A 230,686-nucleotide genomic window follows, 5' to 3' on the forward strand; every position below is an offset into this window, starting at 1 on the left:
TTGGGTTTCAAGATAAGCTATCGTGGCTTTTACCTGATCAAGTATCGTTCCTTCAAAGGTTACATCCTTTATCACATTCATTTCTGCACCCACTCGCTCCTCTGTACCCTTATAGCGGATGAAGCGAGTTCGCCCACGAGGGAAGAACTTCTGAGGATATTTACCAAACAGCAGAATACAAGCCACACTCACCTGTTCTTCTCCCTTTGCATTTGTAGTCAAGAAGCCATTGTTCTCTTGTAGATATTGTTTTGCCGACTTGGTATAACCTATCAATTCTGTATATCTTTCAACAGCAACCATATCAATATCATCTACCGTTGCACCATACACGGCTGTATCTTCATAGTAACGCTCACCCTTGTCATACATCAGCTGTATGCGCTCTTCAAAAGACAACTTTCTACTCTTATCACCAACACGCATATAGGCTTCGTCTGCCTGATTGGCGTGTAGCTCTGAACTTGCAGGGATATGCATTAACAAGATATGGTTATCGTTCCCATTCTTATCAGTACAGGGCAGCAAGTCGCTGGTAATAGGCACAGAAGGATTACAGAAATCTAAAGGAACACGCAGTAACTCATTCAGTTTCTCTGTATGTTGAACTACACCCTCTATCTTCCTCGTCTTATCAGACACCCCAATAGCGATCGTTCCACCATCAGCATTTGCAAATGCCACGATGGTGATAGCCAATGCTTTAGGATCAATTTGAATGCTCTTGCAATCAAATGTCTGATCCTCCTTGCGAGTTGTTATTTCTTGTATGGTCATATTATACCTTTTTAATATCAAACGACATTTATAATCTTTTTATTTCTTCTATGGCATAATATATCCCTTATCCTCTGCTTTATTCACTATCTTCAAAAGTCTGCGGCATTGGGCAGGAGTTGGTAAAGAGCCTCTACCGATATAGGTTGCGATACTTCTGATGAAATCGCAATCACCATACGAAAGAAGTTCCTCTTTTGTTAATGCCTGATAAACGCTCATCCAGTATGGAGCACCAAGTTTGAATATCTCAACAGAGGCATCAATCTTAGAATTGAATTTATGTGCACGCTTGGCAGCCTGTTCTGTTGCTTTGGTTTCTTCTTTAGAAATCAGAGAACGTGTGAAGGCATCAGACAACGTGAACTCCACAGCCTTGAAGTCGCTCCAAGTACTAATGAGACGAGACAAACTACGCACAAGGCCACCTTCTGCCTTCTTTTCTAGATACTGATGAGTAAAAAAAGCCAATCTCAACAGCTCTGTAGCCAAAGTAGGGTATAGAGTCTGTTTGTTCCATATGCTAACCCAATCAAGGTCTGTTCCTTTCGGAAGTAGTGTCATCAACTTTGATATGGTATATGGTGTAATCTGTGCTTTGTTGCCGCCTTTCGGATACCATTCTTCCTTACTGATGAGCTTGTCAAGTTTATCAAAGATGATTATCGAGCAAACACACTTCTTGAAGAACTCGTCATTAATGCTGTCGCGGTCATTTTCATATATACCATCAATATAAGGAGCGAAAACCTTAAAGTTATCCGCAGAGCTCTTGCATACTTGGTCTGGATGCATAAGAATTGCATTGTAGCATTTTGCCAGCTTTTCTTTTGTTATCAGCTGGTCCTTGGGATTTTTCTGCTTAAACAAATCTCTCTGATGGGCATTTAGCTTCATTTGCTCCTGCTCCCACTTACCACGAGAACGCTCATAGAACCAAACGGTTTGATATGGATTGCCACCTATAGGTGGAGCCATGACTTTGCGGGAAAGCTGTTCTATCTTCACGTGGAATGGATGGTTGGAGAAGAAGTCCGCAGGCTTAACTGCATTCTGGCTGTTGGCACATTCAGAAATGGTCTTGGTCAACTCGTTGTAGTTCTGAACTTGTTCTTCCGACATATCATCATCTACATTCAGCACAGTCAACTTCATTGGCACGAACAAATTATCCATACCCTTTGGTGCTTCATTCTTGATGATAGCACTCGCCAATGCAGCAGTAGTTTGTCCTCCGTTGATTATTTGCAAATCTTTGAAATACGTAATCTTCGTTCTATCAGCAGAAAACCTTACTGAACGAGCAACAATAGCAATTCCATTATTGTAGGTAAAGAAGTTTTCTGGTTGTTTCATAATGGTGCTACGTATGCCCTTGTTCACATTGCCTCTGAAACTTAGGAAGGCACGAACATTACCTTGTAGCAATCTGCTTCCGTAGTCATAGTAAATTTTGGCAAGAAATTCTCCAGGAACAATTCCCAGATATGCATCGTAGTTACTCAGGTCACCCAAATCAGCCTTCAGGCATGGGATGCCATCGCAGTTGTAGTCTTTTGTTTCAATCTCAAGTGTCTCGCTGGAGTTAGAAACAAACGTCTGGAAAAAACGCTCTAATGTCCAAACGTTCAGTTCCACAGGTCTTCCCAAGAAGTCTGGACGCTTTAGGTTCTTAACCTGCTTGCTCAAAGTATAGTTCGATATAATGATGAACTTGAAACGCAAGATTTCCGTTGCTGTCATACCCTTACCAATCTTCTTCCTGAATTCGCTGGCAATGTTAACAGCGGGGTCTGAATCATCGCAGAAATTGCGGATGTTTCCGTTGACGGCTTCTTCAATGAAACGTTGCATATAAGACAACAGATCCTCAATTCGTGTGTTAGTCAAAGTTGGAGCGGTATCTCGTTGATTGGTGAATTCGCTGGCTATAAGAACCAATGCACCATCAGCTTCGTCATAAGAATAACCATCAAAGGCAAGTATCTGTCTTCGTGAATTCCTGATTTCAACCGACATCGGAATAGGATCACTTAGTTCCCCAATATCTTCAAGATCTGTTAGAACTCGCTCGATAAAATGACTCTCAGGATCAGAACATTCTAAGCTGGCATCGTTTCTAATCTCATCGATAAACTGTTTACGATATTCTTCAATTTCCATATCAGTTGTATTTAAATGGTTCTATTTCGGTAAGTAGCAATTCGTACTGAGCGCGGGTAATCGCATCTGGCAATAAAGATCTATGTAGTCGAGGGAAATTTTCATAATCAACCCTGTATAAATACTGATTTCTCAAAGCAAAGACAATATTGTCATTCTCATTCGAGAAGTCGAAGCCAAACAATTGCAGCTTGGCCATAAATGTTTCCCGTTGATGGGTATTCACCAGCAAGGCGATAATACTATTGACAAGTTGGTTTAGCCTGATACCTTCAAAAGAAGGACTCATTTTCTCCAGTTCATAAACAACAAGCGTCCCGTCTATGTTGCTGTCAAGTTGCTCGATAGATGAAATACGAACGCTCTCTTTGCCAAAACTGATTGTCTTGACTTCGAACCAATCTTGTTGGTCAGAGAAATCCTTATGACTCTTCTCTGGTCCCATCCAACTTTCAAGTGCCACGTCAATCCCTCTTTCTGGAATCATGTAGTCTTTCAAGAACAAAAGCTCTCCAATAAGACCCATGATTTCTGCTTCGGTTAAACGAGCATTATCAGGACGGAACAGTTGCCTCCAAGAATAGTATCGAGAGCGCAGAGTGTGGTAGGCTTTTTCATCATCATTAGTCACCTTAACTGAATCCAATAGGTCTTGGCAGAAAGTACAGAAGTACTCCAACAAGTCATTATTCTCAAGAGAGAATCGCAGAGTCAGCAAATCACCATCCTTATACTGTTCAACGGCAATAACATCAGAACTCGATATCCTTACAGGTTTGTATTTACCCCTGAAGTCAAAAGAATATCGTGCATCGTCATCGCGGCCAATATACAGGCTCAAATGACGATTATCGCCAAACCTGATGAAATTACGGCTGGGGAAATCTTCTCTAAATGTTTTATACACTTCGTTATTACTCATCGTCGTCCTCCTCTTCGGGTTCTTCACCCTCAATACTTAGTTGTTGGAAAATTTTATTGACCTGATATTTCACGGCCTTGCCCTCGTCTTTGACTCCAGGACATCCCACCGCAAAAGCCACGATACAGTCATCGCCAAGTGCTTCCTTGTATTTTCGAAGCATTTCTTCTTCTTCCCCGTCAGCATCTTTTGGCTTGATAAACATGATTACTAGCATGGGCTTTCGTTTTGGAAGGAATCTGAAATAGGCCTTGACTGGTATATCTCTTCCCTGACTATTCTCTCCGTCTATTTCCCATTGCCTGCGCTGAGCATTTTCAGCCTTCTCTATATCCTCCTTCGAAAGTGCAAAACGGCCTTCCATACTACCTGTCATAACACGACGGCGAGTACTAATCTGGATGATGTTGCGAGTGGTGTTGCAGATGGAACGTTCCATGCATTTCACTTGTCGCAGGCCTTCCACATCATAGTGCATAGGTGATTTACCGCTTTCAAACACGACATCCCACAAATCGACTCCTTCTGTCTCTTCATCTTCCAAGAAACTGATGATGTTTTTCGCATCGAAGCGAGGATTGGCCATTGAATACTTGATACCACGCAGGAATTCCACAACCACATCTTTAGGCACATCAGCAAAGTATCGTGAACTCCCGTCGGAAGTATCGTTCACATCCTTGTCTGCTTTCTTGTAATCTGTATATCTAAGCGTGTAGCCTTCTGACAAAAGGTGTGATGCAATTTCCTGAACTAGTTGCGTATTTATCTTATTGTGGTCTATCTTCGAAGTGATATATGGTGTATCGTAGATGTTTCCATAGAACGAATACATCATATCCTTGCTAACGGCTGTTCTCATCTTGTTTGATGCCGTGATTTGCAAATCATCACAGTTGTCCCTAACCTTGATACCGAAATCTTTTGGAGTCAGTTGCTGGTCAAACATCTCACGAATGTCGTTTTTTAGTTCAGCAGAAGCCCTTGCTACTTCTGCATACCACAACACACTGACATGACTTGTCCAGATTTGAAAGAGGTCTTCGTATCCTCGTCGATATCCAAACCAGCGGCCCATCTGCATCAAGACATCAAAAGTAGCTGTATTCCGATAGAAATAGCTGACCATCAGGCCTTCAAGCGTCAATCCACGAGACAAAGAAAGACCACCAATAGCAATAACTCGCAGAGATGGATTCTCCTTGTAATTCAGCGAAGCACTCTGTTTGGAGCCGTTGACCATTTTCACCTCTATCTTTTCCAATGCTGCTAACAGAACACTTTTCTGGGAAACTCGAGCAAACGTTATGTCGTTGACTTGGCTGAAATGCTTTTCCCATAGTGAACGTAACTCACCATAGAGCGGCAGATGATGGTTCTTGCTCGCGTCCTCATTGAAATTTACACGAATATCATCGAATACCTCTTCGAACCATTCAGCAACATGTCCTGTTATCACTTTCTGAACATGAATAAAGCGAGACATATTTACCAGCATGCTTCTTGGTTCCTTGCTCTGTCCCCGTAAATCACGAACAACATTTGCCAGACAGAAGCAGAGAATGGACTCGCGTAGGGAGTCAGGCAAAATGCCATTCCATTCTTTTTTGTGCTTATAATAGAATGTACCGGAATTGAGAACTTCTGGATTGTTTTGCACGAGGTCTTTGTAGGCCTCTGAAGAATAATCCAGTTCTGTGATGTCTGTAATATAACGCAGATTGCGATAGAAAGCTCCTTCGGGATAGAATAACTTGTCCGCTCCCACATAATTTGAAGGGGCTTCCAATGCATAGATGAAATGTTCTGGGAAAAGGTCTGCATGCTGCATGGTATCCACCGAATCTGGATCAATGAAGACATTGGCAAACGGAGTGGCTGTGAATCCCACATATGTAGAATTCATAAAGAGATTACATATTTGTCGGATAAGTTTGTTGGTACGAGTGGGGTCTGTTTCGTCTTTGCGTGTGTTCACAGATGCATTGTCTGCCTCATCGTCAATAAGTAGCATAGGAACATCCACATATCCTTTTATAGGGTCAATATTCTGTTCTCTCAGCCAGTTATAGAGCCGTTGTAGAACAGAAACGTTTTTCTTAATGACAAACAGAACTAATGAGTTGCTTGCCAAAGACATCGTTATTTTATTGCAGTTGCCAACAAAATCGTTGAGCGTTGACGTAACAGAGGTTGCCTTGATTTGCTTGTTGTCCATCCCGACACCAACACGTGGATATTTCTCAATCTTGCCTTCTTTCTTTAGTGTAATACCGACAATACCTTCATCAATACGCTCCTGTGTTTGTCTGCGCAAGTTCTCTGTGATTCCAGTTAACAGGATTACCACTTTATATCCTGCATCAGCAGCTTTGCATATCAGACCTGTATAGGTCGCTGTCTTGCCTGATTGTACGTCACCAATGATAAGACCTCTACGAAGTCGAGGCTTATCCAATGCATCGTTGGGATTTCCCAGACAATTCATAATGTCAGGCAATGTCACATCGTCTAGTAGATTGATACTGATACGACTTATAGAAGAATGATTGATGAGGTAATCCTTATATCTTGACCAGAAAAAGTTGTCTTGAATCTCCATATTGGAGTACCACTCACGTTTCTCGTCATAATTGTTGAATATCGCTTGCCCCTTATTGTGAACAATCTTATACTCGTACTCCATATCGATGAAGAGGCGTGTCTTGGTTACATCGTCACAATCCAGTTTCGAGAGCATAACAGCTCGATTGATATAAGTGTCTATATCTTCTGGCCTTAACTCTTTTCCTTGCGATTTGGATAGGTCGATGAAAGTCCTTGTAAACTGTTTTAGAATTGTATATTGATTATCTGTCATGTTACTGGATTTTTTCTTTGAGCAGTTTTTCTTTTGTTGAAGGATATTTACACCATGGCTCGGAATTCATTAGGTCGTTAATAATCGCTTCCCAACCGTCAGAGCGGATGTCCATCATGGTAGTTGCCAATGTTACTGCCATCTGATATACATCGTCAAGACGCTCATTGGTGTCTTCTGGTGCAGAAATTGATTCGTTGCTCTTGTCTATATACAACTGTTGAATAGGTAGGTTGTTCTCTATTTCTGTAAGAAGCATTTCCAGATAACCATAATCTTCATCGCTCATTTTGTCACGAATGAACTGAAAAAGTTTACTTTCACGATTTATTTGGTAGAAAAATGTGTTATTCCTGCCTCTTTTTCTATCCCAGATGTAATCAAGATTATCATCAACTTTTTCTGTACGCCCTCTATACGTCTGTTGACGAACAGAAAATTCAAGTGCTTCCTCCACAGCCTTTTTCAGTCTATGTAGAATTTGCTTGGGGATAGAGGCATGTTGCTTCTTGATATCAATAGACCATATGTCATCGAGCGAATTAGGAATATCCACACGAATGCGTGCGTTCTTTGTCAGTTCCGCGCGTTGCTTCATACCAAACCAAGTGCCCCATATAATCAGTCGCTTATTGCGATAGATGTAGAATCCTTGTTTTGTACGAAGATTCTCAACACCACCAATCAGTTGCTTGTCTTTTCCTTTTAACTCTGTAGCAAAAGGCAGGATGAACGGACGGATTTTTACCATTCTCTCAATTCCGTTACTGTCTTTGATATCTAACTCTATTTCTTTCTTGACCGTAGTTTTAGGATGCTGTTCCAGGAATGGGTCTAGTGGCTTTATGTCGAGTTCGTTGATGAAAATATGCAAGCGCGACGTTCCTATTTCCGACAAATACCGATGATAAATCAAAGCGAGGGTACTTTCTAATGAGGAGCACAACTCCATCAATGTCGAATATACTTGTCCGCCACTCGAATTGGATAGTACATCAAAATCCTGCCAGATGACCAATGTTCCATTTTTTTGCTCTTTTAGTTTTGCAATATACGGTAGAACATCGATTTCTCTGGCATCCAATTCCTTTATCATCCAATCCTGAGTTTCAAGAATGTAATTATAGTCCCAAGTGAAACCATTCAGTTTCTTGCCTTCGTAGCTTACGACAGTTAGACAACGGCATTGTGACAATGATGCGGATTTCATACCCATTCCAAAATGTCCAAGGTCTTCCTCTGAACGTTCTTCTTCAGCAGACAAACTTCCATAGCGCATTGCCTCAAAAAGGACATCCGCAGTCATTCCATCACCATCATCCAGTATACCCAGCGCCAATTCGTCCATAGGGTTGGTCGGAAAGAGGATGCGTATGTTTTGTGCATGTGCGCTGATACTATTATCAACGACATCAGCTACTGCAGACTCAAATGAATAGCCCATAGAGCGAAGCGACCCCATGAGTGTAGAGGCTTTGGGTATATGTCTTCTATCCTTGCTCATGTTTCTTTGTTTGCTTTAATATCTCTTGGAATACCGCTTTAGACAGCAGAGGTGGTACTGCGTTACCAATCTGCTGTTGTATGTGCATGAGTGGACCATCGAAGATGAATGTATCTGGGAAACTTTGAAGCCGTGCAGCCTCTCTCACTGATATACCTCTGTCTTCGTAAGGGTGTATGAGCATACTCTTTCTGTAATTCGATATGACAACTGAAGGCAGGTCAGCTCTCAGACGCTTGTAGATTCCGCTATGGCACCGCCTCTTGTCAGCATAGTTCTGCATAAGGTGGTCAGGAATAGCGCGCCAGTTCTGGCCTTGGTCAATAAACTTGTATCGTTCAATGACCAAATCGTTGTTTCTGGAGACATAGTTTTGCCGGGCCATGTCTGAACCTTTGCGCATCAATTGAGCATAAGGGCTTGCTTCTTCCAAAGTCAAGGTGTATGGGGCTTCATCAATCATCTCGCCATTCTGCAAAGATGGTAAATCACCAATAGCCTCTTCAACGGTTATCTTTGCTTCGTGTTTCTTTGGAAACTTGAAACCTATTCCAAGTCTGTTGCCTACCATGAAGAATCGGTTCCTGTTTTGAGGGACGCCATAGTCGGAGGCCCAAAGAATCGAAGAAGATATGTTGTCATAGCCTTCAATAGCACGGAAATAATCCTCAATCATCTTCTGCGTCTTTCCATCGTCTATGTTGGTGAGACCCCAAACATTCTCTAGAACAAACCATGCTGGTCTTATTTCCTGAACAAAACGCACGAATTCCAAGAACAGATAATTCTTCTCATTCTTCATGTTCCTGGTTCTGGTGTTCGACAGAGAGAATCCCTGACAAGGAGGGCCGCCCATTATCACAAACATGGGCTTTTTCTCGCTATGCAATGTCTTTGGGTCAATGCTTTGAATATCACCCTGTAACACCTTTGCCCCTTTATGGTTTCGCAGGAAGGTCTTTGTTGCGTGCGGATTAATCTCTATGGCAGTACTAATCCTAATACCAGCCATCTCTGCTCCGAGGCTCAATCCCCCTGCTCCAGAAAATATGTCTATTCCATATCTCATATATAATTACTTCTTACCTGATTCCAGCGAAAGTAGATATTGTTTATATTCCCTCACAAACAGTTCTCTGATATCGACCTCTAATAAATCTGCGATTTTCAGTATTGATGCAAGGTCGGGTTGTGATGTGTTTGTGCACCACTTGCTGACAGTAGATGGTGTCACTCCCATCTGTTCTGAAAGCCATCGGGCTGTGTGCTTCTTCTCGAATAACACCATCTTGATTCTATTAATATCTTCCATCTGATTGAATTTTAATGGTACAAAGGTAGTGATTTGTTTTCAATTTCTTTCATTTAAATTCAAATAATCACTGGTATACTCTTACTTTTATGCTTTTTTGTGTGTTTTGACCGCTACACTGGCAATAATATCGCTATTATTCTAAAATTCAAATAAGGAGAAGATTAAGATTCGCAATCAGCCTTTAAATTATATTTTGAATAGAATCGAACAAATACACATCTAATTCGCACAATTTTTAGTTAAAGACAACAAAAATACGCACAAGATAGAACGCAATTGCAAAGTTATTTATATCTTTGCAGTAGTTTTAACGTACTTAGCTATGCAAACGGAAATATTAAGAATCATAGAAGGAGGCTTGGCGAACGATAGGCGTAAGATCTTGGCATACTCCAATAGGCTAGCCGATCGTTTAGAACGGAAAGGAGATACGGCATTATCTCGATGCATCCGTCAGAAATTGATTGAGGGTGTACCTCAAAATGCGGCTGTTGCAGATGCGGTTCGGATGGTGCCTCTCGATGCTGACAGTCGCTTGCAAATAGTGGAAGTCATCCCTTCAGATACAGAGCGACACAAGGTGATACTTGCAGAGAGTGTAGGTAGTCAAATTAAAGACTTTATCCAAATGGTTATCCATCGTGGGGATTTGGAACTTGCAGGTGTTAACATCAAGAAAACCCTGCTGTTGTATGGTCGTCCAGGTTGCGGAAAAACCAGTATAGCGCACTATATCAGTGAGCAAACAGGGCTTCCTCTTGTGGTGGCTCGACTCGACGGGATAGTCTCATCTTTGCTTGGTAGTACAGCTAAGAACATTCGTAAAATATTCGATTATGCGAGCAGTATCCCCTGCATTCTCTTTCTTGACGAGTTCGATGCTATTGCCAAAGCGCGTGATGATCAGCATGAACTGGGTGAACTCAAACGGGTCATCAACAGCTTGCTTCAAAATATTGATGCAATGCCGTCTGATCATGTGCTCATTGCTGCGACAAACCATGCTGAATTGTTGGACAATGCAATTTGGCGTCGTTTTGTCCAAACAGTAGAAATAGGACTTCCAGAACAAACAGAGATTGAGGAAATGATTGATATATTCTCAGAGCCATTTACGTCGGAGTTGACTACCGACCCTTCACGTCGTAAGGCTTTTGCCAAAGTTGCAGAAGGATTGTCACCGTCAGACCTAAAAACAGTCTTTGATCGTGCAAAAGTAAAGTGTGTTTTAAGCAAAGAGAAGTGTATCCAGATAGAAACGCTACTCAGTGGCATTTATGATTTGAAAGAGAAAGAAAAGTCAGAACAAAACTATGTTCGATTCTTAAGCGATTATGGACTGTCACAGATCACGATTAACAAAATAACTGGCATAGGACTCAGAAAAGTAAAGGCCTATCTGTCGTTTAAAAAATAAAGATAAGAAAGGGGAATTTTACAATGAAGACATTACCAATACAATTAGTACATACACGCGAAGAGCAAGACCGTTTCTTGAAAGAAGGCATGGGCGACAACAAACTTCCCAAGTGGGCGACGCAAGAGACTGTTTCCAATCATGCGGCAATGATGTCAGAAATATTCCGTGCGGTTAAGCAAAAGTTTGATACACGTGAGGACGACGGATTGCCCATTATGATGATTGCGACCTTAGACGAACATGCCACAGCTAGGAAATCTTTCAGAGCAAATGTGCGTGCAGTTTTTGACATTCGTGAAAAGAGGAATGTTTTGGGCAAGGAAAGCCACAGGGGATTACTTGTCAAGGTGGACAACCGTGCAGATCTTCATCGAATCAATGAACGCGTATCTCAAGCAAGTCAAGCCATCGCCAGTCAGGACAGAATTTGTGGCGTGGCTGTCATTGACAACCTGAGACTATTCAGGCCAACGGTGGATAATGACATAAAAGGAGGAACTCTGAAGGTGAGAATGGTAAATTATCACGATGAACGCCTAAACAATCTGTCAGAAAGCCTTATCTGCAGGTTTGGTGAACAAATCGGTGTTACAATACGTCGTCTAAACTATACAAATGATTTACGGCTTTTCGCGGTTGAAAACGCCAACCCTGGCATAGTTGCCAGTCTTGCAACCATGGACTCTGTTATTTCCGTGAAAAAGATGCCTTATTTCGAGTTGTCTTTTTCTCCAGAACCTTACAATACGGAAATAGAAGTACAATCACCTCAGAACGGGGAAAGTTATCCAAGTGTGGGACTATTGGACTCTGGCGTTGCAGCCATTCCACACCTTCTGTCCTGGATTGTTGGAGATGATCAAAACATTGCAGGTCTTGAAGAAACCGATATTAATCGACGTCACGGAACCTCAGTGGCTGCCATTATTAACTATGGCGATGCACTACAAGGCACAGAATGGACGGGCACTTGCCCATCAATGATTACCTCCTGCATAGTCAACACAGATGAACACACCATGCATATATCCGAGGAAGAGATGATAGAGCATATCAAGACTGCTATTTCAGCAAATCCGGAGGTAAAAGTATGGAACCTTTCTCAAGGCTCAACCATAGAAGTAAGCGATGATGATTTCTCTGACTTTGCTGTAACACTTGACAGCATCCAAAAGGAAAAACATATTCTTATCTGCAAATCTGGTGGGAATATTCGTAATGAGAATCCAGAACGCACTCGCATCACACAGGGAGCAGACTCTCTGATGTCATTAGTAGTAGGTAGCATAGCCCATGAGAAAATCAATGCTCATGATTTGGAAGAAGGAAGCCGTTCCCCCTTCTCACGTATAGGATATGCTCCAGCAGGAATCACCAAACCAGATTTAGTCCATTATGGAGGCAATGCAGTCACTGGTATATATACTTTCTCCGAGACAGGTTACCAGACCGATATTTTCAAAGGAACAAGCCATGCAACACCTCGTGTCACATCTCTTGCCGCAAATCTTGGCTATCGGTTAGAACATTTTGATCCGCTTCTAGTAAGAGCACTACTGATTCACAGTGCTGGGTTCACTAGGTTGGAAGGGTATGACAATGATTCCCTTCGTCAAGAGTTAGGATTCGGAAAGCCTGCTGTTCTTGGCGATATCCTTTATAATGACTCTGATGAGTTTACAATGGTGCTTTCACCTGATTTCAACGGACAAGACTATCAGATACAAGACATTCCCTTCCCCGAAGAACTTATAGACGAGAATGGCCATTTTGAGGGAGAAATAACAGTTACAGTGGTTACCGAACCGATCTTCAAGAGTGGGGAGGGTAACGAATACTGCCAAAGTGACGTGCAAATTCTGCTTCAGACATACGACAAGATAACGTATGTTGTACTTGGTGCTGCAGGTGTGCCATCCACATATAGAAATTCATTTAGGCTGGCAGAACCAGAGAATGTACTTGTAAAGTCTAGGTATTCAAAACCGTCTTTCAGAAGCATGGATGCATCGTTGCGCACCATCATCTGTTCCGAAGATTACCATCCGATAAAGAAGTACCACATTAATCTATCACAGATGATTCCTTCAGAGAAGGAGAAATGCCTGAGAAAGGGTCGACACTGGGGTATGAGTATTAAAGCAACTTATCGAGATTCCACCCGTGCAGACAAAGAGGATGGACAAAATGTAGAAGATGTGAAAGCTGTCGTCATTCTCACTATACATGATCCTAAAAGAAGAGGGATAACCTATGACCGCTGTATGGCCCAACTATCAGCCAGAAACTTCACACACAATGATATTGCCGTACGCCAAAATTTAAATATTGTGAATGAGTAATACATTTTGAATACTTAGGCATATTTAACAATGAAGTGTGATTAGTTTATATCATAATTACATCTTGACGTCTTCCATTGGCATATATTATATTTAGTACGCCCCTTGCTATATATGCGCAATTTGGACTAAACTTATTCTTCTTACGCCAGAACAATGATGTTAGCTGGCGAAAGGAAAAAATATCTTCTCTTTTCGCCAGTAAATGAATCAACACTATAGGTTGAGTGCTGGTAGGCTGTTAATGGCATCCTCTTTCAATTTGTCCACTGCACGAGTATATTTTTCGGTGTGCTTCAATCCGCTATGCCCTAAAAGACTTGCAACGGTCTTGATATTGGCACCATTATTCAAGATATTCACGGCAAAACTATGGCGGGCACAATGCCAGCTGATGTGTTTATTGATACCTGCACGCTTTACCCATCGCTTTACGGATTTGCAACAACTCTCGTATGTCGGTAAGTTGAAAATGGAGGAATCTAAGTCTTCGGGGGCTTCTCCTATCAATGAAAGCAAACCATCGTTCAAAGGGATAACTACGCCACTATTGGCAGAATGTCCTTTAGTCTTATTCTGCTCAAACTTCAACAAGTGGTTGGTGTAGTCGATATTCTTATAGGTCAGGTCTTTCACATCGCAGAAACGTAAACCGCAATACAGGCAAAGAATAAATGCTCGTCGCACATTTGGGTTCTCGTTTTCGTAATGGCATTGGATTAAAGATTGGATTTCGTCCATAGACAATACATCCTTACGCAAGATCTGCTCATCTACCTTGCACACCACACCCTTGCATGGGTCTCTCAACATCACTTCATGGTCGATAGCATAGCGCACCACTTTCTTGAAACGCTGGTAAATGCTCTTTGCACCCTCACCAACACTTCGCGATTGCAGATACTCCACAAATCGTTCCATCATTTCTTTGGTTATCAGATCGGGCTTGATACTAAACTCATAGAGAGGATAGTGCTCTTTCAGAAAGTCCTTAAAACGATTCAAAGCAATCTTAATCATTCGCAGGTCTTTCTTGGTATAGCTATCAATGTAAGCCTGATAATAGTCTAAGAAGTTGATATTTCTATCTTTCTTCAAACGATAGCCGAGCATACTTTCCTTAAACTGTTGTTCACGCTCTGCACGGATCTTGGCAGCCAATTCAAGTGTTTCTTTGTTTTGCTGTCGCTCGGCAGGAGTGCGTGGCTTAGCTGTTAAATACAACTGCAGATTTTCTTTTCGTCTGTTGTGTTTGATGTGAACTTTGGGCTTACCCACCATCTTACCTGTTTCATACAAAACAGGCTTGCCATTATCGTCCAAAATAGGTGTTTCTTCTCTACCGAGATAATACTCCAAATAGAGACTAATCCGACCATCGGCAAGCACATTTTGCTCCAATTTCGGGTTTTCCTTTGCTTTATTCTCTAACTTTGCCATAATTGATAGTTATGTACCTAAATGCGTATCAAACCGAGTAAAATCATTAACTCGTTTATTTTCAGATGTTTTCTTATTTTGCAAAGATACTAAAAAGTTTCGGATATCAAAGTGTACTAAAAGTGTACTATCTAACGAAAAATAGGCAAAAATGGACAAAATTATCAAATATGACAAAATTATAAATTGCTGATTATCAATATAATATATTCTTTTAATTTCTCTTGTTTTTACGGCATTGTACCGGGTCTGGGTACAAGGTGAAAAGCTAAGTAATTGATTACTCAATACTTAGCTTTTTCTTGTTTTATGAATGTTCCCGAATTGTGCCCAATTAGAAAGAGTAATGATTAGAATATTCACGATGATACCGATGGTTGATGACTTCAGGCAGCGTTTCACGCTTGGTAACGATTTTGTTGTCGTGGCTGACTCCGGGCAGATGAACAAGAATAACGTAGCACTGTTGCGGAAGGCCGACTACAAGTATATACTCGGAGCACACTTCAAGAGTGGGAGCACAGGCATCAGGCAATGATATTATCGTTGGACAAGAAAGACAGGGTGTACCATGAATACAAGCGACAGAATGGAGAACGAATCATTGTCTACTATTCCGAGAAACGTATAAAGAAGGATGCCTATAGGCGTGACAGCGGCATTGCCCGTCTGAGGGAAGCCTGTAAAAGCGGGCACATCACAAAACAACAGGTAAACAAACGGGGTTATAATAAGTTCATAAATTACGGCAGTTGCTTGCACCGGTCCCAACAAGCCTTTCTGGTTTGATAAAACATAAAGAAAGCGTGGACCGCTGTACCGTCACCCGTCCAGCGATCTGAGGTCTTCGCATTGCGGACCAGTAGATAATTAATGGGGATTATCATTTACCTCCACTGATTCTTTACTGTCAGTGTGCCGAGGGTAAACACGAATGGTGTTGAGGGTGTACGCCCATAGTGTCAAGGCTTAGTACGGATCATGTTAAGCATTATAATTCTCCTGAAAGTAAGCTTTCTGAATAATCGTGATTCCCCAATAAAAAGGCTGCCGCAGAAGAATATACTTTAGGATAAGACATAGTCTGGCATTCATTCACGGCAGATGCGCCTGTGATTGGTCTGCTGTGATTTTTTTCCTGTCACTGCTGTCACTCTGTAAATACGTATAACAGACTAATAGACAATGTATTAGTGAAGAATGTTAAAAGTGACGGCAAATGAGAAATAAACTTTTGCAGTAAACAGTCGGTAATCCTGTCCTCATTGTCAGCATCCTGGCCACTCTAAACTTTAGAAGATTTTTTATAAGCAGAATGAGTCTACCCCCACGAAAGATCTACTGTCCCCGCATTGCCCATTCCTGTTGAACGAGCAACGTAGAAGCCACGCCGATATGATATATCTCACCCAAGGCATACCCTCTCTGGCGATAGAGCATACTCCGGGTTAGATGTACACACATCCACAAGGCATCTACCGTTGCCTCATCCTTGACAGTAGTTGAAAGTTGCGAAGTTTCAGATCGCCAAGAACAAAGCGTTAGTAAACGCTTTCCCATATATGTCATCCCCCTTTCAGGCTTCTGCTGAAGTTTCTGCCATTTCGGGAGGATGTTGCAAATTTACGAAAAAACATATAATTCCAGCTGGCATCCAGATGTTATTTATGTATAAATTCTTGCCAAATCAACCTTTTTTGCTTACCTTTACACCAAATTTCAATAATGGGATTATGAGTTACAACTTATTAAAAGGTAAAAGAGGTATTGTTTTCGGTGCCCTCAACGAGAAGTCAATCGCATGGAAAGTAGCAGAACGAGCAGTGGAAGAAGGTGCGGTAATCACCCTGTCCAACACGCCTGTAGCCGTACGTATGGGTACGGTAAGTGCTCTGTCGGAGAAGCTGCATTGTGAAGTGATTCCTGCAGATGCCACCAATGTAGAAGACCTGGAGAACGTCTTCAAGCGTTCCATGGAAATCCTCGGGGGAAAGATTGACTTTGTCCTGCACGCCATCGGTATGTCACCGAACGTCCGCAAGCACCGTACATACGATGACCTGGACTACAAGATGCTCGACACCACGCTCGACATCTCTGCCGTTTCGTTCCACAAGATGATTCAGAGTGCCAAGAAGCTCGATGCCATCAACGATTACGGCTCCATCGTGGCATTGTCTTACGTTGCAGCCCAGCGTACCTTCTACGGTTACAATGACATGGCGGATGCGAAGGCGTTGCTGGAGAGTATCGCCCGCAGTTTCGGTTACATCTACGGCCGTGAGCATCATGTCCGTATCAATACCATTTCCCAGTCGCCCACGATGACAACGGCCGGTGCCGGTGTGAAGGGCATGGACAAGCTCTTCGACTTTGCCAACCGTATGTCGCCTCTGGGCAATGCCAGTGCTGACGAGTGTGCCGACTACTGTATCGTGATGTTCTCCGACCTCACCCGCAAGGTGACCATGCAGAATCTTTTCCACGACGGTGGCTTCTCGAATGTGGGCATGAGCCTCCGCGCCATGGCTACCTATGAGAAGGGACTCGACGAATACAAGGACGAGAACGGGAATATCATTTACGGATAAAAGGCTCATCCTGCCAATATGAAATGCTCCGGCAAGTTTTGCTTGCCGGAGCATTTGTTTTCTGCGGATGTATCATGCGGCAGGACGACGCAAGGTCATTCCACTGGTTTTCTGTTCTGGTGAATCCGGTTCATCTTCCTTGGGAAGAACCGGGCAGCGCATCACGAGTCTGTGGAAAGGCTGTCCCACAACTTCTTGTAAAAGGGATGGCGGGTCATTGTCCGGACATTGCCGAGGATTATCAGCTTCATGCGGGCACGTGTTATGGCAACATTCATACGCCGCAGGTCACGCAGGAAACCGATCTGCCCTTCTTCATTGGAACGCACAAGAGAGATGAGTATCACGTCGCGCTCCTGTCCCTGGAAGCCGTCAACCGTATTCACGCTGACAAGACTCCGATAAGGCTTGAAGAACTCCCGCTTCTTTATCAGGCTGCGGAGGTACTGCACCTGGGCACGATAAGGCGAGATGATACCTACGTCAATCCGTTCGTCCAGCACACGCTGCCTGCCAATCTTCGTGAAATAATCCTTCAATGTCTTGAGTGTCAGCTCTGCTTCTCCTTTGTTGATGCGCCCGAAAGAAGAACCGACAAACTGCTCGTGGAAGGAGGCTTCCTTGTCTTCGACTGATGGAACAGATGTTTGATTACCTTCACTTGCCGTTGAACCGGACGCTGCTGTCATGGTATCATCAGAGGTGTCAATCCATACCATCGGGTTGTCATAATCGAGGATGCCTCGGTACTTGATCTGCGGAGCCGCCTCCACCTGTCCGCCATAGAACCAGTCGGACGAGAAACGCATGATTTCTTCGTTCATGCGATACTGCACTTTCAGCAGTGTCACGACCTCCGGCTTGTTCTCCACGATGCGTTCCATCAGTGTCTTGCCCAATCCTCCCCGCAAGGCGGCAATGCTCTTTACTGTCGGCGGCAGCTGGCAGTGGTCACCCGCCAGGATGACTCTCGAAGCCCTGCGGATGGCAATCCAGCAGGCAGCCTCCAGTGCCTGTGCTGCCTCGTCTATGAACAAGGTGGTGAACTTCTGCCCCTCCATCACCCTGCTGCCGGCCCCGACCAGGGTAGAAGCAACGACACGTGCCTCACCAAACAGACTGGTATGGATGCGTATCTCAAGCTCCGTGGCGCGGCTCTTCAGACGGTCCATCTTCTGATGATAGCTCTCAGATCCCCGTTTCCTGTTATTCCGCAATTCACGAATAGCCTTCCGTATCGACCATAACTGTGGATAATCCGGATGCGCCTCGAACTTCCGTTCGTATGTGAAACCGAGCATCTTGTCATTCACACGGGTAGGATTGCCGATGCGCAGGACATTGATGCCCCGGTCGATGAGTTTCTCTGAGATCCAGTCTACGGCCATGTTGCTTTGCGCACAGACCAGCACCTGGCTCTCCCGCATCAGTGTCTCGTTGATGGCTTCGACCAGTGTCGTCGTCTTTCCTGTTCCTGGCGGACCGTGGACGACCGCCACGTCCTTCGCCCACAGCACCTCGTTGACCGCCCGCTCCTGCGCAGGGTTCAGCCAAGGCAGGCGAATGGGGGAAAAGGAGAATCTCTCTGCCTTCTGCCGTGAACAGAACAAGTCGCGCAGGTAGGCCAGCCGGTTTCCCTTTGCCTTCATTGTACGGTCCAGTGCATCGAACATCATCTGGTAGCTTGTCTCATCAAAGCCCAACTGACAGCCTGTCTGCTCCGAAGCCGACTGAAGGTCCGGCAAGGGGGCGGAGTCGGGGACTGCAACTACCATACGGTCGCCTTCCACATACGATACGGTACCTGTGAAACCATAGTATTTCAGTCTGCCACCCGCCTTGTCTCCACCATCAACATACCTGAAGAACAACAACGGCCGGCCGCATTCAAAGTTGTGTTCTATGTCGCTGTCCTGCGTACGGAACACCTCGATGCAGAGCTGGTTCAGTCCGTTATAGAACCGCTTGCCCACCTTTATCGGAAACCAGGCATCGCCCCGTTTCACTTTCCGCTGCATACCGGTGGCTTCCGTCTGTTTTCTGAAGGTTTCCTTTTCGGCATAATACTCCATCTGGAGCAATAACCGCTGTCGTTGTAAGAGTTGTATGGGAGTTTCCTGAAACATTGCTTTATAAGTTGACGGGATGATAAGTTGACAAGTTAATTGTAAGTAACTAAGCGAATACTTGGGTAACACTCTTCTTTGCAAGCTGATTGTGAAAAGAATCGGAACATTAAAAGAAGAACATCATACGCCCATTCTGCCTCTTTTGTTCTAATGCCTCTCCCATCTGCTTGGCTGCTGACTTGAAAAAGAAAGCTATAAGATGCTATCTGATATTCTTCAAGTATGTTCTGAAAATTCCACACTGGTCAGTTGACGGCCCCCACAAGATACAGGCCGGAACTAACAGCTGAAGTCGTCATCTACCTCGGCGGCTTTCCCAAGCTGCTGCCCGCCCTGTGCACAAGATGACAGGAACAGCACGACCCTGAGATTCTCATAATGTGCCGGTACCGAAAGAACCAGGTCCAGCTTTCCGTCACCATCCAGGTCGCCGGCAAAGAGAAGACGGAACCAAGCATCGTCCACCTGCGCTTCCCGGACAATCCGCTCTCCGTTCAGCAGCAGACAGTAATTCTTGTAGATGTCCTCCCCTTTCGCCTTTGCCTCCAACTTGTAACGTCTCCCGGAAAAAGTGAAATTACGGACAGTGCCGGGTTCAAGGTAAGAACTGTCTGAGAGTTCAACGTCGGCCACCTGTACCTTTCCCATTCTTATGGGCAGCTGATTGACAAACAGAATCGTTTTCCGCTTTCCCCGCAGGTCTGATGCCAAATCACCTGTACAGGGGTCTTCCTCTTTCCGAATTCGATAATGCGCCTTTCCAACGTAATAATCCTTTCCTTGCTGGTAAAGTTCAGTCCAGTTCCTGTCTATCAGCGTGTCCGGGTCACACAGGCGATAGAGGAAGGGTACAAGAATCTTATACGTAAGCGGCTTCGCCCTCACGGTTTCTGCAACCTCCATTTTCTTTGCGGAGACTGTATCTTTCCGCAATACCGGTTCCTCATGAACGCTGCTGACAGGTTTCCTGTCCGTACACGACAGGAGCATCACGCAAAGAACCGGCAATAAGAAAAGTGTCTTTTTCCTCATCATAATCATACGCTTAACGCCTTCCGGCATACGACATCTTCCATCTAAACACAGTGCAAAAATAATGTTTTTCCTTGTATATTACAACCTGCCGGCTGTACTTTTCCACATACCGTTTCAACAGCCGTCTTCGTAGTAGCCACCTTTTTCCTTGATGTAGTCGATGAGTTCTGCGAAGAGCGGGTTCTGTCTTAACGTTGCCTCATTGCCGGTAAGAACCAGCTGCTTGCGTGCCCGTGTGATGGCGACGTTCAGCTTCCGGTCGATGGGCTGGCCGTCCTCATAGAAAGTATTGGCGGTGAGGAAATCGAGCTGGTAACGGCTTTGAATCGTGAAGGAATAGAGGATGATGTCACGCTGGCTGCCCTGGTAGCGTTCGACCGTGTCGATGCTGATTTCTTCCAGTCCCGGGATGCCGAGTTTCTCGATTTCCTTGCGAATCATGGCTATCTGATTGCGGTAGGGAACGATGACTCCCACGGATTTCTGCGGATTGAAGTCGCTGCCGAGCTGCCGGTGCAGACGGTGGAGCAGATCGGCAATGATCTGTGCTTCTTCCGTGTTTACCTTTTCGGAAACATTCAGTTGCCGGCAGGATTTTGAAGGAATGAAAATCATGCGATGGGTCTTCAAGATGTCGTCAGTCTCGTCTTCGCTTACCTCATGATAAGGCAAGGTCTGTTCCAGCTGATGCGCCAAGGGCACACATTCCAGTTGCTCTTTCGCATAGAACCTGCGGTTGGCAAAATCGGCAATGTCAGGGTGCATTCGTCCTTGTTTGTGCAGTGTGCCGATGAAGTCTGTGCGTCCTGCTGCCCGCTCTGTGAGGATGAGCCGCTCGAAGAGGGAGTTGGCGCAGGAGGTGAGGTGGATAGCTTCCAGTGTTTCGTCTTCGACAATCACTTCCGCATCACTCTGTTGCACAACCGCCGGCAGCTGTTTGTGGTCGCCGATCAGTATGAACTTCCGGATTGCCCGCTCTTCCTTGTGCCGGCTTGTCAGCAGCCCGATAATATTCGGTTCTAATATCTGACTCGCCTCGTCGATGACGGCGAGGTCAAATTGCTTGATGTTGAACAGGGCAGAACGGGAATTCATCGTTGAGGTGGTGGCTACCACAATCTGCGCATTCTCCAAGGTCGACCTGATGGTGTGAAGAGACGGGCTCTCGTCGATGACCTCCTGTAACAGATGGTCGCTGTATTCCGGGGAACAACTGAACTCATTACCCATGCGGATATAGTCCAGCATATTCTCTGAAAGCATATTGCAGATCTCGTCGACAGCACGATTTGTATAGGCCAGGAGAAGGATTGAACTTTGAGCTTTGGGCTTTGAGCTTTGAACATTATTACATTCTGCTAACTGTTCACGCACAAGGAACTGCAGTGCCTGTGAGGTCTTCCCCGTCCCCGGAGGACCGATGAGGAGAAAATAGTCCTGCGCCTGTTTCGCTTTCAGGAGAATCTCGTCATAACCGGGATGGTAACCGCACGACAATCTCAAGGTCTTGTCCACACGTGGCGCACGCTGGCCGAGGAGCAGCCGGCGGCGGTCTGTTTCCGAGGTGATGAACGTGTAGAGGCTCCGGATGGCCGATGTGCCGCCGATGTCGCTTCCAGCATGTTCGATGGCGAAGCGTTCTCCGCTGATCAGGTCGGGGTTCTGCTGTCCGTCGCTGAGGTGTACGACGATCCGGTCGCTGTGTATCTCCTGCAGCGATCCCTTGAAGAGAATGCTTTTCCGCACGTCCGGTTCTTCGTTTTTCCTGTACGCATAGAGGTAGACCATGTCGCCTCTGCGGAAATTCGGCAGGAAGTCATCCCCCTGCCGGGGTATGCAGAGTGTCACCGTGTCGTAGCCGTTGGACGAGGTGCTGCGTTCTTTGCCCATGAGGGTCAGTTCTGTGTAGATGTTGCCTGTCTCTTTCTTCTCTGCCAGGGGCATGTTCCAGAGGTCGGCACAGCTGTTTCCCACGCCCTCCTGCGCTCCCACTTTCGATACAAGCTGTTCCTTGATGACAAAGGTCATCATACGTATGAAGTAGGCCCGTTCCAGGCTGTCGAGCCGGTGGAGGGGTGCAAGTGTCTCCGTAAGCTGTGGCAGGAGGTATTCATGATAGAACCGGTCGTTCTGTTTCCCGGTGTTCAATGTCTGTGGGGTAAGCAGTGGCAGTATTCTGCCAAATCCGTTCTCTGCCATCCAGAACTCCGTCGCCACGGCCTGGTTGCGGAAGCGGATGGCCTCGTGCAGGAGCGATTGCAGCGGCTCCACCTCGAGCAGTCCGTCGGGCAGAGGATATTTCGAGTACATCAGCCGGATGTGTGCCTGTTTCGGGGTAAGGCGGAAGTTGTATTGCAGAATGCCGTAGTAGAGGAGCAGCTGTACATAATGTTTCTCCACATGGAGTGACCCGTGCGGATTCCGGAACTTGCGTTCGATAAAGATGTTCTTGCCCGACTTCTGTTCGACAAGCAGCTTCAGGTCGGTCGTCATCAGGTCCACACGTCCCTGTATGCCCAGCCGTTCGCAGACGAAAGACGGCTCGAGGATGGCTTTTCTACGGTCGAAAGTGCGGAAGATTTCATCCACAATATCCTTGATGTTCTCCACCTGCCGTCCGGCCTCCTGCTTGAAGGCTGCGGCGTCAAAGTTGGGACAGGTGGCGAAGTCCAGTGCCTTTTCCCGGAAGTTGGAGCGGAAGGTGTCCTTGATGTCGTAGTGTCCGGGATGGTTGATGATGTCATCGAGTGCAGCCCCGGCGAAGTTACCCAGCACGGTATATTTGTTGGCAGGCCGTGTACCGAGCCGGTTAACCGTGAAGAGCAGCGGGTGGTGTCCGTAACTCTCAAAGCAGTTGGCGATGGCGGATATATCCAGCAGATAGTCGGGCTCTACGACGATGAGCCTTGGCACTACCTTCCGGTGTGTGACGGTGCAGTCGAGGAGGTTCAGCTGCATCCCCTCGCGCAGCAGCGGTCGCAGATAGCTGAAGTCGACATATTCCGGCGTGTCCGTATAGTCTACCGTCAGGAACTTCTCACTGCAGTCCTGGTTGGTCACGGCCACCTGGATTGTTTCCTCGTTCCACTTCCTTACGATGCAGCGGATGTAACGGTAGTTTGCAATCTGTATGTGCTCCGTCATGCGTCCGTGTTCCGGTATCCTGCCGACAAGGAACGGGGGAACCGGCTCCTGTACGACGGCAGAGACGAAGAGAGCGAGGGCACGGCAGTCGTAAGCCACGTCGTCGGGCAGGACGGGTGCGCTGGAATTGCTGTGCCGGCGCATCTTCTGGATGGCGACGATGTCCTGTGGAGCTATGTTATGTTGCCGGCAGAGCGACTCTACCTGCGACGAGAGGTTGCCGAAACCGTGGCGGGTCTCCTTCAGTCCTTCGTGACAGGCGATGACGAGTGCCTCGTGCATGATGCGCGGCTGTGCTTCTGCCGGTGCTGAAAGGATGTCGGCGATGCGTGTGAAAAGTTCGTGTGCCATAGAAAAGTATCTCTCCGTCCTTCCCGAAGAAGAGGAGTTGAAATTATGCAGTGCGTGAGGACAGAATCTTTAGTGTATGTCCTGTGTGAAAGCTGTTGCCTTGAAACCGGGTCATTACAGTTTGTCTTTGCTGTCAGACGGCACTTGTCCTGAATTATTTCCGTGAAGAGAAGAATTTCTTTTCATGAAGAAAAATATTTCTTTTCATGAAGAAAAATATTTCTTTTCACGAAAATAATTCCGCAAAGATAGCTTTGCCCTGTTCTTTACTGTCCTCCCAGGCGTTCAAAGAAAGTGATGATTTCTTCCCAGGTCTTGAACTCATCGCTGCCGAAGTGCAGTGTTGTTCCGAGGAAGTCGTCGTTTCCGGTGCTGCTGATGAGGTAGTCGCCATAAAGAAGCTGTGGCTGGTTGGTGAAGAAGACGTGATTCCATGCCGGCGTACTGAAGGTCTCTTCAATCCATTCCTGCTGCCTGGCAATGGCTTCCGGACTGTTCGTCGGGGCAGGACAGACGAAGAAGACGTTGTAGTTGTCGAGTAAGAACTCGTAGGCTTTGTGGAGGCTCGACTTCGGTTTTACGTACCCGTCGGCAAGAGTGTTCTGGTCGATGAATACTGTCCGGCGTTCGCGTCCCTCCTGACGGTCGTCAATCCATCGGACGACCGGCATGAGATAGTGGAAGATGGCCTTTTCTATGAGGCGGTGTTCTCCGTGGAAGCGGATGGCCTGCGGGTAATGCTCCCGGAACAGATCGAAGGTGTGTACGACGGAGTCGGCATCGCCGAAGAGCCCGAAGACGTGCTGCCGTTCCTCCTCGTTCACCTGTGAGAAGCATTGCTCGGTCATGTCCCTGTATTCCTTCACCAGTGCTTTGGTGACGATGACCTCCTGTACGCCGTCCTGCCGTTCGTTCTGGTAGACCTGTTTCCCCATCATATTGCTCTCGGTGAGGGTTGCTCCCATCTGGAAAGCAGGGTTCACACAGATGCGGTCGATACCATAGAGCATCTCTGTGTACATGCCTCCCATCGACGTGCCGATGATAAGGTCAGGCTTCTCTGTGCCGACGAGATTCCGCAGCAGTTCCATCGCCTCCTCGGGATGTATGGGGAGGTCGGGGGCGATGACGGTTGCCTGGGGCATGTAGTCGCGCAGAATCTGTGCGGTGTGGGTGGATCCGGCTGACATGAAGCCGTGAACGTAGATGATTTTCTTCCCAGCCATGAGGTCGGGGAAGGTTTTCTTATATTGATTTTCCATAAGCGGTGATAAGCGGTGATAGGTGGTGATGGGCGGTGTGATAGGCGATGATGGGCGGTGATGAGTCTTACCCTGACTGGCTTCCGTCAGGCACTCCCCTCCTTCTGAGAGACTGGGGGAGGCTTCACTATACCAGCGGCAGGCTGATTCCGTTTATCTTCTGATAGATGTCCAGAGCATAGATGTCCGTCATGCCGCTGATATAGTCGAGCACAGCCATGATGCGGGTCTCCTTGTCGGGACTCTGGATGTCGTACTGGCTGGAGAAGCGGTGGATGAGCTGCTGGCTGTGGAAATGGTCCGGCTCTGCAGCAGCACCGATGAGGGCTTCCATGAGTGTCTCCATGATTTTATATCCTGACAGTTCGACGTCGAGTACGGCCTTGCTGCGGTAAATCTTGTCTTTGGACACCTCCGTACAGTGCTCGTAAGCCCGTCGGGGGAGTTCAGAGATGTGTTTGATGAGCGACCCCTCGAATGTCCCGTTGAGAATTTCCTCCTCGTGCCTGACAAAGGCTCTGACACATTCCGCCTCCAGCAGGCCTACGGCGCAGGCGCGGAAGTAGACCACCTGTTCGTTCCGGTCGGTCACCCCCTCGTCCACGATGCGTCGGCGGATGCCCTGTCTCGTGTCTTCATCAAAGAAGCCGAGAAGCAGGTCGGCGGTCTCCTCGGACGACAGGAGCTTGAGCTTGTGCGAGTCTTCAATGTCCATGATCTCGTAACAGATGTCGTCTGCAGCCTCCATCAGGTAAGTCAGCGGGTGTCGGACATAGCAGATGCCCATCTCCGAACGGTCTTTCCGGATGATGCCCAGTTCGTCTGCTATCTTCTGATACGTTTTCTCCTCCGTGGCAAAGAAGCCGAACTTGCCATGCTTCCCTGCATAGGAAGAGCTGAAGGGGTACTTCACGATGCTGGCCAGCGTACTGTAAGTCATGACGAAGCCCCCCTCCCTCCTGCCCAGGAAACGGTGTGTGAGCAGACGGAAGGCATTGGCGTTGCCCTCGAAGTGGGTGATGTCGTCCCAGAAGCGGCGGCTCACATCTTTCTTCAGACCGGCTCCCGGCCCTTCGGTGAAGAATGCCTGGATGGCCTTCTCGCCGCTGTGACCGAACGGAGGATTCCCCATGTCGTGCGCATAGCAGGCTGTCTGTACGATCGTGCCGATCTCTTCGAAGAGCGTCCCGCGCAGCTCCGGATGGACTTCCGTCAGTTTCCGTGCTACGTCATCGCCCAGCGACTTGCCCAGTGAAGCCACCTCCAGCGAGTGGGTAAGACGGTTGTGTACGAAGACGCTGCCCGGAAGCGGGAACACCTGGGTCTTGTTCTGCAGCCGCCGGAACGGTGCGGAATAAATCAGCCGGTCGCTGTCGCGTTTGAATTCGGAGCGGTCGTCGTGCCGCAGTGCGTGCCGGTCTTCCTGTCCGAGCCGCTTGTTGGAGATGAGTTGTTGCCAGTCCATAAGTGTTGGGTGTTGATGAATTGTCGATGGGGTGTCGGGTTGAGGCGGAATCTTGAAAGCCACACGCAAAAGTAATTAAAATTGGCTAAAAACCATCTTTTTAGCCCGTATAAATATAGTTTTATGGTATTAATTGCTTAATTTTGCACCTTATTATATGTCAATGATACGGATAAAAGTAATCAATAAAGGGCATCAGCAGCTTCCTGCCTATGCCACTTCACAGAGTGCGGGGATGGATCTCCGTGCCAATATCGACACCCCGATTGTATTGCAGCCCATGGAGCGGAGGCTCATTCCTACAGGGCTTCACATCGCTCTTCCTGCCGGATTCGAGGCACAGGTGCGCCCACGCAGCGGACTGGCCCTGAAGCATGGGCTGACTGTTCTCAACTCTCCGGGCACGGTTGATGCCGATTATCGGGGGGAAATCATGGTGCTGCTCATCAACCTCTCCAGTGCGCCTTTCACTGTCAACGACGGCGAACGCATCGCCCAGATGGTCATCGCACGCCACGAACAGGCGGCGTTTGTCGAGGTGGAAGAACTGGACGAGACCGAACGGGGCGAAGGCGGTTACGGACATACGGGTATGAAGTGAAGACAAAGAAAGGAGACAGACGAATGTTCGGTAACGGTTTATTGAATTTCGTAAAGATGCGCCGTATGGTCCTTGTCTTGGCATTGACGGGGGCTTCGCTGGCGGTGCAGGCCGACCGGAAGGACAGTCTGCAAAGCTATGATTACTTCTATCTGGAGGCTTTGCGTCAGCAGGACATGGGCAACCTGACAGCTGCCTTCGACCTTCTGTGCCATGCCCGTGACCTCAATCCGCAGGCACCGGAGGTGTATTTCCAGCTGGCGGGCTATTATGTGGACATGAAGAACGACTCCCTGGCACGTGCATACTTCGAGAAGGCGGCGGCACTTGACCCGGACAACACGGCCTATCAGGAAAAGCTCGGACAGCTCTATGTGACGCAGAAAGATTATCCCGACGCCATCAAAGCCTATGAACGGCTCTATGGTTCCAACAAGGCACGCACCGATGTGCTGCAGCTTCTCTACCAGCTCTACGGCTCGCAGAATGATTACCGGAAGATGATCAGTACGCTGGAACGGCTGGAGACCGTCGAAGGCAGCAACGAGCAGATCTCGCTCAGTAAGATGCAGATCTACGAGCAGATGGGAGAGAAACGCAAAGAGTATGACGAACTGAAGTCGCTTGTCGACAGTCATCCCCTTGAACTCAACTATCAGGTGATGTTCGGGAACTGGCTTCTGCAGAACGGCAAGAAGAAGGAAGCCCTGCAGAAATACCGTGACGTACTGAAGGATGACCCTGACAATTCGCTCGCCCGGCTCTCGATGATGGATTACTACAGCAGCATCGGCGACCAGACGACAGTGAATGCGATCAGACGGGAACTGCTGCAGTCGGCCAAGACGGAGCAGAATACAAAGGTGGAACTGCTGCGGCAAGTCATAGCAGCCAGCCAGAAGGACAATACCCCTGACAGCACGGAAGTCATGCGGCTCTTCTCTGTGGCACTGGCGGCTCCGCAGGAGAATGCCGACATCCTCATGTTGAAAGCCGCATACATGACACTCCGCAAAATGCCGAAGACTGACATCAATCATGTCTATGAGCAGGCCATCGAAGTAGAACCTGATAATTCAAGGGCAAGGATATTGCTCATTCAGAATATCTGGGAGACAGAGGACTACGACAAGGTGATTGCCATATGCCGTCCGGCTCTGGAATACAATCCGGATGAGATGGCTTTCTATTACTTCCAGGGTATGGCACAGTACCAGAAACATGAGAATGATGCAGCCCTGACGACTTTCCGAAAGGGTGTCGGTCAGATCAAACCTGACAGCAACCCCGACATCGTGTCAGACTTCTACGCCATCATGGGCGACATCCTCCACGAGAAAGGACTCAACGATGAGGCTTTCCAGGCTTACGACAGCTGTCTGCAGTGGAAACCGGACAATACGGCGGCACTGAACAACTATGCCTATTACCTCAGTGTGGAGAACCGGAATCTTGCGAAGGCGGAGCAGATGAGCTACAAGACCATCAAGGCAGAGCCTTCCAACAGTACCTTCCTCGATACCTACGCATGGATCCTCTTTCAGGAGAAACGTTATGAGGAAGCAAAGATATACATAGAGCAGGCCATCCGCAACGATTCGACACTCAGCGGTGTCGTCAAGGAGCATGCCGGCGACATCTATGCGCAGACCGGCGACATGGAAAAGGCACTCGAGTACTGGCAGCAGTCACTCGAAGGAGGCAACACAAGTGCTACGCTGAAGAAAAAGATACAACAAAAAAAATACATAGCAGAATGATAACGAAAACAAAATTGCTTGCAGGCATGGCGGTCTTCGTCCTGGCATCATGCGGTACGCATAAGGCGGTGGTGGAGCAGAAGCCTGTGCTGAAGTCTACGACCGGTGACACACTTCGTACAGCAGACGATTCGACAAGGAATAAGCTTTCCTACATACAGCACATATCCGACAAGGCGCTCTACCAGAAGAATGTCGTGTCGAACCTTACTTTTACAGTCAACAACGGCCGTAAGGACATCACCGTCCCGGGCATTCTCCGTATGCGCAAGGATGAAGTCGTGCGTCTGCAGCTCCTCCTTCCGATTCTTCACAGTGAGGTGGGGCGTATCGAGTTTGCGAAGGATTATGTCCTGTTCATCGACCGCATTCACAGGCAATACGTAAAGGCAAACTACAACGATGTGGCTTTTCTGCGTGACAACGGAATCAGTTTCTACACGCTCCAGGCTCTTTTCTGGAATCAGCTGTTCATCCCCCGTCAGCAGAGAGTGAGCGAGGCCGATATGTCACAGTTCTCGGTCGATACCCATCGGCTGGAGGTTGACGGCAGTGCGAAAATCGTTCTGAGGGATGGCAAGATGACCTACAAGTGGGTCATACCTGCCCGATGGGATCAGATTGCACACACTGCTGTCTCTTACACCAGCCCCACTCACGGCACATCAGAACTGTCCTGGTTCTATAAAGATTTCAAACCCTTCGGTTCAAAGCAGTTCCCGGCCAGTCAGTCCGTAGAAATCCATACGCCGGCCATCGGTCAGCGGCCGGCGAAGACGCTCAAAGCCAGCTTTGAACTCGACGGTTTCAGCGATGCCAGTGACTGGGAGCCTTTCACGACTCCTTCGGATAAGTACACGAAAGTAAGTGTAGAGGAAATCCTCGGCAAACTAATGAACTTTTAAATGAAACGACTTTTTCTATTATTCCTGTTCTCGTCAATCGGTGTGCTGACTACTTTCGCCCAGCATACGAAGAAGAATGGAACAAAGCTGAAGACACCTGTTGTCCAGTCTATACCGGCTCCTTCGGTCAGTACAGGAAAGAGTGGGGCTGCACAGAAGAAAGCACGTAGGACAAAGACAGAAACGCCGGCTCCTGCGGTGAAAGGACAGCGGCAGACATCTGCGAAGGGACAGCCGCAGCCGCTTGTGAAGGGAAGGCAGCCGCAAGTCAAGGGACACCAGTCGCCACAGGGAAAGGTGCAGCAGAACGTCCGTGGCAAGGCCTCCGCACGCAATGCCCGCACCGGTAGAAAGAGTGCGAAAGCTCCGGCTTATGTGACCACAGAGGAAATCAAAGGTCTGCAGAAGCAGAACCAGCAGCTGCAGAAGGAAATATCAGAACACGAGGAAGAAGTGAAGATAAAGCAGAAGGATGTCGACAGCCGTCTGCAGAAGATTGTCCGGCTTGATACGGAAATCGGCCAGCACCAGCGGACGATAGACAACATCGCCACCGACATCAGAGGGCTGGACACGAATATCGGTATCCTGAAAGGGCAGCTCTCCTCCCTCGAGGCGCAGCTGGGCGAACGGCGTGCCCGTTTCATCCGATCCATGCGCTACATGGCACGTCACCGCAGCATACAGGACAAGCTCATGTTCGTCTTCTCTGCCAAGAGCCTGACGCAGATGTACCGCCGTCTCCGCTTCGTACGGGAGTATGCCGCCTACCAGCGGGCGCAGGGCGAGCAGCTCAAGGCCAAGCAGCAGCAGGTGGACCAGAAGCATACGCAGCTGAAGCAGGTGCGCGGAAACAAGAGCAATCTGCTCTACAAAGACCGGCAGGTTCATGCCCAGATGGAACGGAAGCGTGTCGAGCAGCAGACGGTCGTGGCCTCTCTGCAGAATGACCAGAAGGTGCTTCAGGGTGTCATTGCACAGCGTCGCCAGCAGCAGCAGGCGTTGAACGCTCAGATCGACCGCCTCATCCAGATAGAGATACAGAAGGCCCGTGCCCGCGCCATCGCCGAAGCCAAGGCGCAGGCGGCTGCCCGTGCCGCTGCCGCAAGAAAACGTGCGGAGGAACTTGCACGCAAGAAAGCGGCTGCCGAGGCGGCTGCCCGTGAGAATGCACGGCGTATTGCCGAAGCCAGGGCACGTGAGGAGAAAGCCAAGGCGGCTGCCCGTGCGGCTGCTGAAGCCGCCGAGAAGGCACGCCAGGAAGCGGCCGCAAAAGCCGCTGCAGCCCGTGCCGCCGCCGAGAAGACACGTCAGGAGGCATTGCAGAAAGAGCGTGCCGCCGCCCGGGAACGGGCCATCCGCAAGGCCGAGCAACAGGAAGCTGCAGCTCGGGCCGCCCAGGAGAAGGCGGAAGCCCGTGCCGACCAGGAGAAGGCCCGTGCCGACCAGGCTGCCCGGGAGGCTGAGGCCACCCGTGTGGCGGCCGAGCGAAAAGCGGCTGCCGACCGTGAGCGCGCTGCCCGCGAGGCGGCTGCTGCAAGGGCTTCAGCTTCAGAAAGCAATGATATGCTCAGCTCTGCCGACCGAGCCATAACCGGCAGTTTCGCCAACAACCGCGGCCGGCTGCCGATGCCGCTGTCGGGGCGTATCGTCAGCCATTTCGGCCAGTATAACGTCGCCGGTATGTCGAACATCCGGCTGAACAACGACGGCATCAACATCAAAGGTGCGCCGGGCAGTGCTGTCCGTAGCGTCTTCATGGGCGAGGTGAGCGGTGTCTTCATGGCGGGCGGCATGAGTGTCGTGATGGTCCGCCACGGTATCTATATCTCTGTCTATGCCAACCTCGGTTCTGTCAGTGTCGGAAAGGGACAGAAAGTCGGCACGGGCCAGACCATCGGTACTGTCGGCAGGAGCGGCATCCTGCAGTTCCAGCTGCGCAAGGAAACAGCCAAGCTGAATCCGGAACAGTGGCTGCGCTGATCCGGCTGACACCTTATTATATATACGAGAGGCCCGGAGAGGAGCGGTGTGAGGACTCTTCTCCGGGCCTCGTTCTGTCATACGACTTCTGTCGCCCGCAATTCTCTGGTGGCAGAAGTGACGGGTTGTTCGTGAAGATAAAAAGGATTCTGTGAAGAGGTTGTGGACTGCGGACTCTGATGTGCTTCCATGTTTGTAAGAACAGGTTGTGAATCATCTGATTTTCAGCTGGTTACAAGGTGCATGGGAAGATGTGCCTACTTGCCGTGCAAGTAAGGCCTGATTGAAGCTCAAGTAAGGCCCTATTGAGGCCCAAGTAAGGCTTGTTTGAAATCCGAGTGACGGTCAGCAGAATTCCGGAGTGAATCCGGTCAATTTCCAGACAGGTTAAAATGCTCTGTGAAAGAACATAATTGTTCTTTTTTTCGCAGTAGAACAAGAGGTAAGGGGAGAGGGGAAATTGCAATTTAGTACTTAAATTATTTCCTGCTTTGCAGATAAATGTTTATATTTGCAAAAAATAAGCTGCGCTTGGAAAACGTGGGGCAGGTTTCCCTTGCTCCTTCCATGTTTTTTGCAGCATGTAAAACCAGAAAACAATGCAGACGAATTGTCATCTCTCTGTTCTTATTCATGAACAAGCCAAGAAATACGGTGCAAGACCGGTACTGGCCTTCCGCAGCTTCGGCAGCCTGAAGTGGAAGACTGTTTCGTGGAATCAGTTCTCCATGCGTGTGAAGGAGGTTTCCAACGCACTGCTGAACCTCGGCTTGAAACCGCAGGAGACGATTGCGGTGTTTGCGCAGAACTGCATCCAGTATCTTTATACTGACTTCGGCGCATACGGTGTCCGCGTAATCAGTATTCCTTTTTATGCCACCAGCTCAGAGCAGCAGATACAATACATGATTCAGAATGCAAGCGTAAGATTCCTTTTTGCAGGCGAGCAGGAGCAGTACGACAAGGCGCACCGTGTCGCCGCACTCTGTCCTACGCTGGAACGCATCATCGTCTTCGACCCGAGCGTGCGTATCAGTTCGCATGACCCCAACAGCATTTACTTTGAAGATTTCCTGAAGTTGGGCGAGGGACTGCCGCGGGAACCGGAAGTCGAGGAACGCTGGGCGGCGGCGGAAGAAGATGATATCTGCAATATTCTTTACACGAGCGGTACGACGGGGGAGAGCAAGGGCGTCGTGCTGACCTACAGGATGTACCGTGCGGCACTGGAAGCAAACGACAGGTGTGTGCCGGTGGATGAAAAAGACCGTATCATCAATTTCCTGCCTTTCGCTCATGTCTTTGAGCGTGGATGGGCTTATCTGGTACTTTCCGAAGGGGCACAGATGATCGTGAACACTTATCCGAAGGAGATTCAGCAGAGCATGCGGGAGACGCATCCGACGTGTATGTCGGCCGTACCCCGTTTCTGGGAGAAGGTCTACGTGGCTGTCAAGGAACGCATGGACAATTCCGGTGCCGTACAGCGCAAGCTCTTCTATCACGCCCTGAGCGTCGGAAGAAAACGCAATGTGCAGTACCTGTCGCGTGGAAAACGTGTCCCGCTGGCACTGGAGATGGAGTACAGGGTCGTCAACAGGACGATTTTGAGCCTCGTCCGAAAGCAGCTGGGGCTGGAACATCCGAATATCTTCCCGACGGCAGGTGCCTACGTTTCACCTGAGGTCGAGGAATTCGTACACAGCATCGGACTGAACATGATCGTCGGCTACGGTCTGACGGAAAGTCTGGCCACGGTCAGCTGCGACCATCTGGGCGAGCCTTATACCATCGGGTCTGTAGGCCGTCCGATTGAAGGCATAGAAATAAAGATCAGTGACGAGGGCGAAGTGATGCTGAAGGGGCCTACCATCATGCCGGGCTATTTCCGCCGTGATACGACGAATGCGGAGGTCTTCGACAAGGACGGATTCTTCCACACTGGCGACTCGGGCTATCTCAAGGACGGTGAACTGTTCCTTAAGGAGCGCATCAAGGACCTCTTCAAGACTTCCAACGGCAAATACGTCGCGCCGCAGATGGTGGAAGGCATGCTGCTGGTGGATAAGTTCATCGAGCAGATTTCCGTCATCGCCGACCAGCGGAAGTTCGTTTCTGCACTGATTGTTCCCGAATACGATGTGCTGGAGGAATGGGCAAAGGAGAACCACATCGAGTTCAACGACCGTGAAGAGCTGTGCCGGAACAGGCAGGTCAATGCGATGATGCGTGAGCGTATCGAAACCTTGCAGCAGCGTCTCGCACCTTACGAGCAGATCAAGCGTTTCACGCTTCTTCCACATCATTTCTCGATGGAGAGCGGTGAACTGACGAATACGCTGAAGCTGAAGCGTTCGGTTGTCAACCGCCATTATCAGGATGTGATTGACAAGATGTATGAGGAGTAGGCAGAGTGATGGATGGACAGATTGGCGGGTTGATCATCCTCTTGGCTATCATTACTGATATTGCCGGTGTTGCCAGCCCTGCTAATGTCGTCAAGTCCTGATTTCCCCCTTGATTCAGCCAACGATAAAAAGAAGAAAAATGATAACAGCAGACCAGCTAAAAGATATCCAGGTGCGTACAGACGCACTGCACCGCTATCTCGACATTGACAGGAAGCGGATTGAATTTGAAGAAGAGCAGCTCCGCACGCAGGCTCCCGATTTCTGGGATGACCCGAAGCGTGCGCAGGAGCAGATGAAGAAGGTCAAGGACATTGAAAAGTGGATCAAAGGCTATGATGAAGCCCGGTCGCTGACGGAAGAGACGCAGCTGGCTTTCGATTTCTACAAGGACGAACTCGTTACGGAGGAGGAAGTTGATGCGGCTTACGCCAAGGCACTCAAGGTGATTGAAGACCTGGAACTCAAGAATATGCTGCGCCAGGAGGAAGACCCGATGGAGTGTGTGATGAAGATCAACTCCGGTGCCGGCGGCACGGAGAGCCAGGACTGGGCGTCCATGCTCATGCGGATGTATATGCGCTGGGGCGAGGCACACGGCTATAAGGTCACGGTCTCTGACATCCAGGAAGGCGACGAAGCCGGCATCAAGAGCGTGACGATGAAGTTCGAGGGCGGCGAGTATGCCTATGGCTATCTGAAGAGTGAGAACGGCGTACACCGTCTGGTTCGCGTCAGTCCGTTCAATGCACAGGGCAAGCGCATGACGAGTTTCGCCAGTGTTTTTGTCACGCCGCTGGTAGACGATACCATCGAGGTATATGTCGATCCGGCACGTGTCAGCTGGGACACTTTCCGATCGAGCGGTGCCGGCGGACAGAACGTCAACAAGGTGGAGTCTGGTGTCCGCCTGCGTTACCAGTATGAAGATCCGGACACGGGAGAGCAGGAAGAGATTCTCATCGAGAATACGGAAACCCGCGACCAGCCCAAGAACCGTGCCAAGGCCATGCAGCTGTTGAAGTCGCAGCTCTACGACCGTGCGATGAAGAAGCGCATGGAGGAGCAGGCGAAGATTGAGGCCGGAAAGAAGAAGATTGAGTGGGGCAGCCAGATTCGCAGCTACGTCTTCGACGACCGGCGGGTGAAAGATCACCGCACGAATTACCAGACATCGGATGTGGATGGTGTGATGGACGGCAAGATTGACGCTTTCATCAAGGCTTACCTGATGGAGTTTCCGTCAGAGGAATAGTCTCACGCTTTCCCTGCAGAAGGAAGGAACGAGACCTTCCCCCGGATCCTTCGAAGGCCGAGGGCCTGCGGAAGCCGGTCAGGGTAAGGCTTATCACCGTCCCATCATCGTTTATCCTTGCCTATCCTCCACATCACTCCTTTCCAGAGAATCAACCTTTTAAAAGAATATAACTATGAGTGAAAGAAGCAAACTGAACCGCAAAGTACGTGAACAGAAACAGGAAAAGCAGGCCAAACGCATTATCTTCTGGATAGGTGCGGTGCTGATTCTGCTGGCCATTGCCTATGTAATCGTCGCAACAGCGAATATCTGACAGCGTCAGAACGAGGTAGGGAAGCGGTCGGGTGAACGGTTGCAAAGTGTCAGGACTCCCCCCGATGTGAGGGGCAGTCAGAGTCCTTCGATGCTGAAGGACCGTGTTCTGGCCTGTTGATGAGAAAAGCAGATGAGCGGATTAGAGATAGAAAGGAAATTCCTGGTACACAAGAAGATGGACTGGAAACGGCTGGCAAGCAGCTGCAGCCATATACAGCAGGGGTATTTTGCCGCTGTCAATACCGTCCGTATCCGTATCCGGGATGACAGGGGGTATCTGACCATCAAGGGACCGTCACATGACGGCGGTCTGTCCCGCTATGAATTCGAGAAGGAAATAACGCTTGAGGAGGCGCGGCAGCTCATGCTGCTGTGCGAGCCGGGGGTGATAGACAAGCACAGGTATCTTGTTCCTTTCGGCGGACATACCTTCGAGGTGGATGAATTCCATGGCGACAACGAAGGTCTGGTGATGGCGGAAGTAGAACTTGGGAGTGAGGATGAAGCCTTTGAAAAGCCCGGTTTTATCGGCATGGAAGTGACCGGTAACCGGCATTTCTACAACTCACATCTGCGTCGGAATCCGTTCAGGATCTGGCGCGGCAGTGTACCAGAAGAATACCGATAGCCAAGGCCGTCACCGTTCCTGCCGCATCTGCCAGGAAGTCGAGCCACTCACCGCTCCGCCTTCCGCCCGTGCAGTTGGCCTGGAGAATCTCGATGAGTCCGCCCATGACAGCGGGCATGAGTCCTGCCCATAGCACGAGGGTTCTGTAGCTGCCACGCCTTTTCGTGCGCAGGTATTCAAGGCTGATGCTCAGTCCCAATATGAGGTACATGGCACTGTGTGTCCACTTGTCTATAAACCGGACTTCACTCAGTGGGGTCTCCGGGATATCCATGAAACACAATACCCAGATACCGATGATAATGACACTGCTGAGGGGGTATCCCATTAGGATATGTCTGTATAAATTCATATTTCACTTTTGATTTGATACAAAAGTAGATATTTTTTCGTAATTTTGCGTATCTGTTCAAAGTAAATTTACATGGTCCAACAAAAAAGAGCAAAGTTCGGAAGTAAACTGGGAATGATTCTTGCCACGGCAGGCGGTGCTGTCGGTCTGGGCAACGTGTGGCGTTTCCCCTATATGGCAGGGCAGAACGGCGGTGCGGCCTTCATCCTGATTTATATCGGTTGTATCCTGCTTCTGGGCCTGCCGTGCATGGTCAGCGAGTTCATCATCGGCCGCCACGCAGCCTCGAACACCGCACGTGCCTACACGAAGCTGTCCAATGGAACAGCCTGGAAGTGGGTGGGTTACCTTGGAGTCCTTACGGGCTTCCTCATCACCGGTTACTATGCGGTTGTCTCCGGCTGGTGTCTTCAGTACGGCCTGGCTTCTGTCGTGGGCCATCTGCATGGATCTCCTGCGTATTTCCAGTCTTATTTCTCCGACTTTTCCACCAATCCGTGGAAACCGGTTCTGTGGACGGCTGTCATACTCCTCATCACCCACTACGTGATTATCCATGGTGTAAGGAACGGTATAGAGCGTGCTTCGAAAATCATGATGCCCGCCCTTTTCCTGCTGCTTCTTGCCATTGTCGTCGCCTCATGTCTTCTTCCGGGAGCAGGAAAGGGTGTCGAGTTCCTGCTGAAGCCCGATTTCAGCAAGGTAACGGGTGATGTCTTCCTGGGTGCCCTGGGACAGTCGTTCTATTCCATGAGCATTGCGATGGGCTGTATCTGTACCTATGCCTCTTATTACAGCCGGCATACGAAACTGCTGAATTCCGCCGTACAGATCGGCGTCATCGATACGGTCGTCGCCATCCTTGCCGGCCTGATGATCTTCCCGGCGGCTTTCTCTGTGGGCGTGAGTCCTGACAGCGGCCCGTCGCTCATCTTCATCACGTTGCCGAACGTCTTTGAACAGGCGTTCGCCTCCATGCCAGTTGTGGGATATGTCATCTCCCTGTCGTTCTATCTCCTTCTATCCATGGCCGCCCTTACCTCCCTCATCTCCCTGCACGAAGTGAGCACGGCCTTTTTTCAGGAGGAACTGCATATCAGCCGTCCTCGTGCGGCAATGATCGTGACGGGCGGCTGTTTCCTTATCGGAGCCGTATGTTCCTTGTCACTGGGCGACTGGAGCTTCCTTCAGGTGGCGGGTACCGATCTCTTCGATGTCTTCGACTTCGTGACCGGACAGATATTCCTTCCTGTCGGCGGTCTCCTCACCTGTCTGTTTATCGGCTGGTATGTCCCGAAGCGGCTGGTCAGGGATGAGTTCACGAACTGGGGCACCTCCCGCAGCATCTTCTTCGGTGCTTACTATTTCCTGGTGCGCTTCATCTGTCCGCTGGCTATCCTTGCCATCTTCCTGCACCAGTTAGGAGTGTTCTGAAGCAGGAATGGATGCCGGATGTGCCAGTTCGCACTCCCTCCTCCCTTCCTCCGGGGCGGGCGTGATGACTCCCATCTGATGTCGCCAGATACTATCCAGTATGGTCTGTTCCTGTCCGCCATTTCTGTCTCTGCTTTTCGTCGCCGGCCTTCGTTCATCCCCTTTTCATCATATTTCCTCTTTTGGAGGGGCTGGGGAAGACTTTTCCTCATCATCTAAAACCTATATCCTATGGACCTTAAGTCTCTCTTCTATCTTCATCGCTCCGACCGGAAAGTTGTTTTCCTGCTGCTGCTGTTCATCACAGGCTGTCTCGGTCTGGTCATCTTTTCAGGTAGCCTGACGTCGGAAACAGCAGAGGTGAAAACTGACAGCGTAGGCGGCAAGACTTCCTCCTCCTTTTCCAGACGGATACGGATGCCGGATTTCGTGACGGAAGAAAGGAAACATCTTTTCCCTTTTGATCCCAATACCGCCACCGCTGACCAGTTGCTGCAGCTGGGACTTGCTCCCTTCCAGGTACGTAATATCCTGAAGTACCGTTCCAAAGGAGGCATCTACCGTTCGCCGATGGACTTCGCACGTCTCTATGGCCTTACTCGCAGACAATACAGGGAATTAGAACCTTATATCACAATCGGCGACGATTACGAGCCGGCCTCCACCCTGTCTTCCGTACAGGCTTACATTGCCCGGAAAGAAGCCGACAGGCGGGCTGCCCATACGGCTTACGAAGCGTATAAGGAAAAGAACACGTACCAGCCCTACAGGGCATACGACCGTGACACGCTCCGCTATCCGCGGAAACTGAAGGTGGGCGAGCACGTCAATCTCGCTGTCGCCGACACCACCCAGCTGAAAAAGGTCCCCGGAATAGGGTCAGGGTGGGCACGTGCCATCATCAGCTACGGCAGGCGGCTGGGCGGATACGTGGCTGTCGGACAGCTGCTGGAGATAGAAGGCTTTCCGGAAGAGTCGCTGCCTTACTTCTCTGTCAGCAGTCCGCATACGGACAGGATGAATCTCAATACGGCCACCCTCGGCCAGCTCCGCCGCCATCCTTACCTGAATTTCTATCAGGCCCGGGCCATCTGCGACTACAGAAGGCTGAAGGGAAAGCTGACCGATCTCTCACAGCTCCGCCTGTCAAAGGACTTCACGCCCGAGGCTCTCGAACGCCTGCGCCCGTATGTGGCATTCTGAACTGCAGTGTCAGGCGGTCAGACGGATTCCTCTGGTCTGCGTCTTCTGGCTGCGGAGCCAGCATCCTGTTGTCAGACCGGGCATGAGAACTTCATTCCCAATCGGTCGGGAACAGCATTCCCAGACACCGGGAATGCAGTTCCCAAACGCTGGGAATGCTGTTCCCTGTGCATCGGGTCTTGGATGTCTTTGTAGCGGGGAATGAACCGGAAGAGCAATAAAAGCAGGCTGAAGCCTTATGCCGCAGCAGGCTTTTATCTATAATTCCTTTGCCGTTTACCTTATTTACAGTAACTTTGCAGCAAAGAAACAACAAGCAGACATTTTATGGAAGAAAAGAAATTCAAGCGCACCACAGTGACGGCGGCTCTGCCTTACGCCAACGGCGGTGTACATATAGGACATCTTGCCGGCGTGTATGTCCCGGCAGACATCTATGTACGTTACCTCCGGCTGAAGAAGCGGGAGGTTGTCTTCATCGGCGGCAGCGACGAGCACGGTGTGCCCATCACGATCCGTGCCAAGAAGGAAGGTGTCACGCCGCAGGACGTGTGCGACCGCTATCATAAGCTGATCAAGGATTCGTTCGAGGAGTTCGGCATCTCGTTCGACGTGTACAGCCGCACGACAAGTCCCACCCACAACAAGTTCGCTTCCGACTTCTTCCGCAAGCTCTACGATGACGGCAAGCTCGTCGAAAAGGAGAGCGAACAGTATTACGACGAGGAAGCCCGTCAGTTCCTTGCCGACCGTTACATCATGGGCGAATGTCCTCACTGCGGCAATCCCAACGCCTACGGCGATCAGTGTGAGAAGTGCGGAAGCGACCTCAGCCCGATGGAACTGAAGAACCCGCACTCTACCATCTCCGGTTCGCAGCCCGTCATCAGGAAGACGAAGAACTGGTATCTGCCGCTGAACAACTATCAGGAGTGGCTGAAGCAGTGGATTCTCGAGGACCACAAGGAGTGGCGTCCGAATGTCTACGGACAGTGCAAGAGCTGGCTCGATATGGACCTGCAGCCCCGTGCCATGACCCGCGACCTCGACTGGGGCATCCCTGTCCCGGTTGAAGGGGCTGAAGGAAAGGTACTCTACGTATGGTTCGATGCGCCGATCGGCTATATCTCGAACACCAAGGAACTGTGCGACAGCGATCCCGAACGTTTCGGCAGCTGGCAGAAGTGGTGGCAGGATCCGGAGACGCGTCTCGTCCACTTCATCGGAAAGGACAACATCGTCTTCCACTGTCTCATCTTCCCGACGATGCTGAAGGCGCACGGCGGTTACATCCTGCCCGACAATGTGCCGGCAAACGAGTTCCTGAACCTCGAGGACAACAAGATTTCCACGAGCAAGAACTGGGCCGTGTGGCTCCATGAGTACCTCCGCGACTTTGAAGGAAAGCAGGATGTGCTGCGCTATGTGCTGACAGCCAACGCTCCGGAGACCAAGGACAACAACTTCACCTGGAAGGACTTTCAGGAACGCAACAACTCTGAGCTGGTGGCTGTCTACGGCAACTTCGTGAACCGTGCGCTGCAGCTGACGAAGAAGTACTGGGACGGTGTCGTTCCTGCCTGCGGAGAGCTGCACGATGTCGACCGCCAGGCTATTCAGGAGTTCAAAGATGTCAAGGAAAAGGTGGAGGCTTATCTCGAGGCGTTCAAGTTCCGCGAGGCGCAGAAGGAGGCGATGAATCTTGCCCGCATCGGCAACAAGTACATCACCGAGTGTGAGCCGTGGAAGGTATGGAAGACCGATCCGAAGCGCGTGGAGACCATCCTCAACCTCTCGCTCCAGCTCGTCGCCAACCTCAGCATCGCCTTCGAACCCTTCCTTCCGTTCAGCAGCAAGAAGCTCCGCAGCATGATCAACATGACGGAATACGACTGGAGCGAGCTTGGGTCTACCGACCTGCTTCCTGCCGGCAAGCAGCTGGCCGAACCGGAACTCCTTTTCGATAAGATTGAAGACGAGGCCATCGAGGCTCAGCTCCGCAAGCTGGAAGAGACACGCAAGGCCAACGAGGAGGCTGCCTACAAGGCCGATCCGGTGAAGAGGGAGATTCCTTTCGACGACTTCGAGAAGCTGGACATCCGTGTAGGCCACATCCTCCGGTGCGAGAAGGTGAAGAAGAGCAAGAAGCTGCTGAAGTTCACCCTCGACGACGGTTCTGGTACGGAGCGTACCATTCTCAGCGGTATCGCCGCTTACTACGAGCCGGAGCAGCTCACAGGCAAGGACGTTCTCTTCGTTGCCAACTTCGCCCCCCGCAGGATGATGGGCATCGAGAGCCAGGGAATGATTCTCTCGGCCGTCAACTCCGACGGGTCGCTCACCGTTACGACGACGCTGGGCGAGGTGAAGCCCGGCAGCCAGGTGGGATGATGCGTATGCCCTGTATGAAACCGCAAAACAGGCGGACAGACCCTTTCGTCTGTCCGCCTGTTTCAATTGATACAGGGACTTCCCTGTCCGTCGGAAGTCTTACCTGTTAATACAGACCTTGCTTGTGCGCCCAGTCGAGGGCATCCTTTTGTGTGGTCATCCTGCCTTTGTAGCTGCCTTCCTTTGTCCCGTCTTTCCAGATGAACTTGAAGCGGAGCTCTATCTCGTGCTCGCCGGTCTGGCGAAGATAGACATAGCTGCCTTTCTGGAAGAAATGGTCATCATAGTTGTACAGTCCTTTCACAACGGAGCCGCCGGCAGTCCATTCGCCCGGCTTCGTCAGGTCGACTTCTTTTCCCGCCATGCTCTTCGGGATGGAGAAACCTACGAATTGGCCGGTAAATCCCAATGGATAGTTGACGCCAATCGTCCCATTGAAGTCGCTGAAAAGGACAGGACTGATTCCGTCACCTCCGTTGTTGTCGTCATTGTCACTGCTGCACGCACTGATACTGAAACACATTGTCAGGGCAATCACGCCCGCTGCAAGGGCATACGCCCATTGCTGGAATTTCTTTGTCATGTTGTTTTAATTTAGAAGTTAATCGTTTGCAAAGGTAAGGTATTATATGGAGAATAAGAATATTTCTGTAGATTTTTTTTAAAAAATATGTATTCTGGCGGGTTGAATGCGTAGAACGGGAGGAGATGGGTATATGGATTTTTGGCTATGAATGGTGAATTAACAATCCTGCTTCTCCGTTATTCGGCTGATTTTCCGTAACTTTGCAATCAGAATAAAAGACAAACGAAAGATGAAGATAGAAGAGCAAATTACCGGTGCTGCACTTGCAGCTGTCAAGGAGTTATACGGAACCGAGGTTCCAGAGAAGATGATCCAGCTGCAGAAGACACGCAGCGATTTCAAGGGCAACCTCACCCTCGTCACCTTCCCGCTGCTGAAGACCTCGCACAAGAAGCCCGAGGAGACGGCGCAGGAACTGGGCGAATACCTGAAGAAGAACTGCAAGGCGGTTGCCGACTTCAACGTCGTCAAGGGATTCCTCAACCTTGTCATTGCACAGGCGGCATGGACAGGACTGCTGAACGACATCAATGCCGATGAGAAGTTCGGCGAGAAAAGGGTGACGGCAGACAGTCCGCTGGTAATGATCGAATACTCTTCACCGAACACCAACAAGCCCCTTCACCTCGGCCACGTGCGCAACAACCTGCTCGGATGGTCGCTGGCACAGATCATGGAAGCCAACGGCAACAAGGTGGTGAAGACAAACATTGTCAATGACCGCGGCATCCATATCTGCAAGTCGATGCTGGCCTGGCTGAAGTGGGGCAACGGCATCACGCCCGAGAAGGCCGGCAAGAAGGGCGACCACCTGATCGGTGATTTCTATGTCCTCTTCGACAAGCACTTCAAAGAAGAGTGCAGACAGTTGCAGGAACAATATGAAAAGGAGGGCATGACACCTGATGCCGCCAAGGAAAAAGCCGAACAGGAAGCACCGCTGATCAAGGAAGCACACGAGATGCTCGTCAAGTGGGAGCAGGGCGACCCGGAGGTACGTGCGCTGTGGGAGAAGATGAACAACTGGGTGTATGCCGGTTTCGACGAGACCTACAAGGCATTGGGCGTGAGCTTCGACAAGATCTACTATGAATCGAATACCTACCTTGTCGGCAAGAAGAAGGTGGAAGAAGGCCTGAAGAAGGGACTGTTCTTCCGCAAGGCCGACAACTCCGTATGGGCCGACCTCACCAAAGAGGGGCTGGACCAGAAGCTCCTTCTGCGAAAGGACGGTACGTCGGTCTACATGACGCAGGACATCGGCACGGCCGAGATGCGCTTCAACGACTTCCCCATAGACAAGATGATCTACGTCGTCGGGAACGAGCAGAACTACCACTTCCAGGTGCTTTCCATCCTCTTGGACCGTCTGGGCTTCAAGTGGGGCAAGGATCTTGTACACTTCTCCTACGGCATGGTCGAACTGCCGAACGGCAAGATGAAGAGCCGTGAGGGTACGGTTGTCGATGCCGACGATCTGGTCGCCTCCATGATAGAGAATGCCAAGAAACTCAGCGAAGACAAGGTGAACAAGCTCGAGGGCATCACCGAGGAAGAGAAGAACGAGATAGCACGCATCGTGGGAATGGGGGCTTTGAAGTACTTTATCCTCAAGGTGGACGCACGCAAGAACATGCTCTTCAATCCCGAAGAATCTATCGACTTCAACGGCAACACGGGTCCGTTCATCCAGTACACTTACGCCCGCATCCGCAGCATTCTCCGCAAGGCAGCGGCGCAGGGCATCCTCCTGCCGGCATCGCTGGCCGATGATGCCCCGCTAAACGAGAAGGAAATAGAACTCATCCAGAAGCTCAACGACTTCGGTACTGCCGTCGCACAGGCAGGCATCGACTACAGTCCCAGCGGCATCGCCAACTACTGTTACGAACTGACCAAAGAGTTCAACCAGTTCTATCATGACTACAGCATCCTCAGTGCTGACACCGAGGCCGAGAAGATCACCCGGCTTGTCTTGGCGAAGAATGTGGCAAAAGTCATCAGGAACGGTATGGCACTGCTGGGCATTGAGGTGCCGGAGAGAATGTAAGGGAAGTCCCGCCCCTCTCCCCGAAGGGGGAGGAGGCCTGATGGGGATGCCGTCAGGAAAAGCCGGGAAAGCGATATGAGCGACGGAAGCTGTGATGGCCGGACGGCCAGACCAGGAATACATGACAAGATAACATGCGAACAGATTACAAGCAACGGACAGGTACGCAGCCTTCCCCAGTCTCGGAGGGACGGGCTGCCTGGGCTGTCGATGCCGCCTGTTCCGGAAACCCCGGACCGATGGAATACCGGTGTATCGACTTGCAGACCGGGCTGCAGGTGTTTCATTTCGGCCCCGTGCTGGGGACGAACAACATCGGAGAGTTCCTTGCCATCGTACACGCCTTGGCCTTGATGGAGCGGCAGGGAATAACAGACAAGGTCATCTACAGCGATTCCTACAATGCCATCCTGTGGGTGAACAAGAAGCATTGCAAGACGACACTTGTCCGCAATGCGGAGACCGAACAGCTCTATCAGGTCATCGCCCGTGCCGAGCATTGGCTCAAGACCCATAAGGTCACGACACCTGTCATCAAATGGGAGACAAGGCAGTGGGGCGAGATTCCGGCCGACTTTGGCCGGAAGAAGTAAGATTCTTTAGGAGCGGGTATTATCTGTTTCACAGCCCAAGCCGGGAAACGTTCCCATTGACTTTTTGTGTAAAAACTCCATGAAAAGTGGATTTATACCATTTTTTTCTTTACTTTTGTACCATAAACGGAAACCTACTATGTTACAACGAGATTATTTTATTCGCCTGATAGAGGAATTCAACGCTGCCGTGTCGCGTTTTCTCGTGAAGAAGGAAGACGACCTGAAGCGGGATAAGGAGTTGAAAGACCTTTACAGACAATACGTTGGAGCGTATGACGACCTGCGCAACCTCTCTGTCGGCGACCTGCTGAAATATGCCGGAGAGCAGTGGAAGGAGGACGAGCGGACAGACCGGATCGGCATGCTTGCGGAACTGCTGTATGCCGAAGCGAGCTACAAAGGGCAGCCCTTGCGGCAGATGTTGCAGGAGAAAGCATACTGTCTGTTCGACTACGTGGAGGCGCACGGCTCTACTTTCTCTATCGAACGACGGCAGAAGATGGATGCCATGCGCCGGGAATTAGGCGAAATCCTGCCTTTGGCACACTGATGCCGGAGGAACTGAATAACCCTTGTGATCATAACAGCGTCAGACTAAACCCATAACAATCATTATGCTTGAGCCGAATATCAGAGAACAGATTATCGAGTTGATCCACCGGCAGGTAGTCCCTGCCGTGGGCTGTACGGAGCCGATGGCGGTGGCGTTGTGTGCCGCACGTGCCACAGAGTTGCTGGGAGAGAAACCGGAAAAAGTCAGCGTACTGCTTTCCGCCAATATCCTGAAGAACGCCATGGGAGTGGGCATCCCGGGCACAGGGATGATCGGGCTGCCTATCGCCATTGCCCTGGGTGTCCTGATCGGGAAGTCGGACTACCGGCTGGAGGTCATCAAGGATCTTACGCCGGAAAGTCTGGAAGCCGGAAAGCGGTTCATCGGTGAGGACCGGATTGACATCAAGCTGAAGGAAGGTATCACGGAGAAACTGTATATCGAAGTCGCCTGTGTGGCTGGCGGACACCGTGCGACGGCCGTCATCAGCGGAAGCCATACGAACATTGTCTTCGAAGAAACCGACGGGAAAGTCCTGCTCGACAGACTGAAGCCGAGTGCGGCTGCTGCTGATACTGCGCAGCTCTGTCTGGATCTCCGTACGGTATGGAAGTTTGCCACAACTACTCCGGTGGAGGAAATAGACTTCATCCTGGAAGCCAAACGCTACAATCTCCGTGCTGCGGCGGAGGCATTGAAGGGAAATTACGGGCATTGCCTGGGGAAGATCATGGACCGTCCGCTGAGCCGTGGTATCTTCGGGAACAGCATCTATTCGCACATCATAGCCAAGACTGCTTCTGCCTGCGATGCCCGCATGGGCGGTGCCCTGATTCCTGTGATGAGCAACAGCGGTTCCGGCAACCAGGGTATCTGTGCCACCAATCCGGTAGCCGTTTTTGCCAAGGAGAACGAGAATACGCGGGAAGAACTCATCCGTGCGCTCGTCCTAAGTCACCTTACCGCCATCTACATCAAGCAGAGCCTCGGTGCGCTGTCAGCCCTCTGCGGCTGTGTGGTGGCAAGTATCGGTTCCAGCTGTGGCATCACCTATCTGATGGGAGGTGATTACGTGAATGTCTGCCATTCGGTAAAGAATATGATAGCCAATCTTACCGGCATGATCTGTGACGGTGCCAAGCCCAGCTGTTCGCTGAAGATTTCGTCCGGTGTCTCCACGGCTATCCTTTCCGCCACCCTGTCCATGGAGGGCAAACACGTGACGGCAGCCGAGGGGATCATTGACGAAGACGTTGATAAGTCTATCCGAAACCTCACAAGCATAGGTAAGGAAGCGATGTGCAACACCGATGATATGGTGCTGAATATCATGACGCATAAGTGCAATTAAAAAGGTGTTGCACCTCTAATCCTGCATTACTTTCAAATTATTTTCATGAAAAGAAATATTTTTTGTCGTGAAAATAAATTTTTATCTTCATGAAAAGAAATTCTTTTTTCATGAAGATAATTTGTTTATAGCCGTTCATTTGTGTCTGTTGGATGTGTTTTCAGCCTTTCAAAAAAGCAGGTTTAGTCTTCTTTTCTATGGTGTTTAGTAACCTGTTTTATATTCGTTCTTAAATGAGATATAGTTCACACGTCTTCTCTCCCTGCGCATTCTGGTATTTCACAACCCATACATCTAAAACCAGTGGTTTGCTTGGCGAGGCATAGTCATTCGAACATACATCATGTTTTTTAAGGAGCGTTTCGGGCAATTGATTACCATTGGGCAGTTTTATTATCTGTATTATTTTATTTTGGAAATAAGCTAAACAGATTGTAGCTGGCTTTTTTCCCTTGTTGCGCATTCCCGGGATGTATTTAAGTGCGTTCCTGTTCAAGTGGTTCATTAAGATATACTTTTCCAGATAATCTACTGCAATCCGTTTCCTCTCTACTTTCACAGGTTCCTGTGTTTCTTCCCCCTGTTTGGCAAAGTGCCATTTTGTCCCATCTGTAAATTGAATCTCTATTCCTGTGGAATCTACTTCTGAAGGTATTTCGGATGGTCTTCCCGTATCCTTAGCTATTTTCTTGAATTCTGCAAAAGCATTTGTGTTGCCCTTTCTTGAAGCATTGCGGAGATAGCAATATGCGTCGCCCAGGTGTCCTTTCTTTTTGGCAATCATACCATTCCAATAGTCATTCTTTCCATTCGAATCATGATATTCAAAGTAAGGTGATAATTGGGCAAACTTCCTTTCTACAGCATCCATCCTTCCTAAATGATAGTAGGCGGATAACTGTTTTTCGTATATGGAATTGATGTTAACGCTGCTGTCCTTGCTTATATCAATATACGAATCAATGTCTTGCTTTTCTGTGGAGTAGGGCTGGAGTAGTCTTTCGTAATCACGGAGAGCATTTTCATATTTGCCGACTTTCATCTCGCAATCAGCCCGCATATATAAGTACTCTGTAGAGGGGTTGTCTTCTATTGCTTTGTCTAAATAGCTTATTGCCAAATCATCATCACCATTTAGGATAGCGTTGTTGATTTTGCTTCTATAATCAGTATGACAACTGTATAGAAAGAAGGTCAGTAAAATAAAGTATAACACATTTTTCATCATTTCATGCTGCTTATGTGTATGTGATATGTTAATCTTTATATTGCTTTTATAACCTTGTTTTATCTTGTTCCCGCTCGTAAGTTACAATCGTATTAACGTACTTCTCAACCTTTGTAATGCGTAATTTTTCAGGGAGTTTGGGGGCTTCTATACCTTTGTCGACCGTGAAAGGTGCAGTCTCTATGCGTATCTCATCCCATAGTCCTGCGTCAAGGAAACTCTGTAAGGTCTTTGCACCGCCTTCGACGACGAGACTCTGTTTCTTCTCCTCATAGAGGTGTGACAGTGCTTCGGCAGGCGTAGCATATTCCCCCTCTCTTGTCGGATGGCTTGTCAGCACCAGTTTTTCAGGATTCGGACCGCTCCATTCCCTTACCGTCAGCTGTGGATGTTCCAGTTCTTCCGTTGTTTTGCCAACGAGTATTGCGTCGTTCTCTGCTCTCAGCTTATGTACCAGCATCTTTGTGAAGGGCGTAGAGATAATCAGCGGATGATAGTCCTTACCCGGCAAGTTGCCAATGTAAGCCGCAGAAGTTTTTTTCTCACGAGCCGTTATTTCATCCTGGCTACCATTTATAATACTCAGATCATCAGGGGAATCTCGGTGTTTACTCCCCTCCCTATGGGGGAGGGGTGAGGGGGAGGGGCTGGCTGGTGTGTTGGATAGTGTGTTTGTTGGTGTGTTGAATAGTATGTTAGTTGTTACTCTTTTTGTCTGCGCCCACTTCAGTATCACGTACGGTCGGTGATGCGTGTTATAAGTGATGAAGCGTTTGTTCAGCTCCAGGCATTCCTTTTCCAATACACCTACCGTCACGTCAATGCCGGCCTCACGGAGCCTCTTCACGCCACGCCCCTGTACCTTGGAAAAAGGGTCGATGCAGCCGCAGACTACACGCCGCACGCCTTTGCTGATAATCAGGTCGGCGCAGGGAGGTGTCTTGCCGTAATGGGAACAAGGCTCGAGGCTGACATACACCGTTGCTTCGTGCAGCAAAGCCTCGTCCTCTTTCCTCACAGATGCAAAAGCGTTCACTTCTGCGTGTCCTTCGCCGCAGCGGACATGATAGCCTTCACCGATAATCCTGCCATCCTTGCTCACAATGACCGCCCCCACCATCGGGTTCGGCTTGGCCAGCTGCTGTCCGTTACGTGCTAATTGCAGGCAGCGGTGCATATAGATTTCGTCAGTTTCTTCTTGTTTCATATCTTTAAAATTCCTATCTTTGCAGTCATGACATACCAGGATTTGTGGCACAGACTCACTCCCTTGTACGATGACGGTGAGGCACAGGCAATCATTCGGCTTGTGCTGGAGGTGCAGTTTGGCATTTCGCTGACCGATATTTATACGGGCAAAGTTAATGAATTATCACGAGACGAAGCTGACGGATTGGAGAAAATCATGTCACGACTGGAACGTGCAGAGCCGGTGCAGTATGTTCTCGGGTATGCAATGTTCTGCGGGCGGCCTTTTCATGTTGCGTCCGGAGTACTGATTCCACGTCCGGAGACGGAAGTACTGTGCCGGTGGATAGAAGAAGATTACAACCGCCCTTACTGTGCCCTGCAGCCTCCTGTGCCGCTTCAGGTGCTGGACGTGGGGACTGGTAGCGGATGCGTAGCTGTCAGTCTGGCACTGGACCTTTACAATTCCGCCCTTACAGCGTGGGATGTATCGGGTGATGCTTTGTTGATTGCACGTGAGAATATCCACCGATGGAATGCCCGTGTTGAATTGAAGATGGAAGACGCACTCCATCCCTCTCCTGCTGCCATGGAGCAGCAATGGGACATCATCGTCAGCAATCCGCCCTATATCTGCAACAGGGAGAGGGCGGCAATGGCGGCGAACGTGCTGGAATACGAGCCGGAGACCGCCCTTTTCGTACCGGATGACGACCCGTTGCAGTTCTATCGGGCTGTTGCGGAGTATGGCGTGCAGACGCTGTCGGATGAAGGTGTACTCTACTTCGAGACCAACCCATTATATATAAATAAGGTGAAGGAGATGCTGGACGAGTCAGGTTATAAGCAGGTCATGCTTAGGGAAGACCAGTTCGGCAAGTTACGCTTCACGAAAGCCCTCCGATCATGATACAGAAACGACCTATGCCGGAGCCGCAGGCTCTGAAGAAACTTGCCGACCTGTGTGCGAAAGGCGAACATTGCTCGGGTGAAATGCTGGAAAAAATGCGCAGGTGGGGACTGGCGGAAGATGCCCAGGCACGCATTATGGAGAAACTCTTAAGGCTGCATTATGTGGACGACAGCCGTTATACGGAGTTTTTCGTCTACGATAAAATCCGTTACAACAAGTGGGGACGCCGGAAGATAGAGCAGGCTCTGTGGATGAAGAAGGTGGACAGTACCGTCTCGTCGCCCATCCTGGATGCTGTCGGGGATGAAGAGTATCTCGCCGTCCTGCGCCCGCTGCTGGCTGGCAAGTACCGCACCATCAAGGCTGACAATGACTATGAACGCTCGATGAAGCTGATCAGATTTGCCATGGGACGCGGGTTCACGATGGATCTGATCAGGAAGTGTATTGACGAAGGGATTGCCGCGGCGGACGGCAACATAGACTTTGCTGATGACGATGACGAGACCGATTAGTGTGCTTGCCCGTCTGATAGACACCCTTGCTCCTCGGTCGTGTACCATCTGCGGAGGGCGTCTGACCGTTACGGAAGAGGTGATGTGTGCCTGCTGCAACCAGAGCCTCCCCCGTACAGGCTATGCCCGTAATGCCTGTGACAACAGGCTTGTGCGGCTCTTCTGGGGAAGAATTCCCATTGAGAGAGGGGCATCCCTCTTCTTCTACAAGGCTCACTCGGACACCAGCCGCCTGTTGTATCAGCTCAAGTATGGCGGACATTCCGAAACAGGGGAGCTGCTTGGCCGCCTTGTTGCCGACGAGTTTGCAGCGGACGGCTTCTTCGACGGCATCACTGTGCTGGTCCCTGTGCCGCTTGCCCGGCAGCGTGAACGGGAGAGAGGATACAACCAGAGCGTGGAGATAGCCCGGGGCATCAGCACTGCAACTGGGATTCCTGTAGTCGGCAACGTCCTTGAACGTATCTCTTTCCATGGCAGCCAGACGCAGAAGAGCCGTTGGGAACGTAACGAGAATGTGGAAAAGGCATTCCGGCTGACGGATGCCTCTGCCGTACGCAACCGGCATGTCCTGCTTGTTGATGATGTCATCACTACCGGGGCGACTCTCGTCGCTGCAGCCCGTGAGATCCTCAAAGCCGGCAATGTCAAGGTCAGCGTTCTCTCTCTGGGGTTTGCGAATAATGAATAGATGCGTAGCTTCCCGCTCCGGCAGCCGTATCTTGTAAAGGGATTGATTCCTTGCCTGACCGTCTGTCGGGGCAGAACGTTCCAGATGTAATTGCAGATGAAGTTTTTATTGGAATCCATGTGGCAGACGGTATGAAAAAGCCATGGGTATCCTTGACTGAACATGAATGGGACCGTCACGGCCATTGAACAACACAAACTATTTCTATCCGAATTATTACAATACTTAACGTGATCCGTACTAAGCCTTGACACAAATTATCTACTGGTTCCATATTTTGCGGAAACTCCGGAAGAAAGGAGGGCTTTTTCTTTGTCTAATTCAATTTTTTTCTTACTTTTGCCGGGTATAAACTGAGAACCGACAAGAACCGAATACAAAACCTAATGTAAGACAGTAAACCTGAATGAAAAATTCCGCCTATGGAAGAGGATGCGTCCAGGCCGCCCTCAATATAAGCGGACGGATTCCATCATATTACCTTTTGGAAAATATTAACCTAATTAACAATAAAGCTGAATGAATAACAAGAAAAATGGTCTGTACCTGACCGCATTCCTGTTATGTCTGAATCTGAGCACGGAAGCTCACGGCGTTGCGTTCAACAAGACGGATGCGATGCGGGAGAGTTCCATGACTGCATTGAGACAAAGGGATGGAAATGCCGTTTCTATTCCGTCAACACAGGTTCCGCAGAAGTCGCTGAACGCCGGCGAGAAGAAGAAAGTCGTAGGAGTTGTAAAGGAGGAGAACGGAGAACCGGTCATCGGTGCTACTGTCCGTCTGAAAGGTACCCAGGGTGGTGCTGTCACAGATATTGACGGGCGGTTTACGCTGATGGCGGAGGAGGGTTCTGAACTTGAAATCTCCTATATCGGCTACACCACCAAGACAGTGCGTGTCGGTAAGGCTGATACATACGACATCAGTCTTTCCATGGGCAGTGCCAAGGAGCTGAACGAAGTGGTTGTCACGGCCCTCGGTATCAAGCGTGAACAGAAGGCGTTGAGCTACAATGTACAGCAGGTGAGCGGTGAATCTTTGGGGACTAACAAGGATGCCAACTTCATCAATTCGCTCAGCGGTAAGGTAGCCGGTGTGAACATCAATGCCAGTTCGTCTGGTGCCGGTGGTGCTTCAAAGGTCGTGATGCGTGGTACACGCAGCATCGAGCAGTCGAGCAACGTTCTGTATGTCATCGATGGCGTGCCGATGTTCAACCTCGGCGGCAGCGGTGATGCGATCTTCGGATCGAACGGTACGACAGAGGCTATCGCAGATATCAATCCGGAGGATATTGAGAGTATGTCTGTCTTGACGGGTGCGGCGGCAGCGGCACTCTATGGAAACCGTGCTTCCAACGGTGCCATTGTCATCACAACGAAGAAGGGAAAGGTGGGACATACGGAGTTTACCGTCAGTCAGAGCACGGAGTTCTCCACGGCTTTCCGTCTGCCGGAGTTCCAGAACCGTTACGGGACAGGCAGCAGTCTGCGTGATGCCGGCGGTAACAGCTACAGTTGGGGACGCCTGCTGAATGATGCCAACTATATGGGTTATGACCCAAAGAAGGACTATCTTAAGACAGGCATCATGACCACAGAGGCTTTCACGGTTTCTACAGGTTCGGAGAAGAACCAGAGTTACTTCTCTGCCAGTGCGTTGAATTCGGGCGGTATCATTCCCAACAACCGTTACAACCGTTACAACTTTACGTTCCGGAACACATCCAGTATGCTGGGCGACAGGTTGCTGCTGGATGTCGGTGCAAGCTATATCATCCAGAACGACCGCAACATGACCAACCAGGGTGTGTATGCCAATCCGCTGGTTTCGGCTTACCTCTATCCGCGTGGCAACGACTACAACGATATGGCGATGTTTGAACATTTCGATACGACGCGCAATATCTACACGCAGAACTGGGACAACCTGCTCAGCGAGTTTGTCGGTCAGAACCCTTACTGGATCAACTACCGTAACCTTCGTACCAACAAGAAGTACCGCTACATGATGAATGCCGGACTTACCTATAAGGTGACAGACTGGTTGAACGTCGTGGGACGTATCCGTATTGACAATGCTACGAATACTTTCGAGAAGAAGTACTATGCCAGCACGAACACGACCATCGCCGGTGCCAACGGCCAGTATGCCAAGGTAAAGACCGACGACAAGCAGGTGTACGGCGATGTGATGCTGAATGTCAACAAGCACTTCCTGCAGAACAAGCTGTCACTGGTGGCTAATATCGGTGCTTCTCTCTCTGACATCAAGCAGGACCAGACAGGTCTTGACGGTCCGATAGCCGACAACCTGATTCCCAATGTCTTCAATGAGTATCAGGTAGATGCGGCACGTGAGAAACGGCTGCCGGCAGGCTATCACGAGCAAACGAAGTCGCTTCTCGGAAGTCTGGAACTGGGATGGAAGAGCCAGCTGTACCTTACGGTCACGGGACGTAACGACTGGCCTTCTATGTTGGCCGGACCTCACTCCAACAAGCATTCTTTCTTCTATCCGTCAGTGGGCGGCTCGTGGATTGTCTCTGAGTCTGTCAAGCTGCCACAGGCCATTGACTACCTGAAAGTACGCGGTTCGTTCGCCTCTGTCGGTATTCCGTTCCTCCGCAACATTGCCAATCCGAAGTACGAGTGGGATAATACGACGAAGCAGTGGAAGAGCCAGATGGTCTATCCGATCTACGACCTGAAACCGGAGACGACGAACTCTTGGGAAATCGGTCTGCAGGCCCGCTTCCTCAAGCACTTCAATCTGGATGCGACACTCTATTGGACAAAGACTTTCAACCAGACTTTCAATCCTGACATCTCTGTATCATCAGGTTACTCTGCTCTTTATATCCAGACAGGTAATGTGTCAAACAATGGAATCGAGTTAGCTCTGGGTTACAGCAATAACTGGGCTGGTTTCGGCTGGTCGAGCAACTATACTTTGAGTTCCAACCGCAACCGTATCAACGAGCTGGTGCGTAACTACGTTCACCCAGAGACAGGGGCAGTCATCAACAAGGACCGTCTGGATGTCGGAGGACTGGGCAATGCACACTTCATTCTCAAGGAGGGCGGCACGTTAGGTGACCTTTATTCTTTGACAGATGTGAAGCGTGACGACAAGGGACGTATCTATGTCGACAAGAACGGCAAGGTTTATCGTAACAATAACGTCGGCGACGTGAAGCTGGGCTCTGTATTCCCCAAGGCGAATATGGCATGGCGCAATGATTTCTCTTATAAGGGTTTCAACCTCAGTGTGATGGTCAGCGCACGTTTCGGCGGCATCGTTTACTCGGCAACACAGGCTGCACTCGACCTCTATGGAGTATCAGAGGCAAGTGCAAAGGCACGTGATAAGGGCTATGTAGAGGTGAACGGCAATGACCGCCTTAACCCTGAATCATGGTATTCGACCATCGGTGGCAGTGACGGTATTCCGCAGTTCTACACTTACAGTGCAACGAATGTCCGCTTGCAGGAAGCAAGTCTCAGCTATACCTTCAAGAAGAATCACTTCTTCGGTCTGGGCGACCTGACGCTTTCCGTGACAGGCCGCAACCTGTTGATGTTCTACTGTAAGGCTCCTTTCGATCCTGAGACAACGGCTACAACCGGCAACTACTATCAGGGTATAGACAAGTTCATGACGCCCAGTACGAGAAATATCGGGTTCAACATCAAGCTTAAATTCTAAATCAAAGTTATGAAACACTTAAGAAATATCATATTGTCAACGGTATCGGCTGGCCTGGTTGTGAGTCTGGCTGGCTGTACCAACAGCTACGAGGACTATAACCAGGATCCCTACGGTGTGTCGAAGAAGGAGACGGAACGTGATGCTTATTCATTGGGCGCAGCCATGGTGAACCTGCAGAGCTGGGTGATTCCTACGGATGTCAATACCAATCAGTTCACAGAATGTTTGTGCGGTGGCTCGTATGGTGGTTATCTCTCCGATTCCAATGCCGGCTTTGCAGGCAAGAACTTTGCACAGTATAGTCCGGAGAACGGCTGGAGCCGTGTGTTGTTCAGGGACTTCCTGCCTAAGCTCTCCATCTATTTCAACGAAGTGAAGAGTGCTACGGATGAGCCTGTTCCATTGGCTGTCGCACAGATCATAAAGGTTGCCGGTATCCATCGTGTTACCGATGCCTATGGTCCAATACCTTATTCCAAGGTGGGACAGAATGGTGAAATCACTGCACCTTACGATTCCCAGCAAGATGTGTATAAGCTCATGTTCAAGCAGCTGGACGAGGCTATTGCTACGCTGACGGCCAATCGTACGCTCAACTTCTCTCCTAAAGCGGACAAGGTGTATGGCGGTAATGTCGAGAAGTGGATCAAGTTTGGCAATTCTCTTCGGCTTCGTCTGGCTGTCCGCATATCAAAGGCTGACCCGGTATTGGCAAAGCAGGAGGCAGAGGCTTCGGTGAACAATGAGGTCGGTGTGATGACTTCCAATGATGACAATGCTTTCATGACCTTGTCGAATACCAATCCTTTCGAGGTTGTCATGTATGAGTATAACGGTGGCGACTCGCGTATCGGTGCCGACATCACCACTTACATGAACGGTTACAAGGACCCGCGTCGTGAAGCGATGTTCACAAAGTCCACTTTCTCAAGAGAAACCAACGGCTACTATGGCTTGCGTTCCGGCATCCAGATTCCGGGTGCGGAGATTGCCCATGCTTACAGCAACTACAATGTAAAGACCGACACCAGGCTCTTGTGGATGAATGCGGCCGAAGTGGCTTTCCTACGTGCTGAAGGTGCTTTGAAGAACTGGAACATGGGAGGTACAGCCGGCAGTTTCTATAAGAAAGGTGTTGAGCTGTCCTTTGAGCAGTGGGGCGTAAAGGGTGCTGCGGCTTATCTGGCTGATAATACCAGTACACCTGCTGTCTATACAGATCCCGCCGGACTTAATTCCTATTCAGGACCGGTTTCATCCATCACGGTTGCCTGGGACGACAGCAATCCCGTTGAGCAGCAGTTGGAACGTATCATCACCCAGAAGTGGCTGGCTATGTTCCCACTTGGCTTGGAGGCGTGGTCAGACTATCGCCGTACAGGTTACCCGAAGCTGATGCCGGTGAAGGTGAACAACAGTGGCGGCGTGGTAAGCAACGAGCGGGGTGCCCGGCGTCTGGCTTATCCACAGGAAGAACGCAGCAACAACCTTGACAACTACAATGCAGCTGTGGAAATGCTCGGCGGAGCCGACAACATGGCAACAGATGTCTGGTGGGCAAAATAATGATTACCGATTAAATAGAAAGAAAAATGAAACATATCATTCAATATATAGCATATTCAACGGTCTGTGCGGCGGCTTTGCTTATGTCCGGCTGCGATACAGATGTTGAACCTGTAGACATCAACCAGCCCGGTATAGAGCGTCAGAATCCTGAACTCTATCAGAACTATCTTGCAGGCATCCGTGCTTACAAGGCAAGCAGTCATAAGATTATGATGGCGTGGTTCGATAACAGCCAGGCTGTTCCATTCACACAGGCGCAGCATATCAACGCTGTTCCTGACAGTGTGGATTACGTTGTACTGACGAACCCGGGAACAGTTACCAGACAGATGATACAGGAAATCGAGGAAGTAAGAAGTCTGAAAGGTATGAAAGTCGTGTTTCTGGTAAGCTGTGATGCCATCAAGACAGTTTATGAAGCACGGAAGAAGGCCTTTATGGCAAAGCCGGAGAATGCTGGTAAGCACTTCCGTGACTTCAATGGTTTCCTGGTTGATTCAGTCAATACACAGTTACGTCTTGCCGACAAGTATAACTATGATGGTGTGATCATGGGATTCAATGCGAAGCTCACACATTATCTCAATGAGCAGGAAAAGGCTGAGGCTATGGCCTTGGAGAACGTTTTCTTAGGTATCGCCAAGGACTGGAAAGAACGTCATAAGGACAAGGAACTGATCATGATGGGGCGTCCGCAGCATGTAACTGACAAGAGTCTGTTTGCACAGGCACGCTATCTCATTATCCCGACACAGGATGAGAAGTCCATATCGGGTGTTGATTATCTGGTTCGCAAGGCTGCGGTAGAAGGTGTGCCGACCGACAAGTTCATCCTGCTGGCAAACAACAAGTCTATCGACGAAACCGATACCAAGACCGGTTACTGGGGCAAGACTTTGGCCATGCACGGTATTGCACGGTTCGTTGCTTCCGACCATACCGGCTACACCTGTGCAGGAATGGGTCTGCTGAACGCCAATGTTGATTACTACAATGCCTCGTTCACCTATCCGAACCTGCGTAAGGTCATCTCAACTATCAATCCAACCGTTAAAGAGTAAAAGGAAATGAAGAAGCTATTTAAATATGTTCCTGTCCTGGCAGCAGCCCTGTTGATGGCAGCCTGCCAGAACAATGATGAAGTCGACTTCGCAAGTAAGGCGTTCATTGATGGAAAGACATTCACCAGTGAGACCATTATCAAAGATGCAAGTACCCTGGTGAAGTCGCTGAAACTCTCTACGTCTCGTCCTGCTGAAAAAGACCTGAAAGCAACTTTCGCACCAGCTCCCCAGCTGCTTGAGACCTATAACAAGGCTTATTACAGCAATGCTGTATTGCTGCCGGACACCTGTTACAAGGTGATCGTGGGCGAGGTGAAGATCAATCAGGGCAGTGTGAAGAGCAATGAGGCGCAGTTTGAATTCTCCAAGCTCGGCGGCCTGGACCGTTCGACAACCTACGTCCTGCCCGTAACGGTTGACTGTAATGATATTGACGTCCTGCAGTCAGCCAAGAACTATTACTTTGTGTTCCGTGCAGGTGCGCTCATCAATGTTGTAGCTGACATGAGCAAGAACTATCTGCAGGTAGACTGGAAGACCCCGGACCTGGTTACTGACATGCACCAGATTACGATGGAGGCGCTCATCTATCCGCGTGAATTCGGCAAGCTCATCTCTACCATCATGGGTATTGAGGGCAACTTCCTTATGCGTATCGGTGATGCAGGCTTCCCTGACAATCAGATTCAGATAGCGACCCGCAGCGGAAACTTCCCAGACTACGACTCCAACAAGGGTCTGCTGACCAAGCGCTGGCAGCATGTGGCCATGACCTACAATGCTGATACACGTGAGGTGAAAGTATATGTCAACGGCATGCTGCAGTCGCACGGCACGCTTCGTATGGGGACAGTTACCATCAAGGGCGATTCTCCTGACCGTATGTTCCTCATCGGCAAGTCTTATGATGATGCCCGCTGGTTCGAGGGCAATATGTCCGAAGTACGTGTCTGGAATGTTGTCCGTACGCAGGAAGAGATTGCCGGACACATCTACAGCGTTGACCCGAAGACTCCCGGTCTCGTGGGCTATTGGAAGATGGACGACAGTTCCAGTCCCAACATCGTAAAGGATGCTACGGGCAACGGTAATGATGCCAAGGCTGACAAACCGCTGCCATGGCATAATGTTTCATTGCCAGAGAAATAATCTGTTAAACGTTTTAATCAAAATGACATTTATGAATATCAACAATATTAAAACATTCGCACTCTCAATGCTCGGTATGGCTCTGGCTGTATCCTGCTCGGAGAGTATCGATGTGCCTCTTGTTCCGGAAGGCGGTTACAAGCCATTGGAGAACAGTCTTGCTTTCCTCACGGACAAGTACGGCTGCAGCAATCAGGATTCCCTTGTCTTCAATGAGAAGGGTTCGACGGACTTTTACGTGAACCTCACCCAGGCAGCCAAGGCGAATGAAGACTATACGCTGGTGTATGATGCCAAGGCACTTGAGAATTATAACAAGACGCATGGCACAGCCTTCGAGGCACTGCCCGAATCACTCGTTACGGTGAGCGGTGGTGCTACGGTAAATGCCGGTGCGACGAAATCTTCCAAGGTGACAGTCAGCTATACCACGGCTGCGGATCTGAAGGAAAATGGTGTTTATGCCATTCCTCTGATCGTGAAAGGTGCAAGCCGGGCATCAAAGGACAAGGGTGAGTTTGTTCTTTTCGTACGTGACATTACCAAGATGCCGAACTGCCATAAGGACAACGGCTTGCAGGTAATCAGCTGTATGGAGGTGAACGATGCCAATCCGCTGCACAATCTGTGTTACACGCTGAAGGAGTCGAAGAAGTATGTCTTCGACCAGGTTGTTCTTTTCTCCGGTAACATCAACTACAATGCTGAGAGCGGTGAGGTGTATAACTATAACAATGAGAACGTGCAGCACCTGCTCGATTACAAGGAGAAGTATCTGAAGCCGTTGCAGGAGAAAGGTATGAAGGTGATTCTCGGCATTCTCGGAAACCATGACCGTTCGGGTGTTGCCAATCTCTCCAAGGAGGGTGCGATTAAGTTTGCACAGGAGTTGAAAGCCGTTGTTGATGCCTACGGACTCGACGGTGTGTTCTTCGACGATGAATATTCCAACTATGGCGATTACCCCGGTTTCGTCTCACCTTCCATAGAAGCGGCATCCCGCCTCTGCTACGAGTGCAAGCGGATCATGCCCGACAAGCTCATAGAAGTCTATGTCTACAGCCGCACGGGAAGCCTGGAGACTGTTGACGGCCACAAGCCGGGCGAGTTCATCGACTATGCCTTGCAGGATTATGGACGCTACGGCGACCTTTCCAACAACTATGAAGGCTTGTCGCCTAAGGGCATGATACAGGGCTCGTCGGAGTTCGGACAGGGACGCATCATCTCCATGAGCACTGCACAGTCCATCAAGGCTGACGGTTATGGCGGTACGATGGTCTTCGGCCTGACTCCGCAGAACGGCTATGTGACCCGTCTGAACAACATCACACGTGCCTTCTATGGAGAGGAAACCGTGCGGACGGGTAGTTATGCAAAAGATTGGTAACCTGCTAAACACTTGAAACAATGAAACTGAGATATTTCTATTCAGCCGTAATGACGGCATTTCTTGCCTTGGGTTTTACAGCCTGCAGCAACGATGAAGACACACCGGAAGTGAAGCCGGAACCCAAGGTTGAGACTGCCCTCACGTTCGATTCCGATACCGTGAGTGTCGGCGTGGGTGAAACGGCCACGTTCAACATCACTGCCGGAGGCGGCGAATACAGGGCTTTCTGTGAGAATCCTGATGTCGCAACGTTGACAATCAAGGGGAATGCGATTACTGTGGCCGCTGTAAAAAGCGGACTTACAGGCATCGTGGTCTCCGATGCTGCCGGCAATTACAGGCGTGTGCTTGTAAAGGCAATGTACAAGAAGATTCTTCTTGACAAAGAGGAGGTCGGCGTGCAGATAAAGGCCGGACACACCGAGAGTTCTGCCACGCTGACTGTCACCGGTGGGAACGGCGGCTATGAAGCGGTCAGCGACCATGAAGACATTGCCGAGGTCTATTCCATCGTAGACAACGTCATCACCATCCGGGGGCGCAGCAACGGAACGGCTACGCTTACCATTACCGACAAGATGGGCGTCAGCAAGACGGTAAAGGTAACGGTTACGACGACCGATATTCCTTTCACCGATGAGGAGAAGGCTGCCATCATGGCATCCACACAGGAGAACTTCGTCTTCGACGACAGTCATGCACAGTCGTATGGCAGTTTTTCCATCGGAGCAAAGGACGGCAAGCAGCTTGCGCAATGGAACTATAGCGATTACATTTATCTGAAGTGCTGGTTCAGCGGCGACCTTACAGCAGGCAGGAAAACCGGTGGAAAGGTTGAAATCAAGACCGATTATTGGGGCAGTGACGTAACTGTATACGAAGATGTAAACGTCGAAGTCCTCAAGGTTTCCGATACGCAGGTGTGGGGAATCATGTGGATTCTGAAAGACAATTATCTCCATTATGGTTACTTTGTCTTGCCGAAGGCTGAGGCTGATGATTGAGTGCTGGCCGATGAAGTCTTGATGGACGGATAAAATTTTCCCGTTGTCTGACGGGACTTTATACCACAAAAGGGATGTACCTGTTGACGGGTGCATCCCTTTTTGCGGTTCTTCCGTTAAATACGTGGATGAGGTTGTCGTGCGGATTGCATAGCTTTAATATGAAAAACAAGCCCTCTGCCAGACAAGTCCTTCCGGTACAGCACTTTTCCAGCTGCAAGCTGGTTTCCGTCCCGGCAATATATGGCAGGGAGAGGGCCGTCAACACGGCTGGTGTCTGCCGTCAACACGATAAGTGCCGGGCATCAACACATCTGCGGGGAAGGCCTGTTCATTCCTGTTATCATATACGGTATGCCGATGGCTGACCTGCACGGCAGAGGTCCGTCAGGCAGCACTGATGTTTGTCGGGGTTCGGTTATTACAGATATATAATGCCGGCATCTGCCGGATATTGTAGGTCTCTGTTTTCTTTCCTATCTGTGGATTTAATGGAAGCCTCTGATTTTCAGAATATGCTTTAAGTATAAAGGTACTATGTTTTCTTCTGAAAACGTCAGTTCCAGTAACCTTTCCACCTGCTTCTATTGTGATTATAGTTTTTAATTGTTATCTTTGCAGAGGATAGGCGACACTCGGCGATCTGAAAGCAGGTTTTCATTGTACTCGTTCGCACTGTCCTTGCAAAAGATACACCATTGTCAAAAAGATACATTATAAAATGACACAAGAAGAAAAGACAAAGATAGAAGAAAGAATCGTTGACGTGCTGAAGACCGTCTACGACCCGGAAATTCCTGTCAACATCTATGATCTCGGTATGATTTACAAGATTGATGTAGATGAAAAAGGGAACCTTGACATGGATATGACTTTCACCGCCCCTTCCTGTCCTGCAGCCGACTTCATTCTCGAAGATGTACGCACGAAAGTGGAAAGTGTGGATGGTGTCAAGTCTGCCAACATCAACCTCGTCTTCGATCCGGTCTGGGACCAGAGCATGATGTCCGAAGAAGCGCGCGTCGAACTGGGTTTCGACTGAGTTCCGGCTTGCCGGCCTGCTCGTTTCGTTCTTGCCAGCTCTGATGATCCGTGCGGTCCCCCCTGTCATCCGGACTGTCTCCTCGTCCGGGGCTGTGAAGCATAAATCCGTTATCACCCACTACTCCAAACATAAAGGCATGAAGAATATTTATTTCCTTTCCGACGCACACCTCGGTTCGCTTGCCATAGAGCACCGACGTACACAGGAACGCCGCCTTGTCCGTTTCCTGGACAGCATCAAGAACAAGGCTGCCGCAGTCTATCTGCTCGGTGATATGTTCGACTTCTGGGATGAATACAAGTATGTTGTTCCCAAAGGGTTCACCCGCTTTCTGGGCAAGCTGTCAGAACTGACGGACATGGGGGTAGACGTCCATTTCTTCACGGGAAACCACGACATCTGGACTTACGGCTATCTGGAGGAGGAATGCGGCGTGATTCTCCACCGCAAACCCGTTACGACGGAGATTTATGACAAAGTATTCTACCTTGCGCACGGTGACGGACTGGGCGACCCTGACCCTATGTTCCAGTTTCTCCGCAGGGTGTTTCATGACCGTGGCTGCCAGCGGCTGCTCAACTTTTTCCATCCCTGGTGGGGAATGCAGTTAGGTTTGAACTGGGCAAAGAAAAGCCGGCTGAAACGTGCGGACGGAAAGGAAGCTCCCTATATGGGAGAAGACAAGGAGTACCTCGTGCGTTACACGAAAGAGTATATGCGCACGCACAAAGACATTGACTACTACATTTACGGTCATCGCCACATAGAGCTCGACCTCACTCTGTCGGGGAAAGCGCGCCTCCTGATACTCGGCGACTGGATATGGCAGTTTACATACGCCGTATTCGATGGCGAGCATATGTTCCTTGAGGAATATGTAGAAGGTGAAAGCAAACCTTAACAAAGTTGAAAATGCAGACTTCACAAGGATAAAAAATGTTTTTTTAGAGACGAAAACTCAAATATATCAAAAAGTATTTGGAGGTTACAAAACAAACTGTAACTTTGCATTGTCCTTGAGATAGATGACAGATAATTTGTTGTTGAAAGGATTTGCGAGACTTTTCTTGCTAATAAGAAGATTAAAAGACATTCATAATATAAAATTAAAACTCAGGTTTGTAGATTAAGTTTAGTCAAAAAGAAAGGTAGTTGTCGTGAGACAACTACCTTTCGCGTTTTTAGGAGAGTGTGGAGCATCCGCCTGTCTTTTCCTCTGGCTTCTTACTTCTTCAGATTCTTGACAAGCTCCTGCGTGTCACGTGCAATGACAATCTCTTCATCAGTAGGAACAAGGACGACCTTGACCTTTGAGTCGTCGGCAGAGAGAATCTTCTCTACGCCACGGCATTCGTTGCGCTCTTTGTCGAGCTTGATGCCAAGATATTCCATGTCCTTGCAGGCATCCCAGCGGAGTCCGGTCTGATTCTCACCGACACCTGCCGTCCACACGATGATGTCCACGCCATTCATGGCTGCTGCGTAGGCACCGATGTATTTTTTGATGCGATAGGTGTACATCTGCAGTGCCAGATGCGCCATCTTGTTGCCTTCGTTATCGGCATTCTCTATATCACGCATATCCGAACTGATACCCGTAATACCCAGCACACCGCTCTCCTTGTTCAGGAAGTCCGCCATCTCCTGCGGCTGCTTGCCGAGCTTCTCCATCAGATAGGTAACGGCAGAAGGGTCGATGTCGCCGGAGCGGGAGCCCATCATCAGGCCGGCCAGCGGTGTCAGACCCATAGAGGTGTCGATGACCTTGCCGCCCTTGATGGCTGCTACTGATGCACCGTTGCCGATGTGGCAGGTAATGATTCTCTGCGTCTTGATATCGACACCCAGCATCTCGCAGACACGGTGTGACACGTAGCGGTGACTTGTTCCGTGGAAGCCGTAGCGACGGACGTGGTACTTCTTGTAGAAGTCGTATGGAACAGCATAAAGATAAGCATAGTCGGGCATCGTGCTGTGGAAGGCATTGTCGAATACCGTTACCTGAGGCGTATGCGGCATCAGCTCATCGACGGCACGCAGACCACGCAGGTGACCGGCATTGTGGACGGGTGCAAGATCGATAAGGCTCTCGATGCCGTCTTCAACTTCCTTGGTGACGATGCAGCTCTTCTCGAAGAGGTCGCCACCCTGCACGATACGGTGGCCGACTGCATCAATCTCGTCGAGGCTCTTCAATGCTCCGATTTCCGGGTCAAGCAGTACTTTGAAGACGAGTGCCACACCTTCCTTGTGGGTCGGGAGGTCGGCCATTATCTGCCGCTTCTCGCCGTTGTTCAGTTTCACCTTGATGAACGCCTCGTCAAGTCCGATACGTTCAACACCACCTTGAGCCAGCACCGACTCATCTGCCATGTCGTACAACTTGTACTTAATGGAACTGCTACCACAGTTCAGTACTAATATCTTCATATTGTATTTTTGGAGTTGTTACTTTCTTTTCGCATCCTGTGCCTGGCACGCCGTGATGGCTACCATATAATAGATGTCATCCACGCAGCAGCCGCGGGAAAGGTCGTTGACTGGGCGGGCAATACCTTGGAGAATCGGTCCGATTGCTTTCGCACCGCCGAGACGCTCAATGAGCTTATAACCGATGTTGCCGACCTCAAGGTTCGGAACGATAAGCACATTCGCCTTTCCGGCAACGGCAGAGCCCGGTGCTTTCTTGGCGGCAACGGCAGGGACAAGGGCAGCATCGGCCTGCAGCTCGCCGTCCACATCCAGTTCCGGAAACTTCTCTTTGGCAATCTTCGTCGCCTCAACCACCTTGTCGATGATATAAACGCTTTTCCCTGTCTCCTTGTCTCTGGCATCCTTGGCAGAGCCTTTGGTAGAGAAGCTCAGCATGGCAATGTGCGGATTCTGGAATCCCGCAACACTCTTTGCGGTCTCTGCCGTAGTATAGGCAATCTGTGCCAGCTGGTCGGCGGTAGGATTCGGCGTGACAGCAACGTCGCCCATCACGACGATACCGTTCTCACCATACTGCTGTTCGTGCGTGAGGATCAGCATGGCACCGCTGACGCAGGTTATGCCCGGTGCGCATTTGATGATCTGCAAAGCAGGACGGAGCGTATCGCCCGTGGTCGAAAGGGCACCTGAAATCTGTCCGTCTGCCCCTTCCGTTTTGATGATCATGCAGCCGAGGTAGAGATTGTTCTTCGTAACCAGTTCGCGGGCCTGGTCCAGCGTCATTCCTTTCTTCTTGCGAAGTTCGGCCAGTTTTTCAGCATACTCCTCACGCTTCGGGTTGTTCTCCGGGTCGACGATGGCAGCCTTGTCAATGTTCTTAAGCCCCCACTCTGCAGCGAGCTTATGGATATTGGCGGGGTTTCCAATGAGGATCAGATCGGCGATGTCGTCAGCCAGTACTCTGTCGGCTGCTTTAAGGGTACGCTCCTCTTCTGCCTCGGGGAGCACGATGCGTTGCTTGTCGGCTTTCGCACGTGCAACGATTTGCTCTAATAAGTCCATATTTCTCTGTTGAATTGTAATGATTGTATTTCGGTCTTTGCCATGCAAAGATAGCAAAATTAAGTCAGACAGCCAAACATGTTCATTGTTTTCTCCTAAATAAAACAGAACCAGTCCTTGGAAGTTCCAGCTTTTCTGCATATCTTTGTATTCCTAACCAAGCAGAAAAGTTATGATCAGATTTCATGATGTGAAGACGACCGACCGTGAATTGATACAGAGCTATACGCTGTGTGGCGACCGCCAGAACTGCGACCTCAGCTTTGCCAACATCATCTCATGGCGTTTCCTTTACAATACCCAGATAGCCGAAGTCGACGGCTTTCTCGTGTTCCGTTTTTACACCGGGCATCACCTTGCCTATATGGCACCGGTATGGAAATGTCACTGGGAAGAGTCTATGCGTGAGCGTTTCGCCGCCATCGTACGGCAGATGCGTGACGACTCTATCACGCTGGGCCATCCTTTTCTCATGCTGGGTGTCTGCTCCTATATGGTGGGTATCCTGGAGACCGTCTTCCCCGACACTTTCTTCATCAAGCCCGACCGCGACCATTTCGATTACATCTACACCCGGGAGAAGCTGGCGACGCTCTCCGGAAAGAAGCTGCAGGGCAAACGCAACCACTGCAACAAATTCCGCAAAGCCTATCCGGACTATGAATACCGTCCGCTCACCAAAGACATGATACCCGAATGCATCGCCGTAGAAGAGAACTGGCGGACTGTCACGAAGGACGATACCGAAGAGACGGAAGAACTCTCCGAGGAACTTCGCTCCATGACACGTGTCTTCGACCTCTGGGATGAAATCGGTGCCACAGGCGGTACGATATGGGTAGGGGGGAAGCTGATCGCCTTCACCTTCGGCTGTCCTGTCACCGACAAGGTTTTTGATGTCTGCGTTGAAAAGGCCGATACAGCCTATGAAGGGGCGTTCTCCATCATCAACCAGGAGTTCGCACGGCATCTGCCCGAACAATATAAATACATGAACCGGGAGGAAGACCTCGGACTGGAGGGGCTGCGCTATGCCAAGCTGTCCTACAAGCCGGACATCCTCCTGGAGAAGAGTGTGGTCATGGAAAAGTATCCTCTGGCACAGGAGGAGACGCAGGAAAGGGTCAGAGAGGAGACGATTGCCTTGTGGCGAGAGACCTTCCATGATGACGAGGCGTTCATACAATTATATTTTTCACGTGTCTTCAAGCCTGAATACAATATTATCTGCCAGATGAATCAGCGCACGGTAGCCGCCCTGCAGACGCTTCCCTACACTCTGAAATATTACGACAAGGAGGTGCGGACTGCCTACATCAGCGGAGTAAGCGTATGCGAAGAATACCGCAAACAGAACGTGGGCAACAACCTCATGTCGCAGGCTCACTTCCGTCTTTACCACAAGGACGTCGTCTTCGCCACGCTGATTCCTGCAGAGAAATGGCTCTACGACTGGTACGGTCGCTGTGGCTACACCCGGCATATCACCTGCACGCCTCCTCCTCCCGGGGTAGATAGCATGGACTTTGCCGCCTTCAACGACTGGCAGCAGACAAGAGACTGTGTGCTTCTGCACGATGAAGAAGGATTTGACATCATCAAGGAAGACTACCGCATTGCTCTTTCCATCGACCCGAATGCCAGGCGGCAGACTGCGGACATCCCGGCCATGATACGCATCATCAATGCCGAGAAAGCCCTTCAGCTCTATGCCGCCCGGCATCCTGACTGCACGGAAAACATCCGTGTCTACAACGATTCGGATATCCCGATGAACAACACCTACTTCCAGATCCGCAACGGACACGTCAGCCACACGGACCGTCCGTTACCTGGCACACGTCCGCTGACAATCGCAGAACTGGCCGACTATATCTTCAAGGACGATCGTCTTGAAATGAACCTGATGCTGAACTGAGACAGGCGGGGTAGCAGGCGGTGATGGGCGGTGATAAGCAGTGATAGGCAGATATAATCGCCTCTCATCTCTTATCACCGCCCATCACTGCTTATCACCGACCGCCTAATCAGGAATCATCTCCTTTGTCAGGATGCTCTCCAGCTGCTCGGCAGAGAGCCTCAGCTGGAATTCACCGTGCAGGGCAACACTGATACGTCCGGTCTCTTCCGAGACGATGATGGCCAGTGCGTCGGAATCCTGCGAGATACCCATTGCCGCACGGTGGCGCAAGCCGAGCTCCTTGGGGATGTCCTGCTTGTGGCTGACAGGCAGAATGCAGCCGGCTGCCTTGATGCGTCGCTTGGAGATGATCATTGCCCCGTCGTGCAGCGGCGAGTTCTTGAAGAAGATGTTTTCGATAAGCCGTTGGTTGATACGGGCATCTATCAGGTCGCCTGTCTCAACGATGTCTTCCAGCATCACGCCACGCTCGATGACTATCAATGCCCCCACTTTGCCGCGGCTCATACTCATGCAGGCCATGACAATGGGCATGATTGTCTCCTTGTCGACTTCTTCTTTGCTGGACTTCGTAAAGAGTTTCACCAGATTCTTCACTTTCCTGTGTGCGCCGAGGCTGTAAAGGAAGTGTCGTATCTCCTCCTGAAAAAGAACGATGAGCCCGATGACACCGACCGAGACAAGCTTGTCCATAATGCTGCCCAGCAGGCGCATCTCCAGCACCTGACTTACGATGAGCCACACGATGACAAATACCATGATACCGATGAAGACATTCAGCGAACGCGACTCTTTCATCAGCCGGTAAAGATAGTAGAGCATCAGTGCCACCAGCACGATGTCTATCACGTCTTTTATTCCAAATGGGAAAAACATAATATCAAGCTAACACTCTCCCCGGTCCTCGTTGCCTCCTCCAGAAGGAGAAAAGCAAGATGCGGCGTCTGGTGTGGAACGAGCGTTTATCTTATTGGTTAATACTTGGCGGGTCCAGTCGCATTAGTCTTCCGTATACTGCCGCATGGCTTCAACGATCCTGACGGCTTCGACGGCAGGACGCACGTCGTGGACACGGAGGATGCCGGCACCTTTCAGCAGGGCGATGGTGTTCAAAACCGTAGTCCCGTTCAGGCTCTCGGCGGCTGTTATGCCCAAGAGCTGGTGGATCATACGCTTGCGGCTGATGCCGACAAGCAGCGGAAGCCCCATGACCTGCAACCGCTCCATCACCCCCAGCAGCGCATAGTTGCCGTCTACCGCTCCCTTGCCGAAACCGAAGCCCGGGTCGAGGATGATGTCTTTCTGTCCCAGAGAACGCAGCTCCTGTACTTCACGGGAGAAGTTGACGAGCATGTCGTGCAGGCTGGCAGCCGTAGACATTAATATATAAGGTGTACCCAGCTCTGCCACTGTGCGGAACATCTCCGGATCCCGGCCTTCCTCCACGTCATTGATGATGTCTGCACCGAATTCCTCCACCGTCCTCCGGGCTATTGATGCACGGAACGTGTCAATCGAGAGGATGGCATCCGGCTCTGCCTCCCGGATGACCGGAAGGGCGAAAGCCAGGCGGCGCATCTCCTCTTCCTCGCCGGCTACCTCGCCGCCGGGGCGTGTCGAGCAGGCTCCCACGTCGATGATTCCTGCACCTTCAGCCACCATCTGGTGGGCACGTTGGCGGATAGCTTCCTCCGTCTGCACCCGACTGCCGGCGAAGAAAGAGTCGGGCGTTACGTTCATGATTCCCATGACGAGCGGCCTGCTCAGGTCGACGAGCCGTCCCCTCACGTTGATCGTATAGTCTGCGGGCTTCGTGTCAGCCCCAGGGTTTCCTTTTTCCATATCCGCAAAGGTAATGTAAAACCAGCACAAAAGTGAATTTTACATCAGAAATTTTAATCCTGTACGCATATCAGGACAGAATGGGGGAACAGGAGGACGGAGAATGAAAAAAAGATGTTCCAATCTTTCATGTTGTGTAAAAGCAAAGCCGGGAACAGCCCGATGCTTTTTCTGGAAGGACCGTCCCGTCTTTCCTGGATTCCGGCCGTTTCCGCCACACCGTCCGTCACAGCAAGAAAAAGCGGAGAAATCTCCGTTCTTTCTCAGAAAAACAGTAATTTTGCCGTCATGAAGAAAACTTTTCTCGTGTTTCTGATGCTGGTTTTCTGTACGTTGTCTGTGAAGGCACAACAGCAGAAAAAGACCAGGAAGTCCCGTCCCCGGGTGGGGCTGGTCCTTGGCGGCGGCGGTGCGAAAGGCGCTGCTGCCATAGGCGTGCTGAAGGAAATAGAACGTGCCCACATTCCGGTCGACTATATTGCAGGAACGAGTATCGGTGCAATCATCGGCGGTCTGTATGCCCAGGGGTACCGTGCCGCCGACCTTGAAAAACTCTTCCGTTCGCAGAACTGGCTGGCACTTCTGGCCGACAGGGACACAACGCTTATGGGGAAAGTGTTCAAGGAAGAAGAGGGAGTCTGTTATCTCTTCGGCTTTCCTGTGCGCAGAAAGGCTGGCACAGAGCGCAGAAAGGGCTTCGGAATGTTGCACGGCGACCACATCTACCACTTCCTCGACTCTCTCGTCAGCCATTCTCCTGTGCGCCGGGGCACCGTAAGGAGGCCCATTCCTTTCTCGTGCGTGGCCTTCGATGTCCGCAGACGGAAGGAGATTGTGCTTGACAAGGGACCGCTGGCACGTAACATTCGTGCCAGCATGGCGATTCCTGGAGCATACAAACCTGTAAAGATTGACACGCTGATACTCGTAGACGGCGGCATGATCAACAATCTCCCTGTGGATATCGTACGGAAGATGGGGGCTGACATCGTCATAGCTGTTGACCTTCAGCAGCGTAAACACGACGATTACCGCTCGCCCTTCGCCTTTCTGAAAGGATTAGGCGGCATGATCGACTGGCTGGCAGAGCGTCCTGACATAAGGAAGTATAACATCAACCGGACGAAGGCCGACCTGTACATCAATCCGGATTTAGGATCGTACGGGGTCAAGGACTTCAGGCCGAAGGCAATTGCGGCGATGCTTCGGATAGGTGAAGAAACCGGCATCATGTATCGAAAGCAGCTGGCGACTTTTATGAAAGACCGGTCACGGTAAGGGAAGAAAAGGAGGGTAGATATGGATGACAGAGAACAGGATGGTGTGTGAAATATATTTACACGGAATACGGCAGCCTCTGTGTCAAGACCGGGTTGAAACTCTTTCGGAAAGAGGCTACAACCATCAGACAATCAATCTGTTATAAATCATAAAAGAAAAGGTGCTTAGTTGGATGCCGATTAAGCCTTGACCGAGTCGCAAGAAAGCACCTTTTGGACCTCAGTTAAGGCTTAGTCAGCGTCCAACCAAGCACCAATGGGAATCAGGAAGAGAAAAAACAGGACAAAAAGGGATGGAGCCACCACCCAGCAGCCCCTCCCGCTTTCTTTTTCTCCAGACAGAGAGGAAAGGGGAGGGGCTGTCCTTTTTTACTTTTTCCCACAGCTGTTTTTTATACGCTCGTAGAACTGCCCGAGGATATTGAGCATATCACCGGGCAGATAGCCGATGGCCTTTTCAATCATCCATTCCGGCACCTGGTAGTAGGCTTCCGCCACGGAGCCGGCGATACAGGCTTTCGTGTCTGTGTCGCCGTCGCACAGTACGGCGAGACGGAGGGTCTCCTCAAAGCTGTTGGCATCCATGAAGCAGCGCAGGGCCATGGGTACGGTCTCCTGACACGTTCCGTCGAAATGTCCCTCGGAACCGATCTTTCTTATGTCCCGCATGGAGGGCAGCTCATAGCCGAAGAACTTGCGGACTTTCTTCTCTACCGACGACTTTGGGAAACGCATCAGCCGCAGCCAGCAGATCGTCTCTGCAATACACTGCGCTCCTTTCACGCCCTCGGGATGGTTATGGCTTACGATGGCGCTCTTCTTTGCTTCCTCAAGCACATCCTCCCATTCGTCGAACAGCCATCCGATAGGACTGACACGCATGGCCGCCCCATTGCCGAACGAGTCCATGGGCTGTGGATGCTCCGAATGGATCCAGCGGTTGAAACGGTTGCCGTAGCCCCCCATCGGATCAGGATAGCGGCGGCACCAGTCGAGCAGGCTCTCCTGATAGCTACGTTCGTTGAGCACCGCATCGGCTACAGCAACCGTGCAGACGGTGTCGTCCGTGTAAGAACAATCGGGTGTGAAAAGTTCAAATCCTTCCTGTGGAGCTGCTCCGAACTCAAAGCGTGATCCGACAATGTCTCCGATAATTGCACCAATCATAATGTCTTCCTTGCCCCCATCCTGTCCGAGAACCCTATCGGAATTCCTCACCAGGGAAGGGAAACCGATGTGTGGAAAGGATATGGGAAATTTGTATGAAAGTATCCGTCAGGTTGTAACTGGCTGATTCTGTTGTTTAAATCTGCTGCTGATCTGTTGTGGAATGCAGAACTGTATCAGTTGTCAAATCTATGGTTAGCAGGGATTTTTTCTGTTAAGAAATCTGGTGGTCCGGCTCTTACCCGCGCCGTCTTCCATTCCTTCCTCCTTGGGGGGGAGATGAAAGCGGCTGTCTATTGTACTCCGACCGGGAATCGAACCCGGATCAAAGGTTTAGGAAACCTCCGTTCTATCCATTGAACTATCAGAGCCTTTTTTGTACGTCCTGCCCCATCTGAAAGATGAGGGGGGGCGCAACTCTGTGTGCAAAGGTAGGAAAAAAAACTTATAATCGCTTGCCAAACGACAGCTTTTTTACTTTTTACTTGCCGTTGCATCCTTGATGCATATATGAAAAGAAGGCTGTATCAAGGGACATTCGTGCCCGCTGATACAGCCTTGTCCGTCTTTTTCATTTGCCTGGCGGCAGCTGCCCTTACGCTCCGTGGAAGAGATATTCCTGCTGGATATCCTGTGTCATCAGCGTGAAGAGCCGCTCCTGCAGACGGTCAGCAAGCGAGAGCGCACTGTTGAGAATCCTGTCGGAGAACGCCTGCAGCAGGTCCTGTGCGTGCAGCGGCTGTGTCTTGTAGATACGGAGATACTCCTCTTCCATCTCACGCTGCCGCTGGTCGGTCTCGGCCTCGAACTTCGCATACGCCTCCTTGATGACCGGGGCATACTTGTTGTAGTTGGTCATGCCCAGCACCATCACCTTGCGGAACTTCCAATAGGCAGAGTCGGCACTCGACTCGCCAGTACCCTTGGTATACGCTTCCGGGTAGGAGGTGATGCCCTGGTAGAGCGGAAGGAACACGCCGAGATCGGCCATTCCCATTGCGACGTAATTGATGCAGCCGATGGCCTGTGGCAGCTCCGGGCGTACCTGCAGGAGGTGGGTCTGCGTGGTGCGGAAGATGGAGACCGGTCGGTAAGGCTCCTTCGGGTTGCTGTGGAGATAGGGGTCGTGCTCCGTATTGTCGTAGTGGAAGCGGAATGCCGTGCGGAGCTCGGTCAGCGTAATCTTATGTGCAGCCCGGGCAAAGACAGGGAAGGTGTTCTTCGTGACATCGTTCTTGATGTCTGGAGAGAAGAGCCGCTGCAGCCCCCACACACGTGGATAGTTATAGGTGGTATCGAGTTCCACGTCGCGCGCATAGGCCTTGTGGAAGTCGAAGGCTCCCTGTGAAGGATCATAGAGTCCGTGCTTCTCGGCGAACTCAATCAGGTCGGCGGAAGCAAGGTAGTTGTCCTTGTCGTCAGGGTCATAGGTGCGGAAGCGGCTCTGGTTGCCGGTTACGAAGTACTGGTCCTTCGGCATACGGCATGCCAGCCAGCGATGGCCGCAGGCTGTCTCCAGATACCATATCTCCTTGTTGTCCACAAAGCCGATGCCGAATCCTTCGGCAATGCCGTGCTCCTCAATGAGCATTCCCAGACGCTCTACGCCCTCACGTGCGGTACGGACATAAGGTAACGTGATGTTGAAGACGGAGTTCTCCGCTACGCCGTTCTCCACCAGCGGGTCGTATTTCAGCACCTCGTCGCTGCTGAAGATGCTCTCCGTCGCACTCATGCCCACACCTGCAGAGTTGAACCCCGCACTGCCCCAGTGGCGGTGCAGGCTGTAAGGTGAGAGGGCGGTGTAGCCCAGCGCCTTGCCGGGAAGCTCGCAGCGGAAAGGACTGTCCCGGGCGACGAATTCGCAGAGACCGTTCTCTGTGTCCTCGAAAATCTCATAGTTCTTGGCCTCCATGGCGTCCCAGTCTTCTGAACGCGACACGATCATGGAGCCGTCTGCGGTCTGTTCCTGTCCGATGATGATGGTTGTACACTCTGACGGGAGGTTGTGCTGTTTCTGCACACGGGTCTTTTCCATAAGCTTGAAAGTCTTCGTTGGTTGTTAATTCATGCTGACAAAAATAGCAAATATTTGCGAAAGGACACGAAAGTGAAAAGACAAAAAAGTATAAATGCCGCTTTTCCGACCGTCTGGAATATATGGAACGTGCGGTATTTCCACGTTTTTCCCGCCGTTTCGCTTGCTTTTCTCGGAAACAAAGACTAAATTTGCCACAATAATACTTTGAGACATCGACAGAATGAAGAAGCTATTACTGATCTTCCTCCTTGGACTTGCCAGTCTTACTATGACCGCACAGCAGTCCTTGGAATGGGAAGAACTGCTTGACGAACTCTATGCCACCGGTGAAGAGCACACGGTCACCAGGGAAGAGAACCTCGAGACTCTGGCCGACCTTGCCGCACATCCCGTCAATCTCAACACGGCTACCCGGGAGGACCTGGAGCGCATACCGTTCTTGACAGCCGGACAGATAGAGGAGCTGCAGGCCTACGTCTACCAGTATCACGGTATGCAGAGCCTGGGCGAGCTGGCCATGATAGAATCCCTGGATGCTGTCCGCCGGCAGCTTCTTCCCTATTTCGTGCGTGTCGCTCCCATAGAGAAGGAAAGGCCCTTCCCTGCACTGAAACAGATTCTGGCTGGTGCGAAACACACGCTGCTCTTCACCTCCCGTATTCCGTTCTACCGTCGGGAGGGCGACCGCAACGGCTACCTCGGCTATCCGTATGCCCACTCCTTCCGTTATACTTTCCGTTACGGCGATTACGTCCAGGCCGGACTGGTGGGGGCACAGGATGCCGGAGAGCCTTTCTTCGCACATGGGAACAGTCTGGGTTATGACCATTACAGCTTCTATGTCCTGCTGAGAAAGGCGGGGCGGCTGAAGACGCTGGTGGCAGGGCGGTACAGGGTGAACTTCGGACAGGGCCTCGTCATCAACAATTCCTTCGGATTCGGAAAGTCTTCCCTGCTCTCAACACTCGGAAGACAGCCTGCAGGACTTCATGCCCACTCCTCCCGGTCGGCCGCCGATTATCTGCAGGGAGCGGCTGCCACAGTGGAGGTCGCGAGGCATCTTGACCTTACCGCCTTCCTTTCCTACCGCACCATTGACGCCACGCGTTCGGACAGCGGCACCATCTCGACGGTCCTCAAGACCGGCTACCACCGCACCGAACGTGAGATGAGCCGCAAGGACGCTGCCGCACAGTCTGTTGCCGGGACGCACCTGGGCTGGTCGTGCGGTGCTTTCCGTATGGGACTGACAGGCATCTACTCCCGGTTCAGCAGCGACCTGACCCCCGACACTACGCTGTATTACCGCCGTTATGCTCCGTCAGGCAACGGTTTCTGGAACATCAGTGTGGATTACAGCTGCCTGCATCACCGCTGGTCTGTAACCGGAGAGACCGCAACAGACAGCCGGGGAAGTCTCGCAACGGTGAACAACATTTCCTTCCAGGCCGCTTCCGGCCTTTCGCTGCTTGCCGTCCAGCGTTATTATGGCTACAGGTACACGGCACTCTTCGCCCGCAGCACCGGTGACAACACGACCGTGCAGAACGAGAGCGGTCTTCTCGTGGGGGCAGACTGGAACATTGTACACGGCCTGTCGCTCATGGCCTACACCGACCTTGCCTACTTCTCCCATCCCCGCTTCGGCGCACATACTGCCAGCAAGGCATGGGACAACCTGATGACGCTTGCCTATATATACAAAAGGTGGTCGCTGCGGATACGCTATCGGTTTCGCATCCGGGAGAAGGACAATGCCGGCAAGAAAGCTCTCATGCACGAACAGACACAGCGCGGGCGGATTGCCCTGACTTACACAGCTGCCTCCTGGAGTTGCAGAAGCCAGATAGACCTTGCCGTGAGCAGCTATCTCAAGCGCAGTTCCGGTTATATGCTTACGGAGACAGGAACGTGGTCGCCGGCAGCATGGCTCAGCCTCACGGCCACCGCTGGCTATTTCCACACTTCAGACTTTGCCTCCCGCATCTATGTCTACGAACGTGGACCGCTTTATGCTTTCAGCTTTCCCTCTTTCTATGGCAGGGGAATGCGATGCGGCCTGTTCGCCCGGGCCGACCTCTCCTGCCGTCTGATGTTCATCCTCCGCTGCTCCGCCACCCGTTATTTCGACCGGAGCACCATCTCCTCCGGGCTTCAGCAAATCCATTCGTCCATGATGAGCGACCTTGACATACAGCTACGCTGGAAGTTCTGACCCGGCTGCGCCACAGGCAGCATTATCCATGGGAAACGTCTCCCGACAAGGCAGGCGCCATTAAGGAATTACTCAAAGACAGCCGCCCCGTCCTTCTCCCCGACTTGCCTGACTGCCGGTTTTTCATTACCTTTGCACCATGAAGTTCCATCCTCTCGCTACAGGACATCCCCTGCCTGCCCGGTTCAATAATCCTTTCGATTACGAACCGGATAGCTTTTGCCGTGCTGCGGCCGAAAGGCTGCAGAGTGAGCTGCCACCTGACCCACCCGAAGGGAAGATGTACGGCATCCTGATCGTGGAACGAGAGGGGCAGACAGGATATCTCCAGGCTTATTCGGGACAGATAGACAAGGAGGGGGACGATTTCGTCCCGGCGGTTTTCGACTACCTGCAGCCCGGCGGCTACTTCAAAATCCACGAGGAGGAGATAACGCGGCTGAACAACCGCATAGCACAGATGGAAATCTCGTCTGCCTACAGCGGGGCAAAAGAAAAACTGAAGACGGTACGGATGGAGGCTGAGAACGCCGTCGAAGAGGTACGTAAAATCGTGCAGGGAGCAAAGTTCCTGCGTGACCGACGCCGCAGGGAGGCTTTCATTTCAGAAGAAGAACACAATGAGATGATACGTCAGAGCCAGTTTCTCAAGGCCGAACTGCACCGCACGAAGACCGCTTGCGCCAGACGGATTGCCGAGGCGCAGACTGAGCTTGAGACCTGTCAGGAAAAGATAACAGCCTGGAAACGGGAGCGGAAACTGAAGTCGGACCGACTGCAACGCTGGCTCTTCTCCCAGTTCTCACTGCTCAATGCAAAGGGCGAATGCAAGAACCTGACCGACATCTTCCGTGACTATTACCTGCAGAACAGCCCTGCACGAAGCAAGGCTGCACGCCGGACTCTGCAGGATACAGCCCTGGAGACTGCTGACGGCAGTCTCGCTCCCTCGTTGCTGCCACCCTCCGGTGCAGGCGAATGCTGCGAACCGAAACTGCTGCAGTACGCCTTCCGGCACGGCTACAGACCCGTCAGTATGGCGATGTTCTGGTGGGGGCCGCCGCCGAAAGCGGAAATAAGACAGCATGGAAACTTTTATCCGGCCTGCAACGGAAAATGCAAGCCCATCCTGACATGGATGCTGCAAGGGCTGGATGTCGCACCTGCCCTTCACAGGGAAGCCGGACATGAAGCACTGACGGCTGCCACGGCAGGAGTAGACAGTCTTTATGAAGACGACAGCCTTGCCGTTGTGGCAAAGCCGCCGGGGCTGCTCTCGGTCCCGGGGAGAGACGGTCTGCCATCGGTCTACAGCATCCTGAGGGAACGGTGGAAAGGCCGGTACGAACCGTTCATGGTACACCGGCTGGACATGGCGACGAGCGGACTGCTCGTCGTGGCCCGTTCCCCGGAGGCGCACAGGGCTCTCCAGGCGCAGTTCACGAACCATACTGTCAGGAAACAGTACACGGCCTTGCTGCCCCTCAGTTTCCTCGACAAGCATCTTCCGCCGGAAGGACGCATCGAACAGCCTCTCAGTCCACTGCCCGACGACCGGCCCCGGCAGTGCGTCGACTATGTGAACGGAAAGACGGCCGTCACGGAATACCGTGTCGCTGGCAAGACTACATACGGCAAAACCGGACAGGAAGCCGTGAAAGTGATTCTTTATCCGCTGACAGGCCGTACTCATCAGCTGCGCATCCACTGTGCCCATCCCGACGGACTGGGTACCCCCATCATCGGCGACAGCCTCTACGGACAGCATGCCGGACGGCTCTGGCTGCACGCCGGACACCTTGAATTCACGCATCCGGTGACCGGAAAGAAGATGGTCTTCGACGTTCCGTTGCAGCATCTTGAGTGCATCTGACGGTCAGAACAGCCTGTAACAGGCCGGAGTCCCAACCGGTCGGGAACGGATTTCCCAGCCGTCGGGAAGAGGGGTCCCAGCCGTTGGGAACAGAAGTCCCAACCGGTCGGGAACAGGGCAGACCCACATGAGTCGGGATGGACAGCGACCTGTCTCCGGGGCTGCAAGAGAACTGGCGTGCAAGGTCTTTGTAGAGATGCGGCTTTGCCGGAGAAAGCATTTTTAACCTATAAAACTTTGCCGTTTCAATTTTAAAGGCTACCTTTGCAGAAAGTAAGGAGGTTCAGACATTTAAGGAAATGGGATTCCGGCATTCATTTAGAACGATGTTGGAATTCTGTCTTTTTTATGTCTATTGAAAAACGATTAACTTTAACGAATAAGATATGGCTTATATGTCACAGGAAGGTTACGACAAGCTCGTAGCCGATTTGCAGTATTTAGAGTCTGTTGAGCGGCCGAAGGCATCGGCTGCCATTGCCGAGGCTGCCGACAAGGGCGACCTGAGTGAAAATTCGGAATATGATGCTGCCAAGGAGGCACAGCGTCATCTTGAAGCGCGCATTGCCGAGATGAAGATGACCGTGGCACAGGCGAAGATCGTGGATCTGTCACGCCTGAGCACCGAGGCAGTACAGATCATGTCTACCGTTGAAATGACCGACGTGAAGACAAAAGCGAAGATGAAGTATACCATCGTCAGCGAGACGGAGGCGAATCTGAAACAGAACAAGATTTCCATCAAGACACCTATCGCCCAGGGCTTGCTGAACAAGAAGGTGGGTGATGAGGTCGAAATTACGATTCCCCGCGGCACCATCAAGCTGCGCATAGACAAAATCACCATCGAAGGTTAATGACAAAACAAGGAGGTACGTATGACAATATTCAGTAAAATTGCTGCCGGAGAAATCCCCAGTTACAAGTGTGCAGAAAGCGACCGGTTTTACGCTTTTCTTGACATCGACCCTGTAACAAAAGGGCATACACTGGTAATTCCCCGCAAAGAGGTGGACTATATCTTCGACATGGAGGATGAGGAACTCGCAGCCTTCGAGGTTTTTGCAAAGAAGGTGGCACGTGCCATCAAGGCGGTCTTTCCATGCCGGAAGGTGGCACAGGTCGTGTTGGGCCTGGAAGTGAACCATGCACATATCCATCTTCTGCCCATGAACAGCGAGGCGGATGTCGACTTCAAACATCACGTACAAGTTGATGCCGGGGAGCAGAAGGAGATTGCTGCAAAAATATTCAAGGCTTTCCAGGAGCTGGAATAGGCTGCATTCAGGAAAACAGACACGACAGGGAGGTGTCAGGAAGGCAGAGACACACGGATTGTGTGTCCGTCAGCAGGCTTTATACAGGACGAAAGAACCGTATATTGCCGCTGACAGCCCTTTTGACACCTCCCTTTATTTTCCGTCGGGTGATCTTTTTTGAAGGGTGCGGAACGTGAAGACCTGATACTTGCCGGGCAGGGAGAAATCTCCGAACAGTCTGTTCTCATGACTGTTTCCCTACGGCTTATGCACTGCCCGGAAGTGAAAGACAGATTTTTCCTTCCTCCCCGTCCGGATATTGTTTGCGGAAAAACGGAGCTGACAACAACGTCAATTTTTTTCGGGAAATCGTTTGCAAATATAGAAAATACTGTCTATATTTGCAGTATGACTATTATCCTAAAAGAGAGTGCTTTACAAGATCTAAATATTAACTGTTTAACGTTACTTCATTATGAAAGCATTTGCAATGTTAGGAATCGGAAAGGCAGGATGGATTGAAAAGGCTCGTCCGACCTGCGGGCCAATGGATGCCATTGTCAGACCATTGGCAGTAGCTCCCTGCACATCAGACGTACACACGGTATGGGAAGGGGCGATCGGTGACCGGAAGGACATGATTCTCGGACACGAAGCGACAGGCGAGGTGGTGGAAGTGGGTTCTATGGTGAGGGACTTCAAACCCGGTGATAGGGTTCTCGTCCCTGCCATCACGCCAGACTGGAACTCGCTGGAGGCACAGGCTGGTTACTCCATGCACTCTAACGGCATGTTGGCCGGCTGGAAGTTCTCGAACTTCAAAGACGGTGTCTTCGCTGAATACTTCCATGTCAACGATGCTGACGGAAACCTGGCACTGATACCGGAAGGCATGGACCCGGTGGATGCTGTCATGCTGTCTGACATGGTGCCTACGGGATTCCATGGGGTTGAACTGGCCGACGTGAAGTTCGGCGACGAAGTACTTGTCATCGGCATCGGACCGGTCGGACTGATGGCTGTCGCCGGTGCGGCACTTGCCGGAGCTTCCTACGTCTATGCGGTCGGGAGCAGGAAGGTGTGTGCCGATGCGGCACGGGCCTACGGTGCATCGGAAATCATCGACTATCACAACGGACCTATTGCGGAGCAGGTGATGAAGCTCACCAACGGACAGGGCGTCAACCGTGTTGTCATTGCCGGTGGTACGGTCGATACGTTTGCCGAAGCGGTATCGGTGCTCAAGCCCGGAGGAATCATCGGCAACGTGAATTATCTGGGTTCAGGAGACACGGTCAACATCCCACGCATAGCATGGGGAGTCGGCATGGGGCACAAGACCATCAAAGGCGGACTGATGCCAGGCGGACGGCTTCGTATGGAAAAGCTCGCCAAGATGGTGACTTCCGGACGACTCAACCTCTCGCACCTTGTGACACACCGGTTCAAGGGGTTTGACCACATGGAAGAATCGCTCTTGCTCATGAAGGATAAGCCACGCAATCTTATCAAGCCCGTGGTCATTATCGATCCGGATTTATATTGATTTATCATTTTGCCATGTATTTTACTTGATTTATATCAATAAATTCGTAAAATCAAGAAAAAGACGTGAAAAAACTTGCAGATACGGATTATATGCGTTATCTTTGCAACGTGTTTTTCATAGTATTAGATTTAAGGTTAACAAAGGTTGGACTACAGCGGTAGTCCTTTTTTTATGCCCGGAAGGTTGATGCTATGGAGAATGGTAGGTGATAATAGGAAATGATAGGCGGTGATAAGCGAAAATAAGCGATGATAAGTATTACTGCTTATCATCGCTTATCACCGCCTACCGTCGCTATCATACCTGTCACCGGTTCACCCTTCTCCAGGAAGTTATCGGCCTTTTATCATCTCCAGGAAATATTCATGTACGTGTGTATCACTGTCCAGTTCAGGATGGAAGGCAGTGGCAAGCTGGTTTCCCTGACGGGCTGCCACAATATGGTTGTCGACAGACGCTAAGATCTCCACCTTCTCGGCAGCTTTCGTGATATAAGGCGCACGGATGAAAGTCATGGGGACATTACACTTGGCACCCTTGAAGAACGCCTCTGTATGGAAACTGCCCAGCTGCCGGCCGTACGCATTGCGTGCAGCCGTCATGGCCATTGTGCCCAGCCGGGGCGGTACGGGAGCCGACGGACTGTTTCCCTCCACATCATGGGCAAGGAGAATGAGACCAGCACAAGTGCCGAAAACCGGCAGACCACTCTCGACAGCCTCACGGACAGGATCGAGAAGACCGAGGTCGCGGAGCAGCTTACCCTGGGTGGTGCTCTCACCACCCGGGATAATCAGTCCGTCTTTCTTTTGCTGCCAGTCTTGCAACTGGCGCACTTCAAAGCAGTCGACACCTAATTCCCGGAGCATCTTCTCATGCTCCAGGAATGCGCCCTGCAAGGCGAGTACAGCAATTCTCATTGTCCACGTTCAGCCATGAGCACCTCGATTTCATGCTCGTTGATACCTACCATCGCTTCCCCTAAGTCTTCTGATAGTTTAGCCAACTCCTTAGGGTCATTGTAGTTCGTTACGGCCTTCACGATGGCGGCAGCACGCTTAGCAGGGTCGCCGCTCTTGAAGATACCCGAACCGACGAAGACACCTTCTGCACCCAGCTGCATCATCAATGCCGCATCAGCAGGGGTCGCTACACCGCCGGCTGCAAAGTTCACAACAGGCAACTTGCCGTTCTCGTGTACATACTTCACCAGGTCGTAGGGAGCCTGCAACTGCTTGGCAGCCTCGAAGAGTTCGTCTTCCCGCTTGCCGACAAGCTCCCGAATCTGACTCTGCATCAGTCGCATATGACTGACAGCCTGCACCACGTCACCCGTGCCAGGCTCGCCTTTCGTGCGGATCATCGTAGCCCCCTCGGCGATACGGCGCAATGCCTCGCTCAGGTTGCGGGCACCACAGACGAACGGCACCTCAAACTGTGTCTTGTCGATGTGATAGATGTTGTCGGCCGGTGAGAGCACTTCGCTCTCGTCGATGTAGTCAATCTCTATAGCCTGTAGGATCTGTGCTTCTGCGATATGTCCGATACGGCATTTTGCCATGACAGGGATAGTCACAGCTTTCTGAATGCCCTTGATCATCTTGGGGTCGCTCATGCGTGATACACCGCCGGCTGCACGGATGTCGGCTGGGATACGTTCCAGTGCCATTACGGCACATGCGCCGGCAGCCTCGGCAATGCGTGCCTGCTCCGGGGTCGTCACGTCCATGATTACGCCGCCCTTCAGCATCTGGGCGAGATTGCGGTTTAGTTCTTGTCGATTTGTCATGTTGGTTCTTTATTGTTATGTGATTATAAGTGATCGTAGGTGGGGATAGGCGATGATAGGCGTTGATGGGCAGCAGCCAATCTTAGTCCTTATCGGTAATTACTCCCCTCTCCATTCGGAGAGGGGTTGGGGGTGAGGCCTTTGAGGGGCTGGGGGGAGGCCCTTTGAGGGGCCAGGGGAGGTCTTTCTCCAGCCGCTCGGTGCCATTCCGGTCTGTTTGCGGAAGAACTTGGAGAACTGTGCCTGTGATGCAAAGCCATGCTCATATGCAATCTCCTGGATGGTCTTCTGCGTCGTACGGAGCTGGCAGGCAAGGGCTTCTGTGAGTGTATGATCAATGATGTTCTTCGGCGACTTGCCCGAGATGCGATGCGCCACCTGAGAAAGATAACGCGGCGAGACATTCAGGCAGTCGGCATAGAAGGCCACATCACGATTGGTTCGGTAATGCTTCTGCACTGCCTCAAGGAACTCATTGTACAGCTGGCTGCTCCGTCCGCTAAGGTCACTTTTCCTTGCCACGAGTGTCCTTACATACTTTCGCGCATGCTCTATGGCCTGTTCCATCGGCTCGTTCTGGCTGAGATAAACCGCCAGTGCCGACGAGAAACTGTTGATAAGACCATGCTGCATGGGGTCGTCAAGTATCAGCGAACGGACTCTTCCGTGTCCCTGTCCTTTCAAGGAAGTGCAGTCGAAGAGCCTTTCCGCCTCTCCTTCCCGAAGAATGACTATCGAGCACAGGGGCAGCAGTCGCTGCCGGATCTGTCTGACCACGTCGTCTGCCATAAGCCGGTCACCGTTGCTTGCCGTGACAACCGGGTCGTATATAATATGGTGGGGACGGTATTTCAGCAGCGCATCCACCACAACGGCCAGTGTCTCCGTAGTCCTGATCATGCCCACCTTCACCGTATCGGGCTGTACGTCGTTGATGATTGCCTCTATCTGGCCTTTGACAATATCTGCCGGAAGATCATGGAAAGCCTGGATGCCCAGTGTGTTCTGCACCGTGATGGAGGTGACAGCCGAAACCGCATAGCCTCCCAGTGCCGATATCGTTCTGATGTCAGCCTGCACACCGGATCCACCTGTGCTGTCCGAACCTGTTATGGTGAGAATTGTCTTCAACAGCTTAAGATTATCGTTTCCAATATCACTAATCCCGACAGGATGCCGCAAAAGACACCCCCGCTCCCGATCAGCCGGGAAGCATGATGCAAAATAAAAGGATTTTATTGAATCCTGCAAGTCTTGTTCCTAAATTGACAAGAAAAACTAAAGTTCTGACGTATTCCTGCTGCTGACAGATGGGAGTTATCCCAAGAATCAGGCAGAATGATGAGGGAAAGCCAGCAGACGCATCACTCAAACACCTAACAGTAGGTATTGCTGTATTCCATGAAAGACACTACTTTTGCACAAATTTACAAGCCAATGCTAAAATGAAAAGATTGTTAGTATTTTTCGTTGCCATCGTGTGCGCTGTCGCATCAATGGCACAGAGCACCGATGCGATGCTGTTCGGTGACGTGAAAGCAAAGGAGGGTGGACAGCACCTTGCCCATGCAGTAATCCAGGTTAAGGGTACCAACCTGAAGACACAGTGTGATGCCACCGGCCACTACAAAATGGCGAACCTCCCTGTCGGGAAGCAGACCGTTGTCGCTACCCTTACAGGCTATCAGCCGCAGGAGATAGAAGTGATGATGACCGCAGGCAAAGGTACAGGAGCCTACTTCGAACTGGAGAAGGATCCGCTGGAACTGAGCCAGGTCGTCGTAACAGGTACCCGTACCAGCCACTTCGTCAAGGATGTGCCCATCCGCACAGAGGTCCTCACCTCACAGGCACTCACCAAGAAGAATGCTCAGAACCTCTACGAAGCACTCGAGGGTGTACCGGGCATCCGCGTGGAACAGCAGTGCCAGTTCTGCAACTTCTCCGAAGTCCGTATGCAGGGGCTGGGTGCAGAGCACACGCAGGTGCTCATCGACGGCGAGCCGGTCTATTCCGGTCTTGCAGGCGTATATGGACTGCAGCAGTTCGGCACCAATGACATCGACCGGCTCGAAGTCGTGAAAGGTGCCGGGTCGGCTCTCTATGGCAGCAGCGCCGTAGCAGGTGCCATCAACATCATTTCCAAGGAGCCTACCTACGAACCCACCGTCAGCGGCGACATCCAGTTCGGCAACTATGGTTTCAAGAGCTACAAGGGCTCCGGATCCATGCGTTACAACAACATCGGACTGAGTGTCTTCGCCCAGCGTACGCAGATGGATGCCGTGGACGAGACGCAGGACGGACTTACCCGCAGCGAGGTGAAACACAAGGACGGAGTGTCCGACCGTGTCAACGAGACGATGAACAACCTTGGCTTCAGCCTCTATTTCTACCATCCTTTTGCCAAGAACGACAAGCTCGTACTGCGCGGGAAGGCGATTGACGAGCACCGTTTCGGCGGTGTCATGACCAATGACCAGTACCTCAATCCCTATACCGACCAGACCGAGGACATCCGCACGAACCGCCTCTCGGCCGACCTCGCTTATACCCTTCCTGTCGGTGCACACTCCGAACTGAACCTTGCCACTGCTTATGTCTACCACAAACGGCAGGCTACCAACGACACTTTCCTGCACGATTACATGGACTCCCACAAAGACCCTGCCCATCCTGACGAGGACGGAGCGACGCCGCCGGTAGAACTCATGCGTCCCTATCTTGCAAAGGAGAACACCGTCACCCCATCCCTCACCTTCACCTCTATCCTCGGCAGCCACACCCTGCTGGCCGGCGTGCAGGGCTACTTTACCCGGCTGCGTGAGACAGGGTTCTACGTCATCTCTGCCGAAGACGAGAAGGCAAGTCCCTACTACGGCGTGCCTTATACCTCCATCGGCAAGAAACACGCCAACGAGGTGGGCTTCTTCGTGCAGGACGAATGGAACATCACGCCGAAGCTGACCGTCGTACCGGGCATCCGCGTCGACTCCCACAGTTCCGGGGAGGAATATTCCACCAGCGTGAAGGTGTCAGACAGTGCTTTCCCCTCCACCAAGTTCAGCAAGACCTCCGTCAATCCGCGTATCGCCGTCAAATATGAACTTAGCCCATCGCTGATCCTCCGTGCCAATGTCGGTACCGGTTTCCGTGCCCCCTACGGCTTCTCGGAGGACCTTCACCTCTGCAGCGGTTCGCCGCGCGTATGGAAATCGTCCAGCCTCAAGGGCGAACGTGCCGTCAGCTATAACGTTTCGGCCGATTACTATGCTCGGAAATACCAGTTCAGCGTAAACATCTTCCGCACCAACCTGAAGGACAAGATACAGTTCTCGCCGGCTGACGACGAGGTGAAGAAGTTCGGCTATTCCTACCAGTGGGAGAATGTCGACGATGCCTACGTGCAGGGGGTTGAACTGGGTGCGAAGGCCAACCTTTTCCGCAACTTCACGGCCGGACTCAACTGGACCTTCAACCAGGGCAAGTTCAAGCACGAGCGTGCCGAATGGTCCGATCCGGACGACGAGACCGTAAAGCAGTTCCCGCAGCGGCTTCAGTATGCCAAGGACAGCCGTCACATCTCCCGCTTCCCATCCATGACCGGCGACCTCGATCTCGACTATACGCCCGGCACATGGACTTTCTCAGTCACAGGTTCTCTCCAGGGCAGGATGTACATCGACTACAACTCTGAGGATGCCGGTGCAACATCGAAGATCAAGAAGACCAGCCCGTTCATGCTCTTCAACTGCCGTGCTTCAAAGCGGTTCGGTATGTGTACCGTCTACGCAGGTGCGAAGAACATCTTCAGCTACATCCAGGACGAGAAGCACACCGACGATGCCGCATTCATGTATGCTCCGGTCTACGGTGCAACCTGGTATGCAGGACTCAGCGTCAAGCTATAGGAAACTCTCTGAAACATCACTAATCATATTGCGAACAGCCGCATTGTCTTTATTGGCAATACGGCTGTTTTTTCAGTGCATGGTCACACTTCCGATCATTCCCGACCGTTTGGGAATCCTGTTCCCAAACGGTCGGGACATCCGTTCCCAACGCCTGGGGAGAATGTTCCCAACGGTTGGGAATATCACCTTTTCGCAGTTTTTCTTGCCGCTGTCAGCACAAATCACTATATTTGCAGGATAGAACAGACAAGCCACAACCCCTTATACGAAAAATATGGGAAACAGTTTGTGACCAGAAACGACAACTATGGGATTAAGAAAACTCTTCAAACGACAGCTCCGCACCGTCATTGAATGGAAGGATCAGAATGCCAGCCTGCTTTTCCATCAGCTGGAGACCACGACGGATGAGATAAAGAACGCAAGCAAACTCATCGTCGCACCTGGACAGGGCTGCATCATCGTATATGACGGCAAGGTGATGGCCACCCTGACTGAACCTGATGTCTACGAGATGGAAACCGCCAACCATCCCTTCATCACGACACTGCTGAACATTGCACAGCGGGCGGAAAGCGAGCACAAGATGCGTTTCTACTTCTTCCGTACGGCCGAGATGGTGAACATTCTCTGGGGAACGCCGTCGCCCGTGAAATACATAGAACCCGACTACAGGATCCCGGTCTCCCTGGGTGCCTGCGGAAACTTCTCCGTAGTCATCTCCAATGCCGAACAGATGTTCGTCACACTGCTCGGACCACGCAGCGATTACAGTGCATCGGACGTGCAGGATCTTGTCTCCTCCCGCATCGTTGCACCGCTGTCCGCTTTCCTTGCAGCACAGGCCTATCCTTACAGGGAGGTTGACACACACCTCATGGAGATGTCGGCCGACCTGAGACACAGAACCGCCGAGGAACTGACACGTCTGGGACTGGAACTGACAGACTTCCGTGTCAATTCCGTCACCTTCGACGACGACACGATGGAACGCATCGGACGCATCGCCGATATGACGACAGAGAAGAGAGCTGCCGCTGAAGTGGACCTCGACTACATGGGGATGCAGAAGCTGGAGGCGCTGCGCGATGCCGCCCGCAACGAAGGCGGACTGGCCGGAGCAGGATTGCAGCTGGGTGCCGGCGTGCAGCTGGCACAGGACATCTTCAAGGAACAAGGCGCAGGCGGCGATGCTGCGGAACGCCTCCGTAAGCTGAAAAAACTGTTTGACGAGCAGCTCATTACCGAGGAAGAATACGAACAGAAGAAGAACGAAATACTTTCCAAACTATGATAAAGGTCATCGTCCCTGCGGCCGCCGCACTCGCTGTAAACGTCACGGCAGGACTCCTCCTGTCTGCCTATCCGCTGATGAATATGCTGTTCACCAGCCTTGCCATCGCTGTCAATACGCTCCTGGTTGCCCTGCTCTTCTGCTTCCGTGCGGAAAGTACCCACCGGATGAGTCTGGGAATGATTTTCCTTGGTGTGGGCATCATTGAATATGCAAGCGGACTGCTGGCTCCCGCACGGTGGACAGATAACTGGTGGGTCATCCTGTTTGCAGTACTGACGGCCATACAGGCTGTGCTGGTTTATCTGACACTGCATTACACAAAGAATTCATAACATTGTAAAGAAAGCCGATGGCAACAAAGATAAAGCCGGTGAGATGTCCGAACTGCGGCAGCGGGAAGCACATACAGCTCGACGAAAAACGATACCGGTGCAGGAATTGCGGAACGGAGTACTATCTGGACGATGACGACATCAACATCAATGTCAACCACCACTTCGACTACGATACCCGCAGACCCAAATATACGGCGGCAGGCTCATCCTTTGAAAACGCCACCTACAGATGGTTTCTTGTAGGCTTTCTCATCGTGGGACTTTTCCTCTTCCTGCTGAATACATGCGACAATGCAACCGGATCTCTGCTCTCCGGCGATAAGGATTCCGTAGAGGTACACGATAATTACACTGCTCTTGTCCCGATGCTCCACAAGGGCAGGCCCTGCTTCTTCTATCTCTGCGAACGCCGCTTCGGTTACGGGTATATGCAGAAGAAAGAGAAGCCCGACGGACTTTACTACGGTTTCCGTGATGCAAGTACAGGGGAGGTGCTGGCAGACAAGCTCCTCATCTCGAAAGATGACGATGAGAAACGGGGGAGTGGCTTCAATCTGTATGCGGCGAGTATAGCTTATTTCCATCAGGCAGGACGATGGTATATGGCTGTTCCCAAACGCTTCATCTATGTGATAAACCCGGACACGCTGGGCATGACGAATGTGTCGAAGACGATCTTCGCCGGGAAGAAGGCCATGGAAACAGGGATGTCATGGGTAGAACTGATCGACCGGTCCAGCGGCGAGGGATTCAAGGTGACCAACAACCTTGCCGAGACTTATTACTTCTTCCCTGCGACAGGACGGCTCTATACAGAAGATGCCTTCGCATTCGCCTCCAAGCTGACGCCTGCAGAGCTGAATGGTGAAGTGCGCGACAGCGTTTGCTACCGTCTCGAGAAAGTGAATGCCAGCTCCTCTACCTCTTCCGGCGGAAAGTACCGGATCTGGCGCATACAGTACAAGTTCCATCTTGGCGACCCGCAGGATGCCGATTTCCTGAGGACAGACGTGAGAAAAGACAACTATGACGAGGGGAAACGGCTCGTTGGATTCCAGCCCATATCCGACTGGTTCTCAGCTTTCGACGCACAGATCGTCTATCAGGACAACCGCTATATCCTGATAGCCTATCATCCGAACATTGACGACGATGCCACTACGGTCTTCCAGCTCCGGGACACCAGAGGACGGATTGTCTGGACACAGGCTCCTGAAATCCGCATTGAAGTGAACGGGACCATACGTGGCGACAAGCGGATATGGCTCAGAGGAACGAGAAGATACAGCAGCAAGTCGGACGAAGACTACTGCTACAGTCTCGACCTGCGCAAGGGAACGTGGGTATGCCATTACCTGTTCCCGACTGAATATAAAATAGCTGAATAAAGAAGCATAAGATAACGGGATAAAAAACAAAGGTAGCTCTGTCATGCCGGAACTGGCGGCATAGGGGCGTTGACAGAAAGACAGACTTCAAATGCCAAGATGATGACAAGGAATAACCTACTGCTTTGTCTGCTGCTTTGCCTGCCGCTTGCAGGAACAGCACAGATAAAGAAATGCATCGAGACCTATTCGGACGGGAGAATATGGTCCATACAGTATTGGAATGAGCTTACCGGTACCAAGGAGGGACATTGGATTTATTATGACGACAAAGGGGGACTTCTGTCAGAAGAGGATTACAAGGACGGAAAACTGGACGGTAAAAAAATCTATTACAGCCATGGCAAGATAGAAGAAATCGCCGAATATAAACAGGGACTGAAAGACGGCATCTATGCAAAGTACAACAACCAGCCGGCTCCCGATGCGAAGCATGTCCTCGTTTTCACGGTCACTTACCGTAACAACCGGGAACATGGTATGGGATATGTCTACGACGAAGACGGAAAATTGAGAGAACGGCAGAGATACGACAACGGGGTCATGGTTGCCGACACCTTTGTAACGGACAGAGGACTCGTCTGTATCAACTGGAAAGAAAATGCAGACGGCTCCTACACGCGCACGAAACACTTCTGTCCATACAAGACCAGGGCAACTGTCAGGACAGTTGTCCCCAGATCATCACGTGCGGGGACGGCAAGACCGAGAAGAAACGTTGCTGTCAACAATTCACCTAAGAACAGGCATAAAACTGTTTCCGTCCAGCCACACGAGCCGCAGCCGTCAGCACCACAGCGTAAACCGAAGCTGAAGGTGAACAAGGACGGTGCGATAGAGCTGGAATAAACCTGCAACAGACGGTTTGTAGGCTTGTCCCTTAATTCACAGCCAGCACGCCATAGGGTCCTGTAGTGACGCCATGATAGCGTGTCAGCTTCCTGCCGCCCTCTCCTGCCACGATATTCCCGCCGGTGTTGAGGTTGTACTTACGCCGGCAGCGGTTGCAGGTGGCAACTCCGTCACTGCTTATCTTCAGTTCGCAGGAACGTAGAGGCAGTGCATTCGGTTCGAAGCAGTTGGGACACTGCAGGTCGTAAGCATAGAAGGGAGCAGGATTGTCCAGATTGCCATAGCCCACGACAAGTCCGTTGTTCTTGCCCACGTGTCTCCAGCTTTCAAGCCGCTGGTCGATGCCGTCAAACCACACGGGGCTGTCCGTCCTCATCCCCTGATTGTTCTCGAAAGAGAAACTGTGGCGGCCGCTGACGAATGCATATCTTATGGTACAATACACGCCCGGCGACATCGGGTTCATCGCCGATGCGAGAACGGGATTCTGGTGCGTATCATTATGGAAGGTGAAAAAGACATGGCTGTCTTCATACTCATTGTCACCACAGGAAGACAACAGCAGGACAAGCAGCACAATGATGGATGGAAGGACTTTCTTCATAACACCGACTTATGAATGGCTGATAAGATTATGAACGGTTGACAAGTTAACCCCGGTGATTATTCAAACGGAATCATGGCCAGTGCATCGGCTATCTTCTCGATGCCTTCCTGCAACGGTTTCGACACCATGCCCTTCGCAAAGAAAGGTATATCGGCATCGATCGTGAGTTTCATCTTCGAAGAGGTTTCGGTGACAGGTAGAATCTGTATCCAGAAGTTGAACGACAATGGGGAGTTGTCGCTCTCAAACTTTATCGTCTTCGGCTCGTCACGCTCGATGATGCGCATGGAAATCTGACCGACAGGGTCGACGCTGACCGACAGCGAGTCATGGTCAAAAGAGAGACTTTGCAGTTTGTCCTTCACCTTGTCCATGTCGGCATTGCCCGTAGAGCCTTCCGGGAAACGGTCCTTCAGCCGCTGCACGTTGTTCAAATCGTTCAGCATCCTGTACACACTCTGCTGCGAATGGGGTATCTGCTTTATGCTGCTTTCAAACTTTGTCATTTCTTTTGTATTATTGGTTGGGGAATTGAAGAAAGCGTGTCACATAGCCATATTGTAGGGACAGATGTCCTCGTCTGTCCACGAAACAGATATTTATCGACGGACGAAGGCTTCTGCCCCTACAGTTCAGCTATTATATGAACTTTTGACACACACCCTTTTTAAACCTTTCATTTTCTCCAGTTCGCCGGATCCTTCCGCCACTCATGCAGCATCGGAACATCAGTCTCCTTGATATAGCCGGTCTCCAGAGCTTTCTCAACAACATGCTCGTAATCGGTAAGAGTGACGAGCTTCACCCCTGCTTCACGGAATGCCTCTTCAGCTACAGGGAAGCCGTAGGTGTAAGAAGCGACCATACCCACCACTTCAAATCCAGCCTCACGAAGGGCAGCGACCGCCTTCAGTGATGAACCGCCGGTAGAGATGAGATCCTCCACAACAATGACCTTGGCACCGGCAGGCAGCTCACCTTCAATCTGGTTCTTCATGCCATGGTCTTTCGGCTTCGGACGAACGTAGGCGTAGGGCAATGCCAGCTCATCGGCAACAAGCATGCCCTGCGCAATGGCACCCGTGGCGACACCGGCCACAGCCGTAGCCTCCGGGAAGTTCTCAAGGATGGCATGAACCAGCTCGAGCTTCACAAACGAGCGCACGTTGTGGAACGACAAGGTCTTGCGGTTGTCACAATAAAACGGTGACTTCCAACCGCTTGCCCATGTAAAAGGTTCGTTGGGCTGCAACTTAATCGCCTTGATACCGAGCAGTTTGCCCGCAAAGACTTTCTTTAAATCTTCCATCTTGATAGTTTATGGTTATATTCTAAGTGCAAACTTACGCATTTTTTCCGAGACTAAAGGACAAAAACACCATAAAAGGAGAGAACAGACAAAAGACGAGGGAACAAAGACAGGGCAGACATCAGACTGTCTGGCGGCCTGCCGGTATGCAGCTGTAACGACAGACACCCGAAGAACCGCACGCACAATCCCTACACCATAAAGAAAGACAACAGACAGAAAATGTTTCCTTTTCCTTGCGGAAATCCGTTTTTTATTATACATTTGCAGCAGATACAGATAATACCAGGGAAATGTGACGACACCTGGGGACTTACGACACAACTCTCTTTATTCAAACATGGAAAGACTTTTATTCCTCCTCATCCTGTTCTGTACGGGACTCCGTGCCAGCGCACAAACGGTATCAGGAAAGGTTCTCGACGAAAGCAAGAAGCCTGTACCCTATGCGAATGTCGTTATCCTTTCAGCCGGGGATTCTGCCTTCGTTGCCGGTACGACAACCAACGACGACGGTGCTTTCAGCATCAGGAATGCCGCTCCAGGCAACATCCTCAAGGCTTCCTTCGTAGGCTACGAACCGTTTTCCACAGTCCTTTCCGACCAGGAAACCCTGACAATCGTACTGAAAGAGGACGCACAGCTGATGAAAGAGGTGGTCGTAAAGGGCAATGCCCCCCTGCACAAGATGACGGCAGAGGGCATGCAGACGAACATCGAGAATACCATGCTGAGCAAGCTCGGTACCTGCGAGGATGTTCTTTCGCATATTCCGGGACTGATAAAGAAGAAAGACGGCTACGAGGTCTTCGGCAAAGGGGCACCGGTCATCTATATCAACGGACGGCAGATGCGGGATGCTACGGAACTTGAACGCCTGAAGTCGGGCGACATCAGGAGCGTCGAGGTGATTGCCAACCCCGGTTCCAGATATGATGCAACGGTGAAAGCCGTGGTAAAGATACGCACAAAGAGGGTGCAGGGCGACGGCTTCGGCTTCGACGTACGGTCTTCTTACTACCAGTCGGAGAATGTCGACCTCGTCGAACAGCTCAACTGGAAGTACCGCCACGGCCGTCTGGAACTCTTCGGCGGGCACGGCTATTCACTTGACAACGGAAGCTATCCCAGCAAAACGACCACAATTGTCTATGCCGATACGCTTTGGAGGCAGGACTTCACACAGGAAGCTACAGAGAAAGCATCCCGCTTCAAGAACACGATAGGGGCAGACTATCAGTTGAATGACAGCAATTCCATCGGCATGAAATACACGGTCAACTTCCTCCACGATTCTCCCGCCCCTTTTATGCTCAGCAGTGACGTAAGGGCAAACGAGACCTTCTATGACCATATCAACACTTCTGCCATGCGCAGCAAGACCCATCGTCCCTCCCAGTTCCTCAATCTTTACTATGTCGGGAAGATAGGAAAGATGGACATAGACTTCAATGCCGATTACCTTTACAACAAGCAGCGTGACCATACCGTCTATCAGGAAGACAGCCGCAACAAGACCAGCCGCACCGTGACTTCCGACAACCAGGAGCGTAACAGGCTCTTTGCTTCCAAGCTGACCCTGGGTTATCCTGTCCTGGGGGGTAGTCTTTCTGTGGGTGCAGAATACACCAGCACGAACCGCAATGACGAGTACGTCAACCCCGAGCAGTATGTCCCGACCTCATTCGCACAGCTGAAGGAGTCCAACATAGCTCCTTTCATGGAGTACACACACATGCTCCCTGTCTGCCAGCTGACCGTCGGTCTGCGCTGGGAAGCGGTGAGGTTCAACTACTATGAGAACGGCCTGCACATTGCCGACCAGAGCCGGTCGTTCAGCAACCTGTTTCCAAGCATCTCAGCTGCCACCAAAATCGGAGACCTGCAGATGCAGTTGAGCTATGCCGCGAAGACCCGCCGCCCCTCTTACCGTCAGCTGAGCAACAACGTATCCTACGGCAACCGCTTTCTGATGCAGTCGGGTAACCCGCTGCTCCAGCACGAATACATACATACGCTCTCTCTGGGAGCCATGTGGAAGTTCATCCAGCTGGGTGTTTCCTATAAAGACCGCCGCCACGCCATTGTGTTCTGGAGCGAGCAGGACAACCATAACTCGGCCGTCTCACGTATTACCTATACGAACCTTCCAAGCATCAAGTCGATATCCGCCCAGCTCACCTTTTCCCCTACCATCGGCATCTGGACTCCCGAATTCAGTGCAGCTGTACAGAAGCAATGGCTCAATTTACAGACAAAAGTGAGGACCTATAAACTGAACAAACCTATCTGGCAACTCAGCTTCAACAACACGTTCAACTTCGGGAAAGGGTGGCTGCTGTCGATGGAGTCCTACTTCGTCAAAAAAGGCAATGATGAAATCGGGGCATTGGCAAGCAATACAGGTTCGCTTGACATCAACCTCACCAAATCATTCCTGAAGGACAGACTGGCTTTCCGTATTGGCGGAACGGACCTGTTCCATACCCGGAAAGAGGGAGGAATAGGTTATACTGAACTGATGGAAACAATACAGGTTAGCACGTATGACAGCCGCCAGCTGGTCCTCACGGTCACCTATAAATTCAATGCTTCACGAAGTAAATACAAGGGAACTGGTGCCGGACAGGCTGAGAAGAAGAGATTGTAAGGGATACGGCCCTCTTTGTCATACCTTAGTTCTGCCCCTCCTCCTCCGGGAGGAAGCTGTAAACAGCATGGACGACCCTGAGGAGGGGCTGCCTGACGTGCAGTCGGATAATGTAAACGCAGGCTTCTGAGAAGTAACAGGAGCTTTGCAAAGGGGAAGATGAGCATGGAAGATGAATTATATTCATGTAGATAAGAATTTCTTTTCACGTAAAGAAATATTTTTCTACGTGTAAAGAAGATCGTTTTTACGTGTAAAGGAAAATGTTTCGGACGTGACGAATGACTTCCGCAGTGTGAAGAAAAGTTCTTTGCACCGTGATGATAGGTCTTGAAAGGGTGTTTTTAGATCAGAAGGACTTGTATTCCGGGTCTGTGGGTCATAGCTTTCCTTCTTCCCGATAGGAGAAATAGCTGCCGTCGGCAAGTATGACGTGGTCGGCGAAGTGGATACAGAGCAGGTTGCACGCTTTTTGGATGGAGGTCGTCAGTTTGTCGTCTTCACGGCTTGGGTTCGTGCTCCCGCTGGGATGATTGTGGCAGAAGGCCAGTATGGTGGTGTTCTTCAGCAGTGCCTCTTTCATCATGAGGCGTATGTCTACGGGAGCCATCGTGAGTCCTCCCGTCGAGATGCGCTTTGCCTCAATGAGCCGGAAGTTCTGTTTCATCATCAGCATCCAGCCTTCTTCTATATCGAGGTCTTGTATCGTCGTATGCATGAAATGGTAGATTTTCGCTGCATTGGTGAGCATCGGTGCCTCTTCCACGCCAGCTTTCTGCCGTCTCTTTCCCAGTTCGCAGGCGGCAAGAATAGTAATCGCTTTTGCCGGACCGATCCCTTTATACTGTATCAGGTCACGGAGTGGCAGTTTCCCGAGCGTGTTCAGATTGTTGCCACAGTCGTTGAGAACACGCTTCATCAGGGCGACGGCGCTTTCCTCTGCTGTGCCTGAACCGATCAGGATGGCGAGCAGCTCGGCATCGCTGAGTGCGCCGGCACCCAGCCTCTCGAGCTTTTCGCGTGGACGGTCGGCCTCAGCCCAGTGGGTGATGGAAAGTCTGTTTGATTCAAAGCCCATGATTCGTAGTCATGAATTACTTGTAGAAAGTCTTATTGTATGCGGAGAACTCGTCTTTTCCGCATACGCAGCGTTTCCACCATGCGCTGATGAATCCGCATCCGTAGCCAGTAAGCTGGATGAAGGCTGCACGGATGCTGAGCAGGCCTATCTTCAGACTGTGGTTCTGCCGGCTCGAGTCGATGCAGATCACTGCACTGTAAAGCAGCAAAGGAATCAGGCCGAGCAGAAGGAGGATGCAGCCGGTGGACTTTGTTGAGGGAAGGCAGAGCATGATGATACCGCAAAGACTCAGCAAGCTGAGGAATATGATGCCCACCGTAAATACCATCGGCAGCAGATGGACGGGTTTCAGCGAGTCGGGATATTTCCTGTAAAGGTTGATGCGGGCGATGCCTGAATTGTAAACCTGTCTCCAGAACTTGCGGAAGTCGGTGCGCCGCTTGTGCCATACCCATGCTTCCGGGAACAGCCGGCAGCGTTTCCCTGCCTTGAAGATGCGGATGGAGAAGTCGATGTCTTCACCGAATCGCATCCGTGAGAAGCCGCCCAGTTCCTGATAGGTGTCACGGCGGATGCCCATGTTGAACGAACGGGGATAGAACTTGTCGAGCTTCTTCTTCCCGCCGCGGATGCCGCCGGTTGTGAAGAAGGAAGTCATGGAGTAGGAGATGGCTTTCTGTGTGTCGGTGAAGGAGGCGTGCGCACGGTCGGGGCCGCCGAAGGCATCGGCTGGTTCACGTTCCAGTTCTTTGCTTACAGCACCGAGGTAGCCTTGGGGAAGCACTACATCGGAGTCGAGGATGAGCAGGTACTCGCCCTTGGCGCGTTCTGCACCGTAGTTGCGGCTCTGTCCGGGCCCGGAGTTCTCCTTGCTGTAATAATGCAGGTCGAGCCTGTCGGCATACTTGTCGCATACTTCCTTGCATGGAGTCTGTGACCCGTCTTCAACGATGACGACCTCAAAATTCTTTTCTTCCTGGCCGGTAAGACTTGCCAGCAGTTCGTCAACTTCGTCCGGCCGGTTGAATACGGGGACAATGATGCTGTATTTCATAAGGCTTCAGAGATGGCACTTTGTTTGTGATATAGTAATCTGACGGACTTTGTCGTGGGGGGCCGGGAGGGTATTCCTTTTGGCGTTCATCTTCCGGACACCGGTGTGGTAGTCCTTTGATAATCAGCGTGCGAACTGTTTCCTGACTTTTCCCTTGTAGGTGTTGATGTCCAGGACGACGGAATCCTTCCGTTCCAGATTTTCCAGCGGAATACTTGCGAAGACACGGGTGCTGTAGTATTCGGGTATTCCGTTCTGCCGGTGATACAGCCGGAGATAGAATATGCGGCTGCCGGAAGACCGTCTCCGGACAGAATCGCAGACAATCCCCAGAGACTGTACGGCCCGGGTGTCGTCGCTCTTTCCTGTCTTCAGCTTCAGTCCGAGGTTCAGGTATTTCCTGTCCCGGCTTATCCAGGCACTTTCAAATCCGACAGGGTCGGTATGTACCGGCGGAAGATCAAGTGCCAGCCGTATGCGCAGGACAGCGACGGGACTGATGGCGACAGGTTCCGTCACACCGTTCTCCACCTTGTTATAATAGAGCAGCGCACGGTAAGTCGTGTCGCCCTTTGTCGCCCACAGCGTCTTCAATGCAGGCTGCAGGGTCAGCCGGACACCGTCGTCCGTGTGTGCGGAGAAAAAGGCTGTTGCCGTGTTTGTCCTTGCTTCGACGAAGTCGGTATGCAGATAAGACAGTCCGCTGTCGCCTGTCTCATAGAAATCGTGTTCACAGCCGCCGGTGATGAACAATGTCATGATGATCGTCATCACCGTCAGCAGCCCCTGGATCTTCTTGCTGAGTCTGTCCACGAAGCGTTACTTCTTAAAGGTAAGGCGGTTCAGCAGCGACTTGAAACGCCCGTTTTCGGACGATGCGGCGATGTAATTCTTCGCAGGATAAGCATACTGTGTCAGCAGACAGTTGCGCAGGAACTTGTCGTCACGGTTCTCGATGTCGATTTTCTCAATCTGTCCTTCAAGGTAGTTCTCGAAGTCCTGATAGTCTTCAGGCGTGTAATACTCCTCGTAGACGCGTGTATCCTGAATCATGTCCAGTGCCACGTAGTTGACCGGATAAAGCCTGTAGTTGCAGTGAATCTCGTGGTCGATATGCGTGGCGATTTCGTCGAAGAGCTTGTTCTTCGGCTGCTCTCCGTCTACCGTGTCGAGCCATTCGTCGATGCAGGAGGCACATTTGTAGAAGATGTGCCCCTTGTACCCCTTGATACCCACCAGCATGCTTTCCATGTCGTCCTCGGCCGTCTTTTTCCAGAACGGGACATCACGCCGCAGCTGGTATTCGCGCGCCTTGAGGTAGTCGCATGGGTCGTACTCATAAGAGATGGTCAGTGGGACGATGTGCAGCTGCTTCAGCCGTTCGACTATCGAACCGTCGCCGCCCATCGCCATCATCTTCAGGATGGCGGCCTGGGTGAGGTCGTTCGAGTTCTTGGCACGTCCCTGCCGCTGGGCAATCCATACGTTTTCCTTCTTCTCGGCGACGGCAAAGTGGATGTATTCTGACATACGTTTGCTGGCACGCAACATCTCGACGGAATGGAGCGCACGTTCGACGGTGAATGATTTGTTGATGCGGACAAGGTCGCGTACCCAGTCCTGCGAGAGGAGATTGTCGCCGATGGCAATCTCACAGGTTGTCTCGAAGCCCACGTCGAGAAGCAGTTTGTCCAGAAGGGCGGAGTCGAGAACGATGTCACGGTGATTGCTGACGAAAGTGTAGCGGTTTCGTGTATTGATGTTCACCGCGTCGATACTGCATCCCAGGCTCAGCTTCGTGACGAGACGCTGGAGGAACGGATAGCAGAAGGCTTTCTGGAAATCAAGGTTGGTCTTGCATCCGTGCATTTTCTGCGCCAGGGCCTCCTTGGGTACATCAGGGTAGAGATACGCCAGCACCTGTTGGAACTGTTTGTCGGCAAGAATCCGGTCGTAGACAGCCGGCAGCTCTTCCGGCTCGAACGGACGGATAGGGGCAAACTCTGATGGTATTTTCATAATCGTAAGTAATTAGTATGTTTCTGTTTTATGTTCTTGCTGCATGCCGGCAGCACCGGCAATGATGAGGTCTATCCCCATCTCCTCTATCTTCTTCACCACCGTCTGGGGTACTTTGGAATCGGTGATGATGATGTCGACGTCTTCCAGCCTGCTGATTCTGGCGAAACCGCGCCGGCCGAATTTGCTGGAGTCAGCCAGGACGACGGTCTTCTGGGCTGCCTGCATCATGACCCTGTTCAGTTCTGCTTCCCGCATATCAGTCGTCGAGATGCCGAAATCGAGGTCGATGCCGTCCACGCCGAGGAAGAGTTTGCTGAACGAGCAGCCCCGGAGGATTTCCATGCTGTACTGCCCGACGACAGATATGCTGCTATGCCTGACCATGCCTCCGAGCTGTATGATGTCGATGTTGTCGTCGGCGGCCAGTGTCATGGTGGCGCGCAGGGATGCTGACACGACCGTCAGTCTGCCCGCAGGCTGTATGTTGCAGGCCAAGGCATGGATGGTTGTCCCGGAGGCGAGGATGATGGAGTCGTCCTTCACGAGCAGTCTGACGGCTTCCGCACCGATGAGCTGCTTCTCTTCGGCGTTCAGTTTTTCCTTTTCGTTCACCGACCGGTTGTTGGTGAATGGGTTGATGAGGATGGCCTTGCCGTGGCTCCGGTACAGTTTTCCTGCCCTCTCCAATTCGGTCAGGTCCTTTCTGATCGTCACCAGCGACACATCCAGAGAGGTTGCCAGGTCGGAAACCAGTACGGATTCCTGTACCAGAAGCTGCTCGAGAATGGCATTCTGTCTGTCTTCTTTTGTCATGTCAACATAGTTTTCCGGCAGTTCCCAGCAGAATCCTGTCTTGCTTCGCCGTTTAGAATAGTTTTGTACAAATATAGCCAAAATAAACCAATGAGTAAGGAGAATTACGTTCGTTTAACAGAAGATTAACAGTTCGCGTCCTGATCCGTCGAATATTCATATTCGTAGAAGAAAAGATTTTCCCCTTCTTAACGACGGTTTGTTCGCTCGTTAAAAGAAATATCACTCCATTGGATAGAAGCTGACCGGGTATCGCCAGCATCACTTTTTCCGGATGCAGAAGACATGGTTGCCTATCGGATGGACGGTATTGATTTAATCTTATAAGCAGGTCGTAAAAATTAATTTAGAACATCATGCCTCATACTAAGCCACATGGGTAAAAATGATTTTGAGTCCAGAGCCGGTTACCGCCAAGGTTCTGTTGGCAGCATAGAGCAGGGAGACGGTGGAGAGATAACCCACAGACCTGGGCCATTTTCTCCTGAGAATGCAAAACTTGAACAGCATGATTTCCTATGTGTAATCTCTTTTAAACAGACAATTCAGCATTGTTTTCGGAAAAGCAAGCACCTCCTGATCAAATAGATTCTTCCGGTACGGCTCTCCCTCTGCTGCAAGTCGCCTCTATCCCGGCAATATACGGCAAGGAGCTGACCGTCAACACGACTGGTGTCTGCCGTCAGCACAATGTGTGACGAGCATCAGCACACCTGCAGAAAAGGCCTGTTCAATCCTGTCGCTATACTGTATGACTTTGGCTTACTGCTGGAAATGCCTGCCGGCACTGATGTCTATTCGGCCCGATTACTGCTGATGTATAATGCCGGCATCAGCCGGATATTATAAGCCTCCGTTTTGTTTCCTGCCTATGCACTTAACGGAAAGACCTTTTTCATCTTCCAACTGTTTATTCTGTATAATTTCATCAAAAAGTTCCGTTAATTGTTAGTTTCAGGTTAAAAATATCTAAACTCGTCATACAACTATTTGTTTTACACGTCTTTATAATACCTTTGCAATAGATTAGACTGCATTCGGAAAAATGAGATTCAGATTTTTCATTTGTCCCGTTTGCATTGTCTTCTGCGACAGAATAATAACCCAAAACAAGATATGATTATGAAAAAGAGTCTTTTTATTGTAGCCTTGGCTGTGGGTACACTTGTTTTCAGTAGTTGTGCCAGCAAGAAAGATCTGGAGAATTGCCGCACGGAGAACAACCAGCTGACGGCAGACTACCAGAGTGCGAAAGAAACAATAGCCGCCAACAATGCACGGATTAAAAGTCTGGAGGATCAGTTGGCACAGGCAAGAGAGAGTGCTGCCGCCTTGCAGGGAAGTCTCGATAACAGTTTGAGGAATGCCAACTCGAACAATATCAATATTTCCAAACTCGTTGACCAGATCAATGAAAGTAATCAGTACATCCGCCACTTGGTTGAGGTGAAGTCGAAGAGCGATTCACTGAACATGGTTCTTACGAATAATCTTACCCGTTCGCTTAGCCGTGAGGAACTCAAGGAGGTTGACGTGCAGGTGCTGAAGGGGGTTGTTTATATCTCTTTGGCTGACAATATGCTTTACAAGAGTGGATCGTATGAGGTGAACGAACGTGCGGAGCAGACGTTGAGCAAAATTGCCAAAATCATCACTGACTATAAGGATTATGATGTGCTGATAGAGGGTAATACGGATAATGTGCCTATCAATACAGCGAATGACAAGATGAAGAATATCCGTAACAACTGGGACCTCTCCTGTCTGCGTGCAGCCTCTGTTGTACAGTATCTGCAGGACCGTTTCGGTGTTAATCCTAAGCGTCTGACCGCTGGTGGCCGTGGTGAGTACAATCCGATTGCTACTAACGATACCGAGTTGGGCAAGCAGCGCAACCGTCGTACACAGATTATCATTACTCCGAAACTTGACCAGTTTATGGATCTCATAGGTGAGGCTCCAGAGACTAAGTCGGCAAAGTAATCTGATTATGAATAATGACGTTCTGCTCTTGATTATCCAATGATGTCCACGGGGGTATAGGTGGATTTTGGCCGTACTTTCCATATACATGATTTATTTCTGTGGGAAGTGCTTTGGAGAAGCAATGCAGTATCTGCTGCATTGACAGGGGCCGAAATGTTGAACATATAGCGGAATCTGCATCTTGTCTGCATCATGCTGACAAGATGCAGATTTCTTTTGGTATATATAAAAGATGATATGTTTTTTAGCTAATCAAAAAGTAAATGGATGTCCTTTTTGAGGAGGCAGTCGAACATATATATAACATATATATAATGTGTCATGAGATGGATTTTGCAATGTCAGGTGTAATGGGCATTCAATAGGTTGAAAATCTCTCGGATTTTCGTATTGAGCATTTGGCAGGTGGCAATTTCTTGGAATGTGTCGTAGTGATGGCTGCTTATGGTGGTATTACAAGTCGTCTGATGATTGTCTTGAAGCAGGGTGGACAGGCTTTGATGGTTTTGATTTGCAGCTTTGCCTGTTTATGGATAATTGCTGTCTGCTGTGGGTGAAAAGAAACTTCCCTTGTTTTCGAATTTGCGTCTGACGGCTTGTTTCTTGCCTTTTGCTTTCTTTCTGCTTTTTCTTGTTTCGGGGGCTCCTGGTTGATTGCAGAGGCATTCCCGGTGTTATTTAATTGATTTGCATCAAGACCGTGGACTGCTTTTGACTTTTTTGAAAAATAATTCTCGAAACATTTGGCTGGAAAGAATTTTCTCCATACCTTTGCACACGCTTTGCGAGACGAGCCGTCCGGCGGGTTTTCGGAAGCGACGAAAGGAAAGAGTTCTTTGAAAGGATTTACATAGACAGAGAAAGTAGTACAGGAAGCGTCCGGAGGGCATCCGTGCCGTCCGGACGGGTAGAAGAAACGAACCGATCAGTTTTTGCGTCCCTGCGTAGCGGGGGCGCGGTCGTTCTTTGGACCCTGAATTCTTGAGGATGAGCGTTCTGGAACAGAGATCACTCGGTGAGGTGCCGGGTTAGCGTGGTATTCATTATCACCTGCCACCCGTCACCTGTCACCGACACATATTTTACAGTGGAGAGTTTGATCCTGGCTCAGGATGAACGCTGGCTACAGGCTTAACACATGCAAGTCGAGGGGAAACGGCATTGAGTGCTTGCACTGAATGGACGTCGACCGGCGCACGGGTGAGTAACGCGTATCCAACCTTCCCGTTACTGCGGGATAACCTGCCGAAAGGCAGACTAATACCGCATGTTCTTCGATGACGGCATCAGATTCGAAGCAAAGATCCGTCGGTAACGGAGGGGGATGCGTCTGATTAGCTTGTTGGCGGGGCGACGGCCCACCAAGGCGACGATCAGTAGGGGTTCTGAGAGGAAGGTCCCCCACATTGGAACTGAGACACGGTCCAAACTCCTACGGGAGGCAGCAGTGAGGAATATTGGTCAATGGGCGGAAGCCTGAACCAGCCAAGTAGCGTGCAGGATGACGGCCCTACGGGTTGTAAACTGCTTTTATGCGGGGATAAAGTGAGGGACGCGTCCCTTTTTGCAGGTACCGCATGAATAAGGACCGGCTAATTCCGTGCCAGCAGCCGCGGTAATACGGAAGGTCCGGGCGTTATCCGGATTTATTGGGTTTAAAGGGAGCGTAGGCCGGGGATTAAGTGTGTTGTGAAATGTAGGCGCCCAACGTCTGACTTGCAGCGCATACTGGTTCCCTTGAGTACGCGCAACGCCGGCGGAATTCGTCGTGTAGCGGTGAAATGCTTAGATATGACGAAGAACCCCGATTGCGAAGGCAGCCGGCGGGAGCGCAACTGACGCTGAAGCTCGAAGGTGCGGGTATCGAACAGGATTAGATACCCTGGTAGTCCGCACGGTAAACGATGGATGCCCGCTGTCGGCGCCTTGCGCCGGCGGCCAAGCGAAAGCGTTAAGCATCCCACCTGGGGAGTACGCCGGCAACGGTGAAACTCAAAGGAATTGACGGGGGCCCGCACAAGCGGAGGAACATGTGGTTTAATTCGATGATACGCGAGGAACCTTACCCGGGCTTGAATTGCAGGAGAACGATACAGAGATGTTGAGGTCCTTCGGGACTCCTGCGAAGGTGCTGCATGGTTGTCGTCAGCTCGTGCCGTGAGGTGTCGGCTTAAGTGCCATAACGAGCGCAACCCCTCTCCCCAGTTGCCATCGGGTGATGCCGGGCACTCCGGGGACACTGCCGCCGCAAGGTGCGAGGAAGGCGGGGATGACGTCAAATCAGCACGGCCCTTACGTCCGGGGCTACACACGTGTTACAATGGCCGGCACAGAGCGCCGGTGCGGCGCGAGCCGCATCTAATCTTGAAAACCGGTCTCAGTTCGGACTGGGGTCTGCAACCCGACCCCACGAAGCTGGATTCGCTAGTAATCGCGCATCAGCCACGGCGCGGTGAATACGTTCCCGGGCCTTGTACACACCGCCCGTCAAGCCATGAAAGCCGGGGGTGCCTGAAGTCCGTGACCGCGAGGATCGGCCTAGGGCAAAACTGGTGATTGGGGCTAAGTCGTAACAAGGTAGCCGTACCGGAAGGTGCGGCTGGAACACCTCCTTTCTGGAGAGGACGCTCCCGTTCCCGCCTTCGTGCGGGACGTCTCGGGGCATCATGACGGTCCCGGGGACGGCCCGGTCCGTTTCTTCTTCCCGTACTCACTGCGCTCTGTTTCATGAAACAAGAGAAGAGGAAGTCCGGCAGGAAAGCCCGCATCGCTTTCTTCCGACCCAGTCCTATAGCTCAGTTGGTCAGAGCGCCACACTGATAATGTGGAGGTCGGCAGTTCAAGTCTGCCTGGGACTACTTCTTTCTTTTTTCCGGGGGATTAGCTCAGCTGGCTAGAGCACCTGCTTTGCAAGCAGGGGGTCAACGGTTCGAATCCGTTATTCTCCACTCCAAAGGGAACCGGTATGGGCTGGAGGTCTTTCCTTCCCGCTTTTCACCCTTTGCCTTTGCGGGATCTTTGACATATTGACACAAGCAAGACTGTAAAGTAGAACGGTTCTTTCCGTCAGGGAAGAATCAGTATTCTGATGATTGAAGCAAGTACTTCAGATTCTTCAGAATCACACAACAGCTGAAAGTATGAGCTACATTCTCCGCAAGCGATTGCGGAGAAGGCGAAGAAAGTAAGAAAGGGCGCATGGCGGATGCCTTGGCTCACGGAGGCGATGAAGGACGTGATAAGCTGCGATAAGCCCCGGGTAGGTGCAAATAACCTTTGATCCGGGGATTTCCGAATGGGACAACCCGGCAGGCTGAAGGCCTGTCATCACTACGAATGTAGTGAGGCGAACGGAGGGAACTGAAACATCTTAGTACCTCCAGGAAGAGAAAATAAACTAATGATTCCCCCAGTAGCGGCGAGCGAACGGGGAAGAGCCCAAACCGGCGGCGTAGCGATGCGCCTCCGGGGTTGTAGGACCACGCTGTCGTACTTGGATTGTGAGGAGAATGTTCTGGAAAGAACAATCATAGAGGGTGATAATCCCGTATTCGAAGCATGACGAGACGTAGTGGTATCCTGAGTAACGCGGAACACGTGAAATTCTGCGCGAATCTGCCGGGACCATCCGGCAAGGCTAAATACTCCCGTGAGACCGATAGTGTACGAGTACCGTGAGGGAAAGGTGAAAAGCACTCCGACGAGGAGAGTGAAATAGTTCCTGAAACCATGCGCCTACAAGCGGTCGGAGCCGCGTAAGCGGTGACGGCGTGCCTTTTGCATAATGAACCTACGAGTTGCCATGTCTGGCAAGGATAAGCGTCATGAGACGCGCATCCGCAGTGAAAGCGAGCCTGAATAGGGCGTGTAGTCGGACGGGGCAGACGCGAAACCAAGTGATCTACACTTGCCCAGGTTGAAGTCCGGGTAACACCGGATGGAGGACCGCACGGATAAGCGTTGAAAAGCTTCCCGATGAGGTGAGTGTAGGAGTGAAAGGCCAATCAAACTTGGAGATAGCTCGTACTCCCCGAAAGGCATTTAGGTGCCGCGTGCGGCGTTGTCCGCGAGAGGTAGAGCGACCGGTAGGTCAAGAGGGCTTCACCGCCTGTCGAGACCTGACGAACTCCGAATGCTCTCGGATCGCAGCCGTGCAGTAAGGGGGCGGGTGCTAAGGTCCGTCCCCGAGAGGAGAAGAATCCAGACCGCCGTCTAAGGTCCCGAAATTCTGTCTGAGTTAGTCTAACGAAGTCCGGTCCCCGTGACAGCTAGGATGTTGGCTTGGAAGCAGCCATTCATTCAAAGAGTGCGTAACAGCTCACTAGTCGAGGGTCCGGGCATGGATAATAATCGGGTATAAGTCAGATACCGAAGGCGCGGGATAGTAATGTAAATTAAAAGTATCGGTAGGGGAGCATTCCATCGACGTCGAATGGTGAAGGTAACTGATCCTGGAGTTTATGGAAAAGCAAATGTAGGTATAAGTAACGATAAAAAGGGTGAGATTCCCTTTCGCCGAAAGACCGAGGTTTCCCGGGCGATGCCAATCAGCCCGGGGTCAGTCGGGTCCTAAGTCTCAGCCGAATGGCGAAGGCGATGGCAGATGCGGTTAATATTCCGCAACTCGCATTATCAGTGACGTGGAGACGGAGCAGTGACACTGCCGCGCCCTGACGGAACAGGGCGTTTAAGTGCGTAGGTTATGATAGTGGCAGGCAAATCCGCCGCTGGAGCTGAAACACGAAAGTACAGCACTTCCTTCGGGAAGAGTTGAGTGCAGGTAATCATACTTCCGAGAAAATCCGCTAAACTTAATGATATTGCGCCCCGTACCGCAAACGGACACACGTGGTCGGGTAGAATATACTGAGGCGTTGAGAGATTCATGGTTAAGGAACTAGGCAAACTGACCCCGTAACTTCGGGATAAGGGGTCCTCATAGTAATATGAGGCGCAGAGAATAGGTCCAGGCAACTGTTTAACAAAAACACAGGGCTGTGCAAACTCGAAAGATGAGGTATACAGCCTGACACCTGCCCGGTGCTGGAAGGTTAAGAGGAGATGTCACTAGCAATAGGAAGCATTGAATTGAAGCCCCAGTAAACGGCGGCCGTAACTATAACGGTCCTAAGGTAGCGAAATTCCTTGTCGGGTAAGTTCCGACCTGCACGAATGGTGTAATGATCCGGACGCTGTCTCAACCATGATCTCAGTGAAATTGTAGTATCGGTGAAGATGCCGATTACCCGCGATGGGACGAAAAGACCCCGTGAACCTTTACTACAGCTTAGCATTGACCTTGGTCATCCGATGTGTAGGATAGGCCGGAGGCTTCGAAGCGTGTGCGCCAGCATTCGTGGAGCCGCCCTTGAAATACGGCCCTTTGGCTGTCTGAGGTCTAACGCGCAGGTAGTGCGGACACTGCTTGGCGGGTAGTTTGACTGGGGTGGTCGCCTCCAAAAGCGTAACGGAGGCTTCCAAAGGTGCCCTCGGACCGATCGGTAACCGGTCTCATGGAGTGCAATGGCATAAGGGCGCTTGACTGGGAGGCAGACATGCCGAGCAGGTGGGAAACCAGGGCATAGTGATCCGGCGGACGTGTATGGAAACTCCGTCGCTCAAAGGATAAAAGGTACTCCGGGGATAACAGGCTGATCCCCCCCAAGAGCTCATATCGACGGGGTGGTTTGGCACCTCGATGTCGGCTCGTCACATCCTGGGGCTGGAGAAGGTCCCAAGGGTTGGGCTGTTCGCCCATTAAAGTGGCACGCGAGCTGGGTTCAGAACGTCGTGAGACAGTTCGGTCTCTATCTATCGTGGGCGCTGGAGTTTTGCGCGGTGCCGTCACTAGTACGAGAGGACCGTGACGGACAGACCTCCGGTCAGCCGGTTGTGCCGCCAGGTGCACCGCCGGGTATCTGAGTCTGGAACGGATAAGCGCTGAAAGCATCTAAGCGCGAAGCCGTCCGCAAGATGAGAACTCCTCACGAGGGCCGTCACAGACGATGACGTGGATAGGGCGCAGGTGTAAAGACGGCGACGTCAAAGCCGAGCGCTACTAATTGCCCGAAGCTTTCTCCCGGTCTCCCGCCTCCGGCAGTCGGAGTGCGGGGGCCGGCGGCTCAGACTTTGAGCTGTGTGTCCTTCCGGGACGGAGGACGGGTTCTATGACGGTCTTGCCTGTGGAAATACGTCACCTCATACGGCTGGCAGGGATCCTTCTCCATCAGGAAAGCACTGTAGGGAAGGAGAGAAGTCAGTCCGGAAGTCATGTCAGGTGGTTATTGCGGCGGGGTCCCACCTCTTCCCATTCCGAACAGAGAAGTTAAGCCCGCCTGCGCCGATGGTACTGCAATGCAATGCGGGAGAGTAGGTGGCCGCCTCCTTTCACACACGGGAGAGCCCCGGAGACAAGTCTCCGGGGCTCTCCTTTTTTCGTCTGGAGGGATGAAGGCGGAGAGGGGGAAGGGTGTGATGGGCTGTGATAAGCGATGATAAGCGATGATAGGCGATGATGAGATGGCTGATAGGCGGTGATGTTATGACTGATGTTGAGCAGTGATAGGTGATGATAGTTGATGAAAGGCTTGGAGATGTCTCGATCTTTTGTCAGTATGGTACTTCTTGCAATTGAGGAGGGCTGCTGTACTGTGAGGATTTTTCCACCGGGAATGGTGAACAGAAAAAGAATGATTACGTTCTTGAATATGCCTGCCTGACAGTGTCGGTGGTGGTCAGTTAGCAGTCTGGCATTGGGTAGAATGATGACTAATCGGCCGGTCTTTGTCGGGTTGAATGATGATTTCTGGAGAATTGCGAAACAATGTTTACCTATCAGTTTTTGGTAGACTATAACTCCGCAATTTATCCTATAGGGCGATGTAAAATTATTCGCTCGGTAGGATAAATTGCGGAGTTTTATTGTTGCTTAGTATCTGAAACTTGCAGTGAAGGTTATATTACGTCCGTCAGCATGTGCATATTCCGCATTGCGGGCCATCAGCATGGAGGATGGAGTGTAATAGGTGTAGTTCAGCAGATTGGAAACGGCCATGCTCAGATCCCATGCCTTCAGCCTTACTCCTGCCGTAAGGTTCAGAAGGTTGATGCGGTTCACCTTTCCTTCTCCTTCGTTGTATGCCCCTGCGGCATTCGGTGTAAAGCGGTCACGTTTTCCCGTATGGATGTACTGTAGGTTCAGATAAGTGTTCTTGACCGGAGCATAATTGACGTACATTGCCAGTTTGGCGGCCGGAATGGAGATGTTTGACATATAGGTGTCCCAATCTCCTGATGCCGATTTCAGCTTTCCTTCGAACCATGAAAGATTTGCTCCTGCCTTGAGGTTGCTTAGAATCTGTGCATCTGCGCTTAGTTCAATGCCATAGACCTTCTGCGGTGTACGGTTCACTACCCAGAATCCGTTTTCAATCTTGAGGTCGCTACCCAGTTTTGAGTAGGTGTAGAAGAATGATCCGTTGATCTGCAGCCAGTTGTTGATGTTTGAATAAGCTCCTATTTCGTAGTTGTCCGTCTTTACCGGTTCGGTGGAGATCTTTTCGAGTACATCCGCTTTGGCAGCACGCAGGGTGCGTCCCAGGTCGAAGATGGAGAAACCCTGTGAGAAAGCGATGAAAGGCTGGAAGACGGGATACCTGTTATAGGAAAGCCCGATATTGAACGAGAGGTTGTTGTATCTGAGCGAGCCACCTTTCACATGAACCTGCGGGGCAGAGAGCTTGTTACGCAGCACATCGTAATCGGGCACGCTTACATTGATGAAGTCGTAGCGTCCGCCCAGCTTGATGTTGAACCACTGCCACAGCGTTGTCTTTGTCTGCAGGAACGGCGCATGGTTGTTGCTTGTCAGCCACGGCATCCAGTGACGTCCGTCGACGAGGGGCTGTGCCGTCTTGTCGAAAAGGTAATCATAACCATAGACAAGGTGTGTGAAAGTATTGTCCGAGAATATGAGACGAGTGCTGAACTGCGTGCGGAAACCGAATTTACGGTCCTTGACGGCCGACTGTCCGCTGGTCTCCTCCCAGCGTGGCTGTGCCGGATTGGCTTTCCGGAAGTCAAAGATGGTGTACAGGCCCGATCCGTAGACAGCCGTTTCAAAATCCGTATGGGCGAACAGATCATGTGACGTGAACTTCAGGTAGGCATTGTGGTTGTAGCGTGTTCCCTCGTCCACTGCCAGCGGATCCCTGTCACCGACGATGCCGATGGCCGGCTGCTTCAGGTATTTGCCACCTGAAGGGACAAGGCGTGTGTCCTGCAGACTGCGGTAGAAGTTGTACATAAGTTCGATTCTGTTCTTCGGCGAAAAGGCATAGCCCAGTTTCACGAGTGCATTCGTCGTATAGGTGTCTCCAAGTCCGTACCGGGGCGAGATGAACTGTCCGTCCCCGTCGACGCTGCTTCCTGTCCGTCCGAATGTCCCATTGACAAGGTAGTCGAGATTTCCGACTGCCCCGTATAGCTGCTGGTTGATACGATATCCTTGTCCCTTTCCCTGACGGAAGAAGTTGTAGGTAGAACCGGAGAGCGTCGTCTGTCCGCCGATGGCTCTGTGGGCAGCATTCTTCTTGGTGATGATATTGATCAGGCCGCCGATGGCACCATTTCCGTATAATGCTGTTGATCCTTTCACGATCTCGATATGGTCGATTGCCGATACGTCGATCGTACGGATGTCGCGGTCGGTAGAGCGCAGAGGGGTAGACTGCGGAATACCGTCGATCAGGATAAGTGCGCTTCTGCCGCGGAGCGACTGTGAACGCGAACTGGTTGTATTGCTCGACAGTGCCATGCCCGGTGTGAGCAGTCCCAGCAGATGTGACATATCCGGGGCGACCTTGCTCATCTCGGCAATCTGTTTCTGGTCGATGATTGTGACCGTTGCCGCTGCGTTCGACTTCACCTCCGGAATGCGGGTCGTGCTGATGGTTACTTCCTTCAGCTGCAGAGTCGCTTCTCGTGTGCTGTCAGTCTGTGCATGACAGGGAATGGCAGCCGTGGCTGCTATCGCAAGTGGCAGAAAAATCTTTTTTTTCATTTTGAATACAATCTTGTTAAATAATAATTAAAGATGTGCAAAAGTATGGAAATACCTCCTTTCCTGCAATACCTAAAACAAGGTATTCTCGTGACGTACAATCTGTTCTTCCCCTGTTGATGCAGTCTTGTTCTATGACCATGCAATAATCTACACGCTTTGTCGTTAGATGGAATATATGCAGTGGACAGACAGAATCCGGCAGGTAAAGATATTCCTGGTAGTGGCAGCAATCATCATTGCCGTCGCCTCGCTGGTTGTGTCCCATTTCCTGACCGATGACCTTGCCAGGCAGGAGCGGAGCAGAATGCAGGTCTGGGCAGAAGCGATGAAGTCGCTGAGCGAGGCGGATGAGAACACGGACCTGAGCCTGGTGCTGAAGGTGCTGGACGAGAACAACTCTATCCCGGTCGTCGTCCTGGACAGTGAGGGCACTGTGACGGATTGCCGTAACGTAAGTGTCAGGGCACACAATGCCGCCGACCGTACGGCGAAACTGGCGGATATGGCCTTGCGGATGAAATCGGCGGGGCGGGTGATCCGTATTCCTTTAAGCAGCCGCCGTGGAGATTACATAGACGTGTGCTATGATGAATCGCTGATGCTGAAACGCATAGCTGTCTATCCTTACATCCAGCTGGGTGTGGTGATGCTTTTCGTGGTCGTGGCGGTCATGGCCCTGCTCACCTCGAAGCGGGCGGAGCAGAACAAGGTGTGGGTGGGCCTGAGCAAAGAGACGGCCCATCAGCTGGGTACGCCCATTTCCTCTCTGATGGCATGGACGACAATCCTGAGGGAAAACTATCCCGACGACGAACTGTTGCCGGAGATGGACAAGGACGTAAAACGGCTGCAGCTCATCGCCGACCGTTTCTCCAAGATCGGCTCCGTCCCCGAGCCTGTCCCTGCCGACCTGAAGGAGGTGCTGCAGCACGTCGTGGACTACATGAACCGGCGTACATCCCGGAAGATAGACATCAGGACCGAGTTCCCGTCCGGTAACTTTATTGTAAAGATGAATGCCTCACTCTTCGAATGGGTTGTGGAGAATCTCTGCAAGAATGCCGTCGATTCGATGGGCGGTGCGTCCGGTTCCATCACGATCCGTCTGGAAGAGGCCGGAAGACGTGTCGTCGTAGAGGTTTCGGACACGGGCAGGGGAATTAAAAAGAAGGATATAAGAAATGTGTTCCGTCCTGGTTTCACGACCAAGAAACGTGGCTGGGGACTGGGATTGAGCCTTGCCAGGCGCATCGTGGAGGAATACCATCACGGAAGGATCTTCGTGAAGAGTTCAGAGATTGGGAAGGGAACCACTTTCCGCATTGAGCTTGGGAAGGAGCAGGAAATGCGCCAGATATAAGGGCAGATGATCAGCAGGGACATACGGAGGATGCCTGTCCTTGCGAATCGGATACCTGATGCACTCCCTCATGCGCTTTCCGGGGGCTGAATCGTGAGTACCTTTTCTGTACGCTGACGGCTGGTACTCCTGTTCCCGGCGGCCGGTACCCGTGTTCCCAGGCATCGGTACTCCTGTTCCCGACCGGTTGGGAACAGGATTCCCGGTGCCCTTGATGACCCTTCCTGATTTGCAAGACGTTTCTTTGCCGTATCAGTTGAATCGGCAGAAACTCTTTTCGCAAGCCTGCCGGATTGTCGGGTACAGGTGGAAAGTCCATGCCGGAACGGCAGAGTGACAATGCCCCTGTCGGATTGCCGTAGCACCGGAACGCTGCTTCCGTAGTCCGTCATCGTATGGTCCATGGCCTGCTTTCGCAGGCTGCCGGCTCCAGTACCGGCTGCTGCTCCGGCTTGCCGGTGCATACGTTTTACCGGCTGCCTTATATAGGAAAGGAATGATGATGCAAGAGGGGCTTGCTTTATGCGTCCTCACTTTTTTTACTTTTAATTTGCTTATAATCAGAAAAATATTCGTAACTTTGCAACCCAATTATGGACTTGGAAACCCTTAAGATTGACTTGAAAGGTCTGGAAAAAGGTGCAAGTCACCTTGATTTCGACCTGGATGACACTTACTTTAAGGCGATTGACGCTCCCGAAGTGAGGCGGGGGTGCGTGCGTGTGTCGGTCGACATCGTGCGCACGGAAAATGATTTCTTTACCCTGGACTTTCATGAGACAGGCACGGTGATGGTTCCGTGCGACCTCTGTCTCGAACCGATGGAGCAGTCTGTAGAGACAACGCAGCGTCTCGAAGCGAAATTCGGAACAGAAAACTCAGAAGAGGACGACCTTGTGACGGTGGCCGAGGACGAAGGAATACTCGATGTCACATGGCTCCTCTACGAATTCATTGCCCTCGCAATCCCTATCAAGCATGTGCATGCACCTGGGAAATGCAACCCTGCTATGATACGAGCTCTTGAAGAGCACTCTGCCGCCCGAAGCGGTCAGGAAGACGGGGTAGCGGTGGATCCGCGCTGGGAAGCTCTATTAAAACTGAAAGAATAATATATTAAACGTTTAAAGAATTATGGCACATCCAAAAAGAAGACAGTCAAAGACCCGTACACTGAAGAGAAGAACTCACGATAAGGCAGTTGCTCCTACATTGGCAGTATGCCCCAACTGTGGCGCTTATTATGTTTACCATACAGTTTGTCCTACTTGCGGTTACTATCGTGGCAAGGTTGCTGTCGTAAAGGAAACAGCTGAATAAACATGAGCAACATCAATGCGATCATCACAGGTGTCGCAGGTTACGTGCCCGACTATGTCCTCAACAACGAGGAACTGTCGCGTATGGTGGATACCAATGACGAGTGGATTACCACCCGTACGGGCATCAAGGAGCGCCGCATTCTCACAGAGGAAGGTCTCGGCACATCCTATATGGCACGCAAGGCGGCCAAACTTCTGATGAAGAAAACCGGTGCCGATCCTGACAGTATCGATGCTGTCATCGTCGCCACTACGACTCCTGACTATCCGCACCCTTCTACAGCTTCCATTGTCTTGGGCAAGCTGGGGCTGAAGAACGCTTTCGCATTTGACTTTGCTGCTGCGTGCTGCGGCTTCATGTATGCTTTCGATGTTGCCTGCAACATGATCCAGAGCGGCCGTCACAAGCGCATCATCGTAATCGGAGCTGACAAGATGTCGGCCATTACCGACTACCGTGACCGTGCGACCTGTCCGCTCTTCGGCGACGGGGCAGGTGCCGTGATGGTTGAAGGGACGACCGAGGAAAACATCGGTCTGATAGACTCCTACCACCGTACGGACGGCAAGGGACTTCCGTTCCTCCACATCAAGGCGGGCGGTTCCGTATGCCCCTCTTCCCGGTTCACGGTCGACCATCGGCTGCATTACACTTACCAGGAGGGGCGCACAGTGTTCCGTTATGCTGTCACGGCCATGGGCGACGACTGTGCGACTTTGCTGGAACGCAACGGTCTGACACAGGAAGACATCAATTATGTTGTCTGTCATCAGGCCAATCTGCGTATCATCGAGGCTGTGGCAAAGCGTATCGGTGTTCCGATGGAGAAGGTGCTGGTGAACATCCAGCGTTACGGCAACACCAGTGCCGCCTGTATGCCGCTTGTTCTCTGGGACTTCGAATCGAAACTGAAGAAAGGCGACAGAATCATCTTCACGGCTTTCGGAGCGGGTTTCGTCAATGGTGCCTCTTATTACAGGTGGGCGTATGACGGAGCTTCTGCAGCGGTTAAGAAATAAAGACGCTAAGTTATCATACACAAAAGAACGCATCTTTCTTTTTCTAATAAGATAGGTGCGTTTTTTGTTAGAAGACATATTATGCACAAAGCAGGATTTGTAAATATCGTCGGCAACCCGAATGTCGGGAAGAGCACGCTGATGAACCAGCTCGTCGGTGAGAAACTCAGTATAGCCACTTTCAAGGCACAGACAACACGCCACCGCATCATGGGAATCGTCAATACGGACGACTCCCAGATAGTCTTCTCGGACACGCCTGGGGTGCTGAAGCCGAACTATAAGATGCAGGAGATGATGCTTCAGTTCTCGGAATCAGCCCTGGCCGATGCTGATGTCCTGCTGTATGTGACGGATGTCGTCGAGAATCCGGAGAAGAACATGGACTTTCTGGAGAAGGTCGCGAAGATGACGATTCCGGTCATTCTCCTGATCAACAAGATTGACGAGAGCGACCAGTCGAAGCTCGTCGAGCTTGTGGAGAAATGGCATGGACTGCTTCCTGATGCAGAGATATTGCCCATTTCGGCTAAAAACAAGTTCGGGACGGACATTCTCATGAAGCGTGTCCGAGAACTGCTGCCGGAGAGTCCGGCCTTCTTTGACAAGGACCAGCTGACGGACAAGCCTGCAAGGTTCTTCGTCTCGGAGATCATCCGTGAGAAGATTCTACGCTATTATGACAAGGAAATCCCTTATTCTGTTGAGGTTGTCGTTGAGCGTTTCAAGGAAGATGACCGTCAGATACATATCAATGCAGTCATCTACGTTGAGCGCAGCAGCCAGAAGGGAATCATCATCGGGCACCAGGGCATGGCACTGAAGAAGATGTCGACCGAGGCCCGCAAGAGTCTGGAGCGTTTCTTCGACAAGAAGATTTTCCTTGAGACCTTCGTGAAGGTGGACAAGGACTGGCGCAACTCACAGAAGGAATTGAACAACTTCGGGTATAATCCGGAGTGATCCGAGAGGAAAAGTAAGAAAGTAAAAAGGTGAAAAAGTAAGAAAGTAAAAAGGTAAAAACCTCCGGCCTCTTACGGGGGATGTCTGACGGAAAAAAAACGTAGAGAGGTCTTGGGGCTTTTGGCCTCCGGAACTGATGGTGACTATGGGGCCAATTCGGCTGACAAGGCTGACGGAACCAATGGATCTGACAGTCCTCCCTGATCATAAGAGAAACAGAATCGCCCTGACTGCTTAGTAGGGCATACTCTCGCACAATGCGAGGGCTGGGGAATGGTCATCCTCGGCAAATATTCATCGGATGCCTGACCACATCCGGCGCCTTCTCATAGCAAGATAACGGCATAGCCCTGTTAGTATGAGGAGGGAAAAGACCAGTATGAATGGCAAATTTAGTAGCTATCGTGGGACGCCCAAACGTAGGTAAGTCCACGCTTTTCAACCGACTGACCCAGACCCGTCACGCCATCGTGAGCGACACGGCCGGTACGACCCGTGACCGCCAGTATGGCAAGTGCCAGTGGAACGGCCGTGAGTTCTCTGTTGTTGACACAGGCGGATGGGTAGTCAAATCAGATGATATCTTTGAAGATGCAATCCGCAAGCAGGTGCTTGTGGCGACAGAAGAGGCCGACCTCGTGCTCTTCCTTGTTGATACCGAGACCGGTGTCACCGACTGGGACGAGGATGTTGCAATGATTCTCCGCCGTACCAAGCTACCGGTTCTCCTTGTTGCCAACAAGGTGGACAACAGCGGCGAATACTACCAGGCTGCCGAGTTCTATAAGCTCGGACTGGGAGAACCCATCTGTGTCAGTGCCGCTACGGGTGGCGGTACGGGCGACCTGCTTGATATACTGCTCGAGAAGCTGAAGGATGCTCCGGACGAATCTGTCGACCAGGACATACCGCGTTTTGCCGTCGTAGGCCGTCCTAACGCCGGCAAGTCGAGCATCATCAATGCCTTCATCGGCGAGGACCGTAATATTGTGACCGAGATTGCCGGTACGACCCGTGACAGTATCTATACCCGTTACACCAAGTTCGGTTTCGATTTCTATCTGGTTGATACTGCCGGTATCCGCCGTAAGAACAAGGTGACCGAGGATCTGGAGTTCTATAGTGTCATGCGTTCCATCCGAAGCATCGAGAACTCTGACGTCTGTATCCTTATGCTGGATGCAACCCGTGGCATCGAGGCGCAGGATATGAATATCTTTCAGCTCATCCAGCGCAACAACAAGAGCCTTGTCGTAGTTGTGAACAAGTGGGACTTGGTGGAAGACAAGAACCAGAAGGTTATCGATACTTTCGAGAATGCTATCCGTAAGCGTATGGCACCGTTCGTCGACTTCCCGATCATCTTTGCTTCTGCACTGACCAAACAGCGCATCTTCAAGGTTTTGGAAACTGCGAAGGAAGTCTATCAGAACCGTAAGATACACATCGGTACGACGAAGCTGAACGAGGTGATGCTGCCCATCATCGAGACGACGCCGCCACAGTCAGTAAAGGGGAAGTACATTAAAATCAAGTATTGCTCACAGCTGCCCAACACGCAGATTCCTTCTTTCGTGTTCTATGCGAACCTGCCACAGTATGTCAAGGAGCAGTATCGCCGTTTCCTGGAGAACAAGATACGTGAGAACTGGAACCTGCATGGCTGTCCGATCAACGTATTCATCCGTCAGAAGTAGTCGTAGGAGGTGTGTATATGAAGTGGATTGTGCTACCCTTTCTTTTTGCTTCGGCATTGCTGTTGGCAGCTTGTGGAAGTAAGAAGGAAGAGGTTGACCAAGGAGAGTTGGCTGCCCGTGCAGCCAAACTCTATTATGAACAGCTGCTTAAAGGCAAGTATGAAGCCTTCTTGGAGGGTGAGAACCGTCCGGGAAAGTTGCCCGATGGCTATCGGAAACAGCTTCTGATTAATCTTCAGCAGTTTATGGAACAGCAGAAAAGTCAGCATAAAGGGATTGATTCCATCTCGCTGGCTTCATTTGTATTCTCGGAGAAAGACAGTACAGCCAGTGTTTTTCTGCTTTTTCATTATGGTGACAAGACTACGGAACAGGTTGTTGTGCCGATGATAAAGAGGAAAAGCGTGTGGATGATGAGATGAGCACTGTGTGGATAATGGGCATGTTCATCTTTAAGGCTGTTTGTCTTGATGGAAGTTACAGGTAGTCCTGACGGTAGAAATTCGGCTTACTTTTGGTCCTTTTGTCTAAGGTGAGCCCTTATTGCTGTACGGATTTTCTGAAATAGAGAATGAAAAAGATGAAACAAAGCAAGTATATCTTTTTGACGCTGCTGCTCATGGTTTTGGGAAGCAGCTGTGATAGTCAGCGTAAGGTTCCGCAGCAGGAGAACACTGCTGATACGGTTGTTGTGGTCAAGAAAGACCTGCTAAGTCAGTATGATAAGCAAATCAGAGCCTATTATCTGGGCTTGACGGAAGTTTCGGATGGAGGGATTCTTTCTTTTCCGCAGAAGGCTCAAGTGGAATACACTGATATTGCTGTCGAACTGATTGATGAAGCAATCCGTCGCAAGGGCTATAAACCCGTTGATAACGAGAGAGCCAGAGAAGCCATTCTGAAATATTTTGGTGTTGATGTAAATCAAAGTAATGATATTCAATTGACGAGAGGTTTCAGAACGTACATCTTTAAGAATGGCAATGCAACAGAACGGGCTAAGCAGGAAAAGGCGATGGGAGGTGTCAGTTTCGACGAACAAGAGTATTTCTGGAACAGACTTGTCTATGTGCCAAACTACAATTACATCATTACTTCCCCCACAATTGACAGTGCGGTAAAGATTGAGGGGCTGTCTGAATATGCCATAGATGAGAATCACAGGAAAACAATAAAACGTGGAAAACTCTATTTCAACTTCAATGATAGCATATTTTTCAACGAAAACAATTTTATCTTCTATGATAGTAAAGACGCTCTTGAATGGTTGAAGAAGAACGAAGCTGCGTTTCTCATAGACCTGCTGCGTGAGTATGGATATGACAAGAACGAAGAAATAAACAAGTTAGTAATGGCTAACATGTTGAAAGAATATACTGATGTTGATGACCCTTGGATTCTTGACAATACTTTAGCCAGTAAAAGAAAGGCGAAGCACGCAAAAGTTGAAATCAGAAAAGGACTTTTGAAAAGCATCTTGAAGCTACCTGCAACAGAAGAGAATACGGAGTGGATTGGGCTCTTCAATGATTATATAGACTATCTGTTGAATACAGACGAGCAAAAACTTCCTATGTGGATGACTGAATTCACGAAGAAAGAACGCTATGAGATTGCAGCCTATCTGTGTTATTACCTCTATAAGTTCAGTAAGAAGTATGGCCGAGAGGAAACTTCTCTCCTTGGACACGAGCTCTATTACAACGATTCTTTCCGCAGCTATATTGATAGCCAGCATTTTTTTTATTTCCCTGGTTTTGAAGCACTATGTGACAAGGTTTATGAGGAGTATGATGAGGCTGTGAAGATTAAAACGAGCCAAGACGAATGAGAATGATAATCTTTCCATTTGTTTTTGTTGACAGAATTGTGAATCCGATTCTTTCTAAGGATGCGGGATTTAGCCTCTGTCGGTCTTATGGGAGAATTTTTTTGTCCTGTTTTTTCTTTCCTTCCTTCATTTTCAATCTACGCTCTCTTGCACTTCAATTAAGGCTTAATTGCAAGCCAAAATAGTTATCAAAATATAACTTATTGAAAATAAATAAGTTATCTTGTTGATACAACTAAATAGGTAACGGTTTGGAAACGAGCGAGCTACTTGGCTTCGCTGTTTTCTGCCTAACAAAGAACGCTTATAATTTTATATACAGAGATAATATTTAAAACTGAACAAAACAACTTTTTAAGATGAAAAATATACTTTTTATCAGAAAGCCAAGGAATTGTGCCATAAAAAGACTATCTTTGTATCGTTCTTCTTTGAGGATATTCTCACTCTATAATTAATTATAGAATCGAGACTCTTAGTTGGTATTTACAGAACATATTCACTATTACACTTTTGTGTAGCGAAATAATTTGGAGATATAAATATATTTGCAACAGAAAATAAACCTATTATCTAGACATTGCAAAGATAACAGAAGAAAATCTTTTTCTATGCCAGATCCCAGATGTACAAGGGCTAAAGATCTAAATGTGATATTATGAGGAAAATTATCTAAATGTTATAAAATAATGAAGCATATTTTTATGATGCTCCTGTTTCTGATGTTTTCCAAAGGAGCATACTCTCAAATGAGTGTAAAAGGAAACATTGTAGATGAGAACAACAAGGAAGTAATTGGATGTTCGGTCAGAATTCTGTCGGCAGATTCGACATTCTTGTTTGGTGGCGTAACAAATGATGTGGGTGAATTTCATATTAAAGGTATAGAATCGAATAACTTTATCGTTCATCTGTCATATGTAGGCTATGAAGACCAATATATTACCTGTAATAATGCATCGGATGATGTTGATATGGGAAAGATCAAACTGATGGTGTTACCAAAGGCTTTAGGTGAGGTAAAAGTCATTGGCAGTAATAAAATTCAGAAAATTGACAGACAGATACTTATTCCTAGCAGTCTGCAACGGAAGGCATCCAGTAATGGCCTTTTGTTACTGCAGAATTTAAGTCTTCCACGCATTGAGATCAATTCTATTAACAATAGCATAGAGATGACTACAGGAGGGACAGTTGAATTACAAATTAATGGAGTAAAGGCAAATCTTCCTGAGGTGAAATCTCTAAGACCAGACGATATAGCAAAGGTGGAATACCATGATAATCCGGGATTGCGTTATGGAAATGTGGGAGCTGTCATTAATATTATTCTGAAACGGAGGAACTCAGGTGGAAATTTCTCAGTCGATTTAACCAATGGCATAAATAAAATCGGGACAGGAGATTATAATGTTTCCGCTAATTATCATTTTGGAAGATCGTCTGTAAAGTTTATATCTAATTGGGAACGCAGAGATTTGAAATGGATACGCGAGAATGTTGAAACCTTTAATGGAACAGCGACTTCACTATACAATGTGGAAACAGGCTTGCCTACAAAGGTAAAGTATGACAGGATGAATTTCCTATTAGGTTATGACTATAGTAAAAACAACAATCTGCTAAGTATCAACTATAGACAGTCATATATGGATATGCCTTATTCCATATCAGACAGAGAATCCGAACTTACAAGTGCTGGACAGGAATATAAAATATCCGATCATGAAAAGTCGAGGGAAAATATACCTTCATTAGATATTTATTACCAGACAGAATTGGCTAAAGGAAAGAATCTGTTTATTGATGTGGTAGGAACTTATATAAAAACTAAGAATAATAGGCATTTTGTTCAGAGAGGAGTAAATTCTGTTGAGGAATATGCATCGCAGACAAAAGGTGATAAATATTCGCTCATCGCTGAGGCTATTTATGAGCAAAAGATTAAAAATTCCATGTTATCACTTGGCATAAAACATAATCAGGCCTTCGTTTCCAATAATTACGGTGGAACCATCAATGCGAATGTAAGTATGCGAACAGCTGAGACCTATGGGTACGTGGAATTTATGTCTAAGGTAGGGAAATTGGTATACACCATGGGTAGTGGTGTAATGAGAACATATAACAGTCAGGGAAATGTAAGCCTGAGTAAACTTATCTTTCGCCCAACACTTAAATTGTCATACAATCTGGCCAAGAATTTACTTGTTAGATACACTGGCTATATTTCAGGTTATTCTCCATCATTATCAGATATGAATGATGTAAGCCAGAATATAGATAATTATCAAGTTAGACGAGGAAATCCTAATCTTAAGACCGTGATGTTCTTCTCTAATGATTTGACCATCAACTGGAAGTATAAATGGTTGGATCTGGATTATCTTATCAGATACAGCTTTGATGACAAGCCTTTGATGGAGACGACATTGTTCGAGAATAACAAGTATATACGTACAATGGAGAATCAGAAGGGTTTTCATCGATTGCAGAATAATTTAAATTTGAAGCTGATTCCTTTCGGTGAAAATTGTCAGATTAATGTCAGCACATACTTCAACAGATACATAAGTGAGGGGAATAATTATACCCACACCTATTCTGATTTCGGTGTAAATGGTTCTGTTACCTTCCTGAAAGGTAATTGGTTCTTGATGGCTAGTGCCGGCAAAGGGCATAAAATACTATGGGGAGAGACTTTAACCAAGGAGGAAACTCTACATTCGATATCGGTCGGCTATAATAGGGATAACTGGGGTATACAAGCTCAGATATTGAATCCTTTCAGTAGCAGGTATAGTCAGTATGTAGAAAACTGGTCGAAGCTGGCACCTAACAGGCAGGATGCTTTTTCGCATGACCTGAACAGAATATTCATGCTTGAAGCATATATCAACGTAGACTTCGGTAAACACAAGAACAATGTAAACAAACGAATAAATAATAGTGATACCAATTCTGGCGTTTTGTCAGGAAGCAAATAGAAGGTGAAGGTATGATTGATTAGATATTTAATTTATGCACATTTTAAATATAAAAGTAGAGGTAGATGAAAATCTATAAAAGAGTAAGCATATAACTGTAATCCTTAAAAATGGGAAAGAAAAGTTTTTTATGTATGTGTTAAGGACGGATTACAGTGAATTGTGTAAATATGTTTCAGATTTTAAATACGCAGACATGGTCTTCTCTTGTCTTTCTAACTTGACGTAGCCCGCTATACCTTCGTTACAAAGACAAATAATCTGTTCGGCAATAAAACAGAATCTTCCAAGACCCTAATGAACCGATTTGGGCTTAACCTTATCGGACAGCAATAGAAATAGATAAGCCTTTATCCCCTGTTTTAGCAGGAAAGATAAAGGCTTGTTTCAATATATCTCAGAACTGATAAGTTGCTGAGTCTCCTTATAATGTAGTCTTGCTTTATAATGTAGTTTTGCTTTCTTCTATGCTCTTGACTTTTTTGAAGAGGTCAGAGGCGAAGACAAGGTCATTCAGTTTCTTGTTCCGGGACGAGATAACGGAGTCTTTGTTGCCCTGCCATTCTTTCCTACCGTCGGCGATGAAGAGGATATTTTCACCAATGCCCATCACCGAGTTCATGTCGTGGGTGTTGATGATGGTCGTCATGTTGAATTCCCGTGTGATGCTCGTCAGCAGTTCGTCGATGACAAGTGAAGTCTTCGGGTCCAGCCCGGAGTTCGGTTCGTCGCAGAAAAGATACTTCGGGTTCATTACAATCGCCCTCGCAATGGCAACACGTTTCTGCATACCGCCTGAAATCTCACCGGGGAACTTCTGTTCAGCCCCTGTCAGGTTCACGCGTTCAAGACATTCCATCGCCCTTTTGTCACGTTCCTGTGTCGTCATGTCCGAGAACATATCCAACGGGAAACGAACGTTCTCGAGTACGGTGAGCGAGTCGAAGAGAGCCGCTCCCTGAAAGATCATTCCCATTTCACGGCGCATGAGGATCTTCTCCTTCTTTGTCATGTTGACAAAATTGCGTCCGTCATAAAGCACTTCACCGCTGGTCGGATCGAGCAGGCCGGTGAGCGAGCGCATCAGGACGGTTTTGCCTGCACCGCTCTGTCCGATGATGAGGTTCGTTTTACCGTCCTCAAAGACGGTGTTGATGTCTTTCAGCACTTCCTTGTCGCCGAACGACTTGTAGAGATGTTTTACTTCAATCATAATGAGAAACCTCCCTCCCCAGCCCTCCGAAGGAGGGAAGCCCCAATCAGCTTGTTCGTTGGGATGTATGGTTTATTATTTACTTCTTATAACTGATAAACCTCAGTCATAAGTGGTGTTCTGCTTGTTCTAATTTAGTCCCCGTCAGCCACTCACCTCCTTCGTAGGGGCTTGGAGATGATGATAATCGGTGATAGGTGTTCCGTTAGCCACTTCCCTCCTTTGGAGGGGTCGTGGGAGGCATCTGTTTAGCTCAGCACCTGCGTCAGGAACACATCGCTGAAGAGAATCAGCACGCTCGAACAGACTACGGCGTCAGTGGAAGCCTTGCCTACCTCGACGCTTCCGCCTTTCACCGTGTAGCCCATGTAAGAGGAGACACTTGAGATGATGAAAGCGAAGAAGAAACCTTTGATGATGCTCATCCACATGAACCACGGATTGAAGTCGTGCTGCAGCCCGGCGGTCAGGTCAATCGGCGTGATGATATGCCCGATGTATGCCGTGGCGTATGCGCCGATGATACCCGTAGCCGCCGAGAAGATGACAAGAAACGGCATGATGGTGATCAATCCAAGCATCTTTGGCAGGATGAGATAGCTGGCAGAGTTGATACCCATGATTTCCAGGGCGTCGATCTGCTGTGTCACGCGCATGGTACCCAGCTCTGAAGCTATGTTCGATCCGACCTTTCCCGACAGAATCAGACACATGATGCTGCTGGAGAACTCCAGCAGCATGATTTCACGTGTCACATAGCCCGACACCCAGTGAGGCATCCAGGGGCTCTGCACGTTGAGCTTGATCTGTATACATATTACCGCACCGATGAAGAACGAGATGAGCAGGACAATGCCGATGGAGTCGACCCCCAGCTGCGACATCTCCTTGACGTAGCGTTTCAGGAACATCCGCATCCGTTCAGGCCGGCTGAACGACCGTCCCATCAGTATAAGATAATTGCCGAATGTGTTCAGCCACTTGAAGACAAGCATGAATTTCCCCTTTTGGTTTGAATGTGCAAAATTAGCCAAAATATCACAGAAACAGGCAGGAAAGACATTATTTAATAGTCGCAAAGGCTGCTTTCCTCCCGCAGTCGCCCTCTTTTGTTTCTTTTCACGTCTTTATGACTGCTGTCTGCTTTTAATTTATTAATTTTGCAGCGGTTGCGGCGGTGGTGTCTGATGACGCCTCCTGTCTAAAAGCTAAAAGGGAAAGCTATGTTGGAAACAGATAATTTCGTCGTACGTCCTGAAGGGAAAGAAAGTGTGCTCCGTACGGACAGGCTGGTGAAACGGTACGGGAAACGTACGGTAGCCAATGGGGTAAGCATCAATGTGCGCCAGGGTGAGATTGTCGGGCTGCTCGGACCGAACGGTGCGGGCAAGACGACATCCTTCTACATGACGACGGGGCTTGTCGTTCCGAACGAAGGGCACGTCTACATCGACAATCAGGAAATCACCAATTATCCCGTCTACAAGCGCGCACGTGCCGGCATCGGCTATCTTCCGCAGGAGGCGAGTGTCTTCCGCAAGATGAGCGTGGAGGACAACATCATGAGCGTGCTGGAGATGACGAAACTGTCGAAGCAGGAACGCATCGAAAAGATGGAAAGTCTCATCCGGGAATTCCGTCTGGAAAAAGTGCGCAAGAACCTCGGCGACCGCCTCTCTGGCGGTGAACGCCGACGCTGTGAGATTGCCCGCTGTCTGGCGATCGACCCGAAGTTTATCATGCTCGATGAGCCGTTTGCCGGTGTCGACCCTATCGCCGTTGAGGACATCCAGCACATTGTGTGGCGGCTGAAGTTCCGCAACATCGGTATCCTCATTACCGACCATAATGTACATGAAACACTGAACATCACCGACCGCGCTTATCTTCTCTTCGAAGGACGCATCCTCTTCAAGGGGACGCCGGAGGAGCTGGCAGCCAACAAAATCGTGAAGGAGAAGTATCTCGGTACAGACTTCGTCCTGCAGAAGAAAGACTTCCAGCTGCTCGACCAGCGTAAGCGGGCACAGGAAGAGGCTGATGGAGTTATCCGGCCGTAGCCTGCTTCCCCACGGATACTGCAAAGTCTTCGTCGTATCGTCCTGCATTGTGCCGTATTCCCGACCGGTCGGGAAACTCGTTCCCGGCTGTCGGGAACACGATTCCCAGCCGTTGGGAACAGTGTTCCCGGTCGTTGTGACTGGTGAGACACCCTGCTGGAGTCTTTTGCATGGGTGCGGCTGATCTGTCGGGAACATTTCATGGGGAAGAAGACGGACTGCGTCAGAATCCGGCCAAGAACAGTCTGATGTCTTCCTGGTGTCTTAAACATTCAAGATAGAAGTGCAATGTTTGGTGTAGAGGAATCTCCGGGGGCGGCGCAGGCGTTTCTGGGGTCTTGGTTAAAAAAACAATTTTCCACCTATATATTATAAGGGTATGCGAATTTTTAAGTACCTTTGCACTCCAAAGACTGTAGGGGATGGCGTGTCTTCTCGTGAATGAATGCCTTTGATAAATAATAATAAACATAATATAGAACATTAAAGATGAAAATTTCATTTGAGAATCCCGACAAGGTGAACGGTCTGATGACCATCACTGTTGAGGAAGCTGATTACAAGGATGAGGTCGAGAAGACGCTCAAGGATTATCGCAAGCGTGCCAATGTTCCCGGTTTCCGTCCGGGACAGGTGCCGATGGGCTTGGTCAAGCGGCAGTACGGCATGCAGGTAAAGGTGGATGTCATCAACAGAATCCTGGGTGAGAATCTCCAGAAATACATAACCGACAACAAAATCCAGATGCTGGGCCAGCCGATGGCCCCGGAGTCCCAGGAGAGTGTTGATCTGGAAAAGGAAGCTCCTTATGAGTTCAAGTTCGACATTGCCGTCGCACCGGAGTTCAAGATTGAACTGAACGGCAAGAACAAGATTGACTACTATGAGATTGCCGTTGACGACAAGCTGATTGACCAGCAGGTCGAGATGTTCCAGAGCCGTGCCGGCCACTACGACAAGGTGGATACTTTCGATCCGGAACAGCGTGATATGCTGAAGGGCGACCTCCGTGAGCTGGACGAGAACGGCAATACGCTCGAAGGCGGCATTACCGTTGAGGGTGCTTCGCTGATGCCGCAGTACATCAAAGTAGAAGACCAGAAAAAACTCTTTGACGGTGCCAAGCTGGGCGATATCATCACTTTCAATCCGACGGCTGCTTATCCCGACAACGACATAGAAGTCTCTTCTCTTCTGAAAATCAAGAAGGACGAGGTTGCCGGGCACAAGGGCAATTTCTCTTATCAGATTACAGAGATTTCACGCTTTGTCAAGGCTGAGAACAACGCTGAACTCTGGAAAGGTGTCTACGGTGAGCAGGCCGGCATCAAGGACGAGGCTGGTTTCCGCAAGGCGATTGCCGAGGGCCTGAAAGAGCAGTTAAAAGGCGACTCTGACTACAGGTTCATCCAGGATCTCCGTGCTTACTGCGAGAAGAAGGTCGGCAAACTGACTTTCCCGGATACCATCCTGAAGCGTATCATGCTGGCCAACAACAAGGACAAGGGCGAGGAGTTTGTAGAGAAAAACTACGAGCAGAGTATCAAGGAGCTGACATGGCACCTGATCAAGCAGCAGCTGGCAACTGCCCACGGCATCAAGGTCGAAGACAGTGATGTTCGTGAGAGCGCGCGCCAGATGGCCCGTGCGCAGTTTGCCCAGTATGGCATGACAAACGTTCCGGACGACTACCTGAACGGCTATGCGGATGAGATGCTGAAGAAGCGTGAGAACATCGACTCGTTCGTCGAGGCTGCACTCGACCGCAAACTTGCTGCCGCTGTCAAGGAAATTGTCAAGCTGAACGTCAAGAGCGTGAGTCTTGAAGAGTTCAACAAACTTGTAAGCGGGCAATAATTTTAGGAAAAATCTTCCTTTATATAGAGAGGTTATCGATTTTTTTGCTTATCTTTGCTTTAGATATGCAGGCTGATGCCGCCTCGGGTGGCATGGAGTTTGTATAAATGGCAATGATAAGAGAGGTCGGTAACCTCTGTTTTTTGTCACATTTTATATTATAGAAAGGAAAACAATGAACGACTTTAGAAAGTATGCTACCAGGCATCTTGGAATCAACGGCATGGTGCTGGACGACGTGGTGAAGTCGCAGGCACAGTACCTGAACCCGTACATCCTTGAAGAACGGCAGCTGAACGTGACCCAGATGGACGTGTTCTCACGCCTGATGATGGACCGCATCATCTTCCTCGGTACGCAGATCGATGATTATACCGCCAATACGCTGCAGGCACAGTTGCTCTATCTGGACTCCGTCGATCCGGGCAAGGATATATCGATTTACATCAATTCTCCCGGCGGAAGCGTGACAGCCGGCCTGGGCATCTACGATACCATGCAGTTCATCTCAAGCGATGTCGCCACCATCTGCACGGGTATGGCTGCCTCGATGGCTGCCGTGCTGCTCGTCGCCGGTCAGGAGGGGAAACGCTCTGCCCTGACACACAGCCGCGTGATGATTCATCAGCCGCTCGGTGGCGTACAGGGTCAGGCTTCCGACATTGAGATAGAAGCGCGTGAGATTCAGAAGTTCAAGAAAGAACTTTATACCATCATCAGCAACCATTCTCACCAGCCGTTCGACAAGGTGTGGAACGACAGTGACCGTAACTACTGGATGACCTCTGAAGAGGCCAGGGAGTACGGTATGATCGATGAGGTGCTGACGAGGAAACCGGTAAACAATGCTGTAAAGTAAAGGAGAGACAATGCCCCAGAAGAAATGTAGTTTTTGCGGTCGGAATGAGAAAGATGTGAAGCTCCTTATCACGGGTCTGAACGGTTATATCTGTGAGGACTGTGCGCAGCAGGCTTACAACATTGTCATGCAGACAGGTGCTCTGGCACAGGAACAGAGCGGTGAAGGTGATTCTTTCAAGGTGAAGAAAGTGCCGAAACCGAAGGAAATCAAGAAATACCTTGACGAGTATATCATCGGTCAGGACGAAGCGAAACGCTATCTTTCGGTAGCGGTCTACAATCATTACAAACGGCTGCAGCAGCCCAAGGACGACGACGGTGTGGAAATCGAAAAGAGCAATATCATCATGGTAGGGTCCACAGGTACGGGAAAGACCTTGCTTGCCCGCACGATTGCCAAGCTCCTTGACGTACCTTTCACCATTGTCGATGCGACTGTCTTCACTGAAGCCGGCTATGTAGGAGAAGATGTGGAGAGCATTCTGTCGCGTCTCTTGCAGGTTGCTAACTACGACGTGGCAGCGGCGGAGCGCGGCATCGTCTTCATCGACGAAATAGACAAGATTGCCCGTAAGAGTGACAACCCGAGCATTACCCGTGACGTGAGCGGAGAGGGCGTACAGCAGGGACTGCTGAAACTCCTGGAAGGAACGATGGTGAACGTGCCGCCCAAGGGCGGACGCAAGCATCCTGACCAGGACTACATACATGTTGACACGCGCAATATCCTCTTCATCTGCGGAGGTGCCTTCGACGGTATCGAGCGCAAGATAGCGCAGCGGCTCAATACGCATACCGTCGGTTACAACTCGGTGCAGAATGTCGCACGGATAGACAAGGCCGATCTGATGAAGTATGTGCTACCACAGGACCTGAAGTCGTTCGGCCTCATCCCGGAAATCATCGGCCGTCTGCCGGTGCTGACCTATCTCAATCCGCTCGACCGGGAAGCGTTGCGCAAGATACTCGTCGAGCCGAAGAACTCCATCGTGAAGCAGTATGTCAAGCTGTTCAGCATGGACGGCATCACGCTCAGCTTTACGGATCCGGCACTCGATTACATCGTGGACAAGGCTGTCGAGTACAAGCTCGGTGCGCGCGGTCTGCGTTCCATCGTCGAGGCAGTGATGATGGATGCGATGTTCGACGTACCGTCCCGGCGAATCAAGTCGTTTGAAGTGACGGAGGAATACGTCCGTCAGCAATTGGACAAGGCGCACATTCAGAAAGCGAATGCCGCCTCGTAACCTTATACACATACAGCCTGCAGATGTGAAGACGGATTCATGTCGGCAGGCTGTATCGTTTTTCTACCGAACCTAAAAGGAAAGGAACATACCAGCTATTAACATGACACAGGACGTCAATCTTACCGGAAAACTTAAGCATTACTTTGGCTTTGACAAGTTCAAAGGCGACCAGGAGGCTATCATCCGCAATCTTCTTGCCGGACACGACACTTTCGTGCTGATGCCGACAGGCGGCGGAAAGAGCCTCTGCTATCAACTCCCCTCATTGATCATGGAGGGCACGGCGATTGTCGTCTCTCCGCTCATCGCCCTGATGAAGAATCAGGTGGATGTCATCAACGGCATCAGCGAGGAGGACGGTGTGGCGCATTATCTCAACTCTTCCTTGAAGAAGGCCGAGGTCGACCAGGTACGTGCGGATATCGTCTCGGGTCATACGAAACTGCTTTATGTCGCTCCGGAGTCACTGAACAAGGAGGAGAACATTGCATTCCTGCGGTCGGTTAAAATCAGCTTCTACGCCATTGACGAGGCGCATTGCATCTCGGAATGGGGACATGACTTCCGTCCGGAGTACCGCAAGATACGCCATGCCATTGATGCGATCGGCGTTGCTCCAGTCATCGCACTTACGGCAACGGCTACCGACAAGGTGCGTACGGACATCGTGCGCAGTCTAGGCATTGAGGATTGCGTGGAGTTCAAGAGTTCCTTCAACCGTCCGAACCTGTACTACGAGGTGCGGGCGAAGAAGAGCGACGACGATACCGACAGGCAGATCATCAAGTTCATCAAGCAGCATGCTGGCAAGAGCGGTATCATCTACTGCCTGTCGCGCAAGAAAGTGGAAGAACTGGCCGCCGTCCTGCAGGCCAATGACATAAAGGCCGCACCCTATCATGCCGGGCTCGACTCCGAGACACGCTCCAGGACACAGGACGACTTCCTCATGGAGGAACTGGATGTCATTGTGGCAACGATTGCTTTCGGTATGGGAATCGACAAACCGGATGTGCGTTTCGTAATCCATTATGACATTCCGAAGAGCCTTGAAGGTTATTATCAGGAGACCGGCCGTGCCGGGCGCGACGGAGAGGAGGGACTCTGCATCGTGTTCTACTCCAAGAAGGATCTGAACAAACTGGAGAAGTTCATGGAGGGGAAGCCGGTTGCCGAACAGGACATCGGGCGGCAGCTACTGCAGGAGACGGAAGCCTACGCCGAGTCGTCTGTCTGCCGCAGGAAGATGCTGCTGCATTATTTCGGAGAGGATTATCCGAAGGACAACTGTGGAATGTGCGACAACTGCCTGCATCCCAAGAAGAAGATTGAGGGACAGAAGCAGCTTCTGATGGTTCTCCAGGCGGTCAAGGTGCTGAAGGAGAACTTCAGGCAGGAATACGTCATCGACTTTGTAAGGGGAAGGGCTACCGACGACCAGAAAGACCACAGGCATGACGAGCTGGAAGAGTTCGGTGCCGGCGAGGAAGAAGATCCGAAAATATGGAGTCCTGTCGTCCGGCAGGCTTTGCTGGCCGGATACCTGAAGAAGGATGTCGAGAACTACGGACTGCTGAAACTGACGGCTGCCGGGCGGCGGTTTATGAAGTCGCCGGAATCGTTCATGATTGTCATGGACACCGAGTTCAAGGATGAGTATGAAGACGACGAACCGATGGCGGGTACGGCTGTCCTCGACCCGGAGCTTTTCTCCATGCTGAAGACGCTGCGCCGGAAGATTGCCCGCAAACTGGAAATCCCTCCTTACGTGATTTTCCAGGATGTTTCTCTGGAGCAGATGGCGATGATGTATCCTGTCAACGAACAGGAGCTGCAGAACATACAGGGAGTAGGCGCCGGCAAGGCGAAACGTTACGGAAAGGAGTTCTGCGAACTGATAAAGCAGCATTGTGAAGAGAACCATATTGAGCGTCCCGAGGAGCTGCGTGTCAGGACGGTAGCCAAGAAGTCTATGCAGAAGGTCAAGATTATCCAGAGCATCGACCGTCAGCTGCCGCTCGACGATATTGCCACGGCGGAGGGACTCGACTTCGACGATCTGCTTACGAAGATCGAGGAGATTGTCTATAGCGGGACGAAACTGAACATCGATTACTTCCTCGAGGAGGTGTATGATGAGGAGCAGATTGACGACATCTACGATTACTTCATGGACAGTGAGACCGACAGCATCGAGACGGCAATGGAAGAACTGGACGGGGACTACAGTGAAGTTGAAATCCGTCTTGTCCGCATCAAGTTCCTTTCTGAAATGGCCAACTGATGCTTCTGCTGTTCAGACATTTTGTCGGTATGCTGTCTGCACAGAACAAGACACCCGTAAACATATATTATTAACAGCAGATTTTATACTCCATGGGAAGATTCCCGGAAAACCTGAAGCCTCTGCTTTTAGTCTTGTTCATTCTGTTCTGTGGCTGTTCGTCAGCGTTGGAGCAGGATGAAGACATCTCCCTCCACAACCTGCGTGAGGGAGACTTGATGTTTGTTGTGAAAGAACAAAGCAATGCCATTACAGATGCAACACAGGGCATTGACGGACTGAAGATTGACCATGTGGCGATTTTCCATCATACGGACAGCGTTGATTATGCACTGGAAGCAATCGGAAAAGGGGTTGTGCTTACAGCCCTGACCGACTTCCTCAACCGTGCGAAGGGGAAAGAAGGGAGGCCGCTCATTGCTGTGGGAAGGGTAATTGCCGACTGTGATATAGCTACTTCTATGAAACGGGCATTGAGCTATCTCGGCAGACCTTACGACCACTTCTATATGCCCGATGACAAGGAAATCTATTGCAGTGAACTGGTCCAGAAGTCGTTTGTCGACCATCATGGACTCCCGATATTCCCCACTATCCCTATGTCTTTTCATGGTAAAGACGGTAAGATTTTAGACTCCTGGATCCGCTTCTATGCCTTCTACCATCGTGAAGTACCCGAAGGAGAACCCGGTACTAACCCCGGACAGCTGTCACGTGACAAGGCTGTAAAAGTTGCTTGCGCATTCTGAACTCTGACTTTCGAATAACCTGATCATTGTGAATGGCCTTTATAATACCACAACTTTTTTCAAGAGATAATCACAATATAATTTTTTAATTCATTTGCTGTCATTTTAACATTTCGAGATAATATCCTGTAAGCTAATCACTTTGACACCTGCTTGGGATGACGGGAATGACAGCAAATAAAATTTAGTACTGTTCGGTGAGCATTTTCAATATAAGTTGTTCATTGGTACTTTACTGTATATAAGAGCGGCCGGAATGAATCGGTTTTCCCGTTCTCTGCAGATGTGTTGATGGCCGTCACTTATGGAGTTGTCGGTAAGCACCAGTCGTGTTGATGGCCCGCTCCCTGCCGTATATTGCCGGAATGGGAGCAATTTATAGTCGGTGAAGCATTGTGTTGGAAAGACTTATTTAAGAAGGGGGCTTACTTATTCTGCACTTATAATCGTATCGGCACCTGTAAAGAGCTCTGACTTGTTATCATCTTTCATCTTCTCTTTTTTAATTTCTTGTCAAAAGCACTGCTTGTCCGCTGCAGTCTGCTCCGCTTTGATCCGTTTATGCTCTTCCAGCATCATTGCAGCCCGCTCACGTGCGATGCGGGCCGGTTCGCTTGCAGCCTCTTCTTCGGGTCGGATGCGCATGGTGTGGGCTGAAAGGATAAGGTCCTTCACCGCCTCTCCTCCTGCGATTAGTCCTGCTGCGGCCGGTACCCATGCGTTTGAGGCGGGCACGGAATGCCGGATGGTGTCGGAGCAGTCTTCATCGGACGAGCCGGGACTTTCAAGTGGCAGGATGCTCTCGAGTGGTTCTTCGGGGCTGTAGACTACTTTCAGATGCTTGATATTCGTCTTGCGGAGTTTCTTGCGGATGATTTTCGCCAGTGGGTCGTTGATGGTCTTGAAGATGTCGGTCACACGGAACAGGGTGGCATCCAGCTTGTAGGCGGCACCCATGCAGGCAAGCAGAGGAGTGTTCTGCTCGTGGCAACGGAAGATGAGGTCGAGCTTTGCCTTGACCGTATCAATACAGTCAATCACGTAGTCATAAAGAGTGAAATCGAACTGGTCGGCATTGTCCGGCAGGTAGAAAGTCCGGTGCTTGCGTACAATACAGTCGGGATTGATGGCATGGATGCGTTCTTCAGCCACATCGACCTTATATTGTCCTACCGTCTTGGTGGTGGCAAGGAGCTGCCGGTTGATATTGGACGGACACACACGGTCGTTGTCGATGATGTCAATAGCCCCCACGCCGCTGCGTGCAAGCACTTCGACGGCATAGCCTCCTACGCCCCCGACTCCGAAGACCGCCACACGGCTGCCGTTGAGGGTGTCGATAGCGGGTTTGCCAAGGAGAAGTTGGGTTCTTGAGAATTGGTTGTGCATAGGCGATGATGGGCGGTGATGGGCGGTGATGAGCGATGATAGGCGATGATGAGATTTATCCTGATGGTTTCTTCTGTCGAGATGGTTCTTGATAGAGGAAACGGGGCAGGGGAGCGGGACTCTCAGACTAATTTTATCATCAGGGGTTCGACGGTGATGAGATGGCGTTTGTAGAGGTCGCCGACGGCTCGTTTGTACACTTTCTTCGATACCTGGAAGCGGCGTTTGATGTCTTCTGCCTCGCTCTTGTCACCGAGGTCGCATACACCGCTGTTGTCCTTCAGATACTGGAGCAGGACTTCTGCAAAGTCTTCAGCATGCCGGTGTCCGGCCGGTTGCAGCGTACAGTCTATCTTTCCGTCACGGCGGACAGTGGAGATGTAGCCTTTGAGCCGGTCGCCGGTATGAATGTACTGGAAAATCTGGTCTTCATAGACAAGTCCTGCATACCGGTTGTCAACGATGACCTTGAAGCCGAGGTCGGTCTTCTGCCATACCAGCAGGTCAACTTCCTGTCCGTGCTTGTAACCTCCCGGACATTCGTCGAGATAATGTTCCACCTTTGCCGAGGCTACAAGCCGGTAGGTCTCTTCGTCGAGATGGATGTAGACGATATAGCTGCTGCCTTTCTCCATTCGTTTCTTCTGTTCACGGAACGGACAGAAGAGATCTTTCGTGACACCCCATGACAGGAATGCCCCATACTCATTGACCCACGAACATTCCAGATAAGCGAAGTCGCCTACCTGTGCCAGTGGCTTCTCGGTCGTGGCGATGGGGCGTTCGTCCTGGTCGAGATAGACGAAGACTTCTATCTCGTCGCCGATCTGCGTACCCTCCGGGACGTATTTCTGGGGCATGAGGATTTCACCTGCCGGTCCGCCGTCGAGATAGAGACCGAACGGATCGCCGTTGCCTTCACGCAGTGCGACTTTCTGTACTGTGAGCGTATTGTATGCTCCGAGCTTTATTTTAGACATTTTTGGAGATGATTATTGGGTAATGATAGGCGATGATAAGCGATGATAAGCGGGGATAAGCGGGGATAGGCGATGATAGGTGATACAGGAAGGATGGTTGACCTTATTCTGATGTTTTTGTTTCAGGAGTCTCCCTTTCTTTCTGCGGGGTCGTGGGCGGCTTCTATCAGACCGTCTTTAAGGTGGATGGTCCTGTCTGTTATCTTGGCAAGTCCCTCGTCATGCGTCACGATCACGAATGTCTGTCCGAATCTGTCCCGAAGATCGAAGAAAAGCTGATGCAGTTCCTGCTTGTTTTTTGTGTCCAGACTGCCCGAAGGCTCATCGGCAAGGATGACGGCAGGATTGTTTACCAATGCACGGGCAACGGCTACACGCTGCTTCTCACCGCCGGAGAGCTCGTTAGGCTTGTGTCCGGCACGGTCGGTCAGTCCCATGAACGCAAGCAGTTCACCGGCACGTTTCCGTGCATCCTTCGTCTTCCTGCCTGCGATATAGGCAGGAATCATGATGTTTTCCAGTGCGGTAAACTCCGGGAGAAGCTGATGGAACTGGAAGACGAAGCCCAAGTGCTGGTTGCGGAAGTCGCTCAGCCTGTCGGCAGACAGTCTGCCGACATCCACTCCGTCTACGACGACAGACCCGCTGTCGGGCTTGTCCAGTGTGCCGAGTATCTGCAGCAGAGTGGTCTTTCCGGCTCCGGACGGCCCGACGATGCTGACGACTTCGCCTTTGTCAATGTGCAGGTCGATGCCTTTCAGCACCTGAAGTGACCCGAAACTCTTTGTTATATTCTTAATGTCAATCATATACTTTTACTTTTCTCTGTCCGATGGAACCTGTTGGGAAGGCAGGCCGGTGAGGTCTGCCGGGACGGGTAGACCAGTCTGTTTTGTGAAACGGACCAGGCAGACAGAGGCAATGCTTATACCTTGTTCTGAATCCACTCCCTTACAGCCTCGTAGGCACTGCGCTCCTCTGTGTGCTGCGGCTGGGCGAAGGTCATGTCGTCCATCCGGTTGCCGTACTGGTCAGGGAAGATGATCATGAGTGTCTTTCCCTTGAAACACTTGTTCACCTCGTCAGGCAGCCGTTCCATCGCACTCTTGTAGGAAATGGTCCCTTTGCGGGCTGTCACGATGACGAAGAGGTGGTCTTCACGTATCCTTGTCGCCAGTTCCGGCAGTTCGTTCCAGTGCTCCAGCTCCTCATACTCGGCCCTGACGCTTGGGAAACGGTTGCGGATGAACTCCTTGACAAGCTGCAGCGTATCCTGCCGGCCGTGGAAGACAACACGGCACTCCAGGTTGCCGGCCATCCTCGCCAGCCGCTCCAGCCACCGGTAGAATCCCGGCTCGAACTCCGCACGTGAGGGGACAGCCACCTGTATGCGGCGGATGGTATTCAGCGGCTGCATGATGCGGGTGATGATGATCTGGCGGCTCAGTCCATTGTACAGGCTCCGTGTAAACTCCCCCCAGAAGCCCCGGCTGACTTCCTTGTGGAAATGCAGACCCATCAATATCTCTGATGCCTGGAATTCCTTGAAGGCATGCTTGATGCCGTTGGCGATGTTTGCCGCAATACGCACCTGTGTGGTCATGGGTACGTCCGATGCGCTGGCCAGATGCCGGAGATGGTCCAGCAGTTGCTGTCCCTCAGCCTGGTTGTGCCGCATATTCACATCATCATACACCACATTCAATGCCACCAGATCCCGCTTGGAGCGGGGATTGCGCATCATCGTCGCCATCGTGACAAGGTTGTCGGCATACTCCGGGTATTTCACCGGGATGAGTATCTTCTCATCGTCAATGTCCTTCTTCAGTTGCGGTTCCTCCTTCTCCTGCAGGCGGAGACGCTGCGCCGCGCGCTCGGTAATGACGGTCGAGATGACGCAGGTGAATAGAATCATGATGACGATGCCATTCAGCACCTCGTCACCGAACAGATACCTGCCCGGTGCCGTCTCCAGCTGCCGTCCCACCATTACCATGGCGATGGCACCGGCAGCATGGGCACTGGTAAGACCGAACATCATGTGCCCCGACAGCCACGGCATACGGAAGAGCCGTGCTGCCAGGTAAGCCGCCACGGCTTTCCCCAATGTGCCGAAGAAGACCAGACAGAATACCACCCAGAGGATTCTGCTCCCGGCAAAGAGCAGCCGTACATTGATCAGCATACCTACACCGATCAGGAAGTAAGGAATGAACAGTGCGTTGCCCGTGAACTCGATGCGGTTCATCAGCGGTGAGACTTTGGGTACAAACCGGTTCAGTATCAGTCCGGACATGAACGCACCGAAGATGCCTTCCAATCCGACAGCATCCGACAGTACAGCGGAAAGGAATACTGTGGCAAGAATGAAGATGAACTGCATCACGGCATCCGAATAACGGCGGAGAAACCAGCGTGTCAGTCGAGGAATGACGAGAATGAGGCCGGCACAGTAAGCTGCGAACTTCACGACGAACAGCAACCAGAAGACGATTCCGCTGCCGCCATGGAACGAATTGACGATGGAGGCCATGACAATCAGTGCCAGGAAGAGCGCCATCATGGACGAGCCCACACTCAGCGTCGAACTCGTATGGCGTGTCAGTCCGTACCGTCCTACGATGGGGTAGGCTATCAGTGTGTTCGAGGCCATGATGGCTGCAAGCAGAAGGGAGCCCAGAGGCGTATAGTGCAGCAGCCAGGATGCCATGGCGTAAGTCATAACGAACGGTATGAGAAAGGTCAGCAGCCCGAAGACGGCCACGCGGTTGCGGTTCTTTTTCAGCCCCTCCATGTCCATTTCCAGACCGGCAAGGAACATGATGTAATAGAGGCCGACACGTCCGAAAAGCTCAAACGAGGCATCACGCTCCAGTATGTCCAGTCCGTATTGTCCCACGACGACACCCGCCAGCACCATGCCGATGATATGCGGAATGCGCAGCCGTCCCATGATGATGGGCGAAAGCAGTATCATCAGCAGGACGACGAAGAAAATCAGCGTCGGGTCGGTGATAGGGAAATACTGGGATAAATTCAGCATGAAAGTCTATTCGCTTGTTGTCTGCAAATTTACACAAAAACTGTGATTTATAAGCCAGTGGGATAAAGAAAATGCTTTTTTCTTTAGAAGGAAATTACGAAAAAGTTTGATATACCTCTACGTAGATGAATAGGCTTTAATGACGTATTTATAAACAGAGTGAAAAAGTGTTGAAGGTGGAAAGACAGATTTTAACGAGTTCGTTTTTAGGCGGAAGCAATAGAATCACATGAGGATGACAGCTGTTTAAAATCACTGTCAAACGTGAGGTTCGTTCTTCTGCTTTGAAGACTTTATGCTTCTGTCGTACGAAAGATAATCGCGTAATCGTACGGTGCATATTGTCTTGCAAAAAGTTATAATCGATTTGAAATCGCTGCAAAAATCGAAAAAAGAAAGGCTGACAGTAGCCGGCATTGCTGGAAAAATAGTACTTTTGCAATGACAAAGGATTCGTAAAACCAATAAAGACATAAAAGAGATGAAAGTAGCAATTGTTGGTGCCAGCGGTGCCGTAGGACAGGAACTCCTGCGCCTTCTGGACGAGAGAAACTTTCCGCTGGACAGCCTGGTGCTGTTTGGTTCGACACGTTCAGCCGGACGTAAGTACACCTTCAAGGGGAAGGATTACGAAGTGAAGCTGCTCCAGCACAATGATGACTTCAAGGGTGTTGACATAGCTTTCACCAGTGCCGGTGCGGGTACATCTGCCGAGTTTGCGGAGACCATCACCCGGTACGGTGCCGTGATGATCGACAACTCCAGCCAGTTCCGTCAGGATGCCGATGTGCCGCTGGTCGTCCCGGAAATCAATGCCGAGGATGCGCTCGTACGCCCGCGTGGCATCATTGCCAATCCCAACTGCACCACCATCATGATGGTCGTCGTGCTGAATCCGATCGACAGGCTCAGCCATATCAGGAAAGTACACGTCAGCAGTTACCAGAGCGCATCCGGTGCCGGTGCAGCGGCCATGCAGGAACTGCAGCAGCAGTATAAGGAACTGGTGGAGACGGGTGAGGTGAAGACCATCGAGAAGTTTCCGCACCAGCTCGCTTACAATGTCATTCCGCAGATTGACAAGATGATGGAGAATGACTATACGAAAGAGGAGATGAAGATGTTCAACGAAACACGGAAAATCATGCACTCCGACATCCGTACCTCTGCCACCTGCGTCCGTGTGTCGTCGCTCCGCAGCCACTCCGAGGCGGTCTGGCTCGAGACCGAGCGTCCGCTCTCCGTCGGGGAAGTCCGTGAAGCTTTGAAGACGGCTCCGGGCGTGACGCTTGTCGACGATCCGCAGCACTATATCTATCCGATGCCTTTGGAGAGTGCCGGCAAAGATGATGTCTTTGTCGGGCGCATCCGCAAGGACCTTGCTGACGACAACAGCATCACCCTCTGGCTCACCGGCGACCAAATCCGCAAGGGTGCTGCACTGAATGCTGTGCAGATTGCGGAATACCTTGTCAAGGCGGGAAGTGTGAAGTAAAAGCAACAAGAAAAAGAAAGCAGCATCCCCTCCGGGAAGTGTGCCGGAAACTGCACGCTTCCCGGAGGGGATGTTTTTGTCATGTTTTTTCTTTCTCCCAATCCGACTGATGCCTGATAAGACTTCAATCAAGCCTTGACAGGCGTTCGGAAGGTGCCTGATTGAAGTCTAACTAAGCCTTGACAGAAAGCCAACTAAGCACTCTTTCTTCTACGGTCTATAACAAGTTGATTACTTGTCTGTTACTGATCCGATGCAAAAGCCATTTGCACCTGTTCCATACGGTGATGTCGGCATGATTGTGTAAGATTATTTCAGGAAGGGAAAAGCGGCTCTTGTATGTTTGCCTATCTGTTCTTCCTGTAATAAGCCACGGCAGCGGCGACATTCTCCTTCACGGCACGTGAGGAATAAGTGGCACCCGTCGCCCCGTCAATCTTCTGCGCCGTGGCTGCCTCGGACAGCTTCATGCCATTGAACTTCGGTAGAAGCTGCTGTCTGACGCGGTCGAAGAACTTCGGGCTTTCATGGTTGGGCAGTGCCTCAATCTTCACCACTTTGTTGTTCTTGATGAACACCTCCAACGGAGTGGCACCCTTGAACCCTTTTACGTTGGCAGTGAGCGTGGCCGTGTTGACCACATACGTGCCGTCAGCCTGTCTGTACATAACTTTGCCCTGCTGGCCTGCAGCATAGGCAATACCGCCTGTAGCCGTCACGGCTATAAAGGCTGCTGAAATGAATTGTCTGCTAAGCATAATCTGTTTGCCTTAAGTCTATTCTTGAATTGTCCGACTGCAAAAATACAAAAAGTAGAGGATGAAATCGTGTTTTTTGTTTTTTTTAAATGTCGGCGTTATGTGCGGACCAAGGTTGACAGCCCGATTGCCATCTGATGCCTGTCATCTGTTTTTCCTGGTTTTATTTTCTCTGATTGGTTTTTTATTCGTACATTTGTCAGCAGAAACAATCAAATACCAAGCTGTGAAATATATACTGTTGCCGGAACCGGAAACCATTCATCAACTGCCCTTCTACTTTGCAGTGGAAGAATACGTGGCACGCCATTACACCGATGACGAATACTTCGTGGGCTGGCGTGTGAACCCCACGGTGATGCTGGGTCGCAACCAGCTGATAGACAATGAGGTCAACACCGGCTACTGCAAGCTGCATGAGATTGACATCTTCAGACGCAAGAGCGGCGGCGGGTGCATCTATGCCGACGAAGGGTGCTTACAGTTCTCTTATATTTCGCGCACATCGAATGCCAACGAGGCTTTTGCCTGCTATATGCAACGCATGGCCAGAATGCTTCAGGGGCTGGGAATCGACGCACGGCTGTCGGGCCGCAATGATATCCTGATTGACAATGCGAAGGTGTCCGGATGTGCTTTCTACCAGCTTCCCGGCCGGAGCGTGCTGCACAATTCCCTGCTCTTCGACACCCGGCTCGACCATCTCTTCAATGCACTCACACCGGCAAAGGAAAAGCTGCAGAGCAAGGGAGTGGAGTCTGTAAAACAGCGGGTCATGAACCTTGCGGCCTATACGCATCTCGGCATTTCTGCTTTCATGGACTATGTACGTCGTGAGATGTGCGGTGCAGATGTGCTGCAGCTGACTGACGAGGATATGAAGGGTGTGGCGGAGCTGGAGAAGGAACTGGCATCGGACAGCTTTGTCTATGGAAAGAATCCGAAGTACACCGTCGTGCGGAAGCACCGCTTCGAGGGTGTCGGTACGCTGGAAGCGCATCTGGAGCTGAAGAACAACATCATCGGAAACATCAATATGGTTGGCGACTACTTCCTTCTCGGCGACATCGACCACGACTTCCTGGCACTGCTCAAGGGATGCGCATTCACCCGGGAGGCGGTAGGCGAGACGTTGCAGGACGTGGACCTGTCTGCCATTGTGCGGGGCTTGCAACTGCGCCAGTTCCTCCGTCTGCTCTTCGGTCGGGAACCGCACGTGATGAAGCCTGCATGGTTGAAGATCGACCTTACATCGAAGAAGTCGACCGGTGAAACGGCGGGTATCCTGGCACGCCATCACCTGAACACCATCTGCACCAGCGGCCTGTGTCCTAACCGGGCTGAATGCTGGATGGCACGCACGGCGACGCTGATGATCGGCGGTGAAATCTGCACGCGTAAATGCCGGTTCTGCAATACGCTGAGCGGTCGTCCGCACCATCTCGATCCCAATGAACCGCGCCATGTGGCGGAATCGATAAAGGCACTCCGGCTGCGGTATGCTGTCATCACCTCAGTCGACCGTGACGACCTGCCGGATTATGGAGCTGCCCATTGGATAAGGACGGTTGAGGAGGTCAGACGGATGAATCCTGACACGAAGATAGAACTCCTTATTCCCGACTTCATGGGGCGGTCTGACCTTGTCCGACAGGTGATGGCCACCCGTCCGCACGTGGCAGGGCATAACATGGAGACTGTGCGCCGGCTCACGCCTTCCGTGCGCTCCGTAGCCCGGTATGACTGCAGTCTGGAGGTCCTCCGTGAGATAGCCGGCTGCGGCATCACCGCGAAGACTGGTTTCATGCTCGGTCTGGGGGAGACGCATGAGGAAATCCTGGAGACGATGGATGACATCCTTGCGACAGGCTGCCGACGGCTCACGCTCGGCCAGTATCTCCAGCCGACGGCCCACCATCTGCCGGTCAGAGCCTACATCACACCAGAACAGTTTGCTGAATACAAGCGGATTGCTTTGGAAAAGGGATTTCGCCACGTGGTGAGTGGTCCGCTGGTGCGCTCGTCCTACCATGCAGCAGAGGGATAGAAGTCTCTCTCTGAAAATCTCTCCGGACCTTCCCGGAAGTGGGAGAATGGAGTTTGCGGGCGGAAACAAGCGATGGAAGAGGGAGAAGACAGATCATGTAATGGGGGGAGAACAGGAAATGAAAACCGAGAGGTCAGGATAGAAACAGATGATATCACGCATAAAAAAAGTGCTTCCTTTTACGGGAAGCACTTTTTTTATGCGTGATAAATAGAGGATTACTCTGTAACCTGGACTGTCGCACGGCGGTTGAAGGAGATAGGAGACAGTGTCTCTACACCACCCTTGCCGACAGCAGTAATCTTGTTGTTCTCAACACCCATCTTGACAAGCTCGTTGGCAACCGTGTTGGCACGACGCTCAGAAAGCTTCTGGTTGTAAGCAGGAGTACCTGTCGCACTGTCAGCATAACCTGTAACAAGGAGGCTGTTATTGTTGTCTTTTGCATACTTTGCAAGAGCCTGTACGTTTACAAGATCCTTCTGAGAAGCGATGGTTGACTTGTTGATGTTGAAGAAGACGGAAACCGGTGTGTTGACCAGCTGCTTGACAGACTCTGATGTTGTCTCTACAGGCTTCTGGTTGGCAAGCTGGTCACGGAGACGAGCGTTCTCAGCCTCTGAGTCGCGGAGCTTTGCATTCAGTGCATCGAGAGCTGCCTGATGCTGTGCGTTGATGGCATCAACATCCGGAACCTTGTTCCAAGTACCCTTGCCGAGGTTGAAGTTCAGACCGACTTCTGCGTAGAGGTTGTTGTCGTGAGAAGCCCAGCCACGTGCCTTTGTCGTAGCCTCGCCCACGCCGTCGAGGTCGCCCTCGTAGCGGTTCCAGCCAGCCTCAAGGTAAACACGCATGAGCTTGCAGACCTTCCATGTAGACTGGACACCTGCGCTCAGCCCCATGGCGTAACGGTTTGCAGACATAGAGCGGCCGATACCGGCACCAGCGAACGGAATGACGTTCCATACACGGTTCTCATTGTAACCGCAGAGGAGGTTGCTCATATTGAACATTACCTGCTCCTGGGCAATCCAATACTTGTTGCCGTTGTCGAGGCGAGAAGCCGGATTGAGGCTGGCACCTACACGCTTGCCCCAGATGCCCTGTACCTTTGTACGGAGACCGAGACCCGGTGTGAACCATTTACCTATAGCGATGGAAGCACCCGGATTTGAACGGAAACGCTTCAATGGGCTCTCGGCCGCATTGCGGCCGTGCTCCTGGTTTGAGTACCATGCGTTCCAGTCTGCACCGACCTGTACAAACCAGTTGCTCCAGAAGGAATTTGTAGCGACGCTGTACTTCTCGGTAAGCGTCTCGTCCTGAGCAAAGCCGGTCATTGTGCAGCCGGCCAATGCCATAATCATTAATAATTTTTTCATAACCTTATTTATTTAACAATCTTAATTTGTTTATCTCTCTATTATCTGCCGATGTGGTCTTGTTGTCCCACAGGAGTCTGGTGCAAAGATAGTAATTAAATTCTAATTATAATATTATTTCCCCAAAAAATAATGAATTTAACGTGTATGCTGATTTCTGTCAGTTCCACAGGTCCTGTAAGGACGCTTCGTCCTGCCGGATTTTCAGCTGTCAAACAGGTGTTCGATGTCCTGCTGTTTAAGAATAGCTATCACCGGTTCGCCGGACGGCGTATAGTTGACGTTGGTACAGGCAAACAGCTCATTGACGATATTGTCCATTTCGGCATTTCCCAGCACTTGTCCTTGTGGGATGGCAGCATTTCGGGCAAGACTGAGTGCCAGAGTACGGTCGATATCCTCCTTCACACTCGTACCGCTGTCCACGGCTGAGGCCACCATCTCATTGATGAGCGTGACGACATTCAGGCCTTCAATGCCGGCCGGGACTCCGTTGACGGCATAGCTCCCGCCTCCGAGGCTGTCGAGCTGGAAGCCCATCTCTGCCATCTCGGGCAGAATACGGTCAAGGGCAAGCTGGTCGGCGGCAGCGAACTGCACCATCTCTGGGAACAGTACCTTCTGGGAATGTGCCTTGTGCTCGGATAGCTGCCGGAGGTAAGCCTCATAGAGAATACGGATGTGAGCACGGTGCTGGTCGATGATCATGAGTCCCGACTTCACTGCTGTCATGATGTAGCATCCTTTGTATTGATAATGTGAGGGTGCCTGGTCTTCTATCATCGATTCGGCTGCGGGCTGTGTCGCCACGGAGGAGACAATCGTCTCGCTGTCTGTTGTTCCGGTGGTGTCCTGCTGTCCGAAGAGCTGTGGCTGCCGGGTCTCCGTTTCAGCATCCGGTCCTGGATAGAGTTCTTCCCATCCTTTCGGCGCGGTGGCCCGAGATGTGGGCCTGAAAGGGTTGTAGGATGGATTGAAATCAATCTTCGGTGCTGTCGTCTCTCCATTGGGGCTGAAGACCGGGATGTCCGGTTTCCCTTCCGTATCGAAGTCGATGGAGGGGATGTCGTTGAACCGTCCCACGGCTTCCTTGACTGCCGCGAGCAGTATCTGCCAGATGGCCTGTTCGTTCTCGAACTTTATCTCAGTCTTGGTCGGATGGATGTTCACATCGATGTTCTCTGCCGGTACTTCGAAGTAGAGGAAGTACGGCACCTGTTCTCCCTGCGGGATGAGACGGTCGAAGGCGGTCAGGACGGCCTTGTGGAAATAGGGATGCTTCATGTAACGCTCGTTGACGAAGAAATACTGATGAGGTGCTTTCTTGCGGGCGGACTCGGGCTTGCCTACGAATCCGTGGATACGGCATAGGCTTGTATCGACGTCTATCGGCAGGAGATCCTGATTGAGCCGCTTGCCGAATATTTCCACAATGCGCTGGCGGTAGTTGCAGGCACGGAGACTGAAGAGCTCCGTACCGTTGCTGTGCAGGGTGAAGGCTATCTGGGGCCAGACCAGCACGATGCGTTCGAAGGCATTGATGATGTTGTTCAGTTCGGTGGTGTTGGATTTCAGGAACTTACGTCGGGCCGGGACATTGAAAAAGAGGTTCTCGACCAGAAAGTTGCTTCCTACCGGACAGGAACAGGGCTCCTGACCTGTAAAACGGCTGCCGGCGATAGAAAGGTGTGTGCCAAGCTCCTCGCTTTCCATACGCGTCTTCAGCTCGATCTGTGCAACGGCGGCGATGGAAGCCAGTGCCTCGCCGCGGAACCCCATCGTATGGAGCGAAAAGAGGTCGTCGGCCTTGCGGATCTTGGAAGTGGCATGCCGCTCGAAAGAGAGCCGTGCATCGGTCTCCGACATTCCCTTGCCGTCATCAATTACCTGGATGGACGTGCGGCCTGCGTCGGCTACCAGCACATTGATGTGCTTCGCTTCGGCATCAATCGCATTCTCCACCAGTTCCTTGACGACCGAGGCCGGCCGCTGGATGACCTCGCCGGCTGCTATCTGGTTGGCTACGCTGTCTGGTAAAAGTTGTATGATGTCACTCATGAGCTATCCGTTTAAAAGATGAACAACAATAAGGTGAGCAGGGCGATGATGCCTGCTGAAAGTATCAGCGATACCCACATCGCCGTATAGCGGTTGTGCCGCTGTCGGAGTACCTGCGGTTTCAACGACCCGCCGATCCTGCGTCGCAGTTCTGTCCGCCGACTGCTTTCGGGGACTTCCTTCTCATTCAGTTCATGGCGTACACGCTGCTCCATATCCTTGAGCAGTTCCTTGCGTTCGTCCACGAACATATATTCGTGGTGGAAACGGCGGGGATGGGATGACTGGAAGAAAAGCATTGGGCTATGGGAGGAGTTGAAGGAGTTAAGTGAGTCAGAGGAGTTGTGGGGGTTAGGGGAGTCGGGTTGCCACCTTGTTCTGTCAAGTTGATGTAGCGGGGGCGTTCCGGTGAAAGATCAATCTATATGCCGTACCCGAAGGGAATGTCCCCACCCTCCGGGAATCCGGTTCCCAGCTGTCGGGACTTCTGTTCCCAAGGCTTGGTACTCCGTTTCCCAACCGACCGGGAACATTCCGGTTCATCTTTCGGCTTGCCCTGTCCATTGTCATTCGATATGTTGTCGGGGCGGTAGGGACACTCTTGCATTGCGCACCGTTGCACCTGTCTTGCGTGCAGCACGGCGGAAGATGTCGTTCTTGTCTTTCGGACGTACCTCGTCAAAAAGCTCGAAATGGGGGAGTGTCAGACGGTCGGGTGGAATCTGCGTCATCGGACTGATGACCCCGTCCGACTTCGACATCCATATCTTCTGCAGCTTCCGAAGGGGAGAGATGTACATCCGGAGCGTATCCGTCTCGGTATAGTTGTGTCCGATAAGCGTGCTGTCCTTGTCTGTGTGATAGAAGACGACCTCCACATTTCCCCATGCGTCTATGCGTCGTACAGCTCCGTCAACGAAGTCGGCCCGCATATCCCGGGAAGAAATCTGGTTGTAATGTTTCCTGTCGGGCAGTGTTTCTATCGAGAAGGCATTGCCGTAGACGTAGGCCTGGCGGATGGTTGAATCGTTCATGTAAGCCTTGATGGAGTCGCCTACCAGCTGCCGGTTGCCGCTCCACACGATGGGATAGTCGTACAGGGTCACGCAGGAGTCCTTGGTGTTGGCAACCAGAAAGCCGCACACAGCCTGCACGTCCGTCCGGTAGGCCCGGACATTGTTTACGCCGTAGATTTCACGGTACATCCCCGGGGTGTTCATGTGGAAACCTTTCATGCTGATGGTGTCGGCATGTACAAAGAGCGTGTCGCCCTGCGAGAAGTCCTTGGCTACCGGTCCGGGCTTCCCGCCGAAGGCGATGGCCGCAGAGTCCGTGTAGTGCAGATAGTCGCCTGAGAAGGCGTGCTTTCTTTTGTAGTCGATGTAGTAGACGTCGCCCTCACCCGTCCCCTCGTGCGTATTGCTGTTGTAGGTAAGATCGCGTCCGGTCACGGTGCGCTGTTTCAGTCTGTCCACGATCTTCACATTGCCATGCCCCTCGCTGTAGCCGGTCTTTGCATTGTAGGTCACGTCGTCGCCGGTAATCACACGCTGTGCTTTACGGTCGTCGATCTTCACATTGCCGCGTGCATTGCTGTGCCCCGTCTTCTCGTTGTAGAATACATCCTGGCCGACGATGGTACGCTTGTTCGCCTTGTCGACAATCTTTACATTACCGTGTCCCTCGGCCTCGCCTGTAGTGCTGTTGTAGATGATGTTGTCGCCTTCTACGTCCTGCTTCGGAGAGGTGATTGTAGACCGTCCGTTCAGCTCCATGTGGTCGGTCTTGCTGTTGTAGGTTCCGTCGTTCGTGTGTATGACCTCCCCCTTGGCTGTACGGATGACCGACTTCCCGACGACATGGACAATTCCTGTCTCCGTGTTGCCGTGGGCTTCCGGTGTGTTGATGCGGTACTTGGGCGTGAACATGACGACGTTTCCGAAGAAGTTGGCATCATGTGTGTCTGTGTTGTAATCGCCTTCATCGGCGACGACCGTATTGCCGTTGTAGACCAATGTTCCGCGTCCGCCGAAGTAGTTGGCGACCTTGGAAGCCGTGTTGTAGTCCAGACTGTCGCAGTGGAGCGAACGCCCCGGCTGCCGCACGACTACGTTCTTCCGGGCATGGACCGTCTGGTCGAATCCGTCGTAATGGATGCGATGGCAGTCTATGGAAATACCGCCCGGCCGAGTGATATGGACACGTCCGAAAGCCTTGAACCAGTTGGCTTTCTCGTTGAAGTAGGCACTGTCGCACTTGAGCGTTGTGCCCTTGTAACGGAATCGGACATTTCCCTTGGCTATCTGCACATCGGGCAGCACCATCTGGTTGTGGCGAAGATTGTCGGCATGGTCGATATAGAATCTGCTGCCTTTCTTCTCCACGGTTTTCTGCGCATATACCGGCTGTGACAGCCATAGCCCAAACAGGCATAGAACCATGATGACCAGGATTCTATGCCTGCGAGATGTGTCTTTTAACCTGCTGTCTGCTGTCATTTAAACCAACCTTCGTACTGGAACTTGCAACTTTTATAACGGGGATTAATCCTTACATAGGTCTCCTTCACCTTTTTCACGACCCAGTCGTGGAGGATGTCTTTCCTGCGCTGTGCCGTAACGATGTCGCGCATCGCCTGGAAGTCTTCGGTGATGGTGGCCCTGTGTTCCGGTGTCCGTTCCTTCAGCTTCACGATGGCACAGACAACCTTGCCACGGGGGTTGACCATCTGGAACGGCTGGGAGACCTCGTCGACCTTCATCGTGTCGACGACTCGAGCCACCTCTGTCGGCAGATCTTTCATCTTGAAACGTGACGTGCGTGCGTTCTCGGACGAGTTGACCATCAGTCCGTGGTTGTTCTTGGTGTCTTTGTCGTCCGAGAGATAGGCCGTTGCGTCCTCGAAGGTGAACTTCCCGTTCCTGATGTCTTTGCCGATGGAATCCAGACGTTCCTTGGCCGCATCGATGGATGCCATGGAAACATTCGGCTTCAGCAGGATATGGCGGCAGTTCACCTTGTCGCCGCGGCGGTCGATCAGCTGGATGATGTGATAGCCGAATTCACTTTCCACCACCTTCGAAACCTTCTTCGGATCGGTAAGGTTGAAGGCGGCAGCGGCAAATGCAGGGTCGAGCATGCCCCGTCCCATATAGCCTAGCTCGCCTCCCTGGCGGGCAGAGCCGGGGTCTTCCGAATAGAGACGTGCCAGCGTGGCAAAGGAGGTTTCGCCCTTTGTGATGCGGTCCGTATAGTCGCGCAGCTGGTTCTTGATGCGGTTGATTTCTTCCGGCTCGACCTTCGGAGTCTGTGTGAGAATCTCCACCTCCACCGTCGTCGGAATCATCGGGACGCTGTCTACCGGAAGTTTCCGGAAGTATTCTCGTACTTCGGCGGGTGATACTTTCACGTCGCTGACGAGCTTCTCCTGCATCTTCTGCACGAGCTGGCGGTTCTTGTAGTCGTCGTGCAGGTCCTGGCGGATCTGTGCCATGCTCTTGTGCTGGAACTCTTCGAGTTTCTCCTTTGAACCGATCTGCGGCAGAGAGATCCAGTAGTTGATCTGCTGGTCGATGCCCTGTGCGATTTCCGACTCCGTCACCTCGATGCTGTCGAGGGCCGCCTGATGGAGAAAAAGTTTCTGCACGGCAATCTGTTCGGGCAGCACACATTCGGGATCACCGTCCCACTTCATGTCTTCTGCCTCGCCCTGCAGCTTCATGATTTCCACTTCCGACTTCAGGATGGGTTCGTCGCCCACTACCCAGATGACCTCGTCTACGACGTTGTTCGCCCTGTCTGTCGCTGCCGGTACGGTCTTCAGCGAGTCGGACAGTGTACCCGGACCGCCGGCACGGGAGGTACCGGCATGCAACCCCATTGCCGTGAGGACTGTTCCTGCAAGCAGGACAACTGTTTTTCTTTTATTTATCTTCATCGATGTTCTGTATTGTCTTTTTCTTAATGTCTGTTGACCGTTGAGAGTACGGCCTTGTCTATCACGACCTTGTATTTACGGCGCAATGCGGCCACCCAGGACTTCTCCAGCTCTTCCTGGCAGTTAGAGATGACGAGGTCGCGCACGTCATCCAGCTCCTCGGGAGCTTTGATCTTCTTGCCGAAGACAGCATCAATAGGGTATCCTTCGACAGGTGCGACCGTCGCTTTCTGACCGAATACCTCACGGTCTATGAGTGCATTGTCGCCCTTGCGGAAGATTCCTTTCTCGACCCGGATGCGGATGTTGCCGTCCTTGTTGAACGTATTGCGCAGCCGTTCTGCCCACTTACTGAAGGGCAGCCCTTTCACGCATTCTTTCACGGCATCCACGTCTGCCTTTTTCTTCACGTGGTAGGCGATACCCTTGAAACGTGGTTCTGCCCACTTATATTGTTTCCTGTGCTTGCGGAAATACGCCTCCAGTGCCGTTTCGTCCTTGGCAACCTTGTCCCAGACGGTGCGGTTGCTCATCTCGACCATCAGCAGTCCGTCGTGGTATTCACGGATGAGATGCTTCAGGTCAGCGTCCTTCTCTTCCAGTTCCGCAAGTTTCCTGTCCAATATCTGTTCCTGCGTAATATCTTTTCCGCCAGCCTGAACGAGGGAGTCCAGCCGCTGGTTGATGATCTGGTCGCGCAGTCCACGCATCTCGATGTACTGCATGATGTCCGAACGGAGCGAATCGTAAGGCGGAAGACTCTCGTGCCCGATCATCCTGATGATATGATAGCCGAAGGGTGAAAGCACAGGTCTGCTTGTCTCTCCGGGCTTCAACGTCAGCATGGCCTTCTCGAATTCGGCCACGGTCTGCCCCTTTTGGAGGCGGGGCAGGTCGCCGCCGTTCTTGGCAGAGCTGGTGTCTGTTGAATACCTCTTCGCCAGATCGGCGAAGTCGGCACCCTTCTGAAGGGCCGTATAGATGGAATCCGCAAGCTGTCTGGCAGCTGCTTCTTCCTCTTTCGAGGTATGCTGTCCCATCCCGATGAGGATATGGGCGCAATGCCACAAGCCTCCGTTGGCGTCAATCTGCTGCTTGGTGTCGCGGTATATCTTCCGTGCTTCGTCTTCGACATCGGCGTCTGTGATGAAGGCAGGGCGTATCTGCTGGTTGCGGTAGCCGAGAAACTCTTTCCTGAAAGCAGGAAGCGTGTCAAGGTGTGCATCGAGAGCTGCCTGCACTTTCAGCTTGTAATTGACGAAAAGCGGTACATATTCGTCGACGCTCTTCCTGTCGATCACCCCGTCGGTGTTGTTCTTGTTGTAGGAATATTCAAACTCCGAACGGCTCACCGGCTGTCCGTTGATGGTCATTATGGTAGGGTCTGCCTGCCCGTATGCCATCGTGGCGGAGAGCAGTGCGACTGATAGTAGTGCCTTGAATTTCATTGTTGTGATTAAGAAACACACATACCCTCTCCCCTGGCAGAACAGAGAAGAGGGCGGATGGTTTACGGTCTGTTTTATTCCGGGCGGGAATAGTTGGGAGCTTCGCTGGTGATGGTGATGTCGTGCGGGTGACTTTCCATTACGCCGGCATTGGTGATGCGGGTGAACTTGGCACTGTGCAGATTCCCGATGGATGCCGCACCGCAGTAGCCCATACCCGAGCGCAGTCCGCCGACGAGCTGGTAGATGACCTCCTGTACTGTCCCCTTGTAGGGTACACGGCCGGCAATGCCTTCCGGGACGAGCTTCTTCGCATCCCGGATGTCGTTCTGGAAGTAACGGTCGCGCGAACCGTTCTTCTGTTCCATGGCCTCCAGCGACCCCATGCCACGGTAGCTCTTGAACTTTCGTCCGTTGAAGATGATGGTGTCGCCCGGCGACTCTTCCGTACCGGCGACGAGCGATCCGATCATCACGCTGCTGCCGCCGGCTGCCAGTGCCTTGACGACATCGCCCGAGTAGCGCAGTCCGCCGTCTGCAATCAACGGCACGCCTGTTCCCTCCAGAGCCTTGTAGACATCATAGATGGCCGTAAGCTGCGGTACGCCGACGCCGGCTACGACGCGTGTGGTGCAGATGGAGCCGGGGCCGATGCCCACCTTGACGGCATCAGCGCCGTTGTCAACGAGGAATTTCGCTGCCTCGCCTGTCGCAATGTTTCCTACGACGACATCGAGGTCGGGGAAGGCTGCTTTCACATCGTGCAGCTTGCCGATCACGCCGGCAGAGTGTCCGTGGGCCGTGTCAATGACGATGGCATCCACACCTGCAGCCACCAGGGCCTGTGCGCGCTCCATCGTGTCGCCTGTGACGCCGATACCGGCGGCCACGCGCAGCCGGCCTTTCTCGTCCTTGCAGGCCATGGGCTTGTCCTTGGCCTTGGTAATATCTTTATAGGTAATCAGTCCCACGAGGCGGTTCTCACGGTCGACTACCGGCAGTTTCTCGATCTTGTTTTCCTGCAGAATCTGTGCAGCCGCTGTAAGGTCGGTCTGCTGATGGGTGGTGACGAGGTTTTCCTTTGTCATCACTTCGTCAATGAGCTTGTCCAGATGGCGTTCAAAACGGAGGTCACGGTTGGTGACGATACCTACGAGATGGTTCTCCCCGTCGACGACAGGAATGCCGCCGATATGGTAGTCGGCCATCATGTCGAGTGCATCTTTCACGGTGCGTCCCTGACGGATGGTGACCGGATCGTAGATCATTCCGTTCTCTGCCCGCTTCACGATGGCGACCTGGCGTGCCTGGTCCTCGATGGTCATGTTCTTGTGGATGACGCCGATACCTCCTTCACGTGCAATGGCGATCGCCATCGAGCTTTCTGTCACGGTGTCCATGGCCGCCGTCACGAAAGGTACGTTGAGGTCGATGTGCCGCGAGAACTTGGTCTTCAATTCCACCTCTTTGGGCAGCACTTCTGAATAAGCCGGGATTAAGAGGACGTCATCGTAGGTCAGACCGTCCATCATGATTTTTTCTGCAACAAATGATGACATAATTGTATTTTAGAAATTTATTGCATGCAAATTTAGCAATTTAAATTCAAACAGACAGTGTTTTTCTTTTTTTCCATTCCTTAATTAAAGCTATTTAACGACATATACCTGCTCGGAGTAACTGTTCAATGAACAGTGATGGCTATCGTTATTTTTGTATGGTCCCGGATAGATTTGTTTTATTTCTTGTTAAAGTCCGGCCATCAGAAGGTTATTCTTCGGGGGGGCGTGTTGATGAATGTAGATGAGTGTTTTCTCTGAATCTAAGTGACCGACCTATGGACTTTTCCGCCGAGCAGACTTTGTTCTCTTCATAGTGGTCGACTGTCACTCGAATTGTGTTTTTGAGCTGCGGTTGAAAATAAATGCCGTCGTTTTATAATGAATAAAAGGCTGCTGGACAACAGAATACGAATATTGATAGAAAAAATCTATCAATAGAATAGATACAGTCTGTTGTTTGAAGAAGATTAAAAAACTATCTTTGCATTCGAATCGATTAAATAACTTAACAGAAAGGTTTTAGCAATGAGAACATTAGAATTTTTAGGTTTAGATGAGAAGAAGGTACAGTACGTGGTAAAGGAACTCTCCGTATTGTTGGCTGACCTTCAGGTGTATTATAGTAATCTTCGCGGTTTCCACTGGGACGTGAAGGGGCATGGTTTCTTTGTAATGCACGGCAAATATGAAGAGCTTTACAACGATGCAGCAGAGAAAGTGGATGAAGTGGCAGAGCGTATCCTCCAGCTGGGCAGTGCGCCGGAGAGCCGTTACAGTGCTTATTTGCAGACATCTGAGATCAAGGAAGCCGGTGTCGTAAGCTGTGCCAAGGAAGGAATTGATCTTCTTCTTGATTCTTACAAGACTTTGATCGTTCGGGAACGTAAGATTATTGAGCTTGCATCCGATGCCAAGGACGACACGACGGTCTCGCTGATAAGCGACTTCCTGAAGGATCAGGAGAAGACGGTCTGGATGCTCGTTGCGGTCAGATCGCAGAGCTGTGCTGAATAATTCGGCAGGAACAGGGCACTGTCTATAGGGCAGGCTCTGGAGGGTATGGAACATAGAAGGTCTGTCCTGGGGCAGACAAAAGCTTCGGGCACACCTCCTCACGTTTCTCCATAAATAAACAGCCATATCCTGGCAGGTAATGCCTCGATATGGCTGTTTTTGTCAGAATATTTCTTGTTTCAAAATCTACTGACGGTGAGTTGCGTTCCAATCAGGCACTACTTGCGTTTCAATTGGTGCTTGGTTGGAGGGCAAGTAATGCTTGATTCGGATGCAGATGGGCGTAGTTTTCAAGAGCAATCGTAATCTGCTGATTTCGTGTCGTTTGCAAGTGGATATTGGGTTCCTTCTTTCCGTCTTCCAGGCAGGACGGAAAGCAATTGTTGTAAGGATATTTCAAATCTGGCAGCCCATGTGTCCATCTGGGAATCGGCAGAGTTTTGCAGGAGAATCATACCTGTGAAAGTGTGTGGAAACAGAACAGGGGCACACAAAATCTGTGTGTCCCTGTTTCTATATGAGGCGGTCTATATACCGCTCCTTTGTTTCTTTGCAAGAAGAATCTTCAGAACTCTGCGTTCTTCGGTGTGCGTGCGAACGGAATTACGTCGCGGATATTCTGCATACCGGTAACGAAGAGGATAAGCCGTTCGAAGCCGAGACCGAATCCGCCATGAGGGCAGGTTCCGTACTTGCGGGTGTCGAGATACCAGTCGTACACCTCACGCTTCATGCCTCGGCTGTCTATCTCCGCAAGCAGTTCGTCATAGTTCTCTTCACGGACAGAGCCGCCGATGATTTCGCCGATGCGCGGGAAGAGTACATCGGTTCCCTGCATGGTCTTTCCGTCGGGGTTCTTCTTCATGTAGAACGACTTGATTTCGCTCGGGTAGTCGGTCATGATGACAGGACGTCTGAAGTGATCCTCGACAAGATAGCGTTCGTGCTCGCTGCTGAGGTCCATGCCCCATCCGGTAATCGGGAACTCGAACTTCACGCCGTCGGCGACAGCCTTCCGGAGAATTTCGATGCCCTCTGTATAGGTAAGGCGGACGAAGTCTTCCTTCAATACACCTTCCAGACGTGCGATGAGCTCCTTGTCGATCATCTTGTTCAGGAACTCAAGGTCGTCCTTGCAGTTGTCCAGTGCCCACCGGACACAGTACTTGATGAAATCTTCCTCCAGGTCCATCAGCTCGTCCTTGTCGATGAAGGCGACCTCCGGCTCGACCATCCAGAACTCTGCCAGGTGGCGGGGCGTGTTGGAGTTTTCGGCACGGAACGTCGGTCCGAATGTGTAGATGGCACCGAGTGATGTCGCGCCCAGTTCGCCTTCCAGCTGTCCGGAAACGGTGAGATTCGTGCGCTTTCCGAAGAAATCTGCATTGTAGTCAACCTTTCCTGACTTGGCGATGCGGTCGAGGTCGAGTGTCGTCACCTGGAACATATTGCCGGCTCCCTCTGCATCGCTGCCTGTAATCAGCGGGGTATGGAAATAGTAGAATCCATGCTCATGGAAGTACCTGTGGATGGCGATGGCCATGTTGTGGCGGATGCGGAAGACTGCTCCGAAAGTGTTTGTACGCAGACGCATATGCCCGTACTTGCGCATATATTCGAAGCTCTGTCCTTTTTTCTGCATGGGATAGTCGCTTGGACAGAGACCGTAGATTTCGACTTCCTTGCATTGGATTTCGGAAGTCTGTCCCTTTCCCTGGCTCTCAACAAGCGTCCCGACAACACTGATGCAGGCTCCTGTCGTGATGCTTTTCAGCTCTTCTGCATCCATCTTTGACGGGTCGACGACTACCTGGATGTTTTTGATGGTGGAGCCGTCGTTCAGTGCGATGAAGTCAACAGCCTTGCTGCTTCTGTGGGAACGCACCCATCCCTTTACGTTGATATCTTTTCCAAAGTCGGTGCAGGCAAGTGCATCGACGACTTTTGTTCTCTTCATCTTTAATGTTGTAGTTAGGGCCTCCAGAGTGCCTCAAGAGGAGGGAATGTCAGTCACTGATATGCACAATGACCGGTAACGGCATTGCCTGGTTTCTTACATTCCTTTCTTTAGAGGGGTCGTGGAGGCCGTTTATAGAAGCTTTCGGGGATGTCTTTATCCCCGTTTGTCCTCCTGCATCCCTCTTTCTGAGGGACTTGGAGAGGCCTGCTTTTCTACTCAAATGCCCCCATGCGCAGCATATCCACTTCCTTCTCCGTGAGGAACCGCCAGTCGCCACGACGTACATTCTTCTTCGTCAGACCGGCGAACTGTACACGGTCGAGCTTGACAACGCGATAGCCGAGACTCTCGAAGATGCGACGGACGATGCGGTTTTTGCCGCTGTGGATTTCGATGCCCACCTGTGTCTGGTCCTGTGGGTCGGCATATTCAATGGCATCAGCCTTGATCTCACCGTCCTCAAGCTCGATGCCGTCAGAGATTTTCTGCAGGTCGTTGGCTGTGACCGGCTTGTCGAGGAACACATGATAGACCTTCTTCTTCAGGAACTTGGGATGGGTAAGCTTTGAGGCAAGGTCGCCGTCGTTGGTAAGGAGCAGCACACCTGTCGTGTTACGGTCCAGGCGGCCTACAGGATAGATACGTTCCGGGCAGGCTCCCTTCACGAGGTCCATGACCGTCTTGCGCTGCTGCGGGTCATCGCTCGTGGTGACGTAATCCTTCGGTTTGTTCAGAAGGACATATACTTTCTTCTCCAATGATACCGGCTTCTCCTGGAAGAGGACTACGTCAGAGCGCAGCACCTTGCTGCCGAGTTCCTTTACGACTTCTCCGTTTACGGTCACTGCGCCGGAGAGGATGAATTCGTCTGCCTCACGGCGTGAGCATACACCGGCATTGGCAAGGTACTTGTTCAGGCGGATCGGCTCATTCGGGTCGAAGTTCTCCTCCTTGTACTCAATCCGCTTCTTGAGCGAGTATTTAGCATTCGGGTCATAATCAGCTGTACGCTGGCGATAACCGCCCTGATTGTAGCCGCCGCGGTTCTGGTAGCCGCCACGGTTGTTGTAACCTCCCCGGTTCTGATAGCCTCCATGATTGTAACCTCCCCGGTTGTTGTTATAGCCGCGGTTCTGGTAGCCGCCGCGTGGCTGGTAACCTCCGTGCCGCGGCTGATAACCTCCCTGGTTTGCCTGATAGCCATTGTTTTCCTCGCCCTCAGCACCGTTTCCGGCATTGTAGCGTGGGCGGTAAGGCTGTTGCTGGTAACCGTTTTCGTCGTTGTTGTAACGAGGACGGTAACCTCCCTGCTGCGGGCGGTTCTGATAGCCACCGCGGTTGTTATATCCGCCCTGCCGTGGCTGGTAGCCGCCTTCGTCACCGTTGTTGTTGTAGCGTGGCCGGTAGCCCCCTTGCTGCGGGCGGTTCTGATAGCCACCGCGGTTGTTGTAGCCTCCGTAGCTGTTCTGGCGTGGCCGGTAGCCTCCCTGCTGCGGGCGGTTTGTACTCTGCAGACCAGAGCCGAAACCTTCCGGACGGAATCCGCCTTCGTCGTTGCCGTTGTTTGTCTTGTTGCTGCTGTAAGCACGCTGGCTGTGAATACGCGGCCGCTGTGTGCGTCCTGTTGTGCCACGGTACTCTCTCTGGTAGCTGCCTTGACCGGCTGCTGAATAGCCCTCCCGGCTGTTCTCGTTCTGCTCAGACTGAACTTCTTTGTTCTCGAATTCTTCTGCCATAGTTGTTTTGCTTTTTGTTTTGGTGTTACTGGCCTCACGGCCAATGATAGTTGTTTTATTTTGTTTATAATTTGAACTCCGTTTGACAGGAGCTACTCAGTTGCTGTCTGCTTGTAGAGCTTTTGGGGAAGTGGTTAAATTCCCGTATAGTTGTGCGGGGTGATAGCCATCAGTTCGGCTTTCACATTGTCGCTGACATTGAGCGTGCGGATGAACGCATGGATGGTCTCTTCGGTCATCTTCTCGTTTGTGCGGGTGAGCGCCTTCAGTGCCTCGTAGGGATGCGGATAGGCTTCACGGCGCAGGATGGTCTGGATGGCTTCGGCCACGACGGCCCATGTGTTGTCAAGGTCCTCGCTCAGTTTCTTCTCGTTGAGGATGAGCTTGCGCAGTCCTTTCAGTGTACTTTGGATGGCGATGATGCTGTGACCGAGCGGTACACCGACATTGCGCAGTACGGTGGAATCCGTAAGGTCGCGCTGCAGGCGGCTCACCGGCAGCTTCTGTGCCAGGAATTGCAGGATGGCGTTGGCTATCCCGAGGTTTCCCTCGCTGTTTTCGTAATCGATGGGGTTCACCTTGTGCGGCATGGCACTTGACCCTACCTCGCCGGTCTTGATCTTCTGCTTGAAATATTCCATGGAGATGTACATCCAGAAGTCACGGTCCAGGTCGATGATGATGGTATTGATGCGGCGGATGGCATCGAACACGCTGCCCAGATGGTCGTAGTTGCTGATCTGTGTCGTCCACTGTTCACGTTCCAGCCCCAGCTTCTCGCTGACGAACCGGTTGCCGAAGGCACGCCAGTCATACTGCGGATAAGCCACGTGATGGGCGTTGAAGTTGCCCGTGGCACCGCCGAACTTGGCTGTCAGCTTGCAGCTGCGCAGGGATGCAAGCTGCTCGGACAGGCGATAGACATAGACCTCAATCTCCTTGCCCAGTCGGGTGGGGGAGGCCGGCTGTCCATGTGTCTTCGCCAGCATCGGCACATCCTTCCATTCCCCGACGTATTCCTTCAGCTGTGCGATCAGCTCCTCGACCTGCGGATAGAACACCTCTTCGAGTGCTTCCTTTACTGACAGCGGGACACTTGTGTTGTTGATGTCCTGCGAAGTCAGGCCGAAGTGGATGAACTCCTTGTAGGCCTCCAGCCCGCCGATCCTGTCAAACTCTTCTTTGAGGAAGTATTCAACCGCCTTCACGTCGTGGTTGGTCGTCTTCTCAATTTCCTTTACCCGTGCCGCCGAAGCCTCGTCGAAGTTGCGGTAGATGTCACGCAGCGACTCGAAGAGCGTGCTGTCGAAACTTTCCAGTTGCGGCAAGGGCAGCTCGCACAGCGTGATGAAATACTCGATTTCGACACGTACCCGGTAACGGATGAGGGCATACTCGGAAAAATAGTCGGCAAGGTGTTCGGTCTTGTTTCGGTAGCGACCGTCAATGGGAGATACGGCTGTCAATGTGTCGAGGATCATAACAATGTTGATTAATATGGTGCAAAATTAACAATAAAATCAGTAACAGCGCAAATAATAATAATAATATTCTGAAAAGAATGCGGATAAATTCTCAATAAAATAAAAAAGACCTCACAACAGGCGTTGCAAAGTCATTCATTTCTCTTATACATAAAGGTGGGCGTTGACGGATTCGAACCGCCGACCCTCTGCTTGTAAGGCAGATGCTCTAAACCAGCTGAGCTAAACGCCCTTTAAAATTCCCTGCAACCCCGAAAGGTCACAGGGAAACACCCCTTGTGGGCGTTGACGGATTCGAACCGCCGACCCTCTGCTTGTAAGGCAGATGCTCTAAACCAGCTGAGCTAAACGCCCTTACTTTTTGTAAGGCGAGTGCAAAGGTAGGGAAAGATTTTCGTTCCAGCAAGCAAATAGAGAATTATTTGATTGAAAATCTTATTTGGGTGTTTAATTTGGGTCTTTGTATGGGTGTATGGTGAGGTTCTGTCGGCGTATAATGCTTAGACGTTTGCAGGCGGCCGGAATATGAGGGTGATTGCCTTACGGCCTGCTGAAATACCTGTACGTCAATCAGACAACTTGCAGGGTGGATGGTTTCTCTCCTGCAGAACCCCATTCTGAAGGTTTTACAGTCTGGGACAATCCGACAGGAAAAGACCATTTCAAAACTCATTTTTGAGTAAAGAAATGGTCTTTTCTTTGCTTCTCGGGGAATACTACTTACAAATTAAAGGTTGTCAAGCTGTGAATCTGCTCGATGCATCCTGCATTCACCGAGGCCGAAACCAAATTCCGTAAAGGAAACTGGCATGGTGCGGCTTAGCGGTCGGTAGGCCAGTTCTGTGGACATCCGACATCTGCGCTCCAAGTGCCCAGATCTATATGGGTTCCATAAAGGAACACCCTGTATGCTGCGTTGGCAGAACGAGGACCCCATATCGAATCCCACTCATAAAGAGGCGTACTTGACCAATAGACAGCGTCTCCTCCCGGACCACCTGTTTGATCATAACAGTGGAGATCGGGAAGATAGAAATAGTCGTCTATATTGGCGGGCTTACGCTCCCAGTGCCCTGAAGAAATGCTGTTGGACACCGTGGACCCCACAACTTCTTTTCTATGATCTTTGCCATCGGGAGAAACATTCTTCAAATCGGATACGGATTTGCCTTCTTCCTTAGCGATGACGCGCAGCTTCTTTAGCCAGTGGCCTCCTTTATGGAGGTGATCCATACAAACCCAAAGAGAGTTGTCCCAGTAGTAATCGCCTTTCATTATGTACCAGTAAAGTTCGTTTACATTGGGGCAGTCCTTGCAACTGCGTTTGGCTTCCATATCGTTGTAGTCGTCGCGAGTAAGTCCGTCCGGAAGTTCTCTATACCAACGGGGGTCGGTATTGTCCTTGGGGTAATTGGTGGAGCCGGTTTGTTCCCAAGCGTAAGTCGGCTGTTCGGGATGCGGACCATTCCATTCGTAGCCTTTCCAATAGTGTTGCCCCACGGCGGCATCCCACATATAATAGACATCACCTCTGTATTCGGGCACTTGCAGGTTCTGGCTGATGATCTTGTTCTTGCCGGCAGTAAAGGTTACGTTGCTGTATTCCTTGGTGATGGTGCCCCGAACGCCGGTACCACCTTGAGGAACCGAGTTGTTCTCATAGATGGTATATTCTACAGTGAATTTGCTGTACGTGCCCGGCGCGATGACCATGATGGCGGCATTGGCCTCGGCATTGGGAGCTGTCAGCGGGATGGGGAAATCGTTCAATTTCAGCTCTATGTAGTTGTTGTACCTTGTGGTGGCGGGACGGGAGCTGAGGTCGATGCCGTTGTCGTCGAATTTGAATATTCCGCAGACAGCTTTGTCGGCCGTCACCTTGATTTGCTCGATTTTGGACCGGGCAACACCTTTCTGCGAGGTATAGGGCAGGAAGGTGATGTAGGAGGCCTTGTGGTCGATCATGAAAGTGTAATTCCCGTCAGCTTGCCGGTACGCCGTGCCTGTACCGCAGTCGCCGTATTGGGCAAGATTCGGGGCATCGTTGGGCTTGGTCTGCTCTTGCTTGCTCTCTATTTTAGCTCTGTACAATACAGGATATTCCCAGTTTCCAACATAGCGCATGGGATATTGGGAGGCAGTCAACTCACCGACACGAAACCAGAACGTAGCTCTGGACGTACGGTCTTTGCCCGAGGCTTTAAGCTGATCCCTGATGTCGCTCCCGTCGGCACCAAAGAATTTTGGTTCATGTGTGTCGCGATCTACCTCTGATCCCACCCCGACTAATTCGGCTCCATTCCAGTAGAATTTGATGCCCGTCCCGGTATATTCGCCGACGACACGCGTCGTGGGACTCGTGGGGTCTGCGGGCAGCACCTCGTTGTTTACGGAAAAGGCCGTCAATCCTGCGGTGTCGGGCTTCTGCTTCGGGTTCTGTCTGTCGGTGTCTGCATCGTCCGTGGCGCAGGCCGTGAACAGCACGGCGGCAAGGGCCAGCAGCGATAAAATGCTTGCTTTTTTCTTCTTTCTTTTCATTTTCTTGTTGTTTTCGTTCGTTACCAGTCAAGTTTTTTCCCGTAGGAGGACTCTCCGTCGTCCTCTTCGTCTTCCCAGCCGAAAGAGTCGATGCGGCGGGCATGCAGGGGGCTGTCGTCGTTGCCTGCGTCGTTGTGTCCGCCGGAGAACTGCTGCAGCAGTGGGCCGTGGCCGAGAGAGACGACCTTCACCTGCGGTGTCATGTAAGTGAGCCTCGCGTCGGCTTCTTGTCTGTTTTCCTTCTGTTTCATATATTTTCTGTTTTATGAGTTGATTGCACTTATTTCCTTTTGCCCGACGGGACAAAAGGACACGGAAAAGCGGACAAAGGGAACTCATGCGAAGCCCTTTGTCTGCCGGGATTGCGGCACGCCATGCGCGCGCGTATGCGAACGTTTTTTAGAGGGAGGTCAGCGACGGTGCGCCTGTGTGTGTGTGTGTGTGTGTGTGTGTGTGTGTGTTAGCAAAATATCCGGGACTGCCAAATATAAAGCGTTAAAAGTTGCAAGGAAACCTCTGTTTCCCCGCAGGCCCTTGCTGCCGCCGTTGATATTTTCCTTTGCCGTCATATTCACACAGTCAACTGTAGCCTCCTGACAAGAGACTACCATTTCCGGTGCAAAATTAGACGAAATTTATTGAAAATGCAAATATTTTACAGAAAAAATCCAAAAAAGTGAATTTCCCTCTCCTAAACCTCCATGCGGATAGATGGACTTTATGGATTCAGCCAATTCTCAAGAGTCGTTCTGTCTGCGGACTTAATGTGAGGCATCCATTAGGGGCTGTCCTAAAAAGTTTTTGGTAGTATACTGGTATTATGAAATCCGTCTTTGAAAATCTGCCTTAAGGATTATTTTAGAACCTGCCCAAAGGTAGAATGATTTTGTAAAATAGTTTATTTTTATCTTGCCCGAATTGTTTATTTTGCTTATATTTGCAGTGATTTTTACGGAAGGAGAACAGATAAGCATAATGTTATGGCAGTAGAAATAAGACTGGAACAGAGTAAGTTCAAGGACAAGAAAGGTGCTGGCAAGTGGTATGCCCGTACGGTCAGTACGGGCGTTGTGACGACAGAGGAACTTGCCGATGCCATCCAGGAGAACACATCGTTCTCGCGTGGTGACGTGCGCGGGCTTGTCATTGCGTTGGTGGATGAAATCTCCTACCGGCTGCGTGAGGGAGAGACGGTGGCCCTTGAAGGTCTCGGCCGTTTCCATCTCACCGTGGAGAGTGAGCCGGTAGACAATCCCGAGGATTTTGACATTAGGAAGCACGTCAAGAACGTGAAGTGCCGCTTCGTACCCACCAGTACCCGCAATGCGCGTACTGGGAAGAAAAACCAGACCCTTGCCTACGGTGCGCGTGTGGAGTGGGCGGAGCCGGAAGAGGACGAAGAGGAGGAAGATTAAAAGGCCCGCCGGCGAGTTCCTCCCGCTGAAAACGGCTGTGGGAAATCATCGGCCGGACATGGATTTGATATTGTACAGAGAGGGCGTGTCAAAACTCGCTTCCAGCTAAAGACAGCTATTATTTGTAAAGAACAACCGCTACCAAAGAGTTGATAACTCGATGATAGCGGTTGTTTTGGTGTTTATGAGGGTTTGAAACTGTCGATAGGAAAAGAGTTCTTTCTGAATCCTGAGTTTTGAAATACCCTCGTTCTCAGTGTCCGGCCCCGGCTTCCGTAGGGAGGAAGCAGCTTGCAGACACAGTGAGAAAAGGTGTTAAAGAGGATATTCCTCAAAAGCGTAGAGCACGGTCGAGAGGTAACGCTCGCCCGTGTCAGGGAGAAGGGCCACGACGGTCTTGCCTGCATTCTCCGGCCGGCGGGCTATCTCGGCTGCTGCAAAGGCGGCCGCTCCAGAAGAGATGCCGACCAGCAGGCCTTCCTGCTGTGCCAGCTGACGGCCGGCGAGGATGGCCTGGTCGTTCTCTACCTGGAACACTTCGTCTACGTATTCCTTGCTGTAAGTCGCCGGTACGAAGCCGGCTCCGATACCCTGTATCTTGTGCGGTCCGCTCTTTCCGCCGCTCAGGACGGGCGAGGCAGCCGGCTCGACGGCAACGATCTTGACAGCCGGATTCTGTTCCTTGAGGTAACGTCCGATGCCGCTGACGGTACCGCCGGTCCCCACGCCTGCTACGAAGACATCCACCTTGCCGTCGGTATCACGCCATATCTCCGGCCCTGTCGTGCGGTAATGCCGTTCCGGATTGGCCTGGTTCTCGAACTGCTGGAGGATGACGCTGCCTGGAATGGAGCTGCGCAGTTCTTCGGCCACCTTGATCGCCCCCTTCATGCCGTCCTTCCCGCTGGTCAGCTTCACCGTGGCACCGTATGCTTTCACAAGATTCCGCCGTTCGACGCTCATCGTCTCGGGCATGGTCAGGATGAGCCGGTAGCCTTTCACGGCCGCCACCAGTGCCAGTCCGACTCCTGTGTTTCCGCTGGTCGGTTCGATGATGGTCGCACCGGGTTTCAGCTGTCCTTTCGCTTCGGCATCTTCTATCATTGCCAGTGCGATGCGGTCCTTCACGCTGCCGCCGGGGTTGAAATATTCTATCTTTGCGAGGATGGGCGTTTCGAGCCCCTTCCCTGCAGAGAACTTACGGAGTGCCAGCAGCGGCGTGTTCCCGATAAGTTCTGTGAGTCTGTCTGCTATCTTTGCCATGATGTTGTTGTTATGTTTCTTACTTCACCGCCTCGAATGCCTGGTCGAGGTCGGCGATAATGTCTTCATAATGTTCTGTACCGATGGAGAGGCGGACGGTGTTCGGGTAGATGCCCTGACCGGCGGCCTCCTCCACGCTCAGTTCGGAGTGTGTGGTGGAGAGCGGATGGATGACGAGCGACTTCAGGTCGGCCACATTGGCCAGCAGGGAGAACACCTTGAGATGGTCGATGAAGTCGAATGCCTTCTGCTGGTCGCCGTCAAGCTTGATGGTGAAGATGCTGCCTGCGCCGTTGGGAAAGTAACGCTGGTAGAGGTCGTGGTTGGGATGGGAAGCCACGGCCGGATGGTTGATCTTCTTGACCAGCGGCTGTTTCTCCAGGTATTCCAGTACCTTCCTGGTGTTGTACACGTGCCGTTCCACCCGCAGACTCAGTGTCTCCAGCCCCTGCAGCAGCAGGAAGGCATTGAACGGAGAGATGGCTGCTCCCTGGTCGCGCAGCAGCAGTGTGCGGACGCGTGTCGCGAACGGTGCGGGCACATCGCCGAAGACAAGGCCGTGATAAGAAGCGTCCGGCTTGTTGAAGCCCGGGAACTTCCCGGGGTCTGCCTTCCAGTCGAAGGTGCCGCCGTCGACGATGACACCCCCGAGGGAAGTCCCGTGGCCGCCGATGAACTTTGTGGCGGAATGTACGACGATGTCGGCACCGTGTTCTATCGGGCGGATCAGGTAAGGTGTGCCGAACGTGTTGTCTATCAGCAGCGGAAGGCCGTGGCGGTGGGCGATGTCGGCCGACCGTTCGATGTCGGAGATGTTGGAGTTGGGATTGCCCAGCGTCTCGATGTAGACCAGCCGGGTGTTGTCCCGGATGGCTGACTCCAGTTCCTCGTAGTTGTCGGGGTCGAAGAAGGTGGTGCTGATGCCGTATTTGCTCAGCGTGTGTGCCAGGAGATTGTACGTACCTCCGTAGATGGTCTTGGAGGCGACGACATGATCGCCGGCGAAAGCGATGTTGGTGATGGCGTAGGTGACGGCTGCTGCGCCGGATGCGACGGCAAGTCCTGCCACACCCCCTTCGAGCGCAGCGATACGCTCTTCAAAGGCTGTCTGTGTCGGATTGTTCAGCCGGCCGTAGATGTTGCCGGTCGCCTTGAGCGCAAAGAGGTCGGAAGCGTGCTGACAGTCGTTGAAGACGTAGGAGGTCGTCTGGTAGATGGGCACGGCACGTGAACCTGTCGCCGGGTCAGCCTGTTCCTGTCCTGCATGGAGCTGGAGTGTCTCGAAGTGATACTTTTGTTTTGCCATAAAACTGGGTTTCCTTTCTTTTCTGTTCCTTCCGTGGACCTTAATGAGAGGGTGGAGGGGAAACGGTTAATACATTTATTGATATTAATTCTCTGCCGTTCACGTGTCACATCGGGCATCCACGCCCCGGATGTATCTTGTTTGCGGTTGCAAAGGTACGGACTTTTCCCGATGCGTGGAATACTCCACTTGTGTTATTTTCCCTACCATGAATGTGGTATTTATGGGCGACGACCATGGCGACAGAGCCACGTGTCGTATTGCGGCAGCCTGTTGCGGTAAATCGGCAGCCTGTCGCCAAAAGATTGGCGACACATAGCCAAAGGGCTGCCGACAGGTATGTCTGTAGTTGAATGTTGTCTGTGCCAGGTGCTTTCAAACCTACCTTGTGCAATTAAAATATCGGTCTCGCATTGCCATTCAGATAAAAAACATTATATTTGCATTACAGTTGTCATCAATCTCTACGATTATGCAGAAATACGCTGATTACATAGAAGAAATCGAGATCGACTCGCTCTGGAGCGGAAAGAAGCACATCCGGTGGACGCTGGACCGGCAGGTGAACATCCTGAGCGGCATCAACGGTGTGGGCAAGAGCACCATTCTGAACAAGGTGGTACGCAGCCTTTCGCAGGGCGGCGAGTTCCCCAGCCACTCGCTCAAGGGCGTGCGGCTGAAGGTCTGTCCGGACGATGCGCGGTGGATACGCTACGACATCATCCGCTCGTTCGACCGTCCGCTGATGGATTCGGACAGCATCAGCAAGATAAACACCAACCTCGTCACGGAACTTGACTGGCAGCTCTTCCAGCTTCAGCGCAAATACCTCGATTATCAGGTGAACATCGGCAACCGTATCATAGAGACCTTGCAGGGGGGAGAGGCCGATGCGGCGGTGAAGGCACAGCGCATATCGCAGCCTAAGAAGCGGTTTCAGGACATTCTGGACGACCTGTTCACCGAGACCGGCAAGAAGATTGTCCGGTCGGAGAATGAGATCCGTTTCTCGCTGATGGGAGAGACGCTCGCCCCCTATCAGCTGTCGAGCGGCGAGAAGCAGATGCTGGTCATTCTGCTGACGGTGCTGGTGGAAGACAATAAGGATTATGTCCTCTTCATGGACGAACCGGAGGTGAGCCTGCATATCGACTGGCAGAAACGGCTCATCGACCTCATTCTGGAGCTGAACCCGAATGTACAGATCATCCTTGCCACACATAGTCCGGCCGTCATCATGAACGGATGGATCGACCGTGTGACCGAGGTGACGGACATCACTGACAACTGACTGCAGGCAGGGGGGATGAATGATGGGAAGAAGACTGAGCGACAACCTTTCGTCGGCATATATTGAAGCGGCGAACCGGCTGAACGGGAAGCACGCACGGAGGAAGATCATCGCCTACGTGGAAGCGTATGACGACATCTTCTTCTGGCGTACCGTGCTGAGTGGATTCGAGAACGAGGACCGCTATTTTGAAGTGATGCTGCCGTCGAGAATCAACCTGACGAAGGGGAAGCGGTCAGTGCTGATGAACCTCGTCGCGCAGAACATGGGCGAGAACATGATTGCCTGTGTGGATGCCGACTACGATTATCTTCTCCAGGGAACTACGCCTCTGTCGGCAGAGGTGAACGGTAATCCTTATGTGTTCCACACATACGCATACGCCATCGAGAACCTGCAATGCTATGCGCCGAGCCTGCACGATGTGACGGTGGCCGTGGCCCTCAACGACCATGCCGTCTTCAACTTCGAGGAGTTCCTGAAGCAGTACAGCGAGATCATCCACCCGCTCTTTGTGTGGAGCATCTGGCATTACAGGCACGGACTCCACCGGCGGTTCACCATCTCCGACTTCAACAGGGTGGTGGAGGTAGGCTCCTTCTCCTTGCGGGGAGCTGCTGAAAGCCTGCAGCGGTTGCGGAACAAGGTCCAGATGCGGGTACGGCAGTTGCAGCGGGAGAATCCGGCGGCGAAAGAGAGTTATCTGCAGCTCAAGGACGAGCTGCGTACATTGGGTGTGACACCTGCAACCACCTATCTTTATATTCAGGGACACCATCTTTTCGACAACATCGTCGTCCCGGTCCTGAAGCGTGTCTGCGACCGTTTGATCCGGGAACGCGAAGAAGAAATAAACCGCAATGCCGTACACGACACACAGCGGCGCAACGAACTTTCAAGTTACAGCCACAGTACGGAGGCGATTGTTCCCATGCTCCGCCGTAACGTGGGCTATGTCGGCTCTGAACCGTTCCGAAGACTTCGGGAGGATGTGGACAGATTCTTAGAACAGGCAGCACGGCAGTCGGATGAGGAACCAGTAGATAATTACTGATTCTTTCCTGTCAGTGTGCCGAGGGTAAACACCATTGGTGTTGAGGGGGTACACCAATAGTGTCAAGGCTTAGCACGGATCACGTCAAGCATTATAATAATCGGATAGAAGTAGTTAATAATCGGATAGAAGTAGTGCTATTCTCCTGAAAGTAAGTTTTCTGCAATAAACATCATGCTCCCCCGGTAAAGAGTCTGCCGCAGAAGAATATATTTTAGGATAAGACATAGTCTGGCTTCATCCACAGCAGATGCGCCTGTGACCGGTCTGCTGTGGAATTATTTTCCTGTCACTGCCGTCCTGTCCCTAAAAAGTGCCATGTTTGTTCTCGGGTAATCCCTGATGACGGATTATGGAGCGTTTCAGTTCTCCTTCCAGAACGCCGGTGTGAACAGTACCAGGACGGTGAACAGTTCCAGACGGCCGACAAGCATGAGGAAGGAGCAGATCCACTTGGCAATGTCGGGCAGCTGTGCCCACGACATCGTCGGTCCTATTTCCATGCCGAGCGTCGGGCCCACATTGCCGAGACTACTCAGCGTGATGGTGATGGCATTTGTGTTGTCGATGCCGAAGGCAATCATCGTAAAGGAACAGAAGAGTGTCAGTACGAGATACAGTCCGATGAATCCCAGGAGGGTCACGCGCTTCGACTGCGGGATGTTCACGCCGTCAATCTTCATGGGCAGGACCGCATTGGGATGCAGAATCTGCCGGAACTCGTTTCGGATCACTTTCAGCAGCATTACGCCCCGGATGCTCTTAATGCCGCCGCTCGTAGAGCCTGAACAGCCGCCGAAGAACATACAGGCTGCCAGGACGACCCACGTCACGTGCGGCCACTTGCCGGCATCATCGCTGACGAGGCCTGTCGTCGTGATGAATGAAACCACCTGGAAGATGGCACTGCGGAAAGCGTGCTCGATGTCGTAATGGTTGCGATAGACAAGCTCGAAGGCAATGAACAGGGCGAACGAAAGTACCATGAGGGCATAGAGCCGGAATTCGCTGTTTTTCAGTAGTTTCCTGATATCCATGCCTACGGCCGAAGCATACATAAGCGTGAAATTCACTCCCGAGAGGAAGCAGAACAGTGAACAGACATACTCTTCGGCCGGGGAGTGGAACGTCATGATGGAACCGCTCTCGGTGGCGAAACCGCCGGTCGCCGTACTCGTCATGGAATAATTGAAGGCGTCGAACCATCCCATTCCACAGAGTTTGTAACTGAGGATGCAGGCCACGGTCAGCATCAGATAAACAACCCATATCGACTTCGCACTTGTGCTCAGTCGGGGATGGAGCTTGCTCTTGATGGGCCCTGTCGCTTCGGCTGCGAACACCTTTACCGATCCGCCTACGATGGAGGGAAGAATGGCTATGGTGAAGAACACGATGCCCAGTCCGCCGATCCATTGGGTGAGCGAACGCCAGTAGAGAAGTCCTTTCGGAAGCCGTTCTGGATAGTCGATGATTGTGGCACCAGTCGTCGTAAAACCCGACATGGCCTCAAAGAAGGCATCCGTGAAGCTGTGGATATATCCGCTGATCATAAACGGGAGTGTGCCGAACAGCGTGAAGAGAATCCAGGCCACAGTCACGACGAAGTAAGCGTCACGGCGACCCAGGAGATTGTCGGCATTGCGCCCCAGCAGACGGAACAGGAAGCCTGTGCCGACAGTAATGAGGATGCTCCAGACGAAGGGCATGACATCGACGCTCTGGTACCACAATGACACGGCCAGACAATTGAGCAGCAGCAGTCCTTCTATCCATAGCAGTGACCCAAGAATCTTGGAGATAAGTTTCAGATTCAGCATGATCAGATAAATAATTTTTCCACCTTTTTCATGTCCACATTGTAACAGAAGATCACCACCGAATCGCCGGCCTCGATCTGTGTGTTGCCGGAGACAAGCATTCCCTCGCCGTTCCTTACCAGTCCGCCGATGGTGACTCCTTTCGGCAGGTTGATGTCTTTCACCGGCTTGCGGGTGATCTTTGAGTCGGGACTGGGCGTGAATTCGGCCACATCGGCATTGACCGACATGAGGAACCGGATGTTCTCCACGTTGGCATCCAGCATCATCTGGTAAATATGGCTGGCGGCAACGGCCTTCTTGTTGATGATCGTGCCGATGTCAAGGCTCTCTGCCGTACCCACGTAGTCAAAGTTCTCTACGGAGGCGACCGTCTTGCGTACACCCATCCGTTTGGCCGTCAGGCACGCCAGGATGTTGGTCTCGGCATTGGACGTAAGTGCCACGAATGCCTGCGTGTTGCGGATGCCCTCTTCCTTCAGCAGTGCAATGTCGCGCCCGTCACCGTTGATGACGAGCGTGTCTTCGTTGAAGATGTTGTTCAGCTCCTCGCAGCGTTCAGGACTCTGTTCGATGATCTTGGCGTGCATGTATTCGGGCAGCATCTTCACGGCTCGGGCGGCCGTCTTGCCGCCTCCCATGAAGATGACGTTCTGCACATCGACGTAATGTTCCTTGCCGACAATCTTCCGGATGTAGGGGATGTATTGTCTCGTTGTCATGAAATAGACGAGGTCGTACACCTGCAGAGTGTCGTTTCCGCCTGGGATGATGGTCTCGTCGTTGTGCTTGATGGCCACGACATGATAAGGGTCGTTCGGTCCGCTGATCTCTTTCAGTGGCCTGTCCAGGATCTCACAGGTCTCCCGCAGCTTGATTCCCAGCATTACCAGGGCACCGTCGTGAACGTCCCAGCGCTGGCGTACCCACGACATCTTCAGACCGTTGATGATGTCTTTTGCAGCCAGTATCTCGGGATAAATGACATCGTCGACTCCCATTTTGTGGAACAGTTTCTTGTTCTGCTCTTCGATGTATGCCGGGCTGTCCACACGTGCCACCGTTTTTTTCGCCCCCAGCTGATGCGCCATGACGCAGGCGGCTATGTTGACCGGCTCGTTCGGTGTGACGGCGATGAAAAGGTCGGCGTGTTCCGCACCGGCCTCTTTCAGTCCACTGATGTCGGTTGCAGAGCATTCCATGGTCAGCAGGTCGAACTCGCTGCTGATCTTTTCAAGGTTCTCTGGATTTTCATCCAGCAGGATGATGTCCTGCTTGTCGCGTGAAAGGAGTTTTGCCAGATATGTGCCGATGGCGTATGCTCCGGATATGATGATTTTCATTCTTTGCTCTTTTATTCTTGTAGGAGGGGATAGGAGAAGATAGGCGATGATAGAGGGAACAGGCGGAAAGGACGGTCAGCGGTCAACGGTCAGCTGCCTTTTGATGCTTTCTACGTCAATGCCGCAGATTTCCCACAGCTGTCGGACGGTTCCCTGCTCTACGAAACTGTCGGGCAGTCCCATGCGGGTGATGTGCGGACGGTAGCCATGGTCGTTCATCCATTCAGTAACGGCCGATCCCAAACCGCCGTTCTGAACGCCGTCCTCGATGGTGACAATGCGTGAGAAACGGCTGGCGACTTCTTCCAGTAGATTCTCATCCAGCGGCTTGAGGAAGCGCATATCGTAATGGGCGACTGATGGACAATGGTGTTTTGTGGCGGGTGACTCGGCACTCTCAATCAGTCTGATGGCTTTCTCAACGTCGTTTCCGATAGGACCGATGCTCAGAACAGCCACATCCCATCCGTCATGCAGACGGCGACCTGTTCCTACCTTGATTTCTGTGAGCGGACAGTTCCAGTCCGTCAGTACGCCCCGCCCGCGTGGATAACGGATGATGAAAGAGCCTTTTCCGGGCAGCTGTGCCGTATACATCAGCCGTCTCAGTTCGCATTCGTCCATCGGTGAGGCAATCGTGAGATTGGGAATCGGACGCAGGAAAGCCATGTCGAAAGCACCGTGGTGTGTTGCTCCGTCCTCGCCCACCAGACCTGCACGGTCCAGACAGAGTACGACCGGAAGATTCAGTATGGCCATGTCATGGATGATGCTGTCGTATGCACGCTGCGAGAAAGCACTGTAGATGTTGCAGAAAGGCTGCAGTCCATCCTTTGCCATGCCGGCTGAGAAAGTCACGGCGTGCGCCTCGGCAATGCCGACATCGAAGGTGCGGTCGGGCATCTCCTTCATCATGATGTTCATCGAACAACCGGTCGGCATGGCCGGTGTGACCCCCACGATACGAGGGTTCTTCCTGGCAAGCTCCAGCAGTGTCTTGCCGAATACATCCTGGAATTTCGGCGGTTCGTGGCTGCAGTCCTGTATGATGCGTTCCCCTGTCCCGGGGTCGAACTTGCCCGGTGCATGCCAGACGGTAGCACTCTTCTCTGCGGGTTCATACCCTTTCCCCTTCTTTGTGTGCAGATGGAGGAGTTTCGGGCCTTTCATATCTTTCAGCTGTCGGAGAATACGTACCAGTTCGGTTATGTTGTTGCCATCGAACGGACCGAAGTAACGGATGTTCATGCCTTCAAACATATTCTGTTGGTGGGACAGTGCCGACTTCAGGGCATTGTTCAGGCGCAGCAGTCCTTTCCGACGTTCGTCGTTCAGCAGTCCCTTAGCGTGCAGCCACTGTGAAGCCTTGAAGCGAATCCGGTTGTAAGTCTCGTTTGTATCGAGGTTCAAAAGATACTGTTCCATGCCGCCCACAGCCCTGTCTATCGACATATCATTATCGTTGAGGATAATTAGCAGGTCGTTGGGCTGGCTGGAGACATTGTTCAGACCTTCAAAAGCCAGGCCGCCGCTCATAGCCCCGTCACCGATGATGGCTACCACATGGCGGTGCTGTTTTGTCAGTTTGGCTGCAACAGCCATGCCCAGAGCTGCGGATATAGAGTTGGAGGCATGACCGCAGGTGAAGGTGTCATATTCACTTTCAATGGGGGAAGGGAACGGCATCATTCCGTTTAGCTTTCGGTTGTTGCAGAAGCTGTCCCGCCGGCCGGTCAGAATCTTGTGTCCGTATGCCTGGTGCCCGACATCCCATACAAGGCGGTCTTCCGGTGTGTTGAAAACATAGTGACATGCCACCGTTATCTCGATTGCTCCTAAACTGGAAGCAAGGTGTCCCGGATTGACGGCAACCTCTTCTATGATGTCCTCTCGCAACTCCTGACAGAGTTCAGGAAGTCTGTCCAGACTCAGTCTGCGCAGGTCGGCAGGTGACTGTATCTTACTTAGAAGGGCGTATCTTTTCTCGTTTGACATTGTCGAATAGCATGAAAAACAATGCAAAGATACGCTAAATAGCTTAAAGGGCAAAATAAAACAGATGGGTATTCTGTTATTTCATGCCGAATTTTACAGCTGTCGTACCGTAATGCAAGTAAAAACACAACCCTGTGATGTAAGGTAGGCAGGACTTATAAGGTAAACAGAATTTATAAGATAAACAGAATTTATAAGATAAACAGAACTTGTAATGTAAACTGAAGGAATTGTCGAGAGGTGGGGAGGAGGCTGCTTTTCTTTAATAGTGTTCTTCCACGGAAGAGGCTTTCCATATCCAGGCCTGCGGTTTATCTGTCTGAAGAATATAGCAGATGAGGTTCCTGTGTTTCTTCCTTGCCTGAAAAGAAAGTGGGGATGAATCTTTGAAGATTCATCCCCACTTATGCTGTTCCTTTCTGGCCGGTTTTATGAAGTCCAGTCAGAAGAGAGGTGTTGGTCTATATTATTTTACGTAAACAACAGCCAGACGGTTAGATGTTACACCCTGGACACCCTGACCTGTAGCCTCGTCAACGATGACACCACGACCCTTGAGGTACTCTGCAACCACATTTGCACGGTTCTGAGACAGACGGTCGTTGAATTCTTTAGATCCCTCTGGAGAAGCTGTACCGACAATCTGTACGTGGCGGCCGGCCTTGATGGAATCGAGCGCCTTCTTGTTCGGAGCTGTGAGAAGATACTTAGCCTGCTGGAAGGTAACGAATACCAAATTTTCAACACTGATAGTCTGTGTCTTGGTTGTAGGAACTTCCTTGATGACTTCCTTGATGACTTCCTTGACAACCTCCTTGGGCTTAGCGTTAAGCTGGTTGCGGAGGGAGTTGATCTCGTCGTTCAGATCACCGACGTTCCAGATCTTGAAGTTGTGTGTTCCGTTAGAGGTCTTGAACTTGTAGTTGACACCTACGAAGAGACCGAGCTGTGCTGCCTGCTTGCCGAACTGGATGGCATCGCCAGGACCGTGTGTAAGGTTCCAGATGATTGCCGGTTCAGCATAGAACTGCCATGCTCTGTCCTTGCCGAGGTTGTAGGCAAATGTGAAGCCAGTCTTGGCTGTGAGTTCTGTGTCGTCACCGAGGTTGTCGGTCTGGATAATGTGCTTGTCACCGTAAGTGATCCAGTAACCGATACCAAACTCAGCGCCTACCTCAAATCTACGATCAGGTGTGTATTCGCCAAAGAGGTTGGTGAAGTTGATCGTACCGTTTAGACCGAGGTTGATGGCACGAACGACAGTGTGGCTGTTGGAGAAACCTAAAGAACCTGTCTGCCAACGGTTGTCACCGAGGAAAGCAAGACCTTCGAAGTTTACACCATAAACCGGACTGAACAGTTTGCCCACTTTCAAACCTAATGCTGTGTTAAGCGGTGCAAAGTGTTTGAAGTTGAGAGGTCCCGCAATGCCAGCCTCAGCACCGAGATAAACGTTGTCGAACGGCTTAGCCTTTTCGTAGGCAACCTGAGCCTGTGTACTTGTGATACCCATAGCGAGCATCGAAAGTGCAATCAAAAACTTTTTCATAAATGCTTAATATTAATTCTGTTAATTTTAGCGACACAATTGAATTCGGTATGCAAAGATAGTGTTTTTTTTGAATAGTCTACATTATTTTATAGAAAAAAACGCAATTCCCGGTAATTTAAGCTGGATTATACCCTTTTTCTACCATAATGAGCGATAAAAACGGGGTTGGAGAGTTGATTTTGAGGACTCTGCATTTCAAGTCGTGTAGCTGCTGAGCGAATACGGATGCGTACGGTTTGTATATTCACTTATGCTGACTGTTGATGCCTGTCTGGTCATTCAACCGTTCAGCATCATTCCGATGCCACAGCCTGATGAATCCACTTGGCCTTCTTTCTGTTCCCTCCTGCTGTCTTCATGAAACGGCATAGCCTCGTATCGTGTGAAAGAACTTTTATATGCAGTAAAATACAAAGAGTGCGACAAAGAAACGGGACATTTCGGCAAGGGACGACACCCCATAGCGTTTTTTAGAATGTGCTTCTCATCAATATCGTAGGAAAATTCGTACTTTTGCAGGCATACAGACTTGGTTTCAACATACATGACTATAAAGTTTATACACTGCCTGGCAGGATTCCTTCTGTCTCCGGTCTTGTGTCTTGCCGATACAGGTCACAGACCGGTACGAACCGACTCCGTTTTATTTCACCCATCATGGGATAAGTCTGGTCATATCCCATCTGCAAGAGACAGTATACGCCCCGATTCTTCCACCTTATTATATATAGGGGAGAAAGCAGAGACTTCTCGTGTGCCGGAAGGTGGTGGGAAGAACAGCCAGCCATCTGGCATGAGCACCGACTTCACGCTTTCCGGACTTCCCTGGATCATAGCCGGAGCCGCATTGAGAGGACAGCGGACGAATATCAGAAGCCTGAGACAGAAGTTCCAATATAATTTCCACAGTCCTGTAGACAATTATCTGCAGTATTCTCCGCTGCTGCTGACAACCGGCTTGAAGGCAGCCGGTGTGGAGGGACGCAGCTCGTGGGGACGTTATGCTGTAAGTGCGGCAGCATCCTATGCTGTCATGGCTCTGCTTGTGAACAGTATCAAGTACGCTGCCCGTGAGCAACGTCCTGACGGTTCTACCCGCAACTCCTTCCCGTCCGGGCATACGGCTACGGCATTTGCGGCAGCTACCATCCTGCACAAGGAGTATGGTCTCACACGAAGCCCGTGGTACAGCATCGGGGGATATATGATGGCTACGGCTACCGGCTGTATGCGTGTCCTGAACAACCGTCATTGGGTGAGCGATACCTTCGCCGGTGCCGGAATCGGTATTCTGTCGACCGAACTGGGCTATACCCTTGCCGACCTGCTTTTCAGACAGCAGGGGCTGCGCCGCCCCGACCGGACAGCAGGCTCTGTCTTCGGCAGCCGGCCTTCGTTCTTCAGCATACAGACCGGAGTGGGGCTGGGTGGACAGCGGCTGGACATTCTGCTGGGGAATGAGGTGCTGCAAGACGACTATGAAGAAGAAAATGCACGTGGGCTGAAGCTCTCACATGCTCTTTCTGTAAGCAGTGAGGGGGCTTATTTCTTCAATCGTTATTTAGGAATCGGCGGAAGAGCCCGTGTTGTGTCAAGGGCCGTGAAGAATCTGGATGACTTTACGAAACAGAGCCTGTATGACTTCTCAAAGACTTTTCCCGATCTGGATGGATTCATGGATGACTATGAACTTACGGTGCAGTCCGACCATCTGGCAGAGTTTTCTCTCAGCGGGGGACTTTACTTTAATCTCCCCCTGACCTCCCGTATATCCCTTGGGACCAAGCTGCTCTTTGGCAGAAGCTATATGCGGGACGTGGATATTGACGCACGTGTGCGCGGACACCGGCGCGATCTGGACTTCTCTTATGAGGTGTATAAGGGGAAGAGGCGGATTACCTGCGAAGTGCTGGGTGAACGGAAAGACAACGGCGATGTTTATGACTGTTCATGGGACTACCTGACGGTCATGGGAAACAAGGCTTTCACAATAGGTACAGGACTGTCCGTCAACTTTTCCTATAAATCGTTGACGGCATGGAGGATTTTCCTTGACTACGATTATTCGCATCGCAATTATACCATTGTATACGATCCCATGCACTTCCTGGAAGCTGCTGCCCGTAACGTGACATTCAACGGCAGCCCTGTGTCTTCAGTAGAACGTTATGTAAAACCGAATGTGACATCGCTGAGAAGAGGCCTGTCGCAGACGGTGCTGGGGGCAGCCTTTTCCATCACCTTTTAGAAGAGAGAAAAACACTTCCTGACCGGCATCATTTCTTCTGGAGATGGCGGGACAGATAGAAGATGAACATCAGTCCGCGGAGAGTAAGCTCCACCGCCATGGCAAACCATACGCCACGGAGGCCGTAGCGAGAGGCAAGGGCGTATGCCGTTGTAAGCCGGATGAGCCACATACTGCCCAGATTGATCAGTGAAGGCTTCAACGTATCGCCGGCTCCTATGCAGACACTGTAGGCGACGATGGCTGCGGCGAAGAACGGCTCGGCGAAAGCTTCGATACGGAGGACGGCTGTCCCCAGGTGCTGGATGGAGACGACGGGCGACAGCAGCCCGATCATTTCCGGAGCAAAGACATACATGATGAGTCCCATGAATGCCATGACAGCCATTCCGAGCGAGACCGTCATCCAGGCAAAGCGGCGGTGAAGGTCTGGCCGTCCTGCCCCCACACTCTGCCCGACCAGTGTCGTGGCTGCCTCGCTGATGCCATAGCCCGGCATATAGCAGAGGCTTTCTGCCGTAATGGCAAACGAATGAGCGGCGATGGCGATATTCCCCAGGGGGGCTACAATCATGGTGGAAACAAGCTGTGCCCCGTTCATCAGGAGATACTGCAGGGCCATAGGAGCGCCTATCTTCACGGCGTTTCCTATATAGTGCCAATGCCATGTGAAACGTTCAACATCCTGCTTCCATGCCAGTATGGGACTGCGGAAGATGGCGTAATAAGTCAGCGGAAGAGCTGCACAGACGAAAGCCAGCAGACTCCCGAGGGCTGCACCCGCCACACCGAGTCCGAGTCCCGGCATTGTCATGTCTGCCCCGAGGAGGAGAACAGTACGTGTGGGGAAAATGAAAAAGTAGTTGAAGAGTATATCCAGCAGGCACATCAATATCGCCATGATGCTGGGACGGCGCATATCGCCTGCAGCCTTCAGCATCGCTGCCGACGTGTATTCAAGCAGATGGAAGGGGATGATAAGCGAGAAGACAAGAAAGTAGACCGAGGCCTCATGCTGTATGTCCCTTCCGCCGCCCAGCCAGGCAGGGAGGTGGTCGGCGATGAGAAAGGTGACAAGCAGGAGGAACAGCGAGTAGAGGCCTCCGAAAGCGTAGCCATGGCGCATGACCGCCCGTGCCTTGGGAAAGTCGTTGGCACCGATGAAGTGGGCCGCCTGGACTGAAAATCCCATTGTGCCGGCGGTCACCAGCGAGAGGAAAAGCCATGTAGCCGGTTCAACAAGCCCGATGGCTGCTGATGGCCTGGCACCGAGCGAACCTACCATTCCCGCATCAATGTAGAACATCAGGACTGTTGTCACCTGTGCCAGTATAGACGGAATGCTGAGCTGGACAATGAGGTTGAACTGCTCACGGCGGCTCATCGTCTCGTCGTTGCGGATCTTGGCAAGGAGACTGTCGGTGATGGATTTTCGAAAGGAGATACGCACGGAAATGATTAAATGGTTGGGGTAAATGAAAACCTGGATTATTGAAAACAAAATAGGGACAACATTCCTGTCTGTCCGCTGCCGCTATCAAGACGAACACACGGGAAGCTGTGTCCCTATATGTAAGACTAAAGGTCATTTGGACCTTTCCGGAAAGGCTATGACACTATACTTCAACTACGTATTCTTCAGCTTTTTACCCGGGTGAGCAAAGTCGACTAACCGTAAGTCAAAGATAAGTGTTGAATATGCTGGTATTAATCCATAAGCACTTGTACCATAACCCAACTGATAAGGAATATAGACTGTCCAATGGTCACCTTTGTGCATTGACATCAAAGCCGTAATAAAGCCATCCACTGGACTATGGGCTTTACCATGTTCATCGAACGAAAGCCCTATATACTTATGCGCAGGGCGTGATGTCGCAGCATTGAAGGTCTCACTCGACCATGACTTGTCAAAAATAAGTCCTGATGTATAAGTCGTGGAGGGAATCATGCGCCCCATGTAATGTACGGATACGGAATCGGAATACAGCGGACTCTTCGTTCCTGTCCCTGCCTCCTCTACATGTACGATGATGTAATCCTCCGGACCGTAGGTCGACGGTGTCTTGGAGTCATTCTTCTGATTCTGGAACGTATAGTTGAGAATTGTCCTCCAGGACGTATCACCGTTCTTTATTTTCTGCTGGGTTGCGGTATAGAGACTGTTCCAGTAGGCCTCGTTTTTCGCCTGCCAGTCGGAATATTCCTCTACGGTGTCCTTGTCCTCGGAACAGGAGGTGAAGCTGCCGGCAGCGAGCAGAATGCCGCCGAGACAGAAGATACCGGCTGTCCGGCGGAGAAGGGCTTTTGTTTTCTTTGTCATAGCCTTGTTTCTTGTAAAAAGGGACTGGGAAGACAAGTCGGGACGGTCAATCGACCTGTCGACTTGTCAACTCGTCCACTCAATCTAATCGATGTCAATCTTCTTCAGCAGAGAGGTAATCGAAACGCGGTCCTCGATAATGCCGCGCAGCTTCTCTACCGACACACGCCCTTGTTTCATGGAGTCGCGGTAGCGCAGCGTCACGGTGTTGTCGTTCAGCGTGTCGCCGTCGACCGTCACGCAGAACGGCGTACCGATGGCATCCTGCCGGCGGTAACGCTTGCCGATGGAGTCCTTGGCTTCCATGTGGGTGTTGAAGTGGAACTTCAGGCTGTTCACGATTTCCTGCGCCTTCTCCGGCAGTCCGTCCTTGTTGACCAGCGGGAGTACGGCACACTTGACAGGTGCCAGCGGCTCCGGCAGCTTCAGTACGACACGGCTCGAACCGTTCTCCAGCTGCTCTTCTGTATAGCTGTGGCACATGACGGAGAGGAACATACGGTCGACACCGATAGAGGTCTCTACATCGTACGGCGTATAGCTCTCGTTGCGCTCCGGGTCGAAATACTTGATCTGGCGGCCCGAGAACTTCTCGTGCTGGGAGAGGTCGAAATCGGTACGGGAGTGGATGCCCTCCACCTCCTTGAAGCCGAAGGGCATATGGAACTCGATATCGGTAGCGGCATTGGCGTAGTGTGCCAGCTTCTCATGGTCGTGGAAACGGTAGTTCTCGTCGCCCATGCCCAGCGCCTCGTGCCATGCCAGACGGTGTTTCTTCCAGTATTCAAACCATTTCATCTCCGTGCCCGGCTGGCAGAAAAACTGCATCTCCATCTGCTCGAACTCACGCATACGGAAGACGAACTGGCGTGCGACAATCTCGTTGCGGAACGCCTTGCCGATCTGGCAGATGCCGAACGGCAGCTTCATACGGCCTGTCTTCTGTACGTTGAGGAAGTTGACGAAGATGCCCTGCGCCGTCTCCGGACGGAGATAGATCTTGTTGGTAGCCTCGGCGGAGGCCCCCACCTCGGTAGAGAACATGAGGTTGAACTGGCGGACGTCGGTCCAGTTCTTCGTTCCGCTGATCGGGTCGGTGATTCCCTCGTCGAGGATGATCTGCTTCAGTGCCTCGAGGTCGGGACCCTGCATGGCCTCGGTGTAGCGGGCGTGGAGTTCGTCGCGCTTCTTCTGGTTCTCCAGGACACGCGGATTGGTCTCACGGAACTTGGCTTCGTCGAAGGAGTCGCCGAACTTCTTGGCAGCCTTGGCCACTTCCTTCGCTATCTTCTCCTCGTACTTGCCGATCTGGTCTTCGATGAGGTTGTCGGCACGGTAACGCTTCTTCGAGTCGCGGTTGTCAATCAGCGGGTCGTTGAAGGCATCAACATGGCCGCTCGCCTTCCATACCGTCGGGTGCATGAAGATGGATGCGTCAATGCCGACGATGTTGCTGTGCAGCAACACCATCGACTGCCACCAGTACTGCTTGATGTTGTTCTTCAGTTCGACACCGTTCTGACCGTAGTCGTAAACAGCTGCCAGACCGTCATAAATATCACTACTTGGAAAGACGAAGCCATATTCCTTGCAGTGGCTTACAATCTTCTTGAAAACATCCTCTTGTGCCATAATTATCTTTTTATACCTTGGTTTTTGTCGCAAAGTTACGCTTTTTTAGCCGAATAAGGACAGGATTGTCGTGAAAGTTTATCCGGAAGGCGATTATTCAAGGCCTTGGATGTCGGTTTTGTCGGATGGGAGGTGAAGTTGGCGATGCAGGGCTTGCATCAGGGACGGTGGAGCGATGCGAGGAGTCTGCAGCAGGTAAGTCCACAGCCTTGGCCCAAGAGAACGATTCCCAATCGGTTGGGAACAGGAGTCCCAACCGCTGGGAGCACAGTTCCCAATCGGTTGGGAATACACCTCCCAATCGGTTGGGAATACGGTCATCTGTCGGAGCGTATGATACCGTATAGCTTTGATACGAAGTAGGGGATGGGGAATAGAGAAATTCTCTTTTATGGAATTTCTTTGTAAAATATTTGCATCTTCAATAGATTTTGTCTAACTTTGCCCCGAAATCGGTAGTCTCTTGTCAGGAGACTGCAGTTGACTGTGTGAATATGACGATAAAGGAAAATATCAACGGCGGCAGCAAGGACCTGCGGGGAAACAGAAGTTTCCTTGCAACTTTTAACGCTTTATATTTGGCAGTCCCGGATATTTTGCTAACACACACACACACACACACACACACACACACACACACACACACACACACACACACACAGGCGCACCGTCGCTGACCTCCCTCTAAGAAACGTTCGCATACGCGCGCGCATGGCGTGCCGCAATCCCGGCAGACAAAGGGCTTCGCATGAGTTCCCTTTGTCCGCTTTTCCGTGTTCTTCTGTCCCGTCGGGCAGAGGGAAATAAGTGCAATCAACTCATAAAACAGAAATATATGAAACAGAAGGAAAACAGGAAAAAAACTTATGTCTCTCCGAAGGCAGAGTGCGTCCGTATGGAGCAGGACCTTCTTCTGACGCCTTTCTCCGGCGACCACAAGGACGCCCCCGACGACGGCCAGCCGCTGAACGCGCGCCGCATCGACTCTTTCGGCTGGGAAGACGAAGAGGACGACGGAGAGTCCTCCTACGGGAAAAAACTTGACTGGTAACGAACGAAAACAACAAGAAAATGAAAAGAAAGAAGAAGAAAGTAAGCATTTTATCGCTGCTGGCCTTCGCCGCCGTGCTGTTCACGGCCTGCGCCGCAGACGATGCAGACACCGACAGACAGAACCCGAATCCCGACACCGCAGGGCTTACCGCCTTCGTCATGGAAGACAGCACCGGCAGCCCCGTCACCCGTCTCGCAGGCGAACATACCGGTTCGGGTGTCAGGTTCTATTGGTCCAGAGATGATCGTATCTTTGTGGACAACCCCACGGAGAATGACGAGTGGAGGGCTGATAAATATAACAATATCCGCGATTTGACAAGAGAGGGATGGAAAATTGACGACGGGGTGTGCACTCCGAAAGCCAAGTTCTTGTTCGAGGGGGAATTTACCAAGCCCGAATACCGCGTGCGCTTTTTGGGCAGAAATCGCAGCGATGCGGAATATGCGGATCAAGTGTACATCAGTGATAGAGAGAACTATATAGGTCCTCAGGTGATGGACGTTGAAGATTCGCAGACGGGAGACTTCGCCACGGGTATAGCCCACAGACAGGCCGACGGAACTTACACCTTCAAGCTCGAACACAAAGCTTCTTACATTACTTTCCGGCCGTTCTCCACACAGAAAGCCTTCAGGAATGCGGTAGGCGGAGAAGCTGTTTATACCATTGAGATATCAGCCGACCAGGCTCTCTGCGGCTGGTTCGACATCAAGGGTGACACCATCGACCTCAGCTCGCGCCCTACCGACGAGAAGTACAAGAAGATTTCCTGCTCAGGGGCGATGAATTACCTCTTGAATATTCCTTCAGAGGCTTTTTCCGCAGACGACCATTCTTACGCCATCATGGTGGTTGCCCCAGGCACGTATACCAACTTCACCGTGAGATACAGGTTCGGACCCAATTTCAATTTTTCGACAGGCTACGTCACCAAGACCTATCCGCGCGTCACCTTTACTGCGGGCAAGAACAAGGTGATAAGCCAGAAAATCCAGGTAGAGGAATATCCCGCCGATACGTATTATATGTGGGATGCCGCTGAACCCTACTGGAAAGGCTACGAATGGAACAGCGCCGACCCTGCACAGCCCGTTGGCGGATTTGCAACTGACCATTACCCGAAGAGCAACGCCGACTCCCGCTGGTACAATGAAGTCCCGTCATACGCCGGTGCCGACGGAGCAGCCCCTGCCGTGGCTGCCAGCCGCAGCTGTAAAGACTGCCCCAACATCAACGAGCTGCTCTGGTATTGGGTGTATGGCGCTCCCTACTTTGATAATGAAGTATATGTTCTGATGGACCATGTCTGGTGTGGGAGAGTGTGGCTGAAGAAGCTGAGCACAATCGCCCGGGAGCTGGGCAAGACTGTAGCCGAACTGAAGGAGAAAGCACCCGACGGCGTAGACTATACAAGAAGCACCAAGAAACCTGAATTAAGATCTTTCCACACCGCCAGCGGAGAGTTAGGGACTGGCAAACCGAACAATATGGCCGACTACTTCAGCCTGCCCTTTTTAGGAGGGTACGGACCTACCGAAGATGATTTCCGTCCTTCCAATCCCAAGCGCTGGATGCAGGGCAATACTCCGGGGGCCGCACTCTACTGGTCGAGCACACCTACTCCGGGATCTCCGGACGAGGCATACGTCTGGGAAGTGGATCTTTCAAAAAGATTCGACAAATTTGACATTAAACCAAAGAATCGCCAGTTTGGATTTAGCCGGATGTGGCCGGCCGACCGCTAAGCGGCCCTGTTCCCGTGCCGGTTTCCCCTTGCGGCATCTGATTTCACCCCCGGTGAATGCTGCCGGATGAGGTAGTGTCAGGATGCGGCTTCACGGCCTGTCAGTCCCTCAATCTGCAGGCAGCGTTCCCCGGGAAAAGCAAAGACCATTTCATTACTCAACGACGAGTTATGGAATGGTCTTTTCCTTATCGTACCGTCTCAGACTGTGAGACCTTCAGAAAGGTGTTCCCCCTGAGGTGAAAGTGCGAATACAAAAAACCGGAACGTTTCTCATGCCCGATAACTACCCGTCACACGGACAAGGAAGAAAACCCATATGGAATCGGGGTCTTTTTAGACATGGGTAATCCTGCATGACCATGGTTCATCTCCTGTATGCCGGCAGCTGTCATCGACAATGTTTCAGGGCTTGTGAATCAGGATCAGGTCGGTGGCGTGGGGCTTGATACGACGAGGAGCGTCCGGCGCTTGGACAAGGTGGAATTTGTTTGTTTCCTTTTTTTTTCGTACATTTGCAGTCTTTGGACGAGGTTGTATCAAAAGGGAGAACGTCCGTCCTCGGATATTCTCTTGGATGCATCCTCTGCTTAGACAAGAAGGAAAGCAATATGGATGACGAAACAAAAGACCTGGACGGACGTGGTCCGGAGGAGGAAGTCCTGGAGCAGGACTCCCATTCAGATTACAAGCCTGCCGACAGGTTTGACGCCTCGGCCGTGCATCATCTCTCCGGGATGTACAAGAACTGGTTTCTGGACTATGCCAGCTATGTAATCCTCGAACGGGCCGTACCGCACATCGAGGACGGTCTGAAGCCGGTACAGCGGCGTATTCTCCATTCCATGAAGCGGATGGACGACGGACGGTACAACAAGGTGGCGAACATCGTGGGGCATACCATGCAGTTCCATCCGCACGGCGATGCCTCCATCGGCGATGCCCTGGTGCAGTTAGGGCAGAAGGACCTGCTCATCGACACGCAGGGGAACTGGGGAAACATCCTCACCGGCGACCGTGCCGCTGCTCCCCGGTACATCGAAGCGCGCCTGTCGAAGTTTGCCCTGGAGACGGTCTTCAATCCCAAGACCACCGAGTGGCAGCTTTCCTACGACGGACGGAACAAAGAGCCGATCACGCTCCCGGTGAAGTTCCCGCTGCTGCTGGCACAGGGAGCGGAGGGTATCGCCGTCGGTCTGTCGTCAAAGATACTTCCGCATAACCTCAACGACATCTGCGATGCCGCCGTCAGCTGTCTGCGCGGCGAGGAGTTCCATCTCTATCCGGACTTCCCTACAGGCGGCAGCATTGATGTGTCGAAGTACAACGACGGACAGCGCGGCGGCGTGCTGAAAGTGCGTGCCAGGGTGGAGAAGCTCGACAGCAAGACGCTCGTCATTCGTGAGGTGCCGTTCACCAAGACGGCCAGCTCGCTGCAGGAGTCCATCACCAAGGCTGTCGAGAAGGGCAAGCTGAAGATACGCAAGGTGGAAGACATGACGGCCTCGGAGGTGGAGATCCAGTTACATCTCACGCCGGGCACATCGAGTGACAAGACCATCGACGCACTCTATGCTTTCACGGACTGCGAGATAAACATCTCGCCCAACTGCTGCGTCATCGAGGACAACAAGCCCCGTTTCCTCACGGTTTCCGACGTGTTGCGCAATTCTGTCGAGCATACCAAGGCACTGCTGAAGATGGAGCTGGAAATCCGGAAGCACGAACTGGAGGAACAGCTGTTCTATAACTCGCTGGAGCGCATCTTCATCGAAGACCGTATTTATAAAGAACGTAAGTTTGAGACGGCAAGGAGTCTCGACGAGGTAGTGGCTTTCGTCGACTCCAAGCTCGAGCCTTACAAGAAGACTTTTGTCCGTGAGGTGACACGGGACGACATCCTCCGGCTGCTGGAAATCAGGATGCAGCGTATTCTGAAGTTCAACAAGGACAAGGCGGACGAACTGATACAGAAGATCAAGGCGGAGATAGCCGAGATTGACAAGGACCTCGGCGAGATGGTGCGTGTCACGATCGAGTGGTTCACGCATCTGAAGGAGAAGTACGGCAAGGACCATCTGCGTCGCACGGAAATCAAGAACTTCGACACTATCGTGGCGGCCAAGGTGGTGGATGCCAACGAGAAGCTGTACATCGACCGGCAGGCAGGTTTCATCGGTACAGGGCTGAAGAAGGCTGAGTTCGTACAGAACTGCTCCGACCTCGATGATGTCATCATCTTCTATCGGGATGGCAAGTATAAGGTCATCCGCATTGCCGACAAGGTGTTCGTCGGCAAGGGTGTCCTGCACGTGCAGGTGTTCAAGAAGAATGACAAACGGACGATTTATAATGTCGTCTACCGGGACGGAAAGACCGGACCTTATTATATCAAACGGTTCAACGTAACCTCCATCACCCGCGACAAGGAGTATGATGTCACCTTGGGGACACCGGGATCGCGGATCTGTTACTTTACGGCCAATCCCAACGGCGAGGCTGAACTGATCAAGATTACCCTCGATCCGAACCCCGACAGGAAGAAGCAGAACATCTTCATGGAGCGTGACTTTGCCGGCATCCTCATCAAGGGACGTGCTGCAAAGGGTAATCTCCTGACCAAGGAGAGCATCCACCGCATCTCGCTGAAGAGCCACGGACACTCCACGCTCGGCGGACGGAAAGTGTGGTTCGACCCGGATGTCAAGCGGCTCAACTACGAGGAGCACGGACTGTTCCTCGGCGAGTTCTCCGACCAGGACAGCATCCTTGTCGTGCTGAAGAACGGCGAGTTCTACATCACCAACATCGATTCCTCCAACCATTACGAGGACAATATCCTGCGCATAGAGAAGTTCGTAGCCGACAAGGCGTGGACGGCGGTCATCTTCGATGCCGACAACCAGGGTTATCCTTACCTGAAGCGGTTCCACATGGAGGCCTCGAAGCGGCATCAGAACTTCGTCGGCGACAATCCCGATTCACGGATGGTACTGTTGACGGATGCTGCTTTCCCACGCATACAGATGACCTACGGCGGTGCCGATGCAGCACGTGGCACGGAAGAGTTCGATGCCGATCAGTTTGTCGGTGTCAAGGGCTTCAAGGCGAAGGGCAAGCGGCTGACCACGTGGACGGTCGACAAGATTGAGGAACTGGAACCTCTCCGCTTCCCGGAAGAGGATGGAAAGGATGATGGAAACAGGAAGGACGGAGAGGAAAACGCACCGGCAGCAGCTAAGCAGGCAGCAGAGAATCTCGATCCTGATGCCGGGAAGACACAGCAGCAGGTCATCGACGAAATCACCGGACAGCTGAATCTTTTTACGGACGAATAGGCCGCCGACGTATATTATATGGAAACGAAAGGGGCAGGGACACATGGGACGTGTGTCTCTGCCTCTTTTGTTGACGGGCACGAGAAAGCATGTCGGCATTTCCCTTGTCACGGGACATTTGCGTTTTCCTTGTCATGGGACATTTACAGACAGATGCCGTCGTAACCCTGCATTGCTCTGCCATTCTGTCAGTCTCTTTCCGTTGGCACGTCATTTGTCTCCTTGTTGGCGATTGATGCCGAATAATACTGTGACGGCAAGGACAGCGTAACTTGGCTGGCCGGCGAGGTTGCAGCAGGGCATTAAAAACAGGAAAGAAATTAGAAAATAATAAAATAAAAATATACGATTATGGGAAAGATTATTGGAATTGACTTAGGAACAACCAACTCATGTGTTGCTGTATTTGAAGGCAACGAGCCAGTGGTAATCGCTAACAGCGAGGGAAAGCGTACGACACCTTCTGTCGTAGGTTTCGTTGACGGCGGCGAGCGGAAGGTGGGCGACCCTGCCAAGCGTCAGGCCATCACCAACCCGCAGAAGACCGTTTATTCTATCAAGCGTTTCATGGGTGAGACTTACGACCAGAGTAAGAAGGAAGCAGAGCGTGTTCCGTTCAAGGTGGTCAATGAGGGTGGTTATCCACGTGTACAGATTGACGACCGTAAATATACTCCGCAGGAAATCTCTGCAATGATTCTGCAGAAGATGAAGAAGACCGCTGAGGATTACCTCGGTCAGGAGGTGACGGATGCCGTCATCACCGTACCGGCTTACTTCTCCGACTCACAGCGTCAGGCTACCAAGGAGGCCGGTCAGATTGCCGGTCTGAATGTACAGCGTATCGTGAATGAGCCTACTGCCGCAGCGCTTGCTTACGGTGTTGACAAGGCGAACAAGGATATGAAGATTGCCGTATTCGACCTTGGTGGTGGTACATTCGATATCTCTATCCTTGAGTTCGGTGGCGGTGTGTTCGAGGTACTTTCTACGAATGGTGACACTCACCTTGGTGGTGACGACTTCGATCAGGTAATCATCGACTGGCTCGCTGACGGCTTCAAGTCTGAGGAGGGTATCGACTTGAGGAAGGACCCAATGGCAATGCAGCGTTTGAAGGAAGCTGCTGAGAAGGCTAAGATTGAGTTGTCAAGTTCTTCTTCTACCGAGATTAACTTGCCATACATCACTGCTGAGGGTGGTGTTCCAAAGCACTTGGTAAAGACTTTGACTCGTTCACAGTTTGAGCAGTTGGCACACAACCTCATTCAGGCTTGTCTCGTTCCTTGCCAGAACGCTATCCGTGATGCTAAGTTGCAGACATCAGATATCGATGAGGTTATCCTCGTAGGTGGTTCAAGCCGTATCCCTGCTGTGCAGACATTGGTAAAGAACTACTTTGGCAAGGAGCCTTCAAAGGGTGTTAACCCTGATGAGGTGGTTGCTGTTGGTGCAGCTATTCAGGGTGCTATCCTCAACAAGGAAAGTGGTGTGGGTGACATCGTATTGCTCGACGTAACTCCATTGACCCTCGGTATTGAGACAATGGGTGGTGTGATGACAAAGCTCATCGATGCTAACTCTACTATCCCTTGCAAGAAGAGTGAGGTGTTCTCTACTGCAGCTGATAACCAGACAGAGGTTACTATCCACGTTCTACAGGGTGAGCGTCCAATGGCAGCACAGAACAAGTCTATCGGTCAGTTCAACCTGACAGGTATTGCTCCAGCTCGTCGTGGTGTTCCACAGATAGAGGTAACATTCGACATTGATGCCAACGGTATCCTCAACGTGTCTGCAAAGGACAAGGCAACAGGTAAGGAGCAGAGCATCCGCATTGAGGCTTCAAGTGGCTTGAGCGAGGAGGAAATCAACCGTATGAAGGCTGAGGCTGAGCAGAACGCCGAGAACGACAAGAAGGAGCGTGAGAAGATTGACAAGCTGAATCAGGCTGACTCAATGATCTTCACCACCGAAAACTTCTTGAAGGACAATGGTGACAAGATTCCAGCCGATCAGAAGTCAGGCATCGAGTCAGCTCTCCAGCAGCTCCGTGATGCTCACAAGTCTGGTGACGTTGCAGCTATCGACACAGCTATCAACAACCTCAACACCGTTATGCAGGCAGCATCACAACAGATGTACAGCCAGGCAGGTGCACAGGGCGGTCCTCAGCCGGGCGCAGATGCTGGTCAGCAGGAGCAGCCAAAGCAGGATGACACCATCCAGGATGCAGATTTTGAGGAAGTGAAATAATATCTAACTAATACAAATAAAGCAGTAGGATAACGTTTCTTACTGCTTTTTTAGTTTTAAAACCTAAGATATATGAGAATTATTACTTTAGTTATTGGTAACAAAGGAGCAGGAAAGTCAAAATGGATTCTTGAAAAGAAAGATGAAATGCTTTCTGAAGGATGGAAACAAATAGATGCCAAAAAAGAAGCAGATTACAATCAAGCTATCTTCGCTTTAAAGTCTCCAATAGGTGAGGTCGCTATTTTAAACTCAGGCTCAGATAGAAAGGATATTATAGATGAGTTCGGAACGTTCTTATCTCAACATGAAGAAGTGTTACGAATATTTACAGCAATTCGACCACAGAGTATAAATCCTCATCTCTACAAGAGGATGAGGACAGATGTGCTAAACATTCAAGATGATGATATTGAAGAACGAATAGAATTATAGAACAAATTAAGATAATTGTAATGATGAGTCGCAACAGTCTTAAAGATATTGTTGCGACTTGTTAGTTATAAATAATAACCCTATAGTCCTTAAACAATACAACCAATTAATCTACGATTACTAACTTTGCACTGGTACTTACTGTGAGAAAACCAGCCTGTGCTTGTTCACACAACCTACACGCTGCCCAAAATGATTAAAAAAAAGTGGTATGTAGCTTTTTATGTTTATGTGGGAATGGATGTACAGTTTAACTGCTCGTGGTGGCTATTCCTGTAATGAAATGTTTTAGTGAGGAGTCTTTTGTCTGTATCATATCTTTACTCAACATGGGATAATCTAAATCAAAAATATATTAGATATACAGTATTTTAAGTATATCATTTTGGCTCTTTGGGATGTAGGAAGTATATTTGTGTCGATTTTGTGATATATTGGTTATTACTGTTCATGTATATCTTGTTATTTATGTAATCTGTGATTATTGATAGCATTTAAGCAATATGAAAGAAAACATCGTCATCAAGTATCGCCATACGGTACTTTTCTATCTCTTGGCAACCCTTATCCCATGGATATTCTGGTTTGCTGCCAGTTATGTAAGTCATCATGTAGTTTATTCAGAAAGCACATGGGCAGCCCCATTGCTGGGAGTGGCTGGACTTTGCTTCCCAATGGTTCTAACCATTATGTTAGTCTCTCGACATCAAGATCTTCGGAAGGATTTCCTTGGACGATTCTTAAGTCTGTCGTTTGATAAGTGGCAATATTATCTCACAGCCTGTCTACTGATGCCTGCAAGTATCTTGTGTGCTATGGCAGTATCTCTGTTGTTCGGTTACAGTCCATCGCAATTCATTATTACAGGTCATTACACCTTCACTTCGGGTGTCTTTCCTGTATGGTTTCTCCTTATTCTTGCACCTACACTTGAGGAACTTGCGTGGCATGGTTATGGAACAGACTGCCTCCGTTCTCGAATGAGTCTCTTCAAAACATCTATGCTGTTTGCAGCTTATTGGGCAGTCTGGCATTTCCCTCTTGCAGGTATTAAAGATTATTATCACGCTAATGTAGTGAGTGAGGGCTGGCTTTATAGTCTGAACTTCATTGTTAGTATCTTTCCTTTTGTTATCTTGATGAACTGGCTTTATTATAAAACCAACCGAAATATCCTTGTTGCTATTATCTTTCATATTACAGCAGGATATTTCAATGAGATATTTTCTACCCATCCCGACAGCAAGTGCATACAAACAATATTGTTACTTATCGTATCTATCATTGTTGTACTAAAAGACCGCCAACTCTTCTTTAAGAAGCGAGCATTGGCATAATATCATTTATCCACAATATCTATCCTATGACCCAAGAAGAATACGACCAATTATCCTACGACTACGCACACTGTGCTGGCACTCACTGCGAGAAAGCCAGCCAGTGCCTACATCATACCGCCTACACGATGCTCGGAACAAGCAGACGGGAGCGGTATATGGTGGTGAACGAGAAAGTGATAACGGAAAAGCAATCCTGTCCTTTCTTCGACCCCGACCGCAAAGAACGTTTTGCATGGGGCATCTCACGCATCTATGACAACGTGCGGGTGGCCGATTTAGATGACATCCGACAGAATCTTATCTATACCTTTGGCCGCACAGCCTATTATCGGATCAAGCGAGAGGAGCGTGTACTGACTGAGAGTGAGTAGGCGGAGATAAGAGATATCTTCACAGAGATGGGTTACGACAGCTCTGCAATTGAATTCGATAGTTATGAAGAACAGTATCCTTCACTTATGCGCCCCTATAAGTATGTATAGATTAAAACTTCTCTCTGTAACCAAGCGATAGTGCTATCAGCTAGGCCCAAGAGTTTCATCAGTCTGAAACTATTGTTTCATACGTATGAAATTGGAGCTTCATTAGTATGAAACTCAAGTTTGTTATAAGCTAAGTAGAAGTTATCGTTACAGCAGGGTACGTATTAAATAATAGGAAAGAGGAGAAATATCTCTTCTTCTTCGTTCTTACACTAGATTATTGCTAAATTTGCAGTCGTCCTATAGTAGGTTATAGCTACTAACAGGTGGTATTAACGAACATAAAATCGTTGTGCAATAATTATAGGATAGTCAAATATAGTAAGTTGAATAATTAAAATTCCATGATTAAAATTCCATGTATGGAAGAGTTAGAAAAAATATATAATACAGGATGGAGTGATTGGAAGTCTTTTCCAGATCCTAGAAAAGGGGAATACTTAATAGCCCCATTTGGAAGTGGAGTATATCAGCTTAGAAATACAAAAGTTGATAAGTATGTTTTATTCGGAAGAAGTGATAATGTGGCATATAGAATGTCTTCGCTACTACCTAAGCCTTTTGGAAAAGGAACACGTAAGAATGAAGATAAACGGAAATATGTTTTAAATAACTTAAATAATATAGAGTATCGAACAATATCATTTGTAGAACCCAACGATGCAAAATGGTTTGAAAGTTATATCAAGTCTGTTGAACAATATATTTTTAGCACATAAGATAGTTGGGGCATTTATGACAGAGCACCCAGAGCAACATAAGAAATTAATCCACTCCTTCAACGACCGTGAAGTAAGGGCGATATGGGACGAGGAACGCAATAAACGGTGGCTCTCTGTACTTGATATCATTGCTGCCATCAACGAGCAGGATGATTATCAAAAGACGAGAAACTATTGGAAATATCTCAAAACAAAGTTGAAAAAGAAAACAGTGAACTGGTTAGTGCCACTAACCAGTTGAAACTGCAAGCTCCAGAATAGAAAACGACGATTAATGCATTATGAGCATATCTGTTAACAAAGGAAAAGAACTCGTGAGGTGTGCTGCCGCCTTGGCTTGTCAGTTACACAAAGGACAGGTGGACAAAGCTGGAGTAGATTACTTCAGCGGGGCATCTTACGATTGTTGCTAAGATGAGACAAACCTGGCAAGAACAAGTGGTTGGCTATCTCGCTTGATGCAAGCGAAGAAACTCCGAACACGGTCGATGAGGTTCTGAACTTATTGGAAGAGAAGTCGGAAATACCACTGTCTGCTGCAGAAAGAGAAGAGTTAACTGTGGCTTTGCGGTTACTCAATCACCACTTCGCACCTGATAGGGAAACGTATATCCATCGTATCAAAGACAACCCTCTCGCAACCGCCGTAAAGCTGCACGACCTTACGCATAATATGGATCTGTCTCGTCTGCCTAACCCAACAGAAAAGGATTATGAACGGGTAGCACGTTACAAAAAGGAGTAGGATTATCTGAATAAAATATAACATCACATATAACTATGAGGAAAGCAAAACTAAGAAGGTAGATCGTTCTCAGTTGTTCTTATTAATCAGGTTCACCACTACCTTTACCATGACATCTTTCTCCTCCGTCCGGCTCTCGGCAATCATGAGCGTGAGCGCAACGAGCGTATTGTCGGCAATGCGCTTGGAACCGTTTTTATGATAGAGGATGCCATTATTGTTCATAAACCAGAGGAAAAGCGTAGCGGCAATGCGTTTGTTACCGTCAGAGAACGAGTGGTTTTTGGTTACGAGATAGAGCAGCATGGCAGCTTTCTCTTCTACACTGGGATATAGCTCCACACCGCTGAAAGTCTGATAGATCTGTCCAATAGAGCTTTTGAAGGATTCGTCTTTCTCGTTACCGAAGAGAGCTGATCCACCGAACTTCTCACGGAGAATCTCTATCTCGTGCATGGCGTTCTCATAAGTGGCATGGAAGAGTTCCTCACTGGTTGTCTTGTTGATGTTCAGCCGTTGATAGTCATAGTCATCCAGTGTGTCAAGGGCATAGGTATAATCCACTATCACATCAAAGAGGGCATGGTTCTCGTCGTTTGTGGAGACAGGCTGCAGCTCTATCGTCCTGCCCACCACCTGCACCAGTTGTCGCAGTTCGGCTATCTGCTGCTGGCGGATGCGTTCGTTCACGGCATACCCATTGATGAGATACTGCTTCAGGACGTTGTTAGCCCAACGTCGGAATTCTACACCTTGACAACTCCTGACACGATAGCCTACGGATGTTACCATCTCCAAATTATAGTATTCTACTTGATAGGTTTTGCCGTCTTGGGCAGTTGTCGCAAATTTTGCGACAACTGAATCCATACCCTTTAGTTCCTCCTTTAGGGCATTGCTGATGTGCTTGCCTATTGTCTTTACATCACGGTCAAACAATTTTGCAAGTTGCTGTCGGTTAAGCCAGACGCTCTCTCCCTCCAGCTTGACATCAAGCTGTGTTTGTCCGTCTTCACTCTGATAGATTATAATTTCGTTGTTTAGGTTTATTGGCTCGTTCATAGTTATTACTTGTTTGGGCGCAAAGTTACATAATTTTTTCTGTCTGTACAGCATTCCATTATAACAAATTGGAGTCCCTCCTAAGATGCCTCTATCTTCTTATGTCTCATACCGATATTTTTATTAATTTTGTATTGTTAAAGAGAGAATACAGTTACTTATTTGGAATTGTACTTTTGCATTTGAAAAGAGCAATATCCACACCTGACAATAGAAGCCTATGATGAATAATGAACAATATCAACAGCTTCTCCTGCGTTACGAAGCATTAGAAAGAGAAAACGAACGGTTGAAAGTTCTGCTCCGTAAACATGGGATAACGTATGTGCCAGATAGGATTAAAATCCCTGACACATCACCTTACTCACCCATTTCTTTCCCTCCAGTTCGACTCTCTCTTGATGGGAAGATCCGGTTATTCCGTAGTCTTTTCAGAGGAAGGGAAGATGTTTATGCAAGACGATGGCAAAGTCGGACTACTGGCAAAGGTGGCTATCAGCCTGTTTGTACCAACGAATGGCGAACAGGTGTTTGTGACAAGCGGCAATATAAATGTGCTGAATGTCCCAATCGTAATTTTGAGACATTAAATGATAGAGCCGTTTACAGGCATTTAGAAGGTAGGAATGAGGATTGTCTTGATGTGATCGGGCTATACACCATAATGCCAGATAACTCTTGCGCTTTCTTGTGTACAGATTTCGATGATAAAAACTGTGAGCATGGTTACAAAGGTGATGTAAAGGCTTTTATAGATGTCTGCAAAGAGTGGAGTATTCCTTACGCCATTGAACGATCTCGTTCAGGAAACGGTGCACATGTGTGGATATTCTTTGAAGATGTTTTACCAGCTTATAAAGCACGACAAGTAGGAAGTGCTATTCTTACAGAAGCTATGAATCGGAATGGGCGAATGTCGTTCAAATCGTACGATCGTTTCTTTCCCAATCAAGACTATCTTCCTGAAGGGGGATTGGGTAACCTCGTTGCACTTCCCTTGCAGGGACGTGCCCGAAGAAAGTTGAATACTGTTTTCGTTGATGATGACTTCCTTGCTTATCAAGACCAGTGGGCTTTCCTTTCTCAAATTAAGAAGATGACAGCAGGGACAGTTGAGAAAGTCTTAGCAGAGCATAGACAAGCAGAGCTGGGACCTTTATCTGTATCTGACGAACAGAAACCTTGGACACCACCAATTGTGCAACCTATTGGTAATAGCGACATCTATGAAAACGTAGAAATAGTTAAAGCCGATAAACTGTATATTCCGATAAAGGCTGTGTCGGCAAAGGTGCTGAATCATCTGAAGCGTATTGCTGCTTTTAAGAACCCGGAGTATTATCGGAGACAGGCAATGCGCTTGTCCACTTATTCTGTGCCGCGTGTTATATCTTGTTGTGAGTTTACTGACGATTATTTACTGATGCCGCGTGGTTGCGAAGATGCCGTTACCTCCTTTTTGAATAAAAATAATATTGACTTCACACTGACGGACAAAACCCAACCTGGACAGCCTGTTTCCGTTACATTCCAGGGTGAGCTGCGCACAGAGCAGCAACAGGCTGTTAATTGTATTTCTGCATTCGATAATGGCGTTCTTTACGCTACAACAGCGTTCGGCAAGACTGTTGCGGCTGCAGCACTCATAGCGTATAAGAAAGTCAACACGCTGATACTCGTCCATTCAAAAGCCTTGCTGGGTCAGTGGAAAGAACGGTTATCAGAGTTTCTCAATATTGATTATCAAAAGCCAGACCGCCCGAAAAGAAGAGGAAGGTATAAGGCGTTTTCGCCTATTGGTTGCCTTGATTCTACAGGTAATGTCTTACATGGAATGATAGACGTCGCCTTGATGCAATCGTGTTTAGATGGAGATGAGGTGAAACCGTTTGTACGTGATTATGGAATGGTGATAGTTGATGAGTGTCACCATGTCTCTTCCGTTACTTTTGAGCGTGTGTTGAAAGGCGTGACGGCTCGTTACGTGTATGGATTAACTGCTACACCGATTAGGAAAGACGGTCATCAGCCCATTATCTTTATGCAGTGCGGCCCTATCCGGTTCTCTGCAAATGCAGCAAGCCTGATGGCACAGCAAGGTTTCCATCGTTACTTTATTCCTCGGTTTACATCTTTCCGGCCACTTACAGAAGATAAACAGAATATCAGCTCGCTTTATCAGTCTTTGGTGGATGATGAGGTTCGTAACAATCTGATTGTTGATGATGTGTGTAAGGCAGTAGATGCCGGGCGTATCCCAATGGTCCTCACCAGTAGGACGGCACACGTTGAAATCCTTTCACAGATGTTGTATGACAGGGGCAAAGATGTCATTCGGTTGACGGGGTCCGGCACTGCTAAAGAGAAAAAGACTGCACTTCATCAATTGAGGATTGCTCCGGTAAAAAACAGACTGGTAGTTGTAGCTACGGGAAAATATGTCGGTGAAGGTTTTGATTACCCACGATTAGACACTTTGTTTCTTGCTCTGCCCATTTCATGGAAGGGACTTCTGGCACAGTATGCCGGTCGGCTTCATCGTGAATACCCCGGCAAAATAGATGTGCGTATCTACGATTACATTGACCTTCATCACCCAGTTTATGACAGTATGTACAAACGACGCCTGAAAGGTTACGCCTCTATTGGCTACAAGGTGGCAGATGTATCTTCTCCAGCATTATTTGATTCTTTACCCGACCTTGACCTCGCAAGCAGCGAAGGACAGATTTTCAATGGCAAGACATTCTTTGTACCTTTCTGTAAAGACCTTCTTGCTGCCAAGCACTCCATTATCATCTCGTCTCCGAAGCTGTATCATGTTCAGCAGAACCAGCTCACCGATATGCTTAAAAACTTACTTGTCAATGGCATTAACATCATTGTACTGTCTAAGCAGTCTGACGAACAGACCGATTATCTGAAGTCATTAGGTGTCACTGTGAATACGAATAAAACCCTCTCTCACAGTTGTGCCATCATCGACAGATCCATCGTCTGGTACGGTGGCATTCACCTGCTCGGTTTCTCAACAGAAGAAGATAATATTATTAAACTTTCAGATAATGCACGATTAGCCGCAGAACTGATAGGGGCGTTAATGGAATGAAGTCGACTTTTTATTCTAAAATACATCACAATGCCCTTTTACGTAGCTGTCAACAGAGAAGGACACTTTTATTCATATTATGGGAGTTTTTTAGCAAGATGGAGGCAACTTTCTTCTTATCATAAAAAAGCATGGTTGTCACTTGTTTTAATCATTTAAAAATTGTATTTTTGCATTCTAAATCAAGCTAACAACCATTGCTGATAGTATAAAGCGGAGAATATCTTGGGTATACTTTCAATGCTTGCACTGTCAAAAAGTTTATTAAAAATTTATCAGAATCACCATGACTAAGAAATTTTTTACCAACCGAGAGGGGAATACTTTAATGAAGGAATTTGAAGGGTTGTTAGAAAATAATCCTACGATAAAATGTTTAGATTCTGTAGTAGGGTTTCTACGAGCTTCTGGTTATTTTACGCTTCGTCCTTTTCTAAATAGTATTGAAAAAGTGAGAATCCTTATAGGGATTGATGTGGATAAGTATATTGTTGAGGCAAACAATCGTGGACAGCTTTTCTTTGGAGCTGAGAAAATGGTTAAACAAGACTATTTAGCCAGATTGCGTAAAGATATAGAACAGTCGAAATACTCGAAAGAAGTTGAAGAAGGTATCTTCCAGTTAGTAGAAGATTTGATAAGTGGGAAACTTGAACTTCGGGCTCACCCGAAAAAAAAGATTCATGCAAAGATTTATCTTCTTTATCCAAAGGAGTTTAATGAATATACATTTGGTGCAGCAATTACAGGCTCAAGTAATTTGAGTGGTAATGGATTAGGGATTAGTCAAGATTGTCAGTATGAGTTTAATGTGAAACTTACTGATTATGAAGATGTGAAATTCGCTCGCGACGAGTTTGAGCAACTTTGGGAGGAGGCAAAAGACTGTTCTATTTTGGCTGATGATATTAAGGATGGTCCTATCATGGGAACTTATCTTGGAGGAGACGTTACGCCATACGAACTTTACGTTAAGATGCTCATGGAGTATTTTGCAGACCGTGTGCTTGCTATCGATGCTCAGAATGCGTTTGATATGCCTGAAGGTTATACGGGCTATGAATATCAGACGGATGCTGTTATAGAAGGATATAAGAAACTTCTGAAATATGATGGCTTCTTCTTGGCTGACGTGGTCGGTCTGGGAAAGACAGTGATTGCCACCATGATAGCAAAACAGTTCTGTATAGACAATGGTTATGAGCATACGAAGATATTAGTCGTGTATCCTCCTGCAGTAGAAGAGAACTGGAAGCAGACGTTTAAGGACTTTGGACTTGACCGGTATACTCGTTTTATCAGTAATGGAAGTCTAAAGAAAGTACTTGATGATGACAATCTTGATTATTGGAATGCAGGTGAGTACGACCTTATCCTTGTTGACGAGGCTCATAAATTCCGTACACGATCAAACAATGCTTTTACGGAATTACAAAAGATTTGTAAGATGCCACGATTAGAGCAAGGGAATATCAAGGGATTTAAGAAGAAGGTTATGCTGATTTCTGCCACCCCCATGAATAATACTCCTGCAGATCTTTATAACGAAATTATCCTTTTCCAAGATCCACACTGTTCTACGATAGACGGCGTACCCAATTTGACATCATTCTTTGCTCCGTTGATTGTAGAGTTTAGAAGGTTACGCAGTAATCCTACGTATGATCTGAAAAAGTTTAAGGCACTTGCGGAGAAAGTACGTGAACGTGTTATAAAGCCGTTGACCGTACGCCGGACACGAACCGATATTGAGTTGATTCCACGTTATATGAAAGACGTGAAAGGTTTTCCCCGAGTCGCACCCCCTGTAAAGAAAGAATATGAAATGAATGAGCATGTAGCCGACCTTTTCGAGGCTGCGATGACGGTTTTGATAAAAGATCTTTCTTATGCACGTTATCAAGCAATTGCGTTCCTTTTGCCAGAGAAATCAAATGGGTTGTATGATAATGCCGAATTAATTTCAAGAAGTTTGGCAAGTATACGTCAGAATGGTTTGGTAAAACGTCTTGAGAGCAGTTTCTGTGCTTTTAAGAAATCTATTGAGCGTTTCCGCGATGCAAATCAGAACATGATAAACATGTTTGAAAATGATCGTGTATTTATAGCTCCCGACCTTGATATCAATCATCTTTATGAGCTTGGACTTAACGATGACGAGATAGAAGAACGCTTAAACATGAAAAGTGAAGATAATCCAAAGAATGCAGTATTTAAGGCGGAAGATTTTGATCCAAGGTTTATTGAGTTGCTTCGAATAGACCAAGCTCTGTTGGAAGGTCTGTGTAATGATTGGGCTACGGTTGATGTCGAAGGGAAAGACGACTCAAAGTTTGCTAAATTCAATGATATTCTGAAGCACGAATTGTTTAAGAAATCGCATAATCCCGGTCAGAAATTGGTGATTTTCTCAGAGTCGGTTGACACCGTAGAGTATCTTCAGCGTAGAATTGATAGAGATGACGTACTGGTCATTACAGCTGCTAATCGTAATAAGCTGTTCCGCACGATACAAGAAAATTTTGACGCAAATTATAAGAAGAGTTCTCGCAAGGACGATTATAATATCATCATAACAACCGATGTGCTGGCTGAAGGTGTCAACCTCCATCGGTCGAATATTATCGTGAATTATGACACCCCGTGGAACTCTACCAAGCTGATGCAGCGTATAGGACGTGTCAATCGTATCGGATCAGAGGGGAAGGAGATATATAATTATGTGTTCTATCCATCAAGAGAAGGCGATAAAGTGATAAAGCTCAAACAAATAGCACTCTCAAAGATACAGACTTTCCATACAACTTTTGGAGAAGACAATCAGATTTACTCTCAAGAAGAAATTATCGACCGAAATCTTGATAAGTTATTTAATGAGGGGATAAAAAAGGAAGAAAGGGAGTTCAATGAAGAAATACCATTCTATGAAGAGCTCCGCTCGCTTTATCTTAACAATCGTCGGGAATATAACCGCATTGCCAAGATGTCTCTTCGCAGTCGTACAGGGCGTATGCCAAGAGATGTGGAGGGTGTACAGCTCTCCGATGACACCCTGGTATTTCTCAAAACAAATATGCGTAAATGCTTCTTCCGTGTAAATGATGTCGATGTACCTGAGCAACTCTCGGTGATTGATGCCTTGAAATACTTTAAAGCAGAGTGTAACGAGAAGAAAGTTGAACGAATAGCAAATCATCACGACCATGTACGCAGGGCTCTTGACGCTTTTAAGCAAATGCGTAATCAAGAACAGACGATAGACGAGATAACCAGCAAAAAGAGCATTCCTAATCTTGGTGCGCAGGTGACGACAGCCGTTAGTCTTTTGAAACTTTTCTTACAAGACGTTCATGACAATGAAGAACGCATGCAAATTGTACAATTGCAATCGCTCGTTGAGCGTGGAGTGATTAGTGATATTGCAAAGCGTTTACAGCGTATGCAGAAAGATTTGGTACGTAAGAAGATAGGACGTGATGAGGCCTTGGAAGGGATTAAGACGATGGCAAAGAAGTACAATGCTTATTATCTTAACAGCGAAGAGCTGAGACGCGAAACAGAAACAGAAGCAGATATTATTTTAAGTGAATCATTTAAATAAAGAACAATGGATTATCGCTCAATCATAGAATCATCATACAACCGCCATAATTGGCTGGAATTGTTAAACGACATCTTTCATCATAATGTCGAGTTCAGACAAGAACCTTTATCTGTCCCTGTTGATAAGGATATGGCGAAAGATGCCTTATACTTAGGACAGATCACGCTGCACGATGGACACACGTTAGCTGTCTATGAAGTAGAGTTGTCGGATCGTGTCGTTATCGAACGTAATCGGGCTGCTATACGTAATCTGCTTGTAAGCAATTGGCGCGGTGGATATGACGGTGCTCTGATGTTTTGTTACCGCAAGAATGAGTCTGTATTGCGTTTTACGTATGTCAGTGAATCCTGGGCGTTTGATAAGCAGGGTGATTATAAGAAGCTGTCAACCGATACAAAACGATACACTTATCTCTTGGGAGAAGGTAGAGGGTGTCGAACGGCAGTAGACCAGTTTAAGACATTAAGAGATAGTAAGCAAACATTGAAAGATGTGACAGATGCTTTCTCTGTTGAAGCACTCACCAGACAGTTCTATCAGGATTTGTTCGAGTGGTATGAATGGGCTGTTGATGATAAGTCGAATATCACCTTCCCCAATAACACTGCAATAGAGGAAGACGATAGAGATGATATAGAAAAGAAAGTGATCCGAATGATAACCCGCATCATGTTCGTGTGGTTTATTAAACAGAAGAAACTTGTGCCTGACAAAATCTTTGATACCAACTTCTTATCAACGATTCTGAAAGACTTTGATCCAAACAGTGAGACTGATGGTAATTTCTATAATGCAATCCTGCAGAACCTCTTCTTTGCAACTCTGAATCGTGAGATAAAAGATGAGAAAGGAAATGTTCGTAGGTTTGCTAAGTCGCTTAAACGTGATATCAAGACCTTGTATCGTTATGCCGGATTGTTTATTATCAGTGAAGAGGAAGTAATCAAACTTTTCTCAGAGGTTCCTTTCCTTAATGGCGGTTTGTTTGAATGTCAGGATAAGACACGATATATAGATGGCGTTGAGCATTGTTATAGCTTTGACGGATTCAGTAGAGCTGTTGGGCGCTTTGCTGATGGACGATTTAAGCATCGTGCTATCGTTCCGAACATTTTGTTCTTTAAACCAGAGATGGGACTTATCTCTATTCTGAATCGATACAACTTTACTATTGAAGAGAACTCTCCAGAGGAACAGCAAGTAGCACTCGATCCGGAACTGCTTGGTAAGGTCTTCGAGAACTTGCTCGGAGCTTATAACCCTGAGACAAAGGAAACGGCACGCAATCAGAGTGGCTCGTTCTATACGCCACGTGAGATTGTGAATTATATGGTTGATGAAAGCCTGATGGCTTATCTGGGGAATGATGAAACGGTACGTTCTGTTTTCAGCCGAGATTTTATTTATGATAAGTCAAAGGCAGATGAATATAAGTCGATTGTAGAGAGGCTTAAGAACGTCAAGGTGCTTGACCCTGCTTGTGGTTCAGGTGCTTTTCCTATGGGCTTGTTGAACAAAATGGTAGAAGTGATAGAACGTATCTCTCCAGAGGAGGATATCTATTCTTTGAAATTGTCTATCATTGAGAAATGTCTTTACGGTAGCGATATTCAGAGTATTGCTGCACAAATAACGAAACTCCGCTTCTTCATCTCGCTTATTTGCGATTGTGTGAAGGACAAGACAAAACCTAACTTTGGTATACCAACATTGCCTAATCTCGAAACAAACTTTGTGTCTGCCGATTCGCTGATTGCGAAGAAGAAGCGTGAAGCACAACTTGATTTATTCGAGAATCCCGAAATAGAAATTCTAAAGGAGAAACTGCGAGAAGTACGACATAAACATTTCTCTGCAAAGTCAGCATCAACGAAACATCGGCTGAGAGAAAAGGATAAAGAAATACGTGAGAAGTTAGCCGATTTGTTGTCGGATGTAAACAACTATAATCGTGAAGATGCCAAGCAGATGGCAGAATGGGATCCGTATGACCAAAATGCAGTCAGCTCATTCTTCGATCCTGAATGGATGTTCGGTATCAATGAGAAGTTCGACATTGTAATCGGGAATCCGCCGTATGTTCAGTTGCAGAATAACAGCGGGGTATTGGCTAAGAAATATGCTGATAGCAACTATCAATGTTTTGCACGTACAGGTGATATTTATTGCTTGTTCTACGAGCGTGGTTGGCAACTACTAAAAGATGATGGGCATCTATGTTTCATCACTTCTAATAAGTGGATGCGTGCAGGATATGGTGAGAAAATACGCCAATTCTTCGTAGATCATACTGATACTAAACTCTTGATATATTTTGAAGAAGTAAAGGTTTTTGAAAGTGCTACAGTTGATACAAATATTCTATTATTTTCAAAATCAACTTCACGTCATCAAACAGCCTGCGCTGTAGCAAATAAGAAGCATAAGAACTGTATTGATAATCTGCGCATTTTCATGCAGCAAGAGAGGGTGATGTGCGACTTTACAGAGGCTGGTTCTAACAGTTGGGTTATCCTTTCTCCCATAGAGCAAAGTATTAAGAAGAAGATAGAGGCAGTGGGTGTCCCCTTAAAAGATTGGGATATCCAGATTAACTATGGAATAAAGACTGGATTTAATGATGCCTTTATTATCTCCACTGAGAAAAGAAAAGAAATCCTTGCGAACTGCCAATCAGACGAGGAACGCCAAAGGACGGAGGAACTTATTCGACCTATTCTTAGGGGGCGTGACATTAAACGATATGGTTATGAGTGGGCAAAATTGTGGTTAATTGCGACTTTCCCTTCACGTCATTATGATATAGAGCAGTATCCTGCTGTGAAAGAGTACCTCTTATCGTTCAGTATAGAGCGGTTAGAACAGACGGGAATTATTCACGAGATTAATGGGAAAAAGTTCAAGTCTCGTAAGAAAACCAACAATAAATGGTTTGAGACACAAGACAGCATTAGTTATTGGGACTTATTTTTCCAACCACATATTTGCTGGAAAGCGGTAGGCAGAAATCTAACTTTCTCAATTGTCTCATCAGGAACTTTTCTAACAGCCCCTGCAAGTTTTATATCTGCAGGAAGTAGGAATGATTATATTCTTGCCTATTTGTGCAGTAAAGTAGGAAGATATTACATATATCAAAATAGTGATACGACAGGTGCAGGTGACATCATGCTCAATATTCAATCATTGATACGATTTCCGATACCACCTGTAAGTAACCCGAAAATAATCGAAAATAGTAAAGTATTACAAAACCATTTTTCACAAGAGATACAAGAGACACTTGATAGTTTAATATACGACTCTTATGGATTTTCTAAGGAAGAAATAGAGGAAATAGAGAGATGTTAAAACTCTCTATCAGCCTCTTTATTCCGATTAACCCTCCTATTTTGCAGTATAAATAATTGCTCATCTATATTAAGTTTATAAACTTCAAAAACAGCTTTATCTACTTCTTCATCTGATGCTTTATTTTGTATCCTCCTATAAATAACTTCTGTTAAGAACCTTGGAAAATCAAGTTTTAATAAGGTCTTTTCTAATGTTGTAACATACAATTGTATTCCGCCTCCTTGTACTTCTGCCTCCGTTGTAAGTTTAAGATACCAGTCAAATAATTTACTGTTCATTAAACCTACAAATTGTATAAGATAATCTTTTTTACCAACCATTATATCTACAGCATTGTTACATATAAGGCGATTTTCATCAAAGCAAAAATTAATATTGCACCCTATGATCTTCCACATAACCTTTGGCTTATTAAAATCCTCCCAATACTTTGCTCCCCACCTTTGCATAGCATACCATTCGTAACGAATACCCGTCTCTGCTTTATTGCGCTTTGATAATGGATCCTTATATTGTAACATATGTGAATAGACTGCTGGGTATTGTTCCTTGAATGCTCTTTCAGCTTTCTCTGATGTGCCCTGAATAGAATTATCAAACTGATAAGGGAAGTGCCATGGGATATATATTAACCATAAATCTGCCCACTCATAACCATATCGTTTAATGTCACGTCCTCGCAATATAGGTCGAATAAGTTCCTCCGTCCTTTCCTTTTCTTCAGCAGACTGACAATTTGCCAATATTTCTTTACGTTTTGTAGAATTAATGATAAAAGCTTCATTACAACCAGTGAGGACACCACGATATATATTGATGTCCCAATCCTTCAAAGGTATTCCCACCGCTTCTATCTTGCGTTTGATGCTTTGCTCTATTGGAGATAATATGACCCAGCTGTCTGCTGTATTAAAGTCGCACATCACCAGCTCTTGCTGCACGAAAATGCGCATTCAACTTTCCGCCAAATTCTTCAGTCTGATAAACCGGGCGAGTGTGTTACGATCCACCTTACATAGCTTGGCTATTTTGCGTTGTGATGTCCCGATTTTTAGTAGTTCAATAATAAGTGTTTCTTTACCAGAAAGTTTATATTTTTCAGGATTATTTCTTCGCCCTTTAGGTCTGCCTAAGATCTTTCCTTCTGCCTTCTTCCTTGCCAATGCTTCCTTTGTACGTTGACTGATTAGGTTGCGTTCAATCTCTGCTGACAGCCCGAAGGCAAAGGCGAGCACCTTACTTTGTATGTCATCACCAAGCCGATAGTTGTCTTTAATAGTCCACACACGGCATTCTTTGTTCATACAAATATTGAGAATTTCCATTATCATAAACAGGTTACGCCCAAGTCGTGACAGTTCGCTGCAAATGATGATGTCGTTTTTATCCACTTTCTTCAATAGCTTGCCCAATTGTCTCTTGTCATAGTTCTTTGTCCCACTGATTGTTTCTTCAATCCAATCATTAATCTTGAGCTTCTGACGTTCACAGAAGTTCATAATCTCAAAACGTTGGTTCTCTACAGTTTGTTTGTCACTGCTTACTCTGATGTATCCGTATATCATACTCTTTTTTTATTAATAGGTTGTACTTTGTTGTATTTTAAACGGAAAAAGTCTATAGTTTGCAATATAAGAAAGAATCGGTCCATTATCAAACTAATTATAAGTTTTAAAACCGTTTGCTGTCATTTTTAACATTTAGTGTAGTTGGTTAATATTCAGTTGTTTATAAGCTGATGGCGGGTGACGGGAGTGACAGCAGACAAAAATAATTCGTGAAAAACTTGACAAGGGGTATCTCCGTGTTGTATCTTTGCAGGCAGATACCAGGAAGACCAACAGTACGCCGGACGTGCTTTATCTACAAACCGACAGGGTCTTCCAGTTTGTTTTTTTCTTTTAAACCAATCTATTTATGTGTACAGTTTTTTCCAACGTGCCCAATGACTGGGCAGTGTGCTTTATGCACGATTGTATTCTCAAAGAACAGTGTCTGCGCCATCATGCGGGCAGGTCACTTCCTGTTAACCAGCATTCGGCATTGACGGTTCTCCCCTCCGCACGGACCGGGGACAGCTGTCAGGAGTTCCATGCCATGAAGACGGAACGGCTGGCATGGGGCTTCTCGCATCTCTTCGACGATGTGAAGCACAGTGACTACCGCCCTCTGCGCCGTGAGATAGAGGCGTATTTCGGAAGCCGCTTTGTGTACTATCGCTATCACCGGGGCTTCAATAAGCTGTGTGAGGAAGAGCAGCAATGGATAGACGGGCTTTTCCGGCGTTATGGCTATACTGCTCCACGTGTTTATGACAACTACCGGACGAGCTGGAAATATTAAGAGTTAAGGAGTGAAAGGGAGTGATAGGAGTTAAGGCATTAGCTTATTCTGAAAGAATGGAGAAGTTAACTTTAGTGTAAAGGAGTTGGGTTGACAGGCTGTTAAGGAGGTCTTGTTTCCTTGGTGTTAACGCTCCGCACGAATCGTGTTTGCTACTGACACACTTAGTGTTGGTATGCGTCTTAAAAATAATTTCTCCGTTTCTCTGTTCTCTGTGTGAACCAAATACTGTGCAGATAAAGACAGAATGACAGACAGGATAAGAAAAGGCAGAATAACAGCTTAACTTTTTCCTACGGATCTTTTCGCTCCTTATACCTTTAGGTTTCTCTGTGCAGGTTCTGTCCTCTGTTTCTCCGTGCTCTCTGTGTGAGCCAAGATAAAGACGGAATGACAGACAGGGTAAGAGAAAGACAGAATAACAGTTTAACTTTTTTACTCTTTTTTCCTATGAAAATTAAGAATCTTAAGAAAATCAAAGCTGAAAACCAGCGTAACCGACAGGCTGGAAAACTGAAACATGACATCACCTGCCGCCTGCTCGACTATCTTGAGCTGAAGTATGAAATGCGGCATAATACGGCCTTAGGTTGTACGGAAATCCGCAAGGCGGGCAGTAACGAACCTTTTGTGGCAGCGGATGAACGCATGCGCAATACTATCGCTATCAAGGCGCGACTTGATGGAATTGATGTGTGGGACAAGGATATCCGACGATATACGGAGTCGGACTTTGTCAAGGTTTTTAATCCTGTGGACGACTTCCTGAATCGTCTGCGTGGGCGATGGGACGGAAAGGACCATATCAATGCTTTGGCTAATTGTGTACCCAATGACAATGCACGGTGGGCAGATTGGTTTCACACGTGGTTTCTTGCGATGGTGGCGCAATGGATGGGCTTGGATAATGCACATGGCAACAGTGTTGCACCGCTACTCATCTCACGACAAGGCTATCGGAAGTCTACCTTCTGTAAACGTTTGCTACCCGAAGTGTTGCAGTGGGGCTATAATGACAACCTTGTCATCAGTGAGAAGCAGAACACGCTGCGGGCAATGACACAGTCGTTACTTATCAATATTGATGAGTTTAATACGTTGTCTGCCAAGATGCAGGACGGTTTTTGAAAAATGTTATGCAGCTTGCAAGTGTGAAACTCCGTCAGCCTTACCGCCAACAGCAAGTCACGCTGCCACGTATTGCCTCTTTCATCGCCACAGCAAATGTCTCGGATGTCTTTAGCGACCCCAGTGGCTGCCGTCGTTTTATAGCGGTTACGCTGACAGGTCCAATCCGTCTGCCTGACCGCATAGACTATGAGCAGGTTTATGCACAGGCGGTTGCCGAACTTGAGGCTGGTAGGCGTTACTGGTTTGATGAGGCTGACACCCAGGAGATTATGGCAAACAACGTGCAATATCAACAGCGCACCCCTGCTGAGGCTCTCTTCTTCGAGTGCTTTTCCATCCCTAAGGACTTGACCAAGGGTGCCTATATGACAGCTGCCTCCATCTTCAGTCTGCTCCGTCAGCGATATGGCAGTCAGCTACACCTGACAAGCCTCTCCCATTTCGGGCGTGTCCTTGCCAATATCCCGAACCTCCACAGTAAGCATTCTTCGCACGGCACAGAGTATTTGGTGGCGATACGTAGCTGTACGGATCAGTCCGTCAATCCTAACTTAAAACGTCAGTTGCTATCTGAATAAACTTTCAAAGTTGCTGTCACTGCTGTCACGCTTCGATGCGTTATAAGTAGTTTATAATCTTTCGGTTGCGTGAAGTGTTAAAAGTGACAGCAACTAAAAACAAAACTATGTTTGCTTTATTGACATTCAGTATGAAATGTTTTTTGTAAAAAACCTTTTCTCTTTATTCTTTATATAAATATTTTATATTATCTTTGCAAGGTGTTACCCGTGTTAATGGGAAGTGTAACTAAAAACTCATCTATGAAAGAGTGCAAGGACACTATATATTTTCTTGTTCGTAAATGGAGATAAAGTGTGAGATATTTAATATCTAAGCTACAAAGTGTTCTAAGTCTTGCTGCTATGAATGAGATAAAAGCTACAAAACTGATATGATGAAAAAAGAAGTAATTCAAGAATTATACAATGGCTTTGAAGCTGTGGCTGTAGAGGTCGAAGGGATTGAATGTTGGAGTGCACGCGAACTTCAGCTGCTTTTGGGTTATTCTAAATGGGAGAACTTCTCGAAAGTAATAGATAAAGCCAGAATTGCTTGTGAAAATGCAGGGAGTTTGGTTTCTGACCATTTTCCTGACGTCAGGAAAATGGTTAATCTTGGGTCAGGATCAGAAAGAGAGATTGATGATATTCTCTTAACTCGCTATGCCTGCTACTTAATTGCACAAAATGGTGACCCACGTAAAGAACAGATAGCATTTGCACAAACCTATTTTGCGATGCAGACACGTAAGGCTGAGTTAATAGAGCAAAGGCTATTGGAGATAGAACGTGTGAAAGCACGTACAAAGCTGCAAGAGACAGAAAAGCATTTATCTGGCATTCTCTATGAAAGAGGTGTTGACAGTAAAGGCTTTGCTGTAATCCGCTCTAAAGGAGATCAGGCATTGTTTCGCTTGAGTACAGCACAAATGAAAAAGAAGATGGGAGTGCCTGCAAGTAGACCTGTTGCTGATTTCCTACCGACTATCAGTATTAAAGCGAAAGATTTTGCAGCTGAGATGACTAACGTCAATGTGCAACAAAAGGACTTATATGGAGAAGGTCAAATCAGTAATGAACATATTGAAAATAATAAAGCTGTTCGGCAAATGATGATTCAACGTGGGATTATACCAGAGAATCTGCCTCCAGCGGAAGACGTTAAAAAGGTAGAAAGGAGGTTGGTGAGTGAAGAAAAGAAAGCTTTAATAAACAAGCGAGGGAAAGATACGTATAAAAGGTGAGAGTTTGTAATTTCTTAATCCTATATCTTTGCAAAAGAAGAATTAATCCTGTGCTGATATGCACAGAATAATCAACTATCTTCTAAAGAAATATCATTATCCACCAAAGGAAATTGCCAATGCATTGGAAACTGTCATCAAACAATGCGAGCAGTGGACGGATAATGAACAAGAGAATTATTCAATAAAATCAACCAAGATATATGAAATTCACGAGGAAGACATACAAATGGTTGCAGAACCATAAAATATAAAATAATATGAATGCAGGAGCATTATTTTATAAGGCAGATTTACATATCCACTCTTATGGAGGATCTGGTTCTTTTGATGTAACTGACGCATCAAACACTCCACAAGCTATTGTTGAAACAGCAATAACTAAAGGCTTGAAAATAATAAGTATAACAGATCATAATCAATTCTTGAATAGCCTTTATGCAGTTAATTATGCTAAAGACAAAAACATAGATATATTGGCGATTCCAGGAATAGAGGTCAGTACGACTCAAGGACATCTTTTGCTGTATTTTGACACGCCAGATGATTTGCAAAAATTCTATGGCAAACTAACTTTTAACGACGATAAATCTCTTTGTTATCAAGGAATAGCAGAATGTTTAAATTTTGCAAACCAATACGGCGGAATTGGTATTCTTGCGCATATTACTCTTGAGTCTGGTTTCGAAAAAACAATAAATCGCTACGGTCCACAGATGGATCAAATATTTAAATGCGAAAATCTTTTAGGATTAGAAATAACGGACAAAAGAGATGTTAATCTATTTACAGATCTTGATGATAAGCCAGAACATAAACATTTGCTAGATTTATGGCGCACAACTTTAAATAATCAATTGCATCGTAATTTTGCAAAGTTGATGTCTTCAGATTCTCATACTCTAGATAAACTAGGAAAAAATGCTGAAGGAGAAAATAGGCTCACTAGAATTAAAATGCCGACATTAACATTTCGTTCTTTTCGCCTTGCACTGCTAAGTAGTGAATCTAGAGTTAGATTGGAAGAATGTATACCAGAGCAACATCCCACCATTACACACATAAAAATAGAAGGAGGCCTTTTAAATGGATTAGATATAGATTTGAGTCCTAATCTAACCTGTATCATTGGTAGTAGAGGAACTGGAAAATCAACACTTCTTGAATCAATACGAGAGACTTCTGGTAATTCCTCAAATTCAAAACTTTGTGATTCTGAGGTTTGGGCACAGAATATATTGCTTAGTTATTCTGATGAGGCAGGTCAAGCAATTTCTCTACGAAGAGAAAAGAATGCATCTGTTGTTAATTGTACAGATCCCAATAATGGCGTTGCTCTAATTCCTATAGAAAGTTACGGACAAGGAGATACCGCCAGTACTTTACAGCATAGTGATGAAAACCCTAAAGTCATTATAGATTTCCTTGATTCTTTTTTAAACTTGGATTCATTTCATCAACAAGATAATGAGTACATTAATCTATTGAGGTCCAACCAAAGTGAAATGAAGAAATTGCGTATAAACTTAGCTGCATTACCTGAAGCCAAAAAAGCTTTAACTAACGAACAAAATAAGTTAAAAGAATTAGAGAAAACCAAAGCAGCGGATATTGTAAAATTTCATAATGCTTTGATACAGGAAAGGGAATTTAGAAAAACTCTAATAGATCAATTAAATAAGCTTGTTAAAACATATCGTGAGATATTAGGGGATAATTCCTTGTTCAGAGATGTTGCATCTATGGACGATGCTAAGGTCATTGTCGGAAAAGAGTATTTTAAAAGTGTGAAATCAATTGTAGATGATTTCAGTAAACTTGTTGCTCAAAAATCTACCGAACTAAATAGTGAACTACAGAAAAAAATAGATGAATTAAAGGAGCAATTGAAATTGTGGGGGGCAAAGGAAGCTGAAATTCAGAGTAAAATTGATGCAAAAAAAATAGAACTAACTCAGCAAGGCATCCCATTTGATTTAGGTAAAATTAATCAAATATCTAAGGATATTGTTGATTATGATAAAAAAGTAAAACGATTAAATGAAGACCAAAAAAAGTTAAGCGAGTTACAGAGGGAACGTAAGGAAATACTAGAAAACAGAGAGAATAACAGGAAAGAAATATACAGGTCGCATCTTTCGTTTGCTCAAAAGGTAAACAAAGATTTAAAGTCGTCTATTGATGACTTCTCTATTTCTATTAAATATGTAGAATCGCGCTATTCTCCAGAGTTTGAAGAAGTCTTGAAATCTCTAATGGGATGGCGTACTTCTCAAGTTTCTAAAGCGAAAATTATTGCTTCAAATATTTCTATAAGTGAATTTATCCACGCTGTGAAGGATAAAAATATGGAAATATTTCGTAACATTTCGTATAATGGAGAAAGGCTATTACAAGACGCAGATATAGAAAATATTTTCTTTAATATATTGGAAGACAATCATTATGAAGATTTAGAGTGTTTGTCATATGATGATCTTCCGCAAATAATAGTAACAAAATTCATACAGCAAGATGGTGGGGGCAATAAACCTATTATAAAGTCGATCTCTCAGCTTTCTTTAGGGCAGCAACAATCCGTTCTATTAGGAATCTTGATGTTGTCAGATAGTAATAAACCTTTATTGATAGATCAGCCTGAAGATAATCTTGATAGTGAATTTATATTTAAAACAATTGTTTCGAATTTAAGGAAGATTAAAGAACATCGCCAGGTTATAATAGTAACACACAATCCAAATATCGCTGTTCTTGGCGACGCTGAACTCATAATTCCTCTTAGAAGCACTAGTGTACGCTCTATAGTTGATAATGCTGGTTCTGTAGATAATTTAGCTACTATAAATCAATGCTGTCAAATATTAGAAGGGGGAGAATCAGCTTTTAAGCAGAGAAAAAATGTTTATGGATTTTAAATATATAATGCTGTAAACTGTAACTATAGTGATAACATCCAATACGTTTATCTAATTAGTACTACTCAAATTAAGGAAATATTTTGTATCATATTAATGTAAATTGCTGATAATCAGTGCAGCATATATTTGAGGAAGAAAAACATACTTATACATAAATAAACCCGCAGCGATTAAAGTAGTTGCTGCGGGTTGTTTTTGGAAGCTAATAATCTTAAATGCCTACATCACAATGTCAACTCAACGATATAATCAATATCAGTAGGGACGGTGTCGAAATTGAGGGTGATGCCGTTGCCAGTCTTTGTGAAGTTGACACGCTTGTTAATGCCAAAGACAGTGGCAGACTTGATTTTGTGGTTGCCAGTAGGGATGAAGAGGCTGGAGTCCATACAGTTTAGGATGTGGATGTAGAGTTTGTTGCCCCGTTGCGTACTCACTCCCCAGTCGTGTGGGGCGATGATGCCGCCCCGTGTGCCGTAGATGGTTTCGCCGTATTGGTTCAGCCATTTACCGATAGCCTGAAGGCGGCCGAGGGCAAGGGAGGGTAGCGCACCCCCCGGTTCCGGGCCGATGTTGAGCAGGAGGTTGGCATTCTTTCCGGCAGCACGGACGAGCATCTGGATCAGATCTTTCGGCGATTTGTAGTTGCTGTCGGTAATCGAATAGCCCCAGTGGTCGTTGATGGTCTGGCACGACTCGAGCGGCAGACGGCTGATGTCCTGTCCCGACAGTCCAGCCTTGTTTTCGCCCGGCAGGTCACGCTCGAAAATCTGAATATCCTCGCCGGCGTTGGGTGTCTGGTGGTGGTTGTTTCCGATGAGGCACTGTGGCTGCAGTCGGTGGATCATGGCATACTGCTCCGTCAGCTGCCAGTCGAACGGTTTTGCATCGCTGTCATGGTCCCACCAGCCGTCGAACCATATAGCCCCGACAGGACCGTAGTTGGTTAACAGCTCCGTCAGCTGGGTATTCATGAAATGATAGTAGCTGTTCCAGTCGGCTTTCTCCTTGTCCCGGCCTGTCCCCAGTCCTGTACGTCCCTGCGGATAGTCCTCCCGTCCCCAGTCCAGGTGCGAGTAATACAGGTGCAGCTTGATGCCGTGCCGCTGGCAGGCAGCGGCCAGCTCTTTGATGATGTCCCGTTTGAACGGTGTCCCGTCCACGGTGTTGTATGTGCTGGTCGCCGTCTTGAAGAGCGAGAAGCCGTCGTGGTGACGTGTGGTGATGGTGATGTATTTTGCGCCGGCCGCCTTTATCGCTGATACCCATGCGTCGGCATCAAACTCGGAGGGGTAGAATGTTTTTGCCAGCTTGGGGTATTCCCGGTGGTTGATGTTCCAGTTTGTCATCACCCATTCGCCCGCACCGATCATCGAGTAGAGTCCCCAGTGCAGGAAGATGCCGAACTTCTCGTCCTGGAACTGTTCGCGTGCCTTGAGGTTCTCTGCTGTCGGCTTGTACGTTTCCTGTGCCATGCTGCAGAAGCCGATCAGCAGGGCGGCAATCAATAGTAAGGTCTTCTTCATGTTACGAATTTATAGTTTAGGTTTCTGTCGGCAAAGATAATAAAAGTCCGGCAGATATGTATGGGAAATCGGGTTAACTTTGAGGTTTGAGGTTTGAGGTTTGAGGTTTGAGATTTGAGGTTTTCCTCCAAGCCAGCTCAATCCGTCATTATGTCTTTCTAAAACATTTAGGTTTAAAACCAAGCCGTTTTTTATGATTTGGATAGATTTGTCCTGTTTCTCGGGTACAGTCCGACTGTGTGATTCGGTCTGAAAGAGCTTGATTTCACCGGAGTGGTGCAAATGTTCAGACAGCAAAACGCCCACACCGCTGTATAGAAGACAGGATGTGGGCAATATGCTTTTTATTGGGAAGATGGCCTAATCTTCCCAAGGACTGCAATGCTGTGACTGGTCTCCGTTCCCATAATCCGGGAAAGGATTTTCCTTTGCATTGAAGTCATCGTCACTTATTTCATCATCAGTAACTTTCGTGCTGGTCCATTCCATCACAGGCTCACCGTAGGCAGCCTCGATGATTTCGGTCTGTGGTTGTATATATGTTTTCTTCATAATTCTGCTTATTTGATAACGACTTTCTTGTTGTTGTGGATGTATATGCCGTGCTGTGGTTTCTCCACTTTGATGCCGTTCAGGTCATAGTAAGGTGCTTTGCCTGTCTCGGCTGCCGTATTGAGTTCCTGAATGTCAGTCGTATTGTTTTCATCTTCGAAGAGGAAGGCAATGCTTTTTGCACCGGCCGGGATGTCTGTATTTGGGATTTTCAGATAGGCTTTGAACCATGTGAGGTTGTTGCCTGCGGCTGCAATCTTCTTGAAGAGCCCCGACTTTGACAGTCCATAGAGTGTGTAGCCGTCTTTGTTCTCCAGATGGGTGTCCTCAACTGTTCCCAGCATATAGTCAGTGTATCCGGTCTTGTCGATGGCAGCGGCATTCTGTGTCTCTTTCATCTGACAGTAAGATTCGACATTTGCACTCTGCTTGCTGACAAGGAGAACCGGCTGAAAGGCCGGAACGGTATAGTCGTCAATGCTGCGTGACCACACGAAAGCAGTACCATCCTGCAGATGTCTTGCGTTGAAGTTATTCGGGTCCAGACGTAGGGTAACATACGGTTTTACATCCTTTGTGTTGTCATAGACGACATCGAACGGATAGCAGGCTGTAGCACGACTGGCAAGCGTCTTGGCCGGAATCTGCCACTGGAAGCAGACACCATGTCCATCGACATTCCACTTATAACCGTAGTCGTTCTGTTTCGACTGCTTCACATAGACCGTCAGTCCTTCTTTGAACGGATACTTGTCGGGCAGGTTGTAGGCAGTAGAACTCAGCGTTGCCGGAACATCACCGACGAAGTAAAGTTCGTTCAGTGTCGGTGCTCTGAAAGCTTCTACGCCAATATTGCTGATGTCAGCCAGTACGGTAACCATCTTCACGGAAGGTGTCGAAGCCTCGAAAGCAAAGTCGAGAATGGCACTTACATCGTAGGTCTTCTCATTCCACTGCTTGTTGTACTTGTCAGTATATGCCTTCTCGGTAGCTGTCTTCTGGATGATGACAGACATGCGCGGCTCGGCAAAGCTGACGACTCCGGCAGCAGTGTTGGATGTCGGGAAGAACTCCAGTCCACGGTCGTAGCCGCTTTCCACAATGAACGATGGGTGAACCTCCTTGAAGATACCGTTGTACGTCTCGACGGTTGCTTTGTTTGCATCGTTTTCATACCATGCTTTTCTGACGTAGATATATACGTTTCCAGGCTTTGGAGATGAATACATGATGTTTTCTGACAGCTCCGGGACATTGTCTTTCCCCATGAAACTGAGCGAGGAGAGGTTGTCACAGAGGGCAAATGCACGGGTGTCAATAGTCGTGACGGTACGCGGAATTGTAATGTTGGTGATGTTCTTGCTATTGTAAAAAGCATAGGCACCGATCTTCTCAAAGTAAGGCAGTGAAGTGTACCTGCTGTCAGCCTTTCCTGCCGGGAAGGTCTTGAGGGTTTTCTTGTCCTTGGAACAGAGTATGCCGTCCACGGAAGAATAGGTTTCGTTGTCAGGGGATACATCAAAGTTCTCCAGCTTCTCGCAGAAGTTGAAAGCACCTGTCTCTATATTGTTGACATTCTTTGGGATTCTGATGGTTTTCAGATTCTTGCAGTTGTCGAAAGCCTGTTCCTTGATTTCTTTTACACTTTCCGGCAGTGTGATGCTCTTGATACCACTGTTACCGAAAGCACCTTTTCCAATGGAAGTGATAGTTGCCGGTTCTTTGAAAGTTACGGTCTCCAAGGATGGTGTGTTGATGAAAGCACTGTTGTCAATGGTCGTCACACCAGAGGGGATTTCAATTTTTTTCAGTTTAGAATCGCCATCGAATGCTCTTTCCCCAATAGACTCCAGGCTGTTCTCCCCATCAAATATGAACTGTTCCAATTCTCCCATATACATGAATCCGCCCCATGCAATTTGTTTCAGTTTTGATCCGGCTGCAATGTGAATACTGCTTATTTTCGTATAGTTGAACAGCTGGCCTTCAGCAACTTCTACAGTCGCAGGTATGGTAACGTTGCCCGTAAGGTCCTTACAATCGGAAAATGCTACGCTTCCAATATGTTTTAGATGGGAATTTTCTCCAAAATCAAGTTGTTCAAGATATGAGAAGCGGAAACTCTCGTTGCCTATCGACTCCAGGGAAGATGGGAAATTTACTTTTTTCAGATGCGAATTATAGAAAGCCTTTTCCTCAACAGACTTTGTTCCTTCCGGGATGTCATACTTTCCCTCCTTCGCCGTAGGGCAGAGAATGAGTTTCTCCTGATTTTTGGAATAAATAATGTCGTCTTTTCCACTGTAGGTAACATTGTTCTCGTCTACAGTAAACCGCTTCAGAACTGGACAGCTGAGAAAAGCACCGCCCTTTATGTCGCTGACATATCGTCCGATGGTCACGGACTCTAATCCGTTTGCCCAGTTGAAAGCTTCTTTCTCAAGGGTCTTGGTATTGCTGAGGTCTACCGCCTTAAGATAGTCTTCCGTCTGGCAGAAAGCCTCACTGTTTATGGTCTCGACGGATGCAGGAACAGTGTACTTTCCATCTGTAAGTTTTTCTTTCGCATAGTGTGCCGGGAATGTGACAAGTGTCTTTCCATCCTTCGAACAGAGTACCCCGTTGATAGACTGGAAAGCCGGATTCGCTGTGCTGACTTCAAACCATGTTCCTACAGCAAAAAATGATGCACTCAGGGTCTGGTCAATTTTTGTAAGTGTCGATGGCAGCGTTATCTTCTCCACCTTTTTACATACCATGAAGGCTGTCGGTGCCAGTGTGGTGATACCTTCCGGTATGTTGACGTTGCCTTGCTTTCCGGATGGAAAAGACACCAGCGTCTTGGCATCCTTACTGATCAGCCACCCGTCAGCGTTATTGGAATAGGTGGGATTTCCATCAGCCACCTTGTATTCAACGAAAGCCGGACAGTTCTCAAAGCAATTCTTTCCTAAGGAGGTAAAGCTGGCTGGCAGCGTTACTTTTTTCAGGCTCTTGGCACACCGGTAGCAGCCGTCGTTCATTGTTGTATAGCCCTCTGAAAATGTCAGGCTGGTAATGTCATCGCTGCAGCTCGTCCAGTTTGTAGATTCCTTTACCTTATAAACTTCATGATTTTCCGGATGTGTAACCGTTGATGGAACCGTAACGTCTCCCTTTCCGTCAATATGTGCAACTGAGACAAAGTTGTCTGAATGGTGTTGCAGGTCGTTCTTGGTAACGGTGTAGGTGATTTCTCCCACCTTAAAATCAGAGCCTACCGCCTGGGCGAAAGCTCCTGTGACGCTTATTGCAAACAATGAAAGCGTCATAAACTTTTTTCTGATTTGTGTCATATTTTTACTTGATAAATGATAATCTTCTCTCTTTGTCAATACCTGATAGTTGCCTGACAATTGAAGTTGTCGCTGTCTTTATTGGTTAATGGGACTGCAAAGATAGATGAAATATTGAATTCGTCAGTTTTCCCAAACATCATATAAGTTATCTCTACTGTCAGAGATGTTCCTTCTGGCTGGCAGGTATGTTCCCAACGGTCTTTTATGTTGCATAGAATATTGGCAACTACATTATAGTTTAGTTAATAAATATTAAATCGGGGGGGGTAAATTGTAATTTCGTACCTTTACATCCATCTGTTTTCGGGGGATCATCCGACACATTTAGTAAGGATGCCATGTTAAGATACTGCAGATATACATATTTTCAATTTTAAACATTCACTTACCCTCAAATAGTAAAATGACAAAGAGGTACTCACTTGGCGACTTGAAAGAATTGATACGGTACAGTCCGAACGATGACGAAGGTCAGACCTATGTAGGCCGTGACTATGTAGTTTCTACGGGCTGTAGTCCGTTCTTCGTGTCAGAACTTGAAGAACACGGTTCCATGTGTATGCAGTTCGTCCGTATGGGGGTCGTCAAATCGGGCAGCTGTGAACCTGTCGTTCATTCTGCTCAGTATCTCTGCAGGGAAGGCGACTTGTTTTTTGCCGGATGGGGGACAGAGCTGACGGAAGATACCGTCAGTCCCGGCACTTTTTTCGAGGGCATTCTCATGACGGAGGAGTATCTGAAGAAAATCTTCGGAGCTTATCTGCCTCAGGTGTTCCTTTCTCCATGCCAGCACTTCATGCTGCACCTGTCAGAGGAAGAACAGGATATGTGGCACGACTATCTCCGCATATTATATACTCTTGCCATCCATGAGTCATTTGACAGAAAGCCCTTGAATGCGCTTTTCATTTCTGTATTCCGCTTCGTACAGGCACTTTACGAATCACAGGGGGAAAGGGCACACGAGAACCTGTCGCGTAGCAGGCAGCTCGCCGAGTCATTTATACAGCTGGTCAACGAGTATGCTCGGGAGCATCACGAGGTGTCGTTCTACGCCTCTCGGCTCTGCGTCACACCGCATTATCTGGGACTGGTGGTCAAGGACGAAACAGAAGAGACGGCACGCGAATGGATAGACAAGACGATAACAATCGGTATACAGGTGGAACTTCGCTACAGTAACAAGTCGCTTAAGGAATTGGCAGATAGATTCCACTTCGCTTCCAGTAGTTCGCTTTGTAAGTTCTTTAAACGCCGCATGGGCTGCACGCCCAATGAATATCGTAGGAACAAAGAAGTGTAGGCGGACTGTTGGGTAGTTCCATTGTCATGCTTACTACAATCTGTTGTAGCTGCAGATTGTAACTGTCTGTGGCTTTTTCCTTGCCAAGAAAACGGCCCTATCCTGTTTTTTAACAGTTATTGTGTGGGAAATACGCAGGGAATGTGTAAATTTGCGAGCAATAAACTTAAATGTGATAACCAAAACTTACTACAATGAATAGAAACAAGTTGTTTATTTTAATTCTTGCACTCGTAACGACTCTGTCTTTCACGTCCTGTCTGAGTGATGACTACGAAGACAAACAGATTCCACAGGCAGAGCTGAAAGCAGCTTTCCTGACTATTCAGGGGAACTATCAGGGATGGCTATTCTCTCATACCAGTGACAGTAAAAGCGGCAAGATAGAGAAGAAAGACTCCCTGCGCACTACCTGGGAAATCAGGTCGGACTCTACGGTGCTGGTCAGGAATTTCCCCAGCAAGATGCTGGCCAACAACATCACCAATCTCGAGCTGAAGAAGGCCGTGGAGGCTCTGCCTGCCCGGGACATCAAGTGTGCTTTCAATATCTACAGTGTGAATCCGATTCTGTTTGATGTGGCACCGTTCCAGGTTGAACTGGGTAAACTGACCTATGGCGGCGAGACGCACAAAGTAGCCATCGGTTTCGCTTTCAGACGCAACCTGACGTTCGGCGGCTTCTATGCGCCAAAGAAACAGGTCGGTATACGCCTTATTGAGGGTGGCGTGATCATTGATGACAAGGTGCAGAGCGAATTTTACAAGGGGCTTGATTATTTCTATCTCCTGTCGGACGCAAAGTGACATTCCTTGCAGTGTGTGACTGACATAGGCAGGGGCGCACAGACGGTGTGTCCCTGCTTTTGATACCCTCTTCCTGTTCCAAAACATCGACTCATGAACCTGAAAACCTCCTTGCTGCCCGCTCTCTGTCTGCTGTTGTCTGTACCTGTCGTTGCACAGGATACCTTGCGCAGCCACAAGGTGATAACCAATGTACAGATGCTCGGTATCGGCACCGTAAACGTACTCGACACTTACCTCTCGCCAGAAGAATACCGTGGCACGGAGCTGCGGTATGTCTCCCACTCTGTACGTGAGAACGGCAGCCGATTGTCCCGTGAGCTGGTACACCAGGCCCAGCTGCTGTCGGTCCATAATCGGAAAGACAACAACAATGAACTTGGCGGTTTCTACAATTTCCAGTACAGCTGGTACTATGCCCTCGGGAGGTGGGAGCTCGGCAAAGGAGAACTGTGCCTGAAGGCAGGCGGCGGCATTGATACAAGGCTCGGCTTCCTTTACAACACCCGCAATTCCAACAATCCCGCACAGGCTTACGGACAGGTGAATGTTGCCCCAGATGCCGTCGCTGCTTATCGTTTCCACCTTTGGAACTGTCCTTTCCAGCTGCGTTATGAGTTGCAGGCACCGCTCCTCGGACTGATGTTCTCACCCAATTACGGACAGAGCTATTACGAGATCTTCACCCGTGGAAACTACGACCACAACCTCGTTGTCACGACACCTGTCTCTGCTCCCTCCCTCCGTCAGCTGCTGACATTCGACTTTACGCTTCGCCATACGACCATCCGCATCGGCTATCTGGGCGATTACCAGCAGGCAAAAGTCAACGGTCTGCGCCAGCACGCATGGAGCAGCCTCGTCGTGCTGGGCATTGTACGTAAATTCTCCATCAACAAGATTATTCCATGAGAAAGCTGTTCCATACGGTTCTGAAAACATCTATCTCCGCACTTACCCTGCTCGGTACGGTCACCGGTTGTGTTACGAATGACGAACTTCCCGATGATCCGCAGGGGAACTTCGAGGCGTTGTGGCGTATCATGGACGAGCATTACTGCTTCTTCTCGCAGAAAGGTGTTGACTGGCAGGAGGTACACAGCCGTTATGCCCGGCAGTTCGATGCGTCCATGACGGCGAAGCAGCAGTTCGAGGTGATGACCAAGATGCTCTCCGAACTGAAGGACGGACACGTCAATCTGTATACCTCTTTCAACATCGGCCGCTATTGGGCCTGGCATGAGGATTACCCCAAGAACTATTCCGACTCACTTGAACGCAGGTATCTCAAGACCGACTATCTCATCGCAAGCGGGATGGATTATACCATTCTTGACGACAACATCGGATACCTGCGCTGTGAAAGTTTCCAAAACGGTATCGGTGCAGGCAACCTGGATGATGTTCTCCTTCACCTGCAGCCCTGCCGGGGACTGATTGTGGATGTCCGCAACAATGGCGGAGGCAACGTGAACAATGCGGAGGAACTGGCAGCCCGCTTTACGAACGAGGAGCTGCTTGTGGGCTATATGCAGCACAAGACGGGGAAGGGGCATGACGACTTCTCTTCGTTGCGCCCGGAATATCTGAAACCGGGACGTGGGGTGCGTTGGCAGAAACCGGTTGTCGTACTGACCAACCGCAGCGTCTTCTCGGCTGCCAACGAGTTTGTGAAGTATATGAAGTGCTGCCCCGGTGTTACCGTTGTAGGCGACCGTACCGGCGGCGGTGCCGGTCTGCCCTTCTCTTCTGAACTTCCCAATGGCTGGGGTGTCCGCTTCTCCGCCTGCCCGATGTACGACCGTGACAGGAAGATGACCGAGTTCGGTATTGATCCCGATCATAAGGTAGACCTCACCTCCGAGGATTTCGCACGTGGCAGAGATACGATCATCGAGTTTGCAAGGGATCTGCTGAAGACCTCTCCCAACCCCTCTAAATGAGGGAAGCGCATCATGGAAGCCGGTCAGGACAGTTCTGTTACCACTCATCCGGTCTGCTCCCCTTAAGGTTTGTCCCCCTGCTTGTCGTCATCCCTTACTCATTGGCTGCCATGTACCCCTCCTCGGGAGCGAGTGGAGAAGTATAGACCCTTGTGGGAGATTCAGCTACTGCTGCTGACCCGAAACAGCTGGAAAAGATGTTCGCAAACATTTGGCTGTTTCTTAAACATTCCGTAACTTTGCAGCCGTTATGCGCCTGTGGCGGAATTGGTAGACGCGCTAGACTTAGGATCTAGTAACTTACGTTGTGCAGGTTCGAGTCCTGTCAGGCGCACAGCAAAATACCGGATGATTGCTAGACAATCATCCGGTATTTTGCTTATGATAGTTTGGGAAGCACATAACCTCCTTTATATTATAGGCGTTGTAGACCCATGCGGCAGCAGATTTACCAGCAGGCTTTTTTCATGGACATTGGGCGGTTGTACTGTCATGCTTCTACAGCTTGGCAGGACTGTTTTCCGTTTCTATCTCGTCAGACTGAGCCGGAGACTTACACCGAAGTCGTGGGTGGTCGTCGGGTAACTGCCTGACGAGAGCAGGGGAGTGTTGATCTGCAGGTCGTAATAGAGGCTGGCCGTTACCAGACGGCTCAAGGTGTAGTCGCCCATGAAAGCGAACTTGAAGGCGGTGTTGCCGCTTGAGGCCGAAGAGGCGAGTGAGGCAATGTCGCGGGTGAGCGATGCCTGCCGCCGGTAACTCATGTCGAGACGGAGGTTGAGGTCATGGTTCAGTCCGTTGTCCTGACGGGACGAGCTGTTGTCCTGCTGTGAAATTCCCATGTTCTTTTTCTTCTTTCTTGCTACATGGCGTGTCCCGTTGTTGAAGAGGTTGAAGTCGTTGATTCGGTAACCGACACCTACGACCCAGTCTTTTGAGGAGGCCTCATTCAGCTGCACACTTGTCATGGACAGCGAGAGCACACGTGTCTGCCGGTATTCCAGGCGTGCCGTGAGGTTGTTCTGCAAGGTGAGGTCGATTCCGAGGAGCGGTGAGAATGCCTCGTTGATACTCACTTGTGAGATGTTGTACATCGAACTTGGAATGGGATTGCCTGTCGTGGCATCAGCGATGAATCCGAGGCCGTTCATGTATTCCTGCCATGTGCTGTAGCTCTGGTAAGAGCCGATGGCGAAGATGCTTCGGTAGGCATGATTGATGTTGACGCTTTTGAAGAACTGCTCGAAGAAAGGCAGCCGTGACAGTCCGCTGTAACGGATTGTCCAGTTGGGTAGCAGACTGCGCAGGGCAGGGAAGATGTTGAGTCCGTTGCCGCCCATGCTTGTATAGGCATTGAGGAAAGCAGGCACCATTACGTCGGCACTGTATTTGTTGACGGCTCCCACTGTCGGGTCGAAGTGTCCGCCGCCGAAGGAGGCAGGGTAGGTGGCGTTGCGGTATTGCGCCTCCACACGGTCGCGGTAGCCGTCGAGCGACTGCACGAAACGGTTGAATGCCGCACTGTGATAGCCGTTGTTGGCATCGCCCAGACTCTCGAAGGCCGTACCGAGTGACAGGGTGGTTATGGTAAATGATCCGCTCTGCGTGGTCGGGTTGCCGGCATACATGTACTGGATGCTCCGTGAGGTGGTCTTCATCCGGCTGGCGGTAAGGTCGATCTTGAAGTCCTTGAACGGCTCCAGCGTCATGCGTATCTGCAGGTCCTCGGTCTGATTGGTCGTAGCCGGTGTGGCCACGCTGTCGTTCATGAGCAGCCAGTTGTTGTCCCGTGCCTTGCCGATATAGTCGTCATCGATTAGGCCGAAGGCGAAGTCCAGTCCCGGCGACAGTGCTCCCATTCCGCGTGTCTGTCCGAAGGCATCGCCTACAGTCGGCATGAATCCCGGCAGTGCCATGGCGTACTGGTTTCGATAGGAAACACTTGCCGAGCGCACCATCATCAGCGCACGTGCCACACACTGTGCCGTCTTGTACCAGCCCTTGTTGTCGAGGGGTTCCTTGGGGGTGACGGTCAGTTTCATGCGGATGGCAGAGTCGGTGCGGTTGAATACCTTTACCTGCGTATCGCCCACCTTGCGCCACTTTATCTTCAACGTCTTTCCCCGCTCGTCCTTGGCAGAGACGATGAGCCTTTTCGTCTTCTTGCCGTGTGATACGAGGACGGCGGAATCGGCATTGATGACAATCTCCTTTTCGAAGCTTCTCTGGTTGCGGGGCAGAGCCTTTTTCTTCTCTTCGTCTTTGTCTTTCGGCTTCTTCTCTTTCTTTTCCTTTTCGGCTTTCTTTTGTTCATCGGTCAGCTTGGGGCGTACAGGACGTGTGCGGTTGAATCGTTCGTTGGTCTTCTTGAGGAAAGGCACATGATTGTAGAGCCGTTCGAGGTTGAACGAACCGTTGATGTTCAGCGAGCGGTTGGCCGTGATGGTGTTGCCGAGTGATGTCCCGTCTTCCAGTTTTGTTCCGCGTACCCAGGTATAGGCTGCTGTATAGTTGGCATCCGCATTCACCCAGTCGAAGATCGGCAGCAGGTTGATCGGCAGCTGGTAAGAGAGCGTGAAGTTCTGCTGGTAGTCGAGCGGTGTGCCGAAGTGCTTGATGCTCGTCCACACCGAGTCTTTCCATGCCTCGTATCGGTCGGGGTAGAGGTCTTTGTTGACCGGTGTGTAAGGCTCTTCTATCTCGGCGTGTGTCGCACTCTGGAAGTTCATGTGCAGGTTGCGTGTCAGATCCCAGCGCAGGGCGAAGTCACGGTTCCACAGGAACTGTTCGCTGAAGGTGAGCGGCAGCATATTGTTCTCTGTCGATTCCATGTCCCGTTCCTGCAGTTCGTAGTAGTTGCGCACCATCTCGGTGTTGAACGTGATGTTCTGCGGCAGCCAGTTCAGTCCGAACCGCTTGAGGATGTCGAACCATTTGGACCGGCTCTTGATCAGCCGTCTGAACGGCTCCCAGGTCCTGTACACCGGTGTCCAGTTGTAGTTCAGTGCGCCCCGCCAGTTGTCCTCATTCTCATAGACGGTCGTCTCACCCGATGTATGAGAGTGGGAATGGCTGTAGGATAGGGCGAAGTTGGCCGGGTCGTACGGCATAGGGTGGTTTCTGGTCTGGATGCCTACACGCACGTTCGAGAGCGAGAAGTTCGTCGTCAGCCGTTTGGTGACGGCGATTGATTCAATGGAGTCCCGTTCCTGACGGCTGGCGGCACCATCGAGTGCGTCCTTCAGTTCCATGTCCGTATCGAGGGGGTTGTACTTAGGCCGGCTTTCGCTCTTCGTGACACTGTAATATAAAGGTGCGGACACCTTGGCCTTGTCGGGGAAGAACTTGCCCAGTTCAAGGCTCGTGGTGACCGACACATCCGTCTTCGTCTCCTGCTGTCGCTCGTTGACACCCTGTTCCAGACCGCCGAATCCGTCGGTGCTGTGGCTGGCATTGACATCCACCGTACCGAAGTCGGACAGCTGGAGATTGAGCTGTCCTCTTGCCGCCCAGCCGCCTTCGTTGTTGAATTCCAGCAGGCGAAGTTCGTTCACCCATACTTCACCGCTTTTCTGACTGCTGGAAAGGTTGCGTACACCGATGATCATCGTCTTCACTTCACCGAGTGTCGGATTACCCATCACCGTCACCTTGTTGGCAGGACGGTCGGTGTCGTAGACGGAGAAAGCCCGGTTGTAGCTTGCCGTTCCTGCACTCCGTGCCTGGTTGCGCTGTTTCTTCACGGAGGTGAGCAGCTTCAGCGGGATGTCAAGCATATTCTCCTCGGGCCATACGATGCGGCGGTCATGGCCGGTGTACATATCATAATGTCCCGGAGCCGACAGCTTCAGCGGGATTTCATACTCGTAGTAGTTGTTCTTGTAATCCGATCCCAGACGGATGAACACAGCCAGCTGGTTGTCAGTCAGGTTGGTCGTGTTCTGTTCGAAGGCGTTGGCGTGTACGAACATCTGCAGCCGCTTGTACTGGCGCAGGTCGAGGGTAGTGTTCTTGTAGACAGCCTTCGACTCGCCTGTACCCAGGTTGTTGACGACCATGGAGAGTGACTGCTCGTTCTCTTCGACAAGCTGTGGCTGGTTCGGATCCTGTCCACGGCGGATGCCCGGCGGCAGGATGTAGTTCACGGGCACCTTGTCGTTGTTCTCCTCAAGGCTCACGGCACTTACCGACATCGTACCTGTATTGCTGGCAGAGTTGGTGAGGTTCTGCTGATACTGCCGCCACTTGCCGCTGACGAGGTCGAGCGTGCCGAAACGGAGGACGATGGGTTTCTCGAAACCTGTGAGGAACATACGCATGAAGCGGATGCTGGTGAAGTCGCTGATGTTGCCTACACGTTTCTGGAATTCCTCCAGCGGGATTCGGAACTGATACCACGTGACGGGTTCTGAACCGCCTTTGCGCAGTGAGGCAGAGGCTACTCGCTTGTCGACAATGTAGTTCCGGCCAACGACGAGGTCCTGCGGACGGATGCTGACGTGGTACTGATAGTACTTCTCGTATTCGTTCAGTGTGTAGTCCTGGTTGATATCCTCCACGTCGGGCGTCGTCTTGTACGAGGTGTCGTAACGCTCGTTGTTGTTGTCATTGTCCGGTGAGTTGCCCTGTGGGTTGTTGATACGCTTGTAGCGTTCGAGAATGGAAGCCTGCTTCGCATCCCAGTCTGAACCACGGAAATAGTGGTAGTCATCGTTGGCCGGATCCGCCCAGATAGAATCGAAGACGGCCTGATTGGTGTTGGCACGGGCTGCGGTGAGGAAGTTCTGATAGGATGCGAACTGTCGTTCTTCTTCGTCCGTCAGACCGTTGAAGCCCACGTCCTGCTTGGCACGGCTGCCCTTTGACGTGGCAAAGGCATAGGTGACGGTGCTCTGCGTCGGAATCTTACCCCATTGTGTGGTCGTCCACGACTGGCTGCCGTCTACCGGCATACCGCTTTCATAGAACTTCTTGCCATCCTTCAGCACATCTTCTGACACTTCGCCGAGGTCGATGTAGAAGTCGCCGCCATACTGGCTGGCATTCGGCAGCCGGTTGGAATAGATGAACGGGTCGAGCAGCCAGAACTCGATGTATTCGATGTTGGCGGTCTGGAAGTCGTTGGTGTCCAGCTTGCGCATCATGCCTCCCCATGTACCGGCAGGATGGGTGAGGTGTCCGTTGATGTCTATGTTCGGATTGAAGTTGTACGGTCCGCGTTCGGAAGGATAATAGGCGAGGTTCAGGATATTCAGCGTAGAGATGGAACCGCTGTAGTTCCGGTCACGGTTCGGGAACAGCTCGCTTACCGGAATTTCGCGTACATAATGGTTGGAGAGCTGGTCGAGGTCGCTCTTGATATGTCCCGGTGTCAGCGAACTGCTGCGCCGTGTGAAGAGCGGGTCGATGTTGTACCATGCCAGCAGACTGCGGTTATAACCGCTGTTGAGGGTCGTCTTGTCCGTATGCTCGGGGAAGTCGGATGGTACGCTGGAGATGATCCACGATGTCGGCTGGCTTACGTCAATGGTCGTCTTCGCCCCTTCGAAGTCGTCCAGATAGGAGGCGTTGTCCTGTGTTCCTTTGCTCTGTCCGGCCAGAAGCTGTGCAAACTCGGCGGAGAATGTGATGTAGGAAGGTTGACTGACGTGCAGCAACGGAATCTTGTCGAGCATATTCGTCAGCCACTGGCTTTCCTTCTTCCAGTTGATGTTCAGTCCCCAGATGGTGTTGTTGAGCGGTTCTGCCCCCATGTTCACCTTGGTTGTCAACGGCTGTTCGGACAGGTGCATGAACGTACCGCCGATCTGGAAGTCTTTGGAGAAGTCGTATTCCCAGTTCACGCCGATCATTGTCTTGCGTTCCTGCTGGTAGGCACTCTGGCTTTCCAGGGAGACATTGATGGCTGTTCCGGCGTCAATGATGCTCTGATTGAGGATGGTTACCTCTCCGGCACTGTAATCGACACTGTAGTCAGAGCCTTCATTCAGGGTCACACCGCCTGCCGTCACGATCACCGATCCCTGTGGTACGTTATAAGCCCCGAGGGAAATGACATTCGCCGCCGTACCCCGGTACTGCCCTGTGAGCATGAACTTGTCCTTCTCGGCAATCTGCTTGGCGATGGTCTTTGTAGAGTCGTAAAGCTGTTCGAAGACATACTTGTCTGCAATGGCTGCTGTGACGCCTCTGTCAGTCAGGGCTTTCCGTAGTCCCCTGCCGAACGGTTCCGCCATCGGCAGGAAGACACGTCCGTTGCTGACGGTGTACCCCTCGACGTAATCGAAGTAGCCGTTAGGATGGGGATTGTTATTGTTGTCCAGCCGGTCGGCATTCAGGAGTTTGATGAGCGTCTGGCTTTTTACCTGCGGCTCCGGTATATAAGAAAGGTAGACACCAGTCGTATCGCTCTGGTATTTCACGTCAAGGCGGAACTTGTCACGCTCGATGTTTGAGGCAAGGTAATAGACGTTCTTCATCATCAGATCCCAGTTTCCCTGCCTGGGGTTGTTGCTGGTGTTCTTCAATGACTTGACGAAGAGGGCCTCGTTGATGTTCGTGTGGTCGCTGGCAAACTCTCCCACCTGGTAGGTCACGCCTCCGTAGGTGTATTCGTAGGCAATCGCCAGCACCTGGTCGGTCTGCAGTCCGCTTCTCAGCGAGATATATCCCAGGGCGGTGTTGACCGTATATTCCGAACTGCCAAGCAGGCGGGCATTGGCCAGTTTCTCGTAGTCGTTGCCTCCCACCAGTCCTGCACCGTCGAGGATGCCTGTCACCTGGTCGATGTCGCGGGCGGCAGGATAGGTCTGTGTAAGGGTGCTGTACTCAGTGTTGGCATTGTTCGTCGGGACGGGACCGGAGCCTGGTCCCCACAGGTCGGTGCGGCTCACTTTCCTGTTCTCGCCGAGGTCGGTCAGTGCTACGATGTTGCGGGTGTTGCTGGTCGTTCCTGTCTTGTTTGTCACCCATACTTCCACACGGTTGATGGTTATGCCTGTCTTGAGGTTCGGCAGCGATTTCATCGCCGCGTCATAGTTGTCGCGGAAGTACTGGGAGAGGAAGAAGTGGTGGTTCTCCTCATAATCGGCAGCGTCGATCTCGAACGGTGTAAGCTGTCTGCCGCCCCGTGAGCTGACACTCTTATTGGAACTCTTCTTCTGCGAGAGTACCGTCTGCAGCTTCAGCTTGCCGAACTGCAGGTCTGTGCGGATGCCGAAGAGTGCCGATGCCCCCTGCACGAGCGAGTTGTTGGAAGGGAAGGAGACATTGCCGCCTTCAACGAGCTTGATGATCTCGTCTTCCTTACCTTCATATCTCAGTTTGAAATTCTGCGTGTCGAAGTCGAACGTCGCATCGGTGTTGTAGTTCAGACTCATGTTCACCTTGTCACCCACTTTTCCGTTCACATTGACATTGATTTTCTCGTCGAAGTCCATCGCTGTCGTCTTGCGGTTGCGGATGGGCAGCGACGGGTTGTCTATGTTCTTGATATTGGCGCCGAACTTCAGCTCTGCCGATCCCTGTGTCTTGATGCGTACGCCGCCCGGGCCGAAGATCTTTTCGGCCGGTCCGAGGGAGAAGTGCATGTCCGTGAAGTCGAACTTGTCCTTTCCTTTCTCCCTCAGTATCTCCTGGTTCTTCGATCGGTAATAATCGGCAAAGCTGCGTTTCTCCGTCCATCTGCGGTATTCTTCCGGCGTCATCATAATCGGTGCCATCACGTAGCTGTTGCCGATTTTGTTGCCGATGATATAGCGATCGAGAGAGTCGTTGTATTCTACGGTCTGCCGCATATTCTCCGGACGGATGAGATCGGTGGAGTTCTCTTTGAGGTCGTCGTAGGTAATAGGGGTAGTGCGCTGCACCTTCCATCGGGGATGGAGCAGCGAGTCGGGAATCTTCTCCTCGTCAATCTCCACCTCGGCCGTCTTCGCCTTCTTGACGGTGTCCGGGGGTGCAACGGCTCTGACCGGCTTTGCGAATGGTGTAAAGTTGAGGGCTGGATGTCCCCACCCCAGCAGGCAGATACTGCCGAGAAGCATGATGACAAAGAGGGATATGTAATGCTTTTTTTTCAAGAGGACAGGTGATGGAAGGTCTCCTTAAGCCTCTCCGGAGGAGGGGATGTGTGGGCGGTAATAAGCGATGATAGACGGTAATGAGCAGTGATAAACGATGATGGACCGGGGGAGGCTTTACTTTATCATCTTCAACGCCAGCTTGACGACCTGTTCCACAGGAAGGTCGGGCTGGTCGGTGAGGATGCTTACGACGACTTTGGCCGATGGGGCAGGGGAGAAGCCCAGCATGGTCAGTGCGCTGACGGCCTCGTCCTTGATGGCAGTGTTGACAGCCGGCGTACCGGGTTGGCTGCTGACGTGGAGTTCGTCGGCGATACCGCTCTGCATGATCTTGTCTTTCAGGTCGACGATGATGCGCTGTGCCGTGCGCAGTCCGATGCCCCTGACCGTCTTCAGCATCTTTTCATCCCCATTGGCAATGACGTTGCACAGTTCTGCAGGTGTCAGAGACGAGAGGATCATGCGTGCGGTGTTGGCTCCGACACCCGAGACGGTGATCAGCAGACGATAGAGTGACCGTTCCTGCCTGCTGGCAAAGCCGTAGAGGGTGTAGCTGTCGTCGCGGCCGCCGGTCATGATCGCCTCGTGTACATAGAGTTTCACAGGTGTCCTGCCTTGTATGGCACTATAAGTGTTGAGCGAAATGTTCAGCGCATAACCTACCCCCTGTGCCTCGACGACCGCCAAAGCAGGTGTCAGGTCAGCGAGTTCGCCCCTGATGTATTCTATCATAATCCAATAAAAATATGCTCCTTGCCGTGGCAAGGCTTTTTGTATATACAGATTTAAT

156 protein-coding genes, 6 tRNA genes, 3 rRNA genes and 6 pseudogenes (1 of these 171 cut by a window edge) are annotated in these 230,686 nt (G+C 50.1%); 94 read left to right on the forward strand and 77 right to left on the reverse strand.

Annotation, left to right across the window (positions count from 1 at the left end; all coding sequences use genetic code 11):
* The 7 genes in view from DYH27_RS00810 to DYH27_RS00840 are tightly spaced (at most 48 nt apart) and all read right to left on the reverse strand, a layout consistent with a single transcriptional unit that may run on beyond the window.
* A protein-coding gene (locus DYH27_RS00810; protein WP_025068137.1) for an RNA-binding domain-containing protein crosses the window boundary here: on the reverse strand, positions 1–777 show its 5' portion. 762 nt of this gene lie to the left of the window's left edge; only the first 777 of its 1,539 coding nucleotides appear in the window; the start codon lies at positions 775–777; its stop codon lies beyond the left edge, outside the window.
* A 48-nt stretch (positions 778–825) separates the two neighbouring features.
* Positions 826–2,940: an AIPR family protein gene (locus DYH27_RS00815; protein ID WP_025068138.1), complete on the reverse strand. Its 2,115-nt coding sequence runs from the start codon at positions 2,938–2,940 to the stop codon at positions 826–828.
* A gap of 1 nt (position 2,941) precedes the next feature.
* Positions 2,942–3,862 (reverse strand): PD-(D/E)XK motif protein, encoded by a 921-nt coding sequence (locus DYH27_RS00820; protein ID WP_029754991.1) that lies wholly within the window; start codon positions 3,860–3,862, stop codon positions 2,942–2,944.
* Positions 3,855–6,722: a Z1 domain-containing protein gene (locus tag DYH27_RS00825; protein WP_029216534.1), complete on the reverse strand. Its 2,868-nt coding sequence runs from the start codon at positions 6,720–6,722 to the stop codon at positions 3,855–3,857. The genes DYH27_RS00820 and DYH27_RS00825 overlap by 8 nt, the downstream gene beginning before the upstream one ends.
* 1 nt (position 6,723) lies before the next feature.
* Positions 6,724–8,226 (reverse strand): ATP-binding protein, encoded by a 1,503-nt coding sequence (locus DYH27_RS00830; protein ID WP_029216533.1) that lies wholly within the window; start codon positions 8,224–8,226, stop codon positions 6,724–6,726.
* The gene (locus tag DYH27_RS00835; RefSeq protein WP_025068141.1) at positions 8,213–9,295 is read right to left on the reverse strand and encodes a DNA cytosine methyltransferase; all 1,083 of its coding nucleotides are present in this window, start codon (positions 9,293–9,295) and stop codon (positions 8,213–8,215) included. Before DYH27_RS00835 ends, DYH27_RS00830 begins: the two co-directional genes overlap by 14 nt.
* A gap of 6 nt (positions 9,296–9,301) precedes the next feature.
* Entirely contained in the window at positions 9,302–9,538 is a 237-nt protein-coding gene (locus tag DYH27_RS00840) for a helix-turn-helix transcriptional regulator (protein WP_025068142.1), read from the reverse strand.
* A 385-nt stretch (positions 9,539–9,923) separates the two neighbouring features.
* Between DYH27_RS00840 and DYH27_RS00845 the strand changes: the two genes are divergently transcribed.
* The gene (locus DYH27_RS00845; RefSeq protein WP_244595133.1) at positions 9,924–10,958 is read left to right on the forward strand and encodes an AAA family ATPase; all 1,035 of its coding nucleotides are present in this window, start codon (positions 9,924–9,926) and stop codon (positions 10,956–10,958) included.
* 23 nt (positions 10,959–10,981) lie between these two features.
* Entirely contained in the window at positions 10,982–13,303 is a 2,322-nt protein-coding gene (locus tag DYH27_RS00850; RefSeq protein ID WP_025068144.1) for a S8 family peptidase, read from the forward strand.
* A gap of 216 nt (positions 13,304–13,519) precedes the next feature.
* On the opposite strand, the gene DYH27_RS00855 is transcribed toward DYH27_RS00850, so the two are convergent.
* The gene (locus DYH27_RS00855; RefSeq protein ID WP_025068145.1) at positions 13,520–14,743 is read right to left on the reverse strand and encodes a site-specific integrase; all 1,224 of its coding nucleotides are present in this window, start codon (positions 14,741–14,743) and stop codon (positions 13,520–13,522) included.
* 358 nt (positions 14,744–15,101) lie between these two features.
* Here DYH27_RS00855 and DYH27_RS13780 point away from each other — a divergent pair.
* Positions 15,102–15,484 (forward strand): annotated as a pseudogene (locus DYH27_RS13780) (IS1634 family transposase); the annotation flags it as partial.
* Positions 15,485–16,476: 992 nt separating this feature from the next.
* Complete coding sequence (locus tag DYH27_RS00865; protein ID WP_025068398.1) at positions 16,477–17,334, forward strand: enoyl-ACP reductase FabI; 858 nt, start codon at positions 16,477–16,479, stop codon at positions 17,332–17,334.
* A 161-nt stretch (positions 17,335–17,495) separates the two neighbouring features.
* Here DYH27_RS00865 and DYH27_RS00870 read toward each other — a convergent pair whose 3' ends face one another.
* The 5 genes from DYH27_RS00870 to dgt form a co-directional block, all read right to left on the reverse strand.
* Entirely contained in the window at positions 17,496–19,460 is a 1,965-nt protein-coding gene (locus DYH27_RS00870) for an AAA domain-containing protein (RefSeq protein WP_025068399.1), read from the reverse strand.
* 282 nt (positions 19,461–19,742) lie between these two features.
* On the reverse strand, positions 19,743–20,498 hold the full coding sequence (locus tag DYH27_RS00880; RefSeq protein WP_231287471.1) for a hypothetical protein: 756 nt from the start codon (positions 20,496–20,498) through the stop codon (positions 19,743–19,745).
* Between the two features lie 114 nt (positions 20,499–20,612).
* Positions 20,613–23,993, reverse strand: coding sequence for a DEAD/DEAH box helicase (locus DYH27_RS00885; RefSeq protein WP_025068400.1), 3,381 nt, complete (start codon positions 23,991–23,993; stop codon positions 20,613–20,615).
* A 266-nt stretch (positions 23,994–24,259) separates the two neighbouring features.
* Positions 24,260–25,255, reverse strand: a complete 996-nt coding sequence (locus DYH27_RS00890) for a YqiA/YcfP family alpha/beta fold hydrolase (RefSeq protein WP_025068401.1) — start codon at positions 25,253–25,255, stop codon at positions 24,260–24,262.
* Positions 25,256–25,382: 127 nt separating this feature from the next.
* Positions 25,383–26,720 carry a dGTP triphosphohydrolase gene (gene dgt, locus DYH27_RS00895; protein ID WP_013670593.1) on the reverse strand — a complete coding sequence of 446 codons (1,338 nt, stop codon included), beginning with the start codon at positions 26,718–26,720 and terminating at the stop codon, positions 25,383–25,385.
* A 163-nt stretch (positions 26,721–26,883) separates the two neighbouring features.
* Here dgt and dut point away from each other — a divergent pair, with 163 nt between their 5' ends.
* The 8 genes from dut (at position 26,884) to DYH27_RS00930 (ending at position 36,578) form a co-directional block, all read left to right on the forward strand.
* Complete coding sequence (dut, locus tag DYH27_RS00900) at positions 26,884–27,321, forward strand: dUTP diphosphatase (protein WP_025068402.1); 438 nt, start codon at positions 26,884–26,886, stop codon at positions 27,319–27,321.
* A 23-nt stretch (positions 27,322–27,344) separates the two neighbouring features.
* A complete protein-coding gene (locus DYH27_RS00905) occupies positions 27,345–29,081 on the forward strand; it encodes a tetratricopeptide repeat protein (protein ID WP_029216575.1) in 1,737 nt (578 codons plus the stop codon).
* Entirely contained in the window at positions 29,078–29,986 is a 909-nt protein-coding gene (locus DYH27_RS00910; protein ID WP_004354403.1) for a DUF4292 domain-containing protein, read from the forward strand. The genes DYH27_RS00905 and DYH27_RS00910 overlap by 4 nt, the downstream gene beginning before the upstream one ends.
* Positions 29,987–31,969 (forward strand): murein hydrolase activator EnvC family protein, encoded by a 1,983-nt coding sequence (locus DYH27_RS00915; protein ID WP_029216574.1) that lies wholly within the window; start codon positions 29,987–29,989, stop codon positions 31,967–31,969.
* Positions 31,970–32,568: 599 nt separating this feature from the next.
* Entirely contained in the window at positions 32,569–34,377 is a 1,809-nt protein-coding gene (locus DYH27_RS00920; protein ID WP_029216573.1) for an AMP-dependent synthetase/ligase, read from the forward strand.
* A gap of 139 nt (positions 34,378–34,516) precedes the next feature.
* Positions 34,517–35,632, forward strand: a complete 1,116-nt coding sequence (prfB, locus tag DYH27_RS00925; RefSeq protein ID WP_013670587.1) for a peptide chain release factor 2 — start codon at positions 34,517–34,519, stop codon at positions 35,630–35,632.
* 175 nt (positions 35,633–35,807) lie between these two features.
* Positions 35,808–35,948 carry a hypothetical protein gene (locus DYH27_RS13345; protein WP_004354408.1) on the forward strand — a complete coding sequence of 47 codons (141 nt, stop codon included), beginning with the start codon at positions 35,808–35,810 and terminating at the stop codon, positions 35,946–35,948.
* Positions 35,949–36,080: 132 nt separating this feature from the next.
* Positions 36,081–36,578 carry a CYTH domain-containing protein gene (locus tag DYH27_RS00930; protein WP_025067980.1) on the forward strand — a complete coding sequence of 166 codons (498 nt, stop codon included), beginning with the start codon at positions 36,081–36,083 and terminating at the stop codon, positions 36,576–36,578.
* On the opposite strand, the gene DYH27_RS00935 is transcribed toward DYH27_RS00930, so the two are convergent.
* On the reverse strand, positions 36,538–36,906 hold the full coding sequence (locus DYH27_RS00935; RefSeq protein WP_013670585.1) for a VanZ family protein: 369 nt from the start codon (positions 36,904–36,906) through the stop codon (positions 36,538–36,540). The two genes, DYH27_RS00930 and DYH27_RS00935, sit on opposite strands and share 41 nt — an antisense overlap.
* 96 nt (positions 36,907–37,002) lie before the next feature.
* Between DYH27_RS00935 and DYH27_RS00940 the strand changes: the two genes are divergently transcribed.
* The 3 genes from DYH27_RS00940 (at position 37,003) to metG (ending at position 41,958) form a co-directional block, all read left to right on the forward strand.
* Positions 37,003–38,364: a sodium-dependent transporter gene (locus DYH27_RS00940; protein WP_004354400.1), complete on the forward strand. Its 1,362-nt coding sequence runs from the start codon at positions 37,003–37,005 to the stop codon at positions 38,362–38,364.
* Between the two features lie 231 nt (positions 38,365–38,595).
* Positions 38,596–39,567: a ComEA family DNA-binding protein gene (locus tag DYH27_RS00945; RefSeq protein ID WP_029216572.1), complete on the forward strand. Its 972-nt coding sequence runs from the start codon at positions 38,596–38,598 to the stop codon at positions 39,565–39,567.
* A gap of 327 nt (positions 39,568–39,894) precedes the next feature.
* Positions 39,895–41,958: a methionine--tRNA ligase gene (gene metG, locus DYH27_RS00950; protein WP_025067978.1), complete on the forward strand. Its 2,064-nt coding sequence runs from the start codon at positions 39,895–39,897 to the stop codon at positions 41,956–41,958.
* A gap of 106 nt (positions 41,959–42,064) precedes the next feature.
* Here metG and DYH27_RS00955 read toward each other — a convergent pair whose 3' ends face one another.
* Complete coding sequence (locus DYH27_RS00955; protein WP_013670580.1) at positions 42,065–42,541, reverse strand: hypothetical protein; 477 nt, start codon at positions 42,539–42,541, stop codon at positions 42,065–42,067.
* Between the two features lie 232 nt (positions 42,542–42,773).
* On the opposite strand from DYH27_RS00955, the gene argS reads away from it, so the two are divergent.
* From argS to DYH27_RS00975, 4 genes are all read left to right on the forward strand, one after another.
* Entirely contained in the window at positions 42,774–44,594 is a 1,821-nt protein-coding gene (gene argS, locus DYH27_RS00960; RefSeq protein ID WP_025067977.1) for an arginine--tRNA ligase, read from the forward strand.
* 134 nt (positions 44,595–44,728) lie between these two features.
* The gene (locus tag DYH27_RS00965; RefSeq protein WP_029216571.1) at positions 44,729–45,187 is read left to right on the forward strand and encodes an RNase H family protein; all 459 of its coding nucleotides are present in this window, start codon (positions 44,729–44,731) and stop codon (positions 45,185–45,187) included.
* 139 nt (positions 45,188–45,326) lie between these two features.
* Positions 45,327–45,740 (forward strand): hypothetical protein, encoded by a 414-nt coding sequence (locus DYH27_RS00970; RefSeq protein ID WP_025067975.1) that lies wholly within the window; start codon positions 45,327–45,329, stop codon positions 45,738–45,740.
* Between the two features lie 64 nt (positions 45,741–45,804).
* A complete protein-coding gene (locus DYH27_RS00975; RefSeq protein ID WP_025067974.1) occupies positions 45,805–47,094 on the forward strand; it encodes an L-cysteine desulfidase family protein in 1,290 nt (429 codons plus the stop codon).
* A gap of 229 nt (positions 47,095–47,323) precedes the next feature.
* Here DYH27_RS00975 and DYH27_RS00980 read toward each other — a convergent pair whose 3' ends face one another.
* Together DYH27_RS00980 and ribD are read right to left on the reverse strand one after the other, a co-directional pair.
* On the reverse strand, positions 47,324–48,322 hold the full coding sequence (locus DYH27_RS00980) for a tetratricopeptide repeat protein (RefSeq protein WP_025067973.1): 999 nt from the start codon (positions 48,320–48,322) through the stop codon (positions 47,324–47,326).
* Between the two features lie 46 nt (positions 48,323–48,368).
* Positions 48,369–49,529 (reverse strand): bifunctional diaminohydroxyphosphoribosylaminopyrimidine deaminase/5-amino-6-(5-phosphoribosylamino)uracil reductase RibD, encoded by a 1,161-nt coding sequence (gene ribD, locus DYH27_RS00985; RefSeq protein ID WP_029216570.1) that lies wholly within the window; start codon positions 49,527–49,529, stop codon positions 48,369–48,371.
* A 27-nt stretch (positions 49,530–49,556) separates the two neighbouring features.
* Here ribD and prmC point away from each other — a divergent pair, with 27 nt between their 5' ends.
* The 11 genes from prmC (at position 49,557) to DYH27_RS01045 (ending at position 63,468) form a co-directional block, all read left to right on the forward strand.
* Positions 49,557–50,420 carry a peptide chain release factor N(5)-glutamine methyltransferase gene (prmC, locus tag DYH27_RS00990; RefSeq protein WP_025067972.1) on the forward strand — a complete coding sequence of 288 codons (864 nt, stop codon included), beginning with the start codon at positions 49,557–49,559 and terminating at the stop codon, positions 50,418–50,420.
* A complete protein-coding gene (locus tag DYH27_RS00995) occupies positions 50,417–50,938 on the forward strand; it encodes a regulatory protein RecX (protein ID WP_025067971.1) in 522 nt (173 codons plus the stop codon). The genes prmC and DYH27_RS00995 overlap by 4 nt, the downstream gene beginning before the upstream one ends.
* A complete protein-coding gene (locus DYH27_RS01000; protein WP_025067970.1) occupies positions 50,922–51,629 on the forward strand; it encodes a ComF family protein in 708 nt (235 codons plus the stop codon). The genes DYH27_RS00995 and DYH27_RS01000 overlap by 17 nt, the downstream gene beginning before the upstream one ends.
* Positions 51,630–52,148: 519 nt before the next feature.
* Positions 52,149–55,340, forward strand: coding sequence for a SusC/RagA family TonB-linked outer membrane protein (locus DYH27_RS01005; RefSeq protein ID WP_025067969.1), 3,192 nt, complete (start codon positions 52,149–52,151; stop codon positions 55,338–55,340).
* A 9-nt stretch (positions 55,341–55,349) separates the two neighbouring features.
* A complete protein-coding gene (locus DYH27_RS01010) occupies positions 55,350–56,909 on the forward strand; it encodes a RagB/SusD family nutrient uptake outer membrane protein (protein WP_025067968.1) in 1,560 nt (519 codons plus the stop codon).
* A 26-nt stretch (positions 56,910–56,935) separates the two neighbouring features.
* Positions 56,936–57,973 (forward strand): glycoside hydrolase family 18, encoded by a 1,038-nt coding sequence (locus tag DYH27_RS01015; protein ID WP_025067967.1) that lies wholly within the window; start codon positions 56,936–56,938, stop codon positions 57,971–57,973.
* A gap of 6 nt (positions 57,974–57,979) precedes the next feature.
* Positions 57,980–59,125 carry a DUF1735 and LamG domain-containing protein gene (locus DYH27_RS01020; RefSeq protein ID WP_025067966.1) on the forward strand — a complete coding sequence of 382 codons (1,146 nt, stop codon included), beginning with the start codon at positions 57,980–57,982 and terminating at the stop codon, positions 59,123–59,125.
* A 31-nt stretch (positions 59,126–59,156) separates the two neighbouring features.
* On the forward strand, positions 59,157–60,515 hold the full coding sequence (locus DYH27_RS01025; RefSeq protein WP_013670563.1) for a BT_3987 domain-containing protein: 1,359 nt from the start codon (positions 59,157–59,159) through the stop codon (positions 60,513–60,515).
* 20 nt (positions 60,516–60,535) lie between these two features.
* The gene (locus DYH27_RS01030) at positions 60,536–61,522 is read left to right on the forward strand and encodes a hypothetical protein (protein WP_025067965.1); all 987 of its coding nucleotides are present in this window, start codon (positions 60,536–60,538) and stop codon (positions 61,520–61,522) included.
* Between the two features lie 721 nt (positions 61,523–62,243).
* Positions 62,244–62,564, forward strand: coding sequence for a metal-sulfur cluster assembly factor (locus DYH27_RS01040; protein WP_013670560.1), 321 nt, complete (start codon positions 62,244–62,246; stop codon positions 62,562–62,564).
* Positions 62,565–62,703: 139 nt separating this feature from the next.
* Positions 62,704–63,468 (forward strand): UDP-2,3-diacylglucosamine diphosphatase, encoded by a 765-nt coding sequence (locus DYH27_RS01045; protein ID WP_025067964.1) that lies wholly within the window; start codon positions 62,704–62,706, stop codon positions 63,466–63,468.
* 323 nt (positions 63,469–63,791) lie between these two features.
* Here DYH27_RS01045 and DYH27_RS01050 read toward each other — a convergent pair whose 3' ends face one another.
* Together DYH27_RS01050 and pta are read right to left on the reverse strand one after the other, a co-directional pair.
* Positions 63,792–64,997 carry an acetate kinase gene (locus DYH27_RS01050; protein ID WP_004354588.1) on the reverse strand — a complete coding sequence of 402 codons (1,206 nt, stop codon included), beginning with the start codon at positions 64,995–64,997 and terminating at the stop codon, positions 63,792–63,794.
* A gap of 18 nt (positions 64,998–65,015) precedes the next feature.
* Positions 65,016–66,062, reverse strand: a complete 1,047-nt coding sequence (gene pta / locus DYH27_RS01055) for a phosphate acetyltransferase (protein ID WP_029216569.1) — start codon at positions 66,060–66,062, stop codon at positions 65,016–65,018.
* A 172-nt stretch (positions 66,063–66,234) separates the two neighbouring features.
* On the opposite strand from pta, the gene DYH27_RS01060 reads away from it, so the two are divergent.
* A complete protein-coding gene (locus DYH27_RS01060) occupies positions 66,235–67,980 on the forward strand; it encodes a GNAT family N-acetyltransferase (protein ID WP_029216568.1) in 1,746 nt (581 codons plus the stop codon).
* Between the two features lie 105 nt (positions 67,981–68,085).
* On the opposite strand, the gene cdaA is transcribed toward DYH27_RS01060, so the two are convergent.
* The gene (gene cdaA, locus DYH27_RS01065) at positions 68,086–68,859 is read right to left on the reverse strand and encodes a diadenylate cyclase CdaA (RefSeq protein ID WP_004354591.1); all 774 of its coding nucleotides are present in this window, start codon (positions 68,857–68,859) and stop codon (positions 68,086–68,088) included.
* 123 nt (positions 68,860–68,982) lie between these two features.
* Positions 68,983–69,825, reverse strand: a complete 843-nt coding sequence (gene folP / locus DYH27_RS01070; RefSeq protein WP_025067963.1) for a dihydropteroate synthase — start codon at positions 69,823–69,825, stop codon at positions 68,983–68,985.
* 288 nt (positions 69,826–70,113) lie between these two features.
* Between folP and DYH27_RS01075 the strand changes: the two genes are divergently transcribed.
* Positions 70,114–71,103 carry a patatin-like phospholipase family protein gene (locus tag DYH27_RS01075; RefSeq protein ID WP_025067962.1) on the forward strand — a complete coding sequence of 330 codons (990 nt, stop codon included), beginning with the start codon at positions 70,114–70,116 and terminating at the stop codon, positions 71,101–71,103.
* A 371-nt stretch (positions 71,104–71,474) separates the two neighbouring features.
* Here DYH27_RS01075 and DYH27_RS01080 read toward each other — a convergent pair whose 3' ends face one another.
* The 3 genes from DYH27_RS01080 to DYH27_RS01090 all read right to left on the reverse strand — a co-directional run bounded on the left by DYH27_RS01080 (position 71,475) and on the right by DYH27_RS01090 (position 74,310).
* A complete protein-coding gene (locus tag DYH27_RS01080; protein ID WP_025067961.1) occupies positions 71,475–72,272 on the reverse strand; it encodes an ADP-ribosylglycohydrolase family protein in 798 nt (265 codons plus the stop codon).
* Positions 72,273–72,571: 299 nt separating this feature from the next.
* Positions 72,572–72,643, reverse strand: a tRNA-Arg gene (locus DYH27_RS01085).
* Between the two features lie 224 nt (positions 72,644–72,867).
* The gene (locus DYH27_RS01090) at positions 72,868–74,310 is read right to left on the reverse strand and encodes a C69 family dipeptidase (RefSeq protein WP_029216567.1); all 1,443 of its coding nucleotides are present in this window, start codon (positions 74,308–74,310) and stop codon (positions 72,868–72,870) included.
* 223 nt (positions 74,311–74,533) lie between these two features.
* On the opposite strand from DYH27_RS01090, the gene DYH27_RS01095 reads away from it, so the two are divergent.
* From DYH27_RS01095 to DYH27_RS01115, 5 genes are all read left to right on the forward strand, one after another.
* Entirely contained in the window at positions 74,534–76,528 is a 1,995-nt protein-coding gene (locus DYH27_RS01095; protein ID WP_029216566.1) for a helix-hairpin-helix domain-containing protein, read from the forward strand.
* A gap of 139 nt (positions 76,529–76,667) precedes the next feature.
* On the forward strand, positions 76,668–78,401 hold the full coding sequence (locus tag DYH27_RS01100; RefSeq protein ID WP_025067959.1) for an RluA family pseudouridine synthase: 1,734 nt from the start codon (positions 76,668–76,670) through the stop codon (positions 78,399–78,401).
* Between the two features lie 386 nt (positions 78,402–78,787).
* Positions 78,788–79,258: a transcription elongation factor GreA gene (gene greA / locus DYH27_RS01105; RefSeq protein ID WP_025067958.1), complete on the forward strand. Its 471-nt coding sequence runs from the start codon at positions 78,788–78,790 to the stop codon at positions 79,256–79,258.
* 21 nt (positions 79,259–79,279) lie between these two features.
* Positions 79,280–79,678, forward strand: a complete 399-nt coding sequence (locus DYH27_RS01110; RefSeq protein WP_025067957.1) for an HIT family protein — start codon at positions 79,280–79,282, stop codon at positions 79,676–79,678.
* A 457-nt stretch (positions 79,679–80,135) separates the two neighbouring features.
* Entirely contained in the window at positions 80,136–81,206 is a 1,071-nt protein-coding gene (locus DYH27_RS01115) for an NAD(P)-dependent alcohol dehydrogenase (protein WP_029216565.1), read from the forward strand.
* A 335-nt stretch (positions 81,207–81,541) separates the two neighbouring features.
* Here the strand turns inward: DYH27_RS01115 and pdxT are convergent, their stop codons facing one another.
* The 3 genes from pdxT to DYH27_RS01130 form a co-directional block, all read right to left on the reverse strand.
* Positions 81,542–82,129 (reverse strand): pyridoxal 5'-phosphate synthase glutaminase subunit PdxT, encoded by a 588-nt coding sequence (gene pdxT / locus DYH27_RS01120; RefSeq protein ID WP_004354619.1) that lies wholly within the window; start codon positions 82,127–82,129, stop codon positions 81,542–81,544.
* Positions 82,126–82,998 carry a pyridoxal 5'-phosphate synthase lyase subunit PdxS gene (gene pdxS, locus DYH27_RS01125; protein WP_025067956.1) on the reverse strand — a complete coding sequence of 291 codons (873 nt, stop codon included), beginning with the start codon at positions 82,996–82,998 and terminating at the stop codon, positions 82,126–82,128. Before pdxS ends, pdxT begins: the two co-directional genes overlap by 4 nt.
* A 99-nt stretch (positions 82,999–83,097) precedes the next feature.
* Positions 83,098–84,129: a hydroxymethylpyrimidine/phosphomethylpyrimidine kinase gene (locus DYH27_RS01130; RefSeq protein WP_244595134.1), complete on the reverse strand. Its 1,032-nt coding sequence runs from the start codon at positions 84,127–84,129 to the stop codon at positions 83,098–83,100.
* 314 nt (positions 84,130–84,443) lie between these two features.
* Between DYH27_RS01130 and DYH27_RS01135 the strand changes: the two genes are divergently transcribed.
* The 5 genes from DYH27_RS01135 to DYH27_RS01155 all read left to right on the forward strand — a co-directional run bounded on the left by DYH27_RS01135 (position 84,444) and on the right by DYH27_RS01155 (position 90,781).
* A complete protein-coding gene (locus DYH27_RS01135) occupies positions 84,444–86,909 on the forward strand; it encodes a TonB-dependent receptor (RefSeq protein ID WP_025067955.1) in 2,466 nt (821 codons plus the stop codon).
* Between the two features lie 310 nt (positions 86,910–87,219).
* Positions 87,220–88,206: an SPFH domain-containing protein gene (locus tag DYH27_RS01140; RefSeq protein ID WP_025067954.1), complete on the forward strand. Its 987-nt coding sequence runs from the start codon at positions 87,220–87,222 to the stop codon at positions 88,204–88,206.
* Complete coding sequence (locus tag DYH27_RS01145; RefSeq protein ID WP_025067953.1) at positions 88,203–88,541, forward strand: hypothetical protein; 339 nt, start codon at positions 88,203–88,205, stop codon at positions 88,539–88,541. The genes DYH27_RS01140 and DYH27_RS01145 overlap by 4 nt, the downstream gene beginning before the upstream one ends.
* 17 nt (positions 88,542–88,558) lie before the next feature.
* Entirely contained in the window at positions 88,559–89,932 is a 1,374-nt protein-coding gene (locus tag DYH27_RS01150; RefSeq protein WP_025067952.1) for a TFIIB-type zinc ribbon-containing protein, read from the forward strand.
* 99 nt (positions 89,933–90,031) lie between these two features.
* Positions 90,032–90,781, forward strand: a complete 750-nt coding sequence (locus DYH27_RS01155) for a toxin-antitoxin system YwqK family antitoxin (RefSeq protein ID WP_244595135.1) — start codon at positions 90,032–90,034, stop codon at positions 90,779–90,781.
* Positions 90,782–90,812: 31 nt separating this feature from the next.
* On the opposite strand, the gene DYH27_RS01160 is transcribed toward DYH27_RS01155, so the two are convergent.
* The 3 genes from DYH27_RS01160 to pyrE all read right to left on the reverse strand — a co-directional run bounded on the left by DYH27_RS01160 (position 90,813) and on the right by pyrE (position 92,700).
* Positions 90,813–91,388, reverse strand: coding sequence for a hypothetical protein (locus DYH27_RS01160; RefSeq protein ID WP_025067950.1), 576 nt, complete (start codon positions 91,386–91,388; stop codon positions 90,813–90,815).
* 59 nt (positions 91,389–91,447) lie between these two features.
* Positions 91,448–91,897: a polyketide cyclase gene (locus tag DYH27_RS01165; protein ID WP_007367858.1), complete on the reverse strand. Its 450-nt coding sequence runs from the start codon at positions 91,895–91,897 to the stop codon at positions 91,448–91,450.
* 170 nt (positions 91,898–92,067) lie between these two features.
* Positions 92,068–92,700 (reverse strand): orotate phosphoribosyltransferase, encoded by a 633-nt coding sequence (pyrE, locus tag DYH27_RS01170; RefSeq protein WP_029216564.1) that lies wholly within the window; start codon positions 92,698–92,700, stop codon positions 92,068–92,070.
* 340 nt (positions 92,701–93,040) lie between these two features.
* On the opposite strand from pyrE, the gene DYH27_RS01175 reads away from it, so the two are divergent.
* A complete protein-coding gene (locus DYH27_RS01175) occupies positions 93,041–95,350 on the forward strand; it encodes an outer membrane beta-barrel protein (RefSeq protein ID WP_025067949.1) in 2,310 nt (769 codons plus the stop codon).
* A gap of 379 nt (positions 95,351–95,729) precedes the next feature.
* On the opposite strand, the gene radC is transcribed toward DYH27_RS01175, so the two are convergent.
* From radC to DYH27_RS01200, 5 genes are all read right to left on the reverse strand, one after another.
* A complete protein-coding gene (gene radC, locus DYH27_RS01180) occupies positions 95,730–96,428 on the reverse strand; it encodes a RadC family protein (protein WP_004354599.1) in 699 nt (232 codons plus the stop codon).
* Between the two features lie 16 nt (positions 96,429–96,444).
* A complete protein-coding gene (locus DYH27_RS01185) occupies positions 96,445–97,485 on the reverse strand; it encodes a glycosyltransferase (RefSeq protein WP_025067948.1) in 1,041 nt (346 codons plus the stop codon).
* 123 nt (positions 97,486–97,608) lie between these two features.
* Positions 97,609–98,298 carry a NigD1/NigD2 family lipoprotein gene (locus tag DYH27_RS01190; RefSeq protein ID WP_025067947.1) on the reverse strand — a complete coding sequence of 230 codons (690 nt, stop codon included), beginning with the start codon at positions 98,296–98,298 and terminating at the stop codon, positions 97,609–97,611.
* Positions 98,299–98,304: 6 nt separating this feature from the next.
* A complete protein-coding gene (locus DYH27_RS01195) occupies positions 98,305–99,504 on the reverse strand; it encodes a 1-acyl-sn-glycerol-3-phosphate acyltransferase (RefSeq protein ID WP_025067946.1) in 1,200 nt (399 codons plus the stop codon).
* Between the two features lie 12 nt (positions 99,505–99,516).
* Entirely contained in the window at positions 99,517–100,320 is an 804-nt protein-coding gene (locus tag DYH27_RS01200; protein ID WP_004354678.1) for a DeoR/GlpR family DNA-binding transcription regulator, read from the reverse strand.
* 1,122 nt (positions 100,321–101,442) lie between these two features.
* Here DYH27_RS01200 and DYH27_RS01205 point away from each other — a divergent pair.
* The 6 genes from DYH27_RS01205 (at position 101,443) to rrf (ending at position 108,692) form a co-directional block, all read left to right on the forward strand.
* Positions 101,443–102,303 carry an OmpA family protein gene (locus DYH27_RS01205; RefSeq protein WP_004354651.1) on the forward strand — a complete coding sequence of 287 codons (861 nt, stop codon included), beginning with the start codon at positions 101,443–101,445 and terminating at the stop codon, positions 102,301–102,303.
* A gap of 1,087 nt (positions 102,304–103,390) precedes the next feature.
* Positions 103,391–104,921: ribosomal RNA gene (locus tag DYH27_RS01210) — 16S ribosomal RNA — on the forward strand.
* Positions 104,922–105,090: 169 nt separating this feature from the next.
* Positions 105,091–105,164, forward strand: a tRNA-Ile gene (locus tag DYH27_RS01215).
* Positions 105,165–105,180: 16 nt separating this feature from the next.
* Positions 105,181–105,254: transfer RNA gene (locus DYH27_RS01220), tRNA-Ala, on the forward strand.
* Positions 105,255–105,483: 229 nt separating this feature from the next.
* A 23S ribosomal RNA gene (locus DYH27_RS01225) occupies positions 105,484–108,388 on the forward strand.
* 191 nt (positions 108,389–108,579) lie between these two features.
* Positions 108,580–108,692, forward strand: a 5S ribosomal RNA gene (gene rrf / locus DYH27_RS01230).
* Together the 16S, 23S and 5S rRNA genes with 2 tRNA genes alongside form the textbook arrangement of a ribosomal RNA operon.
* 542 nt (positions 108,693–109,234) lie before the next feature.
* Here rrf and DYH27_RS01235 read toward each other — a convergent pair.
* Entirely contained in the window at positions 109,235–111,367 is a 2,133-nt protein-coding gene (locus tag DYH27_RS01235) for a TonB-dependent receptor (protein WP_025068327.1), read from the reverse strand.
* 178 nt (positions 111,368–111,545) lie between these two features.
* Between DYH27_RS01235 and DYH27_RS01240 the strand changes: the two genes are divergently transcribed.
* Positions 111,546–112,730, forward strand: a complete 1,185-nt coding sequence (locus DYH27_RS01240) for a sensor histidine kinase (protein ID WP_025068328.1) — start codon at positions 111,546–111,548, stop codon at positions 112,728–112,730.
* Between the two features lie 252 nt (positions 112,731–112,982).
* Here DYH27_RS01240 and DYH27_RS13350 read toward each other — a convergent pair whose 3' ends face one another.
* Positions 112,983–113,264 (reverse strand): hypothetical protein, encoded by a 282-nt coding sequence (locus tag DYH27_RS13350; RefSeq protein WP_172462786.1) that lies wholly within the window; start codon positions 113,262–113,264, stop codon positions 112,983–112,985.
* A gap of 59 nt (positions 113,265–113,323) precedes the next feature.
* On the opposite strand from DYH27_RS13350, the gene DYH27_RS01250 reads away from it, so the two are divergent.
* From DYH27_RS01250 to DYH27_RS01290, 8 genes are all read left to right on the forward strand, one after another.
* The gene (locus tag DYH27_RS01250; protein ID WP_004352516.1) at positions 113,324–113,842 is read left to right on the forward strand and encodes a YceD family protein; all 519 of its coding nucleotides are present in this window, start codon (positions 113,324–113,326) and stop codon (positions 113,840–113,842) included.
* A 22-nt stretch (positions 113,843–113,864) separates the two neighbouring features.
* Positions 113,865–114,050, forward strand: coding sequence for a 50S ribosomal protein L32 (gene rpmF, locus DYH27_RS01255; protein WP_004382259.1), 186 nt, complete (start codon positions 113,865–113,867; stop codon positions 114,048–114,050).
* Positions 114,051–114,052: 2 nt separating this feature from the next.
* The gene (locus DYH27_RS01260) at positions 114,053–115,072 is read left to right on the forward strand and encodes a beta-ketoacyl-ACP synthase III (RefSeq protein ID WP_004352518.1); all 1,020 of its coding nucleotides are present in this window, start codon (positions 114,053–114,055) and stop codon (positions 115,070–115,072) included.
* 81 nt (positions 115,073–115,153) lie between these two features.
* Entirely contained in the window at positions 115,154–116,035 is an 882-nt protein-coding gene (era, locus tag DYH27_RS01265) for a GTPase Era (protein WP_004352536.1), read from the forward strand.
* Positions 116,036–116,418: 383 nt separating this feature from the next.
* Positions 116,419–117,732: a ribosome biogenesis GTPase Der gene (gene der, locus DYH27_RS01270; protein ID WP_004352509.1), complete on the forward strand. Its 1,314-nt coding sequence runs from the start codon at positions 116,419–116,421 to the stop codon at positions 117,730–117,732.
* 17 nt (positions 117,733–117,749) lie between these two features.
* Positions 117,750–118,154 carry a hypothetical protein gene (locus DYH27_RS01275; protein ID WP_025068330.1) on the forward strand — a complete coding sequence of 135 codons (405 nt, stop codon included), beginning with the start codon at positions 117,750–117,752 and terminating at the stop codon, positions 118,152–118,154.
* Positions 118,155–118,303: 149 nt separating this feature from the next.
* Positions 118,304–119,563: a hypothetical protein gene (locus tag DYH27_RS01280; protein ID WP_025068331.1), complete on the forward strand. Its 1,260-nt coding sequence runs from the start codon at positions 118,304–118,306 to the stop codon at positions 119,561–119,563.
* Between the two features lie 689 nt (positions 119,564–120,252).
* Positions 120,253–122,550, forward strand: coding sequence for a carboxypeptidase-like regulatory domain-containing protein (locus DYH27_RS01290; protein ID WP_025068332.1), 2,298 nt, complete (start codon positions 120,253–120,255; stop codon positions 122,548–122,550).
* Positions 122,551–122,992: 442 nt separating this feature from the next.
* Here the strand turns inward: DYH27_RS01290 and DYH27_RS01295 are convergent, their stop codons facing one another.
* Positions 122,993–123,763: an ABC transporter ATP-binding protein gene (locus DYH27_RS01295; RefSeq protein WP_025068333.1), complete on the reverse strand. Its 771-nt coding sequence runs from the start codon at positions 123,761–123,763 to the stop codon at positions 122,993–122,995.
* Between the two features lie 248 nt (positions 123,764–124,011).
* A complete protein-coding gene (locus DYH27_RS01300; protein ID WP_004352535.1) occupies positions 124,012–124,758 on the reverse strand; it encodes an MlaE family ABC transporter permease in 747 nt (248 codons plus the stop codon).
* A gap of 228 nt (positions 124,759–124,986) precedes the next feature.
* Here DYH27_RS01300 and lptB point away from each other — a divergent pair, with 228 nt between their 5' ends.
* On the forward strand, positions 124,987–125,823 hold the full coding sequence (gene lptB / locus DYH27_RS01305) for an LPS export ABC transporter ATP-binding protein (protein ID WP_004352529.1): 837 nt from the start codon (positions 124,987–124,989) through the stop codon (positions 125,821–125,823).
* Here the strand turns inward: lptB and DYH27_RS01310 are convergent.
* A complete protein-coding gene (locus tag DYH27_RS01310; protein WP_025068334.1) occupies positions 125,810–125,995 on the reverse strand; it encodes a hypothetical protein in 186 nt (61 codons plus the stop codon). The genes lptB and DYH27_RS01310 overlap by 14 nt on opposite strands.
* A 317-nt stretch (positions 125,996–126,312) precedes the next feature.
* On the opposite strand from DYH27_RS01310, the gene tig reads away from it, so the two are divergent.
* The 5 genes from tig to DYH27_RS01340 all read left to right on the forward strand — a co-directional run bounded on the left by tig (position 126,313) and on the right by DYH27_RS01340 (position 132,824).
* Positions 126,313–127,680 carry a trigger factor gene (gene tig, locus DYH27_RS01320; protein WP_025068336.1) on the forward strand — a complete coding sequence of 456 codons (1,368 nt, stop codon included), beginning with the start codon at positions 126,313–126,315 and terminating at the stop codon, positions 127,678–127,680.
* 175 nt (positions 127,681–127,855) lie between these two features.
* On the forward strand, positions 127,856–128,539 hold the full coding sequence (clpP, locus tag DYH27_RS01325) for an ATP-dependent Clp endopeptidase proteolytic subunit ClpP (protein ID WP_004352532.1): 684 nt from the start codon (positions 127,856–127,858) through the stop codon (positions 128,537–128,539).
* Between the two features lie 10 nt (positions 128,540–128,549).
* Positions 128,550–129,788, forward strand: a complete 1,239-nt coding sequence (gene clpX, locus DYH27_RS01330) for an ATP-dependent Clp protease ATP-binding subunit ClpX (RefSeq protein ID WP_025068337.1) — start codon at positions 128,550–128,552, stop codon at positions 129,786–129,788.
* A 103-nt stretch (positions 129,789–129,891) separates the two neighbouring features.
* Positions 129,892–132,075, forward strand: coding sequence for a DNA helicase RecQ (gene recQ, locus DYH27_RS01335; RefSeq protein ID WP_013670520.1), 2,184 nt, complete (start codon positions 129,892–129,894; stop codon positions 132,073–132,075).
* 92 nt (positions 132,076–132,167) lie between these two features.
* Entirely contained in the window at positions 132,168–132,824 is a 657-nt protein-coding gene (locus tag DYH27_RS01340) for a YiiX/YebB-like N1pC/P60 family cysteine hydrolase (RefSeq protein WP_025068338.1), read from the forward strand.
* 513 nt (positions 132,825–133,337) lie between these two features.
* On the opposite strand, the gene DYH27_RS01345 is transcribed toward DYH27_RS01340, so the two are convergent.
* From DYH27_RS01345 to DYH27_RS01360, 4 genes are all read right to left on the reverse strand, one after another.
* On the reverse strand, positions 133,338–134,213 hold the full coding sequence (locus tag DYH27_RS01345) for a tRNA threonylcarbamoyladenosine dehydratase (RefSeq protein WP_025068339.1): 876 nt from the start codon (positions 134,211–134,213) through the stop codon (positions 133,338–133,340).
* 122 nt (positions 134,214–134,335) lie between these two features.
* Positions 134,336–135,193, reverse strand: coding sequence for a CvfB family protein (locus tag DYH27_RS01350; RefSeq protein WP_025068340.1), 858 nt, complete (start codon positions 135,191–135,193; stop codon positions 134,336–134,338).
* A gap of 122 nt (positions 135,194–135,315) precedes the next feature.
* On the reverse strand, positions 135,316–136,002 hold the full coding sequence (locus DYH27_RS01355; RefSeq protein WP_025068341.1) for an ABC transporter ATP-binding protein: 687 nt from the start codon (positions 136,000–136,002) through the stop codon (positions 135,316–135,318).
* A gap of 116 nt (positions 136,003–136,118) precedes the next feature.
* Positions 136,119–138,236 (reverse strand): cation:proton antiporter, encoded by a 2,118-nt coding sequence (locus DYH27_RS01360; protein WP_025068342.1) that lies wholly within the window; start codon positions 138,234–138,236, stop codon positions 136,119–136,121.
* Between the two features lie 481 nt (positions 138,237–138,717).
* Here DYH27_RS01360 and DYH27_RS01365 point away from each other — a divergent pair, with 481 nt between their 5' ends.
* On the forward strand, positions 138,718–139,731 hold the full coding sequence (locus DYH27_RS01365) for an aspartate-semialdehyde dehydrogenase (protein ID WP_004352502.1): 1,014 nt from the start codon (positions 138,718–138,720) through the stop codon (positions 139,729–139,731).
* Between the two features lie 347 nt (positions 139,732–140,078).
* Here DYH27_RS01365 and DYH27_RS01370 read toward each other — a convergent pair whose 3' ends face one another.
* Positions 140,079–140,489 (reverse strand): FMN-binding protein, encoded by a 411-nt coding sequence (locus DYH27_RS01370; RefSeq protein ID WP_004352519.1) that lies wholly within the window; start codon positions 140,487–140,489, stop codon positions 140,079–140,081.
* A gap of 226 nt (positions 140,490–140,715) precedes the next feature.
* Between DYH27_RS01370 and lipA the strand changes: the two genes are divergently transcribed.
* On the forward strand, positions 140,716–142,536 hold the full coding sequence (gene lipA / locus DYH27_RS01375) for a lipoyl synthase (protein WP_081640795.1): 1,821 nt from the start codon (positions 140,716–140,718) through the stop codon (positions 142,534–142,536).
* Positions 142,537–142,754: 218 nt separating this feature from the next.
* On the opposite strand, the gene DYH27_RS01380 is transcribed toward lipA, so the two are convergent.
* The 7 genes from DYH27_RS01380 to guaB form a co-directional block, all read right to left on the reverse strand.
* Positions 142,755–143,918 carry an OmpA family protein gene (locus DYH27_RS01380; RefSeq protein WP_025068356.1) on the reverse strand — a complete coding sequence of 388 codons (1,164 nt, stop codon included), beginning with the start codon at positions 143,916–143,918 and terminating at the stop codon, positions 142,755–142,757.
* 204 nt (positions 143,919–144,122) lie between these two features.
* Positions 144,123–145,976: a DNA mismatch repair endonuclease MutL gene (mutL, locus tag DYH27_RS01385; protein WP_004351333.1), complete on the reverse strand. Its 1,854-nt coding sequence runs from the start codon at positions 145,974–145,976 to the stop codon at positions 144,123–144,125.
* Positions 145,977–145,987: 11 nt separating this feature from the next.
* Positions 145,988–146,275, reverse strand: a complete 288-nt coding sequence (locus DYH27_RS01390) for a hypothetical protein (RefSeq protein ID WP_025068357.1) — start codon at positions 146,273–146,275, stop codon at positions 145,988–145,990.
* Positions 146,276–146,542: 267 nt separating this feature from the next.
* Entirely contained in the window at positions 146,543–148,417 is a 1,875-nt protein-coding gene (locus tag DYH27_RS01395; protein ID WP_029755022.1) for an OstA-like protein, read from the reverse strand.
* A 53-nt stretch (positions 148,418–148,470) separates the two neighbouring features.
* Positions 148,471–149,913 (reverse strand): peptidylprolyl isomerase, encoded by a 1,443-nt coding sequence (locus DYH27_RS01400; RefSeq protein WP_025068358.1) that lies wholly within the window; start codon positions 149,911–149,913, stop codon positions 148,471–148,473.
* A gap of 23 nt (positions 149,914–149,936) precedes the next feature.
* The gene (locus DYH27_RS01405; protein WP_029216616.1) at positions 149,937–151,361 is read right to left on the reverse strand and encodes a peptidylprolyl isomerase; all 1,425 of its coding nucleotides are present in this window, start codon (positions 151,359–151,361) and stop codon (positions 149,937–149,939) included.
* Positions 151,362–151,435: 74 nt separating this feature from the next.
* Positions 151,436–152,920, reverse strand: a complete 1,485-nt coding sequence (guaB, locus tag DYH27_RS01410) for an IMP dehydrogenase (RefSeq protein WP_004351338.1) — start codon at positions 152,918–152,920, stop codon at positions 151,436–151,438.
* A gap of 528 nt (positions 152,921–153,448) precedes the next feature.
* Between guaB and DYH27_RS01415 the strand changes: the two genes are divergently transcribed.
* Entirely contained in the window at positions 153,449–153,937 is a 489-nt protein-coding gene (locus tag DYH27_RS01415; RefSeq protein WP_004351310.1) for a Dps family protein, read from the forward strand.
* Between the two features lie 565 nt (positions 153,938–154,502).
* On the opposite strand, the gene asnS is transcribed toward DYH27_RS01415, so the two are convergent.
* The 7 genes from asnS to DYH27_RS01455 form a co-directional block, all read right to left on the reverse strand.
* Entirely contained in the window at positions 154,503–155,894 is a 1,392-nt protein-coding gene (asnS, locus tag DYH27_RS01425; protein ID WP_025068359.1) for an asparagine--tRNA ligase, read from the reverse strand.
* A gap of 215 nt (positions 155,895–156,109) precedes the next feature.
* Positions 156,110–157,633, reverse strand: a complete 1,524-nt coding sequence (locus tag DYH27_RS01430; RefSeq protein ID WP_029216615.1) for a pseudouridine synthase — start codon at positions 157,631–157,633, stop codon at positions 156,110–156,112.
* 134 nt (positions 157,634–157,767) lie between these two features.
* Positions 157,768–159,114: an adenylosuccinate lyase gene (gene purB, locus DYH27_RS01435; RefSeq protein WP_025068360.1), complete on the reverse strand. Its 1,347-nt coding sequence runs from the start codon at positions 159,112–159,114 to the stop codon at positions 157,768–157,770.
* Positions 159,115–159,274: 160 nt separating this feature from the next.
* Positions 159,275–159,349 (reverse strand) — tRNA-Val (locus tag DYH27_RS01440).
* 47 nt (positions 159,350–159,396) lie between these two features.
* A tRNA-Val gene (locus DYH27_RS01445) sits at positions 159,397–159,471 on the reverse strand.
* A 465-nt stretch (positions 159,472–159,936) separates the two neighbouring features.
* Complete coding sequence (locus DYH27_RS01450; protein WP_025068361.1) at positions 159,937–161,655, reverse strand: hypothetical protein; 1,719 nt, start codon at positions 161,653–161,655, stop codon at positions 159,937–159,939.
* A 20-nt stretch (positions 161,656–161,675) separates the two neighbouring features.
* A complete protein-coding gene (locus tag DYH27_RS01455; RefSeq protein WP_025068362.1) occupies positions 161,676–161,906 on the reverse strand; it encodes a hypothetical protein in 231 nt (76 codons plus the stop codon).
* Positions 161,907–162,635: 729 nt separating this feature from the next.
* Here DYH27_RS01455 and DYH27_RS01460 point away from each other — a divergent pair.
* A complete protein-coding gene (locus DYH27_RS01460) occupies positions 162,636–163,070 on the forward strand; it encodes an HU family DNA-binding protein (protein WP_025068363.1) in 435 nt (144 codons plus the stop codon).
* Positions 163,071–163,385: 315 nt separating this feature from the next.
* Here the strand turns inward: DYH27_RS01460 and cysK are convergent, their stop codons facing one another.
* From cysK to DYH27_RS13260, 3 genes are all read right to left on the reverse strand, one after another.
* On the reverse strand, positions 163,386–164,333 hold the full coding sequence (cysK, locus tag DYH27_RS01465; RefSeq protein WP_025068364.1) for a cysteine synthase A: 948 nt from the start codon (positions 164,331–164,333) through the stop codon (positions 163,386–163,388).
* Between the two features lie 19 nt (positions 164,334–164,352).
* On the reverse strand, positions 164,353–165,639 hold the full coding sequence (locus tag DYH27_RS01470) for an O-acetylhomoserine aminocarboxypropyltransferase/cysteine synthase family protein (protein WP_025068365.1): 1,287 nt from the start codon (positions 165,637–165,639) through the stop codon (positions 164,353–164,355).
* A gap of 106 nt (positions 165,640–165,745) precedes the next feature.
* Positions 165,746–166,033, reverse strand: coding sequence for a hypothetical protein (locus tag DYH27_RS13260; RefSeq protein WP_147287450.1), 288 nt, complete (start codon positions 166,031–166,033; stop codon positions 165,746–165,748).
* A 78-nt stretch (positions 166,034–166,111) separates the two neighbouring features.
* Here DYH27_RS13260 and DYH27_RS01475 point away from each other — a divergent pair, with 78 nt between their 5' ends.
* Together DYH27_RS01475 and DYH27_RS01480 are read left to right on the forward strand one after the other, a co-directional pair.
* A complete protein-coding gene (locus DYH27_RS01475) occupies positions 166,112–166,930 on the forward strand; it encodes an AAA family ATPase (protein ID WP_004351308.1) in 819 nt (272 codons plus the stop codon).
* Positions 166,931–166,952: 22 nt separating this feature from the next.
* Entirely contained in the window at positions 166,953–167,984 is a 1,032-nt protein-coding gene (locus tag DYH27_RS01480; protein WP_025068410.1) for a DUF4435 domain-containing protein, read from the forward strand.
* A gap of 362 nt (positions 167,985–168,346) precedes the next feature.
* On the opposite strand, the gene DYH27_RS01485 is transcribed toward DYH27_RS01480, so the two are convergent.
* The 4 genes from DYH27_RS01485 to DYH27_RS01500 form a co-directional block, all read right to left on the reverse strand.
* Positions 168,347–169,804: a TrkH family potassium uptake protein gene (locus DYH27_RS01485; protein ID WP_004351340.1), complete on the reverse strand. Its 1,458-nt coding sequence runs from the start codon at positions 169,802–169,804 to the stop codon at positions 168,347–168,349.
* A gap of 2 nt (positions 169,805–169,806) precedes the next feature.
* Entirely contained in the window at positions 169,807–171,147 is a 1,341-nt protein-coding gene (gene trkA, locus DYH27_RS01490; protein WP_029216642.1) for a Trk system potassium transporter TrkA, read from the reverse strand.
* Positions 171,148–171,222: 75 nt separating this feature from the next.
* Positions 171,223–173,142, reverse strand: coding sequence for a 1-deoxy-D-xylulose-5-phosphate synthase (gene dxs, locus DYH27_RS01495; protein WP_025068409.1), 1,920 nt, complete (start codon positions 173,140–173,142; stop codon positions 171,223–171,225).
* A gap of 466 nt (positions 173,143–173,608) precedes the next feature.
* Positions 173,609–174,691 (reverse strand): OmpA family protein, encoded by a 1,083-nt coding sequence (locus tag DYH27_RS01500; RefSeq protein ID WP_025068408.1) that lies wholly within the window; start codon positions 174,689–174,691, stop codon positions 173,609–173,611.
* A gap of 547 nt (positions 174,692–175,238) precedes the next feature.
* Here DYH27_RS01500 and DYH27_RS01505 point away from each other — a divergent pair.
* Positions 175,239–176,942 (forward strand): phosphatase PAP2 family protein, encoded by a 1,704-nt coding sequence (locus DYH27_RS01505; protein ID WP_244595136.1) that lies wholly within the window; start codon positions 175,239–175,241, stop codon positions 176,940–176,942.
* Between the two features lie 28 nt (positions 176,943–176,970).
* Here the strand turns inward: DYH27_RS01505 and DYH27_RS01510 are convergent, their stop codons facing one another.
* The 3 genes from DYH27_RS01510 to DYH27_RS01520 form a co-directional block, all read right to left on the reverse strand.
* Positions 176,971–178,392 (reverse strand): MATE family efflux transporter, encoded by a 1,422-nt coding sequence (locus tag DYH27_RS01510; protein ID WP_025068406.1) that lies wholly within the window; start codon positions 178,390–178,392, stop codon positions 176,971–176,973.
* A 177-nt stretch (positions 178,393–178,569) separates the two neighbouring features.
* Positions 178,570–179,265 carry an FKBP-type peptidyl-prolyl cis-trans isomerase gene (locus DYH27_RS01515; RefSeq protein WP_025068405.1) on the reverse strand — a complete coding sequence of 232 codons (696 nt, stop codon included), beginning with the start codon at positions 179,263–179,265 and terminating at the stop codon, positions 178,570–178,572.
* 84 nt (positions 179,266–179,349) lie between these two features.
* Positions 179,350–180,897 carry a glycine--tRNA ligase gene (locus tag DYH27_RS01520; RefSeq protein ID WP_025068404.1) on the reverse strand — a complete coding sequence of 516 codons (1,548 nt, stop codon included), beginning with the start codon at positions 180,895–180,897 and terminating at the stop codon, positions 179,350–179,352.
* Positions 180,898–181,732: 835 nt separating this feature from the next.
* Here DYH27_RS01520 and DYH27_RS01535 point away from each other — a divergent pair.
* The 10 genes and pseudogenes from DYH27_RS01535 (at position 181,733) to DYH27_RS01580 (ending at position 193,016) form a co-directional block, all read left to right on the forward strand.
* On the forward strand, positions 181,733–181,948 hold the full coding sequence (locus DYH27_RS01535) for a hypothetical protein (RefSeq protein ID WP_025068193.1): 216 nt from the start codon (positions 181,733–181,735) through the stop codon (positions 181,946–181,948).
* Between the two features lie 20 nt (positions 181,949–181,968).
* The gene (locus DYH27_RS01540; protein WP_025068192.1) at positions 181,969–183,699 is read left to right on the forward strand and encodes a hypothetical protein; all 1,731 of its coding nucleotides are present in this window, start codon (positions 181,969–181,971) and stop codon (positions 183,697–183,699) included.
* Positions 183,700–184,309: 610 nt separating this feature from the next.
* Positions 184,310–187,036, forward strand: coding sequence for a DNA gyrase/topoisomerase IV subunit A (locus DYH27_RS01545; RefSeq protein WP_025068191.1), 2,727 nt, complete (start codon positions 184,310–184,312; stop codon positions 187,034–187,036).
* 351 nt (positions 187,037–187,387) lie between these two features.
* The gene (gene dnaK / locus DYH27_RS01550; RefSeq protein WP_025068190.1) at positions 187,388–189,292 is read left to right on the forward strand and encodes a molecular chaperone DnaK; all 1,905 of its coding nucleotides are present in this window, start codon (positions 187,388–187,390) and stop codon (positions 189,290–189,292) included.
* Positions 189,293–189,364: 72 nt separating this feature from the next.
* A complete protein-coding gene (locus DYH27_RS01555) occupies positions 189,365–189,727 on the forward strand; it encodes a protein kinase family protein (RefSeq protein WP_025068189.1) in 363 nt (120 codons plus the stop codon).
* A gap of 503 nt (positions 189,728–190,230) precedes the next feature.
* Positions 190,231–191,064, forward strand: coding sequence for a CPBP family intramembrane glutamic endopeptidase (locus DYH27_RS01560; protein ID WP_025068188.1), 834 nt, complete (start codon positions 190,231–190,233; stop codon positions 191,062–191,064).
* A 26-nt stretch (positions 191,065–191,090) separates the two neighbouring features.
* Positions 191,091–191,549 (forward strand): annotated as a pseudogene (locus tag DYH27_RS01565) (DUF6078 family protein).
* 362 nt (positions 191,550–191,911) lie between these two features.
* Complete coding sequence (locus DYH27_RS01570) at positions 191,912–192,268, forward strand: hypothetical protein (RefSeq protein WP_081640804.1); 357 nt, start codon at positions 191,912–191,914, stop codon at positions 192,266–192,268.
* 16 nt (positions 192,269–192,284) lie between these two features.
* Positions 192,285–192,529: pseudogene (locus DYH27_RS01575) on the forward strand (cell filamentation protein Fic); the annotation flags it as partial.
* A gap of 29 nt (positions 192,530–192,558) precedes the next feature.
* A pseudogene (locus DYH27_RS01580) lies at positions 192,559–193,016 on the forward strand (phosphohydrolase).
* Between the two features lie 69 nt (positions 193,017–193,085).
* On the opposite strand, the gene rhuM reads toward DYH27_RS01580, so the two are convergent.
* The gene (rhuM, locus tag DYH27_RS01585) at positions 193,086–194,078 is read right to left on the reverse strand and encodes a virulence protein RhuM/Fic/DOC family protein (protein ID WP_025068187.1); all 993 of its coding nucleotides are present in this window, start codon (positions 194,076–194,078) and stop codon (positions 193,086–193,088) included.
* A 220-nt stretch (positions 194,079–194,298) separates the two neighbouring features.
* On the opposite strand from rhuM, the gene DYH27_RS01590 reads away from it, so the two are divergent.
* From DYH27_RS01590 to DYH27_RS01600, 3 genes are all read left to right on the forward strand, one after another.
* Positions 194,299–197,187 (forward strand): TOTE conflict system archaeo-eukaryotic primase domain-containing protein, encoded by a 2,889-nt coding sequence (locus DYH27_RS01590; RefSeq protein WP_081640803.1) that lies wholly within the window; start codon positions 194,299–194,301, stop codon positions 197,185–197,187.
* 286 nt (positions 197,188–197,473) lie between these two features.
* The gene (locus DYH27_RS01595; protein WP_025068185.1) at positions 197,474–200,788 is read left to right on the forward strand and encodes a helicase-related protein; all 3,315 of its coding nucleotides are present in this window, start codon (positions 197,474–197,476) and stop codon (positions 200,786–200,788) included.
* Between the two features lie 6 nt (positions 200,789–200,794).
* Positions 200,795–204,145 (forward strand): Eco57I restriction-modification methylase domain-containing protein, encoded by a 3,351-nt coding sequence (locus DYH27_RS01600; RefSeq protein WP_025068184.1) that lies wholly within the window; start codon positions 200,795–200,797, stop codon positions 204,143–204,145.
* Here the strand turns inward: DYH27_RS01600 and DYH27_RS01605 are convergent.
* Entirely contained in the window at positions 204,142–205,101 is a 960-nt protein-coding gene (locus tag DYH27_RS01605; protein WP_025068183.1) for a TaqI-like C-terminal specificity domain-containing protein, read from the reverse strand. The genes DYH27_RS01600 and DYH27_RS01605 overlap by 4 nt on opposite strands.
* Positions 205,102–205,713 (reverse strand): master DNA invertase Mpi family serine-type recombinase, encoded by a 612-nt coding sequence (locus DYH27_RS01610; protein ID WP_004351612.1) that lies wholly within the window; start codon positions 205,711–205,713, stop codon positions 205,102–205,104. It abuts the gene before it with no gap.
* Positions 205,714–206,065: 352 nt separating this feature from the next.
* On the opposite strand from DYH27_RS01610, the gene DYH27_RS01615 reads away from it, so the two are divergent.
* The 5 genes and pseudogenes from DYH27_RS01615 (at position 206,066) to DYH27_RS01635 (ending at position 212,341) form a co-directional block, all read left to right on the forward strand.
* Complete coding sequence (locus tag DYH27_RS01615; protein WP_025068182.1) at positions 206,066–206,491, forward strand: DUF6078 family protein; 426 nt, start codon at positions 206,066–206,068, stop codon at positions 206,489–206,491.
* A 450-nt stretch (positions 206,492–206,941) separates the two neighbouring features.
* A pseudogene (locus DYH27_RS13645) lies at positions 206,942–208,200 on the forward strand (VapE domain-containing protein).
* A gap of 377 nt (positions 208,201–208,577) precedes the next feature.
* A complete protein-coding gene (gene dinD / locus DYH27_RS01625; protein ID WP_004351667.1) occupies positions 208,578–209,426 on the forward strand; it encodes a DNA damage-inducible protein D in 849 nt (282 codons plus the stop codon).
* A 52-nt stretch (positions 209,427–209,478) separates the two neighbouring features.
* A pseudogene (locus DYH27_RS01630) lies at positions 209,479–209,673 on the forward strand (type I restriction enzyme endonuclease domain-containing protein); the annotation flags it as partial.
* A 13-nt stretch (positions 209,674–209,686) separates the two neighbouring features.
* On the forward strand, positions 209,687–212,341 hold the full coding sequence (locus DYH27_RS01635; RefSeq protein WP_004351686.1) for a TrlF family AAA-like ATPase: 2,655 nt from the start codon (positions 209,687–209,689) through the stop codon (positions 212,339–212,341).
* A gap of 227 nt (positions 212,342–212,568) precedes the next feature.
* Here the strand turns inward: DYH27_RS01635 and DYH27_RS01640 are convergent, their stop codons facing one another.
* The 3 genes from DYH27_RS01640 to DYH27_RS01650 form a co-directional block, all read right to left on the reverse strand.
* Positions 212,569–213,870: an alpha-L-fucosidase gene (locus DYH27_RS01640; protein WP_025068181.1), complete on the reverse strand. Its 1,302-nt coding sequence runs from the start codon at positions 213,868–213,870 to the stop codon at positions 212,569–212,571.
* Positions 213,871–214,230: 360 nt separating this feature from the next.
* Positions 214,231–214,422, reverse strand: a complete 192-nt coding sequence (locus DYH27_RS01645; RefSeq protein WP_025068180.1) for a hypothetical protein — start codon at positions 214,420–214,422, stop codon at positions 214,231–214,233.
* 8 nt (positions 214,423–214,430) lie between these two features.
* Positions 214,431–217,757 carry a leucine-rich repeat domain-containing protein gene (locus DYH27_RS01650; RefSeq protein WP_025068179.1) on the reverse strand — a complete coding sequence of 1,109 codons (3,327 nt, stop codon included), beginning with the start codon at positions 217,755–217,757 and terminating at the stop codon, positions 214,431–214,433.
* Between the two features lie 406 nt (positions 217,758–218,163).
* Between DYH27_RS01650 and DYH27_RS01655 the strand changes: the two genes are divergently transcribed.
* The 5 genes from DYH27_RS01655 to DYH27_RS01675 all read left to right on the forward strand — a co-directional run bounded on the left by DYH27_RS01655 (position 218,164) and on the right by DYH27_RS01675 (position 222,146).
* A complete protein-coding gene (locus DYH27_RS01655; RefSeq protein WP_025068178.1) occupies positions 218,164–219,063 on the forward strand; it encodes a helix-turn-helix domain-containing protein in 900 nt (299 codons plus the stop codon).
* Between the two features lie 209 nt (positions 219,064–219,272).
* The gene (locus DYH27_RS01660) at positions 219,273–219,869 is read left to right on the forward strand and encodes a DUF4840 domain-containing protein (RefSeq protein WP_240337396.1); all 597 of its coding nucleotides are present in this window, start codon (positions 219,273–219,275) and stop codon (positions 219,867–219,869) included.
* Positions 219,870–219,962: 93 nt separating this feature from the next.
* A complete protein-coding gene (locus tag DYH27_RS01665; RefSeq protein ID WP_004351697.1) occupies positions 219,963–220,781 on the forward strand; it encodes a DUF3316 domain-containing protein in 819 nt (272 codons plus the stop codon).
* On the forward strand, positions 220,778–221,812 hold the full coding sequence (locus tag DYH27_RS01670; RefSeq protein WP_004351658.1) for a S41 family peptidase: 1,035 nt from the start codon (positions 220,778–220,780) through the stop codon (positions 221,810–221,812). The genes DYH27_RS01665 and DYH27_RS01670 overlap by 4 nt, the downstream gene beginning before the upstream one ends.
* 252 nt (positions 221,813–222,064) lie before the next feature.
* A tRNA-Leu gene (locus DYH27_RS01675) sits at positions 222,065–222,146 on the forward strand.
* A 193-nt stretch (positions 222,147–222,339) separates the two neighbouring features.
* Here DYH27_RS01675 and sov read toward each other — a convergent pair.
* Together sov and ruvA are read right to left on the reverse strand one after the other, a co-directional pair.
* Positions 222,340–229,893 (reverse strand): T9SS outer membrane translocon Sov/SprA, encoded by a 7,554-nt coding sequence (gene sov / locus DYH27_RS01680; protein ID WP_029216656.1) that lies wholly within the window; start codon positions 229,891–229,893, stop codon positions 222,340–222,342.
* A gap of 117 nt (positions 229,894–230,010) precedes the next feature.
* Entirely contained in the window at positions 230,011–230,628 is a 618-nt protein-coding gene (ruvA, locus tag DYH27_RS01685; RefSeq protein ID WP_025068176.1) for a Holliday junction branch migration protein RuvA, read from the reverse strand.
* Between the last annotated feature and the right edge of the window lie 58 nt (positions 230,629–230,686).

Origin of the sequence: Prevotella denticola (genome assembly GCF_900454835.1) — a bacterium.
GTDB lineage: Bacteria > Bacteroidota > Bacteroidia > Bacteroidales > Bacteroidaceae > Prevotella > Prevotella denticola.

Excerpts from the sequence above, each read along its gene's own strand:
- DYH27_RS00815 (WP_025068138.1), bottom strand. The coding sequence starts at position 2,940 with ATGGAAATTGAAGAATATCGTAAACAGTTTATCGATGAGATTAGAAAC.
- DYH27_RS00820 (WP_029754991.1), bottom strand. The coding sequence starts at position 3,862 with ATGAGTAATAACGAAGTGTATAAAACATTTAGAGAAGATTTCCCCAGC.
- DYH27_RS00825 (WP_029216534.1), bottom strand. The coding sequence starts at position 6,722 with ATGACAGATAATCAATATACAATTCTAAAACAGTTTACAAGGACTTTC.
- DYH27_RS00830 (WP_029216533.1), bottom strand. The coding sequence starts at position 8,226 with ATGAGCAAGGATAGAAGACATATACCCAAAGCCTCTACACTCATGGGG.
- DYH27_RS00835 (WP_025068141.1), bottom strand. The coding sequence starts at position 9,295 with ATGAGATATGGAATAGACATATTTTCTGGAGCAGGGGGATTGAGCCTC.
- DYH27_RS00840 (WP_025068142.1), bottom strand. The coding sequence starts at position 9,538 with ATGGAAGATATTAATAGAATCAAGATGGTGTTATTCGAGAAGAAGCAC.
- DYH27_RS00850 (WP_025068144.1), top strand. The coding sequence starts at position 10,982 with ATGAAGACATTACCAATACAATTAGTACATACACGCGAAGAGCAAGAC.
- DYH27_RS00855 (WP_025068145.1), bottom strand. The coding sequence starts at position 14,743 with ATGGCAAAGTTAGAGAATAAAGCAAAGGAAAACCCGAAATTGGAGCAA.
- DYH27_RS00865 (WP_025068398.1), top strand. The coding sequence starts at position 16,477 with ATGAGTTACAACTTATTAAAAGGTAAAAGAGGTATTGTTTTCGGTGCC.
- DYH27_RS00870 (WP_025068399.1), bottom strand. The coding sequence starts at position 19,460 with ATGTTTCAGGAAACTCCCATACAACTCTTACAACGACAGCGGTTATTG.
- DYH27_RS00880 (WP_231287471.1), bottom strand. The coding sequence starts at position 20,498 with ATGATGAGGAAAAAGACACTTTTCTTATTGCCGGTTCTTTGCGTGATG.
- DYH27_RS00885 (WP_025068400.1), bottom strand. The coding sequence starts at position 23,993 with ATGGCACACGAACTTTTCACACGCATCGCCGACATCCTTTCAGCACCG.
- DYH27_RS00890 (WP_025068401.1), bottom strand. The coding sequence starts at position 25,255 with ATGGAAAATCAATATAAGAAAACCTTCCCCGACCTCATGGCTGGGAAG.
- dgt (WP_013670593.1), bottom strand. The coding sequence starts at position 26,720 with ATGGACTGGCAACAACTCATCTCCAACAAGCGGCTCGGACAGGAAGAC.
- dut (WP_025068402.1), top strand. The coding sequence starts at position 26,884 with ATGATACGGATAAAAGTAATCAATAAAGGGCATCAGCAGCTTCCTGCC.
- DYH27_RS00905 (WP_029216575.1), top strand. The coding sequence starts at position 27,345 with ATGTTCGGTAACGGTTTATTGAATTTCGTAAAGATGCGCCGTATGGTC.
- DYH27_RS00910 (WP_004354403.1), top strand. The coding sequence starts at position 29,078 with ATGATAACGAAAACAAAATTGCTTGCAGGCATGGCGGTCTTCGTCCTG.
- DYH27_RS00915 (WP_029216574.1), top strand. The coding sequence starts at position 29,987 with ATGAAACGACTTTTTCTATTATTCCTGTTCTCGTCAATCGGTGTGCTG.
- DYH27_RS00920 (WP_029216573.1), top strand. The coding sequence starts at position 32,569 with ATGCAGACGAATTGTCATCTCTCTGTTCTTATTCATGAACAAGCCAAG.
- prfB (WP_013670587.1), top strand. The coding sequence starts at position 34,517 with ATGATAACAGCAGACCAGCTAAAAGATATCCAGGTGCGTACAGACGCA.
- DYH27_RS13345 (WP_004354408.1), top strand. The coding sequence starts at position 35,808 with ATGAGTGAAAGAAGCAAACTGAACCGCAAAGTACGTGAACAGAAACAG.
- DYH27_RS00930 (WP_025067980.1), top strand. The coding sequence starts at position 36,081 with ATGAGCGGATTAGAGATAGAAAGGAAATTCCTGGTACACAAGAAGATG.
- DYH27_RS00935 (WP_013670585.1), bottom strand. The coding sequence starts at position 36,906 with ATGGGATACCCCCTCAGCAGTGTCATTATCATCGGTATCTGGGTATTG.
- DYH27_RS00940 (WP_004354400.1), top strand. The coding sequence starts at position 37,003 with ATGGTCCAACAAAAAAGAGCAAAGTTCGGAAGTAAACTGGGAATGATT.
- DYH27_RS00945 (WP_029216572.1), top strand. The coding sequence starts at position 38,596 with ATGGACCTTAAGTCTCTCTTCTATCTTCATCGCTCCGACCGGAAAGTT.
- metG (WP_025067978.1), top strand. The coding sequence starts at position 39,895 with ATGGAAGAAAAGAAATTCAAGCGCACCACAGTGACGGCGGCTCTGCCT.
- DYH27_RS00955 (WP_013670580.1), bottom strand. The coding sequence starts at position 42,541 with ATGACAAAGAAATTCCAGCAATGGGCGTATGCCCTTGCAGCGGGCGTG.
- argS (WP_025067977.1), top strand. The coding sequence starts at position 42,774 with ATGAAGATAGAAGAGCAAATTACCGGTGCTGCACTTGCAGCTGTCAAG.
- DYH27_RS00965 (WP_029216571.1), top strand. The coding sequence starts at position 44,729 with ATGCGAACAGATTACAAGCAACGGACAGGTACGCAGCCTTCCCCAGTC.
- DYH27_RS00970 (WP_025067975.1), top strand. The coding sequence starts at position 45,327 with ATGTTACAACGAGATTATTTTATTCGCCTGATAGAGGAATTCAACGCT.
- DYH27_RS00975 (WP_025067974.1), top strand. The coding sequence starts at position 45,805 with ATGCTTGAGCCGAATATCAGAGAACAGATTATCGAGTTGATCCACCGG.
- DYH27_RS00980 (WP_025067973.1), bottom strand. The coding sequence starts at position 48,322 with ATGATGAAAAATGTGTTATACTTTATTTTACTGACCTTCTTTCTATAC.
- ribD (WP_029216570.1), bottom strand. The coding sequence starts at position 49,529 with ATGAAACAAGAAGAAACTGACGAAATCTATATGCACCGCTGCCTGCAA.
- prmC (WP_025067972.1), top strand. The coding sequence starts at position 49,557 with ATGACATACCAGGATTTGTGGCACAGACTCACTCCCTTGTACGATGAC.
- DYH27_RS00995 (WP_025067971.1), top strand. The coding sequence starts at position 50,417 with ATGATACAGAAACGACCTATGCCGGAGCCGCAGGCTCTGAAGAAACTT.
- DYH27_RS01000 (WP_025067970.1), top strand. The coding sequence starts at position 50,922 with ATGACGAGACCGATTAGTGTGCTTGCCCGTCTGATAGACACCCTTGCT.
- DYH27_RS01005 (WP_025067969.1), top strand. The coding sequence starts at position 52,149 with ATGAATAACAAGAAAAATGGTCTGTACCTGACCGCATTCCTGTTATGT.
- DYH27_RS01010 (WP_025067968.1), top strand. The coding sequence starts at position 55,350 with ATGAAACACTTAAGAAATATCATATTGTCAACGGTATCGGCTGGCCTG.
- DYH27_RS01015 (WP_025067967.1), top strand. The coding sequence starts at position 56,936 with ATGAAACATATCATTCAATATATAGCATATTCAACGGTCTGTGCGGCG.
- DYH27_RS01020 (WP_025067966.1), top strand. The coding sequence starts at position 57,980 with ATGAAGAAGCTATTTAAATATGTTCCTGTCCTGGCAGCAGCCCTGTTG.
- DYH27_RS01025 (WP_013670563.1), top strand. The coding sequence starts at position 59,157 with ATGAATATCAACAATATTAAAACATTCGCACTCTCAATGCTCGGTATG.
- DYH27_RS01030 (WP_025067965.1), top strand. The coding sequence starts at position 60,536 with ATGAAACTGAGATATTTCTATTCAGCCGTAATGACGGCATTTCTTGCC.
- DYH27_RS01040 (WP_013670560.1), top strand. The coding sequence starts at position 62,244 with ATGACACAAGAAGAAAAGACAAAGATAGAAGAAAGAATCGTTGACGTG.
- DYH27_RS01045 (WP_025067964.1), top strand. The coding sequence starts at position 62,704 with ATGAAGAATATTTATTTCCTTTCCGACGCACACCTCGGTTCGCTTGCC.
- DYH27_RS01050 (WP_004354588.1), bottom strand. The coding sequence starts at position 64,997 with ATGAAGATATTAGTACTGAACTGTGGTAGCAGTTCCATTAAGTACAAG.
- pta (WP_029216569.1), bottom strand. The coding sequence starts at position 66,062 with ATGGACTTATTAGAGCAAATCGTTGCACGTGCGAAAGCCGACAAGCAA.
- DYH27_RS01060 (WP_029216568.1), top strand. The coding sequence starts at position 66,235 with ATGATCAGATTTCATGATGTGAAGACGACCGACCGTGAATTGATACAG.
- cdaA (WP_004354591.1), bottom strand. The coding sequence starts at position 68,859 with ATGTTTTTCCCATTTGGAATAAAAGACGTGATAGACATCGTGCTGGTG.
- folP (WP_025067963.1), bottom strand. The coding sequence starts at position 69,825 with ATGGAAAAAGGAAACCCTGGGGCTGACACGAAGCCCGCAGACTATACG.
- DYH27_RS01075 (WP_025067962.1), top strand. The coding sequence starts at position 70,114 with ATGAAGAAAACTTTTCTCGTGTTTCTGATGCTGGTTTTCTGTACGTTG.
- DYH27_RS01080 (WP_025067961.1), bottom strand. The coding sequence starts at position 72,272 with ATGATTGGTGCAATTATCGGAGACATTGTCGGATCACGCTTTGAGTTC.
- DYH27_RS01090 (WP_029216567.1), bottom strand. The coding sequence starts at position 74,310 with ATGGAAAAGACCCGTGTGCAGAAACAGCACAACCTCCCGTCAGAGTGT.
- DYH27_RS01095 (WP_029216566.1), top strand. The coding sequence starts at position 74,534 with ATGAAGAAGCTATTACTGATCTTCCTCCTTGGACTTGCCAGTCTTACT.
- DYH27_RS01100 (WP_025067959.1), top strand. The coding sequence starts at position 76,668 with ATGAAGTTCCATCCTCTCGCTACAGGACATCCCCTGCCTGCCCGGTTC.
- greA (WP_025067958.1), top strand. The coding sequence starts at position 78,788 with ATGGCTTATATGTCACAGGAAGGTTACGACAAGCTCGTAGCCGATTTG.
- DYH27_RS01110 (WP_025067957.1), top strand. The coding sequence starts at position 79,280 with ATGACAATATTCAGTAAAATTGCTGCCGGAGAAATCCCCAGTTACAAG.
- DYH27_RS01115 (WP_029216565.1), top strand. The coding sequence starts at position 80,136 with ATGAAAGCATTTGCAATGTTAGGAATCGGAAAGGCAGGATGGATTGAA.
- pdxT (WP_004354619.1), bottom strand. The coding sequence starts at position 82,129 with ATGAGAATTGCTGTACTCGCCTTGCAGGGCGCATTCCTGGAGCATGAG.
- pdxS (WP_025067956.1), bottom strand. The coding sequence starts at position 82,998 with ATGACAAATCGACAAGAACTAAACCGCAATCTCGCCCAGATGCTGAAG.
- DYH27_RS01135 (WP_025067955.1), top strand. The coding sequence starts at position 84,444 with ATGAAAAGATTGTTAGTATTTTTCGTTGCCATCGTGTGCGCTGTCGCA.
- DYH27_RS01140 (WP_025067954.1), top strand. The coding sequence starts at position 87,220 with ATGGGATTAAGAAAACTCTTCAAACGACAGCTCCGCACCGTCATTGAA.
- DYH27_RS01145 (WP_025067953.1), top strand. The coding sequence starts at position 88,203 with ATGATAAAGGTCATCGTCCCTGCGGCCGCCGCACTCGCTGTAAACGTC.
- DYH27_RS01150 (WP_025067952.1), top strand. The coding sequence starts at position 88,559 with ATGGCAACAAAGATAAAGCCGGTGAGATGTCCGAACTGCGGCAGCGGG.
- DYH27_RS01155 (WP_244595135.1), top strand. The coding sequence starts at position 90,032 with ATGATGACAAGGAATAACCTACTGCTTTGTCTGCTGCTTTGCCTGCCG.
- DYH27_RS01160 (WP_025067950.1), bottom strand. The coding sequence starts at position 91,388 with ATGAAGAAAGTCCTTCCATCCATCATTGTGCTGCTTGTCCTGCTGTTG.
- DYH27_RS01165 (WP_007367858.1), bottom strand. The coding sequence starts at position 91,897 with ATGACAAAGTTTGAAAGCAGCATAAAGCAGATACCCCATTCGCAGCAG.
- pyrE (WP_029216564.1), bottom strand. The coding sequence starts at position 92,700 with ATGGAAGATTTAAAGAAAGTCTTTGCGGGCAAACTGCTCGGTATCAAG.
- DYH27_RS01175 (WP_025067949.1), top strand. The coding sequence starts at position 93,041 with ATGGAAAGACTTTTATTCCTCCTCATCCTGTTCTGTACGGGACTCCGT.
- radC (WP_004354599.1), bottom strand. The coding sequence starts at position 96,428 with ATGGGCTTTGAATCAAACAGACTTTCCATCACCCACTGGGCTGAGGCC.
- DYH27_RS01185 (WP_025067948.1), bottom strand. The coding sequence starts at position 97,485 with ATGAAATACAGCATCATTGTCCCCGTATTCAACCGGCCGGACGAAGTT.
- DYH27_RS01195 (WP_025067946.1), bottom strand. The coding sequence starts at position 99,504 with ATGAAAATACCATCAGAGTTTGCCCCTATCCGTCCGTTCGAGCCGGAA.
- DYH27_RS01200 (WP_004354678.1), bottom strand. The coding sequence starts at position 100,320 with ATGACAAAAGAAGACAGACAGAATGCCATTCTCGAGCAGCTTCTGGTA.
- DYH27_RS01205 (WP_004354651.1), top strand. The coding sequence starts at position 101,443 with ATGAAAAAGAGTCTTTTTATTGTAGCCTTGGCTGTGGGTACACTTGTT.
- DYH27_RS01235 (WP_025068327.1), bottom strand. The coding sequence starts at position 111,367 with ATGAAAAAAAAGATTTTTCTGCCACTTGCGATAGCAGCCACGGCTGCC.
- DYH27_RS01240 (WP_025068328.1), top strand. The coding sequence starts at position 111,546 with ATGCAGTGGACAGACAGAATCCGGCAGGTAAAGATATTCCTGGTAGTG.
- DYH27_RS01250 (WP_004352516.1), top strand. The coding sequence starts at position 113,324 with ATGGACTTGGAAACCCTTAAGATTGACTTGAAAGGTCTGGAAAAAGGT.
- rpmF (WP_004382259.1), top strand. The coding sequence starts at position 113,865 with ATGGCACATCCAAAAAGAAGACAGTCAAAGACCCGTACACTGAAGAGA.
- DYH27_RS01260 (WP_004352518.1), top strand. The coding sequence starts at position 114,053 with ATGAGCAACATCAATGCGATCATCACAGGTGTCGCAGGTTACGTGCCC.
- era (WP_004352536.1), top strand. The coding sequence starts at position 115,154 with ATGCACAAAGCAGGATTTGTAAATATCGTCGGCAACCCGAATGTCGGG.
- der (WP_004352509.1), top strand. The coding sequence starts at position 116,419 with ATGGCAAATTTAGTAGCTATCGTGGGACGCCCAAACGTAGGTAAGTCC.
- DYH27_RS01275 (WP_025068330.1), top strand. The coding sequence starts at position 117,750 with ATGAAGTGGATTGTGCTACCCTTTCTTTTTGCTTCGGCATTGCTGTTG.
- DYH27_RS01280 (WP_025068331.1), top strand. The coding sequence starts at position 118,304 with ATGAAAAAGATGAAACAAAGCAAGTATATCTTTTTGACGCTGCTGCTC.
- DYH27_RS01290 (WP_025068332.1), top strand. The coding sequence starts at position 120,253 with ATGAAGCATATTTTTATGATGCTCCTGTTTCTGATGTTTTCCAAAGGA.
- DYH27_RS01295 (WP_025068333.1), bottom strand. The coding sequence starts at position 123,763 with ATGATTGAAGTAAAACATCTCTACAAGTCGTTCGGCGACAAGGAAGTG.
- DYH27_RS01300 (WP_004352535.1), bottom strand. The coding sequence starts at position 124,758 with ATGCTTGTCTTCAAGTGGCTGAACACATTCGGCAATTATCTTATACTG.
- lptB (WP_004352529.1), top strand. The coding sequence starts at position 124,987 with ATGTTGGAAACAGATAATTTCGTCGTACGTCCTGAAGGGAAAGAAAGT.
- DYH27_RS01310 (WP_025068334.1), bottom strand. The coding sequence starts at position 125,995 with ATGCAAAAGACTCCAGCAGGGTGTCTCACCAGTCACAACGACCGGGAA.
- tig (WP_025068336.1), top strand. The coding sequence starts at position 126,313 with ATGAAAATTTCATTTGAGAATCCCGACAAGGTGAACGGTCTGATGACC.
- clpP (WP_004352532.1), top strand. The coding sequence starts at position 127,856 with ATGAACGACTTTAGAAAGTATGCTACCAGGCATCTTGGAATCAACGGC.
- clpX (WP_025068337.1), top strand. The coding sequence starts at position 128,550 with ATGCCCCAGAAGAAATGTAGTTTTTGCGGTCGGAATGAGAAAGATGTG.
- recQ (WP_013670520.1), top strand. The coding sequence starts at position 129,892 with ATGACACAGGACGTCAATCTTACCGGAAAACTTAAGCATTACTTTGGC.
- DYH27_RS01340 (WP_025068338.1), top strand. The coding sequence starts at position 132,168 with ATGGGAAGATTCCCGGAAAACCTGAAGCCTCTGCTTTTAGTCTTGTTC.
- DYH27_RS01345 (WP_025068339.1), bottom strand. The coding sequence starts at position 134,213 with ATGCACAACCAATTCTCAAGAACCCAACTTCTCCTTGGCAAACCCGCT.
- DYH27_RS01350 (WP_025068340.1), bottom strand. The coding sequence starts at position 135,193 with ATGTCTAAAATAAAGCTCGGAGCATACAATACGCTCACAGTACAGAAA.
- DYH27_RS01355 (WP_025068341.1), bottom strand. The coding sequence starts at position 136,002 with ATGATTGACATTAAGAATATAACAAAGAGTTTCGGGTCACTTCAGGTG.
- DYH27_RS01360 (WP_025068342.1), bottom strand. The coding sequence starts at position 138,236 with ATGCTGAATTTATCCCAGTATTTCCCTATCACCGACCCGACGCTGATT.
- DYH27_RS01365 (WP_004352502.1), top strand. The coding sequence starts at position 138,718 with ATGAAAGTAGCAATTGTTGGTGCCAGCGGTGCCGTAGGACAGGAACTC.
- DYH27_RS01370 (WP_004352519.1), bottom strand. The coding sequence starts at position 140,489 with ATGCTTAGCAGACAATTCATTTCAGCAGCCTTTATAGCCGTGACGGCT.
- DYH27_RS01380 (WP_025068356.1), bottom strand. The coding sequence starts at position 143,918 with ATGAAAAAATTATTAATGATTATGGCATTGGCCGGCTGCACAATGACC.
- mutL (WP_004351333.1), bottom strand. The coding sequence starts at position 145,976 with ATGAGTGACATCATACAACTTTTACCAGACAGCGTAGCCAACCAGATA.
- DYH27_RS01390 (WP_025068357.1), bottom strand. The coding sequence starts at position 146,275 with ATGCTTTTCTTCCAGTCATCCCATCCCCGCCGTTTCCACCACGAATAT.
- DYH27_RS01395 (WP_029755022.1), bottom strand. The coding sequence starts at position 148,417 with ATGGTTCTATGCCTGTTTGGGCTATGGCTGTCACAGCCGGTATATGCG.
- DYH27_RS01400 (WP_025068358.1), bottom strand. The coding sequence starts at position 149,913 with ATGAAGATAAATAAAAGAAAAACAGTTGTCCTGCTTGCAGGAACAGTC.
- DYH27_RS01405 (WP_029216616.1), bottom strand. The coding sequence starts at position 151,361 with ATGAAATTCAAGGCACTACTATCAGTCGCACTGCTCTCCGCCACGATG.
- guaB (WP_004351338.1), bottom strand. The coding sequence starts at position 152,920 with ATGTCATCATTTGTTGCAGAAAAAATCATGATGGACGGTCTGACCTAC.
- DYH27_RS01415 (WP_004351310.1), top strand. The coding sequence starts at position 153,449 with ATGAGAACATTAGAATTTTTAGGTTTAGATGAGAAGAAGGTACAGTAC.
- asnS (WP_025068359.1), bottom strand. The coding sequence starts at position 155,894 with ATGAAGAGAACAAAAGTCGTCGATGCACTTGCCTGCACCGACTTTGGA.
- DYH27_RS01430 (WP_029216615.1), bottom strand. The coding sequence starts at position 157,633 with ATGGCAGAAGAATTCGAGAACAAAGAAGTTCAGTCTGAGCAGAACGAG.
- purB (WP_025068360.1), bottom strand. The coding sequence starts at position 159,114 with ATGATCCTCGACACATTGACAGCCGTATCTCCCATTGACGGTCGCTAC.
- DYH27_RS01450 (WP_025068361.1), bottom strand. The coding sequence starts at position 161,655 with ATGAAAAGAAAGAAGAAAAAAGCAAGCATTTTATCGCTGCTGGCCCTT.
- DYH27_RS01455 (WP_025068362.1), bottom strand. The coding sequence starts at position 161,906 with ATGAAACAGAAGGAAAACAGACAAGAAGCCGACGCGAGGCTCACTTAC.
- DYH27_RS01460 (WP_025068363.1), top strand. The coding sequence starts at position 162,636 with ATGGCAGTAGAAATAAGACTGGAACAGAGTAAGTTCAAGGACAAGAAA.
- cysK (WP_025068364.1), bottom strand. The coding sequence starts at position 164,333 with ATGGCAAAGATAGCAGACAGACTCACAGAACTTATCGGGAACACGCCG.
- DYH27_RS01470 (WP_025068365.1), bottom strand. The coding sequence starts at position 165,639 with ATGGCAAAACAAAAGTATCACTTCGAGACACTCCAGCTCCATGCAGGA.
- DYH27_RS01475 (WP_004351308.1), top strand. The coding sequence starts at position 166,112 with ATGCAGAAATACGCTGATTACATAGAAGAAATCGAGATCGACTCGCTC.
- DYH27_RS01480 (WP_025068410.1), top strand. The coding sequence starts at position 166,953 with ATGGGAAGAAGACTGAGCGACAACCTTTCGTCGGCATATATTGAAGCG.
- DYH27_RS01485 (WP_004351340.1), bottom strand. The coding sequence starts at position 169,804 with ATGCTGAATCTGAAACTTATCTCCAAGATTCTTGGGTCACTGCTATGG.
- trkA (WP_029216642.1), bottom strand. The coding sequence starts at position 171,147 with ATGAAAATCATCATATCCGGAGCATACGCCATCGGCACATATCTGGCA.
- dxs (WP_025068409.1), bottom strand. The coding sequence starts at position 173,142 with ATGTCAAACGAGAAAAGATACGCCCTTCTAAGTAAGATACAGTCACCT.
- DYH27_RS01500 (WP_025068408.1), bottom strand. The coding sequence starts at position 174,691 with ATGAAAAAGTTTTTGATTGCACTTTCGATGCTCGCTATGGGTATCACA.
- DYH27_RS01505 (WP_244595136.1), top strand. The coding sequence starts at position 175,239 with ATGACTATAAAGTTTATACACTGCCTGGCAGGATTCCTTCTGTCTCCG.
- DYH27_RS01515 (WP_025068405.1), bottom strand. The coding sequence starts at position 179,265 with ATGACAAAGAAAACAAAAGCCCTTCTCCGCCGGACAGCCGGTATCTTC.
- DYH27_RS01520 (WP_025068404.1), bottom strand. The coding sequence starts at position 180,897 with ATGGCACAAGAGGATGTTTTCAAGAAGATTGTAAGCCACTGCAAGGAA.
- DYH27_RS01535 (WP_025068193.1), top strand. The coding sequence starts at position 181,733 with ATGAAACAGAAGGAAAACAGGAAAAAAACTTATGTCTCTCCGAAGGCA.
- DYH27_RS01540 (WP_025068192.1), top strand. The coding sequence starts at position 181,969 with ATGAAAAGAAAGAAGAAGAAAGTAAGCATTTTATCGCTGCTGGCCTTC.
- DYH27_RS01545 (WP_025068191.1), top strand. The coding sequence starts at position 184,310 with ATGGATGACGAAACAAAAGACCTGGACGGACGTGGTCCGGAGGAGGAA.
- dnaK (WP_025068190.1), top strand. The coding sequence starts at position 187,388 with ATGGGAAAGATTATTGGAATTGACTTAGGAACAACCAACTCATGTGTT.
- DYH27_RS01555 (WP_025068189.1), top strand. The coding sequence starts at position 189,365 with ATGAGAATTATTACTTTAGTTATTGGTAACAAAGGAGCAGGAAAGTCA.
- DYH27_RS01560 (WP_025068188.1), top strand. The coding sequence starts at position 190,231 with ATGAAAGAAAACATCGTCATCAAGTATCGCCATACGGTACTTTTCTAT.
- DYH27_RS01570 (WP_081640804.1), top strand. The coding sequence starts at position 191,912 with ATGGAAGAGTTAGAAAAAATATATAATACAGGATGGAGTGATTGGAAG.
- rhuM (WP_025068187.1), bottom strand. The coding sequence starts at position 194,078 with ATGAACGAGCCAATAAACCTAAACAACGAAATTATAATCTATCAGAGT.
- DYH27_RS01590 (WP_081640803.1), top strand. The coding sequence starts at position 194,299 with ATGATGAATAATGAACAATATCAACAGCTTCTCCTGCGTTACGAAGCA.
- DYH27_RS01595 (WP_025068185.1), top strand. The coding sequence starts at position 197,474 with ATGACTAAGAAATTTTTTACCAACCGAGAGGGGAATACTTTAATGAAG.
- DYH27_RS01600 (WP_025068184.1), top strand. The coding sequence starts at position 200,795 with ATGGATTATCGCTCAATCATAGAATCATCATACAACCGCCATAATTGG.
- DYH27_RS01605 (WP_025068183.1), bottom strand. The coding sequence starts at position 205,101 with ATGCGCATTTTCGTGCAGCAAGAGCTGGTGATGTGCGACTTTAATACA.
- DYH27_RS01610 (WP_004351612.1), bottom strand. The coding sequence starts at position 205,713 with ATGATATACGGATACATCAGAGTAAGCAGTGACAAACAAACTGTAGAG.
- DYH27_RS01615 (WP_025068182.1), top strand. The coding sequence starts at position 206,066 with ATGTGTACAGTTTTTTCCAACGTGCCCAATGACTGGGCAGTGTGCTTT.
- dinD (WP_004351667.1), top strand. The coding sequence starts at position 208,578 with ATGAAAAAAGAAGTAATTCAAGAATTATACAATGGCTTTGAAGCTGTG.
- DYH27_RS01635 (WP_004351686.1), top strand. The coding sequence starts at position 209,687 with ATGAATGCAGGAGCATTATTTTATAAGGCAGATTTACATATCCACTCT.
- DYH27_RS01640 (WP_025068181.1), bottom strand. The coding sequence starts at position 213,870 with ATGAAGAAGACCTTACTATTGATTGCCGCCCTGCTGATCGGCTTCTGC.
- DYH27_RS01645 (WP_025068180.1), bottom strand. The coding sequence starts at position 214,422 with ATGAAGAAAACATATATACAACCACAGACCGAAATCATCGAGGCTGCC.
- DYH27_RS01650 (WP_025068179.1), bottom strand. The coding sequence starts at position 217,757 with ATGACACAAATCAGAAAAAAGTTTATGACGCTTTCATTGTTTGCAATA.
- DYH27_RS01655 (WP_025068178.1), top strand. The coding sequence starts at position 218,164 with ATGACAAAGAGGTACTCACTTGGCGACTTGAAAGAATTGATACGGTAC.
- DYH27_RS01665 (WP_004351697.1), top strand. The coding sequence starts at position 219,963 with ATGAACCTGAAAACCTCCTTGCTGCCCGCTCTCTGTCTGCTGTTGTCT.
- DYH27_RS01670 (WP_004351658.1), top strand. The coding sequence starts at position 220,778 with ATGAGAAAGCTGTTCCATACGGTTCTGAAAACATCTATCTCCGCACTT.
- ruvA (WP_025068176.1), bottom strand. The coding sequence starts at position 230,628 with ATGATAGAATACATCAGGGGCGAACTCGCTGACCTGACACCTGCTTTG.